Below are 200,733 nucleotides of genomic sequence, written 5' to 3'. Positions count from 1 at the left end.
CCACACGCGGCGTCGCTGCGTCAGGGTTTCCCCCATTGCGCAATATTCCCCACTGCTGCCTCCCGTAGGAGTCTGGGCCGTGTCTCAGTCCCAATGTGGCTGGTCATCCTCTCAGACCAGCTACCCGTCGTCGCCTTGGTGGGCCATGACCCCACCAACTAGCTGATAGGCCGCGAAGCTCTCCATCGGTGCATTGCTGCTTTCCCGTCCAGAGCATGCGCTCCGAACGGCGTACGCGGTATTACCCGGCCGTTGGGCCGGCTATCCCCCGCCGATGGACAAGTTCTTCACGTGTTACGCACCCGTTCGCCACTGAACCCTTGCGGGTCCCGTTCGACTTGCATGTGTTAGGCACGCCGCCAGCGTTCGTCCTGAGCCAGGATCAAACTCTCCAATGAGTAGTTCGATATAGCTCGAAGCGAACAACTGGATACTACTCAGTTGTCCGGATTCATCTTCAGTAGTTTGTATCCTCACGCCACCGCTGAATCGGTGACGCTTGATAGGATCCGCACTGCGTCCGACTTCTCCCATTGCTTCACTTGTCAAAGAGCTCACTGCGGTTCGCCGACAACCCAACTCGTCGGCAGCCCACAATCTTAGCACCCTGTTGCTCCCCGGTCAAGCGCTGATTCCGGCGCGACTTACCTCGTTCCGCGCTGCTTGCTGCGGGGGTGGCAAACGTAGATCCGCACGCCTCGTTGTCAAGCACCTGAACGCCCCGCGCGCGCCACGGTTCCGCGCCCACACCGCCCGCGCCGGGTACCTCCAATGCCGACCCGCCCCTTCCGCGCAACAGTGCGCCCGCGGCCACCAGGATGTGTGGCGCCCTCTGATCGAAAGCGTCGTCACAGGATTGGCGTCGCATCAGGCCTGCGAACGTTTCCGGCAGTATCGGGGTGGTGCCACACTTTTTTTGGCGCAGGAGCGCCGTAATCCGTTAATCTTGTCACCGTCAACCCCTGAGCACCGCCGCACGGCGGAACCCCTTTCCCCGGCACTGGAGTACTGGATGGATCCCGAGCTGCTCGACGAGCAACCGACCAGCGGATCACTCTCACGGACAGGCGTTCCCGGCCTCGACAACATCCTTCGCGGCGGCTTCACACCGAATCGACTCTACCTCTTCGAGGGCGTCCCCGGCTCGGGGAAGACAACCCTCGCGCTCCAGTTCCTGCTCGAAGGGATTCGTCAGGGCGAATCAGTCCTCTATGTGACCCTCTCCGAGACCGAGGAAGAACTGCGCGCAGTGGCCGCGTCGCACGGATGGACACTCGACGGGATCGCGATCCGCGAGCTGACGCCAAGCCAGCGCGCCGTCGCTCCGGAGGAGGACTACACGATGTTCCACCCGTCGGAGGTGGAGCTCGGCGAAACGATCGAAACCGTCCTCAACGACGTCACGTCGAAGTCCCCGACGCGAGTCGTCTTCGATTCACTGTCGGAGCTGCGACTCCTCGCCGGCAGCGCGCTCCGCTTCCGGCGCCAGATTCTCGCCCTCAAGCAGTTCTTCAGCGGCCGCAACTGCACCGTGATCCTCCTCGACGATCTCACCGCGGCGACCACCGATCTCCAGGTGCAGAGCATTGCCCACGGCGTCCTGCGGCTCGAACAGCTCTACCCCGAATTCGGCGCCGAACGCCGGCGATTGATCGTGCTCAAGTACCGCGGCATGGCGTACAGGGGTGGCTACCACGACTTCTCCATTTTCCGCGGCGGGCTCGAGCTCTATCCGCGCCTCGTGGCGCGCGATCACCCGGTGCTCCCGCCGCAACAGCGACTTGCCAGCACCATCCCCGAACTCGACACGCTTGTCGGCGGCGGCCTCGAGCGCGGTACCAGCACGTTGATCGTGGGTGCCGCGGGAACCGGGAAGTCATCGGTCGCGGCGCAATTCGTTACCGCCGCCGCCGAACGCGGTGAACCGGGAGCGATGTTCATCTTCGACGAAAGCGTCGGGACGCTCCTCACCCGTACTACAGGTCTCGGCATCGATCTCAAGAAGCACGTTGATTCGGGGCTCGTGCGGATTCACCAGGTCGATCCGTCGGAGCTCTCCCCCGGGGAGTTTTCGCACGCGATCTGTCGCGCGGTCGAGGAACGCAATGCGTCGATCGTGGTGATCGACAGCCTCAATGGCTATCTGAACGCCATGCCGGAAGAGCGCTTCCTCATCATTCATCTCCATGAAATCCTGACGTATCTCGGCCAGTCGGGGGTCGCCACCATCCTGATCGGTGCGCACCAGGGGCTGGTCGGAAGCAACATGCAGTCTCCGGTCGACGCGAGCTATCTCGCCGATGCCGTGATCCTGATGCGGTACTTCGAGACCGCCGGTGAACTACGCCAGGCGATTTCCGTGGTCAAGAAGCGTGGCGGCGCGCACGAGCGGACGATTCGCCCGTTTTCGCTGAGCAGTGCCGGGATCACGATCGGGCCGCCGATGCGTGACTTCCGTGGCATCCTCACCGGTGTCCCGATCCGGGAAAACAACAGCTGGAGCACGGAGCATTCCGGACCGTGAACGACGCCAACCTCACCGAGCTTGAACGGCGAGTGCTGGTTCTCGCGCCGACCCGGCGCGATGCCGAACTCACGGTAGAGGTGTTGACGAAGGCCGGAGTAACCACCTTCCTCTGTCGCAGCGTGACCCACCTGATCAGTGAACTCGCCCGCGGCGCGGCAACGATTCTCGTCCCCGAGGAAGTAGCCAGCCGTTCGAATACAGGCGGCCTGCATGAGTGGCTCGAACACCAGCCGGCGTGGTCGGATCTGCCGGTGCTGGTCCTCGCACGCTCGGGCGCTGACTCCGCCACCGTTGCCCAGGTGATGGAAGGCGCCGGCAACATCACGGTGCTGGAGCGGCCGATGCGCGTGGCGGCGCTGGTCAGCGCCACTCGCGTCGCCCTCAAGGCCCGCTGGCGCCAATATCAGATCCGCGACCATATCGCCGAGCGCGAATCGACATTCCGCGCCGAAGCGTTCATGGCATCGATCGTGACATCGTCCGACGACGCAATCATCAGCAAGACGCTCGACGGAATCATCCTGAGCTGGAACGCCGGCGCCGAGCGGATCTTCGGGTACACGGCGAAGGAAGCGATCGGGCAACCGATTCTCATCCTGATCCCGCCCGAACGTGCCGACGAAGAGACGACCTTGCTCGACCTGCTGCGGCGGGGACAACGGATCGAGCACTTCGAGACGGTGCGCGTCACCAAGGATGGGCGGCGGCTCGACATGTCGCTCACCGTGTCGCCGGTGCGCGCGGCGGATGGGACAATCATCGCCGCGTCCAAGGTGGCGCGCGATATTTCCCAGCGGAAGCAGGCCGAAGCGGCGCTGCGCGACGCCGACCGGCGCAAGGACGAGTTCCTCGCGATTCTCGCCCACGAACTCCGCAATCCGCTCGCGCCGATTCGCAACTCGCTGCACCTCCTGCGGCTCGATCCCGGACATGAGGAGGTGGTGCACCAGGCCTCCGAGATGATGGAGCGCCAGGTCAACCATATGGTTCGCCTTGTCGACGACCTTCTCGAGGTGTCGCGCTTCACGCGCGGGAAGATCGAATTGCGGAAAGAGCCGCTCGAAGTGACGGCGATCATCGAGCACGCGCTCGAAACGAGTGGCCCGGCGATCGAGGGCGCAGGTCACGCCCTCATCGTCGACGTCCCACCGGAGTCGATGATCGTCGAGGGCGATCCAGTACGTCTGGCCCAGGTCTTTGCCAACCTGCTGATCAACGCCGCGAAGTACACCGATCCGGGCGGCACGATCACCCTCGCTGCACGCATCCTCGACCATCACGCCGTCGTGTCGATCAAGGACACCGGGGTCGGAATTCCGCCGGAGCTTCTGCCGACGATCTTCGATCTCTTCACGCAGGTCGATCGGCATGGCGGGCGCGCGCAAGGGGGCCTCGGGATCGGCCTCACCCTCGCCAAGCGGCTGGTCGAGATGCACGGTGGCGACATTCAGGCGCACAGCGACGGTCCCGGGCGCGGCAGCGAGTTCTCGGTGCAGCTGCCGCTCGCCAACTCACGCCCGATCGGGATGCGCGTCGCCGTTCCGCCGCGGATCGCGTCGCTTGATTCGCAGCGCATTCTCGTGGTCGATGACAATCGCGATTCGGCCGAAAGCCTCGGCCTCCTGCTACGGCTCCTGGGTGCCGAGGTGTCGGTCGCGTACAGCGGTCCCGAGGCGCTGGTGGCGATCGAGTCGGTCAAACCGGCGGTCGCGATTCTGGACATCGGGATGCCGCAGATGGACGGCTACCAGCTGGCGCGCGCCATTCGTGCCGAACCGTTGCTGAACGACGTGATTCTGGTGGCGCTCACGGGGTGGGGCCAGGACGACGATCGCGCCCTGTCACGCGCCGCAGGCTTCGACCATCACCTGGTGAAGCCTGCGGATATCGATGCGCTGCGGCGTCTCCTGCGGTCAATCAATCCGGCGCACGTCGAGGAGTAACCCGCGGTCACGATGTCGGCGGCGAAAACTCGGCGTGCTGCTGATCGATCCAGCTCTGGTGGTACGCCGGATCCTCGAACGCCATCGCCGGCTTGGCGACGTGCAGCGGCCGGAATGAGTCCATCATCACCGCAAGCTCATTGGTGTACTTGGCGCCGATGCTCGCCTCGGTGCGACCCGGGTGCGGCCCGTGCGGCAGGCCGTCGGGGTGCAGCGTGATCGACCCGTATTCGATCCCCTTGCGACTCATGAATTCACTCGACGCGTAGAAGAGGACCTCGTCGCTGTCGACGTTGCTGTGATTGTACGGCGCCGGGATGGCGTTGGGATCGAAGTCGTATGGTCGCGGACAGAACGAGCAGACAACGAAGCCGTCGCCCTGGAAGGTCTGATGCACCGGCGGCGGCTGGTGAATCCGGCCGACGATCGGCTCGAAATCGCCAATATTGAACGCCCATGGGTAGAAGTAGCCGTCCCACCCCACCACGTCGAACGGATGGTGGTCGAGCACCAGCTCGTTGATCGCGTCATACTGCTTGACCAGCACGGGAAACTCACCCTTGATGTCGCGCGTGTTGAGCGCAACCGGACGGCGGATGTCGCGCTCCGAGTATGGCGCGCCTTCCAGCAGCTGACCGAATTCATTGCGATACCGCTTCGGCCAGCGGACATGGCCACGGCTTTCGAAGATCACGAACCGGCCGGGTCCCTTGGCGAGATCGATATTCCAGCGATGCGTGATGTTGCGGTGAATCACGATGTAATCGCCCTGGTGGAACGGCAGGTCGCCGAAGACCGATTCGAGCGTCCCCTCCCCTTCGACGACGTACACGAGCTCGTCTGCCTGGGAGTTACGGTAGGCGTGCTCGTCGACACGGTCGGGCGCGGCGAAGAGCATCCCGACATCGCTGTTGAAGAGGAGTGGCGTCCGGTCGAGCGTGATGCTCCCACCGCCCGGCGCCTGCGCCGTACGGAAGTGCCGGTGCCGAAGCGATGTCGACACGTCGGGCTCCCACGCGACAGTGCGAATCCTTCGCGCTGACTTCACGGTGGTTGGCGGCGACGTGTGGTAGAGCAGCGATGATGTCCCGGTGAATCCCTCGTGCCCGATCAGCTCCTCGGCGTACAACCCGCCGTCGGGGCGACGAAAGACGGTGTGGCGCTTGCGCGGGATCGATCCGAGCTGGTGGTAGATCGGCATCAGAGATTGCCCCGCAGCGCCTGCTCGCGCTCGATCGCTTCGAACAGCGCCTTGAAATTCCCCGCGCCGAAGCTCTTGGCGCCCTTCCGCTGAATGATCTCGTAGAACAGCGTGGGCCGATCCTGCACCGGCTTGGTGAAGATCTGCAGGAGATATCCCTCGTCGTCGCGGTCGACCAGGACGCCCAGTTCCGCCAGCGGTGCGAGATCCTCATCGATCTTGCCGACCCGCGCGGGGACCTGGTCGTAGTACGCTTGCGGCACCTTGAGGAAGTCGACGCCGTTGGCGCGCAGTGCGCGGACCGTTGTCACTATATCATCCGTTGCTATGGCGATGTGCTGCACGCCGGGACCGCGGTAGAACTCGAGGTACTCGTCGATCTGCGACTTCTTCTTCCCCTGCGCCGGCTCGTTGATCGGGAACTTGATCCGGCCGTTGCCATTCGACATCACCTTCGACATCAACGCCGAGTATTCGGTGCTGATCGTCTTGTCATCGAACGAGAGAATGTTGGTGAAGCCGAGGACATCCTCGTAGAACTTGACCCAGTGGTTCATCTTGCCGAGTTCGACGTTGCCGACGCAGTGGTCGACATACTTGAGGCCGATGCCGGCAGCCGGTTCCGGCGAGGCAATCGGCACGAAGCCGGGAAGAAAGAGCCCGCGGTAATCGGAGCGCTGGACGATCGAGTGGATCGTGTCGCCGTAGATCCTGATGGCGGCGGTGACGACTTCGCCGTCGTCGTCGCGCGTCACCGTCGGCTCCTGCGCGCTCTCCGCGCCGCGGCGGAGTGCGGCGGCGTGCGCCGCGCGCGCATCGTCGACCCAGAAGGCGATGTCGTGGACGCCGTCGCCGTGGCGGTGCACGTGGTCGGCGATCGGGCCCTCGGGGCCAAGTGGCGACGTGAGGACGAACCTCAGCTTGTCCTGGACCAGGAGATACGATGCGCGGTCGCGGACACCGGTCTCGGGGCCGCGGTATCCGATGATCCGATGTCCCCAGACGGCGCGATAGTACTGCGCGGACTGGCGGGCGTTGCCGCAGTAGAACTCGATGTAGTCGGTACCGTTGATCGGAAAGGCATCTCCGGTCTCGCGCGGCGCCGGTGACGTCAGGGTGGAGGTCATCTCATCACGCTCCATCAGATGAAAGCAAAACAGCGTGCTGTCGGCCGATCAGTCAGCCGGAGGCACTCAGGAATGACGCGAGATCGGCTTCACTGATCCCCGGTTCGCCGGGACTCACGTTGTCGAGCTTCCCTTCCCTGACCCAGTCGACAAGGCGACCGACTTCGGTGAAGAGATGATCGAATGAGTCGACGACAAAGAGAAGCGGCTGATAGTGATCGATCTCGAAGTACTGGTTGACGACCCATTCGAGCTGGAACGGCCAGCGTTGCACGTCGGGCGACTCGATGCAATGCTCGAGTTCACCATAGGACGAGAGGAGGCCGCTGCCATACGCCTTGACCTCGCCGGGGCGGCTCCCCTTCATCAGACCGAACTCGATGGTGAACCAGAAGAAGCGAGCCATCGCCTTGATCACGCTGGTCATCCGTTGCACCCGCTCCTGCTCGTTGCCGATGGTGCGCGCGCGTTCCGCCGCGGCGCGGGCGCATTCGCCAAAGCGCACGAGCGTATCGGCGAACGCCTTGTCGGTGTGCATCGGCACGTGCCCGGCGATGTCGTGGAAGATGTCGGGCTCGGGGAGGTAGTCGAGGACGTCACCGTCGCGAATCGTCACCGTCGTCGGAAACTCTCGCTGACGCAGGCAGTCGAAGAACATGTACGCCGGGACATATCCACTGACGGCCTTGGCCCGGAAACCGGTAAGCGGCGCCATGAAGCGGTTGACGTCTTCGAGGCGCGGCACCTGGGTCGGATCGAGGCAGAGATTGCTGATCCCCTGCAGAAATCGCGGATTGGCGTATTTCTGCCAGCGATCCGCCATGCGGGCATAGAGCCGGCTCCACGCGTCATGGTTGGCCGGTGAGTAGAGGTCGTACGGCTGTTCGATATAGAGCTGCCCGTGTGCCCGCGCGTCCTCGATGAACGGCGCGCGCGTCGTGGTCAGGCCGGGAGCCATCGTCGAGGATTGTGAGGCTGTGGTGGTCACGATCGCCTCCGGTTGTGCACGCCGCTGCCGAGTGCAGATACCGCACCAAAACTAATACACCAGCGAAGCCGCGACGGTGCCACTGCGGCGCCGAGGTGCTACGCCAACTCGGCTCGTTGGCGGAACTGATCGAGAGATTCCGGATTCGCCAGCGCTCCGATGTTCTTCACCTGCCGCCCCTCGATGACATCGCGCACCGCCATTTCGCTCAACTTCCCACTTCGCGTGCGCGGCAGGTCGGTGACCTGCGCGATCACCTTCGGGACGTGGTGAGGGGACGTGCCTGCACGAATGCGCGCGCGCATCGCTTCGACGAGTGCCGGCGACAGGTCCACACCGTCGCGCAATCGCACAAAAAGCACGACCCGCTCGTCGCCGGCGGCGGCCCCGGGAATCCGCTGGCCCACGACGAGGCTCTCGACCACGTCGCGGATCGTGTCGACCTGCCGATAGATCTCGGCGGTGCCGATCCGCACACCACCCGGATTGAGCGTCGCGTCGCTTCGCCCGCTGATGACGTAGCCACCCGATGGCATCCGTGCGATCCAGTCCCCGTGGCGCCAGACGCCGGGATACCCATCGAAATAGGCGGCGCGATATCGGCTCCCGTCGGGATCATTCCAGAAACTGCACGGCATTGCCGGGAACGGCCGAGTGCAGACCAGTTCGCCGGGGACACCGACCGGAGATTGATCACCGGCGTCGTCGTACACCTCGACGGCCATGCCAAGGCCAGGACCCTGGATCTCGCCGCGGCGGACTGGCGACAGCGGATTGCCCAGGACGAAGCACGAAACGATGTCCGTCCCGCCGGAAATACTGGCGATCTGCACCTGCGCACCCACCGCACGGCGAATCCAGTCGAAGCTCTCCCCTGCGAGCGGGCTTCCGGTCGACAGCACCGCGCGAAGACGACCAAGATCGTGTCGACGCGACGGTTCGAGACCCCCCTTCTCCGCGAGGGAGAGGTACTTCGCGCTGGTACCAAAGACATCGACCCCGGTCTCGGAGGCCATCCGCCAGAGGATGTCGGGCTCATGGACCGGAAGGGGCGCGCCGTCATAGAGCACAAGTGTCGCGCCGGCGGCGAGCGCACTGACCTGCCAGTTCCACATCATCCAGCCGCAGGTCGTGAAGTAGAAGACCCGTTCGCCCGGGCGAACGTCAACGTGAAGGCGATGCTCCTTGAGATGCTGCAGCAATGTGCCGCCCTGCGAATGCACCATGCACTTGGGCAGACCGGTCGTCCCCGACGAATAGAGGATGTACAGCGGATGGTCGAACGGCAGCCGGGCGAACGACAACATCGGCGACGGATCGTGCGCGATCAGGTCGGCCCATCGCATTGCGCGCGGGTCAGCCGGCACCGTGCCACTTCCGGCGTAGTCGATCATCACGGCGTGCCGCACGCTGGGCAACCGGGCGAGCAGTTCATCGGCGCGGGCGGCGCAGTCGTGCACCTTGCCGCCGTACCGATATCCGTCGCAAAAGAAGAGGACGACAGGTTCGGTCTGGCCGAAGCGGTCGACAATTCCGTCGACGCCGAAATCCGGCGAGCATGATGTCCAGATCGCACCAAGCGACGACGCCGCGAGCATCGCCACGACCGTCTCGGGAATATTGGGAAGCCAACCGGCAATACGGTCCCCGGGGAGGACGCCGCAGCTGCGCAGGCCGGCGGCCGCTTGGGCCACTTCCTGTCGCACACGTTGCCAGCTTCGCGTCGACAGCGGGCCGCGCTCATCCCACGCGATGATCGCCGGATCCTCGCTGTCGTGGCCGAGCAGATTCTCAGCGAAGTTGAGTGCAGCGCCGGTGAACCAGCGCGGGCCGAGGAGCGGGTCGGGGGGCGCCATGCGGTCGGCACCGATCACGACGCGATCCCACGGCTCCCGTCCTGGATGCTCATCGGCGATCACTTCGCCATCGCGCCACACTGCAGCCCAGAAGCCCTCGGCGTCGCTGATGCTCCAGGCGTGCAATGCCGCGAAGGCGTCCGGCCCGGCGCCAGTCGGCAGCGCAACTCCCTGGGTGCGCAAACCGTCGATCAGCCGACCCAGATTGGAATCGCGCGCGCGAGCCGCGTCGGGACTCCAGACAATCGGATTCGAGTCGATCACGATCTGCCGCTCAATGGTGAAGCACGACGTCGTCGCTGCGCACCCTCGGTCCGATCATCAACGTCAGCATCTGCCCACGATATCCTGGCGCGTCGACCACGACGTATTGCTTGCGGCACTTGGCGAGAAGTTTCGGGTCGAACTCGAGCCGGTATTCACCGCGAGTGTCCGAAAATGTTCCGAACGCCGTGCCCATGATCTGGAGATGCGCGCCACTCAAGGGCGTGCGGCCGTCGTAGTCCAGGATCCGCCCGAGGACGGTGGCAAGGACCGGGGATCCGTCGGCGTTCTTGCCGAGGTCCGGGGGCGTGACACATTGCCCCGACGTCTCGTCGTCGAACGAGTTGGTCCATTTCTGCGGGTCGCGACTCGAAAGACCGGTGCGGCCGATCGCTCCCGACGCGGCAAGGGAGGTGGCGTCGGGGGGCGGACCGCTCGCCGAATCGAGCTTGGGCGGCCCGAATGGCGACGTCGTCGGGAGTGGCAAGGCGCCGGCCCCGGTGTAATCGCCTGGGCGCGGAATCAGCAGCCGCTGATGCGCCGGCGGCTGCGTTTCCGGCGGCTTCGGCTGATCGGTCGGCGGCGGAGCCGGGGGTGCCGGGGTCGGTGCATCCGCCGCCGGCGGCTTGGCGTCGGGCTCGGGTGCCTTCGCCGCAGCCTCCTTGGCTGGCGCGTCCGGCTTCTTCGAATTCGGCCCCAGCTCCATCTCCTTGAGGGGCGGAGGTGGTGGAGGAGGGGGCGGTGGCGGCGTCGGCGTCTGAGGCTTGGGCGCCTCCTTCTGGAGCTGACGCGGCTTGGGATTGAGCGCCATCGGCGGCTGCAGTGCGATCGGGTTGGCCGGTTGGACGTCCACCGGCGCCCGCCGCGGCGAGGCGCTCGAGTCCGGAACCCCGAAAATCAGCAGCAGAATCACGACAAGATGCACAACGGCGCTCATTCCGAGCGCCGCCCAGCTCCGCGACTGAGTCTTTCGCGGACGCATCTCGTATTCCTCGGGGTCTAGCACGCCTTGAGATTAGCCGAGGTCGGCGTCAATCGGGATGCCTCCGGATGGCCCAAGTTGAACTGCTCATTCCACATACGGCTGTCGACGGGCGCGAGTTGGATTCGGGTGCCACCATATTGGATGCATGACCCGTGAGCTTGATACAGGCGCCCTGATCGTCGGCGCCGGCCCGATCGGTCTCGCCTGTGCCGTCTCGGCCTCCCGGCGAGGCGTCCGTCACCTGGTGATCGATGCGGGCGCCATCGCAAACTCGATTGTCCGCTACCCGATCGGGATGACCTTCTTCACCACCCCTGAACGGCTCGAAATCGGCGGGCACCCACTGACCTGTTCCGGGTCGAAGGCGACCCGCGAGGAGGCGCTCAAGTATTACCGCGGCGTTGCCCGGGTCGAGGGGCTCGCCGTCAGGCCCTATACGCGCTTCCTTGGCGCCCAGCGCGACGGAGAGAGCCTGGTCTGCGCCGTCGAGTCGCGCGGTCAGCGTGCCGAGATTGCCTGCCATCGACTGGTCCTCGCCACCGGCTATTTCGACCACGCCAATCTCCTGAGTGTGCCCGGCGAGAATCAGCCCCACGTTTCGCACTGGTTCGACGAACCGCACCTGACCGCAGGTCTCGATGTCGTGGTCGTCGGCGGGAAGAATTCGGCGATCGAAACCGCGCTGCAATGTTTCCGCGCCGGCGCCCGCGTCACGCTGGTATACCGGCGAACAACGTTGAAGCCGAGTGTGAAGTTCTGGCTCAAACCGGACTTTGACAATCGCGTCGCAGCAGGAGAAATCGCGGCGCGGTTCGGCGCAGAAGTTGTCAGTATCGATGCTGATGGCGTGATGATTCGCACTGCGGATGGCAGCGAGGAACGATTGCGGGCGCAGCGGGTTTATGCGCTCACGGGATACCATCCTGATTTCGCCATGCTCGAGTCGCTCGGGATTACCTGCAGCGGAGAGGGCGGGCGTCCGGCCATCAATCCGGAAACGCTGGAAAGCGAAGTGCCGGGGATCTTTCTTGCGGGAAGTGTCGCGGCCGGCCGCAATATTTCGGAGGTGTTCATCGAGAACGGCCGGTTCGATGGCGAGAAGATCTTCGGCGACGCTTCGAGCCGGGCGTGGGCCGAACGGCGGTACACCGAATCACCCCGGCCGGTCGGCGAGTAACGCTCAGTTTCGCTGTTGCTCGCGCGACGCCGGGTCGGAGAGGAGCCGCTCGGCGAAATCGAGTCGCTCGTGCATCTCGGCGACTTCCGCGCGCAGGGTATCGAGTTCGTCGAAGATTGCGGCCGCCGTCCCCGATGTCACCAGATGATCGCTTTCCGGTTCCCACCGGGTGACCAGCCGCCCCTCGGCGTCACGCATCGACCCGGAGGCGACGAGGACGAGGTCGTAGAACCACCACACGCCGAGGCCGCCGAGGGTGAGGATCTGCAGGACGGCGCTGCGCGTTCGGCCGAGGTAGAAACGGTGGGCTCCGAAGACTCCCAGAACGACCGCGAGGATCAGCGCGACAGTGCGCGACCGTGGCGAGGCAAAGAGTTCGTCGTCCGCCATCTGCGATCCTCCGGAATCGGCCACTGCGAGCGCGCCCGGCAGGAGTCGAACCTGCGACCCACAGCTTAGAAGGCTGTCGCTCTATCCAGCTGAGCTACGGGCGCCAGAACGGGAAAGTTACCCCCGTGACCGGATGGCGTCGCGGATTTCGCGAAGCAGCACGACTTCGTCGCTGGGCGGCGGCGGAGCGGCCGGTGCCGGCGCGGGCGCCTTGTGCATCCGGTTCATCATCCGGACCATCTGGAAGATGATGAAGGCGAGGATCAGGAAATTGAGCGAGACGGTGAGGAAATTCCCGTAGGCAAAGACCGGAATCCCGGCGGTCTTCATGGCGGCGAGCGAGTGTGCGGTACCCGGCGGGACATCCTTGAGGGGGATGAACAGGTCGGAGAAATCGAGGCCCCCAACGACGCGCCCGACGACCGGCATGATGAGGTCGTTGACGACGGAATCAACGATCTTGCCGAACGCTGCGCCGATAATGACGGCCACAGCGAGGTCCATTACGTTTCCCTTGACGGCAAACTCCTTGAACTCGCGCATCATGGCCATGGAGCCAACCTCCGGGTGCAGGTCTCTGAGGGGGGAACGGCTACCAATCTACAGCATGTTGCCGACACCAGTATGCCATTCGGGATAGAGGTCAGAAATGCTCGTTGGTGCTGCGCTGCTTGCCATGGTCTCGCTGCTTCACGGTGGCTCGCGGGTCGGTCCGCCGGGAGAAGCGGTGGTTCACCAGGCGTTCGACAAGTATCGCGGAAAGTGGTTTCACTCGGCGTTTTATGTCCAGCGCACGGTCCTCCCCGCGGATCAACGCGTCGAGACCTGGTATGTCGCCGTGCAACCGCCCGACCACATGCGGATCGACGTGGCGCCGTCGGCGACCGGGCGGGCCGTCATCTACCAGAACGACACTACCTACGAAATCGGTGGTGGTCGGCTCCGGTCGGCGGCGAAAGGGGTCCTTCCCTATATCCTGCTGCTGAATGATCTGCAGACTGCGCCGCCGGCGCAGACGATTGCCATGCTGCGACGATACGGCTTCGACCTGACCAAGGTGCACCACGACAAGTGGGAAGGCGCGCCAGTGATCGTGGTGGGCGCGCTTGCCGGCGACACCATCTCGAATCAGTTCTGGCTCGACCGCGATCGTCTCGTGATGGTGCGGATGATCGAGAAGAACATGGACCCGCGGCGTCCGCTCGATGCGCGGATCAGCGGTTACAAGCGCGCCGGCAGCGGCTGGCTGCCGCGAAGCGTGCGGGTGTACCTGGGGAACCAGTTGTCGATCGCGGAGGATTTCAGCGAGCCGAAACTCGACCTGCCGGTCGAACCGGGTTTGTTCGATCCGATGCCGTACCGGCTGCCGAGGTGGGTGGGACCGCTGAAGGATCTGTTCGGTGGGACGTCGAATATGGGAGTGCCGGTGCCGGGCGGGCGAGGTGGGCGGTGAGGCGGGATTGATGAATTGCTAGCGCGGCCGGTTCCCGGTGCGCGCCATGAAGCGGGATTTGATCGCTGCTGATCGGGGCGCCGGGATTTGAACCCGGGACCTTCCGCTCCCAAAGCGAGATTGCGAGTCCTAATAAGCGCTGGCAAGCGGGTTGTAGCCCGGTGATCGCTCGTCACACTGTGGCAAAATCGGTCTGTCTGTGACTACTTCTGTGACTACTCCGCATCGAGGTGCACATGACTGTCGCTGACCCACGAGCATCTACCGGCCAGACCGCTACAGTGGGAATCAATCCGATCCTCATCTTCGGTGCTGCTGTCTTGGGGTTTGCGATTGGCCGCTGGCCCCAGCCCGCCCAGGCCGTTGCCGAATCCGCGGCGACTGTCGCAATTGCGATCTTCGCGTGGTTGACCTGGAGGAATGAGGAACAACGCAAGGCGGACAAGCGAGAGGCGGCCGAACAGCGCGTCAGTTTCCTCGCATACAATCTCGCGCGCGAAATCCGCTCGTGGCATCGGCAACGAAAGGCGCCGGTCACCGACATTCTTGAATGGGCCTTGGAAAACCACGAGCGGTATGGCATCGCCGTCGACGTGGCAGAGAAGCGGGTGGATGAGATCTCTGCTTTGACCACATCCCTGCACGGCCCACGTCGGGAGGCCGCGCGACAAGCTACGGTCCTATTTCTTCGCGCCACCGGCTTCGTCAATCAGGAGATCGAGAAGCGCGCTCACGTCGACGGGATTCGATCGATCGCCGAGACGTTCTATTCGTTCAGCGAATTGATCTCGCTCTTAGATCGTGAGCTTATCGAGGTGGCCCTCGCGACCGACGAGATGGCGGCCGCGGACCGCGTTACCGCCGGGGTCGATGCTTTCATGACTGGTGCGACTCGGATCCCGATCGCGTGGCCCATCATTGGAGGATCGAAGTGAAGCTATTCCTTGCTGGTGCGCTGTTTCTCGCGGCGCCGCTGTCAGCGCAGTCCGCGCACGTTGCTAAGGGCCAGCATGTAGCGCTCCTCGTTCCGCTCTCGGCGCTTCGATTCAAGGACTCGAAATACCACGGCTCGGTAAGTTTCCGCGGAGACTCGCTCACTGTCGACGATTCCTCTTCCCGGCACACGCGCAGTCCGCTCATTCCCGTGCCGTTTTCAGTCAAGGACGTCAGCACCGACAAGTCGACCGGGCGGGTTATTGTGCATCTTGGCGGAGGCGGTGAAGTGAGTGACGTCCTCATCGATGTAAATGTCTTGGATACCGCGCGCGCATTCCACCGCCTTTTCGACGCGGGAGAAAACGCTCAACTCGCATCTGACCGCGACCTGGATTCCGCTGCAGCGTGGCTCTCCGGGGATCATTCGCCAAGCGGCGTAAAGCACGGCCACGCGCTCATTGCCGTTGGTATTGCCCGCTCGCCGTGGGACACACTTGTCGAATCATGGCGCGGAACGCGCTACCTGTGGGTGATGGCGCCAGAACCGAAATACACCTACAACAACAACCAGACCAATGAAGCAGAGCGCAACGCCGGAACTATCAATGAAGTTGCTTTCCCCCTCATCAAGAAACTTGGCGCGGCGGTCACCGATTCCATTCCGGGTGCCGGGTTCGCAGTCGTGATCGTCGTCAAGCACAAGGACATGGCCGGGCGGTATTCATGGCTCAACTCAACGGCAGAGGACCGCCTGACGATTTATGTCCCGGCGGATTTGGCCGCGAAGTTCTCGCGAGCGGACATCACTGCCCAGGATGTTGTGGACGGTTCGATCGTCATGTTCAAGGGCAATCGAATCAAGGTCGACCTGACGAAATAGGAGCGCTGCCTGCGGAACGTCGCGAACCGTCCCGAACACGCCGATAACTCTCGACGCGGTTAGTCTCGCGCTGACTGCGATTCGTTTGGTCGCGCGAGCTACATTGAGCGATCTTACTTGCATCTATGGTGCTGAGAGGACCGGTGATCAGTATGAGCGACCCAGTTCGACGTGCCAAGCGACGCGTCAGCGCACCGGACGGAACGGAGGTCGAAATTACGGTCGAACTGTATGCAGATGGATCGCAGACAATCAAGATCGATCTTCACGCGCCGGCGCGGCCAGGTGGTATTACCATGCAGCAGATTTCGGATGAATATGTGACACCGCTTGTGAAGCTTGCCGTCGAATCGCTCAAAAAAGAGTAGTTGGCTCGCCGTCAGGCGGTTTGGAGTCGAAGCTCCGGAATTCGCGGCGTGACCTCGAGACGAGCATTGGACGGGGTCGGCGTCCGCCGAACCTCCGGCAACCACCCGGGATGGGCCGGCCGGGGAACATCTCTGCCGAGCCTCGCGAGCGTCGTAAGATGCGCGGCCAATGCAGGCGTCAATTCGTGAATTGCTTCATCCTCAGTGTCTGCCGCGACGAAAAAGCCTGGGAGCTCGTCGATCTCGATCACATAGGCGCCCGATCCGTCGAGGTCGGGGCCGCCACGGAATGTCCAAGCGGCAAAGAGGATCGCCCTATCAATTCCGGTTTCGGTCATTTCTCTCTCCCCTGAGCAAGAGCGACCTTCGCCGCTCGCTTAACATACACTGGAAGCAGCTGGCCAGTGCCCTTATCTACTGACTGGATCACAGCTTGGCAGTCTTCGTGCCACCATATTCGGTGCGACCCGCCGCCGCCAGATTCCTGCCAGCCCAACGCCCTAAGCGTCGACGCCAATTCGGAATAGCGCACACCCGTTGCCTTTCCCGAAAGCCATTCGTTCAGCGTCGATAACGCCTTCGAGTGATTCATCTTACGAGAACGGCGTAAAACCCGCACGTATCGACCTGCGACCCCTCTCGCCAGAGATCAAACGAGTATTTCCCCGCTTGGGGGATGGTGAGTTGGCTGATCGAGATAATGATCGGATGATTCTCCATCTCGCCTTCAAGCTCTGGGGCGTTGCCGACTTGGGAAATCGTGAGATGGACCGGCAGTGGGGGAGCAAGAAGTCCGCCGTCTGCGTCCACGAGCCTGAGATCGAGATCCACTTGCGCGCCGATCTCAGCTGCACCGACTTCCATCGAAGCGACATAAACAAATCCGCCCCACATCATCGGGTAAGCGGTCGCCCGGATCGCGTTGAACTCGCCGAGGATGTTCAACTTCCCTTCTTGGGAGATGTTTGCGGCGTCGGCTAACAACGTGAATCGAATCTTCATTGGCGCCCCATTTCCCGTCCCTTGTGAACATCTGCGGCGGTCGCTGGCTTCGGCTCAATAATCGCGTTGTTCAGTACCCCGATACACTGCCGGATGTCCCATGCAACGTCCCTCCATAATTCGTCTGAGCCGCCAGGGTCGGCTCGCATTTCCATGATCGCCGAAAATGCGTCGCCTTCCTCAACGATTGTCGCGGTCGCGGAGAGGAACGACTGGAACAACGCATCAATGGCCATCCGCTGGTTACTTCCAAGACTGCCGGCAAGCACAGCGAGTTTCGTCATTCGGGCCTCGGCGCGATCCATATGCTGACCGAGCATCCCGCGTCGCGTGGCACGGCCGGTCCATTCGCGTAGATGCTGCCCCGCGATTCCAGGTGCGGACCAGCTGAACATTTGGCGTCGGAGGAGCACAGCGATCGCGCGCGCCTCTACCCCCGCTGCGAGCCGCTCCTCGTTCTTTCTTACGTGATCTAGCCACAACTGGACGCCGGCGAATCCGGCGAGCAGCACCGTTGCTGCCGCTTCCGCCAGCGGCGCCCATGACTCCGGTCTTGTGAGAATGCCCACGACGAGGATGGCTCCCGCCGCAAGGGCGCCGGCGGCCACGATCGCCACGCTAATCAGCGTGGCTGGGCCAAACCTCTCCCAGCTTGCTCTCATCGACCTAAGCCGGCCGCGGCGCACCGCAATGCTTGCAGAATGGCTCCGACGACTCGGTCGGGCTGATCCACTCGTGCCCCTCGATCGCACAGACTGCGGCCGGATTGACGTTGTTGAGCGCTTCGAGTCGCTCGTGCTCTGGGCGTTCGGCCAGGCGCCGGCGACGCTGTTCGGCCGCCCAGCCCGAGTCGCCGATGACCTCTGCCATTTGTCCTCCAATGTCTGTGACTACGACCTTGTGACTACAGCAAACTGGCGATCAGCGCCTCTTCCTGAATGCATTGCTATTGTTGATGTTACCTGATCGGGGCGCCGGGATTTGAACCCGGGACCTTCCGCTCCCAAAGCGGACGCGCTACCGGACTGCGCCACACCCCGTCGATCGTGCGACGGTGAAGTTACACCGCCCCACCCCCGCCGAAAACGCCGACGCTCACCGTCCGAAACGGCGTTCAGCCCGCGCCTGCATCTTCACCCCTCCGACATCCCCTTGACGCCCACCACGCCCCACGGTAGCTATACAGAGATAGATATGTATAGCTAGGCAGGGGACTCATGGCGAAACCGAAGAACGACATCCTCCAGGGCACGCTCGCCCTCCTCGTCCTCAAGACGTTGGCGAGTCGCGGCCCGCTCCACGGCTACGCGATCACCGCGCACATCCAGCACGTCTCGGCCGACTTGCTGCGCGTCGAGGAGGGATCGCTCTACCCCGCCCTCCACCGCATGGAACAGCAGCGGCTGGTGCGTGCCGAATGGGGGATCACCGAGAAGAATCGCCAGGCCCGCTTCTACGCCATCACTCCCGCCGGCCGACAGGCACTCACCGACGAAGAGGCGAGCTGGGCGCGGCTGACGAGTGGCGTTCGCCGCGTGCTGCGCTACGCCTGATCTTTCCTCCTACCCCCGGCGGCTCCGATGGCATGGTTCGACCGTCTTCGCAACCTGCTGCATTCCAATCGCCACTCGACCGCGCTCGATCGCGAGATCGCCTTTCATCTGGCGGAGCGCGCCGATCATCTGACGGCGTCGGGCCTCAGCGACGATGCCGCGCGCGCGGAAGCGACACGCCGCTTCGGCAATCGCACCGGCCTCAAGGAACGGACGCGAGACGCCGACACCTTCGCCTGGCTCGATGCGCTGATCGCCGACCTGCGGTTGACGCTGCGAGGCCTGCGCGCCAATCGTGGTTTTGCACTCGTCGCAGTGATCTCCCTCGCGCTGGGCATCGGCGCCAACACCGCGATCTTCTCGCTGATCAATGCGGTGATGCTGAGGTCGCTGCCGGTCCGGCATCCGGAGACGCTACTCCAGGTGGCGATGAGCAACGGTCAGGACAACACATTCACGAACCCCCTCTGGGAGGAGATCCGCAGACACAACGATCTCTTTCAGGGGCCTTTTGCCTACGGGCAGGACCGGTTCAATCTCGCCACGGGCGGCGAAGCACGAAACGTCAGCGGTGAATGGGTAAGCGGCGGCTATTTCTCGTCGCTGGGCGTCCCGGCAATTCTCGGGCGCACCATCGCCCTGTCGGATGACATTCGCGGCTGCGCGCCGATCGCGGTGATCAGCTACGGGCTCTGGCAGACGGAGTTCGGCGGCGCCAGGAGCGCGATCGGCAAGACGCTGACGGTGAATTCGCATCCGTTCACAGTGGCCGGTGTGCTCGACCCGAGCTTCTTCGGCATGACCGTCGGCCGACAGTCGCAACTCTATCTGCCGATCTGCAGCGAGCCGATCGTCGACGGCGGCCAGGACGGCCTCGACGGCCGGAGCAACTGGTGGCTGAATATCATGGTTCGGCCCGTCGCAGGCGCCACCGCGGCCCAAACCGGTGCCCGCCTCGCCGCCCTCGCGCCGAGCATCATGACGGCAACGCTCCCTTCCGACTGGCCACCGGACCTGCAGTCGAGCTATCTCAAACGGACCCTCACCGTCACGCCCGAAGCCAACGGGTTCTCCTCGTTGCGGCTGCAATACGCCGGGGCGCTCCGCGTGCTGATGGTCGTGGTGGCGCTCGTGCTGCTGATTGCCTGCGCCAACGTCGCGAATCTCCTGCTGGCGCGTGCCACCGTCCGTCAACATGAAGCCGCGATCCGACTGGCACTCGGCGCGGGGCGCGCTCGATTGATTCGCCAGATGCTGACCGAAGCGATGCTGCTGTCGCTCGCGGGCGCCGCTCTCGGCGTGATCTTCGCCGGCTGGGGCGCCAACCTCATCACCAGCTTCCTCTCCGCCGGTGGAAGCACGGCGTGGCTCGCCCTCGGCATCGATTGGCGGGTCCTGGCCTTCACCACTGCGGTGGCGCTGGTGAGCGGCGCCTGTTTCGGTCTCGCGCCGGCGTGGCAATCGGCGCGTACCGATCCGCAGGCCGCACTCAAGGCGCATGGCCGCAGCGTCGTCGGCCGCGGGCGCCGTCAGGCTGGCTGGGTGCTGGTCGCCGGCCAGGTGGCACTGTCGTTCGTGCTGCTCACCTCAGCCGGTCTGCTCCTCGGTTCGTTCAGGAATCTCACGACACGACACGCCGGCTTTCAGCGTTCCGGTGTCCTGCTGATGCAAGCCGACCTGGTCGACGACACTCCCGTCTCTACCGATGCCATCCTCGAGCGAATGCGCGCGCTCCCCGGCGTTCGTTCCGCGGCGTTGTCATCGATGACCCCGATGGGTAGTCGGGGTGAAAATGGACTCCTCAGCGCAGACGGCTTTCATCCCGCCAACAAGATGGATGCGCTCGCCTGGGTGAATCGTGTGAGTCCCGGATATTTCGCGACGGTGGGCACGCGCCTACTTCGCGGCCGCGACATTGGTCCTGGAGACGGCGCCGGGTCGTCCAGCGTCGCACTGATCACGGAGACCGTCGCACGACGACTGTTCGGTACGCTCGACCCGATCGGCCGGCAGTTCCGCCGGAGCATGGGGAACAACACCAACCCGCAGTTCGAGGTCGTCGGAGTCGTGGAGGACTCGAAGTTCCGCTCGCTTCGCGACAGCGTCGGGATGGTGATCTACATTCCGGCCGCGCAACGTGGGTCACCGGTCAAGAACTTCAACATCGAGCTTCGCAGCGACATTCCGCCGGGCGCACTCGTGAACGGCATGAAGAGCATCATGGCCGACATGGCGCCCACCGCCAGCCTCGAGTTCAGCACGCTTGAGGAGCTGGTGGCGCGATCGCTGAGCCGCGACCGACTCCTCGCGACGCTTGCGACATTTTTCGGCGGATTGGCGCTGCTGCTGGCACTGATCGGCTTGTACGGCACGATGGCGTATCAAGTCGCCCGGCGACGCAACGAGATCGGGATTCGCATCGCGCTCGGCGCAGCGAGCCGGCGGGTCGTGCGAATGGTGCTGGGCGAAGTGAGCCGGGTGGTCGTCGCGGGGATCGTCGGCGGCGTTGCATTGGCACTCGTCGCCACACGGTTCATTGCATCCTTTCTCTTCGGGCTCACCGCGAACGATCCGACAACGTGGGTCGGCGCCATCGCGGTCCTCCTCCTCGTTGGGCTTGTTGCCGCCGCGATACCGGCGAGGCGCGCATCGCGGATGAATCCGATGGCCGCGCTCCGGGAGGAATAGGGGGGTCCGGGGATCCCCTTCCCGCGCATTCCCTTGACTCGTATATGCCAATGTCGGTATATACCTGCCATGGTATCCACGTTTACCGTCGTCGCGGAACCGAACCGCCGGGCGATCCTGACCCTCCTTGCCGCCTCGGACCGCTCCGTCGGGGAGATCGAGCGTGCGCTGCAGCTGCCGCAGCCGACGGTCTCCAAGCACCTGCGCGTCCTCCGCGAGGCCGGCTTTGTCGAGGCGCGCGTCGATGCGCAGCACCGGCTCTATCGGCTGCGCCCGGAACCGCTCCGCGAAATCGACAGCTGGCTGGCGCAGTTCCGCCGGCACTGGTCACGGCACGTCGATGCCCTCGAGCAACATCTCGGCCGGATGGAAAAGGCCCACACCGCGAAAGGAAGAAGGAAACCGTGAACGAACAGACGAAGTACACGCCGAGTGATGCAGTTCACGCCGAGGTCGACAAGTCGGCCGAAGTCTGGACGCTGATTGTTCGGCGAGAACTCCCCTACGCCCCCGACAAGGTGTGGCGCGCGTTGACCGATCCATCCGAACTGCGCGAATGGGCTCCGTTCGATGCCGATCGCGACATGGGCAGCGTCGGACCGGTCACGTTGACCACCGTTGGCGCGCCATCACCCCAGGTCACCGAGACGCGGGTCAAGGTCGCCGAGGCGAATCGCGCGCTGGAGTTCAACTGGGGCGGCGGTGATCAGGATCTGCGCTGGGAGCTCGAGCCGCTTGCGAATGGCGGCACGCGGCTCACCCTCTGGCACCATATCGACAAACGATTCATCGCGATGGGGGCCGCCGGATGGCACGTCTGTCTCGATGTGCTCGACCGCTTCCTTGGTGGAGAGCCGATTGGCCGCACTGCCGGGATGGAGACGATGAAGCTCCCCGCGTGGCAGCAGCTACTCGCCCGCTATTCGAAGGAGTTCGGTGTGGAAGCGCCGAAGTGGGCTCCGCAGAAGGCGTAGGCCGCGGCGCGCTCAGCGAAGAGCGAGGGGAGGCGCCATCACGGACGGTTCCGTGCCGGCGCCTTCCACGCCGGGACGCCCGGCAGGACAGGAAGGACCTCGGCGAGCGTGGTTCCCCGCTGCATCGAAGGGACGCCGTGGACGTACACGACGAGTCCGTCGATCGGAGATGGCACGTCGCCGGTTCGGGCGCCGAGAAGATCGGTAGTGTAGCCAAGGGGCTGCCCCTTCTTCACCATGGCACCGTGAGGGACCGCCGCGAAGAACGCCCCCGGCCCCTGCGCCGCAATACGAGGTGCTGCGGCGTCGAGCCAGACCGGCGCATACGACGGGGTCCGCCGCCGGTCGATCATCTTGAGCGCGCCGAGAAGGTTGAGGCAGCCGTTGTCGACATTGGCGATGTCTCCATCGGTCACGACGCCACTTCGTCCGACGCCGACGAGAATCACCGGCTTCCCCTGCAGGAGCGCCTGCCCGTCGATCCGGCTTCCCACTCGCGGCGAGGCGGCATCGCGATCGATGATCTGGATGTGCTTGAGGCCGAAGGCGATCGCAAGCCGAACGCTCTCGGAATCAGGACCGGCGCGCCCGCCGCGCACCGCCGCGGAAAACGGAATGCCGATGTCTTCGTCGAGATCGCCGCCGTGGAAATCGACGATCACGTTCGCCTGGTTGACGACTTCGCGCATCAGGATCGCCACGGCGCGGTAGCTCTGGGTCCCGCTGCTGTCGCCGGGCCAGACGCCGAGCATCGATTTCCTGTCGGTCGGATTGCGCGCCGGCGTCATGGACGTGAATGACGGCACGTTCACGACGGGGATGATGATGACGGTTCCTGCCAGCGTCTTCGGATCGATCTTCGGCACCAGTCGCTGCATCCCGATGATGGTGCTGTATTCGGTTCCGTGCTGCCCCGATACCAGCGCCAGGACCGGCCCCGGGCGCGCGCCGTGAATCACCGCGACCTGCATCACGTAGCCGGAGTCGACTCCGGCAGGGACGGTGATTGTGCCAGTCGCCCGTTCGCCGCGCCGGGCCGTTGCCGTGCCCACGGTGAAGGTCGGTGCACTGTTGACCGGCGGCGCCTGCGCGATGAGGGGCGTGACCGGGATTGCGGCAACGACGAGCGACAGCGTGATGTACGCGGCGCGATGCATGGCGAGCTCTCGGAAAGTTGATCGTGGGGGATGCGGGAATATACTGCACCGGCCATTGGCGCACCGCACACCGGAGCCGGAGCTGCTTCAGTTATTCCGGAGCGTGTCGAGTGGATTGGTCGCTGCGGCCTTCCTGGCCGGGACGATGATTGCGAGGAACGCGGCACAAACGAGAGCCGCCGGAATCGCCGCGAAGACGAGCGGATCGAGCGGACTCACTCCGAACAGGAAGCGACTCATGACCCGCGTCGTGGCGACAGCGAGCGCCATGCCGATGGCGCCACCGATCGCGACGAGCCGCATTCCTTCGCGGAGCACCATCCGCATCACCGCGACACGGTCGGCGCCGAGCGCCATGCGAAGGCCGATCTCCCGGGCGCGTTGACTCACGCGATACGCGAGCGTGCCGTACAGTCCGATGAGCGCCAGGAGGAATCCGAGCGCACCCATCGCACCGGTGACGATCGCCGCGATTCGTTGGGGAAGGAGCGCGACGCTCGTTGCTGCGTCGAGTGTGGTCGAGACCGGTTGCGGAAAGATCGGATCGATCCCGTGCACCGCGTCTCGAATTGCCGTGCCGAGGGCAGCGACCTGACCGGATGTCCTGACGAGGAGATGAGTCGCGCTTCCCCAGTGCTGCGTCAGCGGCAGGTAGATGAACGGAAGGGGTGCTTCGTTCAGGGAGGCATACTTGGCGTCACGCGCGACTCCGACCACCGTCATCATCCCCTCGTCGCCGGTCACCGTTCGGCCGATCGGATCGACCCCGGGCCAATAGGTTTGCGCGAAGGTCTGATTGATAACGGCAACCTTTGGCGACGTCGCCTTGTCATCGACCCCGAACTCTCGGCCTTCCACGATCGGAATGCCCGTGACCTTGAAATAGTCGGCGCCGATCGTCGCCAGGTCCAGATCGACCTTACCGTCGGGATGCTCGCCGGTCCTCGCCTGATACCCCTCGACAGCAAAGTCCTCCGAATAGACCGAGTTGCTGAGCGGAAGCGGCTGGATGAACGACACGGCCGCGACATTGCCAGTCGCGAGCAATCGGGTCTTGAGCTGGTCGTAGAACTCTCGCGCGCGATCGTCCGAGTAACCGGCGCTGCTGACGTCGAGCGCTGCGGTGGACACGCCGGTCGTGGTAAAACCCGTCGGGACCTGCAACCCGCGGTAGAGCGCACGCAGGAAGAGCCCCCCCGACATGAGGAGCACCAGCGAGACCGCGAGTTGCGCAGTCACCAGCACCTGCCGCAGCGATGATCGGCGCGTGCCGGCGCCAGCGGTGCCAGTACGGAGGCCAGCGCTCGGATCGACCCGGGTTGCTTCGAACGCCGGGGCGAGACCAAAGGCGACGCCGGTGATGAGCGCGACGCCGAGTGCGATGGCAAGGACGCGATAGTCGGGACTCAGATCAACGGTGACGGGCACTTCGAGGCGCAACGGGACTCGGCTCGCGATGCGGGTGCTCCAGATGGCGATCAGGTAGCCGCCAGCCGCACCACCGAGGAAAAGCACCACGCTCTCGGTGAGCAATTGCGCAATGATCCGTTGCCGCCCGGCGCCGAGCGCGACGCGTATCGCCATCTCGTGGCGTCGCGCCGTCGCCCGGGCGAGGAGCATGCCGGCGACATTCACGCTGGCAATCAGCAGCACCAGCGTGGCGACCACGAGAAGGAGCGCGATGAAGGAGACCAGGGTGCCGTGGGCGTCGCCGGGGACGCCGGTGGCAGCGCTGATCGCCATGCCGGCGTCGGGATCGACGTCGCTCGAGGTCGCCTTGAGTCGCGCGAGTATCGTCGCCGCCTCGGCGCTCGCCGCCGCGATGGTCGCGTGGGGCGCGAGCCGGCCGACAAGCATCAGCCACGACCCGCGTGGGTTCGAGAGGAGTGCGGTCGCCGGCCGCAGCTGATCAGTCATCCCGAGTGGGACCCATGCATCGGTGCGTACCAGCGGCGCGACGCCGCGGAATGCGGCAGGTGCCACACCGATCACCACATACGGCGAGCCGTTGACAGAGACTGCTTTTCCGATCAACGCCGAGTCGCCACCAAACCGCTGCCGCCAGAATCCTTCGCTCAGCACGATCTCGGCGTGCGCGCCGCGCGCCCTGTCGTCACCGGTGGCGAAGAATCTCCCGAGCAACGGCCGAACGCCGAGAACGGCGAAGTAATTGTCGGACGCGAGATTCGCGAACGCGGTGGTTCCCTGTGCGCCAGCGGTGATGGTGAGCTGCGCGGCCGACCACGCCGCAATCCCGCTCAGGAGACGGGACTGATCGCGAAGCGCAACGTAGAGCGGATACGAGGAGGTGCGGGGCTCGCGGCCCTGGGGACCCGCCGTGCGATTGAGATCGACCACGCGATCGGGGGCCTCGATGCCGGGAATCGGACGGAGGAGGAGCGCGTTTGCAGCGCTCACAATCGTCGTGACGGCACCGCTGCCGAGGGCGATCGCCAGCACGGCGACGACGGTGAACGTCGGGCTCTTCCCCAACATGCGCAACGCAAAGCGGGCGTCCTGGATCAGTCGCGTGACGAGCACGGTACCATGCGCATCGCGCACCTCTTCGCGTACGTGGCCGAGGCCGCCCAGTCCGAGCGCCGCTTTCCGTTGCGCTTCGATCGGATCGAGTCCCGCCTGTCGATGCTTCGATGCCTCCTGCTCGAGATGAAACTGCAGTTCGGCGTCGATCTCGCGCGTCACGGTGCGAGACCGCATGAGCGCGCGGAGACGGTAGCGCAGGTCGCTCCAGACTCGGGACAGCATGCGGTCAGCTCATCCGCAGGACGAGGGCGACGGCATCGGAGAGTCGCGCCCAGTCGCGCGTCTCGTTCGCCAGCTGGCGTTCGCCACTCCGGGTCAGCTGATAGAACTTCGCCTTGCGGTTGTTGTCGGATGCTCCCCATCGCGCCTTGATCCATCCGCGGCGCTCAAGGCGGTGCAGCGCGGGATACAGCGATCCCTGCGGCACCTGAAGCGTGTCGCGCGACACCTGCTGAATCCGCTCCGATATCGCCCAACCGTGCATCGGCGTGAGGGAAAGCGTCCGCAGGATCAGGAGATCAAGCGTTCCCTGCGGCAGGTCGAGGCGGGTGTCGGTCATCTGCGGCGCTCCCCATGATGCTTCTACAGGAAGGCGAGAGATATCGGTTGTCTTGTAGAAGTGCAAGGGGTCACGCCAGGCGGCACGGCGCGTTGCAGCGGTGCGACGCGGGAACGTCTAGCCGACGCGAAGCGCTTCGACCATCGCTGCCACCGCGCGGGCGCGATGGGAGACGCGACCTTTTGCTTCCGGCAACGCTTCCGCGAAGGTGCACTGCAGGTCGCTGGAGTAGAAGACGGGGTCATAGCCGAATCCGCCGGTCCCGCGCGGTGCGTCGAGAATCTTTCCCTCGCATGATCCGGCGACGATCCGGTCCGGATATGCTGCCCGCACCAGCACGAGGACAGTCCGGTACCGCGCCGTCCGGTCGCGGTCGGGGATGCCGGCGAGTCGATCGAGGAGTGCCGCAACATTTCGCTCGGCGACCACCTCGTCGGGGCCATCGAGTCCGGCGAATCGCTTCGACCGCACCCCCGGCGCGCCGCCGAGGGCATCGACCTCGAGCCCGGAATCGTCGGCGATCACGGGTATGCTGACCTGCCGCGCGAACCAGCGCGCCTTGGCGGCGGCGTTGGCTTCGAAGGTGGCATGCGATTCGATCAGTGCTTCGTCGGGGGAGGGATCGATGCCGAAATCATCAGGAAAGAGGATCTGGCCTGCGATGGGCCGAAGGAGGGTCCGGAATTCCTTCTGCTTGCCCACGCTTCGCGTGGCGACCAGCACGCTCTTCATCCGCCGAGGGCCGCTCGCTGCAGTTGAAAAAGCTGCTGCAGTCCGCGATCGGCCAGGTCGAGCAGTGCATCAAGCTCGCGGCGATCGAAGGTACCGTGCTCGCCGGTTCCCTGCACTTCGACAAAGGCATCAGGTTCGAGCATCACGACGTTGGCATCAACCTCGGCATCGCGGTCCTCGAGATAGGCAAGATCAAGTCGATGTTCGCCGGCGACCTTTCCCACCGATACCGCTGCGACCAACCTGCCGAACGGCGATGGCCGTCCGGTACGCTCGGCGAGCCAGGCGCAGGCGTCGTGGAGTGCGACGCACGCACCGGTGATGCTGGCGCACCGTGTCCCACCGTCGGCAACGAGGACATCGCAATCGACCTTGATGGTGAATTCACCGAATGCGAAGGTCGTCATCGCGGCACGCAGCGACCGGCCGATCAGCCGTTGAATTTCGTAGGTCCGACCGCCGGGGCCGTGGCGCTCGCGATCGTTGCGCTCCGACGTGGCCCGCGGCAGCATCGCGTATTCGGCGGTGACCCATCCCTCGCCGGATCCCTTCTTGAATCGAGGCACACCCTCTTCGACGCTGGCGGTACAGTGGACCAGGGTGCCGCCCATCCGGACCAGGCACGACCCTTCGGCAAAAGGATTGGCTCGGCGTTCGAGTACCGCAGGGCGCAGGTCGTTCGGATTGCGGCCATCAGGACGTGCCACGAAGTCGCTCCAGAAGTCGGGTGGTCGATCGATCTGCGACCAGCGGAATGACTTCGACGCGGCCGCCGCGGGCGCGCACCAGGTCCGCGCCGACGATCGTCTCGGGAAGATAGTCCGCTCCCTTGACGAGAATGTCGGGCGCAAGCGCGGTGATCACGGCAAGCGGTGTCGGCTCCTCGAAGGGGACGACGCAATCGACCGCTCCGATCGCGGCGACGACGAGGGCACGGTCGGCGGCCGGCACGAACGGACGGTCGCTCCCCTTGCCCAGCGATCGAACCGATGCGTCGCTGTTGATTCCGACGATCAGCGACGCGCCGAGGGCTCGTGCCGCCTCAAGAATGGCGATGTGACCGACATGAAGAAGATCGAAGACGCCGTTGGTAAATACGACCGGGGATGCTGCCTCTGCCCGCCAACGAACCGCTTCCTCGACCGAGAGGATCTTCGCCGCGCTCCCGGTCACCGGCGTCAGAGCGGCTCCTCAGCGTGGGGTGCGAAATGCACCTTCTTCACGCCGAAAATCGGGATATTGACCAGTTCATCGTACTCGGCGCGAATCGTGATCAGCTGCGGATGGGTTCCGTGGCGCTTGATCGAGACCTTCCGGGCGGCGGCCGGGAGTCCGAGGGAGTCGACTTGCAGGGATAGGCGGACGCGGATCTGTGAATCGGGCAAGGTGCTCGCGAAGCGCGCATTGAAGCGCATCTCGGCGGCGTACTGCTCGTACCGGAACCAGGGCGGGCCGATGCGGACCGCCAGAAATCCGATGAAGGCGAGGACAAGGATCGTCCCCAGGCACCCGATATTGCTGCGTCCGGCTCGATCGGTCATGACCTCACCAATTCTGTTGAACGCCGTCGATCACCTTCTTGACTAGCAAATCGAGTGCCTTCTTCCGGCCGTCCTGCTCTCGGCCGGGGTCATAATCGCCCTGGACGGTCTGGTTTCTGCCATCCCAGAGCACCTTGCCGGTCGCCTGATCGACCACCGTGATGTCCACCGAGAGCTCGACCTGCCGGCGGGTCACGTTGACGGTATTCGCGGCGCCGACGGTACTGGGACTGCCGACGTATTGCAGCGGCTCGTCGGGTTGATATCGCGTGATCTTCCCCGTCACCAGGGCGTCGGCCTGATCCTTCGGCGCGGCATGCAAGCCGAGGCGCGATTCGATTGCCTGCTTGACGGCGAGATTGACCGCTTGAGCAAGTGTCGGATCGGCGGTGATGTTGTCGAAGGGCATGACCGCGACGGTCCGGATGTTAGGCGGCAAGCCTCCCCCGGCGAAGCCGAAGGTACAGCCGGCGACTGCCAGCGCGAGGAGGCTACTGATCGTGCGGCGCATTCCAGATGTCGGCGTCAAACGTTGCAGGGTGCGTGACCTTGGTGAAGGTGATGTCGAGCCGCGCTGGCGAGCCCAGGACCTGGAGCCGCGACCGCAGTGGTGTGCCGGTCAGGTCGAACACTGTCGTGACCCGCCCGATCGCCTTGCCGCCCTGCCGGATGTACGCCTCGAACACGCGCGACTTGGTCGTGGTGGCGACGACGTAGTCGATGGTGTCGGCGCCGCGCGCGTATCGCCACGCCGTCGATCGCGGATCCTGATACCCGGCGACACTCCATCCCGCAGACGGCGGTCGCGCGATGCCAAGCATCGCCCAGAACAACGGGTAATTGGGGACCAGCTTCTGGAACTGATCCTGCGGCTGGGCCCAGAGCGCAGTATCGCCGACGACCGCTGCCGCGCCGATGCCGAAGCCGAGCGGACCGCGATAGTCGAGACGCAGCGAATCCGGAAGCGACAGGCGCAGTCCACCGCGCCCCGCAGTGCGGCCGCCGTCACCGGCCTGATCGTAGAAGGTCCAGTGCATCTGCAACTGGGTGCGGGACGACGGCTCCGTTGTCGCAGCCCAGCTGCGCGCGTCGGTCACCGACATCGGCCGCAACCCGGCCGGGACCGGCGCTGACGGAAAGGCGGAGGCGCACGCGGTGAGAAGCGCCAGCGCGGATGGAGCGATGAGTCGGCGCGCAGCGGCGATCGGACGCTTCACCGGTGGATCGACCGGATCACGTCACCTTGCACGATACGCGTCAGCGCCGTGATCGGACCGGTCACCTTGCCGAAGATGGTATAGATCCCGTCGAGATGGGGTTGCGCGCTCAAGTTGATGAACCACTGGCTGCCGCCGGTGTCCGGGCCCGAAAGCGCCATGCCGAGCATCGTGCCGGCGTAGCGCTCACGGTCGATTTCATCGCGAATCGACCATCCGGGGCCACCGTCGCCGGTGCCGGTGCGATCACCGTCCTGGACCACGAAGTTCGGGACGACGCGATGCCACTGATTGCCGTCGAAATAATGGCGGTCGACCAACTGGAGGAAATTCGCGACGGTGAGCGGCGCCTCGTGCGCGAGGAGCTCCACGTCGATGGTGCCGCGACCGGCCACATCGATCGTCACGTGCGGGTCGTCGGAGGCGAGGAGATAGGTGCGCACCACGGCGCGATAGTCAGCGAGCGATCGGTGCGTATCGATCGGCCACTTGTCGCCCCACTGCTCGGCGAGTTCCGGCCAGGTGCGCGCGGCGTCGGCGCGGACGACCGGATCGGCGGGACGTTCGAGAAAGTCGCGCCTTGCGGGATCCTGCATCCGCGTGAGCAGCGCGGAATCCCGGCGCGCCAGTGCGTGCAGATCGGCGACGATCCCGAGACGGACGTCGGTGGCCGCATCGTCATGACTCAAGCGCCAGCACGCCAGCAACGGGTCGATGTCCCCAGCCGCAACGAACGGCCGCAGTGCTGCGACCGCGGCGGCGCGAAGCTGGATGTCGGGAGCGTTGAGTCGTGCGCGTGCCAGCCCGGCGACGGTCGTGTCGCCGCGCACGCTACGCCAGGCGGCGAGGGCGGCGGCCTGAACGCGAGCATCAGGATCGGCGAGCGCGGTACGAAAGACGGCCGGGTTACCGCCGGGAACTGTGGCCCATGCCTGAATTCCAGCCGCACGGTCGCGCCAGTCGGTTCCCGCGATCCACGGCACGACTCGGCGCGCGAAGATGGCCGTATCGACGCGAGCCAGTGCCGTGATTTCCGCGCGTCGTACCGCCCAGACATCGTGCTTGTCCATGAGGAGGTCGAGGGCACGGGCCGCGGCAGCTCCGCGGGTGCTGCCGAGGGCCGATGCCGCGGCCACTCGGACGTTGAGATCCGGATCGCTGAGCAGTGCCGCGATCCGGGCGCTCGTTGCCGAATCTCCGAATGTTGCCAACGACATGACGGCGTTGACCCGGATCCCCGGCTGTTCATCGTCCAGCGCGCGGGTCAGCGCGGGAATCACCGCCGTCGGCGCAAGGCCGGCGCTGTCGGCCAGTTGCCGGGTCAACCACTTGATCGCGGTTTCGCGGATCACCGGGACCTGGTCGCGCGCGGCGGAAATCACGGCGCGCGCTCCTGCAGGAGCACGGATGCGGCCAAGGGTGTACACCGAGCGCCAGCGGAGATCGGACGAGGTATCGGTGGTATAGTGGAGAATCGCCTGCGCCGGAGTCAGCGCGCCGAGGTGCCAACTATCAAGGAGCGCATTGGGGATGAACTGGCCCTGGCGCGCGGGGGTGATGTCCGTCGAACCCGAGAGCACCTGGCCGATAAACCGCGCCGCAGCAGATCCGCCGATCCGTGCCAACGCCGTCGCTGCTTCGCCAACTGCAGCGGCCGTGAGCGTATCGGTGCTGCGCAAGCGAGTGACGATCGCATCAGCCGACGCGGAGTCGCGAATCAGCCCAAGGGCAAAAAAAGTGTTCGCCACGACATCGGGATCGGGATCGACAAGCAACCGCCGGAGGAGCGACGCGCCGCGCCGATCTCCGATCCGCCCTACGGCGAGGACGGCGATGGTGCGGACCGCGGCGTCGGGATCGGTCAGCCCACGAGTCAGGACCTGCGGATCGAAGTCTCGCCGATCCTCCACCTGGAGAAGTGGCGCCATTGCTTCGACCTGGGCGGGGTCCTGGGCGTGAGCGCGCCGGGCCGCCGAGAGCGCCGCGACCATCGCCAGAACGACAGCAAGCCGGAGGCGCATCAGAGTCGCACCGGGTCGGTGATCGGCCGGAGCAGCGCAAAGACCTCGGCTGGAAACCGAGCCAGGCGCAAGGAGTTGTCGAGGACAAAAAGCGCCGTCGAGGCTGTCGCCATCAGGAGGTCCGTCTCGTCGTGTTCAACCGCATAGCCAAAAGTTACCCGCCTCGACTCCGCGGCGCGCACCCACGCCCGGACTCGCACCGGGTCGTCGTACCGAGCCGGCTGCCGGTAGCGGATGCTGAGTTCGGACACCATCAGGCGATAGCCTTGTTCTTCGATCGACCGGTAGGACATGCCGTTGACCCGCAGATGTTCGGTGCGGGCCACGTCGAGCCAGACGATATAGCGCGCGTGGTAGACCACCCCCTGCTGGTCGGTCTCGGAGTAGTCGACCCGCCGGCGGATGGTGGTGATCGTGCCGGGCTCGGTTGCCTGTCGTTCCGTCATCGTCCACCTTTCCGCCGTGATCGTTGACCAGCTCGTGGTAGTTGCCGACGCCCATCTCGGAGTGCACCCCGGCGCGGACGAGGAGGCATTTCTTGCCTTTCTCGATGCGGTGCCGTCAATGGGCGACTCCCTGCTGCTGCTGGGCGACATCTACGACTTCTGGTTCACCTATCGCCGGTTGATCCCGCGGCATTGCATCCGAGTCACCGCGAGAATCGTCGAACTGGCGCGACGGCTGCCGATCCTGATGGTCGGCGGCAATCACGACCGCTGGGGCGACACGTTCTGGGGCGCGGAAACCGGTGTCACGTTCGCGCCGCGGACGCTGCGCTTCGCTGTCGGGAGCAGGACGGTGGTGGCGATTCACGGCGACGGACTCCACGAGGAGCGTCCCGTCGCCGCGATGCTCAACCGCGCACTCGACACCCGCCTCGTCATCGCCGCCTTCAACGCCCTTCCGACGGTCGTCGGATTCCGGATTGCCAAGCGGCTGGGCCACAATCCGGCGTCAGCGGCAGCGCATCCCGAGATCGTCGATGACGCCGCGACGCGCCAACTGGCGTGGGCGAAGCGCGAACTGGCGCGCGACCCCGCGATCGACCTGCTCCTGATGGGACATACCCATCGCCGGGCAACGCTGGAAGCGGCACCAGGACGGTGGTACATGAATCCGGGGCCATGGCTCGAGGAAAAGCGGTATGCAGTGGTCACGCCATCAGACACGACCGGGCACATCTTCGGCTGAAGCCGGCACGCTCTCCAGGTTCACCACCTCGACCGGCGCGGGGCCACCCCCCATGAAGATCGCGCCGACCCGTGCGAAGCGAGCGGCGTCATCCGTGGCGATCCAGCGCTGCACCGGCCGATCTTCCGGCCCCGCGCCGAGATTGCGTTCGTGCAGGACCGCAGCGACCGCTCGCGCGGTTTCGTCACCGCTGTCGATCAGCGCGACGCCGGGTCCCATGATCTGCGCAATCAACGGTTTCAGCATCGGGTAGTGAGTGCAGCCGAGCACGAGGACATCGATCCCGGCCGACTGCAGCGACGCGAGGTATTCCTCCGCGATCATCCGCGTCGCAGGGCGATCGAACCACCCCTCCTCGACAAGCGGCACGAGGAGCGGACACGACTGCTCGAAGACCTCGAGGTCGGTTCGTTCGGCGAGGAGTGCGCGACGATAGGCGCCGGAGGCAATCGTGCCGGCGGTCCCGATCACGCCGACCCGCCCGCTTCGGGTCGCAGCGACCGCTGCGCGCGCGCCTGGTTCGATCACGCCGATCACCGGCACCGGCGATCGCGCCTGCAGATCGGACAGCGCGTGCGCCGTTGCCGTGTTGCAGGCGACAACGACTGCCTTGACCTGCTGCGTCAGGAGCCACGCCAGGATTTCACGGGAATACCGCCGCACGACGTCGGGCGACTTCGGTCCGTACGGAACGCGCGCCGTATCGCCGAGATAGACGGTGGATTCTGCGGGGAGGAGACGGTGCACCGCACGGGCCACGGTGAGCCCGCCGATTCCCGAATCGAAGATCCCGATCGGTGCGTCGCGCATCAGTGCGGCATCGGCATCGTGAAGCCGATCCCGGTGCGACCACCCGGCATCGCGCGCATCTTGAGATCACCGGGAAAATCGATCAGGTGCGCGGAGACATACGCCTCCATCGCGGAGAAGAGATGGTTGAACGCCAGGAGGACGATCCAGTCCTGTCGTTCACCCCGGCGCGATGACGCCGTGAGGGTGTCGGTCCGATCGAGATACTTCAATTCCACCGTGGCCTTCATGGCCATGCCCAGGGCGAGACCTTCAAATCCGATGAAGAGCCCGGCAGTCAGCTTGCGATCGGTCGATGCCTGGCCCCATCCAGGAAGGAGCGCCGACCGCCAGAAATAGTTCATCGGACTCGGCCGGTGATGTACCGAGTCGGTGGGCGCCAGAGTTCCCTGGACAGGCACCTGTGCCGGGAGCGTTGCCGGGACCACCGCGATGAGCGCGGCCGCCAGAAGAGCACGCATCGTCGCAAGATAGGCAGACGGTGCCGGAGCGCCGCTACCTGGCAGCGATCAGTTCGATTTCGACGCGGACACCGCGCGGAAGTCCCCCCACGGCAACGGTGGACCGCGCCGGCCGATGGGTGCCGAAGAAACGCGCGTAGATCTCGTTCATCGCGGTGAACTCCGACATGTCCTGCAGGAAGACCGTCGTCTTCACCACATGGTTGAAATCGAGCCCGGCGGCGGCAAGGACCTGCTTCAGGTTGAGAAAGACCCGCTCGGTCTGCTCGGTGATCCCGCCGGTGACGACTTCCATCGTGGCCGGGTCGAGGGCAATCTGTCCTGCCGTAAAGAGGAATCCGTTCATCACGATGCCCTGCGAGTAGGGCCCGATCGCCTTGGGCGCGTCGGCGGTGGCAATGATCTGCATGGTCGCTCGGAGTTGAGGTGTGGCGCGTGCGTCAGTGCACGCCCCAAAATAGCCGCAGCGCGTTCGCCGTCGTCACCGCGGCGATCTCCTCGACCGCCACGCCCCTGATCTCGGCGAGACGCTCGATCGTGTGCACCAGGAATGCCGGCTCGTTGCGCGCGCCGCGGTGAGGGACCGGCGCGAGGTACGGGGCGTCGGTCTCGACGAGGAGCCGGTCGATCGGGATATCGCGCACGGTCTCGACCTGCGTCCACGACTTGAACGTGATCATTCCGCTGAACGAGAAATACCAGCCGTCGTCGAGTCCTGCCTCGCGCAACGTGCGCCCGCTCGAAAATGAATGGAGGACGACCGTCGCGGAGGGGTGGGCCTGGAGGACGTCGACGACATCGTCGTCGGCCTCGCGCGCGTGAATGACCACCGGCTTCCCGGCGGACCCCGCAAGTGCGAGCTGTTCGGCAAAGACGTGTCGCTGAATATCGCGCGGCGAGTGGTCGTAGTGGTAATCGAGACCGATTTCGCCGACTGCTCGCACGACTGGTGCGGCCCAGGCGCGAACCAGCCGCTCACGAATCTCCGGATTCCAGCTTTGCGCATCGTGGGGGTGACAACCGGTTGCAATCGCCAGATCGGGATGACCGGCCGCCCAGGCGAGTGTGGCATCAAGCTCCGTGAGCTGGCTTTCGATCACGACACCCCGCGTGACGCCTGCCGCCCGCATCCGCTCGACCACGGCGTCCCGATCCGGCGCGAACGCCGGATCGGTGAGATGGCAGTGGGTATCGACCAGCACCGGTCAGACCGGCTGGGTGCGGCCCCTCGTCGAGGTGGTCTTGCCGCCCACCTTGACGCCGCGTCCGTCGACTCCGGGCCACCGGCCTTCGATGATCAGCAGCACCGGCGCAGCGATGAAGACCGACGAGAAGGTGCCGGTGAAGACACCGAAGAACATGACCAGCGCGAACGGACGGATGACCGGGCCGCCGAAGATCGCCAGCGCGCAGAGCGTCGCCAGCGCGGTGGTGTGGGTCAGCACCGATCGTGGCAGCGTCTCGTTGATCGACCGATTCATCACCTCGATGAGGTGGTCACGGCGATTCTTGCGGAGATTCTCGCGAACGCGGTCGAAGATGACGATGGTGTCGTTGAGTGAATACCCGACCATCGACAGCACCGCCGCGACGACGACGAGCGACACTTCGATCCGCATCACCGCGATGAAGCAGATGGTGAGGACGATGTCGTGGAACGTTGCGACGACGGCGGCGAGTCCGAAGCGCCATTCGAACCGGTAGGCGAGATAGGCCAGCACCGCGAAGAACGAGAGGAAGATCGCGAGGAACGCCTTGGTGCGAAGTTCCTTGCCGACCTTGGGGCCGACCGCTTCGGTGTCGTCCACGCGATAGTGCCCCGCGCCCACCACGTTGTCGAGGCCGGTGGAGATCGCCTTGGCGGTGACGTGCGTGTTGTCGGGATCGTTGCCGACCGCGGTGCGCGCGCGGATCACGTACTGCTTCGGTCCGAACGGCGTGATCTCGGGATCGACGAGCGACGCGCGCTCAAGACCGGTGCGGAGATCGGCCTGCGACGGATTCCCCTGCAGGATCGTGACCTGCACCAGCGTGCCGCCAGTGAATTCGACGGAGTAGTTGATCGCCGGCGTCCGGACGATCATCGCGATCACCCCGACGCAAAAGAGGATGATCGTGGCAAAGATCGCGCGGCGACGGAAACCGATGAAGTCGTAGGCAGCGTCTGCGAAGATGCGAACCATGATATCAGATACTCAGCGTTGTAGCCGTGGGCCGGCGCTGCAGCCACAGCAGGAAGAAAGTCTTGGTCACGAACACCGCGGTGACCATCGAGGCCGCGATACCCATGATGAGCGTCACGGCAAATCCCTTGACCGGGCCGGTGCCGAACTGGAAGAGGAAGAGCGCGGTGACGACAGTCGACACGTTGGAATCGACGATGGCGTTCATCGCGTGCTTGAATCCCTCGTCGACGGCCACGCGGACCGAACGACCCGCGATCAATTCTTCGCGGATGCGCTCGAAGATCAGCACGTTGGCATCGACCGCTATGCCGACTGACAGCACCAGACCGGCGAGTCCGGGGAGCGTGAGCGTCGCCTGCACCGCCGCGAGCCCCGCCAGCGTGAAGAGGACGTAGAGTCCCAGCGCCGCTACGGCCAGCACACCAGACCAGCGGTAGTAGCCGACCATGATGATGATGACCATCAGCGTACCGACCAGCCCTGCCACCATGCCGTCGTGGATCGAGTCGGCGCCGAGGGAGGCGCCGACCTGGCGCTCATCGAGGACCTTGAGCGGCACCGGGAGGGCGCCGGCACTCAGGGTAAGCGCCAGATCCTGCGCATCGGCGAGCGAGCGATTGCCGAGTTCGATCTGGCCGTTCTGATTGATCTGGCTTTCGATGACCGGCGGCGGCCCCTGCACCTTGTTGTTCAGCACGATCGCCATGTAGTCGCCGACATGCCGGCCGGTTTCCGCGCCGAAGATCCGTCCGCCCGAACGATCGAGCGTGAAGGTGACGACGCGCTTCTGCGTCAGCGGATCGATCTGCGCTGCCGCATGCGTGAGGTGCGATCCGTCGACAATCGCCTTGTCGGAGAGGGCATACAGCATCCGGTAGCTCTGCGTTCCCACCGAGATGGGGTCCTGCGACCACTTGAACTCCACGCCGCGCGGCCAGAGTCTCTTCACGTCGGGAATGTTCAGCAGGGTATCGACCCGGTTGTATGCCGTTTCGAGGACAGCGTATTCGCCCGGAAGCGCCTGTACACCGATATCGCTGGCCGGATGGATCAGCGAGCTGAGGATCGCCTGCGCCGTCGTGGTGTCGGAGGCCACGGAGTCGGCGTGCGTCTTCTTGCCGCTGTCGGACTTGAGCGTTCCCTTCTTGCTGGTATCCGATCCGAGCAACGCCGCCACGCCACTCGCCTTGGGCGCGGGGCCGGTTCCCTTGATGCCGAGCCGGGTCAGGGCGCGGTCCATCTGGGGAAGTGCGGCGTCGAGCGCGCCGGTTTTGTCGGTCAGGCGGAACTCGAGGAACGCCTGGCTCTGCACGATGCCGATGGCGCGATCGGGTTCGGTAAGTCCGGGGAGCTCAACGACGATCTGATCGTTGCCGAGCTTCTGGATCAACGGCTCTGCGACGCCGAAATCGTCGATGCGCTTGCGGAGCACGATCAGGGCGAGGTCGATGGCGTTCGCGGGATCGGACACCTTCTTGACGGTGGTGTCGAGCCCCAGCGAGAGATGCATCCCGCCTTGCAGATCGAGCCCGTACTTGATCGGCACCTGACGATGCTGCACATCGTGCAGTCCGCCCTGCGCGTCCCGCTGGCGCACGGTGACGTTGCGCGGGATGAGATAGATGATCGATGCCAGGATCAGCAGCCCGATCAGAATCATGCGATTGCGAATCGTCGAAAGCATCGTCACTCAGGCGCCACAAGCGGCGCGTCAAGGTCCACGCGTGCGGCGGCCAGTGCGGCCACGGCATGCAGGCGATCACCCTCCAGCTGCTGCTGGAGCGCCGCCACGCCCTCGAAGCGGCGAATCTCGCGCAGATACGCGACCCATTCCACGCGTACCGCACAGTCGTACAGCTCCCGGTCCAGCCCGAAGAGGTGCGCCTCGAGCAGGCGACCTCCATCATCGAACGTCGGGCGGTGCCCCTGATTCATCATGCCGCCGAATCGTCCGGCGGGCGTCTCCACGACCACCGCATAGACGCCGTCGGGCGGCAGCAGCTTGCGGGCGGGCGCCGCAAGATTGAGCGTCGGAAAGCCGAGGACACGTCCCCGCTTCGCTCCGTGCTGCACCACCCCGCTCAGCGCATAGCGTCGCCCGAGCCACCGCGCGGCACCGCCGAGATCGCCGCCCGCGACGGCCCGCCTGATCACGGTGCTCGACACCGGTACACCGTCGATCGACACCGCGTCCACCACGTCGACGGGAAAGCCCCGCACCTTCCCCAGCGCCCGCAGGGTATCGACATCGCCGGCGCGTCCCCGCCCAAATCCGTGGTCGTGCCCGATCACGAGTTCCTGCATCGCGCATCGTTCCCTGAGGATTCGGTCGACGAACTCCTCCGGGGACTGCGTCGCCATCCGCCGGTCGAAGGCGAGCACCACGACGCGATCGATAGCGCTGGTGGCGACCGCTTCAAGTCGTTCGAGCGCCGTCGTCAATCGCGGCGGCGCCGCCTGCGGATTCACCACGTCGAGCGGATGCGGCTCGAAGGTGACCAGCACGCTTTCCATCCCGCGCCGACGGGCTCGCTCCACTACCGATTCGAGCACGGCATGATGCCCGCGATGCACACCGTCGAAGGTGCCAACCGTTACCACGCTCGCCGAAGCCATCAACCCGGTGCCTCGAACACGACCACCGGATGCCAGATCCCGTCACGCCCGTCCGCCGTGGCGATGAGGCGTCCATCCTCGCCGAGCAGGGCGCCGGTCCCCTGAGCATTCTCGCGCTGGGGGATCGCCCGGCCAAACGAGATCTCGCGCACGGCCGCGGCATCAATCCGTTCCGACGGCAATGCTGGCAGCAGCGCCGCTGCCGGGATCAGATGCGATCGGTTGACCGCCGTCGGCGCGATCGCCTGTTCCACCGAAAAGGGGCCGATCGCCGCGCGCCGCAATGCCGCACAATGCGCCGGGATGCCGCACCGCTCTCCCAGTTCTCGCGCCATCGCCCGCACATAGGTTCCGCGACCAACCACCGCCGCCATGTCGAGATCCGGCGGACTCCACCGTTCGACCGTCACCTCGTGCACCTGCACCGTGACGTCACGGAGGGTCACCGCTTCGCCGCGCCGTGCCAGCACATGGCTCCGCGTGCCGCCGACGTGCTTGGCCGAAAACGCAGGCGGTCGCTGCGACCGCGATCCGACCAGCGACGACGCAGCATCGCACATCGCATCCATCGCGGGCCAGGCATCAGGCGTGGAGGCGGCGATCACCGTGCCGGTGAGATCCTCCGTGTCGGTCGCGCTGCCAAAGCGGACCGTCGCGAGGTACCGCTTGCGGAGTGCCTCGACATAGCGCGCCAGTCGCGTCGCCTTCCCCACCAGCACGATCAGCAGGCCGGTTGCAAACGGATCGAGCGTCCCGGCATGCCCCACAGCACGCGTCCCGAGTGCGCGCCGCACCGCCGCCACGACATCGTGCGACGTCCATCCAGCCGGCTTGTCAATGAGCAAACCACCGATCACCGCATCCTCCTTGATCAGGAGGCCTCCCCATCCCGCTTCAGTCCTGCAAGGAGCTCATTGATCCGGCGCGCGTGCTCCAGGCCGCGATCGAGCACAAAGTGCAGCTCCGGTACCGTGCGCGTCGTCAACGTCTTCGCCACCATCCGCCGCAGGTAGCCGGCCGCGCTCTGCAGTCCGGCGACGGCGGCATCCTTCTCTTCCGGCGTGCCGTGCGGTACGACACGGATCGTGGCATGTCCGAGGTCGCGGGTGACTTCCACGCCGCTGACCGTCACCATCGTTACCCGCGGATCACGCACCTCGCCGCGAAGGAGCGCTTTCGCCAGCGTCGCGCGAACGCTTTCCGCGACCTGTTCCGGCCGCCGTGAGGAACCGTGTCCTGCCATGACGCCTCAACCTTGCGCCGCCGAAGCGGCCAATGTGCGCTTGACTTCCTCGAGCCGGTATGCCTCGATCCGATCGCCAACCTTGACGTCGTTGAAGTTCTCGATCCCGATACCGCACTCGAGGCCTTCCTTGACCTCTTTCGCGTCATCCTTGAAGCGCTTCAGCGAAGAGAAGTTGCCGGCATAGACCTGCGTCCCGTCGCGAATGACACGCGCCTTCGCCGTCCGCTGAATCGTGCCGCTGCGCACGATCGAGCCGGCGATGGTACCGACGCGGCTCACCTTGAACAGTTCGATCACCTCGGCCTCGCCCAGGATCGTTTCCTTCTCCTCGGGCTTGAGGAGACCCTCGAGCGCGTTCTTCACGTCCTCGACCGCTTCGTAGATGATGCGGTAGGTCCGGATGTCGACGCCTTCACGCTCCGCCGCGGCGCGCGCATTGGCGTCGGGACGAACATGGAAGCCGAGGATGATGGCACCCGATGCCTTGGCGAGAAGCACGTCGCTTTCGCTGATCTGCCCCACACCACGCAGGACGATATCGACGCGGACTTCGCTGGTGCCCAGCTGCGCCAGCGCGTCGGCAAGCGCTTCGGCCGGACCGCCCTGGTCGGCCTTGATGATGATCCGCAGCTGCGTGACTGCGCCTTCCTTGAGCGCGCGCGAGATATCTTCGAGCGTGCCACCGCGTGCCGACCGGCGGTTCTGCGCCTCGCGCTCGAGCCGCTGCCGCTTCTGCGCGATGTCACGCGCTTCGTTGGCGTCGGAGACCACAAGGAAGATGTCGCCCGCCGAGGGCACGCCGTCGAAGCCGAGCACCTGGATGGGCATCGACGGACCGACCGCCTTGATCTGCTTGCCGCGTTCGTCGAAAAGGGCGCGCACCCGTCCCGAGAACTTGCCGCAGATGAAGTTGTCGCCGACGTGCAGCGTCCCCTTCTGGACCAGCACGGTGGCGAGCGGCCCCTTGCCGGGATCGAGCGTCGCTTCGATCACCGACCCCTGCGGCTTGGCATCCGGATTTGCCTTGAGTTCCAGGATTTCCGCCTGCAACAGGATCTGCTCGAGCAGTTCCGGAATGCCCTTGCCGGTCTTGGCCGAGATCTCGGCGCTCAGCACGTTGCCGCCGAACTCCTCGAGGACCACGCTGTGCTGCAGCAGGTCCTGCTTGACCTTCATCGGATTGGCGGCCGGAAGATCGATCTTGTTGATCGCGACCACGAGCGGTACGCCCGCGTTGCGCGCGTGTGAAATCGCCTCGATCGTCTGCGGCATCACCTGATCATCGGCGGCCACGACCAGCACGACGATGTCGGTGACCTGCGCGCCACGCGCACGCATCGCGGTAAACGCCTGGTGACCCGGCGTGTCGAGGAAGGTGATCGACTTGTGATTCGGCAACGCGATGTGATATGCGCCGATGTGCTGCGTGATCCCGCCCGCTTCGCCCGCCACGACATTGGCCTTGCGGATATGGTCGAGCAGCGAGGTCTTGCCGTGATCGACGTGACCCATGATCGTGACGACCGGCGGCCGCGGCAGCTGCTCGCCTTCCTCGATTTCCGGCGCCGGTTCGATCTCGGCGTGGTACTCCTCCTCCTTCACCGCCTCGAAACCGAATTCCGATGCGATCAACTCGATCTGGTCGAAGTCGAGCCGCTGGTTGACCGTCACCATCAGGCCGAGTTCCTTGAACGCGAACGCAACGATCTGGTTGGCGGGAACCTTCATCGCCTCGGCGAGCTCGCTCACCGAGATGAACTCGTTGACGCGGATCCGGGTCTTCTCGCGTTCCTTCTCCTCGGCGGCACGCGACGCGATGATCTCGCGGTAGGTCGGCTCGTCGGAGCGGCTCTTCTTGCGAGAGGTTCCGCCCTTCATCCCCTGCAGCGTCTTGAGGATGTTCGCCTGCACCTGATCCTGATCGACGAAGCTCTTCTTCCCCTTGCGCCCCTTCTTGCGGCCACCACCCGGCTGCGCATCGGGGCCGAACTGCCGCGCCGGTGCTCCGCCCGCGGGTGCACCACCAGTGCTGCCACCGCCGCGCTGAGGCGCCGGTGTGCTCGACGAGAAGACCGGCCGTGGACGGCCTCCCGGACCACTACCGCCCGACGGCCCGCGATTACCACCCGGGCCGCCGCGCTGCGGTCCCGATCCCTGCGGCGGACGCTGCACCCGCGGCGGAATGAACGGCCGCGGCGGAGCTCCAGCAGTACCGGTCGGTGTGACCGTCGGACGCGAGGGAGTCGGCGCCGGCCGCGGCGGGGCCTGCGGCCTTGGAGCCGGCGGTTGCACCGGTGCTTCCGCGGCCGGTTCGGCGGACGCTTCGGACGGCGTCTCTTCTTCGACCGGAGCGGGCGGAAGATCCTTGAACAGGAGACGCGCACGCTCGTCGATCGACAGCGCGGGCTTGACCGGGTCGGATTGCGGGATTTCGAGCGCGAGCGGTTCGAGGTCGAACGCCGCCTTCGCCGCCTCCTGCTCGGCTTCCGCGGCCTTGGCCTCCTGCTCGGCCACTTCCGCCGCCGTGCGACGGCGCCGGACCGGCTTTGCCTCGGCCGCGGCAGGTGCCGGTGCGGGCTCGACGGCCTTGCGACGCCCCTTCTTGGGGGCGGGAGCTTCGGCGGCCTTGCGCTTCTCGCGCTCCCAGCGAACCCGGACCGCTGAGACCTGATCCGGCTCGAGCGATGACATGTGGCTCCGCACGAAAATGTTCATTTCGCGCAGCATCCCCATCAGCTGCTCAACCGGAATCGCGAATTCCGCCGCCAGGTCGTGTACTCTACTCTTGACCACTCACTCCTCCGTCAATCCGTCGCCCGCGCCGCCGCGGCAATGATCCCCGCCGCCAGCGACCGGTCCCGCACACCCACCACCATGACAGGGGGTCGGCCGAGCCGTGCCCCGAGAGTTGTCGCATCGGGCCCCGTGACAATGGGAACCCCAGTCCGTTCCGCGAGCCGGGCCACCTTGAGGCGCGCGCGCGGCGAGGCATCCGCCGCCAGAATCACCGCTTCACACTTCCCCTGACGAATCCACGCCCGCGTCAATTCCACACCGGGCAGCGCCAGTCCGCCTCGAACCCCGAGGCCGATCAGGCCAAGCAGCGCCTCATGCGGTGCGCCCGGCGTCGCCACCGTCTGGCTCCTCTTCGGTCAGTTCGCTGAGGAACTTCACCAGTTCTTCGGTCGTCGCCGGCGTCATGCCGGGGATTCTCGCGATCTCTTCCGGCTCGAGGTCGATGACGTCCTGCAGCGTGGTGTAGCGCGCCTGATCGAGCACCGCGACCAGCTCGGGCGAGAGCCCCTCGAGCTGCGCCAGCGGCACGACAGTCTCCGCCTCTTCTTCCACCGCGGGGAGTGCGAACAGCGGCCCTTCTCCACCCCGCTCCCGCCACTCGCGGCTCGAGTAGAGGTCGATCTTCCAACCGGTCAGTTCCGATGCCAGTCGCACGTTCTGCCCGTTGCGACCGATCGCCAGCGACAGCTGGTCCTCATCCACCACCGCCTGGATCGTCTTACTGGCGGGATCAGAGAAGACCTTCGCCACCCGTGCCGGCGCCAATGCCAGCCGGGCGAAGCGCTCCGGATCGGGCGACCACGGCACGATATCGATCCGTTCGCCGCCGAGTTCGTTGACGACCGCCTGGACTCGCGACCCCTTGAGACCGACGCACGCGCCGACGGGGTCAATCGCATCGTCGCGGGAGATCACCGCAACCTTGGTCCGGCTGCCGACCTCGCGAGCGATGCCGCGCACTTCGACGATTGCCTGCTGAATCTCGGGCACTTCCAGCTTGAACAGCGCGATGACGAAGAGCGGATCCCCGCGAGAAAGAATCAGCCGCGGACCCTTGGGCGTCTCCTCGAGCCGCTTGAGCACGGCACGGATAGTGTCGCCCTGATGGAAATGTTCGCGATGGTTCTGTTCGCGATATGGTACGATCGCTTCCGCCTCGCGGAACTTGTTGAGCATGATCACAAACTTGCCGCGTTCGATCTGCTGGATTTCGCCGGAGAGGAGATCGCCGACCTTGTTGGCGAACTCGTCACGAATCCGGTTCCGTTCGCCTTCGCGCACCCGCTGGATGATCCGCTGCTTGGCCGCCTGGACCGCGAGCCTGCCGAGGACCTCGAACGGGACTTCCTCTTCGAGCATGTCGCCGGCCTGGAAGTCCGGATCTTCGAACCGCGCCTCGTCGATTCCGATCTGCGAACTCGGGTCCTCGATCGTCTCGACGACCTGGCGCAGCCGGATCACCTGCAGCGTCCCCTGCAACTCGTCAACGTTGAGCTCGAAGCGGACATTGGGCCCGTACTTCTTCATCAGCGCGGCGTGAATTCCGTCGCGCAGCAAATCGAGCAATTCCGAGCGGTCCAGTTGCTTGGCATTCGACAATTCGCGGAATGCGGATACCAAGTCGGCCGATGTCGCCATCAGACTTCTCCTGCTTCCCAGTTACAGTGCCGGTCCCGGCGATGCCGCGGAGCCGAACGGAACAGGGGCCAATGTGCGGGGAGAAAGAAAAAGTGCCGGGGGACACCCGACACCTCGCAGACCTGCGCAAGTTGCCCCAACACCATAAGATAGCTCACTGCGAGCAGGGGCGTCAACTGACGAATCACCGCTCCGGACCGTCCCTCACCGTTCGATCCCGAGCCACGCGATCATCCTGCCGTCACTCCCGCCCGAGCGCCGATGCGAGAAGAAACTCCGGGACTCGACCGCGGTGCAGTGTCCGCTGACCGTGACCTCCCCGATCCCGAGCTGGCGCCCCTGTTCGGCGAGGATCGAACGGAGATCGAGATGCTGCTTCGCCGGGGCCGTTGTGGGAATTCCCACTGCGGATGTTACTTCGGAACCCACTTCATAACAGGGACCGGAAATCGCAACGCCACAATGCATTACGGTCTCATCTGCATTTGCGCCACACGCCTCGCGGATCCGCTGAATTCCCTGCTCCAGAATTCTCCCGGCGGTCCCGCGCCATCCGGCGTGCAGCAGCGCCACCACTCCGTGCTCCGGCGCCGCGACATACACCGGTACGCAGTCGGCGACCGTGACCAGCAGGATCAGTCCCGGGGTATCGGTCGCGTGACCATCCAATCCCTCCAGGATCGTCCATCCGCCTGACGCGGGCGCGCGATCGTGCCAGCGAACCGCTGTGCCGTGGACTTGGTGCGCCATCACGAAGGAGGAGTCGGGCGGGAAGGTCGAGCGGAACTGGCGCCACCGCTCCATCACCTTCGCGACCGGCTGCGATGTCCAGAGTCCGAGGTCGAATGGATCGGCTGGGTCCTCGCCGCGGCCGGTAATCCCGGCGCTGATGCCGAACCGCTCACGCCACCCCGGAACCTCCCAGCGCGGCACCGGTCCCGGAAGGCGAACTTCGTCAGTTGTCGACACGCTCGATCGCGGCGCCGAGGGCCCGCAGCCGCTCGTCGATCCGCTCGTATCCCCGCTCGATCTGTCCGATGTTGTGGATTTCGCTGCGCCCCTCCGCCGCGAGCGCAGCGATCACCATCGCCATGCCGGCGCGGATGTCGGGCGACTCGACCTTGCCGCCGTGCAACCGCGCGGCGCCGCTGATCACCGCGCGATGCGGATCGCACAGGACGATGCGCGCCCCCATGCCGATCAGCTTGTCGACGAAGAAGAGCCGCGACTCGAACATCTTTTCGTGAATCAGCACCATCCCCTCGCACTGCGTCGCCGCGACGACCGCAATCGACATGACGTCGGCCGGAAACGCCGGCCACGGACCATCTTCGAGCTTGGGCACATGGCCGCCGAGGTCGGGATGGACCCGCAGCTCCTGACCCGCTGGCACATGAAGTTCGCTCCCGCGGATGCGGACGCGGACACCGAGCCGCTCGAAGCCGAGGAGCGTGCTGCGAAGGTCATCGGGGCGAACGTGGGTGATGGTGAGATCACCGTTCGTCACCGCCGCCAGGCCGATGAACGAGCCGATTTCGATATGGTCCGGACCGATGGTGTACTCACCGCCGCGCAGCGCCTTGCCGCCGTCGATCGTGTAGGTGTTGCTGCCGATTCCCTCGATCGACGCGCCGATCGCCACGAGAAAGCGCGCGGTGTCCTGGACATGCGGCTCGGACGCGGCGTTCCGAAGGGTGGTCCGGCCCTCGGCCATGACCGCCGCCATCAGGGCGTTTTCGGTCCCGGTGACGCTGGGTTCGTCGAGAAAGAGGTCGGTCCCCTTGAGTCGTTTCGCCTCGATCGTGTAGCTGTCGCCGAGGGTGACCGCCGCGCCGAGGCGCTCGAGCGCGAGGAAATGGGTGTCGACGCGACGCCGCCCGATGACGTCTCCTCCCGGAGGGGGGAGCACGACTTTGCCGAACCGGGCGAGGAGCGGGCCGGCGAGGAGGATCGACGCGCGGATCCGGGTGCAGAGGACCGGGTCGAGCGGCTTGGGGCGCACTCCGCGGGTATCGACCCGCAGCGTGTTGCTGGCCGCCCAGTCCACCGTGGCGCCGAGGTCGACCAGCAGATCGAGGAGGGTCTCGACGTCGCGGATGCGGGGAATGTTGTGCAGCGTGACAGGCTCGGCTGCCAGGAGCGTGGCTGCGATGACCGGCAGGGCCGCGTTCTTGTTGCCGGCCGGCCGGATCGTTCCGGCCAGCGGCTGGCGACCTGTCACCACGAAACGCGGAGGCATCGGGCAAAGCTCGTCTCGCCCGGTGGCGACCGCAAGCGGTCCGGAGCGTCAGCGTTAGCTTTCGGCTCTTCACGATCAACAGCACCGAGGCGACCATGGCTGGATGGGTGGGACCGGTGATCGCACTCTCGCTCGTGGTGATCGCCACCGCGATCGCGCTTGTCGCAGTGATGATCTTCGCCGCGCTCCGCGAGGCGCAGCAGCGGACCGCCTCGCTCGCGCGCGAAGTGGCGCAGCTCCGACTCGAACTTGCGCCGACTCTCGAAGCGGTGAAGCAGTTTGGCGAAAGCGGCACCGAGGTCGCCCGCATGGCCCGCGATGAGGCGCAGGAAATCATCGAAACGACGCGGCGGGTCCGCTACGACATCGAGCGCGGCGTCAAGCGTGCCAAGCGGCGGCTCGCCGACCTCGATGCCGTAGTCGAGGTGGCACAGGAGGAAGTCGACGCCGCGGTCGTCGACGTGGCCACCGTCCTTCGGAACGCTCGTACCGGTGCCGGCGTCATCAACCAGTTTCGTCGGCTGATCCGACCGCGGAGGCGCGGCGCCGCGTGAAGCTGCCGGTTGCCCTGCTTCTGGTCGGCCTCGGCTTCCTCTGCTTTCCGCACGCGCTGCATGCCTGGACTCCCGGCACCCACGTGGTGCTCGGCGAGCGGATGCTGAGTTCGCTGCAGACTCTCCCGGGGTCGGTCGCCGAACTGCTGCGCGCCTTCCCGTACGACTTTCTCTATGGCAACATCGCCGCCGACACCACGATGGCCAAGAAGTTTGCCCCCGCCGATCGCCACTGCCACGCGTGGCACGTCGGGCTGGAGGTCCGCGACCTCGCGCCGAACGATGCGTTGCGCGCCTTCGGGCTCGGCTATCTCGCCCATCTCGCCGCCGATGTGGTGGCGCACAACTACTACGTGCCACGCCAGCTGGTGGTGAGCAGTTCGACTCGTGCCATGGGGCACACCTGGTGGGAGATGCGCGCCGAGCTGCATCTCGGTGATGCCGTACCCCAGGCTGCTCGCGACCTGATTCGCCTCGACCATCGTGCGGCCGATGCGCACCTCGAACGGATCCTGTCGCCGACAATCTTCTCGGTGCGCACCAACCGACGCCTCTTCCGCGGCATGGTCCGCCTCACCGATTCGCGCGCCTGGCAGGCCGGACTGCAGGTCGCGCAGGATCAGAGCCGCTGGGAACTTCCCACCACACTGATCACGGTGCATCTCGATCGCGCCGTCGAATACGTCCGGGCTGTACTCTCCAGCGATCTGTCACCGGTGTATCGGTCCGACCCCAATGGCGAACGCGCAATCATGGGAAGCAAGGCGGTCCGTCGCGACGCGCTCCGCGGCCACCAGAACGCCGGGCCGGAGTGGATCGCGACCGTCGCCGAGGCGCACTTCGGGCTGCCGCCGGCCGAGATCGACCGTTCGATCAGTAGAGAAACGGAATGATGGCGGAGGTGTGCTCGCGATAGTCGCGGTATTCAGGAAAGTTTTCCTGCATCCGCCGCTCCTCGATCCGGCTCTTGTAGATGAACGCGGCGTACACCAGAATCACCGCCACAATGCACCGCCACTCGCCAATCACCAGCGCCGATCCCGCAAAGGCCACGACAATTCCGGTGTAGATCGGGTGCCGGACAAACCGGTACGGACCGGTGCGGATCAGCGAGTGATGCTCCTTCACGGTGACAGCAGCGCTCCAATTGGCTCCCAGCTGCCGCTTGGCCACAATAGAGAATCCCAGCCCGGCCACCAGGAGCAGCACGCCAACGACGTCGACCACGACGCTCACTGGTACGAAGCGCGCGCGCGCCGCAGCGGGAAGAACACTCGGCGACGACATCATGATCGCAGCCAGGATCAGTGGAACACGGTGACCCAATCCGGAGAGGAGCGACTCATGCCAACGCTCCGGCTTGAGGTTTCGCGCAGATGCATACCAGTAGATCAGCCACGCGAGCCATGTCAGCCCGACGGCCGCTCCGAGGGTGAATCCGCTCACGTCGTCCCGCCGAGTCGGGCCTCGGGACGAGTCGGCTCGAAGAGTTCGACCGGATTTCCCGAGGGATCGTCGAGCAGGACCTGCTTGCCGCCGACGCCGGTCACGATGTCGTTGCGGAAATGCACGCGCTGGTCGCGAAGGTTCGCGACGATCGCGGCAAGATCGTCGACCTGAATCGCGAAACGATTCCAGCCGCCGGGAGCGGGAATCCTGCCGTCAGGCATCGGCTGCCCGCCACCGCCGGATGGATTCGGCGCACTCAGCACCAGCCGGAGATCGCCGCGTGTGAGCATCGCGAATGGCGGTGCGGGGTGCATCACCAGCGTGAAGCCGAGGTGTTCGGTGTAGAACGCGATCGCCGCGTCCACGTCGTGCACGATGTAGCGGACCTGTACCGAAGCCATTGGGTGCTCCTCCGAACTGCCAAGGTGACGGCTCAGCGTCTCCGATCATCACCGCTGGGCAGCCACGTCCTCGATTCCCTGCAACACGCGCTCGATCTCGCCCGCCGTGGTGTAGCACGCCGCACCGATGCGCACCAGGCCGTCCCGCTCGCAACCGAGCAGCCTGGCGACCGTCGCCGCGTAGAAGTCCCCGTGCGATACGAAGCACCCCGATCGAGCCAACGTGCGGGCGACCTGCTCCGATGGTACTCCACTGAGCGTGAACGACACCGTCGCCGTTCGATCACGATCCGGAGGCAGGCCGTAGCGCGTGACGCCGGGGATCGCTCCAAGGCCATCCCAAAGCCTCGCGAAGAGGACCATTTCGCGCCGATGGATTTCGGCATAGGCCGCGGCAAGCTGCGACCGCAGTTCGCCCGGACCCGCCAATCCCGCGAGCCACCGCACCGCGGCGGCGGCCCCGACAATGCCTTCATGATTCTGGGTCCCGGTCTCCCACCGCTCGGGCGACGTCTCGGGAGCCGGCTCGAGTCGCGGCACATCGAGTTGTTCGGTCAGATCACGCCGCGCCCAGAGCACTCCGACGTGCGGTCCGTGGAACTTGTACGCCGACACCGCCAGGAAATCGGCACCGAGCCGATGAACATCCGGCAACTGATGCGGCGCGAAGTGCACACCATCGACAAAGACGAGCGCACCGGCCGCATGCGCCTGCTGCGCCGCCGAGGCGACGTCGCTGATCGTGCCGAGGATGTTTGACGCGGCGTTGATCGCGAGGAGCCTCGTCTTCGGGCCGAGCAATCGCGGCAACTCGTCGAGTCGCAGCAGGCCGGTCGCGGTGTCGAGCGGAAGCCATTTGAGGATGATGCCATGGTCGCGCGCGATCGCCTGCCACGGCGCGATGTTGCCGTGATGGTCGATCTCCGTCACGATCACTTCGTCGCCCGGCTTCCAGTCCCGCGCGAGCGCGCGCGCCACGTGGAAGGTGATCGTGGTCATGTTATTGCCGAACGAGATCTCGTCGGCCGCGCTACCCATGAACGAGGCGAAGACATCGCGTGCGTCGAGGAGCGCGGCATCGGTCTCCGCGCTGGTGGGGTATGCCCAGTGCGTGTTGGCGTTGTGATGCAGCAGGTAGTCGGTGACCGCGTCGGCCACGACCGCAGGCACCTGGGTCCCCCCGGGGCCATCGAAATACGCGACCGGGTGCGCCCCGACGATCCGCCGCAACGCCGGAAACGCGGCGCGAATCGACTCGACCGACGCGAAGGCCGTCATGGTGCGAGCCGTTTGACGATGATCGGCTGGATCGCCTTCGGGTCGGCCTTCCCCGCACTCCGCTTCATCACCTGTCCGACAAAGAATCCGATCAACCTGGTCTCACCATTGCGGTATCGTTCGACTTCCTTCGGATGATCCGCGAGTATGGCGTCGATCCACGCGCCGAGCGCATCGTTGTCACTCACCTGACGAAGATTACGGTACTCTATGATCGCAGCCGGCGTTTCCAATGGCCTCGCTACCATCTCTTCAAAGACCTGCTTCGCCGCGGATCCACTGACGAATCCCTGAGTGGTGAACCGAATCAGTGAGCTTAGAGGACCGGCTTCCACTGGTGGTTCTAGAGTGAGATCAGGCCATTGTGCACGTAGTTCTCCCATCACCCAATTAGCGGCCACCTTCGGGTCGATCTCTTCGTCAACGAGTTTCTCGAAGTACAGTGACAACCTAGGTTCCTGCGTCAGCACGCGCGCATCGTACGCCGTGATTCCGTAGCTGCTCATGTACCGGGCGATCCGAGCGGCCGGCAGTTCGGGAAGCGACCCTTCCTGTGCCGCGATCCATGCGGGTTCGAGCACCAGCGGCGGCAAGTCCGGATCCGGGAAGTACCGATAATCATGCGAATCCTCCTTCACCCTGAGCGGCTTCACCGTGCCGTTCGCGGCGTTGAAGGTCAGCGTCACCTGCTGCACCCGTTCCCCCGATTCGAGCAGGGCGATCTGCCGCTCACGCTCGGCGTGAAGCGCTCGCTCGACGTTGGCGAACGAATTCATGTTCTTGACTTCGGTCTTGGTGCCGAGCGGCGCGCCGGGCTTCCGGACCGAGAGATTGGCATCGACGCGAAGCGATCCCTTCTCCATCGAGCAGTCGCTCACTCCGGCGTAGATCAGCAGCTGCCGCAACGTCGCCAGGTACGCGCGCGCCTCGGCGGGGGACCGGATGTCGGGGCCGCTGACAATCTCGGCCAACGGCGTGCCGGCGCGATTGAGATCGACTGCCGTGAAGCCGGGGACCCGGTCGTGCAGCGACTTTCCCGCGTCCTCTTCCAGATGGAGCCGGGTGATCGAGATGGTGATCGCCCCGCGGTCGGGAGACTCGACGGCGACGGCACCGCCGGTGGCCAATGGGCGATCGAATTGCGAAATCTGATATCCCTTGGGAAGGTCGGGATAGAAGTAGTTCTTCCGGGCGAAGATGCTGGTGTCATGAATGCTGCACCCGAGCGCCAGTGCCCCCACCGTGCCGAGCCGGATCGCCTCGGCGTTCGGCACCGGAAGCGCGCCGGGGAGTCCGAGGCAGATCGGGCAGACGTTGGTGTTGGGCACGGCGCCGTAGGTTGTCGCGCACCCGCAGAACATCTTGCTCCGGGTGGCGAGTTGCACGTGCACTTCGAGGCCGATGACCGTTTCCCAGTCCATCACCGCACCTCCGCCGTGGCATCGATGGCGCCTTCAAGCGTCATCGCGGCGCCGATCATTGCCGATTCGTTCCAGTCGGCTGCGATCAGCTGCCCCCCGAGCGGAAGGCCCTGGTCGCGGCCGATCGGCAGCGACAACGCCGGGATCCCGGCCAGCGACGCCGGACAGACAAAGATGTCGGCCAGATACATCGCGACGGGATCAGCGGTCTTCTCGCCCGCCCGGAACGCCGGGGTCGGCGTTGTCGGCGTGAAGAGGAGGTCGACGCCACCGGCGAAGACCCGCGCAAAATCGTCGATGATCAGGTGCCGGACCGCCTGCGCCCTGCTGTAGTATTGGTTGCTATAGCCGGCACTCAGCACAAAGGTCCCGATCAGGATGCGCCGGCGCACTTCCGGTCCGAAGCCCGTGCCTCGCGTCGCGCGGTAGAGAGCCCGCACGTCGCCGTCGGGACCGACGCGCCGGATGCCGTAGCGGACGCCGTCGAAGCGGGCGAGGTTGGCCGCGGCTTCAGCGGGATTGATGATGTAATAGGCCGGCACGGCGAACCGCGAATGCGGCAGCGAGACCTCGCGAATCGTCGCGCCCGACGCCCGCAGGATCTCGATGGTGCGCTCGCAGCCGGCACGCACTCCGGGATGCAGATCGTCGGGGAAATACTCGCGGGGCAATCCGACGACTCGTCCGCGCAGATCCATCGCGGCAGGAACTTCGAACGCCGGCTCCGCGCGCGTCGTGACATCGAATGGATCGTGCCCGGAGATCGATGCAAGGAGTTTCGCCGCGTCGCGCGTGGTGCGGCCAACGGTCGAGATGCAGTCGAGCGAGGATCCGAACGCCACCAGCCCGAAGCGGGAGACGCGCCCGTAACTCGGCTTGATCCCGACGACACCGCAGAAGGATGCCGGCTGCCGCACCGATCCGCCGGTCTCTGATCCGAGCGCGGTGGTGGTGACTCCGGCGGCGACGAGCGCAGTCGATCCGCCGCTCGATCCCCCGGGAACCAACGCAGGATCGAGCGGATGCATCACGCGGCCGAAGGCCGAGTGCTCGGTGGATGAACCCATGGCGAACTCGTCGAGGTTCGCCTTGGCTGCGACCATTCCACCGGCGTCGCGGACGCGCCGCACGGCGGTGGCTTCGAACGGCGACTGATATCCTTCGAGCATTCGCGACGCGCAGGTGGTCGGATGACCGTGCGTCACCAGGTTGTCCTTGATCGCGACCGACTGCCCGGTCAACAGCGCGGGACCCGCTTGTTCCAGTCGCTTCGCTTCGGCGTCGAGAAGCTGCTGCGACCAGTGCAGTGCCGCATTGAGCCCGGCGGCAGCGGTGAGCCGGTTCCCGGTGTCGACAGCGAGATCGTGCGGCGTCATTCCCCCGCCATCCCGTCGAGACGCGGCACCACGAAGAACCCCTGTTCAAACGCGGGCGCCATTTCCGCCGGCGCGCGCGACATCGGAATCGGATCGACGCGATCATCGCGCAGGCGGGTGCGTGCCGGCCCAATCGTCACCGGTGCGCCGTCGTCGGGCACCGCCACGTCGCCAAGCTGCGCCACGAAGTTCACGATGCTTTCCATCTGTGTCGCCAGCGAGTCGAGGCCGCTGTCGGGGACCGCCAGTTCGGCGAGCTGTGCCACGTGCCGCACGGCGTTCGCATCAATCGTCATGCACTCTCCCACTCGCGCTCGAGCCCGGCTGCGGCGACGAGCAATTGTCTGGTTCCGATCTCGGGGTCATCGAACGCCACCGACACCTTGAGGTCCTTCCCCGCCCCGGTGAGTCCGAGGATCGCTCCCGAACCGAAGCGGCGGTGCCGGACCCGCTCTCCCTTCACGTAGCGCGGCGCATCCTGATCTTCCGACACGAAATCTGCCGGCGGTGGAGGTGGCGCGCGACGCTCTGCCGGCTGGCTGCGCGAATACTCCGTGCGGCGAGACGGTTCGACGCTGCGGCCGCGGCCACCCGACCATCCGCCGCCGCCGCCCCACGCACCCAGCCCGCTCACCCCGAACGACGTGCGCTTCTCCTCGATCAGTTCGGGCGGGAGCTCGCGCAGGAAGCGTGATGGCGCGCCGGGACGGAGTTCACCACCCCGGCGCCGGGCCCGCGCCCATGTCATGATGAGCGCGTCCTTCGCCCGCGTGATCCCAACGTAGCAAAGCCGGCGCTCCTCTTCGAGGCCGTTCGGCGATTCGAGTGCCCGCGCGGACGGGAACAATCCCTCCTCGACCCCGGCGATCACGACCACCGGCCACTCCAGTCCCTTGGCGGTGTGGAGGGTCATCAGCGTCACGCCGTCGGGCTTGCCGTTGCTGGTGTCGATCGCCGACAAGAGTGCCGCTTCGGCGAGGAAGCGCTGCAGCGGCGTCGACGGCTCGTCGTCCTCGGCGATCACCTCCGACCATTCGGCCGCGGCGGCGATCAGCTCGCGGACATTCTCCCAGCGCTCGATTCCCTCGACTCCTTCCGCCGCGAGGATCGTCTCGTAGTCGATGGCCTGAACGACATCTTCCATCACGGTGACCGGCAGCGCCTCCCGCGAGCGGGCGCGCAGTCCGTCGATCAGCTGCGCAAAGGCGTGCAGCGCCTGCCGGATGTTGGGACGCAGTGCCGCAATCGCATCGGCGCGACCGGCTGCTGCAAGCATCGGAATGTTCCAGGTCCGGGCCTGTGCCGCCAGCGTTGCCAGCGCCACGTCGCCGATGCCGCGACGCGGCACGCCGATCGCGCGCAGGAACGCTTCGTCGTCGCTCGGGTTGGCGATCAGCCGCAGATAGGCGAGGATGTCCTTCACCTCGCGCCGGTCGTAGAACGAAATCGCGCCGACGATCTGATAGGGGATTCCGGCGCGACGCATCGCTTCCTCGATGGCGCGCGACTGCGCGTTGGTGCGATAGAGCACGGCGCATTCGGCCGGCAACGTCCCGCCGGCGCGCCGCCGCTCCAGTTCGCGCGCGATCCATTCCGCTTCGTCCCGCTCGTCGGCCGCGGCGAGGACGACGATCGACTCACCACCGGGCCGCCGCGTCCGGAGGTTCTTGACGATGCGCCCGACGTTGTTGGTGATGACGGCGTTGGCCGCGTCAAGGATCGGCCGGGTCGATCGATAATTCTCCTCGAGCTTGACGACGCGCGCCTCGCCGAAGTCCCGCTGGAGGTCGCGGAGATTCTTCAGGTCGGCACCGCGCCAGCCGTAGATACTCTGATCCTCGTCTCCAACGCCGAAGACGTTGCCGTGGTTCGACCCCAGATACTTGATCAGCTCATACTGGGCGCGATTGGTATCCTGGAACTCGTCGACCAGGAGATAGTCGAACCGCTGCTGCCATCGCGCGAGGACATCCGGGTGCTGCCGGAAGAGCGCCAGCGGATGGAGCATCAGGTCGTCGAAATCCATGGCGTTGGCGGCGAGGAGCGCCCGCTGCATGGCGCCGTAGACATCGGCGGCGATCTTCACCGCTTCGTCGAACGGCGCGGTGGCGGCCAGCGCATCGGCACTCTGCATCCGGTTCTTCGCCGACGAGATCAGGTTCTGGATCAACTTCGGCGGAAAGACGCGAACCGAATGCCCGCGTTCTTCCATGACGCGCCGGACCAGCGACAGCCGATCGTCTTCGTCGTAGATGGTGTAGTCGGGTGAGAAGCCGAGCCGGGTCCCTTCGCGGCGGAGGAGCCGCGCGGAGAGCGAGTGGAATGTCCCGATCCAGAGCCCCGCGGGATCGCGCTGGAGCAGGTCGCCGATCCGGGTCTGCATTTCCCGGGCGGCCTTGTTGGTGAACGTGACGGCGAAGATCCGCGCCGCGGGGATGCCGTGCGCATCGATCAGGTGGGCGATCCGCGCGGTGAGCACGCGCGTCTTGCCCGATCCGGCGCCGGCCACGACGAGAATCGGTCCGTGGAGATGTTCGGCCGCTTCGCGTTGCGCGGGATTCAACCCGCGCAACAGATCCCTGGTGTCGTCCATCAGACTGCAGCGAGCGGAAAGCGCATCAGGAACGTGGTTCCATGGGTAGTCGGTTCAAGTGTCAGGGCGCCCTGGTGCGCATCTTCGATGACCCGCCGCGCCAGGGCGAGCCCGATTCCCCACCCGCCGCGCTTGGTCGTGATCCCCGGCTGGAACAGCGTCCGGCGAATCTCGCGGGGCACGCCCGGGCCGTCGTCGGTGACGCGCACATACGCCGCGTCGTCGCGCACATCGGTGGCAAGGGTGATGGTGCCGCCGCGCCCCTGCAACGCATCGATGGCATTCTTGACCATCGCCTCGAGCGCCCATTCGAGGAGCACCGGATCACCGAGAATCACCGGGCCGGCACTCGGCGCCCGCACTTGCAGCTGGATCGCATTGGCGTGTCGCGGGAGCCGCGGTCGAAAATAGCCTCCGACCCGTTCGGCCAGCGCGCCCAGGGCAACCGGATCACGGCGAGCGGGGTTCCCGATCCGTTCGAATCGCTGCGCAACGCGGTGGAGTCGCTCCGCATCGGCGTCGAGGAACTCCGCGACCTTTGTCGGCGACATTCCGGCCGCGCGCAGCTGCTCGATCCACCCCTGCAGTGACGTGAGCGGCGTCCCCATCTGGTGCGCCGCTTCCCGCGCCATGGCGACCCACATCCGGTCGCGCTGGGCGTGGTTTGCGTTCCGGTAGGCGACGATCGCCACCGTCACCATGATCAGGATCGTCACCGCCTGCAGCACGCCCAAGGCAATCAGGATGCGGGTCTGCGGGATCGCGCCGTAATGCACCACGCCGACGTTGGGCACCACGATCGGCGGATTGATCGCGTCGAGCCGCGCGACATACCGCTGCATTCGCGGATCGCTGAGTGGCGCGGTGAACGGGATGTTGGCCGTATCGGTGACCTGGCCGTGCGCGTCCGTGCGGATCAGCGGCAATCCGAGCTTGCGGACCCGCGCGCCGACGTCGAGCAGCGCTGAATTTGCCGCGTCGGATGCCGGATCGGCGAGGCCACGAAACGCTGTCGAGTAGAGGCGCGAGGCAGTGACCGCTTCGCTGGCGAAATGCCGCGCCACGAGCCAGCTCGAGCCGACACCGAGGCCGGCGAGCAGCGCGACGAGCAGCAGCGCCACCGCCGGGGCAAGGCGCTGAAGCCTGTCGCTACGACGCGGAGGTGAGGAGATCGGTCCCGACATAGGGGACCAGCGGTTGAGGAAGGACGACCGAGCCGTCGGCCTGCTGGCCATTCTCGAGGAGCGCCACGATCACGCGCGGCAGCGCGACCCCCGACGCATTCAACGTATGCACGAATTCCGGTTTTGCGGTCGGCGACGGCCGATACCGGATATTGGCCCGCCGTGCCTGGAAATCGGTAAACGTGCTCGCGCTCGACACCTCGAGCCATGCACCGACGCCGGCAGACCACACCTCGAGATCGAAGGTGCACGCGCTGTGGAAGCCGGTATCGCCTGACGCCAGTTCCAATACCCGATACGGCAGCCCCAGGCGCTGCAACACCGTCTCGGCGTGGCCGGTCAGTCGTTGATGCTCATCGTCACTCGCGTCCGGCGCCGTCAGCCGGACCAGCTCGACCTTGTCGAACTGATGCACCCGGATCAGACCGCGCGTGTCCTTGCCGTGCGCCCCCGCTTCCCGCCGGAAGCACGGCGTGTACGCCACCATCGCGACCGGCAGCGTGGCGGCGTCGAGGATCTCGTCCCGATAGATGTTCGTGACCGGGACCTCGGCGGTGGGAATGAGAAAGAGGTCGTCGCCGGTAGTGCGGTAGAGATCGTCCTCGAATTTCGGCAGCTGCCCGGTGCCGGTGAGAGACGCGCGATTCACGAGGTACGGTGGTTGCACTTCGAGGTAGCCGTGCTCGCGGGTGTGCAGGTCGAGCATGAAATTGGCGAGCGCTCGAACCAGCCTCGCGCCGGCACCGGTGAACAGCGGAAAGCCCGACCCGGCGAGCTTTGCCCCCCGCGGCAGATCGAAGAGACCGAGCGCGGCTCCCAGTTCCCAGTGCGGCCTGGGCGCAAAATCGTGATGCGGCGGCGTTCCCCACGTACGCACCACGCGATTGGCATCGGCCTCGCCATCCGGCACATGCGCAAGCAGAAAATTGGGAACGTTGAGCAGATGTTCGTCGAGGAGTGCCTCGACGTCCTTGAGGTCCGCCTCGAGGGCACGGACTTCCTCGCCCGATTGCTTGAGCTCGGCGAGCAGATCGTCCGCGGCAGCGTGATTCTTCTTCCGCTGCGCCACTTCGCCGGACTGCGCGTTCCGGCGCGCCTGCAACTGCTCGACGCCGGTGACGAGTTCGCGGCGCCGCGTGTCGAGTTCGATCACCTGATCAAGTTGTGCGATCGCAACCGGATCGCGTCGACGTGCCAAGGCGGCCCGCGCGGCGTCTGGATCGTGGCGGACGCGGCGAACGTCGATCATCGAATCAGTTTGCGGGAATGCCGGGTTGCAGATTCTTGTAGCCGCAATTGATGTCCGCCATGACTTCGAGGCGGACGGTCTTCGCGACATCGTCGAAATCGATGACCTGGATCTTGGCGTACTGGGGAACACTGAGGTAACATGCGATGCGCGACCGCACGTAAAAGAGATCACCCGGCGCGATGACGAGCGAATCGGTCGTCTGATAGGGGTCGGAGGGTGCGTTGGTCAGCTGATCGAACGAGCCGGTCTCGCGGAGAAAGCCGGGATTGACACCGGTCGCGCTGCCAAGGTCCGGCAGGGCGTGCAGCGGGATGAACAGATGCCGGCCAGTCGAGTCGATGTCGTAGATGAAATCGAACGACGAGGTCTGGTCGGTTCGCACCGGCTCACCGACGGTCACGTCAAATGCCGACGGGAATCGCAGCGCGGCGCCGGTCAGGGCGCCCATCGTGACCGTGTCGGCCTGGTTCACGATCGTCGCGGGCGCCAGCTGATTGGCGTCGCATCCCGCGACGACGACGATTCCCAGAAGGAGTGCAAAGCGTCCGCCCATGCTGAGAAGGTTAGACCGCTCGCCAGATCGCGGCAACCCGGTGCCGTTGCTTGACTTCGCCGCGGTTGGCGCCCTAGCTTCGCGTCCTCACGCCATTCGGGAGCCGATCAGATGCAGCCTCTTCGATCCGTCCTGATGGCGCTCGCCGACCGGGCCGATGTTGCCGCCGCCGTCGTGGTAAGCGATGACGGGCTGGTGGTCGAGTCGTCCCTCTCCGAACAATTCGATGCCGAAGAGCTGGCTGCGCTGACCACCAGCGCCGGGCGGACTCTCGCGGCACTTGCCCGCGCCGCGCAGCATGGCGAGCTGCATCTCGCGGTCACGGAGAGCGCCACCGGAACCTTCGTCATCCAGCGACTCCCGTCCGGGGCCAACCTGCTGGTGCTTGCGGCTCCCGACGGCGACCTCGGCACCTTGCTCTACGACTTGCGCCGCCACGCGCCGGCGCTTGCGCCGCTCCTGTGACAGGTCACTGACCGGTGCAATGGGCGATCCTGCTCGCCGGCGGCTCCGGGACCAGATTCTGGCCCCTCTCCTCGCCGTCCCGCCCGAAGCAGCTCCTCCCCCTGGCAGGTCCGCGGTCGAGCGCGGAAGATGCCGTCGATCGGCTGGCGGGGTTCATCCCGCCGGAACGGATCCTGGTCGTTTCCGGGGCGTCGCTCGCCGCGCGCCTGGCGGAGAGGCTGGCATTGCCGGCCGAGAACTACCTGGTGGAACCGCGGGCGGCATCGACCGGGCCGGCGCTCGTCTGGGCCACGCTCGAAGCGGCCCGTCGTGACCCCGACGCCACGGTCGTCTCGATGCACGCCGACTGGATCGTCCGCGATCCGGCGGCGTTCGTCGCCACGGCAGCCACTGCGCTGGATACGGCATCGCGCCATCGGCGGCTGGTGACGGTCGGGATCGTTCCGTCTCGCCCTGAGACCGGCTTCGGATATATCGTCCCGGGCGAACGACTCGACTCTGCGGCGCGCGCGGTGGGGCGGTTTGTCGAAAAGCCCGACGCCGCCAAGGCGCTCGATCTCATGGCGGACGGGGCGCTCTGGAATTCCGGACTCTTCGCCTGGCGTGCCGACGACCTGCGCCATGAAGTGATGGCCCATACCGACGAAATCGCCCCATATCTCGACCGCCTCGACGCCGGTGACATCGCCGGTTTCTTCCGCGACGTGCGCGAAGTGTCGATCGACGTGGGCGTCTTCGAGCGGAGCGCTGCCGTCGCCGTCGTCCCGGGCGATTTCGCCTGGGATGATATCGGCACCTGGGAAGCACTGGCGCGGGTACGGCCACGGGACCGCCGCGGCAACGTGACCCACGGTCGCGTCACGCTGGTCGATTGCAGTGACTGCATCGTCTGGAACGACGGATCTCCAATGGTACTGAGTGGCGTGCGCGATCTCGTCGTGGTGCACGCCAATGACCGCACCCTGGTCCTCGACCGGCCGCGCGCGCCCGACCTCAAGCGGACGCTCGACGCGCTTCCCCCCGACGTGCGCGAGCTGCAATAGCATGACTTCCCTCTTCCTGCTCGAACCCGAAGCACCCGGCGCGGCATGGATGCCGTTCGCGCGCGCAACACCGCTGAGCGAGCTGCGCGCCGGCATGTGGCGGTTGCGCGAACGCTGGAGCCAGGCCCTCAACGCACGCGCCGCGGGCATCGTGGCGCCGCATGCCACCGGGCATTACCAGCTTCACGGGCCACCGCTCGTTGCCGCCGACACCCTCGTCGGCCCGGCATGGGTCGCCGACGCGACCTTCGCGCCGAAGTTGCCGATGCGGCCCCTTGGCGGAGCGCGACGGTTGCTGCACGGCGGTCGCACCGTGGCGTGGCGGCTCGATCCGGGCCAGCGGTGGACCGGTCCGTTCGAGCAAGGCGACGGACTCGTGGTCGAAGGGCGGCAGCTCGCCGGCGCCCATGACCTCATCACGGCACTCGAGCTCTTCCTCTTTGCCGACACCGTGGCGGCGTTGGCGGAGACCACGTCGTCGATTCCGGACGGTGTGACGGTGATCGGTAACGCCGCCGCGGTCGCGTTGCACGGCGCCGAGATCGAACCGGGCGTGACGCTCGACGTGCGAAAGGGCGCCATCATCCTCGAGCGCGGCGTGCAGGTGAGAAGCGGCAGCCGGCTCGAAGGGCCGATGTGGATCGGCGAGGGGACGTTCATCGTCGGCGGCCAGCTGCGGCACGTGAGCGCCGGACCGCACTGCAGGCTGCACGGCGAGATCAGCACATCGGTCTTTTCGGGATTTGCCAACAAGAGTCACGACGGATTCGTCGGGCACTCGGTCATCGGCGAATGGGTCAATCTTGGCGCCGGCACGATCACGTCCAATCTCAAGAACACCTACGGGCCGGTCCGCCTCGATATCGACGGCGAGCGGATCGAGACCGGGCGCGCCAATCTCGGATCATTGATCGGCGACCACGCCAGGACCGCCATCGGAACGTTGCTACCGACCGGAGCAGTGATCGGCGCCGGGGCAAACCTGTTCGATGGTGTCAGAGCGGCCAAATACACCGCGCCGTTCGCGTGGGGTGGTGAGTCGGGTACCATGATCGGGGCCGATCAGTTCGTCGAGATGGCACGACGGATCCTGCCGCGCCGTGACGTCGCGGTTGACGCCGAGATGGAGCGGTCGCTCCGCGCGCTGCATCAGCGATGCATCTGACCGTTCTCGGGTCCGGTTCGAAGGGAAATGCGTTTGCGCTGCAGAGTGGTGGCGCGATTCTCCTCATCGATGCCGGATTCTCGCCGCGAGAGATCGAACGTCGCATGGAAGCCGCCGGTCTCGCCCCCGCGGCCATCGCCGGAATTGCCGTGACGCACGAACACGGCGACCACGCGATGGGCACGGTGAAGCTCGCCGCGCGGCATGACGTTCCCGTCCTCACATCGCTCGGCACCTGGACTGCACTCCGCCGCAGCGGCGAATCGTGCGACTTCATCCCGCTCGGCACCGCCGCGACGGCGACCGTAGGACCGTTCGCGGTCAGCGCCTGCCCGACCTCGCACGACGCTGCGGAACCGATTGCGATCGGCGTGATCGCCGATGGCGTGTCGATCGGCGCGGCCTACGACCTGGGGCGCCCGACCCAGGCGGTGCGCTGGTTTCTCCGCGACCGCCATTGCCTGATTCTCGAAGCCAACCACGACGAGACGATGCTGCGAACCAGCGGGTACCCGATCGTGGTGCAGCAGCGGATTGCCGGCCCCGGCGGACACTTGTCGAACGCCGATGCCGCCCGGCTCCTCGACGAGATCCACCACGAGGAGCTCGCCGTCGTGGTGCTGGCCCATGTGAGTCAGCGGTGCAATAGCGACGGTGCATTGCGAGCGGTGATCGAGCCTGCGCTTGCGGCGCGCGGGTATCGCGGCGACATCATCGTTGCGGTGCAGGATGGTCCGATGACTGCACTGCGGATCATCGGTCCGGCGCAGCGAACGCTCTTTGCCTGACCAGCCCGCTCCACAATTGTTGACGAGTTTGTGACCCGGATTCGCTTGACGCCGATCCGCCCTGGGGTATGCCTTCCTGCGACCCTTCATCCAAGGACCACCAGTGAATCCGATGACCGATCCGCTCCTGACGGAGCTCGACACCGAAGCGCAAACGACCCGTCGCGTGCTTGAGCGTATTCCCGAGGGAAAGCTCTCGTGGAAGCCGCATCCCAAGTCTTACTCGCTCGGCCAGCTTGGCCTGCACACGGCGTCCATACCGGGCGCGCTCGCGGGACTGCTGACGCCGGATTCCATCACGCCACCCGCGTTCACGCAGCCCGAGGCAACGAGCCAGGCCGAGATGTTCAACGCGCTTGACGGCAGCGTGGCAACGGCCCGGACGATGATCAGCGGACTGACGCCGGAGCGCGCAAACTTCATCTGGACGATGAGCGTTGGCGGGAAGGATGTGATCGCCGCGCCGCGGATCGCGTTGGTGCGCGCGCTGATGTTCAACCACTGGTACCACCATCGCGGCCAGCTGCTCGTCTATCTCCGAATGCTCGACGTACCGCTGCCGTCAGTGTACGGGCCGACGGCCGATGAGAATCCGTTCATGTAGTTGCGCTGGTCAGCCGCCGGCATCCGGGTCAGGCGGAATCCGGGCGCCGGCGGGACGCGGCGTTGGAGGACCGACGCGCTTCAAGGTCACCGATTTCTGGAGATCGCCTCCCGAAAGAGTCAGCGCATTGTCGCGGACCTTGAGCTTGTAGGTCTCCCATTCGCCGCCGAGCACGATCGAAATCCGATCGTTGTTGAGCCGCCACCGCACCGTCTCCTTCCCCCACGACGCCGACGAGTCCGCGCGGATGATCACTTCACGCGGACCATTCTTCGTGTCGGTGCCGGCATCGACGCGCCACGTTCCGGTGATCGCGGGCGGATGTTGCATCGGCGGCGCAAGCACGAATTGAGCAACCAGCAGGGGGACGATTCCACGAACCACACCACGCTCCCGGGGAATTGATCGGCAGGAAACTACACCACCGCCGCCTTCCACGTGCCACGGCGGAAGATGATCGTCGACGCGCCTGCCAGCGTCGAGAACGCCACCGCAATCGCGATGAATGCGCCGTCGCTGCCGATGCCGAGCGGTTTCGCCAGTACCCATGCCAGGGGAATTTCCCAGCACCAGAAGATCAGAAAGTTGAGCCAGGTCGGCGTCCAGGTGTCACCGGCACCGTTGAACGCCTGGGTCAGGACCATTCCGAACGCATAGAGCGGGAAGCCGAGGGCGATAATCCGCAGGCAGCGCACGGCATAGCGGGTCATCACCGGGTCGTGGCCGAAGAGCCCGGCCAGCACCGGTGCCGCGACGAGGAAAATGATGCCGAGGAGCGTGAGGAAGGCGAAGTTGTACCGGCAGGCGGTCCAGACCGCGCCTTCTGCACGGTCCGGTTTGCCGGCGCCGAGTCCCTGCCCCACCATCGTCGCGGCGGCGTTGGCGAGTCCCCATGCCGGAAGGATCGCGAAGATCACCATCCGCAGCGCCACGGTGTAGCCCGCGACGGCCTCGCTGCCGAAGGTCGCGAGCAATCGGGTCAGCCCGATCCAGCTTGCGGTGCCGACAAGAAACTGTAGCGACGCAGACGACCCGAGCGTCACGAGCTGGCGCAGGAGGTGGCTGTCGGGAATGAACTGGCGGAGCCGCACCCGCAGGCGGCCACCCGGCCGCAGCATCGCGGAGAACGCCAGGATCGCACCGGTCCCGCGCCCGATCGTCGTCGCGACCGCGGCGCCGGTCACTCCAAGGTGCGGAAATGGACCAACACCAAAGATCAGGCACGGGCCGAGGATGATGTTGATCCCGTTGGCGATCCACAGCACCCGCATTGCGATGCTCGGATCGCCGGCGCCACGAAATGCGGCGTTGAGCACGAAGAGGAGAACGACGGTGGCGTCGCCACCGAGAATGACTCGGGTGTAACCACTTCCCGCGCCGATCACAGCCTGCGAAGCACCCATGATGCGCAGCAGGTTGGGCGCGAAGATGACGCCCGCCACGCCAAGGACCAGCGCCATCGATCCGCCAAGCATGATTCCCTGGGCCGCGCTCCGTGACGCGGCGGCGTGATCCTTCTCGCCGATGCGGCGCGCCACGAGCGCGGTGACGCCCATCGAGAGGCCCATCGCGATCGCGTAGACGAGCGACAGCACCGATTCGGTGAGGCCGACCGCCGCGACCGAGTCGGCACCGAGCCGCGACACGAAGAACATGTCGGTGACGGCGAAGATGCTCTCCATCACCATTTCCAGGACCATCGGAATGGCGAGGAGCACCACCGCGCGGCCGATCGGCCCCTCGGTAAAATCCTGGTGCGATCCGCGCAACGCTTCGCGAATCGTCGACCAGGCGGTCGCCGTTGCCGGGACTGGTTCGAGCGCTTCGGTCATCGGCGGCTAGTGCGCCCCGAGCATCTTGTCGCGGATCGCCTTGAACTCGTTCCCGGCGTGCCACGTCGGCCAGCTTGGTCCGTCCGCGACGCGCACGCCGGCCTGAAAGAACATGCCGAGATCGTCGACGGCACCACTGAGATCCCAGTCCGGCTTTACCTCGTCGGTGACGTTGTGATAGTCGTTGTTGGTGTACTCGTCACGCTTCGTCTTGCTGTAGTCGTCCGGCTTGCCGAGATAGTGAACGCCATTGTCGAGAAAGAGCGCCGGCACTCCCTGCTTGGCAAATTCGAAATGATCGGCGCGGTAGTAGAACCCCTTGTCGCTTTCGGGGTCGGGTGAGAGGGTCCGATGTTCGGCCGTGGCAACACTGTCCAGCACCTCTTCAAGAGTCGACGCCCCCTTGCCGATGACGGTGACGTCGCTGGTTCTCCCCCACTGGTTGAGCCCATCGATGTTGAAGTCGGCGACCGTCCGGTTCAGCGGATAGAGCGGATTTTCGGCGTAGTACCGCGCGCCGAGAAGCCCCTTTTCCTCGGCAGTGGTCGCGATGAAGAGAATCGAACGGCGCGGCTTCGTCCCGAGGGAACGATACGCCTTCGCGATGGCGAGCATCCCCGCCACTCCCGACGCGTTGTCGATCGCGCCATTGGCGATCGAATCGCCCTTGATTGGCTCGACGATGCCCAAGTGGTCCCAGTGCGCGGAGTAGATGACGTACTCGTTCTGGAGCTTCGGATCACTTCCCTCGAGTTTCGCGACGATGTTGTGGGAGTGCACCTCGCGGATCGAATTCGTGAGATGGAACGTTGCCGTGGCGCCGAGGTCGACCGGATGGAAATCCTTGCTGCGCGCACTTCGTTCCAGCGCGTCAAAGTCCTTCCCCGCAGCCTTGAACAGTTCCTTCGCCTTGTCGTAGGTGAGCCACGATTGCACCGCGACCCGCGTCCGGTTGCTGTCGGCGTGCCGCACGTCCATGTTCTCGTGCGAATTGCTGTGATCGACCACATCCCACCCATATGCCGCCGGAATCGTCTGGTGGACGATGATCGCCGCCGCCGCGCCCTTCTGCGTCGCGATGTCGTACTTGTAGGTCCAGCGGCCGTAATAGGTCATCGCCTTGCCGCGGAACATCGTGCTATCGAGTTGCGTGCTGTCCTTCGGATCGGGGACCGGCGGATCGTTGATCAGCATCACGATCGTCTTCCCCTTCACGTCGACGCCCTTGTAGTCGTCCCAGCCATACTCGGGCGCGACGACGCCGTATCCGACGAAGACGATCTCCGAGTTGTCGACGTTGACCGTGTCGACCGGCCGGTACGAATAGGCGACGTAATCACGATGATTGACTAACGGGATCGTGCGGCCGTGAACGGCAAACGACGCCGTCGGCTGGGCGGTGAATCCCAGCAGGTCGACGTTCTGTGTCCAGCTGCCGTCGGGATTGCCGGGCTGCAACCCGATCGCCTGGTACTGGCCAGTGATGTACCGGACCACTTTCGCCTCGGCGGGGCCGCCAGGAGCTCGGCCGAGCATCGAGTCATCCGACAGGTCCTTGATCGACGCCAGAAGTCCAGGCGCGGTAATCGCCGATCCCGCTGACGTGACCTCGGCCGCGGAGGGTCCGGTGATGCCGCCGTGGCAGCCGGCGACGATGAGGACGACGGCCGGGACGATGCGAGTCGATCGAGGCACGAAACCACTCCCTGGAAGGGCGGAGCGGAAAGAAAGCTTGAGGGTGTGCCGGCGCCAATCCTGAGGCCGACGAGCGGTCGCTCATTCACGATCCCGGTCCCGAGGCCGATACTCGCCGGGACTGAGAACCTGTCACCGGGAGACCTCGTGCTACCTGCCCTCAGCAAGCGGATCGTGCTCGCCGTCGGACTCGCCATATGCCTCGCGGCATGCAGCTCCGATGACATGACCGGCGGCACCGACAACACTCCTCACGACATCCTGCTTTCGGGAACGCTCGACATACCGGCGACATACGATGCCGACCTCGATGCCGGGACGGTGCAGACGTCCGAAACGTTTGCCGATGGAGACATCTGGAATGAATCGGTGTCGGGTGACGTCGACCAACTCAGCGTGGTCGACACCAGTCGATTCGCTGTGATGGGGACTGCAGCTCCGAACTACGCAGCGTGCGCCGCGGCGACATACGGGTCCACGTCCTATGAGTTGATCGGTGCCCCGCTCGGCCTCTACTTCTGCGTCCACACCGACCAGAATCACTACGCCGAGGTTCAGCTGACCAAGACCGCCGTGGAGGGCGATCACAACATCAGCATCTCGTTCACGACGTGGAAGTAGGACTATCGCCCGGATAAGTACACAAAGGGCCCCGTCGATTCGACGGGGCCCTTTGTATGTTGCGCCTTCAACGCAGGCGAAGCGATCCTTCGGCTCTTCTCGCCTTCCTCGCTGCGCTCGGGACGAGCGGGATACTGATCAGCCCGTCGGGCTGATCAGTACATCCCGCCCATGCCGCCACCACCGCCCGCCATCGGCGTCGCCGGCTTGTCTTCCTTCCGCTCCACCACCACGCACTCAGTGGTAAGCAGCAGCGACGCGATCGACGCCGCGTTCTGCAGCGCGGTCCGCGTCACCTTGGTCGGATCGATGACGCCGGCCTTCATCATGTCTTCGTACTCATCGGTCGCGGCGTTGTAGCCAAAGGCCTTGTCCTTCGACTCCTTGACCTTGGCGAGGACGATCGACCCTTCGACACCGGCGTTGATCGCAATGGCGCGGATCGGCTCCTCGATGGCGCGACGGATGATGTCGACGCCGATCTTCTCGTCACCGCTCGCCTTGACGCGGTCGAGCACCGACTGGCAGCGGATCAGTGCCACACCGCCGCCGGGGACGATTCCCTCTTCGACCGCCGCGCGCGTGGCGTGCAGCGCGTCCTCGACGCGAGCCTTCTTCTCCTTCATCTCGGTCTCGGTCGCCGCACCGACGTGGATCACCGCGACGCCGCCGGCAAGCTTCGCCAGCCGCTCCTGCAGCTTCTCCTTGTCGTAATCCGACGTGCTCTTGTCGATCGCGGCACGGATCTCGGCGATCCGCCCCTGGATCGAATCCTTCTTCCCCTTGCCGTCGACGATGGTGGTGTTGTCCTTGTCGATCACCACGCGCTTCGCCTGACCGAGCTCGTTGAGGGTCGCGTTCTCGAGCTTGAAGCCGACTTCTTCCGAGATCGTCTGGCCTTCGGTGAGGATCGCGATGTCGCGGAGCATCTCCTTGCGGCGATCACCAAACCCTGGCGCCTTGACCGCGGCGACCTTGAGGGTGCCGCGCAGCTTGTTGACGACCAGCGTCGCGAGCGCCTCCCCTTCGACATCCTCGGCGATGATGAGGAGCGGCTTCCCCGACTGGGCAACCTTCTCCAGCACCGGGAGGAGTTCCTTCATCGACGAGATCTTCTTGTCGTGGATCAGGATGTACGGCGACTCGAGCACCGCCTCCATCGCCTCGGGATCGGTGACGAAGTACGGCGAGAGATAGCCGCGGTCGAACTGCATCCCCTCGACGGTGTCGAGCTCGGTGGCGAGCCCCTTCGCCTCCTCCACCGTGATGACCCCTTCCTTGCCGACCTTCTCCATCGCCTCGGCGATGAGCTTGCCGATCTCGGAGTCGTTGTTGGCGGAAATGGTGCCGACCTGGGCGATGTCCTTCTTGCCGCTGGTCGGGACCGACAGCGCCTTCAGTTCGTTCACCAGCGCCTCGACCGCCTTGTCGATGCCGCGCTTCAGTTCCATCGGGTTGGCACCGGCGGTGACGTTCTTCAGCCCTTCGCGGAAGATCGCCTGCGCCAGGACCGTCGCGGTGGTGGTGCCGTCGCCAGCGAGATCGCTGGTCTTGGTGGCGACTTCCTTCACCATCTGCGCGCCCATGTTCTCGATCGGATCGGCGAGCTCGACTTCCTTGGCGACGGTGACGCCGTCCTTGGTGACAGTGGGCGAGCCGAACTTCTTGTCGATGACGACATTCCGGCCCTTGGGGCCGAGGGTCACCTTGACCGCCTCGGCAAGCGCGTCGACGCCCTTCTTGAGCTTCGCCCGCGCGTCCACGTTGAACATCAATTCCTTTGCAGCCATTGCTTCTCTCTCCGGATCAGTAGGTGTGGATCAACCGAGCTTGGCGAGAACGTCGGAGGCCTTGATGATCATGACCTCGTCGCCTTCAATCGTGAACGGCGTGCCGCTGTATTTTCCGTAGATCACCTTGTCGCCGACCTTGAGATCGAGCGGAACCCGCGCGCCCTTCTCGAAGCGGCCCGGACCGACGGCGATGATTTCGCCCTGGGTCGGCTTTTCCTTGGCAGTGTCGGGGATGTAGAGGCCACCGCGCATCGATTCGGCCTCTTCGGTGGGAAGGATGACCACGCGGTCTTCCAAGGGGGTGAGCTTGTGCTTGCTCTTGCTGGCGCCAGCCATGTCACAACCTCCAACTTGAACGGTGTACGGTAAGTAACGATATTGCAATGAGTTGGCAGTCGTAGCATTCGACTGCTACCGGGCCCAAACGTAGTGATGGCGACGAGACTGTCAAGCCGGACCTCCGCCGGACCGGGATATATTTTCGCGTCGCGTTCGCGCCATTCCACTCCACCCCGATTCGAAGGTGCGTCGATGCTCGCCCTGCCCCTCCTGTTTGCCCTCGCCGGTCCCGTTCATCCCCCGGCATCAGTCGAGCACGGACTGATCGTCCGGGTGAACAGCTCGCAGCACACCGTGACACTGATCGGCGGGCAGTACGACATCGCGCCGGCCACCGACGAGATGCCGGGAATGCCGATGGGGATGATGAAGATGCAGAGCTCATCGCTGCTCCGATTCACCTGGCCGGTGACGGGGTGGGTTCGCGGCGTGCGCCTGCGGATCGTCGACGCCGACGGCAAGCCGCTCTCGCGCAAGCTGGTCCACCACATCAACGTGGTGAATTTCGGGCGGCGGCAGCTTTTCTACGCGATCCCCGAACGGATGATCGCGATGGGCGAGGAGACCGAGGACATTCGCGTCCCGGCAACCGTGGGGATTCCGGTCACGACCGGGATGCCGATGGCGGCGCTGGTGATGTGGCACAATCACAGTGCCAACATGATCAAGGGCGTGTCATTCGAGATGACAGTGGAGTATTCCCCCACCAACCTGGTGCCGAAGCCGGTCAGCGTCCTTCCGGTCTACCTCGACGTGATGAACCCTGTTGGCCAGGATGTCGACTTCGATCTCCCGGCCGGCCATACCTCATGGCATCGCGACTTCTCGCTCCCGTTGAGCGGCCGGATCATCGGCGCCGGCGGGCACGCGCACGATTTCGCCACCGGGCTGATGCTTCAGGATGTCACCGATTCGTCGAAGCCGAAGCAGGTCGTCAACCTGCAGATCAAGCTGGCGCCGAAGGGGTATATCGAATCGGTCGAGCGAACCTTGCCGGGGATCACCGGCGACGGGATCCGGCTGCAGGACTCGCATCGCTACCGTCTGGTGGGGACCTACAACAATCCGACCGGGAAGTCGATCGAGAAAGGGGCGATGCTGCACATGGCGCTCCTCTACGTTCCTGACCATCCCGATCGGTGGCCGGCGCTCAACACCGGCGACGCCGATTGGAAGAAGGATGTTGCCCGGCTTGTCGGGATGGGAGAGATCCCGCAGCAGAAGGAGTAGCGCTACTCCACGATCCTGCGGACGCCGATCCACCGGCGGAGCCAACCCCGTCCTTCGGTGTCGGCGTCCGAGAGCTGCGAAAGGGAGACACCGCGCGAGGCGCTGTGGATGAATCGCCCCTCGCCGACGTACAGTCCGACGTGCGTCGGGACGTCACCGCGCTCCGAAAAGACGAGGATATCCCCGGGGAGCAGTGACTCGACGCTCCGCTCGATCGCGACGCCCGCCGTGGCCTGACCAGCGGCGGTCCGCGGAATCCGGATTCCGTACCGGGTGTAGGCGTACTGGATCAGCCCGGAACAGTCGAAGCCGCCGCTGCCGTTGCCGGTCCCTCCCCAGACGTACGGCTGGCCCATCTCCTCGATCGCCGTACCCACGACGTTGCTGAGCAACCGCGCTTTCGCGTCGGGGATCCCTCGCGATCGCAGGATGTCGGCGATCGGCGGCGGGACCCACAGCCCTGCGGCCTCCGGCTTCGGCGGCGGTACTTCGTGCCGGCGAGACCGATACCCGATGACGGCGCCGATCTCGATGCCGTTCCTGCCGGTGACCGTGAGCGACCGCCACCGTCCTTCGGCCATCACCCGGAACGGTCCGGCGACGATGATCGGCATCCGGACGCCAAATGATCCCGCGGCCCAGAGTTTGGACTGGCCACCAATGCCGATTCCGCCGGCGACTCCGACCAGCAGCGTCGGGACGCCGTGCGCGGCGCTGAAGAGCGTGAGGTCGGCGCCGGCGCCATAAAGATCGCCGGTCGCCGGCCTGGCACCGGGAAGTTCGAGCAACGATCCATCGACGCCGAGGGGGCCGGTGATGTCGCGCTCGAGGGTGAGCCGCCAGCTTGCCTCCGATGGAGTTCCGGCGAGGACGCGTCCGGCGGTGAGAAAGACGCCATCCTGCGCGGCAAGCGGCGCCGCCATCATGAGAAGCGCGCAGGATGCGAAGGCGGCGCTTCGCCTCAGGCCGATGGGTCCGTGAGGGCGGCCGCGCCGAGCCTGGAAATCTTCACCGGGCATTGGATTGCGGTGGCTCCGGCGGGTTGACCAGTCGCTCCACCAGTTCGGTTTCGGGAATTCCTTCGGTTGTCATCGAGAGCGTGTGGCGCAGCTCGGGCCGGTTCCGCAGTAGCCGCATCCAGAGGCGCAGGACGATTCCCGCAACGATGAACGCCAGGGCGAAGGTCACTTCGAGCGAAGTTGTCGACGCCATCCGGCGGGTCACGACGAGGCCGCCGAGTGCACCGACCGCGGCGGCCACGAGCAGGATCAGCGGAGTGAGCAGCCAACCCGCGACGCGAAGAACGAATCGCGCTGCGCCGCGGAACATGCAGGCGTCAGCCGCGCCTGCTGCCGAGCGCGCTGATGGCGTTTGCCACCACGAGACCCGGCATCAACGCGACAGCGAAGGTGGGAACGTTCCACCCGGCGAGTGGGAAATGCACCGCTGCCGCGAGCGCTCCGACGATCGCCGAGACAACGGTCACGAGGACGATCGCCTGCGGCACGGACGCTTGACCGGTTCGATTGGCCTGGTGCGCGAGGATCCACGATCCCTGCCAGGTGATGAAGGTCCCGGCCATCCACCACACCGGGATGTACCACCAGATCGATCCGCCGCCGACTTCATGCCACCGATTGGTGTACATGCCGAGAGGCTGGAGGATCAAGGCGTCGATCGGGACGAAGAACCAGGTGGCGCCGAGCCCGATTCCGGCCGCGGCCGAGATCCCGTCGATCTGCCTCGGCCGGATGCGCGTGCCGGGCCAGAAGATCGTGATCATCGCACCGATGTAGACCACGATCCCCGTCAGGGCGTGTTCGATCGTCCCGCTGAGCGAGCGCGTGATGATCGACACCACGACGACGCACAGCGATTGAACGATGGCCAGAATTGCCGAGGCGCGGACGATCGGTGCGATCTTGATCTGATCGAAGCGGGAGTCCACCTGGACCGCGGTCGCCATGCACATCTCCAGATTGAGCGGATGGTTCCCAAAAACTAGTGGAGCGAGGGGATGGACGCCACGGACAGCATCCCGTTATGCCGCCCAGCCGATCAGGATCGCGATGTCGGTCAGCGCCCAGGCGATCAGCGCGTGGTACATCGCTCGCTGGTGCTCGCGTGACGACCAGACTCTGGCATGTGCGCGCCACGGTCCGAGGACGGCGACCCATGCCAGCGCCGCGACACCGAGCGCCGCCCACTTGAGCATGTCCCGCGCGGTCCAGCCGCTCTCCCACGCCGCCATGACAAACATGCCGAACGCCACGCCGACGCAGAAGATCGCCACCGTCAGCGACCGCCGAAGGCCGAGCCGGATGGCGAAGGTCCGATCGCCACGCGCGCGGTCTTCGTCCATCTGATACAACTGCGTGAGCGGGTAGAGCGCCGCGAAGAGCGGGGTGAACGCGAAGAGGACCGGTCCGAGCGGGCCGTGCAGGATCCGGCCGGTGATCGCCCACCCCGCGTACGCCGTGAGGGTGCCGAATCCGAACATGTTGATGACCCAATCGGCGCCAGCGACAGACTTCAGCCGGAACGGCGGGACGGAATACGCCACCGACAGCACCGCGCACGCGAAGTACAACTCACGGTAGCGGATCGGCAGACGCCACGTCAGTGCCAGGCCAGCCGCCATCAGAAGCGCGGCGTATTGCGCCAGATACTTCGGCGGGCGCGGCGGGTTGCGCAGGAAGGCGATATCGCCGACGTCCTTGTCGAACGCGGAGTTGAGCGCCAGCGTCCCGCCGTTGAGGAGAACCACCCAGCTGCCGATGCCGAGAATCGCGGCGGAATCGGGCCAGTGGAATCCGACCGCCAGCAACCATCCCACGGCACAATGCGCGGCCATGATCGGCCACTCGGCCGGGCGCAGATGGAGGAGATACGGGCTCACGCCCGACCGGTGGCCCACGCTCTGAACGGCGCTCATCCGAGCAGGTGCATGGCCTGTGCTGCCACGCGGAGCCCGTGCAGCGTGAGATCGGGATCGACCTGCGCGATCGATCGAGTCAGCGGAGCGATCAGCGTTGCAAGGCCTCCGGTCGCAATCACCTGGGGTGTCCCCGCTCCCGGCCACTCAGCCCGGATCCGTGCGATCATCCCGTCCACCGCATCGGCGGCGCCAAGGAGGACGCCGGCGCGGATGTTGTCTTCGGTGTTCCGCGCGATCGCTCGCGATGGCGCCACGAGCTCGGTGGCGCCGAGACGCGCGGCTTTCCGGATCAACTGATCGGCGGAGGTTCTCACGCCCGGCATGATCGACCCGCCGATGAAGCGGCGGTCGGCGGTGATGCAGTTGAATGTCGTTGCCGTACCGAATCCGACGACGACGCTGTCGCCGGGGAAGCGATCGAGTGCGCCAAGGGCGTTGGCGATCCGGTCGGCACCGACCGCCAGCGGCTCGTCGACATCGAGGGTGAGCGGCAAGGCGGCGCGTGGCTCGACGAGACCGATGTTGGGGTGCACGGCATCGCGGAGTGCGTCAAGGAGCGGTTGCGTCACATGCGGCACCACCGACGCGACGCACGACGCGCGGATCTCGGCCGGCGAGTGGCCTGCGCGGACGATGAGCGCTTCGAGCGCGAGGGCCCATTCGTCGGGCGTGCGCTCGACCCCGCTGGTGAGCCGCCAGCGCGCCAGGAGTTCGTCGCCGTCGAACAGGCCGGACGTCGTCTCGGTGTTGCCGACGTCGATCACGAGGAGCATGTCAGGAATCTCGCGTCACTTTGGGCTCATCACCACCCCGGCGATGACCTCGGTCATCGTGCCGACGTCAGTCCGGACCTGCAACGCGCCGAGCGGGGTGATCCCGGCCGCGGTGCCGACCACCGGCTCGGTGACCCGCGCGCCGGCCAGTGCATCACGCAGCGCGAACGCCGCCAGTTCGGCTGGCGTGAGTGGTCCCGCTTCGCGCGCCGCCAGCGCAATCGCGCCGGCGACCGGAGCGGCGAGCTCGGCCGGATCGGCGCGAGGATCCCAGGTCGACAGCGAGACCGCCATTTCCTTCAAGTCATCGGGAATAGGGTTGCGGACGTTGAGGCCGAAGCCGACCACGACCCACTGGCACTTCCCCGCTGCCCAGCGTGCTTCGCAGAGTATGCCGGCCAGCTTGCGACGGTCGACGACGATGTCATTCGGCCACTTGAGATCGAGCCGAGGGAGCGCCGGCGACGCAGCCTCGAGGGCGAGCGCGAGCGCGAGACCGATGCGAAGCGACAGTGCCTCGAGCGCATCGGCGCGCGCGGGGCGCGCCACGACCGAAAGCCAGAGGCCACCGGGTTCTGACGACCAGTTCCGGCCGCGAGTGCCACGCCCGGCAGTCTGGCGCGCCGCCACGACGGCCGTACCATGCGCCGCGCCCTCCTGCGCCAGGCTGTGAGCCGCCTCCATTGTGCTCGGCAGCTCCGCTGCCCGGATCAGCTCAGGTGGCATCCATCCGGAGGAGATGCAGCGCGGCAAGTCCCAGGATCAGTACACCGAACGCGATGCGATACCAGGCAAAGACGGTGAACGAATGACGCTGGACGTAGCGAAGGAAGCCGCGAATGACGAAGAGCGCGGCGACGAACGACACGCCGATGCCGACAGCGAACATCGGAATATCTGCTGCGGTGAAGAGGTGTCGGCTCTTGAAGATGTCGTAGCCGGCGGCGGCGATCAGCGTCGGGATGGCGAGAAGGAAGGAGAACTCCGTCGCCGCGGCGCGGGAGAGACCGAGCGCGTATCCGCCGAGAATCGTCGCCGCGGAGCGCGACGTCCCCGGAAAGAGCGCCAGCACCTGGGCGCAGCCGATCCCCAGCGCCTGCTTGGTGGAGATCCCGTGCACCTGATCGGTCGAGACCGCCGGCCGGCGCCACTCGAGGATGAGGATCACGATGCCGCCGACGATGAATGCGCCGGCAACGGTGACCGGGGTGAAGAGGTGCAACTTGATCCAGCGATGCATCCCGAGGCCGACCAGCGCCGCCGGAAGAAACGCCACGACAATGCTGCCACCGAGGCGTCGCTCTGCCGGCGACTGGAACCATCGCATCAACAGCTCGCCGAGAAGCGCGCGGTAATGCCAGATCACGGCGAAGATCGCGCCGACCTGGATCACGATCTCGAACGTGGCCGCGCGTTCGCCGGTGAACGACAGGAGCGAGCCCGCGACGATGAGGTGCCCCGTCGACGACACCGGCAGGAACTCGGTGATCCCCTCGACCAGTCCGAGGATCGCCGCGACAACGAGTGCGGGAAGAATCATCGGCGGTTGAGGATCTGCTGATAGTACGCTTCGTACTGCGGCACCACGGCGTCGGTCCCGAATTCGCGGGCGCGTGCAAGCGCTGCGTCGCGCATCCGCGCATAACGCGGCGTGTCACGGAGGAGATCGATCGCACGGCGGGCCATCGCTTCGACCGAGCCGACCGGCTCGAGCAATCCTTCCACGTCGTCGGTAATCACCTCGGGAATTCCTCCCACGCGCGACGCGAGCACCGGTGTACCGCACGCCATCGATTCGAGCGCCGCGAGACCGAACGACTCGGTCTGCGACGGCAGGATGAAGAGATCAGCGGCCGCGAGCAGCGGTGCGACACTGTCGAGCCTGCCGAGAAAGAGGACGTCATCGCTCACGCCGAGGTCGCGCGCCTCCTGCTCGGCATCGTTGCGATCGGGACCGTCGCCGACGAGCATCAACGTCGCCGGCATGGCGCGGCGAAGCCGGGCGAAGATCCGCACCACGTCCTTGACACGCTTCACTTCCCGGAAATTCGAGACGTGCACCAGCAGCCGGTTCCCGTTGGGCACCAGCGACTCGCGCGCCGTGGCGATGTCGGGGCGGTATTCGCTCAGGTTGACGAAGTTCGGGATCACGGCGAGTTCGCATTGCACGCAGCCGAAGGCGCGGTAGGTCTCGTCGCGCAGGAACCGCGACACCGCGGTCACGCCGTCGGATTTCTCGATGGAGAACTTCGAGATCGCGTAGAACGACGCCTCCTGGCCGACGAGCGTGATGTCGGTGCCGTGAAGCGTGGTGATCACCTTGATCGGATGCGAGGCCCGGAGCATCTCGCGCGCCAGGAACGCCGTGGTCGCGTGCGGAATAGCGTAATGGACGTGCAGCAGATCGAGTTCTTCCTGGACGGCGATCTCGTACTGCCGCGACGCAAGCGCCAGCTCGTACGGGTAGTGCTCGAAGAGCGGATACCTCGACATCGAGGTATCGACCTCGTGAAAGTAGACGTGCTTGGTGTAGCCTCGGAGCCGGAACGGCGACTGGTAAGTGATGAAATGGACCTCGTGACCGCGCCGCGCCAGGTCGAGACCGAGTTCGGTCGCGACGGCGCCGGATCCGCCGTAGGTCGGATAGCAGGTGATGCCGATCTTCATGCCGCCGCCTTCCATGCTTCGGCGATGTCGGCGGCGACCTCTTCCGGGGGGCGCACCGCATCAAGTGTCAGGACGTTGGGGCCGAGCTGGTGGCGAAACCAGGTTTCCTGGCGCTTGGCGTACTGACGAGTCGCCGTGGCGATCGCGTCCGCCAGTTGATCGCGCGCGAGCGTCCCATGCAGCACGGCGACCGCTTCGCGGACACCGACGCCGTCCATCCCCGGGCCGCCCACCGGCGCACCGTCGGCCAGTGCTGCTGCGACCTCCTCCACCATCCCGCGCCGAATCATTTCCTGTGCCCTCGACTGAATCCGGTGATGCAACACGGCCCGCGGTGCGGTGAGGCGAACGATCCACGGGCGCAGCTGTCCGCCAACGGCGGCGGTTCGCTGCCACCATGAGAGCGGATGCCCGGTGAGCAACGCGATCTCGATGGTTCGCGCGGCGCGGTGCCGCCCTCCGCTGATTTCGCGCCCCGGGTCGAGCCTCGCCGCCCAGCGCACCAGCGTCGCATGGTCCATTGCGTTGGTGACCGCTGCCACCGCGTCGCGGCGTGGGCGATCGAGTGGCGGCTCAGCAAAGAGACCGTCGACCAGCGCCTTGACGTACAACCCCGATCCGCCGACGACGACTGGAAGATGTCCCCGGGCGCGAACGTCGCCAATCGCCTCCGCCGCTTCGACCGCAAACCGTCCCGCACTGAATCGTTCGCCGGGGCGGATCAGGTCGATGAGGTGGTGTGGCACCCGTTGCCGCTCGCGGGGCGTCGGCTTGGCGGTGACGACGTCGAGCGTCCGGTACACCTGACGGGAGTCGGCCGAGATCACTTCGAGCGGCCAGTACGCGGCGAGCGCCAGCGCGACCGCAGTCTTTCCGATTCCCGTGGGCCCGACGATGACCGGCGTATCAGCGTCGGCCAAACCGGCGCTCCAGTTCGTCGAGCGGAAGCTGCACGATCGTCGACCGGCCATGGACGTCGTGCGGCGGCAGATCGCAGGTGAAGAGCGCGGTGAGCAGTTCGCGCATGCTGCGCTCGTCGAGCGACTGCCCCGCCTTGACCGCGGCGCGGCACGCCCACGTCGCCGCAAACCGCTCCAGCCGGTTGGCCCATCCTCCGAAGCGGCCGCGCGCGAGATCGGCAATCAGCTCCCGGAAGCAACTCTCGGCATCGAAGCGAGGATGCGGATTCGGAACGCCGTGGATTGCCACGGCCCGGCCGCCGAACGGCTCGATCTCAAATCCGGTGCGGCGCAAGAGCTCTGCGTGCGCCGACACCGCGTCGAGTTCCTCGTCATTCAACTCGATGGTGATCGGCAGGAGGAGCCGCTGCGCGGGCAACCCGTCGCCCTGCAGGCGTCGCAGCACATCCTCGTAGAGAACGCGCTCGTGCGCCGAATGCTGGTCGACGATCACGAGACCGTCGGCCGCCTCGTAACAGATGTAGGTGTCGGCAAGCTGCAGCAGGTGCGGCAGCATCGGAATGACGGCCGGCTGGTGTGCGGCATGGGTGACCGCCTCGTCGAGCGGTGCAAAGAGATCGCCTGGCGCCGCCGATCGGTCAGCAAGTCCGGCCGGATACCACAGCGGCCGCGGCGCGGAGAGCGACGTCTCGCCAAGGACGGCCGAGGCATCGAGCCGAGCGAGCGCGGCGCGGATCGCCTCTTCCGCGGCCCGCTCCACGCCGAGACGATCACGAAACCGCACTTCGAGCTTGGCGGGATGCACGTTGACGTCGACATCACCGGGATCGACATCGATCGCGAGAAGGAGCGACGGGCGGTCACCCGGATGAATCGCTGATCGGTACCCCGCTTCGGCGGCGCGCACAAGAAATGGATCGCGAAACGGCCGGCCGTTGACGAAGAGCTGTGTGCGCCGCCCGGTCGGTTGCGCGTCGGCGGGGCGCTGCGCGAAACCGTGCACCCGCACGCTGCCGACCGCGAAGTCGACCGCGATCAACGTGCCGACGAGCTCCGCTCCCCAGATCGCGGCGAGCCGCTCGTCCGGCGTCTGCTCGGCGGGAACGGCGAGACGGGTTCGTCCGTCGAGGGTGAGGTCGAATCCGACCTCGGGGTGCGCCAGTGCCAGCGTGGACACCGTATCCCAGATCGCGCGCGATTCGCTCGATGCCGATCGGAGAAACTTGCGGCGCGCCGGTGTGTTGAAGAAGAGGGTCCTCACCGTGACCGTGGTACCGCGCTGGCGCGAAGCGTCGCGGACCTGGTCGAGACGGGCGCCGGAGACAGTCAGTTCGGTGCCGTCGCCGTCCGACGTCGACGAGACGATGGTGCAACGCGACACCGATGCGATGGCCGGAAGGGCCTCGCCGCGAAAGCCGAAGGTACTGATCCCGACCAGGTCGCCGATCTGATGGATCTTGCTGGTGGCGTGCCGATCGAGCGCGAGAATCGCTTCGTCACGCGTCATGCCGCAGCCATCATCGGCAACTTCGATCAACGTCTTGCCGCCGTTTTCGACCGCGACCCGGACCTTCGTTGCGCCGGCATCGAGGGCGTTCTCGATCAGCTCCTTGGCGGCGGACGCCGGGCGCTCGACCACTTCGCCGGCCGCGATCTGGTTCGCGACGGCGTCGGGGAGGATGGCGATGCGGCGTGCGGTACCGGCAGGCATGACTTCAATGTAGTGGCCCGATTCCGGCGACCGCGGATGCGGGGACCCATCCTTCGATGGTGCGATCACCGGGACCCACGGTCGCTCGCAGTTGCGTGTCGATCAGCACCCAGTTGGGAACCCGGCGATGCACCTCGACCACCGACCAGGTGGCGACATCGGCGAGCGCATTGGTTGCCGGGTGGGGCGAGATGTGAATCGTGGTGGTTGCAAGGACGAGGGCGCGGTCGGCATGCTCATCCTGGATTCGGGTCGCCGCGACGAGCAACGCCGCCACGCCGATCAGTCCGACGCCAAGGGCGCTGCGCCGCCACCCGGCAATCATCGCCGTGCTCGCGACGAGCCAAGCCGCCAGACCCACCAGCAGCAGCTCGTCGCGCGACAGCGGCACCGACGGTGCGAGGGCGCGGACGTCGCCGGGAATGGCGGTATCGCGTTGCCATGCCGTCCGCACCGCGCCGTCGCGAGGTGCCAGCCGAAGGGCCTCGATGAGGGCCGCTGCCGCACCGGGATCGTCGCCGGCCATCCAGCGCGCTTCACCGAGATTGCGCCATGCACCGACGGCGGTGGGGTGCGCGCGGACGTCGTTCTCGAAGATCCGCGCCGCACCGGCATAGTCGCCACCGGCATACCGGGCCACGCCGTCGCCAACCTGCGCGGGGAGCCTCGCCGCCACCAGCGCGATCAGCAGGACCGTCACCGCGACGGCTCGCCGGCGCAACCTCGCGACGATTGTCGGCACGATCGCCGGTGGATCTGGCGACGGCCCCGGCACCGGACCGTAGCGGTTCCGTGCTGCGGACGACAACCATCGGCGCACCTGCTCGGCGTCATCTCGTCCGACCCCGCGCGAGCGCAGTGCTGCCGCAACATGTTCCGGCCCGGCATCGAGTGGCGTACCGAGTACAGCGCGGAGCGTCGCTTCGGGGTCGCCACCAGCAGGCGCGCTCGCGATCGTTGGCAGTACCCGACGCCTGCGCCGGATCAGCACAACGAGCCAGGGCGCCACTGCCACGAATAGCAGTACCGGCCAGAACGATCGCACCACCACGGTGGCGACCGGGCGGTCGGAATCGCTGCCCAGCAGCGGCGGTTGCCGGTCGGACGTTGCCGATGCCGCGGGGACGACGGGCAAGGTGAGCGGCGACGCCGCGATTGATCGCGTTTCGACGGCACCGGGATCGAAATACTGATAGCTCACTGCAGGGAGCGTCAGCACACCGGCGCTGTCGGCGACGACGGTGTACCGGAACTGCTTTTCCCCGGCGATGGTGCCACGATCGGGCGTCCGGCTTTCGGTCGTCGCTTCGGGATAGATGTGCAGGCCGGGCGGCCATTTCACCTGTGGCGCGGGCCACAGCGTCAGATTGCCGGCGCCGCTCAGGACCAGCTGGACCACTGTCGGCGCGCCCGCGCGTATGCTGCTCACCGGAGCGCGCCAGGTGATGCGCATCGCGAGAGCGGTGGGGCCGCCGCCCAGCGAAGCGCTGGCTGCAGCGGGAACGGCACGAACAATCAGATGTTCCGCCGCCGAGGCGTAACTTCGCGGTACCTCCTTGGCGAAGTACGACGCAGACGTCGGCACCCGGAAGTTGAGTGTCGCAGGCGGCGCATCGATCCGTCCGGGCCCGAGCGGGAAAAGCACCTGGTACGACACGAAGAGATCGTAGACTTGGTGGCCGATGTATCGCGTCCCCGCCGGCACCGGATTCTGCTGGTTCCGCGCGATCCAGACACCGCCGAGGAGCGGTGATCGGATCGATGGCGCATGATTGAGCCGGTCGCGAAGCTGGCGCGGAAACCACGCTGCAGTGATCAATTCGACCTGCTCGCCGACCCACACCGTATCGCGCGAAAACTTGACGCTGATCGACGGTTCCCCCGGGCGGGGGAGCGGCATCCTGTCCACCATCGCGCGGATCTGCGGCGTCAGGGTCGTGTTGGTGTCCTGGAACGCCAGCGCGGCCACCAGAGCGAGCGCAATCACCAGTCCGGCCCGAGTTGCGGCTCACCGCGCCGCATTCGCTGGTTCTGATTCTGCCGCGTATCGCGCTCGGCGCGCTCCATCGCATTGAGGACCTGATCGGCCTCGGCCGGCGTCATTCCGCTGCGGCCGCCACCACTCGGCGGTGGAGGAGGTGGCGGTCGGTTCCCTGTACCGCCGGATTTCCCCTTGCTGCTCGACGACGGCTTCGGCGGCGGCTTCATCCGCCGTGCCAGTTCGAAATTGAACTTCGCATTTCTGTCGTTGGGAGCCAGCAGGAGTGCCTGCTGCAATTGAGTCGACGCCGCATTCAAGAGCGAATCGCGCTGCGTCGAGTCGCGTCGCGCCGAGAGGAGGTAGGCGGTGCCTAGGTTGTAGAGTGCCCGTTGCCGCAACGCGGGATCGACGCTCATCGTCGCCCGCTGCAGTTCGGCGATCGCGGTCGGCAGGTCCCTGGCCATCAGCGCGGAGGTGCCGGCGTTGAACCACGCCGAATCGGTCTGGCGGCGCTTGATCTCCGCTGTGAACGCCTGACGCGCACGCATCGTGTCCCCGCGCAGGAGGAGTCGGCTTCCCGTCGACGGCCGTTGCGCTCCGGCCCGCGCCACACCGATTGCCAGCATGATTCCGATCAGTGCCGCACTCCGCCGGGTGAGCGTATGCGCCAGGAGCACGAGTGCGGCAACCAGTGCGAAGATCCATGCGCGCGGCACCAGATCGGCGGCGGAACGATCGCTGGTGCGGATCCGGTGCAGGTGCGCCAGAACGCGTCGCACGTCGCCGACAGGGTCCGGGGCGTTGGCGGCGATCATCACGCCGTTGGCCGATTGCACCGCCGCCTGCAGCAGGTCGTCGCGCCGGACGGTGACCACTTCCCGTCCAATCTGGTCGCGGTGCCAGCTTCCGTCGGGATCGGGGATGCGTGCGCCGCGGATGTCGCCGACCGGCACGGCGATGAGGGTGATTCCCGCGCGGCGCAGGCCGGCCCCCGCCGTCTCGAGTGGATGCGGCCCATCAAAGGTCTCCCCGTCGGTGAAGACCACGATGGCGCGGTCGCCACCTTGTGGCGACGCCGTCAGCACCTTCCGCGCGAGCTCGAGCGCCGGGCCGAGCCCCGATCCGCCGACGCTGGCCATCTCGGGATCGAGCGCGTCGAGTTGCAGCGTGATCGAACTGGCGTCGAGGGTCAGCGGCGACAGGACGTACGGGTGACCCGCGAACGCGACGAGCGCAAAACGATCGCCATCGAGATCCTGGACCAGCCGCCGGGAGAGCGACACGGCCCGGCCGAGGCGGCTGGGCGCCACATCCTGCGCCAGCATCGACCGGGAGATGTCCATCACCACGACCACGTTGAGCGCCTGCGATTCGGTGCTCGTCGTCGCCGACCCCCATCGCGGACCGGCGATCCCGACTGCGATGCAGAGCGCGACCAGCGAAACGATCCACACCGAATACCGGCCCAGTGCTCGGGCACGGACACCGAGCGCGCGAGACCAGACATCGGCGGCCCGCTCCCGCGCCCGGCGCGACCTGAACGCCGCCAGCGCGATGATCGCAATGATCACCGGCACCACGTAGAGGAGGATCGGTCGCTCGAAGATCATGGGATCCGGATCACCATCGTGCCGCTGATGATCAGTTCGGCGAGGAGCGCTGCCAGCGTGCCGGCGAGAAATGGCAGCGTCCGTTCCTGCTGGCGGGTGTACCGCACCGCGTCGACCGGCGCGCGAGCGAGCTTGTCGACCTGCTGGAAGATGCTGGTCAGCGCCTGCGAATCCTTGGCCCGGAAGTACTCGCCGCCGGTGCGCTGCGCGATGTCGCGCAGCAGGTCTTCGTCGATTTCGACCGGCATGTTCTCATACCGGTAGTTCCCCTGCGCATCACGTTGCGTCGGCACCCGCGCCTCGCCTTCCGACCCGATCCCGACGGTGTACACCTTGATCCCGAACGCCGCGGCGGTTTCCGCAGCGGTACGCGGATCGATGACACCGCGATTGTTGACGCCGTCAGTGAGGAGGAGCACCACCTTGCTGGCGCCCGGGACCTTGCGGAGGCGCGCCACCGCGATCGCCAACCCCGATCCGATCGCGGTACCGTCGTCGAGCGCGCCGATCTCGACATTCCGGATCGCGTCGATCAGCGCCGGATAGTCGAGCGTCACCGGAACCTGGGTCAGTGCTTCGCCGGCAAAAACGACGAGGCCGATCCGGTCGGCGTTACGCCCCCGCACGAAATCGATGGCACGCTGCTTCGCCACTTCGATCCGGTTGGATGGCGCGAAGTCCTCCGCCAGCATCGAGCTCGATACGTCGATCGCGATCACGATCGCCACTCCGTTGGCCGACACGACCAGGCGGTCACCGGCGCGATATGGCCCGGCCGCCGCGAGGATCAAGCCGATGAGCGCCAGCGAACGAAGGGTCGGCGGGAGCAGCAGCTTCCACCGTCCGCGGGTTGCCGCGTCGAACGGCCTGGTATCGCTGACGGTTGCGGCCACGGGATGTTGGCGGCGGCGCAGCCACCACCAGACCGGCAGCGCGAGCAGCAGCGGGAGGAGCCACGGCCGGGCGAAGTAGATCACGGCGCCGGCTCCTCGGAAATGCGGGACCATCCTTCGATCACGAGCGCGGCGAGCTGGTCGTCGGCGGTCGGCGCAAAGCGCAGCTGATCGGCGCGCGCTCTCCATTCGGCGAAGTCGGCGCGCGAACGGGTCATCGCCTCGACATGCTCGAGCGCGAGTCGCGGCTCGCCGGCACCAAGCCACAGGTCGATCCGCCCCCGCGTGAGCGGCGGCGCCATCGGCGGAGGCGTGACCGGAACTGGTGGACCGGGTCGGCGCCACCACCAGAGCCCCGCGGCGGAGAGCAGCACGGCGAGGGGAACGAGAACGGCAAATGGCAGGTACGAACGCTCCGCACTCGCCAGCCACGGCCGCCCCGGATGCGGCGCAATGTTCGCGGCGGTCTTCGCCGCCGGGAGCACCGACGCGACGTCGACGCTCACATGCGTGTCGGCGAGGGTGTCGACGTGGCCACGCATATCGACGACGATGACACCGGGAAGGGCGAGGTCGTTGTGTCCCGACGCCCACACGGCAACGGTATACGCAATGCGGACCGAATCGCCGTCGCGCGTGATCACCGGCGGCGCCACCAGTGTCGCCACGGTCGAGTCCGTCGGCGACGGCGCGGTCACCACCGCACCGGGTGGCGCGGCGATATGCCGGACGATGGTGATCGTGTCGCCCACCGTCGGCACCTGCTGCTGCGTCATCGCCGCCCGCCCGACTTGCCGAAGGCGCTCCGCAGCGCGCTCATGTAGTCGCCTTCGGTGCGCACCACGACTTCACGGACCCCCGCCGACGCAAACGCGTTGGCGCGGTTCAACCGGGTGCGCTTGGCCGCGGCTTCCGCGCGGCGGCGGGCAACGGGATCACTGCTGTCAAAGAGCACAGTGCTGCTGCCCTGCTCCGCTCCCGCAAGGTTCACCCACCCGCCGGTCGGAAGTGCCGTATCGCGCCGATCCTCGAGCGCGATCGCCGTCACTTCGTGGCGTGCAGCAAGTCCCTTGAGCGGTGTCGCCCAATCCTTCGCCAGAAAATCGGAGATCACCACGATCAACGCCCGACGCCGGAGAAGTGACCCTGCGCTCCGGAGCGCACCGGCGAGATCGGTTCCCCTGCCGGTCGCCTCGAGCGAGAAGAGCGTCTGCACCACGCCGAAGACGTGCCGATGGCCGCGCCCCGGAGGAATCACCGGACCGATCGTATCCGCAAATCCGAGGAGGCCGACGCGATCCTGCTGCTGCGCCGCGACCAGCGCGAGGAGCGCCGCGATCTCGATGGCCCGCGCCGACTTCGGTTCGGGATCGCCGATCGCAGTCGATCGCGAGTGATCGACGATCAGCAGCAGCGTGAGTTCGCGTGCTTCGGTATACAGCTTGATGTACGGGTGCCCGGTCCGGGCGAGGAGATTCCAGTCGAGGTGCCGAAGGTCGTCGCCCTCGGTGTACGGCCGGATATCTGTGAACTCCATGCCGGTGCCGCGGAACACCGACCGGATCTCTCCGCCAAGCAGCGTGTCCGTGGCCCGCCGCCCGCGCAGTGCGAGGGTGCGGACCTGCTTCAGCAGTGCCGGCGGGAGACGACTCGGCACGTCACGGCACCCGAACCGCGCCGAGCACCTGCTTCACCACCGCGTCGGAATCGAGCCCCTCGGCCTCGGCGTCGAACGTCAGCACGATCCGGTGGCGCATCACATCCGGCGCCAGTTCCTGGACATCTTCCGGTGTCACGTAATCACGGCCGCGGAGGAAGGCGTGCGCACGCGACGTCTGCGCCAGTGCGATCGACGCCCGCGGCGACGCACCGTACGCGATCATCGCATCGAGCGGACCGAGACCGATCGCTCCAGGTTCGCGCGTCCCGCGGACCAGGTCGACGATGTAATCGGCGAGGCGCTGGTCGAGATGGACCGCGGCGATCTGTTCGCGCGCGGCAAGGACCTGCGCCGGTTCGGCGAGACGCCTCACAGGAATGGAATCGTCGGCGCCACTCATTCGCAGCAGCACCTCGCGCTCTTCCGTGCGGGCGGGATAACTCACCTTGACCTTGAGGAGGAAGCGGTCGAGCTGCGCTTCCGGCAGCGGATACGTTCCTTCGCTCTCGATCGGATTCTGGGTCGCGAGGACGAGGAACGGCGAAGGAAGCTGGTACGTCGTCCCGCCGATGGTGACCTGCCGCTCCTGCATCGCTTCCAGAAGCGCCGACTGCACCTTGGCCGGCGCGCGATTGACTTCATCCGCGAGAACGATCTGCGCGAAGATCGGTCCGTGCCGCACCGTGAACCGCTGCTGCTGTGACTCGAAGATCATCGTCCCGACCACGTCGGCGGGGAGAAGATCGGGGGTGAACTGGATCCGCGAGAACGATGCGTGCAGCACGTCGGCGAGCGTGCGCACCGTGAGGGTCTTGGCAAGCCCCGGCACGCCTTCGAGGAGGATATGCCCGCCGGTGAGCAGGCCGATCAGCAGGCGCTCGACCATGACATCCTGCCCGACGACGCGTTTGCGGATCTCTGCGACAACATCCTGGACCGGGAACGTCACTCGCTGCCTCCGGATTTCAAGCCGATCGCGTGGTAGATGCCGCGTTCCTCGGCTGGCGTCAATGGGCGCCATTTCCCTGGCTCGAGATCATCGAGCCGCACCGGACCGTACGACACCCGCGCCAGCCGTTCCACCTTGGCGCCCATCGCTTCGACCCACCGCCGGACGATGCGATTCCGTCCCTCTTCAAGCGTGACTTCCAGAATGCTCCGTCCGTTACGCCCCGGCTTCACGTTGACCCGGCTCGGGACGACAGGACGTTCATCGACCTTCACCTGCGTTGCAGACCGCGCGGTGAGTTCCGCGGTGGTCGCACCGTGAACCAGCGCGATGTACTGCCGCGGAATCCTGTAGCGCGGATGAGTGAGCCGGTGCACCGCCTCGCCATCGGTGGTGAGCAACAGCAAGCCGGTCGTCGCAACATCGAGGCGGCCAACGTAGGTCAGCCCCAACGCATCGGGGATGAAATCAAAGACGGTCCGGCGCCCCGCCTCGTCGCTCGCCGTGGTCACCACGCCAAGCGGCTTGTGGAACGCGAGCCAGCGGCGCGTGGCGAGGCGGATCGTCTTCCGGCCCACGGTCACCTTGGACTTCGCCGGATCGACCGACATGCCGAGTTCCGCAACCCGGCCGTCGACCTTGACCTTGCCGTCAGTGATCAGCGTTTCCGCCTGGCGTCGCGACGCCACGCCGGCGCGCGCGAGGAAGCGCTGCAATCGCATCAATGCCATCAGCCCTCTTCGACCGACGCCAGCGCGCTGTCGTCGCCCTCGTCTGCTTCGGGACGGTGCGGCTGCAAGGCGATGGTGAGTTCCTCCGCGCGCGGCAGGTCGGTCAGGTCGTTGAGGCCCAGGGTCTCGAGGAAGAGCGCCGTCGTGCCGTAGAGAAGCGGTCGTCCCAGCGCTTCGCCGCGTCCCACCACTTCGATCAATCCGCGTTCCTGCAGGGTGCGGAGCACGCCGCCGGAGTTGACTCCCCGGATCTCCTCGATCTCGGCGCGCCCCACCGGTTGCCGGTACGCGATGGTCGAAAGCGTTTCCAGCGTCGCCGCGGAGAGCCGCGGTTGCCGCTGCAAAGCCTGGGCGCGTTCCACCGCTGCGGCAAAGACGGCGCGAGTCAGAATCTGGTAACCGCCCGCGAGTTCGGCGATCTCCACGGCGTGGCCGTCGAAGTCATAGTGCTCGCGCAATTCGTCGAGCGCGGTGCGCACCTCGGCCGCGGCGGCGTCCGGCTCGAGCCCCTCGAGTTCGTCGAGGGTGAGCGGACGATTGGCCGCGAACAGCGCAGCCTCAAGCAGTTGCGAGAGTGGGGAGAGCTTGCTCACGGGCGATCACCAATGGCGCAAAGGGAGTGGATTGGCGAAGGCGGCAGACACCGCGACGCGCGAGTTCGAGGAGCGCCAGCAAGGTGGAGAGCACTTCGACCATCGTCGGTTTCGGTCCGAACGCCGCGCGCCAGTCGAACTCGTTCTGTTCGGCAAGGAGCGCCTGAATCCGCCAGACCGCGCCTTCGACGTCGAGCGGCCGGGTGATCACGCGATGGAGCACCGGCTGCGGAATGGCGAGGATCACCCGCTCCACCGCAGTGAGGAGCTCGAGCAGGTCGACCGAGAGCGGGATCGGTGGAAGATCGGGCGGCGGCGGGAGATAGCCGCGTCCGTGACGGAGCGCACGACGCTCCGCCAGCCGCGCCAGCTCGCGGGCGATCTCCTTGATCTGCTGGTACTCCAGGAGGCGGCGGACCAGTTCGGCACGTGGGTCGACCCATTCACCGTCGTCGCCCTGGCGGGGGAGCAGGAGCTGCACCTTGAGCCGGATCAGGCGGCCGGCCATTTCGAGGTAGTCCGCCGCCTGGTTGAGCCCCAGGGCATGGATTGCCCGCAGGAACTGATCGGCGATCCGCGCGACCGGAATATCGGCGATATCGATCTGCTCCTCCCGCACCAGATGCAGGAGGAGATCGAGCGGCCCGGTAAAGCCGTCGAGCGCCACGACGAAGCCGGTGGTGGCGACGTCGCCTCTTTCTGACTCGATCGCCGCTGTCATGCCTGAAAGATGTTCCAGCCCTGGCCCACCGCGAAGGGGGCGACGGCGTGGATCAACCCCGACTCAGCCATCCAGGCCGGCGTCATCACCCACCCGAGGACCGGCTGGGCCACATAGAGGAGGATGACAAGGGGGATGAACCCGAACCGGTCGAGCGACCGGTAGCGCACCGCCCATGCCGTGGGGAGGAAATGGTAGAGGATCCGCGAGCCATCGAGCGGTGGGATGGGAATCAGGTTGAAGACGCCGAGAATCAGGTTGAGGTGGATCCCCCAAAACAGCATCCGCTGCGCGGTTTCCACCGTCGACGTCCCGGACCCTCCCGCTGCGTGGTACAGCATGCCCAGCAACCCGAATAATGCGGTGCACGCCAGCGCCAGGACGAAATTCGTGACGACCCCCGCGCTCGACACGATCAGGTCGCCCCGCTTGTAGTTGCGAAAGTTCCGGGTGATGACCGGGACCGGGCGCGCGCCGCCGAAGGTGAACTGGCCGTGACTGAGAAACCACAACGCCACCGGCATCGCAATCGTGTAGATCGGGTCGATGTGGGGGATCGGGTTGAGGGTGAGGCGGCCGAGCTTGTAGGCGGTGTCGTCCCCCTGCTGATAGGCAGCCCATCCATGCGCAAACTCGTGGGCAACGAGCGCAAAGAGGAGCATCGGCAGGGCGAGCAGAAAGTCGTTGAGCACGGTGCGCTAAAGTAGTGCGGGAGCTGGTTCTGCGCCCGGACCGGGCGACCATCCCGATGCCCCGGATGTGCCGCTCTCTTGAACCTGACCGCTGGGCCGACTATTCTGACCGCGGTTGATCCACCTTTTCATGTTGAGGCTCCGTTGCCCCGCATCAAGTCCGCCAAGAAGCGCATGCGTCAGACCAAGACGCGTACCGCCCGGAACAAGGCCACTCGCAGCGAACTGCGCACGGCGATCAAGAAGGTCCGTACGGCGTCGTCCCCGGCAGAGGCTGCCAGCGCGCTCAAGGAAGCGGAGCAGATGATCGATCGTGCCGGCCGGAAGAACATCATTCATCGCAACACCGCCGCCCGCACCAAGAGTCGCCTCGCGAAGAGCGCCAAGAAGTAGCCTCGGCACTACGGCGTCAGTCGCAGGTCGGTCGACGCGACGCCGTCGGAGGCGGAGACGACAAAGGTGCCCGTCTTCCCCCGCAGCGTGATCGTTCCTCCTCTGGCAATCGCCAGCACCGAGCCCGTCGCCGCATCGCGGATCATCACCATCGGATAGCGCACAGCACTCCAGACGAATCGCACTTCGTCGGCGGCGATCCGTGTGGCGGTCACTGACGTCGTGTCGCCGAGGAGCGATCCACGCGGCGCGCCGGAGAGACTGGTGTCGACCCCCGGGCCGGTGAGTCGCAGCGACGCCAGCGCTGACGAAACGGTCAGCGGCACCGTGAAGACAAAGGGGCGAACCGCGGCCGTCGCGGCGTCGCCAACCTGCGGTGGGTCGAAGGTGAACTCGAACAGCTGCGATCCGTCGGTGCCCGTCCCCACCAGCCGATAGGCGCCCGGTGCGCTGGGCATCACGGGCGGCGCCGTGACTGCGAGCACCGGATTGAGGGTGCCGCCCGACCGGCGGATGACACCGGAAACCAGGACACTGCGCGTTGCGGCCGGCGGCGCCGCGATCGATGCCTGGGTATACGTCAGCAACTTCCGGTAGCTGTAGTCACTGATCCAGACCGGCGAACAATAGCTCATGAGATCATACGACGGCGCCGTGACGATCTGGCCGGTGAGCACGTTGAAACCCGAGCCGCCAGCCTTGCCATTCGGATAGGGAAAGGCCGGATCAGGGTTGCTCGCGCCGCCGCATGGTGCGTGCTGCAGGCCGAGATTGTGCCCGAGTTCGTGCGCGTACGTTTCGGCGGCGACCTCGGCAAAAGGCGGATAGCTCCCCAACGCGTCCCAGCCGATCGCAGCACGGTAGTTGGGTACTGTCGACACGCCGATGTACCCGAGGCCGACGGTCCCCGAGCTGTAGTTCAGATGAACGACGCCGTAGTAATAGGACGAGCTGCCTTCGGTCTGGCGGAGCATTTCAAGCTGCTGCAGCGTCAACTGCCAGGCGTCGTTGGCGTCCGACGGCTCGAATGGACCGCCGGACGCGGTGAACGGCGCATGAATCCCGGCGGTGTAGTGCCACATCGGATGCAGTAGCCGGAGCCCCTGGGTGAGCGCGGCAGTGTCGCCGATCATTCCGGTGGTGCCGTCGGATGAATTGACGATCGGGACGAACTCGAGCTGATAGATCGGGCCGGAATGCAGATTCATCGTCAGCGGTACGCCGTTCGCCGGATAAACCAGAGTGGCACGCGTGGCCAGCGGCACGACACCGTTGGGGTCGACATCGACCAGGATCTGGAGCCCGGGTTCGATCTGATGTTCGGCAAGGATCAGGTTCCATGACCCCGTGGAATCGCTTTCGTCGATGCCGAGCGGAACGCCGATCCGGGGAGCGTGAATGATGTAGGTGTTCGACAGTGCGCCCGAGTAGTAGAGGCGTACCCGTACGTCGGGAGTGGCGCTGTTGGCCTCGCTCCCAACCAGGAAGACTCGCAGGATGCCGGGCCGGTCCGGGATCAGCGGGACGGCACCGCCGGTCGATTGCGCCGCCTGATTGATGTACACCGCACCGATCGTGATCGCGAGCGACGACTCGGGATGCGAGTACTGGATCCCGGCCACTAGCTGCGCACCGGGCGACACCCGCGCCGATTGAGTCGCGGGCACCGGTGCGTAGAGCACACCGCCGGGAGAAACAGCGGCCGCCGTCACGGTGTAATCGCCCGGCGCGAGCCCACTCAATGTGGTCGAGGTCGTTGCCCCGACATCGTACCCACTGGGGCCGGTAATCGTCACCGCCCCGGCCGTACCCAGCGGCAAGCCGGAGATGTTCACCTGCAGTGTGGCCGGAACGACCGCGAACTGCTCCATGATCGACGTGGTGCTCCCCGACGCGACGGCGACTTGCTGCGTCGCCTGCGCGGCCTGATACGCGTCGGACCCCACCACGATCGAGGCGGCGGTCGCAGTGTACGTTCCCGCGGCGAGCCCGTTGAGTGTCGTGGCAGAATTGAGCGTGGTGTGAAATCCCGCCGGGCCGTCGATCGCGATGTTCGCCGCGACGCCGGACGGCAGGCCGCCGACGCTGACCCGCAGCGCACCACCGCTCCCAGACGACGATGAGCACCCGGCAGCGGCGAGCGCGGCAGCGGCCACCATCGCGAGCGGGCCACTCCGCATCATGGCATCACCTGGATCGTGTCATTTCCAGCATACACGCGTGCGACCCAGCCATATGTCTCGACCTCGCCGGCAACGCTGATACCTCGGTTCGCCGCGATCCCGCCGATCGGCGCCCAGATCGCCCAGCTCTTCGTCACCCACAGTCCGGAACTGAGCCGGGAGAACTGCATCTCGCCGCCGGCCGCTTCGTCCGGCATCCACCTGGGAAGGTTCGTCAGCGTGAACGAGAACTCGAGCAATGCGAGGTTGTGCGCATCGAGGACCAGATCGCCGGCGGCGTCGATCAGGCGGGTCTTGTGCGCCGGCTTGAATCGCACGTGCAGTGTATCGGCCGGCCGGTGCTTCTTCGGCTTGTCGACCGTGAAGCAGTGCCCGTCCAGGAACCAGTCGGAGAAGAGGACCCGAGCATCGGGGCCGTAGTACTCCCGGGAGTTCTCGTTCCCCGGCTCGAGGAGCCGGCCAAAGCCGACGACGCGCAACGTATCCGGATTGATGCTCTGCACCGGCCAGACCGCCATCGGGACCAGCGCGGTGTCGGCGATCTCGTAATTGTTGTAGGTGCCGAAGATGGTGCGCGTGTGGATGCGCGCGACCTGGAATCCGACGGCGCGCTGATTGATCGTCGCCTCGATGATCTGCAGCGCGGTGTGGGCGCTTTCGAGGATGCGCGAGAAGACGTCGTCGGAAATCCCGCTCTTGCCGCAGAACTTCCCCCGGCCGACGGCGACAAGATCGGGGAGGCGCATCGACATCGTCTGCAGCACGAGATCGGGAAGCGTGACCCCCTCCGCGGGGACGTGAACCGGTGCAAACGGGTGGGGCTGGAATCCGATCGCCGCGACCCGGAACTGGTAGTTCCCCGGCCGCGGTGCCGTGAGGACAAAGACACCGGACGGCGACGTGAGGACGATCCCGGCGGAATGTCCAGTGCTGTCACGCAGCTCGAGGAGCGCTCCGATCAGCGGTCGCCGAGCAGCATCGACGACGCGACCGTGAATCGCCTGCCCCCGCAACGCCGCCGGGGCGCCGCCGGCCAGGATTCCAAACAACACCGACCGCGCCAGCCATTTCACTTACACTGCCGCCAGTTCTGCTCCGCACTTCTCGCAGTACCACTCCAGCGGCCGATTCATCGCGCCGCACTCGCCGCAGCGCAACGTCCGGCCGACCGGGACGGTCGTCGGCTCCGGGGCGGGACCGCTGACCACGATCTCTTCGGCAAACAATTCGCTCGCGCCGTTCGGCGTCGCCTCCATGACCGGTGGCACCGTCACCGGCGACGGCCCGTTGATCCGTTCGCCGGGGCGCACGAAGCGCGGCGGAACGTCGGCGGCCGGAATGCCGAGCGGTGCCGCGGTGTCGAATCCCTTGCCGCGATGTGGCGCGCCATTCGATGGCGGCGCCTCACCGGTCGGGCGGAACGAGAGTGGCCCGAACTCCGGGCTCGACGACTGCTGCGCCGCGTCGGTCGGTGTGGTGACCTCGTCGAAAACCGCGAGGACGTCCACCGATTCGTCGGGGGCCAGGTCGACGATCCCCACTTCGGCGATGACGGCAGTCTCTTCGACGATGTCCGCTTGCGGAGCGGGCGCGGGCTCAGGCTCGGGCTCGGGTTCAGGCTGCGCCGCCGGTTCGAACGCCGGCGCCACGGGCCGCGCCCTCGATCCGCGCGTCATCATCGACTGAACCTCTTCCAGCCGGCCGATCCGCTCGATCGCGGCGGCGATTGCCACGTCGAACGTCTCGATATCGCTGGCATGGCGGGTCCGCTCGGCGTCAAAACGATCGCCGTCGTATTCGCCGACGGCGAACCGGAGTTCTGCCTCCGCGAGCGCCTCGCGCGACGCCCGCGCGCGATCCTGCATCTCGTCGTGATCCTTGCGATCGGCCTCGAGACGTGCCGCAATCAGGTCGGCGTGCGACCGGAGTCCCGCGGCCAGTTGATCGAGACGCTGCTGATAGTCGTGGCGGACGCGCTCGCGGACTGCCTCGGGAACCGTGACCGGCGCCTGATCGATCCGGTGGATCCATCCCTGCAACGCATCACTCTCCGCGAGCAATTGCTCAACAGCGGCGAGATCCTCGGGTGACTCGGTCATTGCTGGAGTCCGGCACAGAAGGTAGACCGCCGTCGCAGCTCGACGGACGGCAATCGGCGAAATTTACAGCGGTGGGCGGCGGAACAGAGGCTCGCCAACCGGGACTCAACGGCCGGTGCCGGCCCCTGGTTCCCGGCGGTAGACGACGCGCCCGCCGACCATGGTGGCCTGGACCACGCCGGGAAGGGTCTCCCCTCCCCACGGAGTGTTCCGCGACCGGGAACGCAGCCGCGCCGGGTCGACCGTCCACTCCCCTTCAGGATCGAACAGCACGACGTCCGCCACGCTGTCTCGACGCAGTGTCCCGCCCTCAAGGTGCCAGAGGCGGGCGGGGGCGCAGCTCATCCGTTCGATCAGCGTCGAGAGCGAGAGGAGCCCGCTGCGGACCAGCTCCCGGATCGCGAGCGAGAGGGCCGTTTCGAGACCGATGATCCCGTTCGGCGCCTCGTCGAATTCCCGTTCCTTGGCATCGTAGTGGTGCGGCGCGTGATCAGTGGCGATGCAGTCAAGGGTCCCGTCGGCGAGTGCCGCGCGGATCGCGTCGCGGTCCTCGGCTTCCCGCAACGGCGGATTCATCTTGGCGTTGGTGTCGTACCCTTCGCACCGCTCGTGTGTCAGCGAAAAATGGTGCGGCGCCGCTTCGGCGGTGATGCCGATGCCGTCGTGCTTCGCGCGGCGGATCAATTCCACCGATCCCCGGGTGCTCATGTGGCAGAGATGGACATGGCCGCCGGTGAGTCGCGCGAGAATCGCGTCGCGCGCCACGTGAATCTCTTCCGCCGCCGCCGGAATCCCCTTGAGCCCGAGCCGCGTTGCGACGATTCCCTCGTGCATCACGCCACCCGCGGCGAGCGGCATGTCTTCGCAATGATCCGCGACCGGGATGCCGAAGGTGCGGGCGTACTCGATCGCCGTGCGCATGAGCTGGCTCGACATCACCGGATGCCCATCGTCGCTCACCGCGACCGCGCCCGCTCCGACCATCTCGCCGAACTCCGCCAGCTGCGCGCCCTTCTGCCCGAGCGAGACACAGCCGATCGGATAGACCCGCGCAAGACCAGCGGCCTTCCCCTTGGCGCGCACGAATCCGACCGCCCCCTGATTGTCGATCACCGGATCGGTGTTCGGCATGGCGCAAATGCCGGTGAATCCCCCGGCCACCGCCGACATTGCCCCGGTCGCGATCGTCTCGCGTTCCTCCTGGCCCGGCTCGCGGAGATGCACATGCACATCGATCAATCCCGGCGCGACGACCAGCCCCTGTGCATCGATCACCTCCGCGTCGTCCGGCCGGCCGACGTCGCGCCCGATCGCCGCAACGCGACCATCCTGCACGAGAAGTGTCGTGACGTCGTCGAGCTGCTGCGACGGGTCGATCACGCGACCGTTGACGAGAAGCACCGGCCTCATCCTTCGCCTCCACTGCCAGACCAGTCGGGAAATCCGCCCGCCAGGAGATAAAGCACCGCCATCCGGATGGCGACGCCGTTGGTGACCTGCGGAAGGATCACCGAGTGCGGTCCGTCCGCGACGTCGGAGTCGATCTCCACTCCCCGGTTCATCGGCCCCGGATGCAGGATGACCAGATCGCGCGGCGCCCGGCCGAGCCGTTCGCTCGTCACGCCGAACACGCGATTGTATTCGCGCAGCGACGGGATGAACCCGGCCGTCATCCGCTCGAGTTGCAGGCGGAGGACGTTGAGCGCGTCGGCCCACTCGATCGCCTCCTCGATTCGGCGAAAGACGCTGACGCCAAGCTCGGTGACGCCGCGCGGCAACAGTGTCTGCGGTCCGCACACCGCGACCTCGGCGCCGAGCTTGGTGAGTCCCCAGATGTTGCTCCGCGCCACGCGCGAGTGCAGCACGTCGCCAACGATGCAGATCTTCTTCCCCGCGATCACGCCGAAGCGGTCGCGCAGCGTGAGCAGGTCGAGCAATCCCTGCGTGGGGTGTTCGTGCGTGCCGTCGCCGGCATTGATCACGTTGGAGCGGATTCGGCGGCCGAGGAACTCTGCCGCACCCGACGCGCTGTGACGGATCACCACCATGTCGATCCGCATCGCTTCGAGGTTGCGCGCCGTGTCGACCAGCGTCTCTCCCTTCGAGACTGACGAACCTGCCGCCTGCACGTTGACGGTGTCGGCGCTGAGCCGCTTTTCGGCGAACTCGAATGAAATCCTGGTGCGGGTCGACGCTTCGAAGAAGAGGTTGACGATCGTCTTGCCGCGCAGCGCCGGCACCTTCTTGATGGCGCGTTCGGAGACTTCCTTGAACGGTTCGGCTGCGTCGAGGATGCCGGTGATCTGCGCGGCGGTGAGCTTCTCGAGCCCGACCAGATCCTTGCCGAGATTGACGCCGCTCATCCGTCGCCTCGCCTGACGAGTTCGACGCCGTCGTTGCCGTCGAGTTCGGCGACGTGCACCGCAACGAGATCGTCCCGTCCGGCTGTCGCGACGATGCCGGTCACGTCGGCAGCGATCGGAAGTTCTCGGCCGCCGCGATCGACGAGTACCGCAAGGAGGATCCGGCTCGGTCGTCCGAAGTCGGCGAGTTCGTCGAGGGCCGCGCGCACCGTTCGCCCGGTGTACAGCACGTCGTCGACGATCACGACGGTGGCCCCGTCAAGATTGCCGGGGAGCGACGTCTCGTGGACTACCGGCCGGGGGCCGATCGCCTGGAGGTCGTCGCGATAGAGGGTGATGTCGAGGGTGCCCCGCAGGAGGGGCCGGTCGAGGTGCGGCTCCGTCAGCCTGGCGAGACGATCAGCGAGCTGGACACCGCGGCGCTGGATACCCACGAGCACCACGCTCGGCGCCGCCGCCGTTCGTTCCACCAGTTCAGACGCCATCCGCACAAGAACACGCCCCATTGCTGGGGCGTCGAGAAGGCGGGTCGATGATGGCATCGAAGCAGGAAGGTACTAGGGGCGTTCCAGTTCCGCCAAATCCGCCGCACGCTCGCTGGTGGTCCAGCCGAACAGCCCCACCGGGACGAGCCCGGTTTCGCGCAGGATCCGTCGATACGTTGCCGCGCTACGGCGCTGGAAATGCGCCCGGTCGCCCTCGATCTCGTCGGCGGCGGTGAACGCCGGAAGGAATGCCACTCCGTCGAGGAGTGCCGCCACCTGCTCCATCCCGCGGCGAAGGATCGGCGTCGGCAAGTAGTGGAGAACGTCGGAGACGACGATCAGGTCGAATGGGCCATCGAGACCGAGTTGATCGAGGGCGTCAATCGCGCCGAGCCGGAGGTTGCGCCGGCGGCCCCAGCGTGCGATCGCCCAGCGGCTCGAATCAACGCCGGCATATCGCGCCCTGGGTCGCAGCCGATGCAATACCGGCTGCCAGCGACCCTCGCCGGCGCCGACGTCGAGCACCGAGCGAAGGGGCCGCCCAACGACCTGCTCGGTCATCGCGATGGCGAGAGAAACCGAACGCGCCAGGTCGGCTGGAGAGCCGATCCGGCGCGCGCGGTACCATCGATCGAAGTAGGCCCGATCGTATCGCTTGATCAGCGCCTCACCGGATTGTCGTCGTGCTTCTCCTTCTCACCGCCCTGCACGGCGTCGCCACCTTCGCCACTGGAGCGCTCCACGCGCAGCAGTGTCTTGGCGACCTGATCGCCGACCTTCACGGTAACGAGGTAATCCCCCGGCCCGACAATTCCGGCGCCACGACCGAATCCACCACCACCGCCGCCGCCACGACCGCCGCGGCCGCCGGCCGGCTGGGTGAGCTGAGTGACGGTCTCCATCAACGTCGAATCAGCGCCGGCGGCACCGAAGCCGCCCCGCCCACCGCGCCCGCCACCGCCGCCGCCGCCGCCGCCGCCGCCGCGCCCACCGGTATTGAATGATTCACCGGGACGCTCGTTCCAGACGTCACTGTTGCCGCGACCACGTCCGCCACCGCCGCCGCCAAAACCGCCGCGTCCGGCCGGATTCTGTTGCTGGGCCATCAACCGCTGCACCCGCCCGAGTGCCGTCGTGTCGGTCCCCGCCTTGCGAAGCGAGTCGAAAACGAACGTGACACGGTGTGCCTGCTGAATGCTGTCGCGCCGCTGCGCCGGGCTCAGCGCCCGATCGGGCGGCGGCGGGTTGCGTCCGAAGTTCCACGACACCCGCTGGAGACCGTTCGCCGCCGGGCCGGTCATCGTCCGGACGGTGTCGCCGGCTGCGTCCTGCACCACGATGCTGGCATTTCCGCCGCCACTGGCGCCTGACACCAGGTACTCGATGTCGGCGCCATACGTCGGCGACGTGCCGCGGAACTCGATCCCCTGTCCGGTCGACTGGCCGTCGAAGAGTGGCTCGCCGTACTCGAATGCCGGCTTCGGCTTGAACACGGCCAGTGTCTTCGACCCGTTCATGTCGGCAAGCTGCGGAATCGCATTGATGTCGACGATCCAGATCGACCGTCCGTGCGTCGCCGCGATCAGCTCGCGATCGCGCGGCTGAATCTTGAGGTCATACACCGGAACGGTCGGCAATCCCGACATGAACCGTTCCCAGGTGCCACCATGATTGACCGAGATGTATGCGGCGACATCGGTGCCGAGATAGAGCACGTTCCGGTTGGCCGGATCTTCACGTACGACGTGCACGTAGTCGGGGCCGCCGGTCGGCAGGTTGTTCGCAATCGAATGGAACGTCCGGCCGTAGTCGTTGGTCTCGTACACGTACGGCGCGTAGTCGCCGGTGCGATGGCCATCGAAGGAGACGTAGAACGTGTTGGTATCGGCGTGCGACGGCTCGATGCGCGACACGTACGTCCCCGCCGGAACGCCGGGGAACCTGCCGGTCAATTCATCCCAGGTGCCGCCGTCGTTCCTGGTGAGCCAGACGCGACCGTCGTCGGTCCCCGCGTACAGCAGTCCGGGCCGGACATACGACTCCGCCAGCGACACGATCGTCGGGAACGTCTCCGCGCCGGTGGCGTCGGTAGTGATCCCGCCGGTGGTCCGCGTGCTGATGCGGATCTTCATCGTGTCGGCGTAGGTGAGGTCGGGCGAGATCGGGAACAGGTGATCGCCGCGCTCGACCGACTTCATCACCCGGTTGCTGCCGGCATAGAGCACATGCGAATCGAACGGCGAAAGGAAGTACGGCGTCTCCCAGTTCCACCGCAGCGCGAAGTTGACCGAGTCCTCACGGATCATGCCGCGGATCTCCGCGATCCGCTTCTTCACCGGCGGCGTGTTGGCGTGCGCCGAATCGTCCTCGAGCACCGCAATGGTGTCTTCCCACGCCGCCATCCGCGCCCGCGCGCTCGGCTTCACCAACGTGGTGCTCTCGCCGGTCGCGGTGTTGACCCGCTCCATGTCGCCGCCCTGCGATTCGCCGTAGACGATGTGCGAATCGGTCGGGTCCTGCGCCGTATAGAAGCCGTCGCCGCCGGTGATGGTGTACCACATCGAGTTGGTGATCGGCCCGTTCTTGCGCCGGCTCGGCCCGCACCACGCGCCGTTGTCCTGCAGCCCGCCGCAGACGTTGTACGGGATCGCGTAGTCGAACGAGACGTCGTACACCTGCGAGATCGCCAGCGAGTTGAGGACCAGCCAGTTGCCGCCCCGGTCGAATGTCTCGCTCACGCCGCCGTCGTCACCGACGATGATCCGGTTCGGATCCACCGGATCGATCCACATCGCGTGATGATCGACGTGCACGCCAACCGTCGTCTGACCGACCGTCTTGCCGCCGTCGTTCGACACGTTGATCGGCGTCGACGACCAGTAGACACGATCAGGATTCTTGGGATCGACACGCACCTGCGAGTAGTAGAACGGACGGACGTCGTTGCTGTTCATCAGTGTCCACGTGGCGCCGCCGTCCTGCGAGCGATAGAGACCGCTCTTGAGCGACTGCGGGCGTCCGACGCCGGCCTTCCCCTTCGGGTTGAGCGCCGAATCCGCCTCGACCAGCGTGTAGATCACCCGCGGATTGCTCGCCGCGATGGCGATCCCGATTCTCCCCTTCTCGGTCTCGGGGAAGCCGCCGCCCTTCACCTCGGTCCAGTTCTCGCCACCATCGGTCGACTTCCAGAGACCGCTGCCGGGGCCGCCGCTCTGGTAGTAGTACGGCCCGCGGACTCGCTGATAGCTCGATGCAAAGAGGATGTCGGGATTCGACGGATCGATCGCGATGTCGATGAAGCCGGTCTTGTCATTGATGAACTTGACCTTCTTCCACGTCACGCCGCCGTCGGTCGTCTTGAAGATTCCGCGGTCGACGTTGGCGTTCCACGGCGCGCCGAGTGCGGCGACCCAGACGATGTTCGGATTGGTCGGATGGACCACGATCCGGCCGATCGCCTGCGTCTTCTCCAGCCCCATCAGCTTCCAGGTGATTCCGCCATCGACCGACTTGTAGATCCCGCCGCCTGGCGAGATCGAGTTGCGCGTGTTCGGTTCGCCAGTTCCCGCCCAGACCTGCATCGTGTCGCTCGGCGCGATCGCCAGCATCCCCATCGCCACGACCTTCTCGTGTTCGAAGACCGGCCGGAACGTCACGCCGCCATTGGTCGTCTTCCAGATCCCACCGCCGGCTGCCGCGACGAAGAAGGTCCGCGACGGCGACGGAATGCCGACCACGTCGCTGACGCGCCCCTCGGTGTTGGCCGGGCCGATGTTACGCCACTTGAAGGTGGCGAGAAGGGATGAGTCGATGGTCGTGCGGGATTGTGCGGCGAGCGGGAGTGTGGCGCTCAGCAGGATCACCGGGACGAGCGCCCGGATCTTCGGGAAAGGCATCAATGGTCTCGCGGAAGCAGGGGGAAGCCGCTGCAAGATGCGCGATTCGGGCGTGTCACGGAAGAGGGAGCGCCGTCAGTCGACGTCGTCGGGGCGTCAGTCTCGATCAACAGGGCGTCCGGGTACCCCGACAAGCCGTCGGCCTCTTCCCCCGGGGGTCGGGGTAACCCGCCATCCCGTCTGCCTCGTCCCGCAACCCGTCCGTGCGACCCGACAGACGATCTGCCTCGCGCGGCAGCCCGCCGGGAGAGGATTTCCGGATACCCTGCCCGTGGAACTTCGGACCGGCGCTGAGTCGTTTCTCAGCTGAACGGCTCCTTTTCCAGGTCGAGTATTTTGTATCAGTTCTCTGGCGCGCACCGTCGCAGAAGGAACCAGGTCATGCACCGCACTGTCAGCTTGTTCATCCGTATCGCTCCGGCGATCGCTCTCGCCGCCGGGGTCATTGCGCCGCTGAGTGCCCAGGCGAATCACGTCGCCGCACCGGCAACGACCCAGTACACCAAGCCGAGCGATGCGGTGCTCCGCAAGAAGCTCACGGCCGAGCAATACGAAGTGACCCAGCATGCCGCGACCGAGGCGCCATTCCACAACGAGTACTGGAACAATCACAAGCAGGGGATTTACGTCGACATCGTTTCCGGGGAACCGCTCTTCAGTTCGCTCGACAAGTTCGAATCGGGGACCGGCTGGCCATCGTTCACCAAGCCCCTCGAACCCGGCAACATCAAGACCGACGACGATCAGACGCTCGGAATGGATCGGACCGAGGTCCGTTCGGCACACGCGAACTCCCATCTTGGCCATGTCTTCGACGACGGCCCCAAGCCGACCGGCCTGCGCTACTGCATGAACTCGGCGTCGATGCGCTTCGTCCCGGTCGACTCACTCAGCGCCGACGGCTACGGCAAGTACCTGCAGCTCTTCCAGCGCGCCGGGTTCAAGACGAAGCCCTGACCGGCAGGCTCGACACCGCAATTATCTTCCCGCGCCCGGGGACAGGTGCTCGAGTGGTTTAAGAGGCACGCCTGGAACGCGTGTAGGCGGTGCAAGCCGTCTCGAGGGTTCGAATCCCTCCCTGTCCGTAGCCATGGCAGCATTCGACGCCCCGCAGCCTCTTGACGAAGCATCCCGGCGGCGCGCCCTCCGCCGGATGAAACTGGTCGCGTCGGGGATGCTGGTCGTGGCGCTCGCCATCTTCATCATCGCCCGCATCCTCGAACCGCTGCACCCATGGCTCGGCTACGTCCGCGCCACCGCCGAAGCATCGCTGGTGGGCGGGATCGCCGACTGGTTCGCAGTGACTGCGCTCTTCCGACACCCGCTCGGCCTGCGCATTCCGCACACCGCCATCATGCAGACCCAGAAGGATCGCGTCGGGCGGATCCTCGGCAACTTCGTACAGAACCATTTCCTCTCGCGCGCCGTCCTCGACGCGCGACTTGCAGGAATCCGTCCGGCGTCGCGCGCCGCGGACTGGTTGAACGATCCCGCACACCGGACTGAACTCGCCCGCAACCTCGCCGGCGGCCTCGCCCGCGCGGTCGAAGCGCTCCCCGACGACGACATCCGCGACTTCATGCAGCGCAGCGCCGTGTCGCGCCTCGAAGCGATGCAGCTCGCGCCGCTGGTGGGTGACGTGCTCACGATCGCCACCGCCGACGGCCGGCCGCAGGAGCTGCTCGACGAAGCGACACGACTGATCGGCGGCGCGGTGGACGACGGTCGCGACGTCATCCGGGCCAAGGTACGCCAGGAGAGTCCGCGCTGGCTGCCGCTCGGCGTGCGCGATGCCATCGCCGACCGGATGATCGGCGGAATGCAGCGATTGCTCGCCGAGGTCTCGGCCGATCCGGCGCACCCGCTGCGCGCCCGCTTCGACAGTGTGGTCCGGGATTTCATCCAGCGCCTGAAGACGTCGCCGGAAATGATCGCTCGCGCTGAGCGCCTGAAGCACGACCTTCTAGGCCATCCGGTCGTCCTCGATCTCGTCTCCTCGATGTGGGACCGGATCCGCGACGCGGCAACCCGCTACCGCACCGACCCCGAACACGCCTCGCTCGAGCCGATCGAGACCGTCCTCGCCGCCATCGCCGAGTCGCTCGCCGCGAACGCGGAACTCCGCAACGAAGTCGATCGCTTCGTGATCGACCTGGCCGCCTCGTTGCTCGAACAGCATCGGCACGAAGTCGCCGACCTCATTGCGGCGACGGTCCGCGACTGGGACCCGCAGGTCGCCTCGCAGCGCATCGAACTCGCCGTCGGGCGCGACCTGCAATTCATCCGGCTCAACGGCACGCTGGTCGGCGGCCTCGCCGGGCTGGTGATCTACGCGCTATCCCAATGGTTGTGATAGCCGTTGAATAAAGTCTCCTTCGGAGTAATCATGCCTCGACGCGCTGCAGTCCTTCCACTCCTTCTCGTGATTGCCGCGGTTCCGCCGGCCGCAGCGCAGGCACCGTCGTGTCCTGGGGAAGCGATCGATTCGGCCGGGATGCTGCACGATCTCTTCCGGCTGGCGGACGACTCGATGCAGGGGCGCCGCGTCGGCACCACCGGGAATTTCAAGGCGCGCGATTTCATCGCCGCCCGTTTCGACGCCATCGGACTCGACCGCATCCCTCCGGGGCGGATCCAGCCGTTCACGGCGCAGAGCCGGCGCGGCGGGATCACTGGCTCCAATGTCGTCGGCGTGATTCGCGGCTCGGTGACTCCCGACGAGTACATCGTGGTCTCGGCGCATTTCGATCACATCGGCCGGGTCGAACCAGGGGCGCAATGCCGTCCCAGCGGTGCGGACTCGATCTGCAATGGTGCCGACGACAACGCCTCGGGAACCAGCGGCCTGCTGGCGCTCGCCCGGCTCTTTTCACAGGAGCGGCCGCGGCACTCGCTGGTCTTTGTCGCCTTCGACGCCGAAGAATCCGGCGATGTGGGAAGTCATGCGTGGGTTGCGGCGGCACCGATCCCGCTCGACAAGGTGCTGATCGACGTGAACATGGACATGGTCGGTCGCAACGTGCACAACGAGTTGTACGCCGCCGGCCCGACGCGGTATCCGCAGCTGCGGCCGCTGGTGGAGCGGACGATCGGTTGCTCGGCGATCAAGCTGACGATCGGTCACGATGGCCCCGGAGCGCCGGGCGGCGATGACTGGACCAACCAGTCCGACCAGGGCGCCTTCAACGACCACAGCATCCCGTTCGTCTATTTCGGTGAGGAAGATCACCCGGACTATCATCGCGCGACCGATCACGCCGACCGGATCATGCCGGCATTCTACGCGGGCGCGGTCCGCGACGTCGCAGATTTCATTCGTCGGTTCGACGCGGCGCCGCCGACCAGGCCGTAGCGCGACGGTCGACGACCGCTACGGTTTGCGCGCGCCGGGCAACGCGGAGTGCGGGCCGAACAGGGCCGTGTCGCCGTGGGCGTTGATGCGGTCGAGGACCAGTTGTGTCAGATCGATCTTCCGGTTCAACGATGCCAGCCCCGGGGTCGACCCCGCATCGAAGACCATCGCACAATGGAGATCGGAGCGCACCGAGTCGAGCTCCGCCTGGACACCGAGTTCGATCGGCTGCAGACGAAGCTGCCGTTCGTGCGCGAGCTGGTCCTGCAGCCGCTGCGACTGCGCCTTGACCGCCGAATCCTGGCCTCGCAACTTCGCGAGTTCGATCCCCCGCGCTGACCCGCCGAGGCCCGCCGCCTTGGCCTGATAGGCGTCAGTCGCCGAATCGAGGACCGCCTCCTGCTTTGCCAGCTGGGTGCGGTAGTCCGATGCAACGACGGTCAGGTCCGAATCCTTCTGGGCGTACCGTGGAATGCCGCCGAGGATCAGCTGGACCTGAACCACCGCAACCTGGCCACCCGGACACGTCCCCTGGGCTGCGAGCGACGGTGCGGCAGCTGCAACGATCGTGGCGAACCCGCTGGCGCTTCGCATGACCATCCGATTCATCTCGTGTCTCCTTCGCTCGCGTCGCCGCAGGTCGTGATCATCGAACTACGCGATGACCCGTCGCACGAAGCCGCGGACGCCTGCCGCGGTGAGCAACGTTGCCAGCACGGTGAGCATCCCGGCCGCGACCCCCGCGCCGAGGTGCGGTACGTCCGGTGTCAGCGCGATGCGGAGGCCTTCGCTCATGTACACCAGCGGGTTGATCAGTACGAAGTCCTGCAGCCATGGCAGCGGCGAGAGCGACGCCCACGGATAGTAGACGCAGCCGAGAAACATGATCGGCGTGAGGACCACGGCGAACATCAGGCCGATGTGCTGCGGACGCACCGCCGTGCCGAGGAAGAGTCCGAGTGACGCGGCGGTCCAGCTCGAGAGGAAGAGCATCAGCAGCAGCATCGCCCAGCTGGCGACGCGGATGTGCACCGCCGTGGCCGGAAGCGCCGTGATGATCGGGAAGATGACCGCGCCGGCAAGCGCTCCCTGGAAGGCGCCGAATGCGACCTTGGCCAGCGGCACCGTCGCGAGTGGAATCGGCGCGAGCACGCGGTCCTCGATCTCGCGGGTGGCGCCGAGTTCGATCGACAGCGGTAGCGCCACCGCCGCGATCGACGTGAAGACCATCGCCACTGCAACGAGCCCCGGCACCAGCACCGTCGCAAAGGTCATCGCGCCCGACGCAACCGGCATCTGCTGGCCGGTGCGCGGCAGGACGAAGGTGAACACGAACACGGTGAGAAAGGGATTCATGATGGTGCGAAGCGTGAATGGGAGCCACTCGCGCCGGAGCACGCGCAGATCGCGCGCCCACAATCCGAGCACCGAGGCAATCAGCGATCGCCGGTTACTCACGGAGGTCTCTCCCGGTCAACCGGACGAACACCGTCTCGAGCGACGGCTCAGCCACCTTGAGATCGGTGAGCCCGTGCTCGGCGATCCGGCTCACGACGCGTGGCACCGTGGCGCCGTCGGGCGACGCGAGGATTCGCAGCCCACGGTCGGTGTCCTGCACCTCGCTGATCCCCGGAATGCCGTCGAGTGCAGCGCGGGCTGCGCCGCGCTCGCCGGCAAGCGACATGTCGAGCACGGCGAAGCCGCCGCTCTCCTGCTTGAGTTGATCGGGCGTTCCCTGCGCGAGGATTCTGCCGTGGTCGACGATCGCCACACGCTCGCAGAGGCGATCGGCCTCTTCCATGTAGTGCGTGGTGAGGACAACGGTCAATCCTTCGCTGCGGAGCGCGGCCACCAGGTCCCAGAGCGCCAAGCGGCTCTGCGGATCGAGACCCGCGGTTGGTTCGTCAAGGAAGAGCACCGCGGGGCGATGGGCAATTGCGCGGGCGAGCTGGACCCGCTGCGCGAGGCCGCCGGAGAGCTGGTTCGGCATCGACGCATGCTTGTCCGCGATCAGGAACCGTTCGAGCAGTTCCTTCATCCGGCGCCGTGCGTCGTCGCGATGGAGTCCGAAGTAGCGGCAATGGTAGTAGAGGTTTTCCGCGACGGTGCAGGAGCGATCGAGCGTGATCGCCTGGGCGGCGACGCCGATCTGACGTCGCACCGCGACCGCGTCGCGCGAGACATCCAGGCCGGCGACCATCGCGGCCCCGGCAGTCGCGCGCACCTTGGTGGTGCAGATCCCGATCGCCGTCGTTTTCCCTGCGCCGTTGGGGCCGAGCAGCCCGAAGATGGTACCGGCGGGCACGTCGAGCGTGATCCCATCGAGCGCCGTCACCGGCGGTGGGCCGTCGTAGACCTTCCGCACCTCGTGCAACTGGACGGCAGCGGGCATCGGCGGCGACTGGTTCGGGGGTCCGGTTGTGGCGAACCGCCCAACGCGCCGGCGTGGGCCGCGTCGCAACCGGTGCTCACGGATTGGAACTCGACGGACAGGGAGGGATTCGAACCCTCGATACCGTTGCCGGTATACCGGTTTTCGAGACCGGCTCCTTCAGCCACTCGGACACCTGTCCCAGATCTGCTGCGGGGTGCAAACTTGGACCGTTGAGCCCCCGCGATCAAGGCTGCGGCACGGCGCGGTTATCATCGAGCATGTTCCGTCTCGACCTGATGGCCACGCCGTGACCAGCCGCCGGGAATTCCTCGTCGCAAGCGCCGCCGCGGCGGTGCATCGGCATACCGCGCTGCGCCTGACCGGCGGCCTCGTCCGGCCGGTCCCGAGCCGGCCCCAACTCGACTGGCAGCGGAAGGAACTGGCGCTCTTCCATCATTTCGGCGTCAACACGTTCACCAACCGCGAGTGGGGAGACGGCACCGAGGATCCGGCGATCTTCGCGCCGAGCGGACTCGACACCAGGCAGTGGGCTCGAACCGCGAAGCAGGCCGGGTTTCGCACGGCGATCCTCACGGCAAAGCATCACGACGGCTTCTGCCTCTGGCCGACGAAGACGACCTCCCACTCGGTCGCATCGAGTCATTGGCGCGAGGGACACGGCGATGTGGTAAGAGAGTTCGTCGAGGCCTGCCGCGGTGAGGGTCTCGACGCCGGGTTGTATCTCTCGCCGTGGGATCGAAATGCGCCCGCGTACGGCGATTCGCCACGCTACAACGACATGTACGCGGCACAGCTCACTGAACTGCTCACCGGTTACGGACCGATCCACGAAGTCTGGTTCGACGGTGCAAACGGCGAGGGACCCAACGGCAGGAAGCAGACGTACGATTGGCCGCGAGTCTGGGGGATCGTCCGGAAGCTGCAACCGAACGCGGTGATCTTCTCCGACGCGGGCCCCGACGTTCGATGGATCGGCAACGAGAACGGCTCGGCCGGCGATCCTGACTGGTCGACTGTCGACCCGTCGGTAGTTCCCTATCCAGGTGCCAGCGGCGATGGCGTCATCAGGATGCTGCAGCACGGCGATCCGAATGGCGTCGTGTGGCGGCCGGGAGAGACCGACGTGTCGATCAGGCCAGGATGGTTCTACCATCCGAACGAAGATGGATCGGTGAAGACGCCGGACCGTCTGGTTGACCTGTATCTCTCGTCGGTCGGGCGGAATTCGAAGCTCCTCCTCAACGTCCCGCCGACCCGCGAAGGCGTGCTGCATCAAAACGACGTCGCGTCGCTCACCGGGATGCGCGACCGGCTCGATGCGCTGATGCGCAACGATCTGGTTCGAGGTGCGCATCTCCGCTGGAAGAGTTCAGGCAATCAAGCTGTTGCGACGGCGGCGTTCCCTCACCCGGTCACGATCTCGCTGATCGATCTCGGTGAACAGATCGAGTACGGCCAGTCGGTGTCGAGCTACCAGGTCGATGGCTGGAGCGGTGACGTGTGGCAGCCGCTGTCGCACGGCATCACGATCGGATATCGGAAGCTGGATCGGTGCGATCCCACGACGTGCACCCAGCTTCGACTCACCATTCAGTCGCTCACACCCAAGGCGCGGCCGGTTCGCCTCGCCGCCTATTCGCCATCGTAATCGAGCCTCACATGCACACATCCCTCCCGACCGCTCCCCTCGGCACCACCGGCATGACGATCACGCGTGTCGGTCTCGGCGCCTGGGCTATCGGCGGCGGCGACTGGCGTTTCGGGTGGGGCGCGCAGGATGACCAGGACTCCATCGCCACAATCCGTCACGCAATCGAACGCGGGATCAACTGGATCGACGCCGCCGCGGTGTACGGTCTCGGGCATTCGGAGCAAGTCGTTGGGATGGCGTTGCGTGACTATCCGCGCGCGGATCGACCGCTGGTCTTCACCAAGTGCGGGATGGAATGGGGCGGCGACCCCGCGGTGGAACCGCGCCGCGTTGCGACGGCAGCCAGCGTTCGTCGCGAAGTCCAGGATTCGCTCAAGCGGCTTGGCGTCGAGCAGATCGATCTCTACCAGGTTCATTGGCCCCCCGCCGACCAGACGCCGATCGACGAGTACTGGGGTGCGATGCTCGACTTGCGCCGCGAAGGGATCGTACGCACAGTCGGCTTGTGCAACCACGACGCCGAGCAGGTGCAGCGTGCTGAGGCGCTCGGCCACGTCGACACGTTGCAATCACCGTTCTCGATGATCCGCCGCCAACTCGCGGAGGTGCAGATTCCCCGTTGCGCCGAACGCGGCACGGGCGTGCTGCCATACTCACCGATGCAGTCGGGACTGCTGACCGGATCGTTCAGCGCGGACCGCGTCAGATCGCTCCCGTCGAACGACTGGCGCTCGCGCTCCGAACGGTTCGCCGGCGAGAACCTCGACCGGGCGCTCGCCCTTGTCGACCGCGTCCGGCCGATCGCCGAGCGGCACGGTACGACGGTAGGGGCCGTCGCGATCGCCTGGACGCTGGCGTGGCGCGGCGTCACCGGTGCGATCGTCGGCGCGCGCAGCCCCGAACAGATCGACGGATGGATCGGTGCGGCATCGCTGGTGCTCACTCCGGCGGATCTGCAGGAGATCGCCGCCGCGATCGACGCGAGCGGCGCCGGCGGCGGGCCGAGCCGACCAGCGTGAGCGACGGCGGCAGCTTCACCTTCCACATCATCTGCCACACGCACTGGGATCGCGAGTGGTATCTCCCGGCGGCCGCGTTCCGTGCCCGCCTGGTCGCCGCTTTCGCCGATCTGATCCCTCTTCTCGAACGCGAACGCGACGCCCGCTTTCTACTCGATGGGCAGACCGTCATCCTTGACGACGTCCACGCTACGGTGCCGCAATGGCAACCGCGATCGGAATCGCTGGTGCGATCGGGCCAACTCGAGATCGGCCCCTGGTACATCCTCGCCGACGAACTGATCCCGTCCGGTGAATCGCTGGTGCGGAACCTGATCGAAGGGCGGCGTGATGCTGCCGGTGCTGGTCACCGGATGGACGTGCTCTATTCCCCCGATGCCTTCGGCCATCCGTCAGTCTTTCCGTCGCTTGCCAGGGAATTCGGGATCGAGAACGCTGTCATCTGGCGCGGGGCGGTGTCTCCGACCGGAAGCGACACCGACCTCTACTGGTGGTCCGGCGCCGATGGATCGCGCACGCTCGTCTACCACCTCCCGCCCGCCGGATATGAAATCGGTTCGGGGCTGCTTGAATCGCCGGCCACAATCGCAGATGAGTGGGCGCGGATCGGACCGGCACTCATGCGTCGCTCGGCAACCTCGGACGTTGCGGTCTTCGTGGGCGCTGATCATCACGCCCCGCCCATCAGCGCCCGCGCCATTCGCGAGGCGCTCGAACAAGCGGATCCCGGCGCAACCTTCCGGCTGAGCTCCCTCACCGAGTATTTCGCGGCAGTGCGCGGCGCGGTGTCCGGTGCAGCGATTCCAACGATAGCCGGAGAGCGACGATGGTCGTTCGGTCACACCTGGACTCTCCCGGGTGCCCGCGCGATTCGCACGCGGGCGCTGCGCCGCTTCGGCGCTGCGGAGCTTCTGCTGCTCCGCAAGGCCGAGCCGCTGGCGGCATTGGCGTTCGGCGTCAATCGCGTCGACGTGCACGAGCTCGCTCGATCGGCGCGGCGCGCATTGCTCGAGTGCCAGTTCCACGACACGCTCTGCGGGTGCAGCAGCGATGCCGTCGCGCAGGAGCAGGCGACCCGATTGACCGCAGTTGCGGCGATCGCCAGCGAGATCTCGCGCCGCGCGCTCCACAAGATGGCGCACCACGATGCCGACCAGGCGCGGACGACGCCGACAAGGACGCGGCCGGTCATGCTCCTCTGGAACCCCGCGGCGCGGCGCAGAGGCGGGATTGTGACGGCGACGGCGACGGCGTTCCGCCGTGACATCCTGGTTGGCCCACCGGGAGGAAGAATCGCCGGCGGCGACGGCGGATTCACGCCGATCGAACTGGTCGCGCCGGATGGCAGTGCGATTCCGGTGCAATTGCTCAATGTCGCACCAGCGCTTGAGCGGATCGAGTCGTCGCGCCACTATCCCGATCTCGACGAGGTCGACCGGTCGACGATCGCGTTCGAAGCCCCGGCAACGCCGGGACTCGGCCTCAGCGCGCTTACGCTCCGCAGGAGCACCGCAGTGCCGGAACCGACCGATCTCGAAGTCAACTCCGGGCGACTCGCGAATCGCTTTGTTGAAGTGCATTGCGGGCGCGATGGGCGCGTCGACCTGATCGATCGGCGAAGCGGTGAGCGCTATCGGGATCTGCTGGGGCTCGTCAGCGAAACCGACGCCGGCGACAGCTACACGCCTGAGATCATCGCCGGGACGGCGATTCGCGCCTCGTCAACCGTGGCGCGAGTGATCGGCGCGGGCCCCCTCGTCGGCGCGATCGAATCGACCCTGACCATCACTCGCCCGAGTGGCCGCATCCGCGCGCGTCGCATTCTCATCCTTCACGCCGATGCTCCCGCACTGCGGGTTCGATTCGAACTCGACAATGACGCGACTGATCATCGACTCCGCACCAGCATTCCGGTGAATGCACGGACGACCGTCGTCAGCGGCAGCGCATTCGGAGTCGAGGAACGGGAATCAGTGGAAGTCGACGTGAACGACTTCCCCGATGAGCATCCGCTGCCGACGGCACCGGCGCAGCGATTCGCCGCCGTGAGCGCCGGCAATCGCGGCATCGCGCTGTTCGCGCCCGGCTTCTTCGAATACGAATGGCGCGACGAGACGGTGTGGCTCACGCTGATCCGATCGGTCGGCGAGCTCTCGAAGAACACTCTTCGCGCACGCCCCGGCCACGCGGGATGGCCGATCGCAACACCCGATGCGCAGGAGCTCGGTCCGCACCTCCTGGAATTCGCGGTCGCACCGATCGCTCATGATGATGCACGCCGGGTCGACGCATTGGAGGAGCTGTGGGAAGACCTCTTCCTGCCGCTCCAACCGGAATTCATCCGAAACTGCAGCGGCGGCAGTTCGACCGAGCAGCCGATTGGCGTGACGCTCGACGGGCCGGGACTGGTGTTCACCAGCTGCAAGGTGGCGGAGTCCGAGGAGGGGATCGTGCTCCGCTGCTACAATACGACGTCGGCTCCTGTTCGCGGCCGCTGGGTTCTGACGTCCGCAGTTGCCGGCGCCGCCCGGATTCGCGCCGACGAATCCATCGTGTCGTCGCTGCCATTTGGCGCCGCGGGCGTCCCATTCATCGCCGAGCCGCGTGCGATCATTTCAGTGCTGATCCGCTTCACCGCATCCTGAGGTTCGCATGACATTGCCACTCGACGGAAAGCGCATTGCGGTTCTGATCGCCGAGGGCGTGGAAGATCTCGAATTCCACGTCCCGTACATGCGGCTGCAGGAGGAGGGTGCCGATGTCGTCGGTGCAGCGGTCACGCCCGACACGGTGCGTGGCAAACACGGTCTCGAGATCCGCCCGGACGTGACCGTCGACACCCTTGATCCAGCCGAGCTCGCGGGGCTGGTGATTCCCGGCGGGTGGGCGCCCGACAAGCTCCGCCGTTCCGCCGCGGTGCGGTCGCTGGTGGTGGAGCTGCATCGGCTTGAACGTCCGATCGGGATCATCTGTCACGGTGGGCTCGTGGCGATTTCGGCGGAGATCGTCAGCGGGCGGCGCGCCACCGGTTCGCTCGGGATCAAGGACGATCTCGTCAACGCCGGCGCGACGTGGGTCGACGTCCCGGCGTTCCGCGACGGGCATCTGGTGTGGGGCCGGGTCGTGGCGGACATTCCGGCGTTCTGCCGGGAGCTGGTGGCACTCCTCAGGGAGCGGGCGGCACCCGGTCGAGAATCGCGCCGAGCGCCTTGATCTCCGCGCCGTAACGGGCCCAGTCGCCGTTCCGCTGCGCGTCGAGTGCAGCCTGGAAGTGCCGCCGTGCCTCCGTGAACTGGGCCTGCATCGTGGCACTGACCCCGGTGGCCTGCGGTGCGGACTGTCCCAACGTCTCCGCTGCCACCGGAGCCTTTGTACCGGCCGCGGTACCCCCAAAGAGGGTGGCGAGCGCCGCGTCGAGGGTCTCATCCATTACTACTCTGTCGCCGTAGACCACGACGACCCGCTTGAGCTCGGGGATTCGTCCCTTGTCGGCCTGCAGATAGAGCGGCTGGACGTACAGCAGTGACTGCTCGATCGGAATCACCAGGAGGTCGCCGCGAACCACCTTCGAACCGCGCTGATCCCAGAGCGAGAGCTGCCGCGAGATGTCGGTATCCTGATTGATGCGCGCTTCCACCTGGCTCGGTCCGTAGACGAGGCTCTGCCGCGGGAGGCGGTACGCAACCAGCTTGCCATACTCGGCGCCGTCGTTCCGCGCTACCATCCACGCCGAGAGATTGTCCTTCCCGCGTTGCGTGAACGGCACCATGTAGATGTACTCGGCCTGCTGTTCGCCGGGGAGCCGCATGACGATGTGGCGCATGAACGGCACCGCACCGGTCGCTTCGTCGACCGCGGGGATCTGCCACTGGTCGTTGCGCTGATAGAAATCATCCGGCGCATCCATGTGGTAGGTGGTATAGAGCCGGGTCTGCTGCCGGTAGAGTTCATCCGGCACCCGCAGATGCGCCCGCAGATCCGGCGGCATGCTGTCGATCGAATGGAAGATCCCGGGGAAGATCCGTGACCAGGTCTCGATCAATGGATCGTGCGGTGCGCTCACGTACGCCGTCAGCGAACCGTTGTAGGCGTCGAGGACGACCTTGACGCTGTTGCGCATGTACGTCGTGCCGTCACCGGCCCGCGCGGCGTATGGGTAGCGGTCGGTACTGGTGTAGCCGTCGAGCAGCCATTTGAGCGTCCCGTCGGCAGCAATCACGAGGTACGGATCGTGATCGAATGCCAGGAACGGAAGTGCGCGCGTCACCCGATCACGAATGTTCCGATAGTAGAGAATGCGACTCCGGTCGGTGATATCACCGGAGAAGAAGATCTTCGACGTGCCGAGCGCGACCGAGAAGATCAGGCGGCGCACCACGTTGCCGACGCCGACGCCGCCGGTTCCCTGATAGCTGTCGAAGACATTCTGGTCGCCGACCGGATGATCAAACTCCTTTTCCTTCGTCCCCACGACGGCGTAGTCGTACTCTGCTTCGCCGTAGTAGACCTGCGGCCGGGTGATCTTGAGTGACACGGTGGAGACCGGCGGAAGATCCTTGATGAACAGTACCGGCAGCCCTTCGTCGGTCACCTGATTGACCGGCGCCATCGTCAATCCCATGCCGTGCGTGAACGTCAGGTGCTCGTTGATGAAGGTGCGGGTCGGTAGCGCCGCGGCGTTCAGTTCGCGCGGCGAGAGGAGCACCTGCCGGTACTTGCCGTCGATCCAGTACCGGTCGTCGTCGATCGACGCGAAGTTGTAGTAGGTCCGGATCTCCTGCAGCTGGCTGAAGGTCTGAAGGAGCGGATCGCGATCCCAGAGCCGAACATTGTCGATCGTCGCCGCGTTGGCGGCGATGCTTGCCTGCGTCAGCGTCCCGACGTCATCGAGGTCCTTCACCTGCACGCTGTCGAGTCCCCAGGCTGCGCGCGTGGCGACGATGTGATTCCGCAGGTACGGCCGCTCGCGGGTCAGTTCCGTCGGCGCTACCACGAGCTTCTGCATGACCGCAGGGAAAAGCCCGCGCCCGACCAGTACGACTGCCGCGTAGACCCCCACGCTCCATGCCGTCCATCGCCCCAGTGTTCCCCGGGCGTTTCCTGCCAGGATCGCGACTGCCACGCCGAGTGCCAGGAACGCCGACAACCGCAGCATCGGCATCGTGGCATGCAGATCGGTGAAGCTCGCACCGACCAGCGGACCGGTGTCGGAGTACAGGAGGTTCGAGAGATCGACGAACCAGATCTGCACCGCCCCCAGCACAAAGAACGCCGCGAGCAGGATCGCGAGATGACGCGCCGCTCCCGGCTCGACCCGCAACCGGCGCGGCGGCACGAGAAGGATGTCGCGGCGGAGCCGGTAGATCGGGACGAGGAGGATCAGCGCAAGAAGAACCACACCGCGCACGAGCGCCAGGGTGGAGTCGAGAGCGGGGAGGGTGAAGATGTAGAATCCGATGTCGCGTCCGAACACCGGGTCGGTGATGCCGAATGGCGTCGGGTGGAGTGCCTGCAGCACCATCGCCCATGATCCGATCGTGCCCGACGCAATCATGACGCCGATCACGATCGCGGCGATTGGCGTGACGCGACGCACCAGCGCGGTCACGTTGATCATCCCTGCGGCCTTGCCGCCCACCGGGACGACAAACGGCACCGGCGCGATCCCTTGTTGGGCGAGCATGAGATTGAACCAGAGGAACGCGACCGAGAGGCCGCAGACGATCACGAAGAGGAGGAGCTGCGTCACCAGTTGCGTGGTGAAGACGCCCTGATATCCGATCTCGCGGAAGAACCAGAGGTCGGTCAACGCCGATGCAGCAGTCGGAATCAGCCAGAAACAGAAGAGGAGCAGCAGACACAACACCAGTACCACGATCCTGCGACGTGTCACAGAGGCTCCTCAGACCAGGTTTTGCTGCGGGGCACGGCTTCCGCAACAACATGCCGGCACGGTGCGATGCGATTCACGCGGACTGCGAGCGTTCCTGCAGTCCGTCGGCGATCAGGGTACAGCTCACCACCACGACGACCAGGGCAATCCCGGGCGCCAGTCCGACCCACGGCGCATTGACGACGGTATCTCTGCCCGATGCGATCAACGACCCCCATGAGGCCGCCGGAGGCTGCACTCCAAGTCCGAGAAACGATAGCCCCGCCTCAAGGGTAATGGCGTTGCCGATACCGAGCGTGACGGCGGCGAGGACCGGCGGTGCGATGTGCGGCACGATGTGCTCCGCGAGGAGCCGGAACCTTCCCGCACCGAGGGCTTCGGCACCTGAGACATACGGCCGACCGAGCTGGGCGCGTACATCGGCGTACACCAGCCGCGCAATCGGCATCCAGCCGGTGACGCCAAGAACGGCGATGACCTGCAGCGCGCTCGGCGGCCACAACGCGGCGAGAAGGAGGAGGAGGACGACGCGCGGCACGCCGAGGGCGAAATCGGTGACCGCGAGAAGGGCCGTTGCAACCGCGCCACCCACGAAGGCTGCCACCGCGCCGACGGCCACACCGATCAGCAGCGAGATCGCCATCGTGAGCAGGCCGACGCTCAGGGAAATCCGTGCCCCTTCCCAGAGACGCGACCAGACATCGCGACCGAGACGATCGGTCCCGAGGAGGTGCATCGCGTGTCCGGCGTCGCGCGCCAGCGGCGGCAGGAAGCGGCTCGCGACGACGTTCGCCGGCATCGACGATGGCGCGACGATCGGCACGATGATCGCGGCGACGGCGCAGGCGGCGAGAATGGTCGCGCCGACGATCGTCGGGATGTCGCCGCGCAGCCGCCGTGATTCAGCCAACGGTGTCACCGTCGCGGCGCGTCCGCGGGTCGACGACTTCGCCGAGCGCGTCAGCCGCAAGGTTGCCGGCGACCACCAGCACCGCGCTCACCGTCGCCGCCGCCATCACGACGGGGTAGTCGCGCGCCTGGACCCCGTGCACCATCAGCTGCCCGACGCCGGGCCACGCGAACACCGACTCCACGAACACCGTGCCGGAGAAGAACGCCGGTAGCGAGAGGCCGAGGAGGGTGACGACGGGGACCAGGGCGTTGCGAAGCTGATGCCGGACAACCGTGCGCAGCGAACCGACGCCCTTCGCGCGCGCCACGACGAGAAACGGGGCATCGCGCAGGTCGCGCATTGATGCGCGCACGAACCGGGCTGCGCCGCCAAAGCCGATCAGCGTCAACGTCAGAAGCGGCAGTGCCAGATGCCGCAACCGGTCGCTGATCTGCCCGCCGACTCCGAGATAATCGGCATCGAGCCCGCTCGCTCCGAACGACGGAAGCACCCGGAGCCAGTAGGTGAAGATCATGACGAGGACGAGCGCGAGCCAGTACGCCGGCATGGCATTGAACGCGACCGCAACCGCCGTGACGACGCCCTCGAGATTGCGCCGTCGCGCGTTGGCCTGCCAGGCGCCGACGGCGATGCCGATCAGCCAGGTCAGCGTGAGCGAGAGGGCGACGAGCGCCGCGGTTGCCGGCCACGCGTCGGCAAGGAGCGAGGCGACTCGCCGACCGGTGGAGATGCTCGTGCCGAAATCGCCGTGGAGCGCGCGACCGATCCAGGCGACGTACTGGACGATGAGCGGCCGGTCCAGGCCCATCGCGTGGCGAACGGCCGCGACCTGCGCGGTCGTTGCCGCCGGCCCGAGGAGTCGCGTGACCGGGTCGCCAGGAGCGACATGAAGGAGGACAAAGGTGAGCGAGACCACGCCGAGGATGACGGCGGCTGCACGAATCAGCGCGACGGCCGGGCCTCTCGACATGCGAAGAATGTAGACTTGAGGGTGCGCCGCCGCTGCCTCCTCGCCATCTCCGTGCTCATCGCCGGCTGTTCCGGCCTCGCGACACGCCGCGGCGCCACCGTGGTCTTTGCCTCCGGCGCCGATCTGCAGAGCATCGACCCGCTCCTCACGGCGCACCCGTTGGCGAAGCAGGTGCAGCGCTACGTGCTCCTTACCACGCTGGTCCGGTACGATTCCGCGATGCAGGTCACCCCATACCTCGCGCGCCACTGGGAGTGGTCGCCGGACTCGACCGCGCTGACGCTGCACCTTACCTCGGCGGTGCGGTGGGACGACGGCGCGCCGACCACTGCACGAGACGCTGCCTGGACGCTACTGGCCGCCCGGGATCCTGCGACCGGATATCCTCGCCAGAGCGAACTCGCGGCGCTCGACACGGCCGTTGCACTCGACGACTCCACGCTCCGGATCTCATATACCCGGCCGCAGCACGGCATCGGCGACGTGTTGACCGACCTCGCCATGCTCCCGGCCCATCTGCTCGACACGATACCGCACGGCCAGTTGCGGCGTGCCGCCTGGAACGTGACGCCGGTCGGGAACGGTCCGTTTTCGTTCGTATCGCACCAGCCGAATCGACGCTGGGTGTTCGCCGCCAATCCCCACTTCCCCGCAGAGCTCGGTGGGCCGCCGCGGATCGACCGCCTGGTAATCGCCGTCGTCGACGAACCAACCACGAAGCTCGCAGCACTCACCTCCGGCGAACTCGACTTCGCCGGCATTCAGCCGGCGCACGCGGCATTCGTGCGGCGCGACCCACGCCTTGCCGTGATCGAATATCCGCTCCTGCTCAGTTACGCCGTCGTCTTCAACACTCGCAGAGCGCCGTTCGATAACGTGGCGATGCGTCGCGCCATCTCGCAGGTGCTCGATCGCCGCACCATCGTGAACGGCTATCTCTACGGTTTCGGGACGCCAGCGTTCGGCCCGACGGCAACCTCTACCGCCGATACCGGCGCCGACGGCGTTGCCCGGCGCACGCTGCGCGATCGGAGGATCCAGTTCGAACTGCTCACGGTCGGCAGCGGCGAAGCCGCCCTCGAACAGATGGTGCAGGCGCAGCTCGCGGCTGCCGGTGTCACGATGACCATCAGACAACTCGAACTGACATCGTTCCTCGATCGCGTGCAGGGCGTGACGCATGACTTTGACGCCGCGGTCATGGGGATCACCGGCGATCCCGGACTGGGTCAGCTCGCGCCGCTGCTCACCGCCACCGGGATCACGCCGCCGGCGACGATCGCGCAGCAGCTCCAGTTCTTCGCCGACAGTGTCCCCGCGGCGTTTCTCTACGATGCGCGTGGCGTGCAGGGGATGAACCGGCGGATCCTCGGCGTGCAAATGGATCTTCGCGGCGAACTCCCCACCATTACACAATGGCACGTGGCGCAATGACGATGCGCGACAAGCAATCGATCGTCGTGTCCGCACCGGTGCGTCTCGATTTCGCCGGCGGATGGACCGATGTCGCGCCGTTTGCGACCACCGAGCGCGGCCGGGTCGTGAACGCCGCGATCGACCTGCGCACACGCGTCGAATTGCGGTGCGACCATGATCGCTACGAACTGGTCGCCGGCGATGTGGGCAGTCGTTGTACCGGATCCGATGTCACGGCTCTCTCCAGTGACGGCGTCTTCACGTTGCCGAAAGCGGCGATCGGCCGCGCACGCCTCGGGCCATGCATGCTCCGGACATCCGCCACGGCTCCGGCTGGTTCGGGGCTCGGCAGCTCGGGAGCACTCAGCGTCGCGCTGGTACACGCGTGCAATGCGGCGACCGATTCCGTTGCGTCGCCGATCGAGACCGCGGAATCAGCGTGGACGCTCGAAACGATCGACGCTGCGGTCGCGGGAGGAAAGCAGGATCAGTTCGCCGCGGCTCTCGGTGGTTTCAACTTCCTCGCCTTTGATCGCGACGGCACCCAAGCGACCGCGTTGGCACTGGATCCGGACTTCGCAGCGACGCTCGCCCGACACACCGTGCTCTGCTACACCGGCCAATCACGCTTTTCCGGCCAGACGATCACTCGTGTCATGGCCGCATATGCGGCCGGTGACCGCGCCGTCGCCGGTGCGTTGCGCGGCATGGCTGAGTGTGCGACGGCGATGGCGGAGGCGCTCCTGGCGCGCGATCTCATCGGCGTCGGGCGCGTGCTGCAGGCCAACTGGCTGCATCAGCTGCAACTCGACGCTGCAATGCGGACCCCCGCGATGGCGGCGCTCGAGAAGACGATGGAGCGTGTCGGCGCCGTGGGCGGAAAGGCCGCTGGCTCCGGAGCCGGTGGTTCCATGTTCTTCATCGTCCCCGACAACCCTGCCCCGGCGATCGCCGCCGCACAGGCCGCCGGCGCCCGCGTCCTTCCCGTTGTCTGGGCGCGGGATGGCGTCCGGGCCGAATGACCTGCCATCCACGCCGATCGATCCCGCTAACATTCCTGCAATGCTAGATCTCGACGCCCTGACCGAACGCCGCCAGCTGATCGATAGGTCCGCGGATCTGTCGCTCCTCCGCGACCGGCTGGTGGAGCGGGCGACTCCCGTGCTGGACCGGATGCCGATCGTCCCGCAGGCCAAGGCGCTCCTTTCGCGGGATGGCGGCGTCTGCCCCGACGATGGCGCCCCGCTCGCCTTCGATCCGTGGAGCCCGGAGCGTCATCGCTGCCCGGTCTGCGACACCTCGTTCAGCGGTCCTCGCCATCATGCCCACTGGGCCCGCGCGCAGCACCTCTGGGTCGCCGAGCGCGCGGCACATCTGGCAACGGTGTGCGCGATGACCGGGCGAGAGGATGCCGGTGTACGCGCGCGCGACATCCTGGCGGCGTACTACACGCTCTATTTCGAGCTCCCCAACCAGGACAACGTTCTCGGGCCGACGCACCTCTTCTTCTCGACCTATCTCGAGTCGATCTGGTTGCTCGACTATCTCTCCGCCGCATTCATCCTTCGCGAGCTTGATCTCCTCGATGAGGACGATATCGAGCGGATCAGCGCCATCGCGGACGAAGCCGCGACCCTCATTGGTGAATTCAACGAGGGGTTGTCCAACCGCCAGGCGTGGAACAGTGCAGCGCTGACCGCGGTCGCCGTCTGGTTTGGTGACGAAGAACTCGCGCTCACCGCGATCGAGGGGCGCACCGGGCTCCTCGGCCTCCTCGGCACCGGATTCCTGCGCGACGGAATGTGGTTCGAAGGGGAGAACTACCACCTCTTCGCGATGCGCGGACTGATGGTCGGGCTGCAATGGGCCGCGGCGGCTGGTGCACCACTGCTTGATGACGACGCAGTGGCATCGCACCTCGCCGAGGCCCTCATGGCTCCCGCCGACACCTCACTCCCCGATCTGACATTTCCGGCGCGGAAGGATTCCCGGTACGGCGTCTCGCTGGCGCACCCTGCGTATGTCGAAACGTGGGAAGCGGGGCGCGCTGCCCTCGGCGATCGCGCACCGGGCCACGTTACCGAGTGGCTTGCGGCCCTCTACGCCTCACCTCCGCGCGAGGAGGCGACGTACGACTCGTACCTCCACGACGCCGGCCTGCCGCTTCCCGCCGCGCGGAGTCGGTCGGAGCTCTCGTGGTGGGCGCTGCTGACGATTCCACCGGAACTCCCCGCTCCTGCGGAACCGTGGAGCGGACATACCCGTCTCCTCGAAGACCAGGGACTGGCGGTCTTCCGGCGCGGCGACCGCTACGTGTCGCTCGAATGTGGCGGTACCACGGGCGGAGGGCACGGCCATCCGGATCGCCTGCATCTCACCGTGCACGCGGATGGCGTCCACTGGCTTGCCGATCCGGGCGCCGGATCGTACGTGATGCAGGATCTCTTCTGGTACCGGTCGACGATGGCGCACAATGCGCCGCTCGAGGATGGCCACGATCAACGGCGGGTCGAAGCTGCGCGGTGCGAAGCATTCGCGACGGAGGATGACTGGGCGTGGTGTGCCGCATCGTGGGGCGACGCACGGCGCCGCATCGTGATCGGACCCGACTGGCTCGTCGACCTGGTCACGTTCGAGTCGAGCGTGTCGCACCGGTTCGAGCTTCCATGGCACTTGCACGGCGACATTGCACTGGAACCATCCGGGCGCTGGATCGCCGAGCCGAGCACCAACGACTTTCTCTACGATGTCGAGCGATGCGAGGGGGACGGCGACCCTGGTGCACATACGCTCATCACTGCGATGGAGGGTTCGAAGGCTCTACGCGCGTGGTTCGCCGGCGACGGTGATCTGCTGCGAGCCCACGGCCCCGGGCTGCCCGGTGATCGCTCGCCGCGTCGGTTTCTGATTCGTCGTCAGAACGCCGATCATGCCGTGATGGCGGCGGTGATCGACTTCGGCGGTACGGTGACCGCTCTCGACGTCTCAGCGTCGACGGTTCACGTTCAGCAAGGTGACCTCACGACTACGATCGAACCCGGACCGTCGAGCGTGACCATCGCGCACGGCGCGCGACGTGTCACCCTCGGCGGAGGTCGTGCTGCGCCGCTCGGTCGCGCGACGTATGTCCTCGACCGACCGGTGCCGACCAGGGCAACCGCGATATGGATCGACGCGCCGCCGTCGCTCGACGGGACACTTGCCGGATTCAATCGCCGGATGCCGCTGGCCCTCGACGACGAGCATCAGTATTACCGGACGGAAGTCGCCTACGCTGGCCCCGAGTCGTTCTCCGCGACGGCGTACCTCAATTGGTCGGATCACGAACTGTATCTCGCCGTGAACGTCGTCAAGGACGAGATGATCCTCCGTCCCGAAGGTGCCGCACCTTTGCTGCTCGACAACGAACCGGACGACATCAACGCCGACGGGCTGCAGATCTATTCCAACTTGCCCGGGAAGCACACCGACGGCTGGCTGGTTCGCCTCGCGGAGGGCGGCGCCGTCGTGACTCGCTCCATTGGTACGACCGTTCGCGAAGCGCCGTCGGGTCGTTGGACTCGAACCGACAACGGCTACTGTGTCACGCTGCGGATCCCTGCGGCCGGGCTTGTCGATCTGCTGCGCAACGATCGGCCGGGCTTTGACCTGATCGTCAACGAGATGCGGCCCGATCGCGTGCGGCGTTCGGGGCAGCTGATCTGGAGCGGCGGACCGGGGTGGGCCTATCTGCGCGGCGATCGGCACGACCCCGCGCACCTCGGCGAGATCGAGCTCGCCTGATGGGCGTCGCGGGGTTCACGTCGACCGGCAGCAAACGACCGGACGTCCTGTTCGCAGCTGACGCGACCCGGATCCCGTTGCGGATGCAATCGAGTCATGGGTGCACCGTTCGCGACCGGGACGGGCGCGAGTACCTCGACTTCATCATGGGGTTGGGCTCCGTGGCGCTCGGATACGGTCATCCGGCCGTCACTGCGGCGGCGCTCGACGCCATCGATCGCGGCGTCACCGGGGCGCTCTCGCCGGTCGACGAAGAAGAGCTTGCGGCGCTCCTCGGTACCGCGATTCCCTGGATGCAGGAGATCCGGTTTCTCAAGACCGGCGCCGAGGCGGTTGCGGCTGCCGTCCGCCTCGCCCGGGTGCGAACCGGTCGCGATCGCGTGCTGGGATGCGGCTACCACGGCTGGCTCGACTGGTGCAGCGACGCGCAGGGCGTACCGCAGTCGGTGCGCGCGTCGTACGGTAGTGTCCCGTTCAACGACTGCGACGCGGCGATTCATGCCATCCGCGCGGCAGGCGACTCGCTTGCGTGCGTCGTCGTCGAACCGGTCATCGAAGCCCCTCCCACTCTCGAATGGCTGCAGACACTCCGCCAGGAGAGCGCACGCTGCGGCGCGTTGCTCGTCTTTGATGAGATCAAGACGGCGTTCCGCCTTGCGATTGGTGGTGCGGCGGAGCGCTGGGGAGTGGTCCCGGATCTCATGGTGATCGGAAAGGCGCTTGCCAACGGGTTTCCGCTCGCGGCTGTGGGAGGATCGCGCGAGGTGATGCGGGCAATCGCACAGACCTGGATTTCCTCGACCGCTGCAACGGAGTTCGTCGCGCTCGCCGCCGCGACCGCCGTCCTTGGCGTCTTTCAGCGTGAACGGGTCACCGAGCACCTGGCAGCCCGCGGTGACCGGCTCTGGCGCGGACTCACGGTGCTGGCGGAACGCCACGACGGGGTCGTCGCCAGCGGCATTCCCGAGATGTGCTACCTCCGGTTTGACGACGACGAATGCGGACGCCGGATGGCCGTCGCCGCCGCAGGGAGAGGACTCCTGTTCAAGCGCAGCGCCTACAACTTCGTGTCGCTGGCACACGGCGACGACGAGATTGACCGTGCCATGGCTACCCTCGACGAGATTCTCCGGCAATGCTGATCGACGTGCACGCGCATTTCTACCAGGCCGCCGGAGGGCGGGCCGATTGGCAGGAGCGCAACGCGTCTCGGCTGAAGGCCGGCGCCACGATCGGCATCACCCGGCATGTTGCATCGATACTCGGCACCTGGGGACGGACCTCACCGACGTATTTCCCATCCCCGGACGATGTGCGCACCGGAAACGATGCGCTCCTGGAGTTGATCGGCGCGCACCCCGGCGTCATCAGCGGCTACGCGTGCGTCAATCCGAACTACACCCGCCATGCCCTCGATGAGATCGCGCGATGCCTTGCCGCGGGGATGATCGGCATCAAGCTCGCCGCCAGCCGCCGCGCCGACGACCCGCTGGTCGACGAGATCGCCGCGGCAGCATCACGACATGGCGTACCGATCCTGCATCACATCTGGCAGCATCGCCGACGCGAGTGGCCTGCCCAGGAAGCGTCCGACGGTCTCGAACTCGCCCGCCTGGCGCGCCGCCATCCCGACGTGGCGTTCATTCTCGCGCACATCGGCGGCGGTGGCGAATGGGCCCATACACTGGCCGCAACCCGCGCCGACGACAACATCTACATCGACCTGTCGGGAAGCGGCGTGGACGGCGGAATGCTCGAGGCGTGTATCGCAATGGTTGGCGCGGGACGACTTCTCTGGGGGTGCGACATCACGATGTGCACCGGATGGGCAAAGCTCCGCCACCTCGAGCGCATCCTTTCCACGGCGGACTACGAGCGCGTCTGCTGGCGCAACGCCGCAGCGATCTTTCCCCGGGGTGCTTTCACCGCATGAGCCAGATCGATGTCAACACGTTTATCGGAACGTACCCGTTCCGCGACATCGGAGCGTGGGACGCCGCAACGCTCGTCGCCACCTGCGCCGCGGCCGGCGCGACGTCGGCATGGGTGTCGCATCTAGGCGCCGCCTACTGGACCGATCCCGCGAGCGGCAACGCCGCCCTCTATCACGCCGCTGATGCGCACTCGATGTTGCGACCGATCCCCGCGGTTCATCCGGGGCGTCCGGGATGGGAGTCGGTGCTCGACGAGGCGCAGCGGCGCGGGGTACCCGCCGTGCGCTGCGATCCGACGTGGTACGGGCTTCCTCCAGCGGGGACCGAGGTACAGCGACTTGCCGACGCCGCGGGGACGCGCGGAATCCCGGTGATGATGTGCATGCGCCTGGAAGACATTCGCCAACGGCACCCGAACGACGCGGCGCAGGACCTTCCCACGTGGGCGGTGCGCACCCTCATCCGCGCTGCTCGCGATACGCGCTTCATCATCACCCATGCCGACCGCGATTTCATCGAGCAGGTGCACTTCGGATCGACGCCGGAGGAGGCGGAGCGGATTCTCTGGGATATCTCCTGCATCTGGGGACCGCCGGAGGATCACCTCGAACTGCTGCTGCGCACCGTCGGCACCTCGCGCTTCACCTACGGGACCGGTGTGCCGCTGCGGTTGGCGGAGACAGCGATGGCGAAAATCGATCTGCTGCAGCTTGCGCCCGTCGATCGGGAGCGGCTGCTCTCATCGAATCTTGGAGCGTTCTGCAACCGCTGAGGAACCGGATCACCTCATCCAGCGATCGATGCGCTCGGCAACGAACGCATCGTCGGTAAGACCGGGATACGCCGCGCAGACCCGATCGATCTCGGCCATCTGCCCTGGTGAAAAGCCCTCCGCCGGATCAAGACACCACGTCCCGGCCAGCAGTCCCTGCCGCCGCAGGATTTCGTGAATCCCCGGGATGCAGCCGCGGAAATCGTGCGCCGCGTCGAACACCGCACCATTCGCGTCGGTCGTCGCCGCCGCGAGTTGCAGCAGTTGCGCGGGGATCGCCCGCCGGTCCGTGACAATCCGGTGACAGCGTCGATGCAGTTCCACTGCTCGGCGCGTCCAGAACGCCCAGTGGCCGAGAAGGCCGCCGACGACTTGAATCGAGCGACCAGCGCCCGCAGGAAATCGGGTCAGGAGGTCGACGACGATATGATCATCGTTTCCGGTGTACAATGCGATCTCGCGCTCTCGTCCCGAATCGGCGACGGCGCGGATGACCACCTGCGTTGCGTATCGATTGAATGGCGCAATCTTGATCGCAACCACACCAGGTATCTCCGCAAAATCGCGCCAGAAGCGATAGCCGAGGACTCGGCCGCCGACCGACGGTTGGAGATAGAAGCCGATCACCGGAAGGATCTCGGCGATCGCGCGCGCATGAATGACGAGCGCGTCGTCCGTTGTCGCGCCTAGACCATTGAAACCGAGCAGCACCGCATCGTAGCCGAGAGTCCGGGCGAGCGTCGCTTCGTGGCGTGCCTGGGCGCGGCCACCGATGACACCCGCGATCAGGAGTGGCGCAGCGCGACGTGACGGATGGTCGCGGACGGTATCGCGGGCCAGCTCCAGGACCGGCCGGAGAAGCCCGCGACGCGGCTCGTGCATTGCGAATTGCGTTGTATGCACGCCGACGGCAACGCCGCCAGCACCGGCGTCGATGTAGTAGCGCGTCAGCGCGCGCTGCCGGCGCTCATCGAGCGTGCGCCGCGCGGTGAGCGCAAGCGGATGCGCCGGGATCACCAGTCCGTCGGCAAGCCGCGCTCGAACGCTGGTCAAAAGGTCCCTTCGCGCTCGGTGAAATGCGTCGGACGGCCGAGCGATCGACCACCCGCAGCCATCCACTCAGCGACATGCTCGATCATCTCGGAGATGCCGACCGGCGGCGCGCCGAAGAGTCGTACGGACTCCGACGCGTCGCTGAGCAACGCTGTCGCCGCCTCATCTCCGGTGAATCGCGGCGCGACATCAAATCGGCGCCCGAACGCTTCGGCCAGCTCGCGAACCGACAGCACGACGGCGCCAGTGACGTTCAGCATCAACGGCGGGACAGCACACTGCCGGAGAAGCCGGAGCGCGACGGCGTTGGCATCGCGCTGCCAGATCAGGTTCACATATCCCATCGCCAGGTCGATCGGCCGGCGGCCGCGGACCGCGTCGGCGATGTCGCGGAGCACACCGTATCGCGGTTCGATGGCGTAGTTGAGTCGCGCAATCGCCATCGGTGTGCGGTGGCGCTCGCTGAAGAATTCGAACACCCGTTCGCGGGCAAGGGCGGCGACCGCGTAGTCTCCGACCGGGGCCACCGGATCGCGCTCGGTTGGCCCCGGCCCGGGCGCGGGATGGAGCGGATAGACGTTGCCGGTCGAGAAGGCCACGATGCGAGATTGGCGATACCGGTCGGCAATGACTCCGGGGAGGTACGCATTGGTTGCCCACGTCGCGGCAGCGTTGTCGCGGGTGCCGAACTTCCTGCCGGCCATGTACACGACGTTCGGCGCGTCGGGAAGTGCAGCGACGGCATCAGCGTCGAATAGATCGCAGCTGATCGTCTCCGCCCCCGACGCGTCGAGTGCGGCGCGCGTCGAAGGATCGGAAAATCGGGAGACTGCAACGACCCGCCGCGGCGTTGCGGCGTCTTGTGTCGCTCGGCGCGCCAGTCGCACCAGCGACGGCCCCATCTTGCCGCCAGCGCCGAGGACGATGATGTCACCGTCGACCTGGCGCAGATCCGACACCAGGTCCGGTGTCGGATCGGAAAGAATCTCCTCGAGATCGGCTTCGGTCACTGGAGGTGCGGGTCCCCCTTGTCCTCCTTGCCGCCGATTCCCTGCTGGACATCGCTTCCGCCGTTGATCCGCTCGACGTGCAGCGTCTGGCGGTAGCTGTGGCCGCCGACCGTCATCGTGACGAGATAATCCCCGGTGCCGACCAGTGAGCCGGCGCCCCCGCGACCGCCACCGCCGCCGCCCCGCCCGCCGCGACCACCTGCCGGCGGCTTGATGCCGATGATGTCGAAGATCTTGATGACGTTGGCGGATTCCGGTCCTCCGGGCCCACCGCCGGCGCCTTCACCGTTGGGAACGCCGCCGCGCGGGGCGACCTCAGCCGGCCTGGCGCAGAACGAATCCCACATCGTCAGCGGCCGCTCGCATGCGCCGTTCCCGCGCCCACCGCCTGCAGCAGGGCCGCCACCCCGGCCTCCACGCCCGCCGCGGCCAGCAGCGTCCGCGGAGTCGCCGGCGGGGCGCAGCAACGTGCGCGCCCGCGCGATCGCCGCGGTGTCGAACCTGGCGCGCTGCAACGAGTCGAGGACGATCGGCGCGCGCACTGCCCGAAGGATGCTGTCGCGCCGCTCGGAGGGCGTCAGCGGTGCCGGTGCCGCGGGCGGGACGCGCCCTTGATAGTTCCAGGTCACGTCGTGAATGCCGGCTCCACTGGGGCCGTTCATCGAGGCGAGCGTGTCTCCAGCGACGTTGGTGACCACGAATCGCACCGGTCCCGTCTCGGTTCCCGTCAGGCGGTACGACAGGTCGGCGCCGTACGCCGGACTCGGAATCGCAAAGAACGCCTGTCCGTTCCCGTTGCCCGATTGCATCAGCGCTGGCCCTTCGCCCCACTGATAGCCCGTCTTCGGTTCGAAGAGGTACGTCCCGGCAGCGAGTGTTGCAGACGTCATCTGCTCGAGCGGTGCGACGTCGACGATCCAGAAACCGCGGCCATGCGTGGCGGCGATCAACTCGTGATCACGCGGATGAATCTTCAGGTCGAAGACCGGAACCGACGGCAGGCTGCTGGCAAAGCGATTCCACGTGGCGCCGCGATCGAGCGACACGTACGCGCTGATCGACGTCCCGACGAAGAGGAGGTTCTGATTGCGGGGATCCTCACGGATCACGTGGACGAAATCGCCAACACCGTCGTGCGGCAGGTTGTTGACGATCGACTTGAAGCTGTGGCCGCCGTCATTCGTGACATAGAGGTACGGCGTGAAATCGTTGCGACGATGGTTGTCGAATGCCACCCAGAAGGTCAACGTGTCGAAGTGCGATGGTTCGATCCGGTTGACGTAGACCTGGTTGTCGGGAAGTCCGGGAAACCGTCCGGTGAGATTCTCCCACGCTGCGCCGTCGTTGTGCGACATCCAGACGTTGCCGTCGTCAGTCCCCGCGAAGAGCATCCCCGGCTTGAGATACGATTCCGCCAGCGTCACCACCGTGCCGTACGTTTCCGCTCCGGTGGCATCGAGTGTCACGCCACCGGTCCACGTGGTGGACGTATCGATCTTCGCCTGTTCCTTCTTCGACAGGTCGGGCGAGATCAACTGGAAGTTCTCACCGCGTTGCGTCGACTTGAGCACGCGGTTGCCACCGAAGTAGATCACCGACGGATTGTGCGGTGACAGAATGAACGGCGAGTTCCAGTTGAACCGCAGTGCCAGGTCGACCGAATCCTGCCGCTGCTGGGCACGAAGCTTCGCGATGGCGGCGTTGGTCTCTTTCGATGCCGCCTTGAGTGGATCGCCGCGCACCACCGCGATCGAATCCTCCCACTTGCGGTACTGATCGGTCCAGGTCGGCTTGCGGAAGCCGAGCTGCTCGCCGGTCTTGAGGTTGACTCGGCTGGCACTGCCGCCCTGCGATTCGCCATAGACCACATCGGGGTCGGTCGGATCCTGTGCGGTATAGAATCCGTCGCCGCCGTGAATCGTGAACCAGTAGGCGTTGCTGACACCGCCAGTGCGGCGCCGGCTCGGCCCGCACCAGGCGCCGTTGTCCTGCGCGCCGCCGCAGATGTTGTACGGCACCGCGTAGTCGTAGCTCACTTCGTAGAATTGTCCGATCGGCAGATTCTGGCCCTGCGAGAAGTTGCCGCCGCGATCAAAGGTGATGGCGACGCCACCGTCGTTCCCTACGACCCACCGCTCCGGGTCATGCGGATCGATCCAGAGGGCATGGTCGTCGACGTGCACCTGCTGCGCCGCGTTGCGCGCGGTCTTGCCGCCGTCGTCCGACACCTGCAGCTCGGTCGACGAGAAGTAGACGCGATCGGGGTTCTTCGGATCGACGCGGACCTGCGAGTAGTAGAACGGCCGCGTGTCGGTGTGATTCATCTGGGTCCACGTCTTGCCGGCGTCGGTCGAGCGATAGAGTCCGGTCGCGCGAGGCGCACGAGCGGGGGTGTACCCGCCACCCTTCTGGGTATCGGCGGCTTCCGTCAATGCGTAGACGATGTCGGGGTTCGACGGCGCGAGCGCCAGCCCGATCCGCCCCTTGACCCCATCAGGAAAGCCATTCCCCTTGATCTCCGACCACGTCGCGCCGGCGTCAGTCGACTTCCAGAGTCCCGACCCCGGGCCGCCGCTCTTGAGCGAGTACGGCGTCCGGAGCCGCTCCCACGCTGCGGCGTAGATCACGTCAGGGTTGCGCGGATCGAGCGTCACATCGACGAAACCGGCCTTGTCGCTGATGAACTTGACCAGCTTCCAGGTCTTCCCGCCGTCGATCGTCTTGTAGAGCCCGCGCTCCGGATTCGCCTTCCACGCCGCGCCGAGGGCGGCGACGTACACCGTGTTGGGGTCGCGCGGGTCGACAACGATCCGCCCGATGTGCTGTGTCTCCTTCAACCCCATGAAGTTCCAGGTGACGCCGCCATCAGTCGACTTGTAGATCCCGGCACCGGGCTCGATCGTGTTGCGCGAATTCGGCTCGCCCGTTCCGGCCCACACCTGCATGGTATCCGACGGCGCGATCGCGAGCATCCCCATCGAAATGACGCGCTTGTCGTCGAAGACTGGTCGCCACGTCTGGCCGTTGTTGGTCGATTTCCAGATCCCGCCCCCAGCCGCGGCGACAAAGAGGGTCTTGGAAGGCCCCGGTATTCCCGCCACGTCGGAGACGCGCCCCATGAAGTTCGCGGGGCCGACATTGCGCCACCGAAGACCGGCGAGCGCCGCCGAATCGAGTCCCTGAGCGCCGAGCGGGGCGGCCGCAACGAGGACCAGCAGGCAGGAGCGAAGCTGTCGCATTGGAACACCTGGTTGGGTAGTTGGAGGTCGCCGAAAGATACTCACCAGCGGTATGAGCCGCGGCGCCGCAGTATTCTTCGATCCCCCGCCTGCAGCCAGGAATCCAATGGCCGACCACCTCACCCGTCGCGAAGCAGTCCAGCGACTCGGAGCCGTCAGCGCAGCACTCGCCGTTCCGGTGCGGCACTCCCTCGCGCCGGATCTCATCGTCGGAGGCACTCCGGTCGAGCTGTCGATTGCGGTTGTCTCGCCGGTGACAGTTCGCCTGACGATGCAGCCGCTCATCAATGGCAAGATTGTCCCGCTCCCCGACACAGGAGAGCTGGCGCAATCGAAGATCGGACGGGTCGCCGGACGCACGAGAACCGTGCATCGCGAACGGGCGGGCACGCTGGTTGTCGACGTGACCGCCGCGCCGCCGTCGATTCGGGTCACGAACGCCGACGGAAATCCGGTGCAGCAGCTGACCTTCGATCCGGTCCACGCTGGCGTCTCGTTTCAGGTCGGACCGGGTCCGCTCCTCGGTCTCGGCGAAGGCGGGCCGCAGTTTGACCGGCGTGGCACGGTCGAACGGATGATCAATGGATCCGACGGCTACCGACTTTCCACCAACGGAATCCGCGCGCCGATTCAATGGGTGATTTCCACTGGCACGTCCGCACTCTTCATTCATGCGCCTTCTGGTGCATTCGATTTCACCGGAGCAGACGCGACATTCGCACCACATCACGACACGCCAGCGCCGTTCGACTGCTTCGTGGTCGCCTCCGCCGATCCCGCCGTCGTGATGCGCGAATACGCGCGGATCACTGGATTCGCCGACATGCCGCCGCGCTGGGGATTCGGTTACCTGCAGTCGCATCGCACGCTCGCTGGTCCCACCGAGATTTTCGGCATCGCCGAGACCTTCCGGCAGAAGCGCCTCCCCTGCGACGCGCTGATCTATCTCGGTACCGAGTTCGCTCCGTCCGGTTGGAATACGCGTAACGGGGAGTTCACCTGGCATCCAGTCAACTTCCCCAATCCGCGACAGATGCTGTCGACCCTCCACGACAGGCATTTCAAGGTGGTGCTCCACAGCGTCATCGAAGGTCATCATCTGATCGGCAACATCCACAATCGGTGCACGGCGCCCGAGCCGAGTGGGCGGACCGCCGACAATCACTGGCCCGATGACCGTCACGTCGCCTGCTACTGGCCGTATCACAAGGGGCCGATGGACGACGGTGCCGACGGATGGTGGCCCGATCAGGGAGACGACTACGACGTGCCGTCGGAGATCAACCGGCACCGGATGTACTGGGAAGGAAGCCAGCAGTACCGGCCGAACGAGCGTCCGTTCGCCTTGCACCGCAACGCAGCCGCCGGTGTGCAGCGGTACGGATCGTTCATCTGGTCGGGTGACGTGCAGAGTCGCTGGGAAACGCTGAAGACCCACATCCCTGTCGCACTCAACGCGGGGCTCTCCGGGTTGCCGTTCTGGGGGACCGATATCGGCGGCTTCTCGCCGACGGCCGAATACACCGGCGAGCTGCACGTACGATGGTTCCAGTTCGGCGCCTTCTGTCCGCTCTTTCGCGCGCATGGGCGCAACTGGCACTTGCGGTTGCCGTGGGGATGGGACGGTGGAGACGGGGGCCCGCCGGAGTCAGGGAGATTCCACGTCGATCCCGCCGAGCTGCACAACGCTGCGGTCGAACCGATCTGCCGCCAGTATCTCGAACTCCGATCGCGATTGATGCCGTACCTGTACACCGCCGTCCGCGAGTGCCACGAGACGGGGATGCCGATCATGCGCGCGCTGTGGCTCCACTATCCCAACGATCCGGTCGCTGTGGCACGCGCCGACTGCTATCTCTGGGGCCGCGACCTGCTGGTGGCACCGGTGGTCGAGAAGGGCGCAACGTCGCGCAGCGTCTACCTGCCGCGCGGCGACTGGTTCGATTTCTGGACCGGCCAGCGTGTTGCGGGCGGTCGCGAACTTCAGCGTCCGGTCGACCTGGCGACGATACCGCTGTATCTGCGGGCCGGCGCCATCGTTCCGTTCGGGCCGGTCCGCCAGTACGTCGACGAGCCGGTTGACTCCGCCACGACGATCGCGATCTACCCCGGGACTGACGGCGATGCGCAGTGGTACGACGACGATGGTCATACCTTTGACTACCGTCGCGGCGAGTCGACAACACTCCGCTTAAAGTGGAACGACGCCGCCCGCATACTCTCGGTCAGTCTCGCCGCCGGCTCCTGGCCGCGAGGGACAGTGCCGCGGCGCCTCGACGTCCGGGTCATCGGCTCGAACAGCAGCGTTCCCGTAACCTTTTCGGGGCATCCGATCGAGATCAAGGTGTGATCTGAACGAACGGTAGCTCGCGTACAAGAGCCGCCTTCGCTACACTCCGACATCCTCATACCGGGTTCATTCATGCTTCGGCTTGCAGCAGCGATCGCCGCCCTCGGCCTGGCTTCGACCGTCAGTACGACCGTCGTCGGGTCTCACCACCCGGCGGGACCCACGGCGCCGATCGATTCGGCGATCCTCAAGAGCCTCCGCTGGCGCAACATCGGCCCCGAACGTGCGGGTCGGTCGATTGCCATCAGCGGCGTGAAAGGGGAGCCGAAGGTCGCCTACGCCGGTGCCGCGGGCGGCGGACTCTGGAAAACGACCGATGGGGGTACCAGCTGGGCGCCGATCACCGATGGCCAGGTGCATTCCGCTTCGGTCGGCGCCGTGGCTGTCTCCGAATCGGATCCCAGCATCGTGTACATCGGGATGGGTGAGGCGTGCATCCGCGGCGATATCATGGCCGGCGACGGCGTCTACAAGTCGACTGATGCCGGGAAGACCTGGACCCACGTCGGGTTCGGCCGGGATCAGACGATTTCGAAGATCCGCATCGATCCGCGCAATCCCGATGTCGTGTACGTCGCCGCATTCGGGAATTACAGCACGCCGAACGAGGAGCGTGGCGTCTACAAGACGACCGACGGCGGGAAGACGTGGCGCAAGGTGCTCTATCACGACAACAAGACGGCAGCGATCGATATTTCGATCGACCGGCACAACCCCGATGTGATCTACGCTGCGCTCTGGGAAGCGATGCGCAATGAGTGGACGATGTCGAGCGGCGGCCCGGGGAGCGGTCTCTACAAGTCGACCGACGGCGGCGAGCACTGGCAGGAGATCACCCGCAATCCCGGCCTTCCCGCCGGAATCGACGGCAAGATCGGCGTCTCGGTCTCAGGCGCCGATCCCAACCGCGTGTATGCCGAGATCGAGAGTGACAACGGCGGCCTCTTTCGATCCGACGACGCCGGCGCGACATGGTCGCTGGTGAACAGCGGCCACAATATCCGGCAGCGCGCCTTCTATTACACACACGTCACCGCCGATCCCCACGACAAGGACCTGGTGTACGTCGAGAACGTCGGCACCCTTCGCTCGACCGACGGCGGCAAGACGATGACGAACTACGCCGGCAGCGATTCGCACGACATGTGGATCGACCCCGACGATTCGCAGCACCTGATGTACGCCAATGACGGCGGCGCCGCGATCACCTTCGATGCTCTCGGCGCGCACACGTTCTCGGCGCGGACCTATTCGACCGCGCAGCTCTATCACATCGTTGCCACGACTCACGTGCCGTACCACGTCTGCGGCGCACAGCAGGATGCCAGCACCATCTGCGTGCCGAGTGATGCTGGCGAGGGGCGTGGAGGACGCGGTGGCGGCGGCGGGCGTGGCGGCACGACCAACACCTATTCTGTCGGCGGCGCGGAGCCGGGGTACATCGCGCCCGACCCGGAAGACCCGGATGTCTTCTACGCCGGCGGCAACAACGGCTCATTCCTCACCCGGCTCGATCGCCGCAGCGGCGAAGAGCGGGAAGTCGGTCCGTATCCGCTGATGTTTTCGGGTGAACCGTCGAGCGCGCTGGTCGAACGGTGGCAATGGACCTATCCAATCGTCTTCTCGCCGGTCGACCCGAAGGTGCTCTACGCCGGGTCGCAGCACGTCTGGCGAACGGCAGATGGTGGCAATACCTGGGAGAAGATCTCTCCCGATCTCACCCGTCATGACCCGTCGACGATGGGGCACTCCGGCGGTCCCATCACCGGCGACATGAACGGCCCCGAGGTGTACGCCGTGGTCTTTGCGCTCGGACCATCGAAGCGCGACGTGAATGTGCTCTGGGCGGGGTCGGACGACGGGCTGATTCACGTGACCCGCAACGGCGGCAAGACGTGGGCGAATGTGACGCCAAGCGGGATGCCAGACTTTGGCCGCGTCAGCATCATCGACGCGTCGGCGTTCGACGCGGGCACGGCGTACGCTGCCGTCAAGCGGCCGCTGCTCAACGACGACGCGCCGTACATCTTCCGCACCCATGATTTCGGCCACACGTGGACGAAGATCGTCACCGGCATCGCCCCCGACGCCTACGTGCATTCGGTGCGAGAAGACTCGACCCGGCGCGGACTGCTCTATGCCGCGACACAACACGGCGTCTACCTCTCCTACGATGACGGCGACAACTGGCAATCGCTGTCGCTCAATCTCCCCGACGCACCCGTGTCGGACCTGATCGTGCAGGGGAACTCGCTGGCGATCTCGACCCACGGGCGCGGCTTCTACATCCTCGACAACATCGAAGCGCTGCGGCAGGTCACGCCCGGTGAGTCACCATCGTCGCCGCTCCTCCTGCGTCCGGCCGTGGCGATCCGCGGCGGCGGCAATGCGCGGATCGCGTACTGGCTTCCGGCACGGGCCCAGCAGGTGACGGTGCAGGTCACCGATGCGAAAGGCGACACGATCTTCACCAGCAAGAGCGGTGGTGAGCTTGGTGGCGGGCGCGGCGACGCAGCTGGCGGTGGCGGTGGTGGCGGTGGAGGTGGGCGCGGACGGGGCCGCGCCGCGGGCGCTCCGGTGACCGAAGGGATCAACGCGGTCAATTGGGATCTCCGGTATCCCGAGGCCGCCACCTTCCCCGCAATGATTCTCTGGGGCGCGACGACCAGCGGACCGCTGGCGCTGCCGGGCCGCTACACCGTCCACCTGACGGTCGATGGCAAGTCCCAGACGCAACCGCTGACGATCCTCCGGCACCCGCTCCATCGCGACGCAACCGACGCCGATCTCGCCGCGCAATTCGCGATGGCGATCCGGATTCGCGACAAGGTCTCCGAGGCAAACGGCGCCGTGGTTCAGATCCGCGCACTCAAGTCACAGATCGCCGAGCGGATGGCGAAGATTTCCGATCCCGCCGTCAAGGCCGCGGCCGACTCGCTGACCCGTTCACTGAGCGATGTTGAGGAAGCGATCTACCAGGTGAAGAACCAGAGCGGGCAGGACCCGCTGAACTACCCGATCAAGCTCAATAATCGTCTCGCATCACTTCTCGGCTCGGTCGAATCCGGTGGCGGCCGGCCGACCAACAACATCGGCCCGATCTTTACCGATCTCTCAGCCCAGCTCAAGGTACAGCTCGACCAGCTGCACCGAATTGTCTCGACGCAGGTGCCGGCGTTCAACGCCCGGGCTGCCCGCGCCGGCTTGCCGCCGATTGCGGTGTTTGTTGACGACTCCGCGGCCGCCGCTAGCTTACATCCATCGACCAACCGATCCGGAGGCGCACGATGAAGCTCGCACTGTCAGCTCTTTCTGCCGGGGCACTCCTCGCGCTCCTTGCCGCACCAGCTCCCGCGTCGGCGCAGATCGGCGGCATGATCCGCGGCGCGGTCAACGACGCCGCGCAGACCAAGATCAACAGCATGGTCAACTGCGCCGTCAATGATCAGGACTGCATCGACAAGGCCCACGCCGACGGCAAGAAGGTGACCGTCGTCGATGCCAAGGGGAAACCGCTCAAGGATCAATCGGCCGCCAACAAGACCAGCGCCGACCAGTCCGCCAGCGCGACGGTGACCGCCGGCGACGCCACTGCGAGCAGCGATCCCCCGGGCAAGGGCGCCTGGCTCAACTACGACTTCGTTCCCGGCGACACCGTTCTCTTCTTCGACGATTTCTCGACCGACAAGGTCGGTGATCTGCCGACCCACGAAGACATCACTGGCGGGAACGTGACGGTGGTCGACATCAAGGGAACGAAATATCTCCACACCACGACCGGAGGGGACATGACTGTCTCGCTCCCGGAAGTGCTGCCGCAGCGGTTCACGGTCGAGTTCACCTTCCATCGGACGGGCGGAAACGGCAGCGGCCTCGATCTCCGGCTTGGCGACGACGGCGAGCTGACCTTTCGATGTGACCAGGGGAATGGCCGGATCATGGGCCGCGGCCCGAATGGCCCGAAGGAAGCCGGTCAGGACGTGCCGGTCGGCGAGAACGACCTCGAGGTCTGCCGCCTCATGGTCGACGGCGGCTACGCCAAGGGGTACGTCAATTCGACCCGCGTCGGCCAGCTCAATGGTCTGGTCTTCCCGCGCGAGGACAAGATCCACATCTCCCTTCCCAACGCCGACGACAACGGCGCCCTCCTTACGGGGCTTCGCGTCGCCGCCGGCGGCCGCGATCTCTACGATGGGCTGAACGCCAGCGGGCGGATCGTCACGCAGGGGATTCTCTTCGACGTCAGTTCCGACCGGATTCGCGGGGAATCAACACCGACGCTCAAGGCTATCGGTGACATGCTGACGCAGCACGCCGATCTCAAGCTGACTATCGAGGGACACACCGATAACACCGGTACCGCCGCCACCAACCAGACCCTCTCCGAAAAGCGGGCGGCGTCGGTGCGGCAATACCTGGTCGACAACTACAAGATCGATGGGAGCCGGCTCAAGTCGGCGGGGTTCGGCGCGAGCAAGCCGATTGCGTCGAACGACACGCCCGAGGGGCGGCAGAACAATCGCCGCGTGGAGCTGGTCAAGAACTGACGCCGCGCCGGCGGCGATCGTGAACTACTTGTTCGCGATCGCCGCCACCTCTGCACCCACGTTGGTGAGCCACCCGTGCCGGTCTTCGCGCGCTCCCGATGCGATATCGAGGTATTCTCGCTGCAGCTGCTTGGTGACCGGCCCGCGCTTCCCCGATCCAACCGCGATGTGATCGACGCTCCGCACCGGCGTCACCTCCGACGCCGTCCCGGTGAGGAAGACTTCGTCCGCGGCATAGAGCATCTCGCGCGCCAGCGGCTGTTCCCGCACCGGAATGCCGGCTTCACTGGCGAGGGTGAGGATGGTTGACCGCGTGACGCCGGTCAGCAACGTCCCGTCGATCGGCGGCGTGTAGACCGTGCCGCCGTGCACGATGAAGACGTTCTGTCCGGAGCCTTCGCTCAACATGCCGCCTGGCCCCAGGGCGATCGCTTCGCTAAAGCCGTTGGCCAGCGCTTCCATCTTGATCAACTGTCCACCGAGATAGTTGCCCGCGATCTTCGCGGCGGCGGGAATCGTATTGGGTGCGACCCGATGCCAGCTCGAGACGCACGCGTCGATCCCGTTCTCCAGCGCGCCTTCGCCCAGGTACGCACCCCACGGCCAGCACGGAACGTACATCTCGACCGGCGAGTCGAACGGCACCATCCCCGCAGCGCCGTAGCCTCGCACCACCATCGGCCTGATGTAGCATGAGTCGAGCTGATTCCGCTCCACGACCTGGCAGCACGCCGTCACGAGATCGTCGACGGCATACTGCAGGTCGATCCGGTAGACACGGCACGACGTCATCATCCGCTGCAGATGGTCCTGCAGGCGGAAGATTGCCGGCCCTTGCGGTGTCTTGTAGCAGCGAATCCCCTCGAAGACCGACGAACCGAATTGCATCGAATGCGACAGGACGTGCACCTGCGCGTCCTTCCATCGAATGAATTCGCCGTCGCGCCAGATCCATTCCGTTTCCGTGAGCCGAGCCATCACTACTCCTTGGGACGAGACTGCACTGCTGGTGCCAACGCGGGAGACGCTGCTACAACAACAGCCGGACCGCGCCGCCGTCGACGCAAATCGCCTGGCCAGTCACGAATCCGGCGTGATCGGACGCGAGGAAGGCGATCATCGCTGCGACTTCCTCGGGCCGGCCGAGACGCTTGAGCGGAGACTGCGCGCGCCACTGATCGAAGATCGCGTCGTGGCTCGCACCGGTGCGCTTGGCATTGGCATCGGCCAGCGCCTGCAGCCGCTCGGTTTCGGTGAATCCGGGAAGCACGGTGTTGACGGTGACGCCGTCGGCACCGATCTCCTCGGCCAAGGTGCGGTAATACCCGGTGACCGCGGCGCGCAACGAATTGGAAAGTGCCAGCGCTGGTTCCGGCCGCTTCACTGCAAGCGACGTGATGCCGATCACGCGGCCCCACTTCCGGCTTCGCATTCCCGGCACGAACGCGCGGCAGAGCTCGACCGCGCTACGCAGGAGCAGCGTCGCCGCCGATTCCCAGGCGGTCCACGGGATGTCGAGCGTCGCGCCGGTCGGGGGGCCGCCAGTGTTGGGCACGAGGATGTCCACCGATCGATGACGCTCGCGCACCGTGTCGACCAATCCCTTGAGGCCGTCTTCGGTGCTGAGGTCCGCCGCAATCGCATCGATCGTCGCGCCGCCGGTATTCAGGCGGCTCTTCGCGCGTTCCAGCGATCCTTCATTGCGCGAGCAGATGATGACCGTTGCGCCTTCCGCAGCGAGCGCCGCGGCAGTCGAGAAACCGATGCCCTGGCTCGCGCCGCAGACCAGCGCAGTTTTTCCCTTGATCCCGAAATCCACGCTATTTCGTTCCGCGCAGATATCCGTCGGTCTTTTCGATCCAGTCCTGCCGCGGCGGGGTAAATACATCCAGGTCGAGGGTGTCTTCGATCGCCTCGGCGCGGTGCCGCACGCCGCCGGGGATGAGCAGCACTTCGCCGGCGTGGATGTCGACGTACTCGTCGCCCGGATGGTCGGCATGCTCGCCGATCCAGAAACGGAGGCATCCTTCGAGGATGTAGGTCGCCTGTTCGTTGTGATGCTCGTGCGCCGGAACGATCGAGCCGGTCTTCAGGAAGACCTGGCCCAGCATCAACCGGTCGTTGTAGACCAGCTTGCGGGTGATGAGCGGCGAGAGGGGTTCGTGGGGGATGTCGTCCCAGACGTGCTTCGTCGGTGTGGTCATCTGCCAATCCAGTCGATGGTGAGTTCGGCTGCAGCACGGGAAAGATAGCGCGTCCGCATTCAGCGATCGAAGACCGCGATGCACTCGATTTCGACCCGGCCGCCGAGAGCCAGGCCGCTTGCACCGAAGGCGCTCCGCGCCGGGAGCGGCGGCTTGAAGAATTCGACATAGACCTGGTTCATCGCCGGCCACTCCTTCATGTCGGCCATCATCACGGTGCATTTCACTACGGCGTCGAGCCCCAATCCCCGGCGCTCGAGCACCGCGCGGACGTTGGTCAGGATCTGCCGCGTCTCCGCCTCGATACCGCCCGACACCAGCTTGGCGGTCGCGTCGGTTCCCATCTGGCCGGAGAGGTAGAGGAGATTGCCGACCCGCACCGCTTCGGAAAACGGCAGCTTCATCGTGGGAGGGAGCGGGAGGAACTCCACCGTCGACCGTTCGTCAGATGCCATCGTGTCCTCGGGTAGACAGGTTCACGGCACGCCGCCGCGCAGGATCACCGCCAGCTTTTCCGGGTCGATATTGCCGCCGCTCACGATCGCGGCAGGCCGGCGCACACCGGGGACTCCCTTGAGTGCCGCGGCGACTCCAGCACCGCCCGCCCCCTCGGCCACCACCCGATTCCGTTCGGCGAGCCCCTTGATCGCGGCGGCGACGTCGGCTGCCGTCACGATCAGGACGCCCGCGAGAAGCTCGCGCGCGAGTTGCCACATTTCGGGCGCAACACTTCGTCCGCCGATCCCGTCGACGAATGACCGGACCGGCTCGATGTCGCCAGCGCCGCCTCGGGCAAAGGCCGCCGCGAGCGGGGCCGCCGCCTCGACCTCGACGGCGAAGACCTTCACGGCAGGGTTGATGGCGCGGACCGCCGTCGCGATCCCGCACGCGAGGCCGCCGCCGCCCCACGGGACCAGGACCGCATCCACGTCGGGGTCGTCTTCGAGGATCTCGAGCCCGATCGTCCCGTTGCCAGCCATGACTGCTGCGTCAGCGAACGGATGGATGAAGACACCGTCGACACCGGGATAGCGGTGGTCGAGCATCGCCTGCCACCATTTATCGAATGGCGCGCTGATGACCTCGCCGCCGAGCCGGCGGATCGCGGCGATCTTGTTGGCGGGGGCCCCTTCGGGAACGACCACGCGACACGGAACGCCGAGCGAACGGGCGCACCACGCGACCCCCTGCGCCATGTTCCCGGCACTCGCCGTCACGACGCCCCCGGCAAGTGACTCGCGGGGCGCCGACATCATCGCGTTGGCGGCGCCGCGGAGCTTGAAGGAGCCGATCGGCTGGAGATTCTCGAGCTTGAGGACGAGTTCGGCGTGATCGCGGTCGGGAAGGAGCGGCGTGCGATAGGCGATGCCGGAAATGCGCTGGCGCGCCTCCTTGATGGCACCGATCGGGATCTCAGCGATCGCACTCACGACATATCCTCCCGGTCACGACGTCACTGCGGTGGCGGAAGATAGCCGCCAACAGGCCGGTCCCACGACAGAGAATCGCTTCCCCGGCAAAAACACGTTCGCACCGGCGATCAGCTGCCGGTGCGAACCAGAATTCGAGACTGCCTGGACGCGCTTGAAATCGGCGCCCGACTAGAGGCTAGAAGCGGTAGACCAGTCCGAAATTGAGGACCGGGTAGACGCCCAGCTTGTTGAGGCTCTTCTGCGTGGTGTCCTGCTGCGCTAGGACGTCGTTCTGCAGCCCAGGAGCATTGCCTGTTGCATTCAGCAGAACGGTTGGCTTGCCGATCCCGGCGCCCAAGTCGAAGACAAACTTGAGCCCGCTGTGCTTCCCGGCGGCGGTGCCGAATCCGAGGCCGACGTAAGGAAGGGTCTTCCACTTTGCAGTGGCGGTCAGCGTACCGACACCAACCGAGTCATAGGTGTGATGATTGATCGTAAACTGATCGCTGCCGTTCGCCTGGCCGGTCGCCGTGATCTTGAGCGGGCTCGTCATGACGCCCCCGGTGAGATGGAACGACCCCCGATTCCCCGGGTAGAGGTCGATCAGACCGGTGAACGCCTGCAGCTTCAGTGAGGCGTCATAGCTGATGTCCTTCTCGGTCTGCGTCGTGCTGGCGCTGAAGAAATTCAGGCCGACGCGTGCGCCGATGTGACTGGTGAGGAGCTTGGACAGTTCCCCGCCAATACCCAAGGTGCCGAACCGGACGCCAAGGTAGGCGTCGGAGCCGTGGCTCCCGCCCTGCGCGGCAGCGACTGCAGGTGACGCGAGCAGAACGGCCAACCACAAGCTGCGAACCTTCATGGAGCCTCCCGAAGAGAGTGAAATAGGCGCTTTTCCGCGCACGACATGTGCCAATCACCGCCGCGTTTCAGGCGGCTACCTGCGTCCCCCCGGTGCCGTCGCTGCCGTCACCGCCGGCGGCGGGTCGAGGAGCTTGGCCAATGAGTCCTTCCTCGCAAGAAGGTGCTCTTCCATCTTGAGCCGCGGGATACCGTTCTTGAGCCAGTCAGGCGCCGGATCGCCCTTGAGATAGTGATCGAAGAATTCCGCCATCCGGACGGCGTAGTCGCGCTGGTTGACCGGCTTCGCCAGCCCGTGGTTCTCCCCGACGTATTCCAGGAAGACGACTTCCTTCCCAAGCTGCCGCAGGGTGTTGTAGTAGGTCACTCCCTGATTGAAATCGACCGCCCCGTCGCGATCGTTCTGCAGGATCATCAGCGGCGTATGGACCTTGTCTGCATGAAAGACCGGCGAATTGCGAATGTACGCGTCGTAGTTCTCCAGGAAATTCCCCCGGAATCGCCCCTGGCTCGATTCGAAGATCGCGGCGTCGGATCCGCCGGTGTTCCAGTAGATCGACGCATACATGCTGACCATGTTGGTGAGCGGTGCGCCGGCAACCGCCGCCGCGAAGATGTCGGTCTGGGTCACCAGGAACGCCGTCTGGTAGCCGCCCCACGAATGCCCCCAGAGGCCGACGTGCTTCGGATCGACGATCCCGGTGGCGATCGCCGCCTTGACCGCGGGCACGACGCACCACACTGCCGACATCCCTGGATCGTTCACCTTGTAGACAATGTCCGGATCGAAGACGACATAGCCGCGATCGGTGTACAGCGACGGATCGGGTGCCCGCGTGTCGCTCGGCGACACAAAGACATTCTTCCCCTGCGACCGCTTCTCGTAAATCGTGACCACCATCGGATACTGCTTCCCCGGCTGATAGTTCGCCGGGAGATAGAGCGCCCCCTGCAGCTTGTCGCCCTTGGCGCTGACGTAGTTCACCAGTCGCGTTCCGCTCGACCACGCCAGCTCCTTCATCTGCGGATTGGCGTCGGTCAGCGGATAGCCTGCGGTGAAATTCGGACCGAAGACGTGCCAGTCGGGATACTGGGCAAACGTCTGCCGGGTATAGAGGTAGGTGTCGGCGTCGCGCGCCTTGGTGATCGCGACCTTGGCGTCATCGAAGAAGAGGGATTTCGCGCCCGCCGCATCAGGATCGACGCGTGAGAGCCCCTCCTTCTTGGTCCATTCGCCGTACGTCGCGAGGTAGAGCGGCCGGGAGAGGTCGATCCCATCTGCCGGGTTCGCGCCGCGGCCGGCACGTGCAGACGCCGGAGCGCCGGCCGGGCGCGTCGGGTCGAAGCGGTAAACCGTCTGATACCGGATCTGATCGTGCTTTCCGTTGCCGGTGAGATTCACCGCGGGCGTCCCGGGGTGGGTCGCGACCTTCCAGACATCCCAGTTGTCCGAGAGGAGCACGTACTTCCCGTCGTTGCTCCAGCCGAATGAGCGCGCAGCCGGCGGCGTGAGGTTGTTGTGATCGTCATCGCTGTTGACGAACGACGTCGGCACGCCGCGGGTGATCACCGTGCTGTCGAGGGTCGACAAGTCGAGCACCCACCAGTTGGCATCCCGACCCCAGTAGAGGAGCCGCTGTCCGTCAGGCGATCCCGTCATCTGACCAGTCGGCTTCTTCCGCTGGACCAGCTTGCGGGTGCCGGTTGCGAGGTCGACGGTGTAGACATCCTCGAAAGTACGGCCGGTGTAACTGGCGCGTTCCTCGTATGGTGCCGTGTTGACGCCGTACGCGAACCGGTCGCCGTTGGTCACCGTCACCGAGCGAATCGAGTCGTCCGCGAGCTGGACGAAGCGGTTGTCCGCCACGCGATACTCGGCGAGATAGTTGAAGGCGCGATCCTGCTGCTCCTGCACGATCTGCTGCGACTGGAGGCGCGGATCCTTGTAGTGCCAGAGGATCAGCGATGGAATCGAATCGTTCCCTGCCGCGGCCGCGGCACCGCGCGCTCCCGGTGCGATCGCGCCTGCACCGCCGGCTCCCGGTGCGCCGGTCGCAGTCTCGCCTCCGCGCCCGCCTGTCGCTGCACCACGAGGAATCTTCGGTGCTTCCCGCACACCAAAGAAGACGGTGCCGAGGCCGGTCGCGTATCGCGGCGCGCGCTCGGAGGCGAGCTTCCAGCCGGTCGGGAAGTCCTTCCGCCCCGCCGGATCGAAGACGATCTGCCGTGACGGGCCCTCGGCGCCGAACCCGGTGAACGCCTCGATCGAAAAGACGGTGTCACGCGTCAGCGAGTCGAGCTTGCCGCGCATCACGCTCAGCCCTGCGGACGAATCGACCCAGGCGAGATGCGAGTAGATGAGCGGCGCGCTTTCGAGCGACTTGGAGACGCCGCTCTTCATGTTCCGCAGCTGCACGCCGTTGCCGACACGATCGGGCGTCGACATCGTGTAGGCGAGCCAGGTGCCGTCGCGATCGAAAGCGTACTCACCGACCGGCCCCATGTTGAACGTTTCGCCAGTGGTGAGGTTGTAGAGGAGCAGGTCGCTGTTGCCACCTGCCTGCCCTTCGGCACCCGCAGGCGCCCCAGCACCACGCCCCCCCGCGATGGTACCGCGGCCGCCACCGCCACCGCCCGCAGCCGCGTCCTGCATCACCATCCACGACGCATCTTCGGCATTGAACGAAAAACGCCGGATCCGGTCGAACTCCTTCGAGACGCCGGTGGTGAGATTCACCAGGACGAGTTTTGTCGGCCCGGTCGAATCCGTGGCGGCTCCTCCCGCAGCAGGAACTCCACCACGGCCGCGCCCCTGCCGGCCGCCGCCCGTGACAGCAGCCTTCGGTGGCGCCGCAATGAAGCCGAGCCAGTGCGAATCGCCGGAGATGGCAATCGACCCGCCGCCGCTCCCGGTCACGCGCCGCACGTCGTCGTGGGTCGAATCCGCCGTCCGCTTGACCACGATCGTGGCGTTCCCGTCGGCTGGCCCGACTTCGTAGGCAAACCACTTGCCGTCATTCGAGAGGACGTTCTGGCGGATTGCGTTCCAGCTCTTCAGGTCGGCCGGCGTGATGAACCGTCCCGACGTCTTCGCCGCAGGCTTCGCTGGAGCCGCGTCGGGCGACTGGGCGGCGAGCCGATTCGCAAACACGCATGACAGCAGCAGCGCGGCTGCTCGAGTGATCGAGCGCATCAGGAACTCCGATGTAGAGTGGTGAGGCGATACTGAAAGCTACCTGTCCGGTCCGACCGGGGGCAGCGGGTGACACGGACCGGTGTTAGAACCGGCCGCCGGCGAGCGAAAACGCCAGAATCGCCAGGACGACCGCCGTCAGGGCGACGTAGGTGCGGTCCGATTGCCGGATGAAGCCGATCAGCGAAAGTGCCACCCGTGCGACCGGGGTCGCGATCAGCAGCAGCAACCCCAGTTGAATGATCGCGGTCGTCTCCCCAGCCAGTGCGTGCCCGACGATCCCTCCGACGGAATTCAGTCCGTCCACGGGGCCTCGGAACGCTGTGTAATCCACCACGTCGCGACCGTGCCGGGTGAGGTATGCCGCCGCGCCGGCGATCGTCACGACCGCCGCGACGACGACGCCGCCCCGCAGCAGGTTGCCGACCGCCTGTTCGACCTCATCGTCTGACAAGCGTCGCATCGTCAGATCCTCCCGCTCGAGGCCTTGTACACCATCTCGATGGCAAGGGCGAGAATGACGACCGCAAAAATCTGCCGCAACCGCCGGGTGTGGATGTGGCTCAACAGCCGTGCGCCGAGGAGTGCACCGGCGAGGACGCCGAGCATCACGGGAAAGGAGAGCGCGGGATCGACGTACCCGCGGCGGAGATAGACCCCGGCGCTCGCCGCCGCGGTGACACCGATCATGAAATTGCTCGTCGTGGTCGACACCTTGAACGGCAAGCGCATCGCGTTGTCCATCGCGAGCACCTTGAGCGCTCCCGATCCGATGCCGAGGAGACCCGAGAGAATCCCGGCGATGAACATCAGCCCGAAACCGACCGGCACGTGCGTGACACCGTATTGCTGCAGCCCGGATGCTGTCGGGTAGGTCGACGTCAATCGCAACGGTTCGGCCCAGGGATCCGATCGCTCCACGCTGATGTGCTCGACTCGCGGGCGCGCCGAGAGATAGGCCGAAAAGACCAGCATCCCGGCGAAGAGGTAGGCGATCACCGACGTGGAAATCACCCCGGCGAGGAATGCTCCGCCCAGCGCGCCGGTCGTGGTGGCGATTTCGAGGAGCATGCCGAGTCGGATGTTGGTGTACCCCTCCTTGACGTAGGCCGCAGCTGCGCCGGAAGAGGTGGCGATGACACTGATGAGCGACGCGCCGATGGCGTAGTGGAGGTCGACGCCGAATCCGATGGTGAGCAGCGGAACGATCACCATGCCGCCGCCGAGACCGGTCAACGAACCGAGAAGGCCGGCGAGGAAGGCCCCGCCAAGAATCAATCCGCTGAGCTCGAACGCGGTCACCGAGTGGGCGATCCCCGATGGGTGAGGAGAGGAACGCCCAACATAACCGACTCCGGGGTCAGGCGCGCTGCAATCCGCCTGGCGCGCCGCCCAGCAGGCGCTTGAGTTCGGAGACGTCGACCGGCTTGACGGTGTGCGCATCAAAACCGGCGTCGCGCGCCCGCTGCTTGTCCCGTTCCTGGCCGTAGCCGGTCATCGCGACGATCAACCCGACACCAAGCTGTTCCTGCCGCACCTGCCGGCAGACCTCGTACCCATCCATTCCCGGGAGTCCGATGTCGAGCAGGACGATCGCCGGACGCTCCTGCCGCGCGAGCTCAAGCGCCCGGTGTCCGTCGTGTGCCACGGTGACCTGGTGCCCGTCGAGTCGCAGCAGCATGGCGAGCGAATCTGCCGCGTCACGATTGTCATCGACGACAAGAATGTGGTGCTGCCCCGCCGCTTCCGGCGCCCCGGCACTCTCGCGCCCCGGTCGCTCGGCGGCTTCTGCGAGCCGCGGCAGCGCGATGGTGAACTCGCTGCCGCGTCCGAGGCCGCGGCTCGCCGCACGTACGCTCCCGCCATGCATCTCCACCAACGTCTTGACCAGCGAGAGGCCGACACCAAGTCCGCCCTGCTGGCGGTCTGCCGGGCGTTCGCCCTGAGCGAACAGCTCGAAGATCTGCGTCTGCACCGCCGGCGCGATCCCGATCCCCCGGTCCTTCACCGAGATCACCGCGAGCCCCGGCTCGGCGTTGACCACCAGGTCGATGCGTCCCCCGTCGGCCTGATACTTCGCGGCGTTGTTGAGGAGGTTGGCAATCACCTGTGTCAGCCGCGCCTGATCACCGTTGACCAGGACCGGATGCTCCGGAAGCGCCACCGAGAGCGTGTGATGCTGCGCGTCGATCACCGGCCGGCTCATCTCCACGGCCGCTCGGACCACGTCGGCAAGGTCGACCGGTTCGAGCCGCAGCTTGATCTTCCCCTGCGTGATCCGCGACACATCGAGGAGATCGTCGACCAGGCGCGTCAGCTGGTTTGCCTGCCGCTCGATCACGTCGCGACACCACTGAAGATCGGGATCGAGTGAGCCCTTGAGATGCATGATGCTCACGGCGTTGCGGACCGGTGCCAGCGGATTCCGCAGCTCGTGCGCGAGCAGCGCCAGGAACTCGTCCTTGCGGCGGTCCGCCTCGCGCAGCTTGTCGGCAAGCTCGGCGAGCTTGAGGGACGACGCTTCCAGTTCGGCGGTCCGCTCGGCGACGCGCTGTTCGAGTTCGCGGTTGAGCCGCTCCGCTTCGCGCGTCGACCGGTACAACTCGGTGAAGACGCTGACCTTGGCCCGAAGGAGTTCGGGAATGACCGGGACGGAGAGATAGTCGACTGCGCCCGACGCATATCCCTTGACCCGGTCCAGGTCGGTCAGGTGCACCGCCGAGACGAAGATGATCGCCGTCTTCTGGAAGCGCGGATGCTGCCGGATGATCTCGGCCAGTTCGAAGCCGTCGATCTCCGGCATGCTGACATCCATCAGCACAACGGTGATGTCGTGCTTGAGCAGGTGCTCGAGCGCTTCCTTCCCCGACGTCGCCTTGAGGAGGTTCTCCCCCAGGTCGCTCAGGATCGCTTCGTAGGTGAGCAGCTTCCCCGGCTGGTCGTCGACCAGGAGGATGTTGGCCCTGTCGGTCGCCCCCGCCGTGGTCGTGCTCAACGGTGCAGCCAGAGTCGGAGTGCCGACAGGAGCTGCTCGGTATTGACCGGCTTGGCGAGGTAGTCCGAGGCACCCGCCTCGAGGCACTTCTCGCGGTCGCCTTTCATCGCCTTGGCGGTCAGCGCCACGATCGGCAGGCGCCGCAACTCGGGATTCTCGCGAATCGCGTGCATCGTCTGGTAGCCGTCCATTTCCGGCATCATGATATCCATCAGGACGATCGCAATGTCGGCGGTGTGCCCGAGCGTGGCAATCGCTTCGTGCCCGGTCCCCGCCGTGAGCACTTCCATTCCGCGCCGCTCGAGGACGCTGCTCAGTGCAAAGATATTGCGGATGTCGTCATCGACCACCAGCACCTTCTTGCCCACGAGGTCGTCGTCACCGCGATGGAGTCGTTCGAGCATCCGCTGCTTCTCCGGCGGAAGCTGGTGCACGACGCGATGCAGGAAAAGCGCCGTCTCGTCGAGCAACCGCTCGGGCGATTCGACACCCTTGACCACGACACTTCGCGCCAGCGTACGAAGCCGGGCGTCTTCGTCGGGCGACAGCTCCTTTCCGGTAAAGACCACCACCGGCAGTTCGCGGAGATGCGCATCGTCGCGAATGTGCTCGAGGACTTCGAATCCCGACATGTCGGGGAGCCGGAGATCGAGCACCGCGCAATCGTACGGCTCGCGCCGCAGTGTCGCCAGTGCCTCGCCGCCGGAGGCTGCCGTTGCGATCTCGATGTCGTCGTGGCGCAGGAGTTCGATGATGCTCACCTGCTCCGCCGGATTGTCCTCGACCACGAGCAATCGCCTCGAGCGCGGCACCGCATACTCGCGGATCCGCGCAAAGGCCGCCTGCAGCCCTTCCGACGTCGTCGGCTTGGGCAGGAACGCAAAGGCACCGCACGCCAGACCGTGCTGGCGATCCTCGTCGAGGGTGACGATCTGCACCGGGATGTGCCGCAACGTCGGATCCTGCTTGAGCTGGTTCAGGACGGTCCACCCGAGCATGTCGGGAAGGAAGACGTCGAGTGACACCGCGGTCGGGTGGAACTCCCGGGCAAGTGCCAATGCTTCGGCGCCGCCGCTCGCAACCAGCACCTTGAACCCCTGCTGGTGGGCTTCGTCGAGGAGAATCCGTGCATAGTGGGGATCGTCCTCCACGATGAGCAGCACCGTGTCGCCGGCAACGACCCCGTGCCGATCATCCGGGACCGGCTCGATGGCGCGGTCGATGACGCGCACCGGAACGAACGGTCCGTGTCCAACCGGCCGCTCTTCCGCTCCGTTCTCCGAGGCGCCGGCGTATGCCACCGGCAGGTAGAGGGTGAAGGTGCTGCCCACACCGGGCATGCTGCGCAGCTGGATCTCGCCGCCGAGCAGCGAGGAAAGTTCGCGGCTGATGGCGAGGCCGAGACCGGTACCGCCGTATTTGCGGCTTGTTCCGGCGTCAGCCTGCTGGAACGCCTCGAAGATGATCCGCTGCTTGTCCTGCGCGATCCCGATGCCGGTGTCGGCGACCTCGAAGGCGATCACGCGCGGCGCATGCGACAGCACCGGATGTTCGACATTCCACCCGCTCGACGCCGGCCCGACGCGCAGCCGGACGCCGCCCTGTTCGGTGAACTTGAAGGCGTTCGACAGGAGGTTCTTCAGCACCTGCTGCAGCCGCTTCGCATCGGTGACGATCGTGCTGCCGGTCGTTGGGTCGAGCTGCACGTCGAGCGAGAGGTTGCGTGCCTCCGCTTCGTGACGGAACGGCCGGGCAATCGCGTCGAGGACGGCGGCGACGACGACTTCCTCCGCCATCACCGTCACCGTGCCGGATTCGATCTTGGACAGGTCGAGAATATCGGTGATGAGGTTGAGCAGGTCGGTGCCGGCGCCGTGGATCGTCCTGGCAAACTCGACCTGCCGTGGCTGCAGGTTTCCTTCCGAATTCTCCGACAGCTGCTGGCCGAGGATCAGGATGCTGTTGAGCGGCGTGCGCAGCTCGTGTGACATGTTCGCCAGGAACTCGGACTTGTACTTCGACGTGAGCGCGAGTTCGGTTGCCTTCTCCTCGACCGCGCGGCGCGCCTGTTCGATTTCCTGGTTCTTCCGCTCGACCTCGGCGTTCTGCTCCGCCAGCTGCTGCGCCTTGAGCGCCAGCTGTTCGTTGGTCTGTTGCAGCTCGACCTGCTGCGTCTGCAGTTCGGTGGCGAGCTGCTGCGACTGCTTGAGCAGCCCTTCCGTCTGCATCGACGCCTCGATGCTGTTGAGCACGATCGCGATGCTGCTGGTGAGCTGGTCGAGGAGCGCGAGGTGTGACGGCACGAACTCCGTGAGCGAGGCGACGCTCAGCACCGCCTTGATCCGCCCTTCGAAGACCACCGGCACCACGATGATCGACCGCGGCAGCGTCTCGACAAACGTCGAATGCACCCGAACCGCGTCGGTGGGGACTGCGGTGATCAGGATGCGGCGCTGATCAGCGGCGCATTGCCCCACGAAACCCTCGCCCATCCCGAGTTGGGACGGGAATCCCCCGTGATGCGCGTCGGCGTATGAGGCGAGCAGTGCGAGTCCCGGCGGGTCGTCATCGCGCACCTGGTAGAGGACGCCCTGGTGGGCGTTGACCAGCGGCACCAGTTCGGAGAGGAGCACCTTCCCCGCGGTGCGAAGATCGCGTTGTCCCTGCAGCACGCCGGTGAGGCGCGCGAGATTGGTCTTGAGCCAGTCCTGTTCGGTGTTGCGGTCGGTGGTCAACCGCAGGTTGTCGATCATCGTGTTGATGTTGTCCTTGAGCTCCGCCACCTCGCCGCGCGCTTCCACCTGGATCGAGCGGGTGAGATCGCCCTGCGTCACCGCCGTTGCCACTTCCGCGATCGAACGGACCTGCGTGGTCAGGTTGGCCGCCAGAAGATTGACATTGCCGGTAAGGTCCTTCCACGTCCCTGCCGCGCCCGGCACGTTGGCCTGGCCGCCGAGGCGTCCTTCGACGCCGACCTCGCGGGCGACCGTCGTCACCTGGTCGGCGAAGGTCGCCAATGTGCCGGTCATGTCGTTGATCGTCTCGGCGAGCGCCGCGACCTCACCCTTGGCGTTCACCGTCAGTTTCGGCTTGAGATCGCCGTTCGCGACGGCGGTCACGACCTTCACGATGCCGCGCACCTGCTCAGTCAGGTTGGCGGCCATGACGTTGACGTTGTCGGTAAGATCCTTCCACGTGCCGGCAACCCCCGGCACTTTCGCCTGACCGCCGAGTTTCCCTTCCGTTCCCACTTCACGCGCGAGGCGGGTCACCTCGGCCGCGAAGGCGTTGAGCTGATCGACCATCGTGTTGATCGTCAGCTTGAGCTCGAGAATCTCTCCCTTCACGTCGACGGTGATCTTGCGCGACAGGTCGCCGCGCGCCACCGCCGTGGTGACTTCCGCGATGTTGCGCACCTGGGTTGTCAGGTTGGCGGCGAGGAGGTTGACGTTGTCGGTGAGGTCCTTCCACGTGCCGGCCACGCCCGAGACGACTGCCTGACCGCCGAGTTTCCCATCCGTTCCCACCTCACGAGCCACGCGGGTGACCTCAGCCGCGAACGACCGCAGCTGCTCCACCATCGTGTTGATCCCTTCCTTGAGCTGGAGCAGTTCGCCGCGCACGTCGACCGTGATTTTCTTGGAGAGGTCGCCGCTCGCCACTGCGATCGTCACCTCGGCGATGTTGCGCACCTGCGCCGTCAGGTTGCTCGCCATCGAATTGACGCTGTCGGTGAGATCCTTCCACGTGCCAGCGACGCCCGGCACTTCGGCCTGGCCGCCCAGCTTTCCTTCGGTGCCGACTTCGCGCGCCACACGGGTGACCTCACCGGCAAAGCCGTTGAGCTGGTCGACCATCGTGTTGATGGTGTTCTTGAGCGCGAGAATTTCGCCGCTGACATTCACCGTGATCTTGCGCGAGAGATCGCCGCGCGCGACGGCTGTTGTCACTTCGGCGATGTTGCGGACCTGGGCAGTGAGGTTGCCCGCCATGAAATTGACGTTGTCGGTGAGCCCCTTCCACGTGCCGGCGACCCCGGGGACCTGTGCCTGCCCGCCGAGCTTCCCTTCCGTTCCGACTTCGCGCGCCACACGGGTCACTTCCGAGGCGAACGCGTTCAGCTGATCGACCATCGTGTTGAGCGTGTCCTTGAGTTCCAGGATCTCGCCGCTCACGTCGACGGTGATCTTCTTCGACAGGTCGCCGTTCGCGATCGCCGTCGCCACCTCGGCGATGTTGCGGACCTGCGCCGTCAGGTTGCTGGCCATGAAATTGACGCTGTCGGTGAGGTCCTTCCACGTCCCGCCCACGCCCGGCACCAGCGCCTGCCCGCCGAGACGGCCGTCGGTACCGACTTCGCGGGCCACGCGCGTCACTTCGGAGGCGAAGGCGTTGAGCTGATCGACCATCGTATTGAGCGTGTCCTTGAGCTCGAGGATTTCGCCCTTCACGTCGACGGTGATCTTGCGTGAGAGGTCGCCGCGCGCCACCGCCGTCGCGACTTCGGCGATGTTGCGCACCTGCCCGGTGAGGTTGCTCGCCATCGAGTTGACGCTATCCGTCAGGTCCTTCCACGTGCCGGCGACACCGCCCACCTGCGCCTGCCCGCCAAGCTTCCCTTCGGTACCGACTTCGCGCGCGACACGGGTCACTTCGGCGGCGAAGGAGTTGAGCTGATCGACCATCGTGTTGATGGTGATCTTGAGCTCGAGCACTTCGCCCTTCACGTCGACCGTGATCTTGCGCGAGAGGTCGCCGCGCGCCACCGCGGTGGTCACTTCGGCGATGTTGCGCACCTGGGTCGTCAGGTTTGCGGCGAGCAGGTTGACGTTGTCGGTGAGATCCTTCCAGGTCCCGGCCACGCCGGGGACCGCGGCCTGCCCGCCGAGGCGCCCTTCCGTTCCGACCTCGCGAGCCACGCGGGTGACCTCGGACGCGAAGCCGTTGAGCTGGTCGACCATCGTGTTGAGCGTTTCCTTGAGTTGCAGGATTTCGCCGCTCACATTCACGGTGATCTTCTTCGACAGGTCGCCGCGGGCGATCGCCGTGGCGACCTCGGCAATGTTGCGCACCTGTGCGGTCAGGTTGCTCGCCATGAAGTTGACGTTGTCGGTGAGGTCCTTCCACGTGCCGCCAACGCCGAGCACCTGGGCCTGACCGCCCAGCTTTCCTTCGGTGCCGACTTCGCGTGCGACGCGGGTCACTTCACCGGCAAAGGCATTGAGCTGATCGACCATCGTGTTGATGGTGTCCTTGAGCGCGAGGATCTCGCCGCTCACGTTCACCGTGATCTTGCGCGACAGGTCGCCGCGCGCGACCGCCGTCGTGACTTCCGCGATGTTGCGAACCTGCGCCGTGAGGTTGCCGGCCATCGCGTTGACGCTGTCGGTGAGGTCCTTCCACGTCCCCGCCACACCAGGGACCACGGCCTGCCCGCCGAGCTTCCCTTCGGTGCCGACCTCGCGTGCCACCCGCGTCACTTCCGACGCGAACGACCGCAGCTGGTCGACCATCGTGTTGATCGCTTCCTTGAGCTGCAGGATCTCGCCGCGGACGTCCACCGTGATCTTGCGTGACAGGTCGCCGCTGGCAACGGCGATGGTGACTTCGGAGATGTTGCGGACCTGCGCGGTGAGGTTGCTCGCCATCGAGTTGACTGACTCGGTCAGATCCTTCCAGACGCCGCTCACGCCGAGCACCTGAGCCTGGCCACCGAGCTTGCCGTCGGATCCGACTTCCCGCGCGACGCGGGTCACTTCGGAGGTGAAGACGCCGAGTTGCTGGATCATCGTGTTGACGATCGTGGCGGACCGGAGGAACTCTCCCTCGAGCGGGCGGCCGTCGACGTCGAGGCGGATCGTCTTGGTCAGGTGCCCCTGCGCCACGGCGGCGATGGCGTCGGTGACTTCGGTGGTGGGACGCAGCAGGTCGTCGACCAGGCCGTTGACCGACGCTTCCATTTCGCCCCATGAACCGCGGGAGTGCTCGAACTTGGCGCGCTCCCGCGTCTTCCCCTCCCGTCCGACCACCTGCCCGAGCCGCTTGAGTTCAATCGCCATCTTCTCGTTTGCCGCCACGATCTCATTGAAGGTGTCGGCGATCTTTCCATCGACGAGAGTCCAGTCACCCGGGAGGCGGACGGTGAAGTCGCCTCCACGCATTCGCTGCAGCGCCTCAAGAAGGCGTACACGATCGAGCGACGATGGTTCGACCTCTTCCATCACCGCGCTGGCGCTTGATGTCCTGCTGGCTCGTGGCATCGATCATCCTCATGGACCGGGCGCGGCGGGGAGCGCGCCAGGCATTGACATCCCGCGACATCCCGCGTGTCGCCGGCTCAACTGCCCGCGGCGATACTGCGCGACATACCGAAAAACGACAAAGGCGCCACGACGCACCCGGGGGTGCTGCACGTGGCGCCTTCGACTGGCGGATCACGAAATCCGTCCGGCAAGGCGGGCACCGATGGGAGGTGCCTTCTGAGAACACATTACATCGATGAGGGCCGAAACCGCAATACAAGGCCGGTGGCCCCTCAGGGGCCGACGCGTCTCAAGTCCTCCCCTTGAAGATCGGCTGATTGCCGGGAATGCACCAGTGGCAACCATTAAGTTGCCCGCATGCTATCTCCATCGCTCGACGACATCCGCGCGGCACAGGAACGCCTTGCCGGCCACCTGCATATCACCCCGCTCCTTTCGTCGCGCACCATTGCGACGCTGGCCGGGGTGCAGACGGCATCGTTGAAATGTGAATCGCTGCAGAAGACCGGGTCATTCAAGGTGCGAGGCGCGCTCAACGCCGTGCTGCAACTCGATCAGGCGGCCCGCGCCCGGGGGGTTGTCACCGTCTCGGCCGGTAACCATGCCCAAGCCCTCGCCTGGTCGGCAGCATCGGTGGGAGTCGCCTGCACCGTGGTCATGCCAGCGATGGCGTCGGAGAGCAAGGCGGCGGCGAGCGCCGGCTACGGCGCGACGGTCATCCGCCACGGAACCAGCGCCGAGGCGTTCGCCAAGGCCGATGAGCTCGCTGCGACGGAAGGGTTCACGCTGGTCCCTCCGTTTGACGACTACGCCATCATCGCCGGTGCCGGCACCGTCGGTCTCGAGATTCTCGATCAGCAACCAGATGTCGACGTGATCGTCGTGCCGATCGGTGGCGGCGGTCTCATTTCAGGAATCGCCGCCGCGGTGAAGCGTGCCAAGCCGGCGATCAAGGTGATCGGTGTGGAACCAGAGGGAGCCGCCGCCATGCGCCGCAGTCTCGATGCGGGCAAGCCGGTCCGCCTCGACGCGCTCCAGACGATCGCCGACGGGCTGGCGGCGCCGTTCGCCGGTCAGGTGACCTATCCGATCGTCCGCGATCTCGTCGACGACGTGGTCCTGGTCTCCGACGCCGAAATCGCCCAGGCGATCTCGGCGCTCCTTTCGCGCGCCAAGTTGCTGGCCGAGGGGGCCGGTGCCGCAGCAACCGCGGCGCTCCTCGCGCATCGAACCGCTATTCCATCCGACGCGCGAGTGGTTTCGCTGCTGAGCGGCGGCAACATCGATCTCGGTCGGCTGAAGGAATTCATCTGATGCCGCCTGTCACACGCTTGTGCGCCGTCATCGCGATCGTCGCGGCTGCCGCCGCACCGGCCGCGAGCCAGCAACCGGCGGGGCTGCAGTCGATCGACGGACATTTCGCACTCAACGGTCAGCCGTTCCAGGTCATCTCGGGCGAGATGCACTATGCCAGGATCCCGCGCGAGTTGTGGCGCGACCGTCTCCGCAAGGCGCGGGCGATGGGACTCAATACCATTTCAACCTACGTCTTCTGGAATCTCCACGAACCGGCCCCGGGCCATTTCGACTTCAGCGGACAGAACGACGTAGCCGAATACATCCGCATCGCCCAGCAGGAGGGGCTCCACGTCATCCTGCGCCCCGGCCCGTACGTCTGCGCCGAGTGGGAGCTCGGCGGCTATCCGGCGTGGCTCCTCGCTGACTCCACGATGATCCTCCGGAGCACCGATCCGCACTTCACCGCCGCAGCGTCGCGCTGGCTCGACCGGCTCGGTCGCGAGCTCTCGCCCCTGCTCGCATCGCACGGCGGACCGATCATCGCCGTGCAGGTCGAGAACGAGTACGGATCATTCGATCACGACACCAGCTACATGGCGTGGCAGCGCGATGCCCTTCGCCATGCCGGATTCGGCAGCGTCCGCCTGTATACCGCCGACGGCGACTATCAGCTGCGCGCCGGCACGCTCCCCGACCTTCCCGCGGTCGTGAACTTCGGCGTCGGCGAAAGCGACAGCGCCTTCGCGCGGCTGGCGCGATTCCGGCCGGGTGCACCGCTGATGAGCGGCGAATACTGGGCTGGATGGTTCGATCAGTGGGGCGGCAATCACGCGCACACCGACGAAACCAGGCAGGTGAGCGAACTCGACACGATCCTGAGCCACGGACACTCGGTCAACCTGTACATGTTCCACGGCGGCACCACGTTCGGCTTCATGAACGGCGCCAATATCGACAACGGCAAGTATCACCCGCAGACGACCAGCTACGACTACGACGCGGCGCTCGATGAATCGGGGCGGCCGACTCCCAAGTACTATGCCTTCCGCGATCTGATCGCGCGCTACACGAAATCCCCGCTGTCGCCATTTCCGGTGACCGACTCGACCGTCGCTGTCGCCGGCTTCGCACTGGCACCGATGACATCCCTCTGGCAGATGCTGCCGAAGCCGGCCCACGTCGACCGGCCGCGTTCGATGGAAACGTTCGGACAGTCATACGGCTACATCCTGTACCGCACGACGGTGCCTGGTCCGCTCGAGGGTGAACTGGTCATTCGCGATGTGCGGGACTACGCGCGGATCTACGTGAATGGTCAGCTGCAGGCGACGCTCGATCGCCGGCTCAACCAGGATAGCGCGGTACTTCGCCTGCCGGCCGGCGACGCACGACTCGATATCCTGGTGGAAAATGGCGGTCGGGTGAATTTCACCAAGGCGCTGCGGGGAGAGCGGAAGGGGATCACCAAGTCGGTCACCCTCGGCGGCCGTGAACTCACCGGGTGGGACGTCTATACCCTGCCGATGAGCAGCACACCGGAGCCCCGCGCTTCCACCGGCACGACGACGGGGCCCGCGATCTACTACGGCACGTTCACCACGACGAAACCGGGCGACACGTATCTCGACATGACTGGGTGGGGGAAGGGTGCCGTGTGGGTCAACGGTCATGCGCTGGGGCGATTCTGGCAGATCGGCCCGCAGCTCTCGCTCTACCTGCCTGGGGTGTGGATCCGGAACGGCGTCAACCAGGTCACCGTCTTCGATTTCGACCAGCCGGCGGCGAATGTGATTCGCGGCGTCGAACACGCCGTGTGGAAGTAACGCCGGCTCAATTTCCCCAGCTGTTGTTGGCGCGATCGAAATCGGGCATCACGCGGCGCGGATCGACCACGGCCCGCCGAACTATCCCCGTCTCCGCCACGCGGTAGTCGAAGCGGGTTCCCAGATTCCACATCTCGACGGGAAGCTTCACTGTCGTCGTCCGGCCGTCGGCGAAGGTGATCGCAAGTTCCGCAGGCATCACCATCGTTCCGCGGTTGCTCAGGTGCACCATCGCGCCACTCGGACCGTTGGTCACGGAATCAACGGCCTGGTCGAGCCGAGCGGTGGTATAGACCCAATCCCGCCAGAACCAGTCGAGGTTCATCCCCGAGGCGTCGCGCATCATCCGGAAGAAGTCGGCAGGCGTCGGATGCCTGAAGGCCCAGGTCCGTATGTAATCGCGGAACGCCGCGTCAAATCGATCCTGCCCCAGGACTTCGAATCGTAACGTCTGCATCATCAGCGCCGGCTTCTGGTAGCCGGTCCAGAAGAGATCGCGGACCTCGGTCGGATTGCTGATCAGCGGTTGCTCGTTCCCCGGGATGGCGTGCTCTGCGCCGAGATGGAGCGGATGGGATTCGATCGAGTCGCCGTACGGCGTGCCTGCGAAATACTTCGCTGCGTTGTGCAGGTCGATGAAGGTGTTGAATCCCTCGTCCATCCAGGGATAGAGCCGCTCGTTCGATCCGACGACCATCGGGAACCATTCGTGCCCAAATTCGTGCGCCAGCGCCCACTGCTGGTCTTCGCGCGTCGGCGAATTCGGCACGAAGGTGAGCATCGGATACTCCATCCCCTCAATGGGCCCCTCGACCGTCGTCGCGTGCGACCAGGGATAGTGGTACCACTGCTCGCTGAAATACTTGATCGTCTCGCGCCCCATCCGGTTCGCTTCGGGCCACTTGTCAGCGGTCAGGCGGTAGAGCGTCTCGATGAGGATGCCGTCGTACCCGCTGGCATCCCAGCGCATCCCGGGCCCGGCAGCGAAGGCGAGATCGCGTACCGAATCCGCGGTGAAGTGCCAGGTGAGCATTCCGATGGCTCTGGGGCGCGACCGCGCGGGATCCGCGGCTTCCGCGGCGCTGATGACGGCGATCGCCGTGTCCGAGCGCCGCGCCAGCGCCAGGCGCGCGCGTTCCGCCGGGGTGAGGACATCGAGCGGATTCTGCAGCTGGCCGGTCGCGGCCACTATATCATCCGCTGGTACAGTGATCTCGGCGTCAAACGAGCCGTACTCCAGATAGAACTCACCGGCGCCGATGTACGGCTCGTGATTCCATCCGTGCACGTCGTCGTAGACTGCCATCCGCGGATACCACTGGGCGATCTCGTAGAGCGGCCCATCGTGGCCCATCCGGCCGCCGCCCTGGGACGGCACGTTGAAGTGCCAGCCCAGCGCCAGATCGATGCTCGCTCCCGGTGCCAGCGGATGCGGAAGATCGACCCGCATCGTCGTCCCGTAGCGGGTGTGGCGGAGATCAGGAATCTTCGCTCCCGCAATTGCCCCGCGCGCGCCGGGCTGCACCTGCCGGAGGTACTCGAGATGTCCTCCTCCGGCGAAGCCCTGGCAGGAGAAGTCGAACGAGCTGCCGAGGAAGACCAGCGGCGGCTGATTGAGCGTGTTGGTGATGCTGGTCGGTTCGCAGAGGTTCTGCTCGACGAACATCCAGAGATACGGAAGCGCATCGGGGGAATGGTTCACATAGTGAATGACTTCACTCCCCCGCAATTCGTTCGCCGCGGGGTCGAGTGTCGCCTTGAGCCGGTAATCGGCGCGTTGCTGCCAGTACCTCGGCCCCGGCCGTCCCGACGCCGAGCGGTACTCGTTGGGCGTGGGAAGGTCGAGCGGGCGGAACGGTGAGGAATCGGCGACCGACGCGCTGCTCCCCTGAGCCAGGAGCGGCGCACCGGCTGCCGAGACGGCGGCAACCGCAAGGATTGCCGCCGCACAACGGATCGATCGCATCGGCGTCACTCAGTCCCCGCCGGCGCCGTTCCCCTTCGGATTGAGGATATCGCCGATCTGGTGATGCACGTCGGCAAGATGAGCCCGCGTCTCGGTATCGGTCGCCTTCTTCTGCGCCGCGACGACATCGCCATCGAGCGTCTTGAGTTCGAGCCGCAGCACCGCCTTCACGTCGTTCGACGCCGGACCGGCTCCGCGGCCGCCACCGGCGCCGCCCCGACCACCAGCGCCGGCAGCCGGTGCCGGTGGATTGAGCTTGTTCTTGATGTTGTCGATATACGAATGCTGCAGCGCGCGGCGATAGGGATCGATCTTGACCGACGGCGCCGACACCTCGGTCCACACGCCGTGGCGGACATCGGCGAGCAATTCGGGAAGTGTATAGGCGTCGGCCGGGTGCATCGTCTCGATCTCGATCATCCGGGCGAGGCGCGCATCCTGGAGCACCGCGGAGAGGGTGCGGGCCTGCGCCGCGTTGATCTGCGCCAGTCCGGAGTTGTCCTCGATCCGGGAGGTGATCGCCGGCACCAGGAAGAACGTCGGCGTCTGGAAGGCGTTCTCGTTGATGAACTTCATGGCGGCACGCTGCTTGGCACCCGACACCGGGGTGAAGACCGCGCCGGGCTGCGAACCGTACTTGTCCTGCGTCTCGATCCCGCCGATGACGTTCGCGACGTGGCTGAGTTCGGTGGCCCACTGCCCGATCAGGCGGCCGTACAGTTCGGTGAGGTCATCGTTGTTCTCGGTCGGCTTGATGGTGGCCGGGATCAGCATCGGCACCAGCCGCTTGATGTTCTTGATGCCGTAGCCGGTCGATTTCACCGGATCGTCGTCGCCGACCGCCTCGGTTTCACGCCGCGGATCGGAGGTGCTTCCGTCGGCAGCGAACCGGAGCCACGGTTGAGTGTCTTGCTCCCGCGCCAGCTGATCGAGCGCGGGGCGTTCCGCGTCGGCCGACGACGCGCTGGGGAGCGGCATGTATCCCCACTGGATGGCGAACCGGTCGTACGGGCCGACGCGCGGCTTGAGATCCTCGAGGGCGATATGATCTTCGGGCTGCGCCGTGTAGTTGTAGCGCGAGTAATCCATGATCGACGGAGAATGCCCCATCCGGTGAACGAACGACGCGCTGTGCACCGAATCCGCCGGGTACATCGCGCTCCCCTTCATGTCGTGCATCAGCCCGATCGAGTGACCGATTTCGTGCGCCACGATCCACTCGAGCCCCTCGCCCATGAGCGAATCGGGGAATGGCAGCGTGCGCGCCCGGGGATCGAGCTGGCCGATCTGGGTCCAGTACCAGTCGCGATTGAGATTCATCACGTTGTGATAGATCTGCAGATGTGCGCTGATGATCTCGCCGGTGCGCGGGTCGGCGGTGTGCGGGCCGACGGCGTTCTCGGTCGTCGACGGGAGCCAGTCGATCACGGCGTAGCGCGCATCTTCGGCCGACCAGTCAGGATCTTCGGCCCTGGTCGGCGCTTCCTTCGCGACGATCCCGTCCTTGAAGCCGGCCGCTTCGAACGCCGGCTGCCAATCGGTGATCGCCTTCTTGATCCACGGCACGATCCACTTCGGTGTTGCCGGGTCGACGTAATAGGTGATCGGCTTCTTGGGGATGCAGAGATTGCCGACACGCTGATCTGAACATTCCAGACGATACCGATTGATGAACGTTCGCGTCTCCGACTTCTGGCTCGCGTGCGCAAAATCGGTGACGCTCACATTGAAGAAGCCGACGCGCGAATCGTACAGGCGCGGCTGCATCGGAATTTCGGGAAGCTTGAGCATCGACCAGTGGACCAGGAAGGTCGCGCTCCCCGTGGCGGCTGCGGCGCCGCCGCGACCGCCGCCTGCATCCGCCGCACCGCCGGCACCGCCCTGATTGATGGTGAGGTCGGTGCGGATTTCGATGTTGGTCGGATACGGAGCGACACTGCTCAGGAAGGTGCGATTCTGGTCGATCGTCCCGCGGTAGCGCGAAGTGATCCCGATTTCCGCCGGCGGATTCTTGTAGAGCGCTGTGACGTTGATCACGGCGGCCGAGTCGGGGCCGTATGCCGCCACCGGGAACGCGGCGATGATCGGCGCGTAGCTCGCCGCTTCGACCGCCAGGCGAACCGGATTGGTGGAATCGCTCGCCACCATTCCGCTCTCCACCCCGCGGAGGAGGATCCGGTGGCCACGCCGTTCCCACCGCACCAGGTGCGACGAGATCATCTGGCCGCCGTAGCCGTCACCTTCCGGAGTCTTCTCGATCTCCGTGGTGAGGAGCATGTCCTTGTTCAGCTCGCTGCGGGGGATTTCGTAGAGGAGCGAATCACCGATCTGGTGGGTCTTGAACAGCCCGGCGCGAGTATGGAGATCCGCTCCGCGAACGACCTGACCGTATGGCTGAGGGTTCTGGTTTGCCCCGCCGCGCCCACCGCCACGCCCGCCCTGCGCCGGAGCGCCGGTCGAGTCGCCGACGGCGACCGTGGCAGCACGCGCGGGAGCTGGCGGCGGTGCAACCGGCGTCGGCGCCGGCTTGGGAGGTGCCTGATGGCAGGCAACGGCGACAAGGCCGGTACCGAGGGCAAGCGAAATGGCTGCACCAAATCGTCTCATGGCACGGTCGGGGTTCGGGTGAATACGGATGGGGCAATTGTCACGGATTGGCCCCAAACGTAGCTCCCCGACCCCGTCGTGCCTATACCTCCAGCCTGTCTCCCGGGCGCGCGGTGCCGACGTAGAGCACCGGCATCAGGAAGACCGAAATCAGCAGCCGCGAAAAGAGCCCGCCGACGATTACCAACGCGAACGGCTTCTGCGAGTCCGATCCGACCCCGGTCGACATCGCCGCCGGGAGGAGCCCGAGCGCCGCCACAAGCGCCGTCATCATGATCGGCCGGAGCCGGTATGATGCCGACTCTCGCGCCGCATCCCGGATGTTCATCCCGCGAAGCCGGAGTTCGTTCACATACGAGATGTAGACCACCGCCGTCTGCACCGAGACGCCGAAGAGCGCCAGAAAGCCGATCCCTGACGACACCGACAGCGGCGTCCCCGTGATCGCCAGCGCCACGATCCCGCCGACCGGCGCCGAGAGCACCACGCCGATGACGGTGATCAGCGGGAAGGTGAAATTGCGGTACAGCGCGAACAGCAGTACGAAGATCAGGATGATCGTCAGCGGCAGCACGAACGCCAGCTGTCCGCGCGACGCCGTGTATTCCTCGTACTCGCCGCCCCAGTCGGCGCGATAGCCGGTCGGCAGCTTCACCTTCGCCGCCACCTGGCGCTGCGCGTCCTGCACCGCCCCCGCCAGGTCACGCCCTTCGACGCTGTACTGCACGCCGATGTACCGCTCGTTGTTTTCGCGGTAGATGTACGAGGCACCGCTCGACACCTGGATTGTCGCCAGTTCGCGCAGCGGCACCTGCTGCCCGTTCGGCGTGTTCATCAGGATTGCGCCGATCTGCTCCGGCGTCTGCCGGAACTGCGGCTGCAGACGGACCACCAGGTCGAAGAGCCGCTCCCCCTGCACCACCTGGGTCACGGCGTTGCCACCAACCGCAGCCGAGATGAGCGCATTCACGTCGCCGGCGTTGATGCCGTACTGCGCAATCTTCGCGCGATCGATCGCGATCGTGAGGCTCGGCTGGCCGAGCTCATGCACCTGCGAGATTCTGGAAATCCCCGGGACGCGCTGCATCACGTCGGCGATTTCGCCCGCCTTCTGTTCGAGGACCTTGAGGTCGCTCCCGAAGATCTTGACCGCGAGTGAACTCTTGAGCCCGGTTTCGGCTTCGTCGACCGCATCCTCGGCCGGCTGGGTGTAGTTGAATTCAATCCCGGGGAAACGGACCAGCTTCTGGTTGATCGCTTCGGTCAGCTCCGCCTTGGTATGGTATGCGCCGTGCCAGCTGGAATACGGCTTCAAACCGACGAAGAACTCCGCGTTGAAGAATCCGGTCGGATCGCTGCCGTCGTCGGGGCGGCCATGCTCGGAGGCGACGTCGGTGACTTCGGGAAACGACTTCAGAATCGTCCGGATCTGCGGGACGAGCCGCGCCGACTCGTCGAGCGAAATCGTCGCCGGCATGGTGGCGCGTACCCACAGCGCCCCTTCGTCGAGGTGGGGCATGAATTCCGCGCCGAGCCCGGCGGCGAGGGCAAGAGCGCCGACGAAGATCGCGACCGAGACGAGGACAGTGAACCGGGGCCGCTTAAGGCACCAGTCGAGCGCCGACATGTAGCGGTCGCGGATCCACTCAAAGACGTTGTTGCGGCGCTCCTTGACCCCACCCCGAAGAATCAGCGAGCAGAGGACCGGCAGGACGGTGAGCGCCAGGATCAGCGAACCGAGGAGCGCGAAAATGGTGGTGTCGGCCATCGGCTTGAAGAGCCGGCCGGACGGACCGGACAGCACGTAGATCGGCAGGAACCCGGCGACGATGATCGCGACCGCGTAGACAATTGGTCGATCCACTTCCGCCGCCGCTTCGGCGAGCACCGTCACCATCGCATAGTCGGTGCCGTGTCGCTTCGCCAGCGAGCGATGGATGTTCTCCACCATCACCACGGCGCCGTCGACCAGAATGCCGAAATCGATCGCGCCGATCGAGAGGAGGTTGGCGGGGATGTGCTTGATGTCGAGACAGATGAACGCGAAGAGCAGCGAGAGCGGAATCGTCGCGGCGACGATCAGTCCCGACCGGATGTCAAAGAGGAAGAAGATCAGGACGACAATCACGAGCACGATGCCGCGCAGCAGGTTGTCTTCCACCGTGCGGGTCGTGAGCGCGATCAGGTCGCTCCGATCGTAGAACGGCTTGATCTTGACGTCCTTCGGAAGCACCGACGTGTTGAGTTCTGTCGTCTTCTTCTCGACCCCCTTGAGCACCGTCTGCGCCTGCTCGCCAGTGCGCATCAGGATGACGCCTTCGACGGCGTCGCTGTCGTTGTTGAAGCCGAAGATCCCGGTGCGCGGTGGACTCCCGATCGAGACGGTTCCGACATTCTTGACGAGGATTGGCGTGCCGTTGCGGACCGCGAGAACGGTGTTCTCGATGTCCTGCGGCGTCTGGAGACGGCCAAGACCGCGGACGTAGTAGAACTGACCGCCTTCGGAGTAGAAACCGCCGCCGGCGTTCCCGTTGCTGTTGCTGAGCGAGGTGATCACGTCGGAGACGCCGAGGCCTGCGGCGGCGATCTTCGTCGGATCGAGGTCGACGTGGTACTCCATCGTCGGCCCGCCGAATCCCGACTCGTCGGCGACCCCCTTCACCGACTTGTACGCCTTGGAGATCACCCAGTCGTCGAGCGTCTTGAGTTCCATCGGCGTGCGATCAGGACTCTGCAGCACATACCGGTACACCAGCCCAGACGGCGAGAAGAGCGGTTCGACACCAGCGCTTACGCCATCGGGCAGGCTCACGTCGGCGAGCCGCTCGAAGACCTGCTGCCGCGCGAAGTATGGATCGGTCCCGTCGTCGAAGGTCATGTCGACCGACGAGAGGCCGAAGAAGGAGATCGACCGAAGCACGTGCAGCCCCGGCGTCCCGTTCATCTCGGTCTCGATCGGCACCGTGATGAGGCGCTCGACCTCTTCGGCCGCCTGCCCGGGCCACTGGGTGGTGATGCTGACGATCGGCGGCGAGAGATCGGGATAGGCGTCGATTGGCAGGTGCGAGAACGACCAGATTCCGGCGGCGGCGAGGGCGCAGGCAGCCACGATGATCAGCAGCGGCTGCGCGAGCGCCGTGGCGACGATGCCGTGAATCATCGATTCCCGCGTCGTCGACGTATCGGGCTCCTCGTGCCCCTGCGTGCTCTGCGGCTCGGTCATTGGTTGGCGGCTTCCTGGAGGAAGAGCGCCCCTTGCGTCACCAGCGAGTCGCCAACGTTGAGCCCGCTGGTCACTTCGTAGACGTCACCGGTGCGGCCACTCAATGCGATTCGCCGGCGATTGAAGCGATTGTTGCCCGCGTCGAGGTAGACGAACGGCAGGTTGTCGTCGTCGCGCAGCACGGCCGAGACCGGAATCACGATCGCCTTGCGCGGTCGCGCGCCGAGAATCTCGACATGGACCAGCATGTTCTGCTTGAGCCGGTCGTGCGCGTTCGGCACCAGGATCCGGACCCCCATCGCCTTGCTGTCGGGATCGACCAGCGCACCGACGTAGTCGATGCGGCCGGGGAAGGAGTCGGCGATCCCCTCAATGCGCACGATGGCGGGCTCGCCCTTGAAGACCGACGCCGCGTCGCCTTCGAAGACGTTCCCGATGACCCAGACTGACGAAAGATTCGCGAGCGTGAACGTCGCCGTCGCTCCAGCCTGCAGCAGCTGGCCCGGCGTGATCAGCCGTTCCACCACCACACCGGCGATCGGCGCGCGGATCGCCGCCTCGGCGCCGGCCGTCGCCTTCCCCTGCCGGATCGCCTCGATCGACGCCGAGTCGATACCGATCGCAGAGAGCTGCTGAACCGCCGCCTCGCGATCGGCCTCAGCCGACGCCAGGTCGGCCTTTGCCTGATCGAGATCGGTGCGGGCGAGCGCATCGTTGGCAAAGAGCTTCTCGTCGAGCGTCTCGATCCGCTGGGCGTTCTTGAGCGCCGTCTCCGACTTGCGGAATCCCGCGATGTCCGCGGCGAAGTCGGGCGACGCGACCGTGGCGAGGATCTCGCCCGCGTGCACCGAATCACCGACGTCGACCGCGAGCCGTGACACCGGACCGGAGATCGACGAAATGACCTGCGTCGACTTGTCGCCGTTGAAATTCACGGTGCCCGTCGTGAGGATCGTCGGGTTGTAGCTCTTCTCCTCCACCGGTGCCGTGATGATCTGGCCGCGTTGCGCGGCGGTCACCGTGACTGCACTGTCGGTCGCAGCGGCGGCAACGGGGGGAGTCTCCTGGTGCGGGCCACATCCGGCGAAGGTCGCGGTCACGAGCGTGATCACGGTCAGTGCCGTGCCGCGGCAGGGAATGCGACGAATCATCGTGAAGCTCCGGTTCCGAACGTCGCCAGCGGAACTCCCGCCGCGCGCTCCAGGTCAGACCGCGCGCTGCTCGCGGCGGCGAGGGCATCGGTGTATTGGCTCTCGGCATCGAGGAGCGCCGAACGGGCCGTGTTGACTTCGAGCGCGGACAAGCCGCCGAGGGCGTAGCTCGACGCGGCGATGCGATACGCAAGGCGCGCCGCGGGAAGGAGCTGGTCGCGGACGTAGGTCGCCTGCCGCAGCGCCGCGTCGGCGGTCGCGTAGGCGGCGCGCACGTCCTGCCCCACGGCGGCAAGGGCGTCGCTGTACGTCGCCTGCAATTCGTCCTCGCGGTAGCGGTCTTCGGCGATCTCTCCGCGGCTGTGATTCCAGTAGAGGATCGGAATCGGAAACGAAATCGCGGTGCTGAGGTATCCCGGTACCGGGTCGCCGAGGAAATCCTTGGAGATCCCGACGGTGAGGTCGGGGGTCCAGAATTCACGGGCGAGATTGGTGGTGGCGTGCGCCCCCTCCTGCTGCCGCTTGAGCGACGCCAGCTCGGGGCGGTGCTCCACGGCGGCGCTCTCGACGATCGCGAGATCGGGAAGCGGCGGCGGGACGATGAGCGAGTCCGCCGTGGTGATCGGCGCGCCGAGATTGCGTCCGAGGAGCCGATTGAGCGAGGAGCGCGCGTTGGCGACGTCGCGTTCGTTGGCAATCAGCTGGTTCTCGACCTGCCCGATCGCCACATCGGCGTTGACGACATCGAGACGCGCCACCGTGCCGGCATCGAACCGCGCACGCGTCTTGGTCGCGAAGTCCTTTGCAAGAGAATCGGCTTCGCGAAGATTGGCGCGATGGCCGAGGGCGTCGAGGAGCGAGTCGTAGGTCTGTGCAGTGGCCGACGCAATCATCTGGTTGACCACAGCGGAATCCGATTCGCTCTGACGAATCCCCGCGGTGCCGATCTTCCCGTTGAGCCGGAACTTGTCGAAGAACGGAACCGTGATCGACGCGCCGACCACCTTGTCGGTCATCCCGCCAATCCCGAACGGAGCCTTGGAGTTGTCCCACTCGGCAGAGAAGGCGGGATCGGGGAGGGCGACGCCTTCGACCTTCCGCGCCCGCGCCTGCTGGGTCTGGGCACCCGAAATCTGCAGCTGGGGATTCGCGGCCAGCGCGCCGGCAATCGCCGCCGCACGCGTAATGCAGAGCGAATCGACCGGACGTGCGGCGCCGCCGGGCCGTACTGGCGTGGGCGCGGTGCACTCCGGGGCCGCGGGCGCCCCTTCGGCGGGCGGCGGCGTGATGGCTGGCTGTTGGGCCACTCCGGCGTGCGCAATCGTGACCAGCACGCCTGCAAGAAGCAGGTATCTCATTCTCTTCCACGGTAAGGGACGCGAGCCGCCCAGCGCGGGCGCGGCTCGACTACTGCTGACGCGTCAGCTTACCTGCGGAGGAGCGCGAGACCGGTGGGAAGAAGGATGATCGCCGCTGAGGAAGATCTCGGCGCGAAATTCCGAACGCCCCTGCTCGGCAAACGCGAGCGTGGGGATCCGGACATTTGACGTGAGTTGGGCGTGGAGCGATTGGGCGATGCAGGCCGGGCAGGTCGTCGGATTGTGCGGCGGTCGGTGATTCTGTTGCGTGCCGATCGCCGCGCCTTGCGACGGAATCGGAATCGCTGCGGTCGCCACGCTCCCGGTCTGCGCATCGTGCACCTCGACCAGCGGCGCAAAGACAATCGCGATCTGCGCCAGGATCGCCACCAGGGCGAGCCCGCGCCGAATCGTTGATCGCATTGCTACCCTGCCGAGGCGAAGCATAGGGAGGTAACGGTAAATACCCTGCCGCCGATGTGGAAGTCGAGCCGTTCCGGCGCGAAACACGATCTCCAGATGATCAGCTGTTGATTCGCGTGATCTTGAGCGTGATCGGGACGGCGGCGAGCGCCTTGGACACCGGGCACCCCTTCTTCGCGTCCTCGGCGGTCCGGTTCAAGGCATCCGCGTCGATTCCGGGGACGTCCGCCTTGCAATCGAGCTCGATACCGGTGATGGCGGGGCCGCTCTCCTGCATCTCGATCTTCACCGTGGCGGTCGTCTCCACACTGCGCGGAACCGACCCCGCCTTTGACAGCGCGGCCGAAAGCGCCATCGAAAAGCAGGCGGCGTGTGCGGTGGCGATCAGTTCTTCGGGATTGGTGCCGGACTTGTCGGTGCCGAATCGCGTTCCGAACGAATAGGAGCCGTTGACCGCCCCTCGCTCACTCCTGACGCTCCCCTTCCCGCTCTTGAGGTCGCCCTCCCAACGGGCAGTTCCGGTTCGTTCCATGGCGGTGCTCCGGGCTGGTGTAGCGGTGAACGATCGCGTCGCCGTGGGTGACGACCGGAAACCGGCGCGGCGCACGGCAGCAGGCCGTACGCCGCACCCGGTACCCCGATTGTTACTTCTTCCCTCTGACGGCCGCGATTCCTGCGACCACCGCCGCAACGCCCGCAGCCGCCGCGGCGAGTGCGCCAGGGTGACTCTTGGCGCCGGCCTTGGCGCGCTTCACGACACGCTTGGCGGCCGCTTCACCAGTCGCCGTCGCCTTCTTCGCGCGGGCGAGTACACTCGCCGCCTTTGTCTTCGAACGGCTCTTGACCGTCCGTGACGCCTTCTTCGCGGACTTGGTGGCTCGCTTCGCCGCAGACTTGGCCACCGCGCCGGCACGCTTCACCGTCTTCTTTGCTGACCGCTTCCTCGTTGCCATCGATGCTCTCCTCACAGGTGGACTGATGAAATCGGACAACGGCAAAAGTATAGATGGCTCGGACGAAATCCGCGCGGCATCGCGCCACGAGATTGCATGAAGGAGGAGTGAATCGTCGACCCTGCTAGACCGCAGGGCTGGTCGCGCCGGCGCCACCCCGGCCGAGCTGGTCCCCGATCACCGCAACCACGATGACGAGACCAAGCGCGATCTTCTGCACGTACGGATCGACGTTGGCGAGGTTGAGGCCGTTGGTGAGCACGCCGATGAACACCGTCCCCGACAGCGTGCCGGCGACGGTGCCGCGCCCGCCGGTGAGCGACGTCCCACCGACCACACAAGCCGCGATCACGTCGAGCTCGTACTGCACCCCGGCACTGGGCACCCCCGCTCCCAGCCGCGAGGCGAGGGTCAGCCCGGCGAGCCCGGCGAGCAAGCCGTTCAGCACATAGACGAGCCACGTCACGAACCGCGTGTTGATCCCGGCGAGCCACGCCGCTTCGACATTGCCGCCCACTGCATAGGAGTGCCGGCCGAAGACCGTTCGCTTGAGAATGAACGCCCCGGCGATCATCACCACCGCCATCGCGATCACTGGCGCCGGGATCCCCGCGACCACTGACCGGCCGAGCCATCCGAAGCGATCGGGGAGATCGCCGTGGCTCCTGCCGCCGGAAATGAGGAACGCGAGACCGCGGGCGGCGGTGAGCATCGCCAGCGTCGCCACGAATGCGGGGACCCGCAGGTACGCGACGAGCGTCCCGTTCACCAGACCGGTCAGCACGCCGGCCCCGAGCGCGGCGATCAACGGGATCAGCACCGCCGAGCCGGTCGATTCGGCGGCCATCGCGGCGGCAACACCGGTGAGCGCGATCACCGAGCCAACGCCGAGATCGATTCCGCCCGTCACCATCACGACCGTCATGCCGACGGCGAGAATCCCGGTGACGGCGATGCTGAGCGCAATGTTGATCAGGTTCTGCAGCGAGAGGAATCCCGGCGCGATCGTGGCGAACACCGCCGCCATCACGATCGTGACGCCGACGAGGGCGTACTCGGCAATCTGCTGCCAGCGAGAGGCCGATCGGCTCATGCGGCGCGTTCCTCGCCCAGGATGAGCCGGGCGACGCGATCGGCGGAGGCGTCGCGCCGCGCCAATTCACCGACGGTTCGCCCTTCGCGCATCACGATCACCCGATCCGCCATCCCGATCGCCTCGGGGAGTTCCGACGAGATCATCACGATCGCGGCGCCCTCCCGGGTCAGCTGTCGCATCAGGGCGTAGATCTCGGCCTTGGCACCGACATCGACCCCTCGAGTTGGTTCATCAAAGAGCAAGACCGAACAGTTGGCGAGCATCCAGCGCGCCACCACGACCTTCTGCTGGTTTCCGCCGGAGAGGAGCCGGACTTCCTGCTCCGGCGACGCGGCCTTGATCGACAGGCCGTCGATCCATCGGCGCACCGCGGCGTCTTCGGCGCGCTGCTTCACCACACCGAACGCGGCGACGCGATCGAGGGTGGCGAGCATCATGTTGTCGCGCGTCGAGGCGATGAGGTTGAGCGCCTGCCGCTTTCGGTCTTCGGGGATCAGCGCCACTCCGGCGGCGATGGCATCGCGCGGGGTGCGCGGGGCATACGGCTCGCCGCGGAGCGTCATCGTTCCCGCCGTCACCCGTGCCGCGCCGAAGATCGCACGGACCAGCTCCGTCCGCCCGGCGCCGACGAGTCCGGCGAGCGCCACGGTCTCGCCGGCATGCACCGTCAGCGATGCGTCGCGAACGATGCCGCTGCGCACGTTGGCGACGCGAAGGACCTCGGCGCCGATCGTACCCACCGGCTCGGGAAAGGTTTCGGCGAGTTCGCGTCCCACCATCTGGCGCACCACGTCGGGACGCGAGATGGCGGCAGCCGCCGAGCTCGATATCAACCTGCCGTCGCGCAGGACGGTGATCCGGTCGGCAATCTCGAAGACCTCATCGAGCCGGTGCGAGACAAACACAATGGCAACGCCTTCGGCGCGAAGCTGCCGCAGCAGCGCCAGGAGCACGCCGGTCTCGTCGTGCGACAGGATCGCCGTCGGCTCGTCGAGAACCAGCACGGAGACCTGGTGGACCATCGCCTTGGCGATCTCCGCCATCTGCTGCGATGCCAGCGAAAGGGTACCGATCGGCGCGTCGATGTCGAGATCATGCTGCCCTAGACGCTCTAATGAAGCGCGCGCGGTCGCCCGCTGCGCCGCGCGCCTGATCACGCCCTGCGATGCCGGTTCCGATCCAAGCACGATGTTCTCGGCGACCGTGAGTTCGGGGACGAGTGCGAGTTCCTGGTGAATCATCCGGATGCCGAGCGCCTGGGCCGCGTGCGGTGAATCGAAGCGGATCGGCGTGCCGTCGATGAGGAGGGTGCCGGCGTCGGGCGCCACCGCACCGGAGAGGAGCTTCATCAGCGTCGATTTGCCGGCGCCATTCTCGCCGACCACCGCGTGAATCTCACCGCCCTTGAAGTCGACGTCGACGCCGTCGAGCGCCAGTACGCCGGGATAGCGACGCGTCAGGCCGCGCGCGGACAGCTCCACGGCTCAGGGATTCCGCGGAGCGGTCGCCTTCACCGAGTCGGCGTCGACGATCCGCACCGGCACCGCGATGCGCGCCGCCGGCTTCTGCCCCGAGAAGTTGGCTGCGATGGCGTCGATGGTACTCGAGCCGATCACCGACGGCTGCTGCGCCACGTCGGCCTTGAGATCGGTCCCGCCGGAGATCGCCTTCTGGGCTTCGGCCGACGCATCGTAGCCGACGATCGCCAGCTTGTCGTTGTGATGCGACTGGGCGCTGGAGAGGACGCCCAGCGCCGATTCGTCGTTGATGGCGAAGACTCCGGCAAGTCCCGGATGCGCCTGCAGCATGTCGTCGGCAGCCTTGAGCGAGCGGTCGCGCTTCCCTTCACCGCTGAGCGAGGCGACGAGATGAATGCCGGGGTATTTCTGCAGCTCGTCGGTAAACCCGGCCTGCCGGTCGATCGTCGATTGCACTTCCGGCTCGGTCACGATGCCGACGTCGCCCTTCTCGCCGATGGTGTGAGCGAGAAAGTCGGCGGCGAGGCGCCCTCCGGCGACATTGTCCGACGCGATGTGCGACACGACCTGCCCGCCTTCGGCCGCGATATCGGCAGTGAAGACCGGAATGCCGGCGGCGTTGGCCTTGGCGATCGCGGGGCCGATCCCTCGCGTATCGACTGGACAAACCACGATGGCGTCAACATGTTGCACGATGAAGTTGTCGATCTGCGATTGCTGCTTGGCGAGGTCGAAATCGCCGGATGTGACGATGAGCTTGTAGCCGTGCGCGTCGGCTGCCTTCTGCAACCCCTCCTTCAGCTGCCGGTAGAATTCATCCTGCTGCGTCAGGAGCGTGACGCCGATCGTTTTCGTTGCCGGCTTGCCGGAGTGACACGCCGCGACGAGCGCCGTGCTCAACAAAGTGATCGCCCGAAGAGGAACGCCGTGAGTGCGCATGAAGGAGTTCACGGTTGAAGTGAAGCGGCGAATGGACCGCCACGCCGTCGGATGTTGACTCGAACCAGAGAAGGATAGCCTGCCGATGCCTGCCCTGCGGAATGCCGTCCGCCACGTCGCACTGTTGGCCGCCACCGTCCTCGGCGCGCCCCCGCTCGCCGGCCAGGCCACGACGGCGCACCCGCCGCACCGTGCCTCGACCGATGCCACCAGGACGCATCGCGATCTGACCACCCAGCCGACGCTCTACACGGTGGGATACGCGCATCTCGACACCGAGTGGCGCTGGGAGTATCCGCAGGTCATCTCGGAATATCTCCCCAATACGATGCACGACAACTTCGCCCTCTTCGAGAAGTATCCGGCGTACGTGTTCAACTTCAGCGGCGCCAATCGCTATCGGCTGATGAAGGAGTACTGGCCGCAGGACTACGCGAAGATGGCGGCGTACATCAAGGCCGGGCGCTGGTTCCCCGCCGGGTCGTCGATGGAAGAGGGCGATGTCAACGCACCCTCGGCAGAAGCGATCCTTCGGCAATTCCTCTACGGCAACGAGTACTTCCAGAAGGAGTTCGGCGTCACCAGCAAGGAGTTCATGCTCCCGGACTGCTTCGGATTCCCGTGGTCGCTTCCCGAATTGCTGGCCCACGCCGGACTCAAGGGCTTCTCGACGCAGAAGCTGGTATGGGGCTCATCGGTCCCCGACCAACCGACCACGCCGTTCGGCGAGAACGGTCAGGGGATTCCGTTCAACGTCGGCGTGTGGGTGGGACCCGATGGGAGCAGCGTCGTTGCGGCACTCAACCCCGGGACGTACAGCGGGAGTGTCCACGACGATCTCGCCACGGCAACTGCCCTCGACAACCGTCCCACCGGACGCGGCGCGCAGGCCCAGACATTTCTGGCACGCCTCAACGAGGACAAGGCGAAGCTCGGCATCATGGCCGACTACCACTACTACGGCACCGGTGACGTCGGCGGCTCGCCGACGGACAGCTCGGTGATGTGGATCCAGCGCTCGGTCCAGGACACGGCCGGTCCGATCAAGGTGATCTCCTCGCGCGCCGACCAGTTCTTCCTTGACCTCACGCCGACAGAGATCGCGAAGTTGCCGCGCTACTCCGGCGAGATGGAGCTGCAGAACCACTCCGCTGGTTCGCTCACTTCCGAAGCATACCAGAAGCGCTGGATCCGTCAGAACGAGATCCTCGCGGATGCGGCCGAGAAGGCATCGATCGCCGCGCAGTGGCTGGGCGGGCCGGCGTATCCGGCGGCGCGGCTCGACAACGCCTGGACGTTGATGCTCGGTGACCACTTCCACGACATCGCAGCGGGGACCGCGACGCCGAAAGCATATGAGTTCGCCTGGAACGATGACGTGATCGCGATGAATACCCTGGCCGATGTCATCACCAGCGGAACGAGCTCGGTGGCATCGGCGCTGAATACCCAGGTCGCCGGAACGCCGGTGGTGGTGTACAACCCGCTCAACATCGCGCGGACGGACCTGGTGACGGCGACTGTGCCGGCGACTGGCAACGCGACTGGAGTCGTGGTGCACGATCAACGGGGCACCGTGGTTCCCGCCGATCTCGTCTCGCACACCGACACGTCGGCGACGGTCACATTCATCGCCCACGTCCCGTCGGTCGGCTTTGCGATCTACGGCGTCAACACCGCGGCGACAGCTGCGGCACCGCCGACCGAGCTCCACGTCGACGATCGTTCGCTCGAGAATGCCCGGTACAAGGTGCGGATCGACGACAACGGCGATATCGCGTCGGTGTTCGACAAGACGGTCAACCGCGAACTTCTCTCGGCGCCGATCCGTCTGGCGCTGCTGCACGATGATCCGGCACAGTGGCCGGCGTGGAACATGGATTTTGCCGACGAACAGGCGGCGCCGCGCGGGTACGTCTCCGGTCCAGCAACGATCCGCGTGACCGAACGCGGTCCGGCCCGCGTCGCGATCACGATCGATCGGAGCGTCGACTCGTCGCACTTCGAACAGACGGTTTCGCTGGGAGCGGGCGACGCGGGCAACCGGGTCGAAGTGGCCAACGTGATCGACTGGCGGATGCCGGCAACTGCGCTCAAGGCGACCTTCCCGTTCACCGCAACCGACAGCGCTGCCACGTACAACTGGGATGTCGGAACGATGAAGCGCGGCAACGAATACGACCGGAAGTTCGAGGTCCCGTCGCATCAGTGGATCGACCTCACCGACAAGAGCGGGTCGTTCGGCACGACCATCCTCACCGACGACAAGAATGGATCCGACAAGCTCAACGACAACACCATCCGGCTGACGCTGATCCGGACTCCCGGATCGCGCGGCGGGTACACCGACCAGGCGTCACAGGATTTCGGACACCACGAGTTCCGGTACGGGATCGCCGGCCACAGTGGCGACTTCCGCGCGGGACAGACCGATTGGCAAGGATGGCGGCTCAACACGCCGATGATGGCGTTTGCCACCACGAAGCATGCGGGCCGCGCAGGCAGCGAGCTCTCGCTGCTCAAGGTCAGCGACCCGCGGGTCCGGGTCATGGCGCTCAAGAAGGCCGAAGCAAGCAACGAGCTCATCGTGCGGATCGTCGAGCTCGACGGGAAGGCTCATTCGAACGTGCAGCTTTCGTTCGCGGGACCAGTCACTGCCGCCCGCGAAGTGAACGGCCAGGAACAGCCGCTCGGTGCGGCGACGGTGCGCGGCGGGGCGCTGGTGACATCGATCAAGCCATTCGCGATCCGGTCATTCGCCGTCACCGTTGCGCCGGCACCAATCCGCATCGTGCCGCAACGCTCGGCGCCGGTAGCACTGACCTATGACCGATCGGTGACGTCGCGCGACGCGCAGCACTCGGTCGGTGGATTTGCCGCAGACGGAAGCGCGCTGCCGGCGGAGATGCTTCCGGCGTCACTCGACTATGACGGCGTGCGCTTCCACCTGGGCCCGACTGCCGGTGCCGGCTCCCTCGATGCCGTCACGGCGAAGGGACAGACGATTTCTCTCCCCGCGGGGAATTGGACGCGGGTGTACATCCTCGCGGCATCGGACGACGGCGACCAGACGGCGACATTCCGCGCTGGCAACCTGAGCCGGACGTTCGATATCGAGGATTGGGGCGGCTACATCGGACAGTGGGACTATCGCACGATGAAGCGGATTCCGGGGCCGCCACCGACGCCGCAGCAACTCGCTGCCCAGGCCGCGGGGCAACGACGCGCCGATTCGGTGCGCCGGGTGCGCATCGACTCCGTCCTCAAGGCCGGCGGCGACACGTCGAAGGTTCCGCGCGGTCGCGGTCGCGGCAACCAGGGACCGCGGATGATCGACGCGATGGATCATCTCAATCCGGGATTCATCAAGCCGGCCGACATCGCCTGGTTCGCGTCGCACCACCACGACGCGGCCGGCGCCAATCAGTTCTACTCGTACTCGTATCTCTTCGCCTATCCGATCGATATCCCGGCGGGGACGAAGACGATCACGCTCCCCGACAACGACAGGGTCCGGGTGATGGCGATGACGGTATCCAACCCGGCGAGCACGGTGACTCGCGCCGCCCCGCTGTATGACACGCTGGGACGAACGGCGCCCTGACAAGCAGAATCAAATCACCGGCGGGCTTCGAAGAATGACCTGAGGAGGTCGGCGCACTCGTCGGCGAGGACGCCGCCGACGACTTCGGGGCGATGATTGAGGCGGGGGTGGCGGAGGAGATCGTGAATCGATCCCGCCATCCCCGCCTTGTCGTCCCAGGCACCGAAGACGACGCGGCCGACCTTGGCGAGGACGATTGCGCCGGCGCATTGCGCGCACGGCTCCAGCGTGATGTACAGCGTGGCGCCGGTGAGGCGGTCGCTTCCGGCCGTGGCGAGCGCCTGGCGGAGGGCGAGGAGTTCGGCGTGCGCCGTCGGATCGCGCAGTGCAACGGTCGCGTTGTGCGCCGCGGCGAGAACCACTCCCTCCCGCATCACCACGGCACCGATCGGCACTTCGCCAACGGTCATCGCCTGCCCTGCCTGGTCGAGCGCCAGCCGCATCCCCGCGACATCTCCTGGTGCCGGCTGCGGGCCACGCATCGCGCTAGTGGGCGAACTCGAGCTGGCCACCATTGACGGCAACGTGAATCGTGTCGCCCTCGTTGTATTTCCCTTCCAGCAGCTGCAGCGCGATCGGGTTCTGCAATTCCCGCTGGATCACGCGCTTGAGCGGCCGGGCGCCGTACAGCGGATCGTAACCGGCCTCCGCAAGCCAGGTCATCGCCTCCGGCGCAACGTCGAGGACCAGTCCCCGCGCCGCCACGAGGGCGCGCAGCCTGGCGAGCTGCAGGGCGACGATGTGATCGAGATCCTCGCGCGACAGCGGCCGGAAGACGACGATATCGTCGACGCGATTGAGGAACTCGGGGCGGAAATGCGCACGCAGGTCGGCGAGGACCTTCGCTTCGACCTCCGGCCATGCATCCGGCGCAATGCTCTTCGTCTCGAGAATGTACCGCGACCCGATGTTGCTGGTCATGATGATCACGGTATTGCGGAAGTCGACCGCCCGCCCCTGCGAATCGGTGAGGCGGCCATCGTCGAGGACCTGCAGCAGCAGGTTGAAGACGTCGGGGTGCGCCTTCTCGATTTCATCGAAGAGGATCACGCAGTAGGGGCGACGGCGCACCGCTTCGGTGAGCTGCCCACCCTCTTCGTAGCCGACGTACCCCGGCGGCGCGCCGATCATCCTGGCGACGGCATGCTTCTCCATGTACTCCGACATGTCGAGGCGCACCATCGCGCGCTCATCGTCGAAAAGGAATTCCGCCAACGCGCGCGCCGTCTCGGTCTTGCCGACTCCGGTGGGACCGAGGAAGATGAAGGAGCCGGTCGGCTTGCCGACGTCCTGCAGCCCGGCGCGGGCGCGGCGTACCGCGTTGGCCACCGCCGTGATCGCTTCCGGCTGGCCGACCACGCGGCGGCCGAGTTCGGCTTCGAGCCGCGTGAGGCGCTCGCGATCGGACTCGAGCATCTTGCTGACCGGAATCCCGGTCCACTTCGCCACCACATTCGCGATGTCTTCCGACCCGACTTCCTCGCGGAGGTACTTGGACGATTTCTGCGCCTCGTTGAGCTTCTGTTCTTCGCCGGCAAGCTCGCGTTCCAGTTCAGGGATCTTGCCGTATCGAAGTTCGGCGGCCTTCTGCAGGTCGCCGGCGCGCGTTGCCTGGTCGATTTCGGCGCGCATCGCCTCGACCTGCGCCTTCCGCTTCTGGATCCCCTCGATCGCCTGCTTCTCCGATTGCCACCGCGCCTTCATTCCGGCGCTCTTCTCCTTGAGCTCGGCGATCTCCTGCTCCAGTGCCTTGCGCCGCTGGACCGATGCCTTGTCCTTGTCGCGGACCAGCGACTGCCGTTCGATCTCGAGCTGCAGGATGCGGCGCTCGACCTCGTCGATCTCCTGCGGGAGGGAGTCGATCTCCATCCGGATCCGCGACGCCGCCTCGTCGACCAGGTCGATCGCCTTGTCCGGAAGGAAGCGGTCGCCGATATAGCGGTTCGAGAGCGTTGCCGCCGACACCAGCGCGTTGTCCGTGATGCGCACGCCGTGGTGGACTTCGTACTTCTCCTTGAGGCCGCGCAGGATCGCGATGGTGTCCTCGACGGTCGGTTCGCCGACGTAGACCGGCTGGAAGCGCCGTTCGAGCGCGGCATCCTTCTCGATGTTCTGCCGGTACTCGTCGAGGGTCGTGGCGCCGACCACATGCAGTTCACCGCGGGCAAGCGCCGGTTTGAGCAGGTTCGATGCGTCGACCGCGCCCTCGGCCTTCCCCGCACCGACCAGCGTGTGCAGTTCGTCGATGAAGACGACGTAGCGACCCGCGGCGTCGGTGAGTTCCTTCACCACCGACTTGAGCCGCTCCTCGAACTCGCCGCGATACTTGGCGCCGGCGAGCAACTGGCCGATGTCGAGTGCGATGATTTCCTTGCCGCGGAGCGAGTCGGGGACATCGCCGTTGACGATGCGCTGCGCCAGTCCCTCGACGATCGCGGTCTTGCCGACGCCGGGTTCCCCGATCAGCACCGGATTGTTCTTGGTGCGGCGCGAGAGCACCTGCATGACGCGACGAACTTCCTCGTCCCGGCCGATCACCGGATCGAGTTTGCCGCTTCGCGCCTGGTCGGTGAGGTTGCGCGTGAATCGCGCGAGCGATTGGTACTGCTCCTCCGGCGTGTCGGTCGTGACACGGTGCGAGCCGCGGACTTCGTCCAGGGCAGTCCGGAGTTCCTTGGCGGTCAGCCCCTCTGCTTCGAACAGCTGCCGGGCCGACGTCCCCTTGGTTTCGGCGAGGGCGAGGAGGAGATGTTCGGTCGACACGTACGCGTCGCCGAGTTCCTTGGCGGTCGCTTCGGCGCGCTCGAAGACCTTGGAAAGGGTTCGATCGAGCGTCGGGGTGACATCGACGCCGCCGCGCTGGGATGGGAAGGTGGCGATCTCCGATTCGACTCGATTGGAGAGCCGCGGGATCGAGACCCCCGCCTTCGCGAGGAGCGACTGGACAATCCCCTCATCCTGTCCGAGCAGGGCCGAGAGCAGGTGCGCGTCGTTGACCACGGGATTCCCGCGGGTGCGCCCTTGCTCGAGCGCGGCCTGCACCGCTTCGCGTGCCTTCAGCGTGAGACGATCGGGTCGCAGCATGAGGTTCCTCCGGCGTACAAGATGGCGACGCCCGCCCGATCGCGCGAGCGGGGCGCGGCCGCCGGTGTGGCGTGCGCCGATCCCGCCGGTGGGTCGTCCCTGCTATGGTCAGTATCGGAGGGCGCGATGCCGGATCTGCGGGGGCCACGGACTGGAACGGGATTGCTGATACTCCGCGTGACGCTCGGAGTGCTGTTCTTTGCCCACGGCTATCAGAAGCTCGTCACGATCGGTCTCCCTGAAATGCAGGTCGGGTTCATGAAATACCACATTCCTTTCCCCGGCGTGGCGGCAATCTTCGTGACCTTCCTGGAGTTGTTGGGCGGCGCAGCCCTGGTCCTTGGCTTGTTTACCAGGATTCTCGGTCTCCTCTTCGCCGTCGAGATGCTCGTCGCGATTTTCGCGGTACACATCACGCACGGATTGGTCGGCCCGGGATCGGTGGAGTTGCCGCTCATCTTCTGCGCGGCCTCTGCTGTGCTGGCTCTGAGCGGCGCCGGGATTGCCTCCCTCGATCGACGCATCGGCAGGGGGCGGGTCCGCGTCGGCACTCTTCCCTGGTAACGGCAGCGCCAAGAGGGGCGCCTGGGCGTCCCTCACGGTGAAGTGATGATGACCTTCCTGGCCGCGGTCCTTCCATCGACACCGAGCACCATGTAGTAGATGCCGGGCGAGGCGACTCGCGTGCCACCATCGACGGTACCGTCCCAGACCGCCACATAGTCCCCGCATTTCATCGGGATGCTGTCCAGCGGGACCGCACGACGGTCGCGGAGGCTCAGCTTGGCCACCGGTTGCGCGAAGACGTTGTAGACTCGCAACGCGACTCGAGGGGTATGCCCTCGACGGCACAGATCCGACGAGACGGAGAACGGGACGAGCGCCGCCGGGAGGACGGGATTGGGACGTGGTTCGGACAAGGTGATCGCGGGCGGCGCCGATGCGCCCTGACCAGCGGCTGGCAACGCCACGATCCATCCGAGCAGCATCCCGAGCCCCGGCCCGACAAACCGGCGCATGGACGCTCCTTCAGGCTGACAAATCGTGGATCGAACCAACCTCCGCAGATGACGGAATCCTCCGGCAACATGCGGGTCGCCGGTCCACCGTGTCAAGCGGCAACGCCGCGGGTCCTGCCGAGGTAGCGGTGCCGGTATTCACCTGGCGCACCAAGCGGCGAGCGCCGGCATGACACTGTCCCCGAGATGCTCGCGAACCCATCGAAGGAGGAGCCGCTTGTGCGCGGCGGTCCGCCGGTCATCGAGAAAGGGGAGTTCCGCGTCGGCAGTGAGGAGCGACACTAGGTCGTGACGATCGGAGGATTCGAGCCGCGTCGTGGCGCCTGTGGCGGCACATGCATCGCACAGGAAGCCACCATCGCGCAGGGAGAACGCCGCACCACCCCGTGCTGGAAGCGCAGCGCCGTCACGGGCGCAAGCGACCACCGACGGTCCGATGCCGAGCTCGGCAATCAGCCGCCAGATCGCCCGCAACGCGACGACCGCGATCGCCTCCGGGGGCACCGCTTCGAGGAGCCGCACGTCGTCGAGAACGTGGTCATACAATTCGGCGTTGGGAACCGGCGGAACGAAATGCATGGCGATCTCTGCCAGCGCCGACGCCGCGCCAAATCGTTCGAGATGGGAGGCGAGACCGCGGTGCGTGGCGATCAGGTCGAACGCTGCCAGGGTGTACAGGTCGCTTGCCCGCGACGCAATCAGGTGGGCGTGCCCCTCACTCAGCAGTTGCAGCGCGGCGCCGAAGCGGCTCTTCGGCCTGAGCGCCCCCTTCGCAATGCCGCTCACCATACCGAGGTCGCGGGTGAGGAGTCGGGCGATCCGGGATGTCTCGCCATAGCGCACCGACCCGAGGACGATCGCGGGAGTGAGCTGCGGCAGGCCCGCCACGGATCAGTTGTCGAAATGGTAAAGTGCGGCAGGAATCTCGGTGACGCCGATGGCGATCGGACAGCGGCCCACGGTGACCGGATGCCGGGCCACGAGATCCTGACCGAGAATCTGCACGGTGCCGCGTGCGCCGGTGGCCGTACAGCTCCCCGCCGTGAGCGCGTAGATCCTGCCGAAGTCGTCGGTAGCGAGCCCGTGTGCCGCGCCGTTGAGCGGCACGGCGGCGCTCACCCCGCGGTCGACCTGATGAGTTCGCACGTTGAAGACCATCAGTCCGTCGATCGGCGACGCGACGTAGACATGGTCCGCGCCGTCGGTCGCGACGTACTGCGGGAGATGACCGAACCCGCCGTACGAATTGATATTCCCCGGCTGCAAGGGATCGATCTGCGAGAGGATTCCATCCGACGACCCGTCGCCGGCACTGACGATGTAAAGCGACCCGTCTGACGCGAACACACCACTCCGCGCATCGCCGGGACCGAGAAGCGGAACGGAGTCTCGCAATCCCGGCTCGGTCGTGAGCCAGCTCGGCGCGTCGGGACAGCCGATCGGCCCGAGGGGACAGCCGTGGCGGTTGGCGACGACGACGAAGACCTTGCCGCGCGCGAGTCCAAAGCCCTGTGGCGTTCCCGGGACCGAGCCGGTCCCCGCGCCGCAGACCGGAGGCGGAAGGAATCGGCTCACGCTGTCGGTCGAGGGAGTCGACGCGTATCCCTGACCGTCATCGCCGAACGCCAGCGCGCCGATGACTCCGTTGGCGTTGAGCGGAACGGGACGTCCGTCGGCGCAGGCGGCGTGATGGCTGCCGAGGTCGATGAGCATCACGTCGTCACTGTCGCTGATGGCTGCGATCTGTCCACGCAGTGCCAGCGCCGTCACCTTGGACGTTCGGGGCGTGAGGATCAGGTGGTGCACCACCTCGGTGCTGTCGACGGGGATGATGCGGAGCGTGTCATCGGCACTGTCGAGGACAACGAGGACCTCGACGGGCGGCGTCACCGGGCCGATCGTCGACGCACACGCCGCCGCGATGAATCCCACGACGATCGCTCCCCACACCCCCAAACGCGGCACCGCGCCTCCTCTTCCTGTTGCCCTCAGTATCGCAGGCGCCCCCCGGCGAGGAGAGTGCGACCGCGACCCGGGAACCCGACGACCTGCTGATAGCTGGCATCGAACACGTTCTCACCGCGAACCGTCAGGTCGAGACCGGGAGACCTGTCAGCCGACCCGAAGACCGGCAGATCGAGGGCAAAATCGAACGTGGTGTAGGGCTTTAAAGTAACCCGGACGGCGGTGGCGCCCGAGAAATCAATGTCGTCCCTGGCGCCCACGTGGAGCGCTGTTCCTTCGATAGTCACGCCGCGCCACCGATAGGCCAAGGTTCCACCGCCGACCGACGCTGCCCGCCGAGTCAGCGAGCCGCCCTGCTGGAATGAAATCGACGACGCGGCACCGGTATCAGTGACCTCGGTATGCAGGAAAGTCCAGTGGGCGCTGAGCAATAATCCGGCTCCCGCGACCGCTGACGCGGTCAATTCCACTCCTCGGCTGCTCGCACCGCCGAGGTTGGTGTAATTCGGGTCGCCCGGGGCTGCGTTGACGAACTGGATCAGGTCGTGAAAGGTCTGCCAGAACGCCGTCGCCCCGAGCCGTACGCGGCGATCGGCGAACGCTGTTTCCGCGCCGACTTCGCCGTTGCGGCTCCGCTCCGGCTTGAGATCCGGGTTGCCGACCTCGAAGGCGCTCTGGGCGAAGAGTTCCGAGAAAGTCGGCGCCTTGAAGGCAGTGCCGGCGGCAGCCCAGACGCGACTCGACGGCGACAGATGCCACGCAAGGCCCCCGCGCCAGGTGCCGAAGGCTCCGAACGCCGAGTTGTCGTCGACACGCCCACCGAGCTGGAGCGAGAGATGCCCGGGATTGGATAGCAATTGGAGATAGCCGTCGCGGGTGGTGCGGTTGTTGTCGGAGCTCGAAGTGTCGGTTTCAGATCCGAAACCGAAATTCGACGTCCCGACGTCATGCTCGTCGTCGCTCTCGCGTTCGATCCCCGCGCCAGCCGTCGCGACCGTGCCGCTGGCAGCGTGCCAGTCGACGCGTGCGCCGACACCCTTCCGCCAGGTAATCCCGTCGCGGTCTTCGATGAAGTCGAAGCCATTGGTATCTGCCGGCGAATCGGCGCGATTGGTATACCCCTCATTCAGCCGCGAGGCATACCCTTCAAAGTGCAGTCCGATCGCGCCGACCCTCCGGTCGGCCGCGAGCCCGCCGGCGAAACTCTTCTCGGCGGAAAACTGGTTGTGATCTACGGCGTTGCCGCTCCCGTCGGTCGGGAAATGGATCAGTGCATCGTCGTACCGTGCGCTGACGCCGATGCGGCCGGCGGCGCCCGCATCATATCCCGCGTGCAACGTGCCCATCGCGTTGCGATAGTCACTGTTGAACGGAAAAGTCCCGTCGCTACCAAACCGGCCACCGGTCGCGCTCATGGAAAACCGTCCGCTCGCGATGTCGCCGTGGCCGCTGAGATCGCTGGTTCCGCGGCTTCCGCCCCGGCCGGTGACCTCGACGCTCGATCGCGCTCCCGCGCTACGGGTGAAGAGCTGCACGACGCCGCTCATTGCGTCAGCGCCGTACAGTACGCTGGCAGGTCCGCGGACGATCTCGATCCGGTCGAGGTCTTCGGTCGTGAGGTTGGCGAAGTTGATGCTCCCTCCGGGAAGATTCAGCGGCACGCCGTCGAGGAGCACCTTCACGTAATCACTTTCGCCTCCGCGCAGGAACAACGACGTCACGGCGCCGTACGATCCGGTCTGGACGATCGACATTCCCGGAACATCGCGCAGCGCATCGAGCACGAAATGGACACCACGTTCGCGCAGGTCGTCACCGCTGATGACGGTCGTGCCGGCTGGTACTTCCGACGCCGGCGTCGGCAATCTCGTTGCGGTGACAACGAGATCCTGGACGCGCGCGGTGTCAGGCACCTGAGCGAGCGCGATCGTCGGCACCGAGACGATCAGCGCCACCGCGAGCACGGCGACGCGGGCCACCCGATGAATCCCGCCGCCGCCGGCGATCGGTGAACGTCGATACGGCATCATGCCACTCCGCGAGAAATGGGAAGAACGGGTCATGGGATTTCGTCTTTTCTGAGGGGGACCACTTGCGGCGATCCGTCGCGCCACTGCGTGACGGCGACCGGCCACTGAAACGCCGCGGAGACGGCGGCGGCGGTGAGCACATTCGCCGGTACCCCATCGGCGACCGCACGGCCGCGGTCGAGGAGCACGATCCGGTCGGCGTAACGCGCGGCGAGATTGAGCTGATGGGTGATGACGAGGACGCCGAGACCGTCGCGAACGAGGCGGCGGAGAAGTTCGAGCAATTCCATTTCGTGTCCGACGTCGAGCGCGGCGGTCGGTTCATCGAGAAGGAGGAGTTGCGGTGTCGCCGCCAGCGCCCGCGCCAGTCGCACCCGTTGCCACTCGCCGCCCGAGAGCGTATCGATCCCCCGCTCTTCGAAGCCGGCGATGTCGCAGCGACCCAGCGCCTCCGTGATCACGGCGTGGTCTGCGGTGGTGATCGGCGCAACCGGACCGAGCGCGGCCCAGCGCCCCATCAACACCGCTTCACGCACCGTCAGCGGGAACGCCGGTGCTTCGCGCTGCGGCAACGCACCGATCGTTTCGGCGAGTTCCCGCCGGCTCCACGCAGCGATGGCGCGAGATCCGAGCGTGACATCGCCGCTCGTCGGCGTGATCAGCCCCAGCAGCGTGCGCAGCAGCGACGTCTTGCCGCTGCCATTTGGACCGACGACGGCGACGAGCTCGCCACTGGCGACGGAGAACGACACGTCGTCGAGGGCGCGGTGTGGCTTCGCGCCGCGCGCGACCGGGAAGTCGACGGTGAGATGGCGCCCGGCGAGGATCATCGCAGATTCCGCCGCAGCAACACCGCAAAGACCGGTACGCCGACCAGCGCCGTGATGACGCCGACCGGGATTTCGACCGGCCGAAGGATGGTCCGCGCCGCCATGTCGGCGAGGATCGTGAAGACGCCGCCGGCCACGAACGCCGCCGGAAGGAGCGACCGATGGATCGGGCCGACGATTCCGCGCAGCGCGTGTGGCACGACGAGTCCGACGAATCCGATCACCCCCGCCGCGGTCACCGTTGCCGCCGTGAGCACTGACGCGGCGATGATCACCAGTCGGCGCGTCCCCTCGACGCCGACGCCGAGCGTCGCGGCGGTTTCGTCTCCCAAGGCGAGCAGATCGAGCGGTCGCGCCAGCCAGCCGATGAGAAGGAGTGCCGGGATCGCGACCAGCACGAAATGGGAGAGGAGCGACCAGCTCGACCGGCCGAATCCCCCGAAGAGCCAGACCGTGGCCGAGTGGAAGGTGAATGGATCAGCGATCACCAGCAGCGCCGACGTCACCGCGGCAGTGAATGCACCGACCACGACGCCGGCGAGGAGAAGTATCCGCGGATCGAGCCGGCGGCCGGCGACGACGCTGATGCGATAGACCAGCGCGATCGCCGCGAGGGCGCCGATCGTGGCGCACGCCGCCACGCTCCATCCCGGCGGCAAGCCGATTGCCACGGCAACGACCGCGCCGAGCGACGCGCCGCCCGACAATCCCAGGAGCCACGGCTCCGCCAGCGGATTGCGCAGCAGCGCCTGCAAGGACGCCCCGGCAACCGAGAGACTGCCACCGACGACGAACGCCAGCGCAACGCGCGGCAACCGGAGGTCGCGCACGATCGACGCGTCAGGCGCGTCGGCGTGGCGGATGGCGTTCAGGATGGCCATCGGCGAGAGCGGTACCGCACCGAGCATCACGCCCAGCACGGCCGCGATCGCTGCGGCGATCAGCAGGATCGGCAGTGCCAGTCGAGCGCGCGATGTACCAGGTCCCGCCATGAAAAATCGCCCATCTCCTGGAGGCGAGATGGGCGAGGACGGGAGAACGCCGCCGATGGCGACAATTCGACACGACCGCGCCACCGTTCCCTCCCCCGAGGGATTGCTGGTGGCGCGAACGGAGAGGTCTCCTGGCTTCGGGCTGGTCCGCTCGCCTTCCCGGGTCTGATCCCAGTGGCGTGGTGAGCGGCCGATCTGCTGCTGCCCGTTACAGTGGCGGGGCCGCGCCGGTCTTGCACCGGACTTCCGAGCGTCCCCATTCGCAGTGGTCCGACAGTTGTGGCGACGAACCTACCGTCCGGTCACGACCGATGCAAGGCACGTCGCTCCGGCCCTGTCACCGTGTGTACCGTCACGCCGATCAGCACGAATCCCATCGCCGCCACCAATACGACAACGATCCATGACGGTGGTGGGTCGGCACCGAGCCGCAGCACAACTGGCTGACCGCGCGACATCTTCCCTTCCCACCGGGCGTACGGCTTCTTGTCGATCACCGTGTCGGATCGGGCGAACGCGCCCTGCACGCGCATCGACCGATCGGGAGTGATGATGTTCGAGAGCGGGGCGTCGGCCGTCACGGGAAATTCCACCCGGTGCGCGTTGGGCGGTATCTGGTAGTCGAGTTCCACGTCGTGCTGACCTGGTGGAATCGCGGCGTAGAGTGCCACCGTATCGCCGGTCATGCGCAAGGATTCAATCGCGAAGGCGGAATTCCCGCCGTGGATGTTGACAACGTACGACGGGATCCTGGTGAACCAGGTGAAGTGCAGCGTATCACGTGCGACACGGGTCAGCGCGCTGGGGTTGTTCAGCACGTACAGGTCGACGACGTCGCGGGTCCCTTCAGTGCCGACATTCGACACGATCAGGTGCCGCGCGGCGAGCGACACCGGCGCCGCCTGCGACGTATCTGCCACCACGACAACGGCCGACGAATCATCGCCGGTCCCATCCAGCGGGAACGGCTGCGAGAAGTACTCGATCGACTCCCATCGGACACTGGCGAGATACGCCGACGCCGTATCGGGTTCGACGCGAAACGAAAATGATCCGTGGGAGTCGCTCATCGTCGAATCGACGGGGCCCGGCGCCGAGACCGTCACGCGATGCAGCACAACCCGGACGCCAGGCACTCCGACGGTGTCGTGCCCGACCACACGAACGACATGCCCCGCTACCCGGACCGGTCTGGGCAGCGGGGCAGATGTCGCGATCAGCGTCGCGAGAACAATGGCGTCAGGTACCAGCGTCCCAGCTCGCGAGGTAGTTGGTCTGCTCGGCCGTGAGCGTATCGATGCTCGTTCCCATCGCGGCGAGCTTGAGCTTCGCGATCTCGGCATCGACCGCCACCGGCAGGCGGTGCACCTGGCTGTCGAGCTTCCCCTGCTGCGTGACGAGATACTCGGCGGCAAGCGCCTGGTTGGCGAACGACATGTCCATCACCGACGCTGGATGTCCTTCCGCGGCGGCGAGATTGATCAGCCGTCCCTCGCCGAGGACGAGGATCCGCTTCCCGTCGACGAGAAATTCGTCGACGAACTGCCGCACCTCACGCCGGGATGAGGCCATCGCGCCGAGCGCGTCGAGATCGAGCTCGACGTTGAAATGCCCGGAATTGCAGACGATTGCCCCGTCCTTCATCCGGCGGAAATGCTCCGCGCGAATCACATGCAGGTTACCGGTCAGTGTGCAGAAGACATCGCCGCGCGACGCGGCAACGTCCATCGGCATGACTTCGAAGCCGTCCATCCGCGCTTCGAGCGCCGAGACCGGATCGATTTCGGTGACGATGACGTGCGCCCCGGCGCCGCGAGCCCGCATCGCCAGACCGCGCCCGCACCAGCCATACCCGGCGACGACGAACGTGCTCCCCGCCACCAGCACGTTGGTTGCGCGAACGATGCCGTCGAGCGTTGACTGGCCGGTGCCGTAGCGATTGTCGAACATGTGCTTGGTGCGCGAATCGTTGACCGCAACAACCGGGAACGCGAGGATCCCTTCTCGGGCCATTGCCTTGAGGCGGATGACGCCGGTCGTCGTCTCCTCGGTCGAGCCGGTCACCCGCCCGACGATGGCGCGGCGTTCGTCCGCCGACAATGACTCGACCATCGTGCGGATCGGCCCGGCGAGATCATCGAGACGTCCGAGCTTGATCATGTGGAGCGACCCGACCAGGTCGGCACCATCGTCCTGGGTCAGGTCGGGACCGAACGCCAGCGCCTGCGCGATGTGCGTGTAGTAGGTCTCGTGATCCTCGCCCTTGATGGCATAGACGTGCACGCCGTGATCGCGCACCAGATGCGCCGCCACGTCGTCCTGCGTCGACAGCGGGTTGGAGGCGCAGAGCGCGATCTCCGCTCCCGCCGCACGCAGCGTCTGCATCAGGTTCGCCGTCTCGGTGGTCACGTGCAGGCAGCACGAGATACGGCGCCCGGCCAGCGGCTTCTCGCGGGCAAATCGCTCGCGGATCTGCCGGAGCACCGGCATCGACCGTTCGGCCCACTCGGTCCGGCGTCGTCCTTCGTCAGCCAGCGCGAGGTCGCGCACATCGTGCGGTGCGTCGATCGAAATACTCGTCATCATCTCCTCAGGCGCGAACTGCGGTCTTCAGTTCGCCGGTACGGTCGGTGCGTTCCCAGGTGAAGCCATCCACCTTCTGGGGCGGCAGATCCCGGTCGACATAGGTTGTCCTGCGCGGCTCGCGGCCGAAGTGGCCGTACGTCGCTGTCGCCGAGTAGATCGGCTGGCGCAGGTTGAGATTGTTGATCAGGTGGCCGGGTCGCAGGTCGAAGACTTCCTGCACGGCACGCTCGAGCTCGCGGTCGGGGACCTTGCCGGTGCCGAACGTGTCGACGAAGACGGAGACCGGTCGCGCCACGCCGATCGCATAGGCAGCCTGCACCTCGCAGCGCCGGGCGAGCTTGGCGGCAACGAGATTCTTCGCCACATGGCGCAACGCGTAGGCGGCGGAGCGGTCGACTTTGGTCGGATCCTTGCCGCTGAATGCCCCGCCACCATGCCGTGCCATCCCGCCGTATGTGTCAACGATGATCTTGCGGCCAGTGAGACCGGCGTCGCCATGCGGGCCGCCGATCACGAAGCGACCGGTCGGATTGACGTGGAACTTTGCGCGATCGTGATCAAGGTCGAAATCCTCGAGCACGGGACGGATCACGTCTTCGATCATCGCTTCCTTGATCGTCGCGTGCGTCAGCGTCTTCGTGCCCACCTTCTCATCATGCTGGGTCGACAGGACCACGGTACGGACGCCGACCGGTCGGTCGGCTTCGTACTCGATCGACACCTGGGTCTTGCCATCGGGGCGGAGCCACCCGTAGTGCGCGCCGCCGTTCTCACCGCGACGCACCGCCGCGAGTCGTTGTGCCAGCCGGTGCGACAGGATGATCGGCAGCGGCATCAACTCGGGAGTCTCGTCTGACGCGTAGCCGAACATCATCCCCTGATCGCCAGCGCCCTGTCGGTCGGGATCGCCGTCGACGCCCCGCTTGATGTCGACCGACTGCCGGTCGATCGACGAGATCACGGCACAGGTGCGATAGTCGAAGCCGAATTGCGCGTCGGTGTAACCGATCCGCTCGATGGTGTCGCGAACGATGTCGGGGATGTGCACATAGGCCGACGTGGTGATTTCGCCGGCAACGATCGCCATCCCGGTCGTGACCATCGTTTCGCACGCAACGCGCGCCATCGGATCGCGCGCCAGGATCGCGTCGAGCACACCATCGGAAATCTGATCGGCAACTTTGTCGGGGTGCCCTTCGGTCACCGATTCCGACGTGAAGACATGCTTCATGGACCCGTCGTCCTGCTGCGTGAGAAGTGGATCGGACCTAGCTCCCCGCGCGCAAGCTAGCGCCCACAGAAGGTCGCGGCAACGCGGTTGACGGGTCGACGAGACGCACGTCGACGTACCGGCCGAGCGTCGCGCGAAGGATCGCCTGCACATCGTCGGCGGTGGCTGCGGCAACGGCGCCCTCGGCTGCGTCGCGCGCCGCGGCGGCGGGCAGGTTGCGCACCACCCATTTCACCAGCGGAATCGCCGGCGGCGCGGTGCTGAACCGGTCGTACCCGAGGCCGACGAGGAGTACGACAGCCACGGGATCCGATGCCATCTCCCCACAGACCGACGCCGGGATCCCGGCGGCAGCGGTCGCCTGCCGGATATGCGCGAGCTGTCTCACGACCGCGGGGTGCAGCGGTGTGAACCGATCCGCGAGCCGGGCATTGCTTCGATCGACTGCCAGCGTGTACTGCGTCAGGTCGTTCGTGCCGACGGACACGAACGCAGCGGTCCGCGCCAGGTCCGCCGCGAGCATGACGGCGGCGGGTGTCTCGATCATGACGCCAACCGGAATCTCGCGGGCAGCGCGAATCCCCGCCGCGGCGAGCGATGCCGACTCCTCGGCGAGCAGTGCGCGGGCCGCGGCGAACTCGTCGAGCGAAATCACCATCGGCACCATGAGCTGGATGTCGCGGTCGGCCGCGGCGCGGAGAATCGCCCGCAACTGCGGCCGGAAAATCTCGGGCCGGTCGAGACAGACGCGGATTGACCGCCATCCGAGAAACGGATTCGGCTCGTGCGGCGCCACGAACGCGGCGGGGAACTTGTCGCCGCCAAGGTCGTAGCTGCGCACCACCACCGGGTGACCGGCGAACGCCGCACCGACCCGGCGGTAGTACTCCGTCTGCTCATCCTCAGTGGGGAGATGCGTGCGCCCCGTCACCAGAAACTCGGTGCGCAGCAGGCCGACACCTTCCGCGCCGTATCGTGCGGCGCTGTCCACCTCTTCAGGGAGATCGACATTCCCCTGCAGCCGGATCCTGGCGCCATCCGGCGTGATTGCGGGTTCGTTCGCGATTCCTTCGAGCTGCAGTTCGAGCCGGTGACGGCGGGATGCCTGCAATGCGGCCGCCTCGAGTTCGTCGGCGGTGGGATCGATCAGGATGACGCCACTCTGCCCATCGAGGAGGACGTTGGCCCCGTCGGCGATCTGTTCGAGCGCACCCGACACTCCCATCACCGCCGGAATGCCGAGCGAGTGGGCGAGAATCGCCGCGTGCGAGGTCCGGGTCCCTTCCTCACTGATGAGCCCCGCGACGTGATCGCGATCGAGCTGTACCGTCAAGCCCGGCGACAGTTCGTGCGCGACGATAACGACCTGCTCGCGTATCTCGCCGAGCCAGGCATCATCCGCCGTGCGCCCCACGAGATGGAGGAGCATGCGGAGCTGGATCGCGTTGAGGTCGGCAACGCGGTCGCGCAGGAACGATTGCCGCGCGGACTGCCATGCGTTGCGCAGTTCCAGCGCCTTGAACTCGTAGGCACTTTCGGCAGAGAGGAGGTTCTTCCGAATCAGCGCCTCGACCGAACCGAGGAACTCGGCGTCCTGCGCCATCATGATCTGGGCGTCGAAGATGCCGGCGGCGTCGGGTCCGGCGCGCTCCAGCGTCCGGTTGCGAAGCATTGAGAGCTGGCTGACGACTTCCTGCACCGCCTGGTGCAGGCGCCCGACCTCGGCATCGAGCTGGTCGGGAGTAATGGTGCGCCCGTCGACTTGCGGAAACGACCAGCGCACGGCCAGCGCCGGTGCAAACGCGACGCCCGGTGACACCCCGACTCCACGTAGCATCCGCTCGCTCACGCTTCGCCGAATCCCTTCGCAATGAGTTCCAGCAGCGCCGTCACCGCCGCTTCGGCATCCGCACCGTCGGCACGAACCAGCACCACCGCACCGCACTCGGCGGCCAGCGTCATCACTCCCATGATACTCTTGCCGTTGACCACCTGGCCATCGTGTTCGAGTTCGATTGCTGCGACATAGTTCGCGGCGAGGCGCACAACCTGGGCGGCCGGCCGCGCGTGCATGCCGAGCGAATTGACGATCGTCGCGGGGCGTTCAATCATCGCAGGACTCCAGCGGTGATCACGGCCAGAGCGACGAGGGCCAGCCCGAACCGGAGGCCGGTCACCCGGGTCTTCGTCGCCGGGAGAATGGTCAGTGTTGCGCCGACGAGGCCAGCGGCGACCGTGACCGCGATCGCTGCGGGCGGCGCGGCGGCGAGGACTCGTCCCACCACGATCGGCACCGCCACGCCGACCGCAAGCGCCGCGGCTCGCTGCGCCTCGACCGCGCCGAGCGGCAGCCAAGAGCGTTGCAGTGCGGCGCCGACGCCAAGTCCCTCACGCAAACCGAGTTCGAGTCCCCAGGCGGTGATCCAGACGCGCAGGATGTTGTGGACCACCAGCAGCGCCACGATCGCCCAGATCCCGAAGGCGTGCGCCGCGATCAGCGCGATGCCGATCAGCGTCGGAACCCATCCGGCCCAGATCAGCTGGTCGCCGAGCGCGCCGAGCGGCCCGGACAACGCCGTGCGCAACCTCGAAATGACCGGACCCGGGACGCCGTCGCGTTCTGCCTTCACGACCGCTCCGACGGCGACGCTGGCCAGGTAGGGATGCGAATTGAAGAAGTCGGCCGAACGGGCGATCGCCTCGCGCCGATCGCGCGCGGGTCGCTGCGCAAAGACGTCGCGCAGCAGCGGCGTCGCCGCGTGACCCACTCCGATTCCCGCCATCCGTTCGTAGGTATACGACGCCTGCACCGCCATCAGGCGCAACAGCGATTCGAGTTTCGCGCTCATCGGAACCACACCACCAGGATGCCGGTCGTGATGCCGCAGGCGAGCCAGTAGCGGCGGGCACCGCGACCGGCACTGCGAATCGCTCCGCCGAGCGCCGCGGCGATGCCGCCGGCAAGTACCGCCCACGAGATCAGTGACGCGCGCGGGAAGTCCGGCCACGGCACCAGTGCGATCAGGAGTGCCGCGCCCACGCCGACCAGCGCCAGCGCGAACGACCGCACCGCGTCACGGAAAAAGCCGTTGCGCTGTAACTCCCAGATCGCGCGGGCTTCGCCGGCGGCGACGCGCTCGAGTCTCCGACGCACCGACACGGCGTTGCGACGCCGGAGCGCCTGCAGCGTCCATCCGCCGAGTGCAGCGAGCGGCAGGCCGATCATCCCCGCGGCACCGGCGGCCATCTGCGCCGGCACCAGCGCCGCTGCCGCGCCCGCAGCGACCGAGGCGACACTGTAGTCGGGATAGCGCGACGCACCGATCGGCAGGACATCCAGGGCATACAGTTCGAGCACCATCCCCGCCATCAGGCCGCCGGCGAGATTGCCCGCGATCAACCCGGCGACGGTGGCGGCGACGATCGGTCGCGACAGCAATCCCTGCGGGACGCTCACCAGATCCAGCCCGGCGATCGTTCCCCACAGAAAGAGCAGGGCCACCCGGAGTCCCTCGGAGTTCATCGGAGCAGCGTGTCCAGGTCGACCGCCGCGGCGGTGGGAAGATCCTGTGCCGTCACGTGTGCACCATCATGCGCCAGCCGCCGCAGCAGCACCTCGTCGGGAGCGGCCAGGTAGACGTAGCGCAACCGCTCCACCCGGCCGGGGCGATGGTGGAGCCCGCCAAGATTGATCTCCCGGATCAGCACCGGCGCGGCGTCGTGCAGCGTTGCCATCGTGGCAAGATCCGCGGTGAGGAGCATGCCCGAGCGCGGATCCGCATTCCACTCGGCGAGATGGGCGACCGCTTCGGCGGTGCTGGCGAAGACGATCGCGACGTCGCCGGGGACCGCCATCCGGTAGAGGTCCTGCTCCCAGCTGCTCTGCCGGACCTCGTCGTCGACGAGCACGATGAATTGCGCGGCAAGCGGGCGCCCCCAGCCGATCACGACCTGGCCATGCACCAGGCGGTCGTCGACGCGGAAGAGGCGCAACGTCATCAGCGAGCCGTCACTGCGTGTGCACCGACCTGCGCCAGACGCTCGGCGAGTTCGTCGACGCCGCCATCGCGATGGAAGATGAATTCGAGGAGCATCGCGAGGTTGACGCCAGTCACGATGCGGACGCTCTCCATCGACTGGATCTTGCGCATCGCCGCGAAGTGGCACGATCCGCTCGGCATGTCGATGAAGACGATCGCCGGCCCGGGCGTTGCCGCCGCGCGGATCCGCTCTTCCAGCGTGCCGCGATCACAATCGGTGTTCGAGATGGCCACGAGACCGCTCGCCGGTCCGCTGATCTGCTCCACTGCCCCGATCAGCGCGGCGGCAAGGCCGGCATGACCGACGACGACTCCCTTGATGGCGCTCATTCGATGTCACCGCGAAGGTATTCCCGTACACCGCGCTTCTCGCGCATCTTGCGAATCAGGCGTTCGTTGAACGCGGCGGCGACGTCGACGCCGCTGTATCGCAACAGGTGCATCATGGCCACCACTTCCGAGATGACGGTGATGTTCTTTCCCGGATTGAGCGGGACGACGACCTTCGGAATCGATACGTCGAGCACCGTGAAGACATCACGCTGCAGGCCGGTCCGGTCGACGTCCTTGGCGTTCTCCCAGTCTTCCAGCTGCACCACCACTTCGATCCGCTTCTGCTGCCGCACCGAGCGCACGCCAAAGAGCGCAGGGATGTCGATCAGCCCGACACCGCGAATCTCCATGTGATGCGCGGCAAGTTCGTGCCCCTGGCCGATCAGGACGTCGCTGCCGCGGCGCGTCACCTTCACCACGTCGTCGGCGACGAGGCGATGGCCTCGTTCGACGAGGTCGAGGACACATTCGCTCTTGCCGATCCCCGACCGCCCCATGAAGAGGAGGCCGACACCGTACACGTCGGTGAGCGATCCGTGGAGTGTGGTGCGCGGGGCGAAGGCGTCCTCGATGATCGGCTTGATCCGCTTGTAGAACTCCGCGGTCTTGAGCGCGGTCCGCAACACCGGGATGTGACGGGTGAGGGCGAGTTCGAGGAGTGGTTCGGGCGGATCGAGATGCTTGGTGATGAAGACCGCGGGAAGATCGTACTGGAAGAACCCTTCGAGCGCCGTGCGGCGCGTCGCCGCATCGAGCGACGCGAGGTAGGTGATTTCGGTCTCACCGAGCACGTGCAGCCGGTCGGGAATGAACCGCCCGTGGTAGCCGGCGAGCGCCAGCCCGGGAGACGCAATGTCGGCGGCGGGGACGAGGCGATCGAGGCCCAGGTCGCCGGTCAGCGCTTCCAGCTGCAGCTGCTCGCCCGCGGCGAGAAAGTCGCGGAATCGCACCAGTTCCTCCTCAGGAATCCGGCGTAACGATCGGGTCCCGCCCGGCGGCGAGCGCGGCAAGGTGCCGTTCCACGATCTCCGCCGCGCTGTCCCAGCTCAACTGTTCAGCCCATTCGCGCGCCGCCCGGCCGAGCGTTTCCGCGCGGGGACGATCGGTCGCAAGGGCCACCATCGCCTGCGCCAGCGCCGCCACGTCGCCATGGGGGACCAGGATGCCGGTGCGTCCGTTCCGGACCGAATCCCGAAGCCCCGGGGAGTCGGATGCGATCGACGGCGTGCCGCACGCCGCGGCCTCCATGACGGTGATCCCCCACCCTTCCTTCGGGGAAGGAAATACGTTCGCCACCGACTCCCGCAAGAGCCGGAGCCGCGTCGCTTCGTCGACATAGCCATGGAACCGCACCCGATCGGCAACCCCGCGCTCGCGGGCCCGTCCCTCAAGCCGGGCACGATCATCGCCAGTCCCCGCGATATCCACGCTGAGATCGGGACGGAGCTTCCCCGCCTCGGCCAGTGCGTCAATGAGGTATTCGATCCCCTTGTAGCGGCGAAGCCGGCCGACGTAGACAAAGCGCGGGTCGGCGCGGCGCGGCGTCGCCGGATCGGGGTGGAAGCGTCGGGTATCGACCCCTGGATAGACCACCGCGATCCGCCCGCGAGGGATGCCGCGCGCCACGAGATCGTCTCGCGTCGAGTCACTGATGGCGTGGAACCAGGCGTTGCGGTAGATCCGCGGAATCAGCTTCTCTGCCGCCCAGACCGTCGCCGCCACCGGCCACGACGCTTCGGCGAACGCCGTGGTCCCGAACAGGTGGGGCACGATGGCATACACCGGCCGGGATGTCAGCAGCGGCGCGCCAATCGGCAGCTTGTTGATGTCGTCGATCACGACATCGGGGCGAAGCGTTCGCACCGCGCGCGAAATCGCCTGCCAGCCGGACAGGGCAAACGAATGCCGGCCGCCGTGCCGATGCACCTCGATGCCCTCGACGACTTCTACCGGCGCCCCGCCGGGAAAGCCGCAGCAGATCAACGTCACCCGGTGCCCTCGCGCGGCGAGCCGCGAGAAGATCTCGAAGAGGTGCACTTCCGCACCCCCACCCTGCGGATTCCGGAGATCCTGCCAGTTGGTGACCAGGAGATTCATCGTGACTTACAGGCGCCCGAGGTCGCGCGCCACCCGATCGAGAATGCCGTTGATGAAGGCCGGTGCGCGGACGCCGGCGAACCGGTGGGCCAGCCAGAGCGCTTCGTCGATCGCGACCCTGGGCGGAATCCGTTCGTGCACCATTTCATGGATCGCGATGCGCAGGATGTTGCGTTCGATCGTCGCGATCCGTTCGAGCCGCCAGTTATCGGCGGCGACCTCGGCGAGCCGATCAAGGTCCTCGCGTTCGGCGCGGATGCGCACGACCATCGGCTCAACATCCTCGAAGATGAGCGCGTGATCGCCGGTGAGCTTCGCGATCGCCTCCGCCGCCGCCGTCGTGTCCGACTCACCCGTGAGCTCGAGGGCATACAGGAGTTGCAGCGCGCGGGCTCGCTGCCGTGTCTCGCGGCGCAACACTAGTCTTCCAGCGCCTGGCGAATCAGGTCCGCCGTGCGCAATGCGGCTTCGGCTGCCTCATGACCCTTGTTCCCGGCCGACCCCCCGGCGCGCGCCACCGCCTGGTCCATCGTGTCACAGGTGAGGAGGCCGAAGCCGATCGGTACCAGCGTCTCGGTCGCCGCGCGTCCCAGCGCCGCGGCGGTTTCACCAGCCACGTAATCGAAGTGTGGCGTCTCGCCGCGGATCACCACGCCAAGCGCCGCGATGGCGACGTAGCGTCCGCTGTGCGCGGCGGCGGTGGCGACCACGCCGAGTTCGAAGGCACCGACCACCCAGAGGACGTCGACATCCGATTCGGGACATCCTGCCTCGAGACACGCCGCCATCGCCCCGTCGACGAGACGGATGGTGATTCGTTCGTGATATCGCGAGGCGACCAGCGCCACCCGTCCGCTCGCGCGCGATTGACCTTCGAATGTCGGCATTGATTCAGTGCGCGAGGAGGTGACCAAGCTTGTCGCGCTTGGTGGCCAGGTAGGCGCTGTTGTCGGGCGTGGCGTCGGCGATGAGCGGCACTCGCTCGACGATCTCGAGCCCGTACCCTTCGAGCCCGACCAGCTTGCGCGGATTGTTGGTCATGATCTTGAGCGTCGACAGGCCCAGGTCGCGAAGAATCTGGGCGCCGATACCGAAATCGCGCAGGTCAGCCTTGAACCCGAGCCGTTCGTTCGCCTCGACCGTATCGGTGCCGGCGTCCTGCAGCTCGTAGGCGCGCAACTTGTTGAGCAACCCGATGCCGCGGCCTTCCTGGTCGAGATAGACGATCACGCCGCGTCCCGCCTGGGTGATCATCTCCATCGCCCGGTGCAGCTGGTTGCCGCAATCGCAGCGCATCGAATGAAAGACATCGCCGGTGAGGCACTTGGAATGCATCCGTACCAGCACGTCCGCCTCTCCCGCGACATCGCCGAAGACGAGGGCCACGTGCTCCGCGTGGTCGACGTCGTTGCGATAACCGATCACGCGGAACTCGCCGAACTCCGTCGGCAGTCTCGCATCGGCGACACGATGGACCAGGCGCTCGGTCCGGAGCCGCCACGCCACCAGGTCGGCGACGGTGATCAGCGACAGCTCGTGCTCGGCGGCGAAGGTACGCAGCTCGGGCAGTCGCGCCATCGATCCGTCCGCATTGAGGATCTCGCAGATCACCCCTGCCGGCCGGAGCCCAGCCAGCCGCGCCAGATCGACGCTCGCCTCGGTGTGTCCCACGCGCCGCAACACGCCACCGCGTTGTGCACGCAAGGGCTGGATGTGGCCGGGGCGCCGCAGATCCGCCGGCGCACTCGATGGATCGATCGCCACGCGAATCGTCGCCGCGCGATCACTCGCGGAGATGCCGGTCGTGACACCGAAGCGACGGTGGGCGTCGATCGTCACGGTGAACGCGGTGCTCATCGCCTCGGTGTTGCGCTCCACCATCTGCGGCAATTCGAGCCGGTCGCAGTCTTCGGCCGTGAGCGCGAGGCAGATCCAGCCGCGCCCGTGCCGTGCCATGAAATTGACGATTTCCGGCGTGATCAATTCGGCCGCGCAGACGAGGTCGCCCTCATTCTCGCGATCGGCATCGTCAACGACGACCACGATCTTTCCGGCGCGGATATCCGCGATCGCCCGTTCGATCGATGTCATCGTGCCGCTGCCGCCCGCCATCCATCGGCGAGTTGAGTCACGTACTTCCCCACGAGGTCTCCTTCGAGATGCACCGCGTCGCCGCTGACCCGATCGCCCAGCGTCGTGTGCTCCAAGGTAAACGGGATCACCGAGAGCTGAATCAGGTCCGGTGCGGAAATGCCGTTCACCGTCATCGAGACGCCGTCGACCGCGATCGAGCCCAGCGGAATCGACACCGCCATCACCGCCGGCGGCGCCACAATGTCGATCAGCAGGGCATCGCCCTGGTCTCGCACCGATTTCACCCGGCCGACCGCGTCGACGTGCCCCTGGACCAGGTGACCGCCAAACCGGTCTCCCGCCCGCAACGCCCGCTCGACGTTAACGCGACGCCCCTCCCGATAGTTCACGAAGGCGGTGCGATCGAGCGACGTCGTGACGACGTGAACCCCGAACCAGTCCGCGCCGAACGCTGTCACCGTGAGGCAGGCGCCATCGATCGCAATGCTTTCACCGAGCACGACTTCGCCGAGCGAGGCGCCGATCCGGAGCTCGAGGCCGCCGTCGTGCGGCGTGGCTGCGCGCACCGCTCCGACCTGCTCGATGATGCCGGTGAACATCAGCGATGCTCGAGCGTGAGGACGGCGTCGGCGTCGTCACGATCGCCGAGCCGTTCGACGGCAATCATCCGCCACCGTTCCGATTCTGTCAGCGACGTCGCCGGGATTGCCGGCCACGCCGGCACGCCGGTACCGAGCCACCGCGGCGCCTGCACCTGATAGACCCGATCGACCAGCCGCTCCGCCAGCAGCGCGCTGGCGAGCCGACCGCCGCCTTCGATCAGGATCGAATCGACACCGCTGCACGCCAGCGCCTGCAACCCATCCGCCAATTCGTCACCGACTACGACCTGCGCGCCGGCGCGCGTGAGCGTCTCCCGTGTCGCGTCGCCCACGCCCGACCCGACGACCACGATCACCGGCGTCGTTCCCTCGAAAAGGCGACTCGTCGCCGGCAATGTCGCGCTGCGATCGAAGATCACCCGCACCGGTGCCACGCGCGGCGACACCGGGCCCCGCACCGTGAGCTGCACGTCGTCCGCGATTGCGGTACGTGCGCCGACGCCGATCGCGCCGAACCCAGCGCGGAGCCAGTGCACCCACTCCCGCGCTGCCGGCGAGGAGATCCACTGCGACCGTCCCTTCGCGTCGGCGATCATCGCGTCCATCGACACGGTGAGCTTCACCGCGACGTACGGGCGCTTCGCCTCGGTGAACTGATGGCTGAAGCGGAAGTTGTAGTCGGCGCCGGCATCCTGATCGAGCACTGCTTCAATGCCCGCTGCCCGCAGCCGCTCGATGCCGCCAGCCGCGACCGGATTCGGATCCCGCACGGCAACGACGACGCGCACAATACCGGCCGCGATGATTGCGTCGGTGCACGGCGGCTGCTTCCCGACGTGAGTACACGGCTCGAGCGTGACGTAGAGTGTTGCGCCCTTCGCTCGCTCGCGGGCACTGTCGATCGCCATGACTTCGGCGTGCCGTCCACCGTGCTCGGCATGCCACCCTTCGCCAACGATCTCGTCGTCAGCCACGAGGACCGCGCCGACCATCGGATTGGGAAATGTCCGCCCCCACCCACGCTGCGCCAGCTCATGCGCGCGGCGCATGAACGGTTCCCGAGCCGGATCAGAACCCGAACCGTAGACCGATGCTGGCAAAAAGCCGCGTCTCCGTCGGATCGTTGTCGGCGAACGTGGTGACCAGGCCGAGATCCTTGCCGCGCTGCGCTCCCACCTCTCCGATGAGATAGAAGATCCCGGCACCGACCCCGGCGTCGATGTATCCCAGCGCCCTCGTGTCGCGGATGGCGAGGTTGATCGCCGGCTGCTCGGCGTCGGTGACCGGGTCGACGAAAATGATCTCGGCGTCGGTGGAGTAATGGTTCCATCCACCGCCCACGCCGAGGCGGACAGCACCGAGTCGCGCAGCAGCCGTGGCACGGTACTCGGTGGTATTCAGCGCGGTGATGTACGAGAACTGGTCTCCCGACAGGATGTCACCGACGCCGATCCGCGGCAACCCGCGATGCATCACGCTCACGCTGAGACCGGGAGCGCCGCGGCGCGCCGGGATCAGCGTGACG

At 66.2% G+C, this 200,733-nt stretch carries 177 protein-coding genes, 4 tRNA genes, 1 rRNA gene and 1 riboswitch; of the genes, 43 read left to right on the top strand and 139 right to left on the bottom strand.

What is annotated here, in order from left to right:
* Window positions 1-398 (bottom strand): 16S ribosomal RNA (locus VGM20_08675); the annotation flags it as partial.
* A 614-nt stretch (window positions 399-1,012) separates the two neighbouring features.
* Here VGM20_08675 and VGM20_08670 point away from each other — a divergent pair.
* Together VGM20_08670 and VGM20_08665 are read left to right on the top strand one after the other, a co-directional pair.
* Window positions 1,013-2,524 carry an ATPase domain-containing protein gene (locus VGM20_08670; protein HEY4100934.1) on the top strand — a complete coding sequence of 504 codons (1,512 nt, stop codon included), beginning with the start codon at window positions 1,013-1,015 and terminating at the stop codon, window positions 2,522-2,524.
* Window positions 2,521-4,470: a PAS domain S-box protein gene (locus tag VGM20_08665; protein ID HEY4100933.1), complete on the top strand. Its 1,950-nt coding sequence runs from the start codon at window positions 2,521-2,523 to the stop codon at window positions 4,468-4,470. Before VGM20_08670 ends, VGM20_08665 begins: the two co-directional genes overlap by 4 nt.
* Before the next feature lie 7 nt (window positions 4,471-4,477).
* On the opposite strand, the gene VGM20_08660 is transcribed toward VGM20_08665, so the two are convergent.
* The 5 genes from VGM20_08660 to VGM20_08640 form a co-directional block, all read right to left on the bottom strand.
* Window positions 4,478-5,671, bottom strand: a complete 1,194-nt coding sequence (locus VGM20_08660; protein HEY4100932.1) for a homogentisate 1,2-dioxygenase — start codon at window positions 5,669-5,671, stop codon at window positions 4,478-4,480.
* Window positions 5,671-6,798, bottom strand: a complete 1,128-nt coding sequence (gene hppD, locus VGM20_08655; protein ID HEY4100931.1) for a 4-hydroxyphenylpyruvate dioxygenase — start codon at window positions 6,796-6,798, stop codon at window positions 5,671-5,673. Before hppD ends, VGM20_08660 begins: the two co-directional genes overlap by 1 nt.
* Before the next feature lie 52 nt (window positions 6,799-6,850).
* Window positions 6,851-7,786 carry a phenylalanine 4-monooxygenase gene (locus VGM20_08650; protein HEY4100930.1) on the bottom strand — a complete coding sequence of 312 codons (936 nt, stop codon included), beginning with the start codon at window positions 7,784-7,786 and terminating at the stop codon, window positions 6,851-6,853.
* A 98-nt stretch (window positions 7,787-7,884) separates the two neighbouring features.
* Window positions 7,885-9,906 (bottom strand): acetoacetate--CoA ligase, encoded by a 2,022-nt coding sequence (locus VGM20_08645; protein HEY4100929.1) that lies wholly within the window; start codon window positions 9,904-9,906, stop codon window positions 7,885-7,887.
* A 10-nt stretch (window positions 9,907-9,916) separates the two neighbouring features.
* The gene (locus tag VGM20_08640; GenBank protein ID HEY4100928.1) at window positions 9,917-10,843 is read right to left on the bottom strand and encodes a hypothetical protein; all 927 of its coding nucleotides are present in this window, start codon (window positions 10,841-10,843) and stop codon (window positions 9,917-9,919) included.
* A 193-nt stretch (window positions 10,844-11,036) separates the two neighbouring features.
* On the opposite strand from VGM20_08640, the gene VGM20_08635 reads away from it, so the two are divergent.
* The gene (locus tag VGM20_08635; protein ID HEY4100927.1) at window positions 11,037-12,068 is read left to right on the top strand and encodes a YpdA family putative bacillithiol disulfide reductase; all 1,032 of its coding nucleotides are present in this window, start codon (window positions 11,037-11,039) and stop codon (window positions 12,066-12,068) included.
* A gap of 3 nt (window positions 12,069-12,071) precedes the next feature.
* Here the strand turns inward: VGM20_08635 and VGM20_08630 are convergent, their stop codons facing one another.
* The 3 genes from VGM20_08630 to mscL form a co-directional block, all read right to left on the bottom strand.
* On the bottom strand, window positions 12,072-12,458 hold the full coding sequence (locus VGM20_08630; GenBank protein ID HEY4100926.1) for a TM2 domain-containing protein: 387 nt from the start codon (window positions 12,456-12,458) through the stop codon (window positions 12,072-12,074).
* 30 nt (window positions 12,459-12,488) lie between these two features.
* A tRNA-Arg gene (locus tag VGM20_08625) sits at window positions 12,489-12,562 on the bottom strand.
* A 13-nt stretch (window positions 12,563-12,575) separates the two neighbouring features.
* Window positions 12,576-13,010 (bottom strand): large conductance mechanosensitive channel protein MscL, encoded by a 435-nt coding sequence (gene mscL, locus VGM20_08620; protein ID HEY4100925.1) that lies wholly within the window; start codon window positions 13,008-13,010, stop codon window positions 12,576-12,578.
* Between the two features lie 97 nt (window positions 13,011-13,107).
* On the opposite strand from mscL, the gene VGM20_08615 reads away from it, so the two are divergent.
* From VGM20_08615 to VGM20_08600, 4 genes are all read left to right on the top strand, one after another.
* Window positions 13,108-13,911: a hypothetical protein gene (locus VGM20_08615; GenBank protein ID HEY4100924.1), complete on the top strand. Its 804-nt coding sequence runs from the start codon at window positions 13,108-13,110 to the stop codon at window positions 13,909-13,911.
* 236 nt (window positions 13,912-14,147) lie between these two features.
* On the top strand, window positions 14,148-14,846 hold the full coding sequence (locus tag VGM20_08610) for a hypothetical protein (protein HEY4100923.1): 699 nt from the start codon (window positions 14,148-14,150) through the stop codon (window positions 14,844-14,846).
* Window positions 14,843-15,727, top strand: a complete 885-nt coding sequence (locus VGM20_08605) for a hypothetical protein (GenBank protein HEY4100922.1) — start codon at window positions 14,843-14,845, stop codon at window positions 15,725-15,727. The genes VGM20_08610 and VGM20_08605 overlap by 4 nt, the downstream gene beginning before the upstream one ends.
* Window positions 15,728-15,879: 152 nt before the next feature.
* Window positions 15,880-16,095, top strand: a complete 216-nt coding sequence (locus VGM20_08600) for a hypothetical protein (protein HEY4100921.1) — start codon at window positions 15,880-15,882, stop codon at window positions 16,093-16,095.
* 11 nt (window positions 16,096-16,106) lie between these two features.
* Here VGM20_08600 and VGM20_08595 read toward each other — a convergent pair whose 3' ends face one another.
* The 5 genes from VGM20_08595 to VGM20_08575 form a co-directional block, all read right to left on the bottom strand.
* Window positions 16,107-16,433: a type II toxin-antitoxin system HicB family antitoxin gene (locus tag VGM20_08595; GenBank protein ID HEY4100920.1), complete on the bottom strand. Its 327-nt coding sequence runs from the start codon at window positions 16,431-16,433 to the stop codon at window positions 16,107-16,109.
* Between the two features lie 250 nt (window positions 16,434-16,683).
* Window positions 16,684-17,097, bottom strand: a complete 414-nt coding sequence (locus VGM20_08590; protein HEY4100919.1) for a hypothetical protein — start codon at window positions 17,095-17,097, stop codon at window positions 16,684-16,686.
* On the bottom strand, window positions 17,094-17,714 hold the full coding sequence (locus VGM20_08585; GenBank protein ID HEY4100918.1) for a hypothetical protein: 621 nt from the start codon (window positions 17,712-17,714) through the stop codon (window positions 17,094-17,096). The genes VGM20_08590 and VGM20_08585 overlap by 4 nt, the downstream gene beginning before the upstream one ends.
* Window positions 17,715-17,763: 49 nt before the next feature.
* Window positions 17,764-17,967, bottom strand: coding sequence for a hypothetical protein (locus VGM20_08580; protein ID HEY4100917.1), 204 nt, complete (start codon window positions 17,965-17,967; stop codon window positions 17,764-17,766).
* 96 nt (window positions 17,968-18,063) lie between these two features.
* A tRNA-Pro gene (locus tag VGM20_08575) sits at window positions 18,064-18,137 on the bottom strand.
* A 177-nt stretch (window positions 18,138-18,314) separates the two neighbouring features.
* Between VGM20_08575 and VGM20_08570 the strand changes: the two genes are divergently transcribed.
* The 4 genes from VGM20_08570 to VGM20_08555 all read left to right on the top strand — a co-directional run bounded on the left by VGM20_08570 (window position 18,315) and on the right by VGM20_08555 (window position 22,312).
* Window positions 18,315-18,650 carry a PadR family transcriptional regulator gene (locus VGM20_08570; protein HEY4100916.1) on the top strand — a complete coding sequence of 112 codons (336 nt, stop codon included), beginning with the start codon at window positions 18,315-18,317 and terminating at the stop codon, window positions 18,648-18,650.
* A 27-nt stretch (window positions 18,651-18,677) separates the two neighbouring features.
* On the top strand, window positions 18,678-21,338 hold the full coding sequence (locus VGM20_08565) for an ABC transporter permease (GenBank protein ID HEY4100915.1): 2,661 nt from the start codon (window positions 18,678-18,680) through the stop codon (window positions 21,336-21,338).
* Window positions 21,339-21,407: 69 nt separating this feature from the next.
* Window positions 21,408-21,746 carry a metalloregulator ArsR/SmtB family transcription factor gene (locus VGM20_08560; protein HEY4100914.1) on the top strand — a complete coding sequence of 113 codons (339 nt, stop codon included), beginning with the start codon at window positions 21,408-21,410 and terminating at the stop codon, window positions 21,744-21,746.
* Window positions 21,743-22,312, top strand: coding sequence for an SRPBCC family protein (locus tag VGM20_08555; protein HEY4100913.1), 570 nt, complete (start codon window positions 21,743-21,745; stop codon window positions 22,310-22,312). Before VGM20_08560 ends, VGM20_08555 begins: the two co-directional genes overlap by 4 nt.
* 38 nt (window positions 22,313-22,350) lie before the next feature.
* Here the strand turns inward: VGM20_08555 and VGM20_08550 are convergent, their stop codons facing one another.
* The 11 genes from VGM20_08550 to VGM20_08500 form a co-directional block, all read right to left on the bottom strand.
* Window positions 22,351-23,469 (bottom strand): succinylglutamate desuccinylase/aspartoacylase family protein, encoded by a 1,119-nt coding sequence (locus VGM20_08550; GenBank protein ID HEY4100912.1) that lies wholly within the window; start codon window positions 23,467-23,469, stop codon window positions 22,351-22,353.
* Between the two features lie 87 nt (window positions 23,470-23,556).
* Window positions 23,557-26,235: an ABC transporter permease gene (locus VGM20_08545; protein HEY4100911.1), complete on the bottom strand. Its 2,679-nt coding sequence runs from the start codon at window positions 26,233-26,235 to the stop codon at window positions 23,557-23,559.
* A 4-nt stretch (window positions 26,236-26,239) separates the two neighbouring features.
* Window positions 26,240-26,572 carry a PadR family transcriptional regulator gene (locus VGM20_08540; protein HEY4100910.1) on the bottom strand — a complete coding sequence of 111 codons (333 nt, stop codon included), beginning with the start codon at window positions 26,570-26,572 and terminating at the stop codon, window positions 26,240-26,242.
* Between the two features lie 117 nt (window positions 26,573-26,689).
* Window positions 26,690-27,295 carry a non-canonical purine NTP pyrophosphatase gene (locus tag VGM20_08535; protein ID HEY4100909.1) on the bottom strand — a complete coding sequence of 202 codons (606 nt, stop codon included), beginning with the start codon at window positions 27,293-27,295 and terminating at the stop codon, window positions 26,690-26,692.
* A gap of 5 nt (window positions 27,296-27,300) precedes the next feature.
* Entirely contained in the window at window positions 27,301-28,011 is a 711-nt protein-coding gene (rph, locus tag VGM20_08530) for a ribonuclease PH (GenBank protein HEY4100908.1), read from the bottom strand.
* Complete coding sequence (locus VGM20_08525) at window positions 27,998-28,477, bottom strand: adenylyltransferase/cytidyltransferase family protein (GenBank protein ID HEY4100907.1); 480 nt, start codon at window positions 28,475-28,477, stop codon at window positions 27,998-28,000. Before VGM20_08525 ends, rph begins: the two co-directional genes overlap by 14 nt.
* 5 nt (window positions 28,478-28,482) lie before the next feature.
* On the bottom strand, window positions 28,483-28,845 hold the full coding sequence (locus tag VGM20_08520) for a hypothetical protein (protein ID HEY4100906.1): 363 nt from the start codon (window positions 28,843-28,845) through the stop codon (window positions 28,483-28,485).
* 4 nt (window positions 28,846-28,849) lie between these two features.
* A complete protein-coding gene (gene lptE / locus VGM20_08515) occupies window positions 28,850-29,356 on the bottom strand; it encodes an LPS assembly lipoprotein LptE (GenBank protein ID HEY4100905.1) in 507 nt (168 codons plus the stop codon).
* Window positions 29,337-30,062 (bottom strand): hypothetical protein, encoded by a 726-nt coding sequence (locus VGM20_08510; GenBank protein HEY4100904.1) that lies wholly within the window; start codon window positions 30,060-30,062, stop codon window positions 29,337-29,339. Before VGM20_08510 ends, lptE begins: the two co-directional genes overlap by 20 nt.
* Window positions 30,059-32,083: a peptidylprolyl isomerase gene (locus VGM20_08505; protein ID HEY4100903.1), complete on the bottom strand. Its 2,025-nt coding sequence runs from the start codon at window positions 32,081-32,083 to the stop codon at window positions 30,059-30,061. The genes VGM20_08510 and VGM20_08505 overlap by 4 nt, the downstream gene beginning before the upstream one ends.
* Window positions 32,083-32,529 (bottom strand): thioesterase family protein, encoded by a 447-nt coding sequence (locus VGM20_08500; GenBank protein ID HEY4100902.1) that lies wholly within the window; start codon window positions 32,527-32,529, stop codon window positions 32,083-32,085. The genes VGM20_08505 and VGM20_08500 overlap by 1 nt, the downstream gene beginning before the upstream one ends.
* Before the next feature lie 16 nt (window positions 32,530-32,545).
* On the opposite strand from VGM20_08500, the gene VGM20_08495 reads away from it, so the two are divergent.
* Window positions 32,546-33,274, top strand: coding sequence for a metallophosphoesterase (locus tag VGM20_08495; GenBank protein HEY4100901.1), 729 nt, complete (start codon window positions 32,546-32,548; stop codon window positions 33,272-33,274).
* On the opposite strand, the gene murI is transcribed toward VGM20_08495, so the two are convergent.
* The 14 genes from murI to murA all read right to left on the bottom strand — a co-directional run bounded on the left by murI (window position 33,245) and on the right by murA (window position 47,266).
* Window positions 33,245-34,084 carry a glutamate racemase gene (gene murI / locus VGM20_08490; protein ID HEY4100900.1) on the bottom strand — a complete coding sequence of 280 codons (840 nt, stop codon included), beginning with the start codon at window positions 34,082-34,084 and terminating at the stop codon, window positions 33,245-33,247. The genes VGM20_08495 and murI overlap by 30 nt on opposite strands.
* A complete protein-coding gene (locus tag VGM20_08485; protein ID HEY4100899.1) occupies window positions 34,084-34,545 on the bottom strand; it encodes a hypothetical protein in 462 nt (153 codons plus the stop codon). The genes murI and VGM20_08485 overlap by 1 nt, the downstream gene beginning before the upstream one ends.
* A 34-nt stretch (window positions 34,546-34,579) precedes the next feature.
* Complete coding sequence (locus VGM20_08480) at window positions 34,580-34,954, bottom strand: RidA family protein (protein HEY4100898.1); 375 nt, start codon at window positions 34,952-34,954, stop codon at window positions 34,580-34,582.
* A 31-nt stretch (window positions 34,955-34,985) separates the two neighbouring features.
* Window positions 34,986-35,747, bottom strand: coding sequence for a TatD family hydrolase (locus tag VGM20_08475; protein HEY4100897.1), 762 nt, complete (start codon window positions 35,745-35,747; stop codon window positions 34,986-34,988).
* Between the two features lie 3 nt (window positions 35,748-35,750).
* A complete protein-coding gene (gene secF / locus VGM20_08470) occupies window positions 35,751-36,728 on the bottom strand; it encodes a protein translocase subunit SecF (protein ID HEY4100896.1) in 978 nt (325 codons plus the stop codon).
* Between the two features lie 4 nt (window positions 36,729-36,732).
* Entirely contained in the window at window positions 36,733-38,415 is a 1,683-nt protein-coding gene (gene secD / locus VGM20_08465) for a protein translocase subunit SecD (GenBank protein ID HEY4100895.1), read from the bottom strand.
* Window positions 38,416-38,417: 2 nt separating this feature from the next.
* Window positions 38,418-39,347, bottom strand: coding sequence for a bifunctional riboflavin kinase/FAD synthetase (locus VGM20_08460; protein ID HEY4100894.1), 930 nt, complete (start codon window positions 39,345-39,347; stop codon window positions 38,418-38,420).
* Window positions 39,347-40,204 (bottom strand): tRNA pseudouridine(55) synthase TruB, encoded by an 858-nt coding sequence (gene truB, locus VGM20_08455; GenBank protein HEY4100893.1) that lies wholly within the window; start codon window positions 40,202-40,204, stop codon window positions 39,347-39,349. The genes VGM20_08460 and truB overlap by 1 nt, the downstream gene beginning before the upstream one ends.
* 14 nt (window positions 40,205-40,218) lie before the next feature.
* Window positions 40,219-40,590 carry a 30S ribosome-binding factor RbfA gene (gene rbfA / locus VGM20_08450; protein HEY4100892.1) on the bottom strand — a complete coding sequence of 124 codons (372 nt, stop codon included), beginning with the start codon at window positions 40,588-40,590 and terminating at the stop codon, window positions 40,219-40,221.
* Window positions 40,591-40,596: 6 nt separating this feature from the next.
* The gene (gene infB / locus VGM20_08445; protein HEY4100891.1) at window positions 40,597-43,386 is read right to left on the bottom strand and encodes a translation initiation factor IF-2; all 2,790 of its coding nucleotides are present in this window, start codon (window positions 43,384-43,386) and stop codon (window positions 40,597-40,599) included.
* A gap of 11 nt (window positions 43,387-43,397) precedes the next feature.
* Window positions 43,398-43,727: a ribosomal L7Ae/L30e/S12e/Gadd45 family protein gene (locus VGM20_08440; protein ID HEY4100890.1), complete on the bottom strand. Its 330-nt coding sequence runs from the start codon at window positions 43,725-43,727 to the stop codon at window positions 43,398-43,400.
* Window positions 43,702-45,027, bottom strand: coding sequence for a transcription termination factor NusA (gene nusA, locus VGM20_08435; protein HEY4100889.1), 1,326 nt, complete (start codon window positions 45,025-45,027; stop codon window positions 43,702-43,704). Before nusA ends, VGM20_08440 begins: the two co-directional genes overlap by 26 nt.
* A gap of 204 nt (window positions 45,028-45,231) precedes the next feature.
* Entirely contained in the window at window positions 45,232-45,960 is a 729-nt protein-coding gene (locus tag VGM20_08430; protein ID HEY4100888.1) for a polyphenol oxidase family protein, read from the bottom strand.
* 22 nt (window positions 45,961-45,982) lie between these two features.
* The gene (gene murA / locus VGM20_08425; GenBank protein ID HEY4100887.1) at window positions 45,983-47,266 is read right to left on the bottom strand and encodes a UDP-N-acetylglucosamine 1-carboxyvinyltransferase; all 1,284 of its coding nucleotides are present in this window, start codon (window positions 47,264-47,266) and stop codon (window positions 45,983-45,985) included.
* 95 nt (window positions 47,267-47,361) lie between these two features.
* On the opposite strand from murA, the gene VGM20_08420 reads away from it, so the two are divergent.
* Both VGM20_08420 and VGM20_08415 read left to right on the top strand, forming a co-directional pair.
* Window positions 47,362-47,820 carry a hypothetical protein gene (locus tag VGM20_08420; protein HEY4100886.1) on the top strand — a complete coding sequence of 153 codons (459 nt, stop codon included), beginning with the start codon at window positions 47,362-47,364 and terminating at the stop codon, window positions 47,818-47,820.
* The gene (locus VGM20_08415; GenBank protein ID HEY4100885.1) at window positions 47,817-48,713 is read left to right on the top strand and encodes a zinc dependent phospholipase C family protein; all 897 of its coding nucleotides are present in this window, start codon (window positions 47,817-47,819) and stop codon (window positions 48,711-48,713) included. Before VGM20_08420 ends, VGM20_08415 begins: the two co-directional genes overlap by 4 nt.
* On the opposite strand, the gene VGM20_08410 is transcribed toward VGM20_08415, so the two are convergent.
* Genes VGM20_08410 through VGM20_08365 form a run of 10 tightly spaced genes read right to left on the bottom strand, consistent with a single transcriptional unit; the run spans window position 48,694 to window position 59,327 of the window.
* Complete coding sequence (locus VGM20_08410; GenBank protein ID HEY4100884.1) at window positions 48,694-49,266, bottom strand: isoprenylcysteine carboxylmethyltransferase family protein; 573 nt, start codon at window positions 49,264-49,266, stop codon at window positions 48,694-48,696. The two genes, VGM20_08415 and VGM20_08410, sit on opposite strands and share 20 nt — an antisense overlap.
* Window positions 49,263-49,670, bottom strand: coding sequence for a VOC family protein (locus VGM20_08405; protein ID HEY4100883.1), 408 nt, complete (start codon window positions 49,668-49,670; stop codon window positions 49,263-49,265). Before VGM20_08405 ends, VGM20_08410 begins: the two co-directional genes overlap by 4 nt.
* Before the next feature lie 48 nt (window positions 49,671-49,718).
* On the bottom strand, window positions 49,719-50,948 hold the full coding sequence (locus VGM20_08400; protein HEY4100882.1) for a cysteine desulfurase-like protein: 1,230 nt from the start codon (window positions 50,946-50,948) through the stop codon (window positions 49,719-49,721).
* The gene (gatB, locus tag VGM20_08395; protein HEY4100881.1) at window positions 50,945-52,369 is read right to left on the bottom strand and encodes an Asp-tRNA(Asn)/Glu-tRNA(Gln) amidotransferase subunit GatB; all 1,425 of its coding nucleotides are present in this window, start codon (window positions 52,367-52,369) and stop codon (window positions 50,945-50,947) included. Before gatB ends, VGM20_08400 begins: the two co-directional genes overlap by 4 nt.
* Window positions 52,369-53,745, bottom strand: coding sequence for an Asp-tRNA(Asn)/Glu-tRNA(Gln) amidotransferase subunit GatA (gene gatA / locus VGM20_08390; GenBank protein ID HEY4100880.1), 1,377 nt, complete (start codon window positions 53,743-53,745; stop codon window positions 52,369-52,371). Before gatA ends, gatB begins: the two co-directional genes overlap by 1 nt.
* Entirely contained in the window at window positions 53,742-54,041 is a 300-nt protein-coding gene (locus VGM20_08385; protein HEY4100879.1) for an Asp-tRNA(Asn)/Glu-tRNA(Gln) amidotransferase subunit GatC, read from the bottom strand. The genes gatA and VGM20_08385 overlap by 4 nt, the downstream gene beginning before the upstream one ends.
* On the bottom strand, window positions 54,038-56,338 hold the full coding sequence (locus VGM20_08380; protein ID HEY4100878.1) for a UvrD-helicase domain-containing protein: 2,301 nt from the start codon (window positions 56,336-56,338) through the stop codon (window positions 54,038-54,040). The genes VGM20_08385 and VGM20_08380 overlap by 4 nt, the downstream gene beginning before the upstream one ends.
* Window positions 56,338-57,459 (bottom strand): HAMP domain-containing sensor histidine kinase, encoded by a 1,122-nt coding sequence (locus VGM20_08375; GenBank protein HEY4100877.1) that lies wholly within the window; start codon window positions 57,457-57,459, stop codon window positions 56,338-56,340. Before VGM20_08375 ends, VGM20_08380 begins: the two co-directional genes overlap by 1 nt.
* Window positions 57,460-57,487: 28 nt before the next feature.
* Window positions 57,488-58,771 (bottom strand): serine--tRNA ligase, encoded by a 1,284-nt coding sequence (serS, locus tag VGM20_08370; protein ID HEY4100876.1) that lies wholly within the window; start codon window positions 58,769-58,771, stop codon window positions 57,488-57,490.
* Between the two features lie 4 nt (window positions 58,772-58,775).
* Window positions 58,776-59,327, bottom strand: a complete 552-nt coding sequence (locus VGM20_08365; protein HEY4100875.1) for a hypothetical protein — start codon at window positions 59,325-59,327, stop codon at window positions 58,776-58,778.
* A gap of 111 nt (window positions 59,328-59,438) precedes the next feature.
* On the opposite strand from VGM20_08365, the gene VGM20_08360 reads away from it, so the two are divergent.
* The 5 genes from VGM20_08360 (at window position 59,439) to VGM20_08340 (ending at window position 63,392) form a co-directional block, all read left to right on the top strand.
* Window positions 59,439-59,792, top strand: a complete 354-nt coding sequence (locus VGM20_08360; protein ID HEY4100874.1) for a roadblock/LC7 domain-containing protein — start codon at window positions 59,439-59,441, stop codon at window positions 59,790-59,792.
* A 14-nt stretch (window positions 59,793-59,806) separates the two neighbouring features.
* Window positions 59,807-60,835 carry a sugar phosphate nucleotidyltransferase gene (locus VGM20_08355; GenBank protein ID HEY4100873.1) on the top strand — a complete coding sequence of 343 codons (1,029 nt, stop codon included), beginning with the start codon at window positions 59,807-59,809 and terminating at the stop codon, window positions 60,833-60,835.
* Between the two features lies 1 nt (window position 60,836).
* A complete protein-coding gene (locus VGM20_08350) occupies window positions 60,837-62,000 on the top strand; it encodes a putative sugar nucleotidyl transferase (protein HEY4100872.1) in 1,164 nt (387 codons plus the stop codon).
* Entirely contained in the window at window positions 61,991-62,788 is a 798-nt protein-coding gene (locus VGM20_08345) for an MBL fold metallo-hydrolase (GenBank protein HEY4100871.1), read from the top strand. Before VGM20_08350 ends, VGM20_08345 begins: the two co-directional genes overlap by 10 nt.
* Before the next feature lie 112 nt (window positions 62,789-62,900).
* Window positions 62,901-63,392, top strand: coding sequence for a DinB family protein (locus VGM20_08340; GenBank protein HEY4100870.1), 492 nt, complete (start codon window positions 62,901-62,903; stop codon window positions 63,390-63,392).
* A gap of 9 nt (window positions 63,393-63,401) precedes the next feature.
* Here the strand turns inward: VGM20_08340 and VGM20_08335 are convergent, their stop codons facing one another.
* Genes VGM20_08335 through VGM20_08325 form a run of 3 tightly spaced genes read right to left on the bottom strand, consistent with a single transcriptional unit; the run spans window position 63,402 to window position 66,919 of the window.
* Window positions 63,402-63,776 carry a hypothetical protein gene (locus VGM20_08335; protein HEY4100869.1) on the bottom strand — a complete coding sequence of 125 codons (375 nt, stop codon included), beginning with the start codon at window positions 63,774-63,776 and terminating at the stop codon, window positions 63,402-63,404.
* A 32-nt stretch (window positions 63,777-63,808) separates the two neighbouring features.
* Window positions 63,809-65,224, bottom strand: coding sequence for an MATE family efflux transporter (locus tag VGM20_08330; protein ID HEY4100868.1), 1,416 nt, complete (start codon window positions 65,222-65,224; stop codon window positions 63,809-63,811).
* Between the two features lie 6 nt (window positions 65,225-65,230).
* Window positions 65,231-66,919 (bottom strand): M28 family metallopeptidase, encoded by a 1,689-nt coding sequence (locus VGM20_08325; GenBank protein HEY4100867.1) that lies wholly within the window; start codon window positions 66,917-66,919, stop codon window positions 65,231-65,233.
* 147 nt (window positions 66,920-67,066) lie between these two features.
* On the opposite strand from VGM20_08325, the gene VGM20_08320 reads away from it, so the two are divergent.
* Window positions 67,067-67,540: a hypothetical protein gene (locus VGM20_08320; protein ID HEY4100866.1), complete on the top strand. Its 474-nt coding sequence runs from the start codon at window positions 67,067-67,069 to the stop codon at window positions 67,538-67,540.
* 155 nt (window positions 67,541-67,695) lie between these two features.
* On the opposite strand, the gene groL is transcribed toward VGM20_08320, so the two are convergent.
* The gene (gene groL, locus VGM20_08315) at window positions 67,696-69,330 is read right to left on the bottom strand and encodes a chaperonin GroEL (protein HEY4100865.1); all 1,635 of its coding nucleotides are present in this window, start codon (window positions 69,328-69,330) and stop codon (window positions 67,696-67,698) included.
* Window positions 69,331-69,360: 30 nt separating this feature from the next.
* A complete protein-coding gene (locus tag VGM20_08310; GenBank protein HEY4100864.1) occupies window positions 69,361-69,669 on the bottom strand; it encodes a co-chaperone GroES in 309 nt (102 codons plus the stop codon).
* A gap of 195 nt (window positions 69,670-69,864) precedes the next feature.
* On the opposite strand from VGM20_08310, the gene VGM20_08305 reads away from it, so the two are divergent.
* Window positions 69,865-70,902 (top strand): hypothetical protein, encoded by a 1,038-nt coding sequence (locus VGM20_08305; protein ID HEY4100863.1) that lies wholly within the window; start codon window positions 69,865-69,867, stop codon window positions 70,900-70,902.
* Window positions 70,903-70,904: 2 nt separating this feature from the next.
* Here VGM20_08305 and VGM20_08300 read toward each other — a convergent pair whose 3' ends face one another.
* From VGM20_08300 to VGM20_08205, 20 genes are all read right to left on the bottom strand, one after another.
* The gene (locus VGM20_08300; protein HEY4100862.1) at window positions 70,905-71,825 is read right to left on the bottom strand and encodes a C40 family peptidase; all 921 of its coding nucleotides are present in this window, start codon (window positions 71,823-71,825) and stop codon (window positions 70,905-70,907) included.
* A gap of 85 nt (window positions 71,826-71,910) precedes the next feature.
* On the bottom strand, window positions 71,911-72,231 hold the full coding sequence (locus tag VGM20_08295; GenBank protein ID HEY4100861.1) for a hypothetical protein: 321 nt from the start codon (window positions 72,229-72,231) through the stop codon (window positions 71,911-71,913).
* Window positions 72,232-72,238: 7 nt separating this feature from the next.
* Window positions 72,239-72,868, bottom strand: a complete 630-nt coding sequence (locus tag VGM20_08290) for a hypothetical protein (protein ID HEY4100860.1) — start codon at window positions 72,866-72,868, stop codon at window positions 72,239-72,241.
* Between the two features lie 75 nt (window positions 72,869-72,943).
* On the bottom strand, window positions 72,944-73,837 hold the full coding sequence (locus VGM20_08285; GenBank protein ID HEY4100859.1) for a UbiA family prenyltransferase: 894 nt from the start codon (window positions 73,835-73,837) through the stop codon (window positions 72,944-72,946).
* The gene (locus VGM20_08280) at window positions 73,834-74,613 is read right to left on the bottom strand and encodes a type III pantothenate kinase (GenBank protein ID HEY4100858.1); all 780 of its coding nucleotides are present in this window, start codon (window positions 74,611-74,613) and stop codon (window positions 73,834-73,836) included. Before VGM20_08280 ends, VGM20_08285 begins: the two co-directional genes overlap by 4 nt.
* Before the next feature lie 15 nt (window positions 74,614-74,628).
* A complete protein-coding gene (locus tag VGM20_08275; protein ID HEY4100857.1) occupies window positions 74,629-75,339 on the bottom strand; it encodes a biotin--[acetyl-CoA-carboxylase] ligase in 711 nt (236 codons plus the stop codon).
* Entirely contained in the window at window positions 75,329-76,153 is an 825-nt protein-coding gene (locus VGM20_08270) for an undecaprenyl-diphosphate phosphatase (protein HEY4100856.1), read from the bottom strand. Before VGM20_08270 ends, VGM20_08275 begins: the two co-directional genes overlap by 11 nt.
* On the bottom strand, window positions 76,150-77,280 hold the full coding sequence (gene bshA / locus VGM20_08265) for an N-acetyl-alpha-D-glucosaminyl L-malate synthase BshA (GenBank protein ID HEY4100855.1): 1,131 nt from the start codon (window positions 77,278-77,280) through the stop codon (window positions 76,150-76,152). The genes VGM20_08270 and bshA overlap by 4 nt, the downstream gene beginning before the upstream one ends.
* Window positions 77,277-78,200 carry a tRNA (adenosine(37)-N6)-dimethylallyltransferase MiaA gene (gene miaA / locus VGM20_08260; protein ID HEY4100854.1) on the bottom strand — a complete coding sequence of 308 codons (924 nt, stop codon included), beginning with the start codon at window positions 78,198-78,200 and terminating at the stop codon, window positions 77,277-77,279. The genes bshA and miaA overlap by 4 nt, the downstream gene beginning before the upstream one ends.
* On the bottom strand, window positions 78,187-79,911 hold the full coding sequence (gene mutL / locus VGM20_08255) for a DNA mismatch repair endonuclease MutL (protein ID HEY4100853.1): 1,725 nt from the start codon (window positions 79,909-79,911) through the stop codon (window positions 78,187-78,189). Before mutL ends, miaA begins: the two co-directional genes overlap by 14 nt.
* A 4-nt stretch (window positions 79,912-79,915) precedes the next feature.
* Entirely contained in the window at window positions 79,916-81,898 is a 1,983-nt protein-coding gene (locus tag VGM20_08250; protein ID HEY4100852.1) for a BatD family protein, read from the bottom strand.
* On the bottom strand, window positions 81,895-83,502 hold the full coding sequence (locus VGM20_08245; GenBank protein ID HEY4100851.1) for a VWA domain-containing protein: 1,608 nt from the start codon (window positions 83,500-83,502) through the stop codon (window positions 81,895-81,897). Before VGM20_08245 ends, VGM20_08250 begins: the two co-directional genes overlap by 4 nt.
* A complete protein-coding gene (locus VGM20_08240; protein ID HEY4100850.1) occupies window positions 83,499-84,479 on the bottom strand; it encodes a VWA domain-containing protein in 981 nt (326 codons plus the stop codon). The genes VGM20_08245 and VGM20_08240 overlap by 4 nt, the downstream gene beginning before the upstream one ends.
* The gene (locus VGM20_08235; protein HEY4100849.1) at window positions 84,476-85,171 is read right to left on the bottom strand and encodes a hypothetical protein; all 696 of its coding nucleotides are present in this window, start codon (window positions 85,169-85,171) and stop codon (window positions 84,476-84,478) included. The genes VGM20_08240 and VGM20_08235 overlap by 4 nt, the downstream gene beginning before the upstream one ends.
* Window positions 85,168-86,052: a DUF58 domain-containing protein gene (locus tag VGM20_08230; GenBank protein HEY4100848.1), complete on the bottom strand. Its 885-nt coding sequence runs from the start codon at window positions 86,050-86,052 to the stop codon at window positions 85,168-85,170. Before VGM20_08230 ends, VGM20_08235 begins: the two co-directional genes overlap by 4 nt.
* A 1-nt stretch (window position 86,053) precedes the next feature.
* On the bottom strand, window positions 86,054-87,004 hold the full coding sequence (locus VGM20_08225; protein HEY4100847.1) for a MoxR family ATPase: 951 nt from the start codon (window positions 87,002-87,004) through the stop codon (window positions 86,054-86,056).
* Window positions 87,001-87,735, bottom strand: a complete 735-nt coding sequence (locus tag VGM20_08220) for a pseudouridine synthase (GenBank protein HEY4100846.1) — start codon at window positions 87,733-87,735, stop codon at window positions 87,001-87,003. Before VGM20_08220 ends, VGM20_08225 begins: the two co-directional genes overlap by 4 nt.
* The gene (gene scpB, locus VGM20_08215; protein HEY4100845.1) at window positions 87,735-88,328 is read right to left on the bottom strand and encodes an SMC-Scp complex subunit ScpB; all 594 of its coding nucleotides are present in this window, start codon (window positions 88,326-88,328) and stop codon (window positions 87,735-87,737) included. Before scpB ends, VGM20_08220 begins: the two co-directional genes overlap by 1 nt.
* On the bottom strand, window positions 88,294-89,049 hold the full coding sequence (locus VGM20_08210; protein HEY4100844.1) for a segregation/condensation protein A: 756 nt from the start codon (window positions 89,047-89,049) through the stop codon (window positions 88,294-88,296). The genes scpB and VGM20_08210 overlap by 35 nt, the downstream gene beginning before the upstream one ends.
* The gene (locus tag VGM20_08205; GenBank protein ID HEY4100843.1) at window positions 89,046-89,741 is read right to left on the bottom strand and encodes a site-2 protease family protein; all 696 of its coding nucleotides are present in this window, start codon (window positions 89,739-89,741) and stop codon (window positions 89,046-89,048) included. The genes VGM20_08210 and VGM20_08205 overlap by 4 nt, the downstream gene beginning before the upstream one ends.
* 144 nt (window positions 89,742-89,885) lie before the next feature.
* Between VGM20_08205 and rpsT the strand changes: the two genes are divergently transcribed.
* On the top strand, window positions 89,886-90,134 hold the full coding sequence (gene rpsT / locus VGM20_08200) for a 30S ribosomal protein S20 (protein ID HEY4100842.1): 249 nt from the start codon (window positions 89,886-89,888) through the stop codon (window positions 90,132-90,134).
* An 8-nt stretch (window positions 90,135-90,142) separates the two neighbouring features.
* Here the strand turns inward: rpsT and VGM20_08195 are convergent, their stop codons facing one another.
* The 8 genes from VGM20_08195 to VGM20_08160 form a co-directional block, all read right to left on the bottom strand.
* On the bottom strand, window positions 90,143-92,317 hold the full coding sequence (locus VGM20_08195; GenBank protein HEY4100841.1) for a M12 family metallo-peptidase: 2,175 nt from the start codon (window positions 92,315-92,317) through the stop codon (window positions 90,143-90,145).
* Window positions 92,314-93,390 (bottom strand): carboxypeptidase-like regulatory domain-containing protein, encoded by a 1,077-nt coding sequence (locus VGM20_08190; protein HEY4100840.1) that lies wholly within the window; start codon window positions 93,388-93,390, stop codon window positions 92,314-92,316. The genes VGM20_08195 and VGM20_08190 overlap by 4 nt, the downstream gene beginning before the upstream one ends.
* A complete protein-coding gene (locus VGM20_08185; protein HEY4100839.1) occupies window positions 93,391-94,416 on the bottom strand; it encodes a hypothetical protein in 1,026 nt (341 codons plus the stop codon).
* A gap of 105 nt (window positions 94,417-94,521) precedes the next feature.
* Window positions 94,522-95,826: a dihydroorotase gene (locus tag VGM20_08180; GenBank protein ID HEY4100838.1), complete on the bottom strand. Its 1,305-nt coding sequence runs from the start codon at window positions 95,824-95,826 to the stop codon at window positions 94,522-94,524.
* Complete coding sequence (locus VGM20_08175; protein ID HEY4100837.1) at window positions 95,823-96,779, bottom strand: aspartate carbamoyltransferase catalytic subunit; 957 nt, start codon at window positions 96,777-96,779, stop codon at window positions 95,823-95,825. Before VGM20_08175 ends, VGM20_08180 begins: the two co-directional genes overlap by 4 nt.
* Window positions 96,776-97,321, bottom strand: coding sequence for a bifunctional pyr operon transcriptional regulator/uracil phosphoribosyltransferase PyrR (pyrR, locus tag VGM20_08170; GenBank protein HEY4100836.1), 546 nt, complete (start codon window positions 97,319-97,321; stop codon window positions 96,776-96,778). The genes VGM20_08175 and pyrR overlap by 4 nt, the downstream gene beginning before the upstream one ends.
* 15 nt (window positions 97,322-97,336) lie before the next feature.
* Window positions 97,337-97,825 (bottom strand): class I SAM-dependent methyltransferase, encoded by a 489-nt coding sequence (locus VGM20_08165; GenBank protein ID HEY4100835.1) that lies wholly within the window; start codon window positions 97,823-97,825, stop codon window positions 97,337-97,339.
* Between the two features lie 98 nt (window positions 97,826-97,923).
* Window positions 97,924-101,160 (bottom strand): hypothetical protein, encoded by a 3,237-nt coding sequence (locus VGM20_08160; GenBank protein ID HEY4100834.1) that lies wholly within the window; start codon window positions 101,158-101,160, stop codon window positions 97,924-97,926.
* 381 nt (window positions 101,161-101,541) lie between these two features.
* Here VGM20_08160 and msrB point away from each other — a divergent pair, with 381 nt between their 5' ends.
* The 4 genes from msrB (at window position 101,542) to VGM20_08140 (ending at window position 104,512) form a co-directional block, all read left to right on the top strand.
* Window positions 101,542-102,117, top strand: a complete 576-nt coding sequence (gene msrB / locus VGM20_08155) for a peptide-methionine (R)-S-oxide reductase MsrB (protein HEY4100833.1) — start codon at window positions 101,542-101,544, stop codon at window positions 102,115-102,117.
* A gap of 39 nt (window positions 102,118-102,156) precedes the next feature.
* Window positions 102,157-102,245, top strand: a tRNA-Ser gene (locus tag VGM20_08150).
* 5 nt (window positions 102,246-102,250) lie between these two features.
* A complete protein-coding gene (locus VGM20_08145) occupies window positions 102,251-103,513 on the top strand; it encodes a DUF445 domain-containing protein (protein HEY4100832.1) in 1,263 nt (420 codons plus the stop codon).
* Between the two features lie 33 nt (window positions 103,514-103,546).
* Window positions 103,547-104,512 carry a M28 family peptidase gene (locus VGM20_08140; GenBank protein ID HEY4100831.1) on the top strand — a complete coding sequence of 322 codons (966 nt, stop codon included), beginning with the start codon at window positions 103,547-103,549 and terminating at the stop codon, window positions 104,510-104,512.
* Window positions 104,513-104,530: 18 nt separating this feature from the next.
* Here the strand turns inward: VGM20_08140 and VGM20_08135 are convergent, their stop codons facing one another.
* The 4 genes from VGM20_08135 to VGM20_08120 form a co-directional block, all read right to left on the bottom strand.
* Complete coding sequence (locus VGM20_08135; protein HEY4100830.1) at window positions 104,531-105,121, bottom strand: OmpH family outer membrane protein; 591 nt, start codon at window positions 105,119-105,121, stop codon at window positions 104,531-104,533.
* A gap of 45 nt (window positions 105,122-105,166) precedes the next feature.
* A complete protein-coding gene (locus VGM20_08130; GenBank protein ID HEY4100829.1) occupies window positions 105,167-105,970 on the bottom strand; it encodes an ABC transporter permease in 804 nt (267 codons plus the stop codon).
* Window positions 105,963-106,904: an ATP-binding cassette domain-containing protein gene (locus VGM20_08125; protein HEY4100828.1), complete on the bottom strand. Its 942-nt coding sequence runs from the start codon at window positions 106,902-106,904 to the stop codon at window positions 105,963-105,965. The genes VGM20_08130 and VGM20_08125 overlap by 8 nt, the downstream gene beginning before the upstream one ends.
* A 94-nt stretch (window positions 106,905-106,998) precedes the next feature.
* Window positions 106,999-107,085, bottom strand: a tRNA-Ser gene (locus VGM20_08120).
* A 108-nt stretch (window positions 107,086-107,193) separates the two neighbouring features.
* Between VGM20_08120 and VGM20_08115 the strand changes: the two genes are divergently transcribed.
* From VGM20_08115 to VGM20_08100, 4 genes are read left to right on the top strand one after another with little or no spacing between them, the layout of a single operon-like run.
* Entirely contained in the window at window positions 107,194-108,555 is a 1,362-nt protein-coding gene (locus VGM20_08115) for an alpha-L-fucosidase (protein HEY4100827.1), read from the top strand.
* Between the two features lie 11 nt (window positions 108,556-108,566).
* On the top strand, window positions 108,567-109,577 hold the full coding sequence (locus VGM20_08110) for an aldo/keto reductase (protein HEY4100826.1): 1,011 nt from the start codon (window positions 108,567-108,569) through the stop codon (window positions 109,575-109,577).
* Window positions 109,574-112,222 (top strand): glycoside hydrolase family 38 C-terminal domain-containing protein, encoded by a 2,649-nt coding sequence (locus VGM20_08105; protein HEY4100825.1) that lies wholly within the window; start codon window positions 109,574-109,576, stop codon window positions 112,220-112,222. Before VGM20_08110 ends, VGM20_08105 begins: the two co-directional genes overlap by 4 nt.
* A gap of 7 nt (window positions 112,223-112,229) precedes the next feature.
* Window positions 112,230-112,790, top strand: a complete 561-nt coding sequence (locus VGM20_08100; GenBank protein ID HEY4100824.1) for a type 1 glutamine amidotransferase domain-containing protein — start codon at window positions 112,230-112,232, stop codon at window positions 112,788-112,790.
* Here the strand turns inward: VGM20_08100 and VGM20_08095 are convergent.
* From VGM20_08095 to VGM20_08085, 3 genes are all read right to left on the bottom strand, one after another.
* Entirely contained in the window at window positions 112,744-115,470 is a 2,727-nt protein-coding gene (locus VGM20_08095; GenBank protein ID HEY4100823.1) for a UPF0182 family protein, read from the bottom strand. The genes VGM20_08100 and VGM20_08095 overlap by 47 nt on opposite strands.
* A gap of 73 nt (window positions 115,471-115,543) precedes the next feature.
* Window positions 115,544-116,380, bottom strand: a complete 837-nt coding sequence (locus VGM20_08090) for an ABC transporter permease (GenBank protein HEY4100822.1) — start codon at window positions 116,378-116,380, stop codon at window positions 115,544-115,546.
* Window positions 116,373-117,353 carry an ABC transporter permease gene (locus tag VGM20_08085; GenBank protein ID HEY4100821.1) on the bottom strand — a complete coding sequence of 327 codons (981 nt, stop codon included), beginning with the start codon at window positions 117,351-117,353 and terminating at the stop codon, window positions 116,373-116,375. The genes VGM20_08090 and VGM20_08085 overlap by 8 nt, the downstream gene beginning before the upstream one ends.
* 21 nt (window positions 117,354-117,374) lie before the next feature.
* Between VGM20_08085 and VGM20_08080 the strand changes: the two genes are divergently transcribed.
* The 6 genes from VGM20_08080 to VGM20_08055 are packed head-to-tail and all read left to right on the top strand — an operon-like array spanning window position 117,375 to window position 125,258.
* Window positions 117,375-118,787 carry an ABC transporter substrate-binding protein gene (locus tag VGM20_08080; GenBank protein HEY4100820.1) on the top strand — a complete coding sequence of 471 codons (1,413 nt, stop codon included), beginning with the start codon at window positions 117,375-117,377 and terminating at the stop codon, window positions 118,785-118,787.
* On the top strand, window positions 118,769-119,791 hold the full coding sequence (locus VGM20_08075; GenBank protein ID HEY4100819.1) for a hypothetical protein: 1,023 nt from the start codon (window positions 118,769-118,771) through the stop codon (window positions 119,789-119,791). Before VGM20_08080 ends, VGM20_08075 begins: the two co-directional genes overlap by 19 nt.
* Before the next feature lie 40 nt (window positions 119,792-119,831).
* Entirely contained in the window at window positions 119,832-122,552 is a 2,721-nt protein-coding gene (locus VGM20_08070; GenBank protein ID HEY4100818.1) for a heparinase II/III family protein, read from the top strand.
* The gene (locus VGM20_08065) at window positions 122,552-123,694 is read left to right on the top strand and encodes an aminotransferase class III-fold pyridoxal phosphate-dependent enzyme (GenBank protein ID HEY4100817.1); all 1,143 of its coding nucleotides are present in this window, start codon (window positions 122,552-122,554) and stop codon (window positions 123,692-123,694) included. The genes VGM20_08070 and VGM20_08065 overlap by 1 nt, the downstream gene beginning before the upstream one ends.
* On the top strand, window positions 123,688-124,485 hold the full coding sequence (locus VGM20_08060) for an amidohydrolase family protein (protein HEY4100816.1): 798 nt from the start codon (window positions 123,688-123,690) through the stop codon (window positions 124,483-124,485). Before VGM20_08065 ends, VGM20_08060 begins: the two co-directional genes overlap by 7 nt.
* Window positions 124,482-125,258: a hypothetical protein gene (locus VGM20_08055; GenBank protein ID HEY4100815.1), complete on the top strand. Its 777-nt coding sequence runs from the start codon at window positions 124,482-124,484 to the stop codon at window positions 125,256-125,258. Before VGM20_08060 ends, VGM20_08055 begins: the two co-directional genes overlap by 4 nt.
* A gap of 9 nt (window positions 125,259-125,267) precedes the next feature.
* Here VGM20_08055 and VGM20_08050 read toward each other — a convergent pair whose 3' ends face one another.
* Genes VGM20_08050 through VGM20_08040 form a run of 3 tightly spaced genes read right to left on the bottom strand, consistent with a single transcriptional unit; the run spans window position 125,268 to window position 130,560 of the window.
* A complete protein-coding gene (locus VGM20_08050) occupies window positions 125,268-126,311 on the bottom strand; it encodes a dihydrodipicolinate synthase family protein (protein ID HEY4100814.1) in 1,044 nt (347 codons plus the stop codon).
* Window positions 126,308-127,321 carry an NAD(P)-dependent oxidoreductase gene (locus VGM20_08045; protein ID HEY4100813.1) on the bottom strand — a complete coding sequence of 338 codons (1,014 nt, stop codon included), beginning with the start codon at window positions 127,319-127,321 and terminating at the stop codon, window positions 126,308-126,310. The genes VGM20_08050 and VGM20_08045 overlap by 4 nt, the downstream gene beginning before the upstream one ends.
* A complete protein-coding gene (locus tag VGM20_08040; GenBank protein HEY4100812.1) occupies window positions 127,318-130,560 on the bottom strand; it encodes a hypothetical protein in 3,243 nt (1,080 codons plus the stop codon). Before VGM20_08040 ends, VGM20_08045 begins: the two co-directional genes overlap by 4 nt.
* A gap of 106 nt (window positions 130,561-130,666) precedes the next feature.
* Between VGM20_08040 and VGM20_08035 the strand changes: the two genes are divergently transcribed.
* The 3 genes from VGM20_08035 (at window position 130,667) to VGM20_08025 (ending at window position 137,457) form a co-directional block, all read left to right on the top strand.
* A complete protein-coding gene (locus tag VGM20_08035; GenBank protein ID HEY4100811.1) occupies window positions 130,667-132,910 on the top strand; it encodes a TIM-barrel domain-containing protein in 2,244 nt (747 codons plus the stop codon).
* 72 nt (window positions 132,911-132,982) lie between these two features.
* Window positions 132,983-136,201 (top strand): glycosyl hydrolase, encoded by a 3,219-nt coding sequence (locus tag VGM20_08030; GenBank protein ID HEY4100810.1) that lies wholly within the window; start codon window positions 132,983-132,985, stop codon window positions 136,199-136,201.
* Entirely contained in the window at window positions 136,198-137,457 is a 1,260-nt protein-coding gene (locus tag VGM20_08025; protein HEY4100809.1) for an OmpA family protein, read from the top strand. The genes VGM20_08030 and VGM20_08025 overlap by 4 nt, the downstream gene beginning before the upstream one ends.
* Before the next feature lie 24 nt (window positions 137,458-137,481).
* Here the strand turns inward: VGM20_08025 and VGM20_08020 are convergent, their stop codons facing one another.
* From VGM20_08020 to VGM20_07970, 11 genes are all read right to left on the bottom strand, one after another.
* Window positions 137,482-138,435: a branched-chain amino acid transaminase gene (locus tag VGM20_08020; protein HEY4100808.1), complete on the bottom strand. Its 954-nt coding sequence runs from the start codon at window positions 138,433-138,435 to the stop codon at window positions 137,482-137,484.
* Window positions 138,436-138,487: 52 nt separating this feature from the next.
* Complete coding sequence (locus tag VGM20_08015; GenBank protein ID HEY4100807.1) at window positions 138,488-139,276, bottom strand: SDR family oxidoreductase; 789 nt, start codon at window positions 139,274-139,276, stop codon at window positions 138,488-138,490.
* A 1-nt stretch (window position 139,277) separates the two neighbouring features.
* Window positions 139,278-139,661: a cupin domain-containing protein gene (locus VGM20_08010; GenBank protein ID HEY4100806.1), complete on the bottom strand. Its 384-nt coding sequence runs from the start codon at window positions 139,659-139,661 to the stop codon at window positions 139,278-139,280.
* A 59-nt stretch (window positions 139,662-139,720) separates the two neighbouring features.
* On the bottom strand, window positions 139,721-140,116 hold the full coding sequence (locus tag VGM20_08005; protein HEY4100805.1) for a RidA family protein: 396 nt from the start codon (window positions 140,114-140,116) through the stop codon (window positions 139,721-139,723).
* A gap of 21 nt (window positions 140,117-140,137) precedes the next feature.
* Window positions 140,138-141,091, bottom strand: coding sequence for a pyridoxal-phosphate dependent enzyme (locus VGM20_08000; protein ID HEY4100804.1), 954 nt, complete (start codon window positions 141,089-141,091; stop codon window positions 140,138-140,140).
* Between the two features lie 178 nt (window positions 141,092-141,269).
* Window positions 141,270-141,935, bottom strand: coding sequence for a hypothetical protein (locus tag VGM20_07995; GenBank protein ID HEY4100803.1), 666 nt, complete (start codon window positions 141,933-141,935; stop codon window positions 141,270-141,272).
* Window positions 141,936-142,010: 75 nt separating this feature from the next.
* Window positions 142,011-145,127, bottom strand: a complete 3,117-nt coding sequence (locus VGM20_07990; protein ID HEY4100802.1) for a prolyl oligopeptidase family serine peptidase — start codon at window positions 145,125-145,127, stop codon at window positions 142,011-142,013.
* A gap of 85 nt (window positions 145,128-145,212) precedes the next feature.
* A complete protein-coding gene (locus VGM20_07985; GenBank protein HEY4100801.1) occupies window positions 145,213-145,590 on the bottom strand; it encodes a DUF1634 domain-containing protein in 378 nt (125 codons plus the stop codon).
* A gap of 2 nt (window positions 145,591-145,592) precedes the next feature.
* A complete protein-coding gene (locus VGM20_07980; protein HEY4100800.1) occupies window positions 145,593-146,429 on the bottom strand; it encodes a sulfite exporter TauE/SafE family protein in 837 nt (278 codons plus the stop codon).
* 58 nt (window positions 146,430-146,487) lie between these two features.
* Entirely contained in the window at window positions 146,488-148,122 is a 1,635-nt protein-coding gene (locus VGM20_07975) for a response regulator (GenBank protein ID HEY4100799.1), read from the bottom strand.
* Window positions 148,119-154,382 (bottom strand): HAMP domain-containing protein, encoded by a 6,264-nt coding sequence (locus VGM20_07970; protein ID HEY4100798.1) that lies wholly within the window; start codon window positions 154,380-154,382, stop codon window positions 148,119-148,121. Before VGM20_07970 ends, VGM20_07975 begins: the two co-directional genes overlap by 4 nt.
* 360 nt (window positions 154,383-154,742) lie before the next feature.
* Between VGM20_07970 and VGM20_07965 the strand changes: the two genes are divergently transcribed.
* Window positions 154,743-155,699: a threonine/serine dehydratase gene (locus VGM20_07965; GenBank protein HEY4100797.1), complete on the top strand. Its 957-nt coding sequence runs from the start codon at window positions 154,743-154,745 to the stop codon at window positions 155,697-155,699.
* Complete coding sequence (locus tag VGM20_07960) at window positions 155,699-157,507, top strand: glycoside hydrolase family 35 protein (GenBank protein ID HEY4100796.1); 1,809 nt, start codon at window positions 155,699-155,701, stop codon at window positions 157,505-157,507. Before VGM20_07965 ends, VGM20_07960 begins: the two co-directional genes overlap by 1 nt.
* Before the next feature lie 7 nt (window positions 157,508-157,514).
* On the opposite strand, the gene VGM20_07955 is transcribed toward VGM20_07960, so the two are convergent.
* The 11 genes from VGM20_07955 to VGM20_07905 form a co-directional block, all read right to left on the bottom strand.
* Complete coding sequence (locus VGM20_07955; GenBank protein ID HEY4100795.1) at window positions 157,515-159,473, bottom strand: M1 family metallopeptidase; 1,959 nt, start codon at window positions 159,471-159,473, stop codon at window positions 157,515-157,517.
* 9 nt (window positions 159,474-159,482) lie between these two features.
* A complete protein-coding gene (locus VGM20_07950; protein HEY4100794.1) occupies window positions 159,483-162,080 on the bottom strand; it encodes a zinc-dependent metalloprotease in 2,598 nt (865 codons plus the stop codon).
* 82 nt (window positions 162,081-162,162) lie between these two features.
* Window positions 162,163-165,303 (bottom strand): CusA/CzcA family heavy metal efflux RND transporter, encoded by a 3,141-nt coding sequence (locus VGM20_07945; protein HEY4100793.1) that lies wholly within the window; start codon window positions 165,301-165,303, stop codon window positions 162,163-162,165.
* A complete protein-coding gene (locus tag VGM20_07940) occupies window positions 165,300-166,454 on the bottom strand; it encodes an efflux RND transporter periplasmic adaptor subunit (protein HEY4100792.1) in 1,155 nt (384 codons plus the stop codon). The genes VGM20_07945 and VGM20_07940 overlap by 4 nt, the downstream gene beginning before the upstream one ends.
* Window positions 166,451-167,812, bottom strand: a complete 1,362-nt coding sequence (locus tag VGM20_07935; protein HEY4100791.1) for a TolC family protein — start codon at window positions 167,810-167,812, stop codon at window positions 166,451-166,453. Before VGM20_07935 ends, VGM20_07940 begins: the two co-directional genes overlap by 4 nt.
* A 63-nt stretch (window positions 167,813-167,875) precedes the next feature.
* Window positions 167,876-168,235 carry a hypothetical protein gene (locus tag VGM20_07930; GenBank protein ID HEY4100790.1) on the bottom strand — a complete coding sequence of 120 codons (360 nt, stop codon included), beginning with the start codon at window positions 168,233-168,235 and terminating at the stop codon, window positions 167,876-167,878.
* Window positions 168,236-168,335: 100 nt separating this feature from the next.
* Window positions 168,336-168,767, bottom strand: coding sequence for an OsmC family protein (locus VGM20_07925; protein ID HEY4100789.1), 432 nt, complete (start codon window positions 168,765-168,767; stop codon window positions 168,336-168,338).
* Window positions 168,768-168,879: 112 nt separating this feature from the next.
* Complete coding sequence (locus VGM20_07920) at window positions 168,880-169,188, bottom strand: hypothetical protein (protein ID HEY4100788.1); 309 nt, start codon at window positions 169,186-169,188, stop codon at window positions 168,880-168,882.
* A gap of 124 nt (window positions 169,189-169,312) precedes the next feature.
* Window positions 169,313-170,281: an ABC transporter permease gene (locus VGM20_07915; GenBank protein HEY4100787.1), complete on the bottom strand. Its 969-nt coding sequence runs from the start codon at window positions 170,279-170,281 to the stop codon at window positions 169,313-169,315.
* Window positions 170,278-171,765, bottom strand: coding sequence for a sugar ABC transporter ATP-binding protein (locus VGM20_07910; GenBank protein ID HEY4100786.1), 1,488 nt, complete (start codon window positions 171,763-171,765; stop codon window positions 170,278-170,280). The genes VGM20_07915 and VGM20_07910 overlap by 4 nt, the downstream gene beginning before the upstream one ends.
* Before the next feature lie 3 nt (window positions 171,766-171,768).
* A complete protein-coding gene (locus tag VGM20_07905) occupies window positions 171,769-172,662 on the bottom strand; it encodes a substrate-binding domain-containing protein (protein HEY4100785.1) in 894 nt (297 codons plus the stop codon).
* 124 nt (window positions 172,663-172,786) lie between these two features.
* On the opposite strand from VGM20_07905, the gene VGM20_07900 reads away from it, so the two are divergent.
* A complete protein-coding gene (locus tag VGM20_07900; GenBank protein ID HEY4100784.1) occupies window positions 172,787-176,305 on the top strand; it encodes a glycoside hydrolase family 38 C-terminal domain-containing protein in 3,519 nt (1,172 codons plus the stop codon).
* 14 nt (window positions 176,306-176,319) lie between these two features.
* Here the strand turns inward: VGM20_07900 and tadA are convergent, their stop codons facing one another.
* Together tadA and clpB are read right to left on the bottom strand one after the other, a co-directional pair.
* Complete coding sequence (gene tadA / locus VGM20_07895) at window positions 176,320-176,787, bottom strand: tRNA adenosine(34) deaminase TadA (GenBank protein ID HEY4100783.1); 468 nt, start codon at window positions 176,785-176,787, stop codon at window positions 176,320-176,322.
* Between the two features lie 4 nt (window positions 176,788-176,791).
* Window positions 176,792-179,389, bottom strand: a complete 2,598-nt coding sequence (gene clpB / locus VGM20_07890; GenBank protein ID HEY4100782.1) for an ATP-dependent chaperone ClpB — start codon at window positions 179,387-179,389, stop codon at window positions 176,792-176,794.
* Between the two features lie 126 nt (window positions 179,390-179,515).
* On the opposite strand from clpB, the gene VGM20_07885 reads away from it, so the two are divergent.
* On the top strand, window positions 179,516-179,953 hold the full coding sequence (locus VGM20_07885) for a DoxX family protein (protein HEY4100781.1): 438 nt from the start codon (window positions 179,516-179,518) through the stop codon (window positions 179,951-179,953).
* 32 nt (window positions 179,954-179,985) lie between these two features.
* Here the strand turns inward: VGM20_07885 and VGM20_07880 are convergent, their stop codons facing one another.
* The 23 genes from VGM20_07880 to VGM20_07770 all read right to left on the bottom strand — a co-directional run.
* Entirely contained in the window at window positions 179,986-180,408 is a 423-nt protein-coding gene (locus tag VGM20_07880; GenBank protein HEY4100780.1) for a hypothetical protein, read from the bottom strand.
* A gap of 138 nt (window positions 180,409-180,546) precedes the next feature.
* A complete protein-coding gene (recO, locus tag VGM20_07875; protein HEY4100779.1) occupies window positions 180,547-181,296 on the bottom strand; it encodes a DNA repair protein RecO in 750 nt (249 codons plus the stop codon).
* A gap of 3 nt (window positions 181,297-181,299) precedes the next feature.
* Window positions 181,300-182,373, bottom strand: a complete 1,074-nt coding sequence (locus tag VGM20_07870) for a hypothetical protein (protein ID HEY4100778.1) — start codon at window positions 182,371-182,373, stop codon at window positions 181,300-181,302.
* Between the two features lie 23 nt (window positions 182,374-182,396).
* Window positions 182,397-184,400 carry a TonB-dependent receptor gene (locus tag VGM20_07865; protein HEY4100777.1) on the bottom strand — a complete coding sequence of 668 codons (2,004 nt, stop codon included), beginning with the start codon at window positions 184,398-184,400 and terminating at the stop codon, window positions 182,397-182,399.
* Between the two features lie 32 nt (window positions 184,401-184,432).
* Entirely contained in the window at window positions 184,433-185,233 is an 801-nt protein-coding gene (locus tag VGM20_07860) for an ABC transporter ATP-binding protein (GenBank protein HEY4100776.1), read from the bottom strand.
* Window positions 185,230-186,225, bottom strand: coding sequence for an iron ABC transporter permease (locus VGM20_07855; GenBank protein ID HEY4100775.1), 996 nt, complete (start codon window positions 186,223-186,225; stop codon window positions 185,230-185,232). Before VGM20_07855 ends, VGM20_07860 begins: the two co-directional genes overlap by 4 nt.
* Window positions 186,226-186,327: 102 nt before the next feature.
* Window positions 186,328-186,515, bottom strand: a riboswitch (cobalamin riboswitch).
* A 12-nt stretch (window positions 186,516-186,527) separates the two neighbouring features.
* The gene (locus VGM20_07850; protein HEY4100774.1) at window positions 186,528-187,295 is read right to left on the bottom strand and encodes a hypothetical protein; all 768 of its coding nucleotides are present in this window, start codon (window positions 187,293-187,295) and stop codon (window positions 186,528-186,530) included.
* A 169-nt stretch (window positions 187,296-187,464) separates the two neighbouring features.
* Window positions 187,465-188,808 (bottom strand): adenosylhomocysteinase, encoded by a 1,344-nt coding sequence (gene ahcY / locus VGM20_07845; protein ID HEY4100773.1) that lies wholly within the window; start codon window positions 188,806-188,808, stop codon window positions 187,465-187,467.
* A 7-nt stretch (window positions 188,809-188,815) separates the two neighbouring features.
* Window positions 188,816-190,042, bottom strand: coding sequence for a methionine adenosyltransferase (metK, locus tag VGM20_07840; protein ID HEY4100772.1), 1,227 nt, complete (start codon window positions 190,040-190,042; stop codon window positions 188,816-188,818).
* Window positions 190,043-190,079: 37 nt separating this feature from the next.
* Entirely contained in the window at window positions 190,080-191,879 is a 1,800-nt protein-coding gene (ptsP, locus tag VGM20_07835) for a phosphoenolpyruvate--protein phosphotransferase (protein HEY4100771.1), read from the bottom strand.
* A gap of 8 nt (window positions 191,880-191,887) precedes the next feature.
* Window positions 191,888-192,154 (bottom strand): HPr family phosphocarrier protein, encoded by a 267-nt coding sequence (locus VGM20_07830; protein HEY4100770.1) that lies wholly within the window; start codon window positions 192,152-192,154, stop codon window positions 191,888-191,890.
* Window positions 192,151-192,891 carry a PTS system mannose/fructose/sorbose family transporter subunit IID gene (locus tag VGM20_07825; GenBank protein HEY4100769.1) on the bottom strand — a complete coding sequence of 247 codons (741 nt, stop codon included), beginning with the start codon at window positions 192,889-192,891 and terminating at the stop codon, window positions 192,151-192,153. The genes VGM20_07830 and VGM20_07825 overlap by 4 nt, the downstream gene beginning before the upstream one ends.
* On the bottom strand, window positions 192,888-193,544 hold the full coding sequence (locus tag VGM20_07820; GenBank protein HEY4100768.1) for a PTS sugar transporter subunit IIC: 657 nt from the start codon (window positions 193,542-193,544) through the stop codon (window positions 192,888-192,890). The genes VGM20_07825 and VGM20_07820 overlap by 4 nt, the downstream gene beginning before the upstream one ends.
* Before the next feature lie 17 nt (window positions 193,545-193,561).
* Window positions 193,562-194,041: a PTS sugar transporter subunit IIB gene (locus VGM20_07815; protein ID HEY4100767.1), complete on the bottom strand. Its 480-nt coding sequence runs from the start codon at window positions 194,039-194,041 to the stop codon at window positions 193,562-193,564.
* Window positions 194,041-194,412, bottom strand: a complete 372-nt coding sequence (locus VGM20_07810) for a hypothetical protein (GenBank protein ID HEY4100766.1) — start codon at window positions 194,410-194,412, stop codon at window positions 194,041-194,043. Before VGM20_07810 ends, VGM20_07815 begins: the two co-directional genes overlap by 1 nt.
* Window positions 194,409-195,365, bottom strand: a complete 957-nt coding sequence (gene hprK, locus VGM20_07805; GenBank protein HEY4100765.1) for an HPr(Ser) kinase/phosphatase — start codon at window positions 195,363-195,365, stop codon at window positions 194,409-194,411. Before hprK ends, VGM20_07810 begins: the two co-directional genes overlap by 4 nt.
* Before the next feature lie 10 nt (window positions 195,366-195,375).
* Window positions 195,376-196,512 carry a glycosyltransferase family 4 protein gene (locus tag VGM20_07800; GenBank protein HEY4100764.1) on the bottom strand — a complete coding sequence of 379 codons (1,137 nt, stop codon included), beginning with the start codon at window positions 196,510-196,512 and terminating at the stop codon, window positions 195,376-195,378.
* A 6-nt stretch (window positions 196,513-196,518) separates the two neighbouring features.
* A complete protein-coding gene (gene nusB, locus VGM20_07795) occupies window positions 196,519-196,929 on the bottom strand; it encodes a transcription antitermination factor NusB (protein HEY4100763.1) in 411 nt (136 codons plus the stop codon).
* A 2-nt stretch (window positions 196,930-196,931) separates the two neighbouring features.
* On the bottom strand, window positions 196,932-197,399 hold the full coding sequence (gene ribH, locus VGM20_07790) for a 6,7-dimethyl-8-ribityllumazine synthase (protein HEY4100762.1): 468 nt from the start codon (window positions 197,397-197,399) through the stop codon (window positions 196,932-196,934).
* Between the two features lie 4 nt (window positions 197,400-197,403).
* Window positions 197,404-198,603, bottom strand: coding sequence for a bifunctional 3,4-dihydroxy-2-butanone-4-phosphate synthase/GTP cyclohydrolase II (locus VGM20_07785; protein HEY4100761.1), 1,200 nt, complete (start codon window positions 198,601-198,603; stop codon window positions 197,404-197,406).
* A complete protein-coding gene (locus VGM20_07780; protein HEY4100760.1) occupies window positions 198,600-199,205 on the bottom strand; it encodes a riboflavin synthase in 606 nt (201 codons plus the stop codon). The genes VGM20_07785 and VGM20_07780 overlap by 4 nt, the downstream gene beginning before the upstream one ends.
* Window positions 199,205-200,257 (bottom strand): bifunctional diaminohydroxyphosphoribosylaminopyrimidine deaminase/5-amino-6-(5-phosphoribosylamino)uracil reductase RibD, encoded by a 1,053-nt coding sequence (ribD, locus tag VGM20_07775; protein ID HEY4100759.1) that lies wholly within the window; start codon window positions 200,255-200,257, stop codon window positions 199,205-199,207. The genes VGM20_07780 and ribD overlap by 1 nt, the downstream gene beginning before the upstream one ends.
* Before the next feature lie 19 nt (window positions 200,258-200,276).
* Window positions 200,277-200,733: hypothetical protein (locus VGM20_07770; GenBank protein ID HEY4100758.1), on the bottom strand; the 457-nt coding region annotated here is incomplete at its 5' end.

The organism is Gemmatimonadales bacterium (genome assembly GCA_036500345.1).
Lineage (GTDB): Bacteria > Gemmatimonadota > Gemmatimonadetes > Gemmatimonadales > GWC2-71-9 > Palsa-1233.
Note: the sequence above shows the minus strand (reverse complement) of the source record. Positions and strands in the feature narration are given on the sequence as shown.

Coding starts and splice junctions, on each gene's coding strand:
- VGM20_07900 (HEY4100784.1), top strand. CDS start 172,787: ATGCCTGCCCTGCGGAATGCCGTCCGCCACGTCGCACTGTTGGCCGCC.
- VGM20_08340 (HEY4100870.1), top strand. CDS start 62,901: ATGACCGATCCGCTCCTGACGGAGCTCGACACCGAAGCGCAAACGACC.
- VGM20_08580 (HEY4100917.1), bottom strand. CDS start 17,967: ATGGCAGAGGTCATCGGCGACTCGGGCTGGGCGGCCGAACAGCGTCGC.
- VGM20_08110 (HEY4100826.1), top strand. CDS start 108,567: ATGCACACATCCCTCCCGACCGCTCCCCTCGGCACCACCGGCATGACG.
- VGM20_08550 (HEY4100912.1), bottom strand. CDS start 23,469: ATGCATCGCGCCGCGTACATCACGCTGTCGCTCGTCGTTGCCGCAATC.
- VGM20_07935 (HEY4100791.1), bottom strand. CDS start 167,812: ATGAGATACCTGCTTCTTGCAGGCGTGCTGGTCACGATTGCGCACGCC.
- VGM20_07945 (HEY4100793.1), bottom strand. CDS start 165,303: ATGACCGAGCCGCAGAGCACGCAGGGGCACGAGGAGCCCGATACGTCG.
- VGM20_08280 (HEY4100858.1), bottom strand. CDS start 74,613: ATGCTCCTCGTGATCGACGTCGGCAACACCGAGACGACGTCCGGCCTG.
- ribD (HEY4100759.1), bottom strand. CDS start 200,257: ATGCGCCGCGCGCATGAGCTGGCGCAGCGTGGGTGGGGGCGGACATTT.
- VGM20_08075 (HEY4100819.1), top strand. CDS start 118,769: ATGGCACGTGGCGCAATGACGATGCGCGACAAGCAATCGATCGTCGTG.
- VGM20_07880 (HEY4100780.1), bottom strand. CDS start 180,408: ATGCGCCGGTTTGTCGGGCCGGGGCTCGGGATGCTGCTCGGATGGATC.
- VGM20_08055 (HEY4100815.1), top strand. CDS start 124,482: ATGAGCCAGATCGATGTCAACACGTTTATCGGAACGTACCCGTTCCGC.
- hppD (HEY4100931.1), bottom strand. CDS start 6,798: ATGACCTCCACCCTGACGTCACCGGCGCCGCGCGAGACCGGAGATGCC.
- ribH (HEY4100762.1), bottom strand. CDS start 197,399: ATGCCGACATTCGAAGGTCAATCGCGCGCGAGCGGACGGGTGGCGCTG.
- gatA (HEY4100880.1), bottom strand. CDS start 53,745: ATGACGCCGCACGATCTCGCTGTCGACACCGGGAACCGGCTCACCGCT.
- VGM20_07950 (HEY4100794.1), bottom strand. CDS start 162,080: ATGAGACGATTTGGTGCAGCCATTTCGCTTGCCCTCGGTACCGGCCTT.
- VGM20_08640 (HEY4100928.1), bottom strand. CDS start 10,843: ATGAGCGCCGTTGTGCATCTTGTCGTGATTCTGCTGCTGATTTTCGGG.
- VGM20_08100 (HEY4100824.1), top strand. CDS start 112,230: ATGACATTGCCACTCGACGGAAAGCGCATTGCGGTTCTGATCGCCGAG.
- tadA (HEY4100783.1), bottom strand. CDS start 176,787: ATGCGTGGCCCGCAGCCGGCACCAGGAGATGTCGCGGGGATGCGGCTG.
- lptE (HEY4100905.1), bottom strand. CDS start 29,356: ATGCGCCGCACGATCAGTAGCCTCCTCGCGCTGGCAGTCGCCGGCTGT.
- murI (HEY4100900.1), bottom strand. CDS start 34,084: ATGCGCGACGCACCGATCGGGATCTTCGATTCGGGAATCGGCGGGCTC.
- VGM20_08505 (HEY4100903.1), bottom strand. CDS start 32,083: ATGCGCCTCCGGCTTGCTGTCGTTCTGGCGATGGTCGCGGCGCTCTCG.
- secF (HEY4100896.1), bottom strand. CDS start 36,728: ATGGTTCGCATCTTCGCAGACGCTGCCTACGACTTCATCGGTTTCCGT.
- VGM20_07830 (HEY4100770.1), bottom strand. CDS start 192,154: ATGATTGAACGCCCCGCGACGATCGTCAATTCGCTCGGCATGCACGCG.
- VGM20_08305 (HEY4100863.1), top strand. CDS start 69,865: ATGCTCGCCCTGCCCCTCCTGTTTGCCCTCGCCGGTCCCGTTCATCCC.
- secD (HEY4100895.1), bottom strand. CDS start 38,415: ATGCTTTCGACGATTCGCAATCGCATGATTCTGATCGGGCTGCTGATC.
- VGM20_08180 (HEY4100838.1), bottom strand. CDS start 95,826: ATGAGGCCGGTGCTTCTCGTCAACGGTCGCGTGATCGACCCGTCGCAG.
- VGM20_08420 (HEY4100886.1), top strand. CDS start 47,362: ATGGCTGGATGGGTGGGACCGGTGATCGCACTCTCGCTCGTGGTGATC.
- VGM20_08350 (HEY4100872.1), top strand. CDS start 60,837: ATGACTTCCCTCTTCCTGCTCGAACCCGAAGCACCCGGCGCGGCATGG.
- VGM20_08220 (HEY4100846.1), bottom strand. CDS start 87,735: ATGGCATTGATGCGATTGCAGCGCTTCCTCGCGCGCGCCGGCGTGGCG.
- VGM20_07785 (HEY4100761.1), bottom strand. CDS start 198,603: ATGACATCGATCGAACGGGCGATCGCGGATATCCGCGCCGGAAAGATC.
- VGM20_08040 (HEY4100812.1), bottom strand. CDS start 130,560: ATGCGACAGCTTCGCTCCTGCCTGCTGGTCCTCGTTGCGGCCGCCCCG.
- VGM20_08365 (HEY4100875.1), bottom strand. CDS start 59,327: ATGGGCGGACGCTTTGCACTCCTTCTGGGAATCGTCGTCGTCGCGGGA.
- nusA (HEY4100889.1), bottom strand. CDS start 45,027: ATGGCGACATCGGCCGACTTGGTATCCGCATTCCGCGAATTGTCGAAT.
- VGM20_08295 (HEY4100861.1), bottom strand. CDS start 72,231: ATGTTCCGCGGCGCAGCGCGATTCGTTCTTCGCGTCGCGGGTTGGCTG.
- VGM20_08070 (HEY4100818.1), top strand. CDS start 119,832: ATGCTAGATCTCGACGCCCTGACCGAACGCCGCCAGCTGATCGATAGG.
- VGM20_08405 (HEY4100883.1), bottom strand. CDS start 49,670: ATGGCTTCGGTACAGGTCCGCTACATCGTGCACGACGTGGACGCGGCG.
- VGM20_08600 (HEY4100921.1), top strand. CDS start 15,880: ATGAGCGACCCAGTTCGACGTGCCAAGCGACGCGTCAGCGCACCGGAC.
- VGM20_08330 (HEY4100868.1), bottom strand. CDS start 65,224: ATGACCGAAGCGCTCGAACCAGTCCCGGCAACGGCGACCGCCTGGTCG.
- VGM20_08385 (HEY4100879.1), bottom strand. CDS start 54,041: ATGACGATTGATGCGAACGCCGTGCGGCACGTGGCACAGCTCGCCGAA.
- VGM20_07960 (HEY4100796.1), top strand. CDS start 155,699: ATGCCGCCTGTCACACGCTTGTGCGCCGTCATCGCGATCGTCGCGGCT.
- VGM20_08175 (HEY4100837.1), bottom strand. CDS start 96,779: ATGAGCGGCGTCAATCTCGGCAAGGATCTGGTCGGGCTCGAGAAGCTC.
- VGM20_08635 (HEY4100927.1), top strand. CDS start 11,037: ATGACCCGTGAGCTTGATACAGGCGCCCTGATCGTCGGCGCCGGCCCG.
- VGM20_08035 (HEY4100811.1), top strand. CDS start 130,667: ATGGCCGACCACCTCACCCGTCGCGAAGCAGTCCAGCGACTCGGAGCC.
- VGM20_08540 (HEY4100910.1), bottom strand. CDS start 26,572: ATGACCGACACCCGCCTCGACCTGCCGCAGGGAACGCTTGATCTCCTG.
- bshA (HEY4100855.1), bottom strand. CDS start 77,280: ATGAAGATCGGCATCACCTGCTATCCGACCTACGGCGGATCCGGCGCC.
- VGM20_07865 (HEY4100777.1), bottom strand. CDS start 184,400: ATGCCGTATCGACGTTCACCGATCGCCGGCGGCGGCGGGATTCATCGG.
- VGM20_08485 (HEY4100899.1), bottom strand. CDS start 34,545: ATGCGTGCTCTTCTGGCGGCCGCGCTCATCGCGGTGGTCCCGGCAACG.
- VGM20_07915 (HEY4100787.1), bottom strand. CDS start 170,281: ATGAGCCGATCGGCCTCTCGCTGGCAGCAGATTGCCGAGTACGCCCTC.
- VGM20_08545 (HEY4100911.1), bottom strand. CDS start 26,235: ATGCTGTCCCGAGTCTGGAGCGACCTGCGCTACCGTCTCCGCGCGCTC.
- VGM20_08245 (HEY4100851.1), bottom strand. CDS start 83,502: ATGATCTTCGAGCGACCGATCCTCCTCTACGTGGTGCCGGTGATCATT.
- clpB (HEY4100782.1), bottom strand. CDS start 179,389: ATGCTGCGACCCGATCGTCTCACGCTGAAGGCACGCGAAGCGGTGCAG.
- VGM20_08025 (HEY4100809.1), top strand. CDS start 136,198: ATGAAGCTCGCACTGTCAGCTCTTTCTGCCGGGGCACTCCTCGCGCTC.
- VGM20_08460 (HEY4100894.1), bottom strand. CDS start 39,347: ATGGCTTCGGCGAGCGTGGTAACGGTTGGCACCTTCGACGGTGTGCAT.
- VGM20_08195 (HEY4100841.1), bottom strand. CDS start 92,317: ATGATGCGGAGTGGCCCGCTCGCGATGGTGGCCGCTGCCGCGCTCGCC.
- VGM20_07825 (HEY4100769.1), bottom strand. CDS start 192,891: ATGAGCGCGAAACTCGAATCGCTGTTGCGCCTGATGGCGGTGCAGGCG.
- VGM20_07925 (HEY4100789.1), bottom strand. CDS start 168,767: ATGGAACGAACCGGAACTGCCCGTTGGGAGGGCGACCTCAAGAGCGGG.
- VGM20_08360 (HEY4100874.1), top strand. CDS start 59,439: ATGCAGCCTCTTCGATCCGTCCTGATGGCGCTCGCCGACCGGGCCGAT.
- serS (HEY4100876.1), bottom strand. CDS start 58,771: ATGATCGACGTTCGCCGCGTCCGCCACGATCCAGACGCCGCGCGGGCC.
- VGM20_08160 (HEY4100834.1), bottom strand. CDS start 101,160: ATGCCTTTCCCGAAGATCCGGGCGCTCGTCCCGGTGATCCTGCTGAGC.
- groL (HEY4100865.1), bottom strand. CDS start 69,330: ATGGCTGCAAAGGAATTGATGTTCAACGTGGACGCGCGGGCGAAGCTC.
- VGM20_07920 (HEY4100788.1), bottom strand. CDS start 169,188: ATGGCAACGAGGAAGCGGTCAGCAAAGAAGACGGTGAAGCGTGCCGGC.
- mscL (HEY4100925.1), bottom strand. CDS start 13,010: ATGGCCATGATGCGCGAGTTCAAGGAGTTTGCCGTCAAGGGAAACGTA.
- VGM20_07940 (HEY4100792.1), bottom strand. CDS start 166,454: ATGATTCGTCGCATTCCCTGCCGCGGCACGGCACTGACCGTGATCACG.
- VGM20_08065 (HEY4100817.1), top strand. CDS start 122,552: ATGGGCGTCGCGGGGTTCACGTCGACCGGCAGCAAACGACCGGACGTC.
- VGM20_08270 (HEY4100856.1), bottom strand. CDS start 76,153: ATGATTCTTCCCGCACTCGTTGTCGCGGCGATCCTCGGACTGGTCGAG.
- VGM20_07955 (HEY4100795.1), bottom strand. CDS start 159,473: ATGCGATCGATCCGTTGTGCGGCGGCAATCCTTGCGGTTGCCGCCGTC.
- VGM20_08085 (HEY4100821.1), bottom strand. CDS start 117,353: ATGTCGAGAGGCCCGGCCGTCGCGCTGATTCGTGCAGCCGCCGTCATC.
- VGM20_08660 (HEY4100932.1), bottom strand. CDS start 5,671: ATGCCGATCTACCACCAGCTCGGATCGATCCCGCGCAAGCGCCACACC.
- murA (HEY4100887.1), bottom strand. CDS start 47,266: ATGCCTCCGCGTTTCGTGGTGACAGGTCGCCAGCCGCTGGCCGGAACG.
- VGM20_07855 (HEY4100775.1), bottom strand. CDS start 186,225: ATGGCGGGACCTGGTACATCGCGCGCTCGACTGGCACTGCCGATCCTG.
- VGM20_08290 (HEY4100860.1), bottom strand. CDS start 72,868: ATGGCGACCGCGGTCCAGGTGGACTCCCGCTTCGATCAGATCAAGATC.
- VGM20_07815 (HEY4100767.1), bottom strand. CDS start 194,041: ATGACGTTGCGCCTCTTCCGCGTCGACGACCGCCTGGTGCATGGCCAG.
- VGM20_07810 (HEY4100766.1), bottom strand. CDS start 194,412: ATGAGCGCCATCAAGGGAGTCGTCGTCGGTCATGCCGGCCTTGCCGCC.
- rbfA (HEY4100892.1), bottom strand. CDS start 40,590: ATGGCAGGACACGGTTCCTCACGGCGGCCGGAACAGGTCGCGGAAAGC.
- VGM20_07860 (HEY4100776.1), bottom strand. CDS start 185,233: ATGATCCTCGCCGGGCGCCATCTCACCGTCGACTTCCCGGTCGCGCGC.
- VGM20_08500 (HEY4100902.1), bottom strand. CDS start 32,529: ATGACGGAACGACAGGCAACCGAGCCCGGCACGATCACCACCATCCGC.
- VGM20_08145 (HEY4100832.1), top strand. CDS start 102,251: ATGGCAGCATTCGACGCCCCGCAGCCTCTTGACGAAGCATCCCGGCGG.
- VGM20_08140 (HEY4100831.1), top strand. CDS start 103,547: ATGCCTCGACGCGCTGCAGTCCTTCCACTCCTTCTCGTGATTGCCGCG.
- VGM20_08010 (HEY4100806.1), bottom strand. CDS start 139,661: ATGACCACACCGACGAAGCACGTCTGGGACGACATCCCCCACGAACCC.
- VGM20_08310 (HEY4100864.1), bottom strand. CDS start 69,669: ATGGCTGGCGCCAGCAAGAGCAAGCACAAGCTCACCCCCTTGGAAGAC.
- VGM20_07850 (HEY4100774.1), bottom strand. CDS start 187,295: ATGAGCGACTCCCACGGATCATTTTCGTTTCGCGTCGAACCCGATACG.
- VGM20_08060 (HEY4100816.1), top strand. CDS start 123,688: ATGCTGATCGACGTGCACGCGCATTTCTACCAGGCCGCCGGAGGGCGG.
- VGM20_08135 (HEY4100830.1), bottom strand. CDS start 105,121: ATGAATCGGATGGTCATGCGAAGCGCCAGCGGGTTCGCCACGATCGTT.
- VGM20_08210 (HEY4100844.1), bottom strand. CDS start 89,049: ATGACAGCGGCGATCGAGTCAGAAAGAGGCGACGTCGCCACCACCGGC.
- VGM20_07985 (HEY4100801.1), bottom strand. CDS start 145,590: ATGCGACGCTTGTCAGACGATGAGGTCGAACAGGCGGTCGGCAACCTG.
- VGM20_07885 (HEY4100781.1), top strand. CDS start 179,516: ATGCCGGATCTGCGGGGGCCACGGACTGGAACGGGATTGCTGATACTC.
- VGM20_07780 (HEY4100760.1), bottom strand. CDS start 199,205: ATGTTCACCGGCATCATCGAGCAGGTCGGAGCGGTGCGCGCAGCCACG.
- VGM20_08020 (HEY4100808.1), bottom strand. CDS start 138,435: ATGGCTCGGCTCACGGAAACGGAATGGATCTGGCGCGACGGCGAATTC.
- VGM20_08185 (HEY4100839.1), bottom strand. CDS start 94,416: ATGACCGAGTCACCCGAGGATCTCGCCGCTGTTGAGCAATTGCTCGCG.
- VGM20_08300 (HEY4100862.1), bottom strand. CDS start 71,825: ATGGCGGCGCCGCTTGCCGCGCAGGATGGCGTCTTTCTCACCGCCGGA.
- pyrR (HEY4100836.1), bottom strand. CDS start 97,321: ATGCCATCATCGACCCGCCTTCTCGACGCCCCAGCAATGGGGCGTGTT.
- VGM20_08030 (HEY4100810.1), top strand. CDS start 132,983: ATGCTTCGGCTTGCAGCAGCGATCGCCGCCCTCGGCCTGGCTTCGACC.
- VGM20_08125 (HEY4100828.1), bottom strand. CDS start 106,904: ATGCCCGCTGCCGTCCAGTTGCACGAGGTGCGGAAGGTCTACGACGGC.
- gatB (HEY4100881.1), bottom strand. CDS start 52,369: ATGGACTGGGAAACGGTCATCGGCCTCGAAGTGCACGTGCAACTCGCC.
- mutL (HEY4100853.1), bottom strand. CDS start 79,911: ATGCCTGCCGGTACCGCACGCCGCATCGCCATCCTCCCCGACGCCGTC.
- VGM20_08615 (HEY4100924.1), top strand. CDS start 13,108: ATGCTCGTTGGTGCTGCGCTGCTTGCCATGGTCTCGCTGCTTCACGGT.
- VGM20_07930 (HEY4100790.1), bottom strand. CDS start 168,235: ATGCGATCAACGATTCGGCGCGGGCTCGCCCTGGTGGCGATCCTGGCG.
- ptsP (HEY4100771.1), bottom strand. CDS start 191,879: ATGCTACGTGGAGTCGGGGTGTCACCGGGCGTCGCGTTTGCACCGGCG.
- VGM20_08345 (HEY4100871.1), top strand. CDS start 61,991: ATGCATCTGACCGTTCTCGGGTCCGGTTCGAAGGGAAATGCGTTTGCG.
- VGM20_08275 (HEY4100857.1), bottom strand. CDS start 75,339: ATGCCACCTGAGCTGATCCGGGCAGCGGAGCTGCCGAGCACAATGGAG.
- VGM20_08165 (HEY4100835.1), bottom strand. CDS start 97,825: ATGACCGAGCAGGTCGTTGGGCGGCCCCTTCGCTCGGTGCTCGACGTC.
- VGM20_08595 (HEY4100920.1), bottom strand. CDS start 16,433: ATGACCGAAACCGGAATTGATAGGGCGATCCTCTTTGCCGCTTGGACA.
- VGM20_08565 (HEY4100915.1), top strand. CDS start 18,678: ATGGCATGGTTCGACCGTCTTCGCAACCTGCTGCATTCCAATCGCCAC.
- ahcY (HEY4100773.1), bottom strand. CDS start 188,808: ATGACGAGTATTTCGATCGACGCACCGCACGATGTGCGCGACCTCGCG.
- VGM20_08480 (HEY4100898.1), bottom strand. CDS start 34,954: ATGCAGATCATTGCCACCGCCGACGCGCCCAAGGCGATCGGGCCCTAC.
- VGM20_08380 (HEY4100878.1), bottom strand. CDS start 56,338: ATGGACGACACCAGGGATCTGTTGCGCGGGTTGAATCCCGCGCAACGC.
- VGM20_08570 (HEY4100916.1), top strand. CDS start 18,315: ATGGCGAAACCGAAGAACGACATCCTCCAGGGCACGCTCGCCCTCCTC.
- msrB (HEY4100833.1), top strand. CDS start 101,542: ATGCACCGCACTGTCAGCTTGTTCATCCGTATCGCTCCGGCGATCGCT.
- VGM20_08560 (HEY4100914.1), top strand. CDS start 21,408: ATGGTATCCACGTTTACCGTCGTCGCGGAACCGAACCGCCGGGCGATC.
- VGM20_07965 (HEY4100797.1), top strand. CDS start 154,743: ATGCTATCTCCATCGCTCGACGACATCCGCGCGGCACAGGAACGCCTT.
- VGM20_08400 (HEY4100882.1), bottom strand. CDS start 50,948: ATGACGGCCTTCGCGTCGGTCGAGTCGATTCGCGCCGCGTTTCCGGCG.
- VGM20_08590 (HEY4100919.1), bottom strand. CDS start 17,097: ATGAAGATTCGATTCACGTTGTTAGCCGACGCCGCAAACATCTCCCAA.
- VGM20_08520 (HEY4100906.1), bottom strand. CDS start 28,845: ATGACCGATCGAGCCGGACGCAGCAATATCGGGTGCCTGGGGACGATC.
- VGM20_07990 (HEY4100802.1), bottom strand. CDS start 145,127: ATGCGCTCGATCACTCGAGCAGCCGCGCTGCTGCTGTCATGCGTGTTT.
- VGM20_08005 (HEY4100805.1), bottom strand. CDS start 140,116: ATGGCATCTGACGAACGGTCGACGGTGGAGTTCCTCCCGCTCCCTCCC.
- VGM20_07800 (HEY4100764.1), bottom strand. CDS start 196,512: ATGAATCTCCTGGTCACCAACTGGCAGGATCTCCGGAATCCGCAGGGT.
- VGM20_07995 (HEY4100803.1), bottom strand. CDS start 141,935: ATGAAGGTTCGCAGCTTGTGGTTGGCCGTTCTGCTCGCGTCACCTGCA.
- VGM20_08610 (HEY4100923.1), top strand. CDS start 14,148: ATGACTGTCGCTGACCCACGAGCATCTACCGGCCAGACCGCTACAGTG.
- metK (HEY4100772.1), bottom strand. CDS start 190,042: ATGAAGCATGTCTTCACGTCGGAATCGGTGACCGAAGGGCACCCCGAC.
- VGM20_07970 (HEY4100798.1), bottom strand. CDS start 154,382: ATGCCACGAGCCAGCAGGACATCAAGCGCCAGCGCGGTGATGGAAGAG.
- VGM20_08235 (HEY4100849.1), bottom strand. CDS start 85,171: ATGACGCAGCAGCAGGTGCCGACGGTGGGCGACACGATCACCATCGTC.
- VGM20_08630 (HEY4100926.1), bottom strand. CDS start 12,458: ATGGCGGACGACGAACTCTTTGCCTCGCCACGGTCGCGCACTGTCGCG.
- VGM20_08670 (HEY4100934.1), top strand. CDS start 1,013: ATGGATCCCGAGCTGCTCGACGAGCAACCGACCAGCGGATCACTCTCA.
- VGM20_08285 (HEY4100859.1), bottom strand. CDS start 73,837: ATGAGCGCCGTTCAGAGCGTGGGCCACCGGTCGGGCGTGAGCCCGTAT.